This window comes from Micromonospora chalcea, from assembly GCF_028768405.1.
GTDB classification, from domain to species: Bacteria; Actinomycetota; Actinomycetes; order Mycobacteriales; family Micromonosporaceae; genus Micromonospora; species Micromonospora chalcea.
Genome location: NZ_CP118233.1, coordinates 4,995,931 through 5,221,905, shown reverse-complemented (window position 1 = coordinate 5,221,905; position 225,975 = coordinate 4,995,931). Strand labels below are relative to the sequence as shown.

General features: G+C 72.0%; 219 protein-coding genes, 2 tRNA genes, 3 pseudogenes and 1 riboswitch (2 of these 225 cut by a window edge). Of the genes and pseudogenes, 94 read left to right on the top strand and 130 right to left on the bottom strand.

Annotated features, from left to right (window positions below):
- Both PVK74_RS23450 and PVK74_RS23445 read right to left on the bottom strand, forming a co-directional pair.
- On the bottom strand, positions 1-88 hold the 5' end (the start) of the coding sequence (locus PVK74_RS23450; RefSeq protein ID WP_043327210.1) for an Hsp20/alpha crystallin family protein. 449 nt of this gene lie to the left of the window's left edge; only the first 88 of its 537 coding nucleotides appear in the window; it begins with the start codon at positions 86-88; its stop codon lies off the left edge, out of view.
- Positions 85-591 carry a DUF2231 domain-containing protein gene (locus tag PVK74_RS23445; RefSeq protein WP_030503780.1) on the bottom strand — a complete coding sequence of 169 codons (507 nt, stop codon included), beginning with the start codon at positions 589-591 and terminating at the stop codon, positions 85-87. The genes PVK74_RS23450 and PVK74_RS23445 overlap by 4 nt, the downstream gene beginning before the upstream one ends.
- A gap of 224 nt (positions 592-815) precedes the next feature.
- Between PVK74_RS23445 and PVK74_RS23440 the strand changes: the two genes are divergently transcribed.
- Entirely contained in the window at positions 816-1,379 is a 564-nt protein-coding gene (locus PVK74_RS23440) for a pyridoxamine 5'-phosphate oxidase family protein (protein ID WP_051611552.1), read from the top strand.
- Between the two features lie 9 nt (positions 1,380-1,388).
- On the opposite strand, the gene PVK74_RS23435 is transcribed toward PVK74_RS23440, so the two are convergent.
- Positions 1,389-1,943, bottom strand: a complete 555-nt coding sequence (locus PVK74_RS23435; protein WP_244206298.1) for a DUF3592 domain-containing protein — start codon at positions 1,941-1,943, stop codon at positions 1,389-1,391.
- A 63-nt stretch (positions 1,944-2,006) separates the two neighbouring features.
- Here PVK74_RS23435 and PVK74_RS23430 point away from each other — a divergent pair, with 63 nt between their 5' ends.
- Positions 2,007-2,831 (top strand): TrmH family RNA methyltransferase, encoded by an 825-nt coding sequence (locus tag PVK74_RS23430; RefSeq protein ID WP_030503777.1) that lies wholly within the window; start codon positions 2,007-2,009, stop codon positions 2,829-2,831.
- A gap of 15 nt (positions 2,832-2,846) precedes the next feature.
- Here PVK74_RS23430 and PVK74_RS23425 read toward each other — a convergent pair whose 3' ends face one another.
- Entirely contained in the window at positions 2,847-3,209 is a 363-nt protein-coding gene (locus PVK74_RS23425; RefSeq protein WP_064448862.1) for a winged helix-turn-helix transcriptional regulator, read from the bottom strand.
- Between the two features lie 96 nt (positions 3,210-3,305).
- Between PVK74_RS23425 and PVK74_RS23420 the strand changes: the two genes are divergently transcribed.
- The 7 genes from PVK74_RS23420 to PVK74_RS23390 all read left to right on the top strand — a co-directional run bounded on the left by PVK74_RS23420 (position 3,306) and on the right by PVK74_RS23390 (position 10,206).
- The gene (locus PVK74_RS23420) at positions 3,306-4,187 is read left to right on the top strand and encodes an NAD(P)-dependent oxidoreductase (RefSeq protein WP_274477217.1); all 882 of its coding nucleotides are present in this window, start codon (positions 3,306-3,308) and stop codon (positions 4,185-4,187) included.
- A gap of 102 nt (positions 4,188-4,289) precedes the next feature.
- Positions 4,290-4,961 (top strand): hypothetical protein, encoded by a 672-nt coding sequence (locus PVK74_RS23415; RefSeq protein ID WP_051611275.1) that lies wholly within the window; start codon positions 4,290-4,292, stop codon positions 4,959-4,961.
- Between the two features lie 342 nt (positions 4,962-5,303).
- Positions 5,304-5,708: a hypothetical protein gene (locus tag PVK74_RS23410; protein ID WP_274477216.1), complete on the top strand. Its 405-nt coding sequence runs from the start codon at positions 5,304-5,306 to the stop codon at positions 5,706-5,708.
- A 117-nt stretch (positions 5,709-5,825) separates the two neighbouring features.
- Positions 5,826-6,941, top strand: a complete 1,116-nt coding sequence (locus tag PVK74_RS23405) for an acyltransferase family protein (RefSeq protein WP_274477215.1) — start codon at positions 5,826-5,828, stop codon at positions 6,939-6,941.
- A gap of 35 nt (positions 6,942-6,976) precedes the next feature.
- Positions 6,977-7,546, top strand: a complete 570-nt coding sequence (locus tag PVK74_RS23400; RefSeq protein ID WP_043327218.1) for an RNA polymerase sigma factor — start codon at positions 6,977-6,979, stop codon at positions 7,544-7,546.
- Positions 7,543-8,325, top strand: coding sequence for a hypothetical protein (locus PVK74_RS23395; RefSeq protein WP_274477213.1), 783 nt, complete (start codon positions 7,543-7,545; stop codon positions 8,323-8,325). The genes PVK74_RS23400 and PVK74_RS23395 overlap by 4 nt, the downstream gene beginning before the upstream one ends.
- A 636-nt stretch (positions 8,326-8,961) precedes the next feature.
- A complete protein-coding gene (locus PVK74_RS23390; protein ID WP_274479311.1) occupies positions 8,962-10,206 on the top strand; it encodes an IS701 family transposase in 1,245 nt (414 codons plus the stop codon).
- A 158-nt stretch (positions 10,207-10,364) separates the two neighbouring features.
- On the opposite strand, the gene PVK74_RS23385 is transcribed toward PVK74_RS23390, so the two are convergent.
- The 3 genes from PVK74_RS23385 to PVK74_RS23375 form a co-directional block, all read right to left on the bottom strand.
- Complete coding sequence (locus tag PVK74_RS23385; protein WP_274477212.1) at positions 10,365-11,513, bottom strand: hypothetical protein; 1,149 nt, start codon at positions 11,511-11,513, stop codon at positions 10,365-10,367.
- On the bottom strand, positions 11,510-12,016 hold the full coding sequence (locus tag PVK74_RS23380; protein ID WP_274477211.1) for a SigE family RNA polymerase sigma factor: 507 nt from the start codon (positions 12,014-12,016) through the stop codon (positions 11,510-11,512). The genes PVK74_RS23385 and PVK74_RS23380 overlap by 4 nt, the downstream gene beginning before the upstream one ends.
- A 708-nt stretch (positions 12,017-12,724) precedes the next feature.
- Positions 12,725-12,801, bottom strand: a tRNA-Thr gene (locus PVK74_RS23375).
- A 133-nt stretch (positions 12,802-12,934) separates the two neighbouring features.
- Between PVK74_RS23375 and PVK74_RS23370 the strand changes: the two genes are divergently transcribed.
- A complete protein-coding gene (locus tag PVK74_RS23370) occupies positions 12,935-14,665 on the top strand; it encodes a metallophosphoesterase family protein (RefSeq protein ID WP_274477210.1) in 1,731 nt (576 codons plus the stop codon).
- 30 nt (positions 14,666-14,695) lie between these two features.
- Here the strand turns inward: PVK74_RS23370 and PVK74_RS23365 are convergent, their stop codons facing one another.
- From PVK74_RS23365 to tmk, 6 genes are all read right to left on the bottom strand, one after another.
- Entirely contained in the window at positions 14,696-15,538 is an 843-nt protein-coding gene (locus PVK74_RS23365) for a PSP1 domain-containing protein (RefSeq protein WP_043327224.1), read from the bottom strand.
- A gap of 259 nt (positions 15,539-15,797) precedes the next feature.
- Complete coding sequence (locus PVK74_RS23360; RefSeq protein ID WP_064448457.1) at positions 15,798-16,466, bottom strand: hypothetical protein; 669 nt, start codon at positions 16,464-16,466, stop codon at positions 15,798-15,800.
- Positions 16,466-16,771 carry a hypothetical protein gene (locus PVK74_RS23355; RefSeq protein WP_274477208.1) on the bottom strand — a complete coding sequence of 102 codons (306 nt, stop codon included), beginning with the start codon at positions 16,769-16,771 and terminating at the stop codon, positions 16,466-16,468. Before PVK74_RS23355 ends, PVK74_RS23360 begins: the two co-directional genes overlap by 1 nt.
- A 1-nt stretch (position 16,772) precedes the next feature.
- Entirely contained in the window at positions 16,773-17,102 is a 330-nt protein-coding gene (locus PVK74_RS23350) for a YbaB/EbfC family nucleoid-associated protein (protein WP_013473591.1), read from the bottom strand.
- A 135-nt stretch (positions 17,103-17,237) separates the two neighbouring features.
- On the bottom strand, positions 17,238-18,536 hold the full coding sequence (locus tag PVK74_RS23345) for a DNA polymerase III subunit delta' (protein WP_064448456.1): 1,299 nt from the start codon (positions 18,534-18,536) through the stop codon (positions 17,238-17,240).
- On the bottom strand, positions 18,533-20,689 hold the full coding sequence (gene tmk, locus PVK74_RS23340) for a dTMP kinase (protein ID WP_233514596.1): 2,157 nt from the start codon (positions 20,687-20,689) through the stop codon (positions 18,533-18,535). Before tmk ends, PVK74_RS23345 begins: the two co-directional genes overlap by 4 nt.
- Positions 20,690-20,906: 217 nt before the next feature.
- Here tmk and PVK74_RS23335 point away from each other — a divergent pair, with 217 nt between their 5' ends.
- Positions 20,907-22,115, top strand: a complete 1,209-nt coding sequence (locus tag PVK74_RS23335) for an amino acid deaminase/aldolase (RefSeq protein WP_210884349.1) — start codon at positions 20,907-20,909, stop codon at positions 22,113-22,115.
- Positions 22,116-22,179: 64 nt separating this feature from the next.
- Here PVK74_RS23335 and PVK74_RS23330 read toward each other — a convergent pair whose 3' ends face one another.
- Positions 22,180-22,755 (bottom strand): TetR/AcrR family transcriptional regulator, encoded by a 576-nt coding sequence (locus PVK74_RS23330; RefSeq protein ID WP_073826205.1) that lies wholly within the window; start codon positions 22,753-22,755, stop codon positions 22,180-22,182.
- Positions 22,756-22,974: 219 nt separating this feature from the next.
- Between PVK74_RS23330 and PVK74_RS23325 the strand changes: the two genes are divergently transcribed.
- The gene (locus tag PVK74_RS23325; RefSeq protein WP_274477207.1) at positions 22,975-24,291 is read left to right on the top strand and encodes a D-arabinono-1,4-lactone oxidase; all 1,317 of its coding nucleotides are present in this window, start codon (positions 22,975-22,977) and stop codon (positions 24,289-24,291) included.
- A gap of 111 nt (positions 24,292-24,402) precedes the next feature.
- Entirely contained in the window at positions 24,403-25,323 is a 921-nt protein-coding gene (locus tag PVK74_RS23320; RefSeq protein WP_069088098.1) for a DUF559 domain-containing protein, read from the top strand.
- 46 nt (positions 25,324-25,369) lie between these two features.
- Here the strand turns inward: PVK74_RS23320 and topA are convergent, their stop codons facing one another.
- The 6 genes from topA to PVK74_RS23290 form a co-directional block, all read right to left on the bottom strand.
- A complete protein-coding gene (topA, locus tag PVK74_RS23315) occupies positions 25,370-28,195 on the bottom strand; it encodes a type I DNA topoisomerase (protein ID WP_274477206.1) in 2,826 nt (941 codons plus the stop codon).
- A gap of 269 nt (positions 28,196-28,464) precedes the next feature.
- A complete protein-coding gene (locus tag PVK74_RS23310) occupies positions 28,465-29,073 on the bottom strand; it encodes a hypothetical protein (protein ID WP_274477204.1) in 609 nt (202 codons plus the stop codon).
- The gene (locus PVK74_RS23305; RefSeq protein ID WP_043327238.1) at positions 29,064-29,606 is read right to left on the bottom strand and encodes a hypothetical protein; all 543 of its coding nucleotides are present in this window, start codon (positions 29,604-29,606) and stop codon (positions 29,064-29,066) included. The genes PVK74_RS23310 and PVK74_RS23305 overlap by 10 nt, the downstream gene beginning before the upstream one ends.
- A gap of 102 nt (positions 29,607-29,708) precedes the next feature.
- Positions 29,709-32,057 carry a sodium-translocating pyrophosphatase gene (locus tag PVK74_RS23300; protein ID WP_043327240.1) on the bottom strand — a complete coding sequence of 783 codons (2,349 nt, stop codon included), beginning with the start codon at positions 32,055-32,057 and terminating at the stop codon, positions 29,709-29,711.
- A gap of 306 nt (positions 32,058-32,363) precedes the next feature.
- A complete protein-coding gene (locus PVK74_RS23295; protein ID WP_043327241.1) occupies positions 32,364-32,801 on the bottom strand; it encodes an ATP-binding protein in 438 nt (145 codons plus the stop codon).
- Positions 32,801-33,151: an STAS domain-containing protein gene (locus PVK74_RS23290; RefSeq protein ID WP_013283649.1), complete on the bottom strand. Its 351-nt coding sequence runs from the start codon at positions 33,149-33,151 to the stop codon at positions 32,801-32,803. The genes PVK74_RS23295 and PVK74_RS23290 overlap by 1 nt, the downstream gene beginning before the upstream one ends.
- Before the next feature lie 133 nt (positions 33,152-33,284).
- Between PVK74_RS23290 and PVK74_RS23285 the strand changes: the two genes are divergently transcribed.
- From PVK74_RS23285 to PVK74_RS23275, 3 genes are all read left to right on the top strand, one after another.
- Entirely contained in the window at positions 33,285-35,780 is a 2,496-nt protein-coding gene (locus tag PVK74_RS23285) for a DEAD/DEAH box helicase (protein WP_043330721.1), read from the top strand.
- A gap of 243 nt (positions 35,781-36,023) precedes the next feature.
- Complete coding sequence (locus tag PVK74_RS23280) at positions 36,024-36,230, top strand: hypothetical protein (protein WP_043327245.1); 207 nt, start codon at positions 36,024-36,026, stop codon at positions 36,228-36,230.
- A 141-nt stretch (positions 36,231-36,371) separates the two neighbouring features.
- Complete coding sequence (locus PVK74_RS23275; RefSeq protein ID WP_030503750.1) at positions 36,372-36,950, top strand: LURP-one-related family protein; 579 nt, start codon at positions 36,372-36,374, stop codon at positions 36,948-36,950.
- Positions 36,951-37,024: 74 nt separating this feature from the next.
- Here PVK74_RS23275 and PVK74_RS23270 read toward each other — a convergent pair whose 3' ends face one another.
- The 7 genes from PVK74_RS23270 to ssd form a co-directional block, all read right to left on the bottom strand.
- Positions 37,025-37,408, bottom strand: coding sequence for an Rv3654c family TadE-like protein (locus PVK74_RS23270; RefSeq protein WP_113972184.1), 384 nt, complete (start codon positions 37,406-37,408; stop codon positions 37,025-37,027).
- Positions 37,405-37,815 carry a TadE family type IV pilus minor pilin gene (locus PVK74_RS23265; protein ID WP_393098176.1) on the bottom strand — a complete coding sequence of 137 codons (411 nt, stop codon included), beginning with the start codon at positions 37,813-37,815 and terminating at the stop codon, positions 37,405-37,407. The genes PVK74_RS23270 and PVK74_RS23265 overlap by 4 nt, the downstream gene beginning before the upstream one ends.
- A 92-nt stretch (positions 37,816-37,907) precedes the next feature.
- Positions 37,908-38,075 (bottom strand): DUF4244 domain-containing protein, encoded by a 168-nt coding sequence (locus PVK74_RS23260; RefSeq protein ID WP_013283643.1) that lies wholly within the window; start codon positions 38,073-38,075, stop codon positions 37,908-37,910.
- 22 nt (positions 38,076-38,097) lie between these two features.
- Positions 38,098-38,826 (bottom strand): type II secretion system F family protein, encoded by a 729-nt coding sequence (locus PVK74_RS23255; protein WP_274477199.1) that lies wholly within the window; start codon positions 38,824-38,826, stop codon positions 38,098-38,100.
- A complete protein-coding gene (locus PVK74_RS23250) occupies positions 38,826-39,839 on the bottom strand; it encodes a hypothetical protein (protein WP_274477198.1) in 1,014 nt (337 codons plus the stop codon). Before PVK74_RS23250 ends, PVK74_RS23255 begins: the two co-directional genes overlap by 1 nt.
- Entirely contained in the window at positions 39,836-41,038 is a 1,203-nt protein-coding gene (locus PVK74_RS23245; protein ID WP_274477197.1) for a TadA family conjugal transfer-associated ATPase, read from the bottom strand. Before PVK74_RS23245 ends, PVK74_RS23250 begins: the two co-directional genes overlap by 4 nt.
- Positions 41,035-42,138, bottom strand: coding sequence for a septum site-determining protein Ssd (gene ssd / locus PVK74_RS23240; RefSeq protein ID WP_140946280.1), 1,104 nt, complete (start codon positions 42,136-42,138; stop codon positions 41,035-41,037). Before ssd ends, PVK74_RS23245 begins: the two co-directional genes overlap by 4 nt.
- A 257-nt stretch (positions 42,139-42,395) precedes the next feature.
- Here ssd and PVK74_RS23235 point away from each other — a divergent pair, with 257 nt between their 5' ends.
- The 3 genes from PVK74_RS23235 to PVK74_RS23225 all read left to right on the top strand — a co-directional run bounded on the left by PVK74_RS23235 (position 42,396) and on the right by PVK74_RS23225 (position 44,656).
- On the top strand, positions 42,396-43,112 hold the full coding sequence (locus tag PVK74_RS23235; RefSeq protein ID WP_104114591.1) for a VHL beta domain-containing protein: 717 nt from the start codon (positions 42,396-42,398) through the stop codon (positions 43,110-43,112).
- Between the two features lie 51 nt (positions 43,113-43,163).
- On the top strand, positions 43,164-44,129 hold the full coding sequence (locus tag PVK74_RS23230; protein ID WP_274477196.1) for a phosphotransferase enzyme family protein: 966 nt from the start codon (positions 43,164-43,166) through the stop codon (positions 44,127-44,129).
- Between the two features lie 218 nt (positions 44,130-44,347).
- The gene (locus tag PVK74_RS23225; RefSeq protein ID WP_245254648.1) at positions 44,348-44,656 is read left to right on the top strand and encodes a hypothetical protein; all 309 of its coding nucleotides are present in this window, start codon (positions 44,348-44,350) and stop codon (positions 44,654-44,656) included.
- 35 nt (positions 44,657-44,691) lie between these two features.
- On the opposite strand, the gene PVK74_RS23220 is transcribed toward PVK74_RS23225, so the two are convergent.
- A complete protein-coding gene (locus PVK74_RS23220) occupies positions 44,692-45,423 on the bottom strand; it encodes a DUF6928 family protein (protein ID WP_274477194.1) in 732 nt (243 codons plus the stop codon).
- Between the two features lie 512 nt (positions 45,424-45,935).
- On the opposite strand from PVK74_RS23220, the gene PVK74_RS23215 reads away from it, so the two are divergent.
- On the top strand, positions 45,936-46,742 hold the full coding sequence (locus tag PVK74_RS23215) for an HAD family hydrolase (RefSeq protein ID WP_043327262.1): 807 nt from the start codon (positions 45,936-45,938) through the stop codon (positions 46,740-46,742).
- 11 nt (positions 46,743-46,753) lie between these two features.
- Here the strand turns inward: PVK74_RS23215 and PVK74_RS23210 are convergent, their stop codons facing one another.
- On the bottom strand, positions 46,754-47,500 hold the full coding sequence (locus PVK74_RS23210) for a Fic family protein (protein ID WP_043327263.1): 747 nt from the start codon (positions 47,498-47,500) through the stop codon (positions 46,754-46,756).
- 222 nt (positions 47,501-47,722) lie between these two features.
- On the opposite strand from PVK74_RS23210, the gene acs reads away from it, so the two are divergent.
- The 5 genes from acs to PVK74_RS23185 all read left to right on the top strand — a co-directional run bounded on the left by acs (position 47,723) and on the right by PVK74_RS23185 (position 57,031).
- Positions 47,723-49,711, top strand: a complete 1,989-nt coding sequence (gene acs, locus PVK74_RS23205) for an acetate--CoA ligase (RefSeq protein ID WP_187693914.1) — start codon at positions 47,723-47,725, stop codon at positions 49,709-49,711.
- A gap of 231 nt (positions 49,712-49,942) precedes the next feature.
- Positions 49,943-52,726, top strand: a complete 2,784-nt coding sequence (locus tag PVK74_RS23200; RefSeq protein ID WP_262419438.1) for an immune inhibitor A — start codon at positions 49,943-49,945, stop codon at positions 52,724-52,726.
- Between the two features lie 357 nt (positions 52,727-53,083).
- Positions 53,084-55,486 carry an immune inhibitor A domain-containing protein gene (locus PVK74_RS23195; RefSeq protein ID WP_043327268.1) on the top strand — a complete coding sequence of 801 codons (2,403 nt, stop codon included), beginning with the start codon at positions 53,084-53,086 and terminating at the stop codon, positions 55,484-55,486.
- 169 nt (positions 55,487-55,655) lie between these two features.
- The gene (locus PVK74_RS23190) at positions 55,656-55,994 is read left to right on the top strand and encodes a hypothetical protein (RefSeq protein ID WP_064448442.1); all 339 of its coding nucleotides are present in this window, start codon (positions 55,656-55,658) and stop codon (positions 55,992-55,994) included.
- Positions 55,995-56,098: 104 nt separating this feature from the next.
- Positions 56,099-57,031: an alpha/beta fold hydrolase gene (locus PVK74_RS23185; RefSeq protein ID WP_104114587.1), complete on the top strand. Its 933-nt coding sequence runs from the start codon at positions 56,099-56,101 to the stop codon at positions 57,029-57,031.
- A gap of 1 nt (position 57,032) precedes the next feature.
- Here the strand turns inward: PVK74_RS23185 and PVK74_RS23180 are convergent, their stop codons facing one another.
- Together PVK74_RS23180 and PVK74_RS23175 are read right to left on the bottom strand one after the other, a co-directional pair.
- Positions 57,033-57,398, bottom strand: coding sequence for a hypothetical protein (locus PVK74_RS23180; protein ID WP_187693912.1), 366 nt, complete (start codon positions 57,396-57,398; stop codon positions 57,033-57,035).
- A complete protein-coding gene (locus PVK74_RS23175; protein WP_274477191.1) occupies positions 57,395-60,298 on the bottom strand; it encodes an SseB family protein in 2,904 nt (967 codons plus the stop codon). The genes PVK74_RS23180 and PVK74_RS23175 overlap by 4 nt, the downstream gene beginning before the upstream one ends.
- Positions 60,299-60,450: 152 nt before the next feature.
- Between PVK74_RS23175 and mycP the strand changes: the two genes are divergently transcribed.
- The gene (mycP, locus tag PVK74_RS23170) at positions 60,451-61,656 is read left to right on the top strand and encodes a type VII secretion-associated serine protease mycosin (RefSeq protein WP_274477190.1); all 1,206 of its coding nucleotides are present in this window, start codon (positions 60,451-60,453) and stop codon (positions 61,654-61,656) included.
- Positions 61,657-61,702: 46 nt separating this feature from the next.
- Here the strand turns inward: mycP and PVK74_RS23165 are convergent, their stop codons facing one another.
- Positions 61,703-61,996: a WXG100 family type VII secretion target gene (locus PVK74_RS23165; RefSeq protein ID WP_043327280.1), complete on the bottom strand. Its 294-nt coding sequence runs from the start codon at positions 61,994-61,996 to the stop codon at positions 61,703-61,705.
- Positions 61,997-62,016: 20 nt separating this feature from the next.
- On the bottom strand, positions 62,017-62,334 hold the full coding sequence (locus PVK74_RS23160) for a WXG100 family type VII secretion target (RefSeq protein WP_030503719.1): 318 nt from the start codon (positions 62,332-62,334) through the stop codon (positions 62,017-62,019).
- Between the two features lie 246 nt (positions 62,335-62,580).
- Here PVK74_RS23160 and eccE point away from each other — a divergent pair, with 246 nt between their 5' ends.
- The 4 genes from eccE (at position 62,581) to rarD (ending at position 66,324) form a co-directional block, all read left to right on the top strand.
- On the top strand, positions 62,581-64,365 hold the full coding sequence (eccE, locus tag PVK74_RS23155) for a type VII secretion protein EccE (RefSeq protein ID WP_274477189.1): 1,785 nt from the start codon (positions 62,581-62,583) through the stop codon (positions 64,363-64,365).
- Positions 64,366-64,425: 60 nt separating this feature from the next.
- Entirely contained in the window at positions 64,426-64,812 is a 387-nt protein-coding gene (locus tag PVK74_RS23150) for a phage holin family protein (RefSeq protein ID WP_030503717.1), read from the top strand.
- Positions 64,813-64,909: 97 nt separating this feature from the next.
- Positions 64,910-65,398 (top strand): GNAT family N-acetyltransferase, encoded by a 489-nt coding sequence (locus tag PVK74_RS23145; protein ID WP_064448439.1) that lies wholly within the window; start codon positions 64,910-64,912, stop codon positions 65,396-65,398.
- Positions 65,395-66,324 carry an EamA family transporter RarD gene (gene rarD, locus PVK74_RS23140; protein ID WP_274477188.1) on the top strand — a complete coding sequence of 310 codons (930 nt, stop codon included), beginning with the start codon at positions 65,395-65,397 and terminating at the stop codon, positions 66,322-66,324. The genes PVK74_RS23145 and rarD overlap by 4 nt, the downstream gene beginning before the upstream one ends.
- A gap of 84 nt (positions 66,325-66,408) precedes the next feature.
- On the opposite strand, the gene PVK74_RS23135 is transcribed toward rarD, so the two are convergent.
- Together PVK74_RS23135 and PVK74_RS23130 are read right to left on the bottom strand one after the other, a co-directional pair.
- A complete protein-coding gene (locus PVK74_RS23135) occupies positions 66,409-67,098 on the bottom strand; it encodes an anti-sigma factor family protein (protein WP_069088820.1) in 690 nt (229 codons plus the stop codon).
- Entirely contained in the window at positions 67,095-67,589 is a 495-nt protein-coding gene (locus PVK74_RS23130) for a sigma-70 family RNA polymerase sigma factor (protein WP_030274508.1), read from the bottom strand. Before PVK74_RS23130 ends, PVK74_RS23135 begins: the two co-directional genes overlap by 4 nt.
- A gap of 244 nt (positions 67,590-67,833) precedes the next feature.
- Between PVK74_RS23130 and PVK74_RS23125 the strand changes: the two genes are divergently transcribed.
- Complete coding sequence (locus PVK74_RS23125; protein ID WP_210868756.1) at positions 67,834-69,957, top strand: PhoX family protein; 2,124 nt, start codon at positions 67,834-67,836, stop codon at positions 69,955-69,957.
- Positions 69,958-70,030: 73 nt separating this feature from the next.
- Here the strand turns inward: PVK74_RS23125 and PVK74_RS23120 are convergent, their stop codons facing one another.
- The gene (locus PVK74_RS23120; RefSeq protein WP_030503712.1) at positions 70,031-70,813 is read right to left on the bottom strand and encodes an IclR family transcriptional regulator; all 783 of its coding nucleotides are present in this window, start codon (positions 70,811-70,813) and stop codon (positions 70,031-70,033) included.
- A gap of 153 nt (positions 70,814-70,966) precedes the next feature.
- On the opposite strand from PVK74_RS23120, the gene PVK74_RS23115 reads away from it, so the two are divergent.
- Positions 70,967-72,157, top strand: coding sequence for an MFS transporter (locus PVK74_RS23115; RefSeq protein WP_043327295.1), 1,191 nt, complete (start codon positions 70,967-70,969; stop codon positions 72,155-72,157).
- A 24-nt stretch (positions 72,158-72,181) separates the two neighbouring features.
- On the opposite strand, the gene PVK74_RS23110 is transcribed toward PVK74_RS23115, so the two are convergent.
- The 22 genes from PVK74_RS23110 to PVK74_RS23005 all read right to left on the bottom strand — a co-directional run bounded on the left by PVK74_RS23110 (position 72,182) and on the right by PVK74_RS23005 (position 95,865).
- Entirely contained in the window at positions 72,182-73,222 is a 1,041-nt protein-coding gene (locus PVK74_RS23110; RefSeq protein ID WP_043327297.1) for a polyprenyl synthetase family protein, read from the bottom strand.
- 89 nt (positions 73,223-73,311) lie between these two features.
- Positions 73,312-74,865: an NADH-quinone oxidoreductase subunit NuoN gene (gene nuoN / locus PVK74_RS23105; protein WP_043327299.1), complete on the bottom strand. Its 1,554-nt coding sequence runs from the start codon at positions 74,863-74,865 to the stop codon at positions 73,312-73,314.
- A complete protein-coding gene (locus PVK74_RS23100; RefSeq protein WP_030500781.1) occupies positions 74,862-76,394 on the bottom strand; it encodes an NADH-quinone oxidoreductase subunit M in 1,533 nt (510 codons plus the stop codon). The genes nuoN and PVK74_RS23100 overlap by 4 nt, the downstream gene beginning before the upstream one ends.
- A gap of 64 nt (positions 76,395-76,458) precedes the next feature.
- Positions 76,459-78,420, bottom strand: coding sequence for an NADH-quinone oxidoreductase subunit L (gene nuoL, locus PVK74_RS23095; RefSeq protein ID WP_043327301.1), 1,962 nt, complete (start codon positions 78,418-78,420; stop codon positions 76,459-76,461).
- 7 nt (positions 78,421-78,427) lie between these two features.
- On the bottom strand, positions 78,428-78,727 hold the full coding sequence (nuoK, locus tag PVK74_RS23090) for an NADH-quinone oxidoreductase subunit NuoK (RefSeq protein ID WP_013283611.1): 300 nt from the start codon (positions 78,725-78,727) through the stop codon (positions 78,428-78,430).
- Positions 78,724-79,494, bottom strand: coding sequence for an NADH-quinone oxidoreductase subunit J (locus tag PVK74_RS23085; RefSeq protein ID WP_043327303.1), 771 nt, complete (start codon positions 79,492-79,494; stop codon positions 78,724-78,726). The genes nuoK and PVK74_RS23085 overlap by 4 nt, the downstream gene beginning before the upstream one ends.
- On the bottom strand, positions 79,491-80,138 hold the full coding sequence (nuoI, locus tag PVK74_RS23080) for an NADH-quinone oxidoreductase subunit NuoI (RefSeq protein ID WP_030500778.1): 648 nt from the start codon (positions 80,136-80,138) through the stop codon (positions 79,491-79,493). The genes PVK74_RS23085 and nuoI overlap by 4 nt, the downstream gene beginning before the upstream one ends.
- A gap of 1 nt (position 80,139) precedes the next feature.
- A complete protein-coding gene (gene nuoH, locus PVK74_RS23075; protein ID WP_030500777.1) occupies positions 80,140-81,492 on the bottom strand; it encodes an NADH-quinone oxidoreductase subunit NuoH in 1,353 nt (450 codons plus the stop codon).
- A gap of 61 nt (positions 81,493-81,553) precedes the next feature.
- Positions 81,554-84,064, bottom strand: a complete 2,511-nt coding sequence (locus PVK74_RS23070) for an NADH-quinone oxidoreductase subunit G (RefSeq protein WP_274477187.1) — start codon at positions 84,062-84,064, stop codon at positions 81,554-81,556.
- Positions 84,064-85,380, bottom strand: a complete 1,317-nt coding sequence (gene nuoF, locus PVK74_RS23065) for an NADH-quinone oxidoreductase subunit NuoF (RefSeq protein ID WP_043327309.1) — start codon at positions 85,378-85,380, stop codon at positions 84,064-84,066. Before nuoF ends, PVK74_RS23070 begins: the two co-directional genes overlap by 1 nt.
- Positions 85,377-86,492 carry an NADH-quinone oxidoreductase subunit NuoE gene (gene nuoE / locus PVK74_RS23060; RefSeq protein WP_064448432.1) on the bottom strand — a complete coding sequence of 372 codons (1,116 nt, stop codon included), beginning with the start codon at positions 86,490-86,492 and terminating at the stop codon, positions 85,377-85,379. Before nuoE ends, nuoF begins: the two co-directional genes overlap by 4 nt.
- Complete coding sequence (locus tag PVK74_RS23055; protein WP_043327313.1) at positions 86,489-87,814, bottom strand: NADH-quinone oxidoreductase subunit D; 1,326 nt, start codon at positions 87,812-87,814, stop codon at positions 86,489-86,491. Before PVK74_RS23055 ends, nuoE begins: the two co-directional genes overlap by 4 nt.
- Positions 87,811-88,539 carry an NADH-quinone oxidoreductase subunit C gene (locus tag PVK74_RS23050; protein ID WP_043327315.1) on the bottom strand — a complete coding sequence of 243 codons (729 nt, stop codon included), beginning with the start codon at positions 88,537-88,539 and terminating at the stop codon, positions 87,811-87,813. The genes PVK74_RS23055 and PVK74_RS23050 overlap by 4 nt, the downstream gene beginning before the upstream one ends.
- Positions 88,536-89,216 (bottom strand): NuoB/complex I 20 kDa subunit family protein, encoded by a 681-nt coding sequence (locus tag PVK74_RS23045; protein ID WP_013283602.1) that lies wholly within the window; start codon positions 89,214-89,216, stop codon positions 88,536-88,538. Before PVK74_RS23045 ends, PVK74_RS23050 begins: the two co-directional genes overlap by 4 nt.
- Before the next feature lie 11 nt (positions 89,217-89,227).
- Complete coding sequence (locus PVK74_RS23040; RefSeq protein WP_013283601.1) at positions 89,228-89,593, bottom strand: NADH-quinone oxidoreductase subunit A; 366 nt, start codon at positions 89,591-89,593, stop codon at positions 89,228-89,230.
- Positions 89,594-89,712: 119 nt separating this feature from the next.
- The gene (locus PVK74_RS23035) at positions 89,713-90,987 is read right to left on the bottom strand and encodes a geranylgeranyl reductase family protein (RefSeq protein WP_043330724.1); all 1,275 of its coding nucleotides are present in this window, start codon (positions 90,985-90,987) and stop codon (positions 89,713-89,715) included.
- A 134-nt stretch (positions 90,988-91,121) separates the two neighbouring features.
- Positions 91,122-91,340 (bottom strand): hypothetical protein, encoded by a 219-nt coding sequence (locus tag PVK74_RS23030; RefSeq protein WP_174535009.1) that lies wholly within the window; start codon positions 91,338-91,340, stop codon positions 91,122-91,124.
- Positions 91,341-91,416: 76 nt separating this feature from the next.
- The gene (locus PVK74_RS23025) at positions 91,417-92,127 is read right to left on the bottom strand and encodes a demethylmenaquinone methyltransferase (RefSeq protein ID WP_064448431.1); all 711 of its coding nucleotides are present in this window, start codon (positions 92,125-92,127) and stop codon (positions 91,417-91,419) included.
- 100 nt (positions 92,128-92,227) lie between these two features.
- Positions 92,228-93,487, bottom strand: a complete 1,260-nt coding sequence (locus PVK74_RS23020) for a COG1361 family protein (RefSeq protein ID WP_274477186.1) — start codon at positions 93,485-93,487, stop codon at positions 92,228-92,230.
- Positions 93,488-93,915: 428 nt separating this feature from the next.
- Positions 93,916-95,106, bottom strand: a complete 1,191-nt coding sequence (gene mqnC, locus PVK74_RS23015; protein WP_030500766.1) for a cyclic dehypoxanthinyl futalosine synthase — start codon at positions 95,104-95,106, stop codon at positions 93,916-93,918.
- A gap of 73 nt (positions 95,107-95,179) precedes the next feature.
- The gene (locus PVK74_RS23010; RefSeq protein WP_043327321.1) at positions 95,180-95,590 is read right to left on the bottom strand and encodes a type II toxin-antitoxin system VapC family toxin; all 411 of its coding nucleotides are present in this window, start codon (positions 95,588-95,590) and stop codon (positions 95,180-95,182) included.
- Positions 95,587-95,865 carry a type II toxin-antitoxin system Phd/YefM family antitoxin gene (locus PVK74_RS23005; protein WP_013283593.1) on the bottom strand — a complete coding sequence of 93 codons (279 nt, stop codon included), beginning with the start codon at positions 95,863-95,865 and terminating at the stop codon, positions 95,587-95,589. The genes PVK74_RS23010 and PVK74_RS23005 overlap by 4 nt, the downstream gene beginning before the upstream one ends.
- A 104-nt stretch (positions 95,866-95,969) precedes the next feature.
- Here PVK74_RS23005 and PVK74_RS23000 point away from each other — a divergent pair, with 104 nt between their 5' ends.
- Entirely contained in the window at positions 95,970-96,620 is a 651-nt protein-coding gene (locus tag PVK74_RS23000; protein ID WP_233514599.1) for a hypothetical protein, read from the top strand.
- Between the two features lie 12 nt (positions 96,621-96,632).
- Here PVK74_RS23000 and paaE read toward each other — a convergent pair whose 3' ends face one another.
- The 5 genes from paaE to paaA are packed head-to-tail and all read right to left on the bottom strand — an operon-like array spanning position 96,633 to position 100,342.
- Complete coding sequence (gene paaE, locus PVK74_RS22995; RefSeq protein WP_274477185.1) at positions 96,633-97,745, bottom strand: 1,2-phenylacetyl-CoA epoxidase subunit PaaE; 1,113 nt, start codon at positions 97,743-97,745, stop codon at positions 96,633-96,635.
- Entirely contained in the window at positions 97,742-98,218 is a 477-nt protein-coding gene (gene paaD / locus PVK74_RS22990; protein ID WP_043327327.1) for a 1,2-phenylacetyl-CoA epoxidase subunit PaaD, read from the bottom strand. Before paaD ends, paaE begins: the two co-directional genes overlap by 4 nt.
- Complete coding sequence (paaC, locus tag PVK74_RS22985) at positions 98,215-98,937, bottom strand: 1,2-phenylacetyl-CoA epoxidase subunit PaaC (RefSeq protein WP_274477184.1); 723 nt, start codon at positions 98,935-98,937, stop codon at positions 98,215-98,217. Before paaC ends, paaD begins: the two co-directional genes overlap by 4 nt.
- Positions 98,934-99,278 carry a 1,2-phenylacetyl-CoA epoxidase subunit PaaB gene (gene paaB, locus PVK74_RS22980; RefSeq protein WP_370446776.1) on the bottom strand — a complete coding sequence of 115 codons (345 nt, stop codon included), beginning with the start codon at positions 99,276-99,278 and terminating at the stop codon, positions 98,934-98,936. Before paaB ends, paaC begins: the two co-directional genes overlap by 4 nt.
- A complete protein-coding gene (gene paaA, locus PVK74_RS22975; protein ID WP_274477183.1) occupies positions 99,275-100,342 on the bottom strand; it encodes a 1,2-phenylacetyl-CoA epoxidase subunit PaaA in 1,068 nt (355 codons plus the stop codon). The genes paaB and paaA overlap by 4 nt, the downstream gene beginning before the upstream one ends.
- Positions 100,343-100,708: 366 nt before the next feature.
- Here paaA and PVK74_RS22970 point away from each other — a divergent pair, with 366 nt between their 5' ends.
- Both PVK74_RS22970 and PVK74_RS22965 read left to right on the top strand, forming a co-directional pair.
- Positions 100,709-101,689: a hypothetical protein gene (locus PVK74_RS22970; protein WP_274477182.1), complete on the top strand. Its 981-nt coding sequence runs from the start codon at positions 100,709-100,711 to the stop codon at positions 101,687-101,689.
- Positions 101,689-102,624 (top strand): serine hydrolase, encoded by a 936-nt coding sequence (locus tag PVK74_RS22965; protein WP_274477181.1) that lies wholly within the window; start codon positions 101,689-101,691, stop codon positions 102,622-102,624. Before PVK74_RS22970 ends, PVK74_RS22965 begins: the two co-directional genes overlap by 1 nt.
- A 44-nt stretch (positions 102,625-102,668) precedes the next feature.
- On the opposite strand, the gene PVK74_RS22960 is transcribed toward PVK74_RS22965, so the two are convergent.
- The 5 genes from PVK74_RS22960 to PVK74_RS22940 form a co-directional block, all read right to left on the bottom strand.
- A complete protein-coding gene (locus PVK74_RS22960; RefSeq protein WP_209959669.1) occupies positions 102,669-103,520 on the bottom strand; it encodes a menaquinone biosynthetic enzyme MqnA/MqnD family protein in 852 nt (283 codons plus the stop codon).
- Positions 103,521-103,657: 137 nt separating this feature from the next.
- A complete protein-coding gene (locus PVK74_RS22955) occupies positions 103,658-104,899 on the bottom strand; it encodes an MFS transporter (RefSeq protein ID WP_274477180.1) in 1,242 nt (413 codons plus the stop codon).
- Positions 104,900-104,939: 40 nt separating this feature from the next.
- Complete coding sequence (locus PVK74_RS22950) at positions 104,940-105,521, bottom strand: ArsR/SmtB family transcription factor (protein ID WP_043327342.1); 582 nt, start codon at positions 105,519-105,521, stop codon at positions 104,940-104,942.
- Positions 105,522-105,576: 55 nt separating this feature from the next.
- Entirely contained in the window at positions 105,577-105,897 is a 321-nt protein-coding gene (locus PVK74_RS22945) for a helix-turn-helix domain-containing protein (RefSeq protein ID WP_043327344.1), read from the bottom strand.
- Positions 105,894-106,247 carry a type II toxin-antitoxin system RelE/ParE family toxin gene (locus tag PVK74_RS22940; protein WP_043330725.1) on the bottom strand — a complete coding sequence of 118 codons (354 nt, stop codon included), beginning with the start codon at positions 106,245-106,247 and terminating at the stop codon, positions 105,894-105,896. Before PVK74_RS22940 ends, PVK74_RS22945 begins: the two co-directional genes overlap by 4 nt.
- Before the next feature lie 236 nt (positions 106,248-106,483).
- On the opposite strand from PVK74_RS22940, the gene PVK74_RS22935 reads away from it, so the two are divergent.
- Positions 106,484-108,547 (top strand): HelD family protein, encoded by a 2,064-nt coding sequence (locus PVK74_RS22935; protein ID WP_043327346.1) that lies wholly within the window; start codon positions 106,484-106,486, stop codon positions 108,545-108,547.
- A 55-nt stretch (positions 108,548-108,602) separates the two neighbouring features.
- Here PVK74_RS22935 and PVK74_RS22930 read toward each other — a convergent pair whose 3' ends face one another.
- From PVK74_RS22930 to PVK74_RS22915, 4 genes are read right to left on the bottom strand one after another with little or no spacing between them, the layout of a single operon-like run.
- Positions 108,603-109,202 carry a hypothetical protein gene (locus PVK74_RS22930; RefSeq protein WP_274477179.1) on the bottom strand — a complete coding sequence of 200 codons (600 nt, stop codon included), beginning with the start codon at positions 109,200-109,202 and terminating at the stop codon, positions 108,603-108,605.
- A gap of 4 nt (positions 109,203-109,206) precedes the next feature.
- A complete protein-coding gene (locus PVK74_RS22925; RefSeq protein ID WP_043327350.1) occupies positions 109,207-109,560 on the bottom strand; it encodes a YbaB/EbfC family nucleoid-associated protein in 354 nt (117 codons plus the stop codon).
- Between the two features lie 9 nt (positions 109,561-109,569).
- Positions 109,570-110,496, bottom strand: a complete 927-nt coding sequence (locus PVK74_RS22920) for a WXG100 family type VII secretion target (RefSeq protein ID WP_043327351.1) — start codon at positions 110,494-110,496, stop codon at positions 109,570-109,572.
- Between the two features lie 9 nt (positions 110,497-110,505).
- A complete protein-coding gene (locus PVK74_RS22915) occupies positions 110,506-110,826 on the bottom strand; it encodes a type VII secretion target (RefSeq protein ID WP_043327353.1) in 321 nt (106 codons plus the stop codon).
- 154 nt (positions 110,827-110,980) lie between these two features.
- On the opposite strand from PVK74_RS22915, the gene PVK74_RS22910 reads away from it, so the two are divergent.
- The 3 genes from PVK74_RS22910 (at position 110,981) to PVK74_RS22900 (ending at position 113,468) form a co-directional block, all read left to right on the top strand.
- A complete protein-coding gene (locus PVK74_RS22910; RefSeq protein WP_043327355.1) occupies positions 110,981-111,868 on the top strand; it encodes an ABC transporter ATP-binding protein in 888 nt (295 codons plus the stop codon).
- 9 nt (positions 111,869-111,877) lie between these two features.
- On the top strand, positions 111,878-112,615 hold the full coding sequence (locus PVK74_RS22905; RefSeq protein ID WP_174534994.1) for an ABC transporter permease: 738 nt from the start codon (positions 111,878-111,880) through the stop codon (positions 112,613-112,615).
- Positions 112,616-112,709: 94 nt separating this feature from the next.
- Complete coding sequence (locus PVK74_RS22900; RefSeq protein ID WP_064448418.1) at positions 112,710-113,468, top strand: VOC family protein; 759 nt, start codon at positions 112,710-112,712, stop codon at positions 113,466-113,468.
- Positions 113,469-113,599: 131 nt separating this feature from the next.
- On the opposite strand, the gene PVK74_RS22895 is transcribed toward PVK74_RS22900, so the two are convergent.
- The 4 genes and pseudogenes from PVK74_RS22895 to PVK74_RS22880 all read right to left on the bottom strand — a co-directional run.
- Entirely contained in the window at positions 113,600-114,379 is a 780-nt protein-coding gene (locus PVK74_RS22895; protein ID WP_043327362.1) for an ABC transporter ATP-binding protein, read from the bottom strand.
- The gene (locus tag PVK74_RS22890; RefSeq protein WP_069088714.1) at positions 114,376-115,470 is read right to left on the bottom strand and encodes a FecCD family ABC transporter permease; all 1,095 of its coding nucleotides are present in this window, start codon (positions 115,468-115,470) and stop codon (positions 114,376-114,378) included. Before PVK74_RS22890 ends, PVK74_RS22895 begins: the two co-directional genes overlap by 4 nt.
- A 77-nt stretch (positions 115,471-115,547) precedes the next feature.
- Positions 115,548-116,480 (bottom strand): ABC transporter substrate-binding protein, encoded by a 933-nt coding sequence (locus PVK74_RS22885; RefSeq protein ID WP_069088697.1) that lies wholly within the window; start codon positions 116,478-116,480, stop codon positions 115,548-115,550.
- Positions 116,481-116,587: 107 nt separating this feature from the next.
- Positions 116,588-116,681, bottom strand: a riboswitch (cobalamin riboswitch).
- A gap of 120 nt (positions 116,682-116,801) precedes the next feature.
- Positions 116,802-118,121, bottom strand: a pseudogene (locus PVK74_RS22880) (M14 family metallopeptidase); the annotation flags it as partial.
- Positions 118,122-118,328: 207 nt separating this feature from the next.
- Between PVK74_RS22880 and PVK74_RS22875 the strand changes: the two are divergent.
- Complete coding sequence (locus tag PVK74_RS22875; protein ID WP_274477178.1) at positions 118,329-119,669, top strand: C39 family peptidase; 1,341 nt, start codon at positions 118,329-118,331, stop codon at positions 119,667-119,669.
- Positions 119,670-119,758: 89 nt separating this feature from the next.
- Here the strand turns inward: PVK74_RS22875 and PVK74_RS22870 are convergent, their stop codons facing one another.
- The 3 genes from PVK74_RS22870 to mqnE are packed head-to-tail and all read right to left on the bottom strand — an operon-like array spanning position 119,759 to position 121,669.
- Positions 119,759-120,037 (bottom strand): DUF4229 domain-containing protein, encoded by a 279-nt coding sequence (locus PVK74_RS22870; protein ID WP_113972208.1) that lies wholly within the window; start codon positions 120,035-120,037, stop codon positions 119,759-119,761.
- A gap of 26 nt (positions 120,038-120,063) precedes the next feature.
- Positions 120,064-120,492 (bottom strand): hypothetical protein, encoded by a 429-nt coding sequence (locus PVK74_RS22865; RefSeq protein WP_043327373.1) that lies wholly within the window; start codon positions 120,490-120,492, stop codon positions 120,064-120,066.
- A 7-nt stretch (positions 120,493-120,499) separates the two neighbouring features.
- Entirely contained in the window at positions 120,500-121,669 is a 1,170-nt protein-coding gene (mqnE, locus tag PVK74_RS22860; protein WP_043327375.1) for an aminofutalosine synthase MqnE, read from the bottom strand.
- Between the two features lie 221 nt (positions 121,670-121,890).
- On the opposite strand from mqnE, the gene PVK74_RS22855 reads away from it, so the two are divergent.
- The 3 genes from PVK74_RS22855 to PVK74_RS22845 all read left to right on the top strand — a co-directional run bounded on the left by PVK74_RS22855 (position 121,891) and on the right by PVK74_RS22845 (position 127,663).
- A complete protein-coding gene (locus tag PVK74_RS22855) occupies positions 121,891-123,483 on the top strand; it encodes a C40 family peptidase (RefSeq protein WP_274477177.1) in 1,593 nt (530 codons plus the stop codon).
- A gap of 109 nt (positions 123,484-123,592) precedes the next feature.
- Positions 123,593-125,572 carry a hypothetical protein gene (locus PVK74_RS22850; RefSeq protein WP_274477176.1) on the top strand — a complete coding sequence of 660 codons (1,980 nt, stop codon included), beginning with the start codon at positions 123,593-123,595 and terminating at the stop codon, positions 125,570-125,572.
- Positions 125,573-125,761: 189 nt separating this feature from the next.
- Positions 125,762-127,663 (top strand): DEAD/DEAH box helicase, encoded by a 1,902-nt coding sequence (locus tag PVK74_RS22845; protein WP_274477175.1) that lies wholly within the window; start codon positions 125,762-125,764, stop codon positions 127,661-127,663.
- A gap of 293 nt (positions 127,664-127,956) precedes the next feature.
- On the opposite strand, the gene PVK74_RS22840 is transcribed toward PVK74_RS22845, so the two are convergent.
- A complete protein-coding gene (locus tag PVK74_RS22840) occupies positions 127,957-128,208 on the bottom strand; it encodes a flavin reductase (protein WP_174536643.1) in 252 nt (83 codons plus the stop codon).
- 187 nt (positions 128,209-128,395) lie between these two features.
- Here PVK74_RS22840 and PVK74_RS22835 point away from each other — a divergent pair, with 187 nt between their 5' ends.
- The 3 genes from PVK74_RS22835 to PVK74_RS22825 all read left to right on the top strand — a co-directional run bounded on the left by PVK74_RS22835 (position 128,396) and on the right by PVK74_RS22825 (position 129,551).
- Positions 128,396-128,611, top strand: a complete 216-nt coding sequence (locus PVK74_RS22835) for a helix-turn-helix transcriptional regulator (RefSeq protein WP_036311366.1) — start codon at positions 128,396-128,398, stop codon at positions 128,609-128,611.
- Positions 128,612-128,645: 34 nt separating this feature from the next.
- Complete coding sequence (locus PVK74_RS22830) at positions 128,646-128,855, top strand: helix-turn-helix transcriptional regulator (RefSeq protein ID WP_041798756.1); 210 nt, start codon at positions 128,646-128,648, stop codon at positions 128,853-128,855.
- A gap of 75 nt (positions 128,856-128,930) precedes the next feature.
- Positions 128,931-129,551, top strand: coding sequence for a putative glycolipid-binding domain-containing protein (locus PVK74_RS22825; RefSeq protein ID WP_210884426.1), 621 nt, complete (start codon positions 128,931-128,933; stop codon positions 129,549-129,551).
- Positions 129,552-129,581: 30 nt separating this feature from the next.
- Here the strand turns inward: PVK74_RS22825 and cds1 are convergent, their stop codons facing one another.
- The 3 genes from cds1 to PVK74_RS22810 are packed head-to-tail and all read right to left on the bottom strand — an operon-like array spanning position 129,582 to position 132,027.
- Positions 129,582-130,673: an L-cysteine desulfhydrase Cds1 gene (cds1, locus tag PVK74_RS22820; RefSeq protein ID WP_274477174.1), complete on the bottom strand. Its 1,092-nt coding sequence runs from the start codon at positions 130,671-130,673 to the stop codon at positions 129,582-129,584.
- Between the two features lie 10 nt (positions 130,674-130,683).
- Positions 130,684-131,526, bottom strand: a complete 843-nt coding sequence (locus PVK74_RS22815) for an SDR family NAD(P)-dependent oxidoreductase (protein ID WP_274477173.1) — start codon at positions 131,524-131,526, stop codon at positions 130,684-130,686.
- A 42-nt stretch (positions 131,527-131,568) separates the two neighbouring features.
- Complete coding sequence (locus PVK74_RS22810) at positions 131,569-132,027, bottom strand: Lrp/AsnC family transcriptional regulator (protein ID WP_030500728.1); 459 nt, start codon at positions 132,025-132,027, stop codon at positions 131,569-131,571.
- Between the two features lie 267 nt (positions 132,028-132,294).
- Between PVK74_RS22810 and PVK74_RS22805 the strand changes: the two genes are divergently transcribed.
- Positions 132,295-132,561, top strand: coding sequence for a BldC family transcriptional regulator (locus tag PVK74_RS22805; RefSeq protein ID WP_013473529.1), 267 nt, complete (start codon positions 132,295-132,297; stop codon positions 132,559-132,561).
- A 57-nt stretch (positions 132,562-132,618) separates the two neighbouring features.
- Here PVK74_RS22805 and PVK74_RS22800 read toward each other — a convergent pair whose 3' ends face one another.
- Positions 132,619-133,263: a UbiX family flavin prenyltransferase gene (locus PVK74_RS22800; protein WP_030500727.1), complete on the bottom strand. Its 645-nt coding sequence runs from the start codon at positions 133,261-133,263 to the stop codon at positions 132,619-132,621.
- Between the two features lie 145 nt (positions 133,264-133,408).
- Between PVK74_RS22800 and PVK74_RS22795 the strand changes: the two genes are divergently transcribed.
- Positions 133,409-134,374, top strand: a complete 966-nt coding sequence (locus tag PVK74_RS22795) for a terpene synthase family protein (RefSeq protein ID WP_064448406.1) — start codon at positions 133,409-133,411, stop codon at positions 134,372-134,374.
- A 19-nt stretch (positions 134,375-134,393) separates the two neighbouring features.
- Here PVK74_RS22795 and mqnP read toward each other — a convergent pair whose 3' ends face one another.
- The 3 genes from mqnP to PVK74_RS22780 form a co-directional block, all read right to left on the bottom strand.
- Entirely contained in the window at positions 134,394-135,299 is a 906-nt protein-coding gene (mqnP, locus tag PVK74_RS22790; RefSeq protein ID WP_043327388.1) for a menaquinone biosynthesis prenyltransferase MqnP, read from the bottom strand.
- Positions 135,299-136,759, bottom strand: coding sequence for a menaquinone biosynthesis decarboxylase (locus PVK74_RS22785; protein ID WP_043327390.1), 1,461 nt, complete (start codon positions 136,757-136,759; stop codon positions 135,299-135,301). Before PVK74_RS22785 ends, mqnP begins: the two co-directional genes overlap by 1 nt.
- A 93-nt stretch (positions 136,760-136,852) precedes the next feature.
- The gene (locus PVK74_RS22780; RefSeq protein ID WP_210884429.1) at positions 136,853-137,407 is read right to left on the bottom strand and encodes a carboxymuconolactone decarboxylase family protein; all 555 of its coding nucleotides are present in this window, start codon (positions 137,405-137,407) and stop codon (positions 136,853-136,855) included.
- 63 nt (positions 137,408-137,470) lie between these two features.
- Between PVK74_RS22780 and PVK74_RS22775 the strand changes: the two genes are divergently transcribed.
- Positions 137,471-137,941, top strand: a complete 471-nt coding sequence (locus tag PVK74_RS22775) for a MarR family winged helix-turn-helix transcriptional regulator (protein WP_113972218.1) — start codon at positions 137,471-137,473, stop codon at positions 137,939-137,941.
- Positions 137,942-137,985: 44 nt separating this feature from the next.
- On the top strand, positions 137,986-138,210 hold the full coding sequence (locus PVK74_RS22770; RefSeq protein WP_043327397.1) for a hypothetical protein: 225 nt from the start codon (positions 137,986-137,988) through the stop codon (positions 138,208-138,210).
- Here PVK74_RS22770 and ccsB read toward each other — a convergent pair.
- From ccsB to hemL, 6 genes are read right to left on the bottom strand one after another with little or no spacing between them, the layout of a single operon-like run.
- A complete protein-coding gene (gene ccsB / locus PVK74_RS22765) occupies positions 138,179-139,144 on the bottom strand; it encodes a c-type cytochrome biogenesis protein CcsB (RefSeq protein ID WP_064448403.1) in 966 nt (321 codons plus the stop codon). The two genes, PVK74_RS22770 and ccsB, sit on opposite strands and share 32 nt — an antisense overlap.
- A complete protein-coding gene (resB, locus tag PVK74_RS22760; RefSeq protein WP_274477170.1) occupies positions 139,144-140,763 on the bottom strand; it encodes a cytochrome c biogenesis protein ResB in 1,620 nt (539 codons plus the stop codon). Before resB ends, ccsB begins: the two co-directional genes overlap by 1 nt.
- Positions 140,763-141,629, bottom strand: a complete 867-nt coding sequence (locus tag PVK74_RS22755) for a cytochrome c biogenesis CcdA family protein (RefSeq protein ID WP_064448401.1) — start codon at positions 141,627-141,629, stop codon at positions 140,763-140,765. Before PVK74_RS22755 ends, resB begins: the two co-directional genes overlap by 1 nt.
- Positions 141,629-142,204: a TlpA family protein disulfide reductase gene (locus PVK74_RS22750; RefSeq protein ID WP_274477169.1), complete on the bottom strand. Its 576-nt coding sequence runs from the start codon at positions 142,202-142,204 to the stop codon at positions 141,629-141,631. Before PVK74_RS22750 ends, PVK74_RS22755 begins: the two co-directional genes overlap by 1 nt.
- Complete coding sequence (locus PVK74_RS22745; RefSeq protein WP_013283542.1) at positions 142,204-142,851, bottom strand: histidine phosphatase family protein; 648 nt, start codon at positions 142,849-142,851, stop codon at positions 142,204-142,206. The genes PVK74_RS22750 and PVK74_RS22745 overlap by 1 nt, the downstream gene beginning before the upstream one ends.
- Before the next feature lie 2 nt (positions 142,852-142,853).
- Entirely contained in the window at positions 142,854-144,191 is a 1,338-nt protein-coding gene (hemL, locus tag PVK74_RS22740; protein ID WP_043327407.1) for a glutamate-1-semialdehyde 2,1-aminomutase, read from the bottom strand.
- A gap of 144 nt (positions 144,192-144,335) precedes the next feature.
- Here hemL and PVK74_RS22735 point away from each other — a divergent pair, with 144 nt between their 5' ends.
- Positions 144,336-144,668, top strand: coding sequence for an STAS domain-containing protein (locus PVK74_RS22735; protein WP_043327409.1), 333 nt, complete (start codon positions 144,336-144,338; stop codon positions 144,666-144,668).
- A gap of 94 nt (positions 144,669-144,762) precedes the next feature.
- Here PVK74_RS22735 and PVK74_RS22730 read toward each other — a convergent pair whose 3' ends face one another.
- Together PVK74_RS22730 and PVK74_RS22725 are read right to left on the bottom strand one after the other, a co-directional pair.
- Positions 144,763-146,355 carry an ABC transporter permease gene (locus tag PVK74_RS22730; protein ID WP_274477168.1) on the bottom strand — a complete coding sequence of 531 codons (1,593 nt, stop codon included), beginning with the start codon at positions 146,353-146,355 and terminating at the stop codon, positions 144,763-144,765.
- Positions 146,352-147,245 carry an ABC transporter ATP-binding protein gene (locus PVK74_RS22725; protein WP_069088713.1) on the bottom strand — a complete coding sequence of 298 codons (894 nt, stop codon included), beginning with the start codon at positions 147,243-147,245 and terminating at the stop codon, positions 146,352-146,354. The genes PVK74_RS22730 and PVK74_RS22725 overlap by 4 nt, the downstream gene beginning before the upstream one ends.
- Positions 147,246-147,298: 53 nt before the next feature.
- Between PVK74_RS22725 and PVK74_RS22720 the strand changes: the two genes are divergently transcribed.
- Positions 147,299-147,823 carry a GbsR/MarR family transcriptional regulator gene (locus PVK74_RS22720; RefSeq protein WP_274477167.1) on the top strand — a complete coding sequence of 175 codons (525 nt, stop codon included), beginning with the start codon at positions 147,299-147,301 and terminating at the stop codon, positions 147,821-147,823.
- A gap of 4 nt (positions 147,824-147,827) precedes the next feature.
- On the opposite strand, the gene PVK74_RS22715 is transcribed toward PVK74_RS22720, so the two are convergent.
- Both PVK74_RS22715 and PVK74_RS22710 read right to left on the bottom strand, forming a co-directional pair.
- Entirely contained in the window at positions 147,828-148,385 is a 558-nt protein-coding gene (locus PVK74_RS22715) for a response regulator (protein WP_013283536.1), read from the bottom strand.
- A complete protein-coding gene (locus PVK74_RS22710; protein WP_043327414.1) occupies positions 148,382-152,746 on the bottom strand; it encodes a HAMP domain-containing protein in 4,365 nt (1,454 codons plus the stop codon). Before PVK74_RS22710 ends, PVK74_RS22715 begins: the two co-directional genes overlap by 4 nt.
- Positions 152,747-152,914: 168 nt before the next feature.
- Here PVK74_RS22710 and PVK74_RS22705 point away from each other — a divergent pair, with 168 nt between their 5' ends.
- Entirely contained in the window at positions 152,915-154,978 is a 2,064-nt protein-coding gene (locus tag PVK74_RS22705; protein WP_274477166.1) for a SpoIIE family protein phosphatase, read from the top strand.
- Between the two features lie 299 nt (positions 154,979-155,277).
- On the opposite strand, the gene PVK74_RS22700 is transcribed toward PVK74_RS22705, so the two are convergent.
- Positions 155,278-156,759 (bottom strand): FAD-binding oxidoreductase, encoded by a 1,482-nt coding sequence (locus PVK74_RS22700; RefSeq protein WP_274477164.1) that lies wholly within the window; start codon positions 156,757-156,759, stop codon positions 155,278-155,280.
- Between the two features lie 100 nt (positions 156,760-156,859).
- Between PVK74_RS22700 and PVK74_RS22695 the strand changes: the two genes are divergently transcribed.
- Positions 156,860-158,953, top strand: a complete 2,094-nt coding sequence (locus PVK74_RS22695) for a S9 family peptidase (RefSeq protein ID WP_069088716.1) — start codon at positions 156,860-156,862, stop codon at positions 158,951-158,953.
- Between the two features lie 6 nt (positions 158,954-158,959).
- Here the strand turns inward: PVK74_RS22695 and PVK74_RS22690 are convergent, their stop codons facing one another.
- On the bottom strand, positions 158,960-159,904 hold the full coding sequence (locus tag PVK74_RS22690) for a threonine ammonia-lyase (protein ID WP_064448394.1): 945 nt from the start codon (positions 159,902-159,904) through the stop codon (positions 158,960-158,962).
- A gap of 22 nt (positions 159,905-159,926) precedes the next feature.
- On the opposite strand from PVK74_RS22690, the gene PVK74_RS22685 reads away from it, so the two are divergent.
- Positions 159,927-160,070 (top strand): hypothetical protein, encoded by a 144-nt coding sequence (locus PVK74_RS22685; RefSeq protein WP_166455678.1) that lies wholly within the window; start codon positions 159,927-159,929, stop codon positions 160,068-160,070.
- Positions 160,071-160,155: 85 nt separating this feature from the next.
- On the opposite strand, the gene PVK74_RS22680 is transcribed toward PVK74_RS22685, so the two are convergent.
- Entirely contained in the window at positions 160,156-160,722 is a 567-nt protein-coding gene (locus tag PVK74_RS22680) for a TIGR03086 family metal-binding protein (RefSeq protein WP_064448393.1), read from the bottom strand.
- 31 nt (positions 160,723-160,753) lie between these two features.
- Here PVK74_RS22680 and PVK74_RS22675 point away from each other — a divergent pair, with 31 nt between their 5' ends.
- The gene (locus tag PVK74_RS22675) at positions 160,754-161,542 is read left to right on the top strand and encodes a helix-turn-helix domain-containing protein (protein ID WP_064448392.1); all 789 of its coding nucleotides are present in this window, start codon (positions 160,754-160,756) and stop codon (positions 161,540-161,542) included.
- A gap of 307 nt (positions 161,543-161,849) precedes the next feature.
- Here the strand turns inward: PVK74_RS22675 and PVK74_RS22670 are convergent, their stop codons facing one another.
- Genes PVK74_RS22670 through PVK74_RS22645 form a run of 6 tightly spaced genes read right to left on the bottom strand, consistent with a single transcriptional unit; the run spans position 161,850 to position 167,430 of the window.
- Positions 161,850-163,388 (bottom strand): SpoIIE family protein phosphatase, encoded by a 1,539-nt coding sequence (locus PVK74_RS22670; RefSeq protein ID WP_274477163.1) that lies wholly within the window; start codon positions 163,386-163,388, stop codon positions 161,850-161,852.
- Positions 163,389-163,390: 2 nt separating this feature from the next.
- Positions 163,391-164,737, bottom strand: coding sequence for a sensor histidine kinase (locus tag PVK74_RS22665; RefSeq protein ID WP_064448391.1), 1,347 nt, complete (start codon positions 164,735-164,737; stop codon positions 163,391-163,393).
- Positions 164,734-165,747: a SpoIIE family protein phosphatase gene (locus PVK74_RS22660; RefSeq protein ID WP_274479309.1), complete on the bottom strand. Its 1,014-nt coding sequence runs from the start codon at positions 165,745-165,747 to the stop codon at positions 164,734-164,736. Before PVK74_RS22660 ends, PVK74_RS22665 begins: the two co-directional genes overlap by 4 nt.
- On the bottom strand, positions 165,744-166,163 hold the full coding sequence (locus PVK74_RS22655) for an ATP-binding protein (RefSeq protein WP_043327430.1): 420 nt from the start codon (positions 166,161-166,163) through the stop codon (positions 165,744-165,746). Before PVK74_RS22655 ends, PVK74_RS22660 begins: the two co-directional genes overlap by 4 nt.
- Positions 166,160-166,570: an STAS domain-containing protein gene (locus tag PVK74_RS22650; protein WP_043327433.1), complete on the bottom strand. Its 411-nt coding sequence runs from the start codon at positions 166,568-166,570 to the stop codon at positions 166,160-166,162. Before PVK74_RS22650 ends, PVK74_RS22655 begins: the two co-directional genes overlap by 4 nt.
- Complete coding sequence (locus PVK74_RS22645; protein WP_043327435.1) at positions 166,570-167,430, bottom strand: STAS domain-containing protein; 861 nt, start codon at positions 167,428-167,430, stop codon at positions 166,570-166,572. The genes PVK74_RS22650 and PVK74_RS22645 overlap by 1 nt, the downstream gene beginning before the upstream one ends.
- A 159-nt stretch (positions 167,431-167,589) precedes the next feature.
- Between PVK74_RS22645 and PVK74_RS22640 the strand changes: the two genes are divergently transcribed.
- On the top strand, positions 167,590-167,946 hold the full coding sequence (locus PVK74_RS22640) for an STAS domain-containing protein (protein ID WP_030500698.1): 357 nt from the start codon (positions 167,590-167,592) through the stop codon (positions 167,944-167,946).
- 10 nt (positions 167,947-167,956) lie between these two features.
- Here the strand turns inward: PVK74_RS22640 and PVK74_RS22635 are convergent, their stop codons facing one another.
- Complete coding sequence (locus tag PVK74_RS22635; RefSeq protein WP_069088719.1) at positions 167,957-169,225, bottom strand: MFS transporter; 1,269 nt, start codon at positions 169,223-169,225, stop codon at positions 167,957-167,959.
- 49 nt (positions 169,226-169,274) lie between these two features.
- Between PVK74_RS22635 and PVK74_RS22630 the strand changes: the two genes are divergently transcribed.
- The 7 genes from PVK74_RS22630 (at position 169,275) to PVK74_RS22600 (ending at position 174,214) form a co-directional block, all read left to right on the top strand.
- Complete coding sequence (locus PVK74_RS22630) at positions 169,275-169,958, top strand: FadR/GntR family transcriptional regulator (RefSeq protein ID WP_043327439.1); 684 nt, start codon at positions 169,275-169,277, stop codon at positions 169,956-169,958.
- Positions 169,959-169,998: 40 nt separating this feature from the next.
- Positions 169,999-170,454: a large conductance mechanosensitive channel protein MscL gene (gene mscL, locus PVK74_RS22625; RefSeq protein WP_274477162.1), complete on the top strand. Its 456-nt coding sequence runs from the start codon at positions 169,999-170,001 to the stop codon at positions 170,452-170,454.
- Between the two features lie 77 nt (positions 170,455-170,531).
- Entirely contained in the window at positions 170,532-170,780 is a 249-nt protein-coding gene (locus tag PVK74_RS22620) for a hypothetical protein (protein ID WP_026268772.1), read from the top strand.
- A 29-nt stretch (positions 170,781-170,809) separates the two neighbouring features.
- A complete protein-coding gene (locus PVK74_RS22615; RefSeq protein ID WP_069088720.1) occupies positions 170,810-171,175 on the top strand; it encodes a hypothetical protein in 366 nt (121 codons plus the stop codon).
- Positions 171,176-171,409: 234 nt separating this feature from the next.
- Positions 171,410-171,703: a hypothetical protein gene (locus tag PVK74_RS22610; RefSeq protein ID WP_069088721.1), complete on the top strand. Its 294-nt coding sequence runs from the start codon at positions 171,410-171,412 to the stop codon at positions 171,701-171,703.
- A complete protein-coding gene (locus PVK74_RS22605) occupies positions 171,700-172,323 on the top strand; it encodes an RNA polymerase sigma factor (RefSeq protein ID WP_113972225.1) in 624 nt (207 codons plus the stop codon). Before PVK74_RS22610 ends, PVK74_RS22605 begins: the two co-directional genes overlap by 4 nt.
- Positions 172,310-174,214 carry a GGDEF domain-containing phosphodiesterase gene (locus tag PVK74_RS22600; protein ID WP_274477161.1) on the top strand — a complete coding sequence of 635 codons (1,905 nt, stop codon included), beginning with the start codon at positions 172,310-172,312 and terminating at the stop codon, positions 174,212-174,214. The genes PVK74_RS22605 and PVK74_RS22600 overlap by 14 nt, the downstream gene beginning before the upstream one ends.
- Positions 174,215-174,221: 7 nt before the next feature.
- Here the strand turns inward: PVK74_RS22600 and PVK74_RS22595 are convergent, their stop codons facing one another.
- Entirely contained in the window at positions 174,222-175,436 is a 1,215-nt protein-coding gene (locus PVK74_RS22595) for a benzoate/H(+) symporter BenE family transporter (RefSeq protein WP_187694286.1), read from the bottom strand.
- 57 nt (positions 175,437-175,493) lie between these two features.
- Here PVK74_RS22595 and PVK74_RS22590 point away from each other — a divergent pair, with 57 nt between their 5' ends.
- The 5 genes from PVK74_RS22590 to PVK74_RS22570 all read left to right on the top strand — a co-directional run bounded on the left by PVK74_RS22590 (position 175,494) and on the right by PVK74_RS22570 (position 180,160).
- Positions 175,494-176,057 (top strand): helix-turn-helix domain-containing protein, encoded by a 564-nt coding sequence (locus PVK74_RS22590; protein WP_104112729.1) that lies wholly within the window; start codon positions 175,494-175,496, stop codon positions 176,055-176,057.
- Between the two features lie 93 nt (positions 176,058-176,150).
- On the top strand, positions 176,151-176,870 hold the full coding sequence (locus PVK74_RS22585; protein WP_013283512.1) for a PP2C family protein-serine/threonine phosphatase: 720 nt from the start codon (positions 176,151-176,153) through the stop codon (positions 176,868-176,870).
- A gap of 52 nt (positions 176,871-176,922) precedes the next feature.
- Positions 176,923-178,122, top strand: a complete 1,200-nt coding sequence (locus tag PVK74_RS22580; RefSeq protein WP_043327453.1) for a GNAT family N-acetyltransferase — start codon at positions 176,923-176,925, stop codon at positions 178,120-178,122.
- A gap of 39 nt (positions 178,123-178,161) precedes the next feature.
- Positions 178,162-178,911: a ZIP family metal transporter gene (locus PVK74_RS22575; RefSeq protein ID WP_274477159.1), complete on the top strand. Its 750-nt coding sequence runs from the start codon at positions 178,162-178,164 to the stop codon at positions 178,909-178,911.
- 97 nt (positions 178,912-179,008) lie between these two features.
- Entirely contained in the window at positions 179,009-180,160 is a 1,152-nt protein-coding gene (locus PVK74_RS22570) for a hypothetical protein (protein ID WP_069089148.1), read from the top strand.
- A gap of 471 nt (positions 180,161-180,631) precedes the next feature.
- Here PVK74_RS22570 and PVK74_RS22565 read toward each other — a convergent pair whose 3' ends face one another.
- Both PVK74_RS22565 and PVK74_RS22560 read right to left on the bottom strand, forming a co-directional pair.
- Positions 180,632-181,714 carry an NAD-dependent epimerase/dehydratase family protein gene (locus PVK74_RS22565; protein WP_274477158.1) on the bottom strand — a complete coding sequence of 361 codons (1,083 nt, stop codon included), beginning with the start codon at positions 181,712-181,714 and terminating at the stop codon, positions 180,632-180,634.
- Positions 181,715-181,751: 37 nt separating this feature from the next.
- Positions 181,752-182,051 carry a hypothetical protein gene (locus PVK74_RS22560; protein WP_274477157.1) on the bottom strand — a complete coding sequence of 100 codons (300 nt, stop codon included), beginning with the start codon at positions 182,049-182,051 and terminating at the stop codon, positions 181,752-181,754.
- A gap of 131 nt (positions 182,052-182,182) precedes the next feature.
- Here PVK74_RS22560 and PVK74_RS22555 point away from each other — a divergent pair.
- A tRNA-Lys gene (locus PVK74_RS22555) sits at positions 182,183-182,254 on the top strand.
- A gap of 84 nt (positions 182,255-182,338) precedes the next feature.
- Here the strand turns inward: PVK74_RS22555 and PVK74_RS22550 are convergent.
- The 3 genes and pseudogenes from PVK74_RS22550 to PVK74_RS22540 form a co-directional block, all read right to left on the bottom strand.
- Entirely contained in the window at positions 182,339-183,559 is a 1,221-nt protein-coding gene (locus PVK74_RS22550; protein ID WP_274477156.1) for a tyrosine-type recombinase/integrase, read from the bottom strand.
- Positions 183,559-183,756, bottom strand: coding sequence for an excisionase family DNA-binding protein (locus tag PVK74_RS22545; protein ID WP_274477155.1), 198 nt, complete (start codon positions 183,754-183,756; stop codon positions 183,559-183,561). Before PVK74_RS22545 ends, PVK74_RS22550 begins: the two co-directional genes overlap by 1 nt.
- Positions 183,753-185,313 (bottom strand): annotated as a pseudogene (locus PVK74_RS22540) (replication initiator). Before PVK74_RS22540 ends, PVK74_RS22545 begins: the two are co-directional and overlap by 4 nt.
- Before the next feature lie 1,326 nt (positions 185,314-186,639).
- On the opposite strand from PVK74_RS22540, the gene PVK74_RS22535 reads away from it, so the two are divergent.
- From PVK74_RS22535 to PVK74_RS22515, 5 genes are all read left to right on the top strand, one after another.
- Positions 186,640-187,887, top strand: a complete 1,248-nt coding sequence (locus PVK74_RS22535; protein WP_274477154.1) for a dsDNA nuclease domain-containing protein — start codon at positions 186,640-186,642, stop codon at positions 187,885-187,887.
- 206 nt (positions 187,888-188,093) lie between these two features.
- Entirely contained in the window at positions 188,094-188,492 is a 399-nt protein-coding gene (locus PVK74_RS22530) for a hypothetical protein (protein WP_274477153.1), read from the top strand.
- Positions 188,489-190,459 (top strand): hypothetical protein, encoded by a 1,971-nt coding sequence (locus PVK74_RS22525; protein ID WP_274477152.1) that lies wholly within the window; start codon positions 188,489-188,491, stop codon positions 190,457-190,459. Before PVK74_RS22530 ends, PVK74_RS22525 begins: the two co-directional genes overlap by 4 nt.
- Before the next feature lie 838 nt (positions 190,460-191,297).
- Entirely contained in the window at positions 191,298-191,672 is a 375-nt protein-coding gene (locus PVK74_RS22520) for a hypothetical protein (RefSeq protein ID WP_274477151.1), read from the top strand.
- A 604-nt stretch (positions 191,673-192,276) separates the two neighbouring features.
- Positions 192,277-192,771 (top strand): toll/interleukin-1 receptor domain-containing protein, encoded by a 495-nt coding sequence (locus tag PVK74_RS22515; protein ID WP_151010518.1) that lies wholly within the window; start codon positions 192,277-192,279, stop codon positions 192,769-192,771.
- A 217-nt stretch (positions 192,772-192,988) separates the two neighbouring features.
- On the opposite strand, the pseudogene PVK74_RS22510 reads toward PVK74_RS22515, so the two are convergent.
- The 3 genes and pseudogenes from PVK74_RS22510 to PVK74_RS22500 form a co-directional block, all read right to left on the bottom strand.
- Positions 192,989-193,111: pseudogene (locus PVK74_RS22510) on the bottom strand (transposase); the annotation flags it as partial.
- Positions 193,112-193,115: 4 nt separating this feature from the next.
- Complete coding sequence (locus PVK74_RS22505) at positions 193,116-193,850, bottom strand: hypothetical protein (RefSeq protein WP_274477150.1); 735 nt, start codon at positions 193,848-193,850, stop codon at positions 193,116-193,118.
- Between the two features lie 636 nt (positions 193,851-194,486).
- Entirely contained in the window at positions 194,487-194,888 is a 402-nt protein-coding gene (locus PVK74_RS22500) for a GntR family transcriptional regulator (RefSeq protein WP_274477149.1), read from the bottom strand.
- 372 nt (positions 194,889-195,260) lie between these two features.
- On the opposite strand from PVK74_RS22500, the gene PVK74_RS22495 reads away from it, so the two are divergent.
- From PVK74_RS22495 to PVK74_RS22465, 7 genes are all read left to right on the top strand, one after another.
- Positions 195,261-195,479, top strand: coding sequence for a flavin reductase (locus PVK74_RS22495; RefSeq protein ID WP_069088171.1), 219 nt, complete (start codon positions 195,261-195,263; stop codon positions 195,477-195,479).
- Positions 195,476-195,649 carry a hypothetical protein gene (locus tag PVK74_RS22490; RefSeq protein ID WP_167435514.1) on the top strand — a complete coding sequence of 58 codons (174 nt, stop codon included), beginning with the start codon at positions 195,476-195,478 and terminating at the stop codon, positions 195,647-195,649. Before PVK74_RS22495 ends, PVK74_RS22490 begins: the two co-directional genes overlap by 4 nt.
- 283 nt (positions 195,650-195,932) lie before the next feature.
- Complete coding sequence (locus PVK74_RS22485; RefSeq protein ID WP_274477148.1) at positions 195,933-196,208, top strand: type II toxin-antitoxin system Phd/YefM family antitoxin; 276 nt, start codon at positions 195,933-195,935, stop codon at positions 196,206-196,208.
- The gene (locus PVK74_RS22480) at positions 196,205-196,462 is read left to right on the top strand and encodes a Txe/YoeB family addiction module toxin (protein ID WP_184681101.1); all 258 of its coding nucleotides are present in this window, start codon (positions 196,205-196,207) and stop codon (positions 196,460-196,462) included. Before PVK74_RS22485 ends, PVK74_RS22480 begins: the two co-directional genes overlap by 4 nt.
- Positions 196,463-196,626: 164 nt before the next feature.
- Entirely contained in the window at positions 196,627-196,959 is a 333-nt protein-coding gene (locus tag PVK74_RS22475) for a hypothetical protein (RefSeq protein ID WP_274477147.1), read from the top strand.
- 265 nt (positions 196,960-197,224) lie between these two features.
- Positions 197,225-197,962: a class I SAM-dependent methyltransferase gene (locus PVK74_RS22470; RefSeq protein ID WP_051611289.1), complete on the top strand. Its 738-nt coding sequence runs from the start codon at positions 197,225-197,227 to the stop codon at positions 197,960-197,962.
- A gap of 93 nt (positions 197,963-198,055) precedes the next feature.
- A complete protein-coding gene (locus PVK74_RS22465; protein ID WP_113972234.1) occupies positions 198,056-198,574 on the top strand; it encodes a cupin domain-containing protein in 519 nt (172 codons plus the stop codon).
- Between the two features lie 83 nt (positions 198,575-198,657).
- Here PVK74_RS22465 and PVK74_RS22460 read toward each other — a convergent pair whose 3' ends face one another.
- Together PVK74_RS22460 and PVK74_RS22455 are read right to left on the bottom strand one after the other, a co-directional pair.
- Positions 198,658-200,142: an endo-1,4-beta-xylanase gene (locus PVK74_RS22460; RefSeq protein WP_209959620.1), complete on the bottom strand. Its 1,485-nt coding sequence runs from the start codon at positions 200,140-200,142 to the stop codon at positions 198,658-198,660.
- A gap of 278 nt (positions 200,143-200,420) precedes the next feature.
- Complete coding sequence (locus PVK74_RS22455) at positions 200,421-200,849, bottom strand: winged helix-turn-helix transcriptional regulator (RefSeq protein WP_274477146.1); 429 nt, start codon at positions 200,847-200,849, stop codon at positions 200,421-200,423.
- Positions 200,850-200,964: 115 nt separating this feature from the next.
- On the opposite strand from PVK74_RS22455, the gene PVK74_RS22450 reads away from it, so the two are divergent.
- Entirely contained in the window at positions 200,965-201,879 is a 915-nt protein-coding gene (locus PVK74_RS22450; RefSeq protein WP_209959618.1) for an NADP-dependent oxidoreductase, read from the top strand.
- On the opposite strand, the gene PVK74_RS22445 is transcribed toward PVK74_RS22450, so the two are convergent.
- Together PVK74_RS22445 and PVK74_RS22440 are read right to left on the bottom strand one after the other, a co-directional pair.
- Positions 201,880-205,983, bottom strand: coding sequence for an NACHT and WD repeat domain-containing protein (locus tag PVK74_RS22445; RefSeq protein ID WP_104113494.1), 4,104 nt, complete (start codon positions 205,981-205,983; stop codon positions 201,880-201,882). It abuts the gene before it with no gap.
- A 15-nt stretch (positions 205,984-205,998) separates the two neighbouring features.
- A complete protein-coding gene (locus PVK74_RS22440; RefSeq protein WP_013283485.1) occupies positions 205,999-206,328 on the bottom strand; it encodes a CU044_2847 family protein in 330 nt (109 codons plus the stop codon).
- A gap of 375 nt (positions 206,329-206,703) precedes the next feature.
- Here PVK74_RS22440 and PVK74_RS22435 point away from each other — a divergent pair, with 375 nt between their 5' ends.
- Entirely contained in the window at positions 206,704-207,363 is a 660-nt protein-coding gene (locus PVK74_RS22435) for a hypothetical protein (RefSeq protein ID WP_043327481.1), read from the top strand.
- Positions 207,360-210,626 (top strand): helicase HerA domain-containing protein, encoded by a 3,267-nt coding sequence (locus tag PVK74_RS22430; RefSeq protein WP_113972239.1) that lies wholly within the window; start codon positions 207,360-207,362, stop codon positions 210,624-210,626. Before PVK74_RS22435 ends, PVK74_RS22430 begins: the two co-directional genes overlap by 4 nt.
- Here PVK74_RS22430 and PVK74_RS22425 read toward each other — a convergent pair.
- The 5 genes from PVK74_RS22425 to PVK74_RS22405 form a co-directional block, all read right to left on the bottom strand.
- Positions 210,619-211,413, bottom strand: coding sequence for an ABC transporter permease (locus tag PVK74_RS22425; RefSeq protein WP_069088160.1), 795 nt, complete (start codon positions 211,411-211,413; stop codon positions 210,619-210,621). The two genes, PVK74_RS22430 and PVK74_RS22425, sit on opposite strands and share 8 nt — an antisense overlap.
- On the bottom strand, positions 211,410-212,315 hold the full coding sequence (locus PVK74_RS22420) for an ABC transporter ATP-binding protein (RefSeq protein ID WP_274477144.1): 906 nt from the start codon (positions 212,313-212,315) through the stop codon (positions 211,410-211,412). The genes PVK74_RS22425 and PVK74_RS22420 overlap by 4 nt, the downstream gene beginning before the upstream one ends.
- A complete protein-coding gene (locus tag PVK74_RS22415; protein ID WP_064448368.1) occupies positions 212,312-212,683 on the bottom strand; it encodes a hypothetical protein in 372 nt (123 codons plus the stop codon). Before PVK74_RS22415 ends, PVK74_RS22420 begins: the two co-directional genes overlap by 4 nt.
- Entirely contained in the window at positions 212,683-213,285 is a 603-nt protein-coding gene (locus tag PVK74_RS22410) for a helix-turn-helix domain-containing protein (protein ID WP_167435554.1), read from the bottom strand. The genes PVK74_RS22415 and PVK74_RS22410 overlap by 1 nt, the downstream gene beginning before the upstream one ends.
- Positions 213,286-213,355: 70 nt before the next feature.
- Complete coding sequence (locus PVK74_RS22405) at positions 213,356-213,817, bottom strand: MarR family winged helix-turn-helix transcriptional regulator (protein ID WP_274477143.1); 462 nt, start codon at positions 213,815-213,817, stop codon at positions 213,356-213,358.
- 92 nt (positions 213,818-213,909) lie between these two features.
- Here PVK74_RS22405 and PVK74_RS22400 point away from each other — a divergent pair, with 92 nt between their 5' ends.
- Positions 213,910-215,001: an epoxide hydrolase family protein gene (locus PVK74_RS22400; RefSeq protein WP_274477142.1), complete on the top strand. Its 1,092-nt coding sequence runs from the start codon at positions 213,910-213,912 to the stop codon at positions 214,999-215,001.
- A gap of 231 nt (positions 215,002-215,232) precedes the next feature.
- Here PVK74_RS22400 and PVK74_RS22395 read toward each other — a convergent pair whose 3' ends face one another.
- Entirely contained in the window at positions 215,233-215,697 is a 465-nt protein-coding gene (locus PVK74_RS22395; RefSeq protein ID WP_064448468.1) for a DIP1984 family protein, read from the bottom strand.
- Between the two features lie 95 nt (positions 215,698-215,792).
- Complete coding sequence (locus PVK74_RS22390) at positions 215,793-216,278, bottom strand: carboxymuconolactone decarboxylase family protein (protein ID WP_043327495.1); 486 nt, start codon at positions 216,276-216,278, stop codon at positions 215,793-215,795.
- A gap of 167 nt (positions 216,279-216,445) precedes the next feature.
- Between PVK74_RS22390 and PVK74_RS22385 the strand changes: the two genes are divergently transcribed.
- Together PVK74_RS22385 and PVK74_RS22380 are read left to right on the top strand one after the other, a co-directional pair.
- A complete protein-coding gene (locus tag PVK74_RS22385; RefSeq protein WP_043327497.1) occupies positions 216,446-217,327 on the top strand; it encodes an RNA polymerase sigma-70 factor in 882 nt (293 codons plus the stop codon).
- Positions 217,324-217,647, top strand: a complete 324-nt coding sequence (locus PVK74_RS22380; protein WP_231915634.1) for a hypothetical protein — start codon at positions 217,324-217,326, stop codon at positions 217,645-217,647. The genes PVK74_RS22385 and PVK74_RS22380 overlap by 4 nt, the downstream gene beginning before the upstream one ends.
- A gap of 8 nt (positions 217,648-217,655) precedes the next feature.
- Here the strand turns inward: PVK74_RS22380 and PVK74_RS22375 are convergent, their stop codons facing one another.
- Positions 217,656-218,393, bottom strand: coding sequence for an SAM-dependent methyltransferase (locus tag PVK74_RS22375; RefSeq protein ID WP_245254860.1), 738 nt, complete (start codon positions 218,391-218,393; stop codon positions 217,656-217,658).
- A 151-nt stretch (positions 218,394-218,544) separates the two neighbouring features.
- On the opposite strand from PVK74_RS22375, the gene PVK74_RS22370 reads away from it, so the two are divergent.
- A complete protein-coding gene (locus PVK74_RS22370) occupies positions 218,545-219,027 on the top strand; it encodes a hypothetical protein (RefSeq protein ID WP_043330744.1) in 483 nt (160 codons plus the stop codon).
- Here PVK74_RS22370 and PVK74_RS22365 read toward each other — a convergent pair.
- Positions 219,000-221,375: a glycoside hydrolase family 65 protein gene (locus PVK74_RS22365; protein ID WP_274477139.1), complete on the bottom strand. Its 2,376-nt coding sequence runs from the start codon at positions 221,373-221,375 to the stop codon at positions 219,000-219,002. The two genes, PVK74_RS22370 and PVK74_RS22365, sit on opposite strands and share 28 nt — an antisense overlap.
- 108 nt (positions 221,376-221,483) lie before the next feature.
- On the bottom strand, positions 221,484-222,260 hold the full coding sequence (locus tag PVK74_RS22360) for a prepilin peptidase (protein WP_420800505.1): 777 nt from the start codon (positions 222,258-222,260) through the stop codon (positions 221,484-221,486).
- Between the two features lie 558 nt (positions 222,261-222,818).
- Between PVK74_RS22360 and PVK74_RS22355 the strand changes: the two genes are divergently transcribed.
- The 5 genes in view from PVK74_RS22355 to PVK74_RS22335 are tightly spaced (each overlapping or abutting the next) and all read left to right on the top strand, a layout consistent with a single transcriptional unit that may run on beyond the window.
- The gene (locus PVK74_RS22355; RefSeq protein WP_274477138.1) at positions 222,819-223,385 is read left to right on the top strand and encodes a hypothetical protein; all 567 of its coding nucleotides are present in this window, start codon (positions 222,819-222,821) and stop codon (positions 223,383-223,385) included.
- A complete protein-coding gene (locus tag PVK74_RS22350; RefSeq protein WP_043327505.1) occupies positions 223,379-224,332 on the top strand; it encodes a hypothetical protein in 954 nt (317 codons plus the stop codon). The genes PVK74_RS22355 and PVK74_RS22350 overlap by 7 nt, the downstream gene beginning before the upstream one ends.
- Positions 224,329-224,994: an SAF domain-containing protein gene (locus tag PVK74_RS22345; protein WP_043327506.1), complete on the top strand. Its 666-nt coding sequence runs from the start codon at positions 224,329-224,331 to the stop codon at positions 224,992-224,994. Before PVK74_RS22350 ends, PVK74_RS22345 begins: the two co-directional genes overlap by 4 nt.
- The gene (locus PVK74_RS22340) at positions 224,994-225,827 is read left to right on the top strand and encodes a CpaE/TadZ family protein (protein WP_043327507.1); all 834 of its coding nucleotides are present in this window, start codon (positions 224,994-224,996) and stop codon (positions 225,825-225,827) included. Before PVK74_RS22345 ends, PVK74_RS22340 begins: the two co-directional genes overlap by 1 nt.
- Positions 225,817-225,975 carry the 5' end (the start) of a TadA family conjugal transfer-associated ATPase gene (locus tag PVK74_RS22335; RefSeq protein WP_274477136.1) on the top strand. It continues 1,380 nt past the right edge of the window, so only the first 159 of its 1,539 coding nucleotides appear in the window; the start codon lies at positions 225,817-225,819; its stop codon lies beyond the right edge, outside the window. The genes PVK74_RS22340 and PVK74_RS22335 overlap by 11 nt, the downstream gene beginning before the upstream one ends.

Genomic DNA, 225,975 nt, shown 5'->3' with positions numbered 1-225,975 from the left:
GCTCGGAGCGCAGCGACTGGAGCTCGCCCATCGGGTCCCAGCCCTGCTGGCGGCCACGCCAGCCCCGTCCGCTGCCCTGTTCCGTCATCGCGCGTCTCCGATCCGCTGGGTCGCCGAGGGGGGTCGCAGCGAGCTGGGCGCGTTGAGATCGTGCTCCGGGTCGACGCCGACGCCGAGGCGGTCCACCAGTTCACCGCCGAGCCACGCGCTGACGCCGAGGATCGCCAGGGCGACCACCTCGATGGCGACGAGCGCGCCCCCGGCCGCCCGCGAGTCGGCGTTGAGCCGGACCACCCAGACCGCGGCGAACAGCAGGATCACCGCCACGTTGGCGGCGGCGTGGGTGACACCGACCCGCTTGGCGCGGGTGCCGGCCGGCAGGGCGAGCAGGTCGAACGCCCCGGCCGCCGCGGCCAGCAGGCCGCCGATCAGACCGACGGTGATGTTCCAGTACGCGACTTCGGCCAGGAAGCCGGGCCCGCCCACGGTGTCCACCACGTCGAAGATCACGGCGGTCACGAAGAGCGCCACCGGAAACATCACGAGCATCGGGTGCACGGGATGGCCGAGCACCTTGAGCCGGCTCTCCATCTCGGCCTCCATCCGTCACGTCCGGCCGCACGCTGCGAACCGGTCCCTACCCGCCGGCCTCGGGGGCAAACCCGACACTCGACGCGCTCTCCTAGGCTGACCATGGCGGAACGCGGCCCGTCGCGGGCCGGAACCGTCGTGACGATCAACGGACGGGGGAGGAAGACGTGACGACCCGGGAGATCACCAGCGAGGCCGAACTACGCGAGCTGATCGGCACGCCGATGCCGCGCGCTGCCGCCAAGGACCGCCGTACGCTGCACGAACGCGACCGGGAGTGGCTCGCCGCGTCACCGTTCTGCCTGATCGCCACCGCTGGCGCGGACGGCACCTGCGACGTCTCCCCCAAGGGCGACCCGCCCGGCTTCGCGCTGGTGCTCGACGACACCACGATCGCGATTCCGGAGCGGCCCGGCAACCGGCGGGCCGACGGCTACCGCAACATCCTGGCCAACCCGCACGTCGGGTTGATCTTCCTGATTCCCGGCCGCACCGACACGCTGCGGATCAACGGGCGCGCCCGGCTGATCGCCGACGCGCCGTGGTTCGCCGACATGGAGGTCAAGGGCCACCGGCCGGTGCTGGCCGTCGAGGTCGCGATCGAGCAGATCTTCTACCACTGCGCGAAGGCGTTCCTGCGCTCCGAGCTGTGGCAGCCGGAGACCTGGCAGCCGGACGTGCTGCCGACCCGGGCCCGGCTGATCAAGGAGGTGGAGGCGCCGGCGGAGAGCCTGGCCGACCTGGAACGCCACTACGGCCCGGCGTACCTGGAGACCCTGTACCGCTGAGTCCCGTGGTCAGGGCCGGACGTTGCGCTTGCGCTTGCCCCGGCCCACGTACCCGCGACCGCCCGTCGCCGGCTCCACCCGGCGCGGCCGGTCGCGGCGCGGCGGGGTGACACGCCGACGCCTGATACCGGACAGGGCCAGCACCACCCCGACGCCCAGGGCGGCCAGCCCGACCACGCCGAGGACGCCCTGCACCCGGCCGCGGTGGCCGCTGAGCTGACCGAAGTCGGTGACGAAGTCACCCGGGTCCGCCGGGTTCACCCAGATCGACACCTCCGCTCCGGCGGCCCGGCACACCTCGAAGCAGGCCACCTCCTGCGCGTGCGTCCGGCCGTCCACCTCGTAGCTGAAGTACATGGTGCTCGACGAGGGACTCCGGTTGCCGCCGCTCTCCGTCACCTGGTCGACGACGACCGCCCGCGCGGGCGTACCCCGCTCGCGCAGCGTCACCGCCCAGTCGTCCAGCTCCATCTGGGTGTGGAACGGCAGCCACAGCAACGCGCCGCCGCCGACCACCAGCAGTACGCACGCGAGGCGGATCAGGAACGACCGGCGGATGATCACCCGGCCATCGTCGCCGGGGCCCGCAACCCCGGGACCGACACCGGATGGGGTTGAATCGGCTGCGTGGCGAAGACCTTGACGATCACCACCCGGAACGCGAGCTTCCAGCAGTGGCAGGCGCTGCTGACCAACCGCAACAAGCGCCAGCGTGCCGGGGAGTTCCTGGTCCAGGGGGTACGCCCGATCACCGTCGCCCTGGAACAGGGCTGGGAGATCCGGGCGCTGCTGTACCCGGACCGGCAACAGTTGTCCCGCTGGTGCCGGGAACTGCTCGACCGCACCGACGCCCGGCGGGTGGCCCTCGCGCCCGAGCTGATGCGGGAACTCAGCGGCAAGGAGGAGGAGTCCCCCGAACTGCTGGCCGTGGTGGCGCAGCCCGATGACGACCTGGCCCGCATCCCGGTCGGGCCCGACATGCTCGTGGTGGTCTTCGACCGCCCCAAGACCCCGGGCAACATCGGCACGCTGATCCGGTCCGCCGACGCCTTCGGCGCGTCCGGCGTGGTGGTCACCGGTCACGCCGCCGACCCGTACGACCCGAAGGCGGTACGGGCCAGCACCGGGTCGCTGTTCGCCGTACCGGCCGTGCGCGTCCCCAGCCACCACGCAGTCCTCGACTGGGTCGCCGCGGTGCGGAAGGCGGGACCACAGATCCAGATCATCGGTACGGACGAACACGGCGACGTGGACGTAGCGGAGCACGACCTGACCGGGCCCACTCTCCTGCTCGTCGGCAACGAGACGCACGGACTCAGCAAGGGCTGGCAGGAGGCGGCCGACCGGATGGTACGCATCCCGATCGTCGGGGCGGCCAGTTCGCTGAACGCGGCGGCGGCCGGGACGGTGGCGCTGTACGAGGCCGCCCGCCAGCGCGCGAAGCAGCGGTGACGCCTGGGCCCGCCGCTACGAGGCGGCCGTGCCGGTTGCGGTCCTCGACGGCCGCTCGCGTCCCCACGCGGCCAGCGGTTCGAGCGCATCGTTGAGGCGTACGCCGTCCTCGGTCAGCGAGTACTCGACGCGGGGCGGTACCTCGTCGTAGGAGACGCGGCGCACGACGCCGTCCGCCTCCATCTCGCGCAGGTGGGCGGCCAGCACCTTCTCGGTGATCCCCGGCAGCAGCCGGCGCAACTCGCCGAAGCGGCGGTACGGGTGCTCGTGGAGTGCCCAGAGGATCAGCACCTTCCACTTGCCCCCGATCACCTCCATCGCGGCGTCGATCCCGCAGACATGGCCGTCCGGTGCGCCCGGCCGGTTCAACGTCGTCATGCCCCACCCTTCCGACCTGCTCGCTCACCTCAGAGTAACCACCTACTCCGAAGTGCGTACTTGTTCACCTGCGGGCCTGCGACCAGCCTTTTCGGCATGGCACACGACACTGTGGAGAAGACGCCCGTGACGCTGCTGGGCCTCGGCGCGATGGGCGCCGCGCTGGCCCGCGCCTGGCTCGCCGCCCGCCACCCGATCACCGTCTGGAACCGCACCCCGGCCCGCGCCGCGGCGATCTCCGCCGAGGGAGCGACGGTCGCGAACAGCGCCGCCGAGGCCGTCGCCGCGAACACCCTTGTCGTCGTCTGCCTGCTGGACGACGCCTCGGTCGAGGAGGTGCTGGCCGGCGCCGACCTGGCCGGCAGGGACCTGGTCAACCTGACCACGGGTACGCCCGCCCAGGCCCGCGCCCGAGCCGACTGGGCCCGCGAGCGCGGCGCCCGCTACCTGGACGGCGGAATCATGGCCGTCCCTCCGATGATCGGCGTGCCGGACGCCGGCGGCTACGTCTTCTACAGCGGCTCCCGCGAGCTGTTCGAACGGCACCGGGAGACGCTCGCCGTCCCCGCCGGCACCACCTACGTCGGCCGGGACGCGGGCTTCGCCGCCCTGCACGACATCGCCCTGCTCAGCGCCATGTACGGCATGTTCGCCGGGGCAGCGCACGCCTTCGCCCTGATCCGCCGGGAGGACATCGACCCCGCGTCGCTGGCCCCGCTGCTCGCCGACTGGCTCGTCGCGATGGCCCCGACCGTTCACCAGACCGCCGACCAGCTGCGCAGCGGCGACTACACGAAGGGCGTCGTTTCCAATCTCGCCATGCAGGTGGCCGGCACACCGACGTTCCTGCGCACCGCGGCAGAGCAGGGCGTCAGCCCGGAACTGCTCAGCCCCTACTTCGAGCTGATGCGCCGCCGCCTGGCCGAGGGCAGCGGCGAGGAGGACCTGACGGGCGTCATCGACCTGCTGGTGCGCTGACCGCCGCGGACCGAGACAACCCACGTGGACCGCCGATACGCCGATGGTGATCCCGGCTGTTCCCCTGATGAGAATTCCCAGCGACGCAATGACGATCGTGCGATGCGACAGAAGCATCCGCAGCGCGTACCCGATCGTGCCGGCCCGACCGGCGTCGAGGGCAAGTTGCCGGTCGCCCGCTGGCGGCGCGTCCTGGCGGTTCTCGCGCCGGTGATCGCGGCAGTGCTCGGCGCCGCGATGGCCACGCAGTGGGAGGTCGGCGGCGGCCGAGCCGTCAGCTCCCTACCCGCTCCGTCGCGATGGATGGCCGAGAACCTGCCGTTGTTCGACGGTGGGGAGCCGGCGTGGATCTGGCGCGGGCCCTTCTTCGTGTCCGTGCTGCTGGCGCTGCCGCTCGTCCGGACGGTCACCGGCCACGCCACCGCGATGCCCCGCCGCCTCACGAGGTACGGGCTCCTCACCGCAGGCATCGCTATCGGCCTGGAATACAGCACCCCCGGGTACGGGTGGTTGTTCGACCTCGTGGCCCTGTTGACGGCGCTGGTGGGCACCGTCTGGTGCGGGCTGCAGGGGCTGCGTCGCGGCGTGCTGCCGCGCCGCGTCGCATGGGCGCTCGTCGCGGCACTGCCGTTGACGCCACCAGCCGGCTTCCTCACGTTCTGGTACCTGCCGCCCGGCCTGACCATGGGCTTGCTGCTGGCCTGGGCCGCTGCCGCCGTCTTGTCCGGCTCCCCCGCACCATCACTTGGAGGTGTACGTGGCTCTGTTCGGTGACGACCTGGACGCCGTCGCCAACCGGCTGGGCAAGGCGGTCGCAACGCGAGATGCGGATTGGATGCGGGCCGCTCACCTCGGGCTCGTGGGTCTGCGTGGGGTTGCTCTGACCGGCCAACTGCGGCGCACCGTAACAGGCGGTTACGACATGGGTCGGGTGCCGTCAGCGCCTGCGGCTTTCCTTGGCTGCACGGATGGCTAGGGAGCCATCGGCCGCCGCAACGATCCGCTGACACGTTGTCGCTCCCTCCCCGTAGCCTGCCCGGCAGAGTCCGTACGACGGAGGGTGCGTTGTCTGCTGTCGCGTCACTGACCCTGGTTCCCAGGAGAAGCATCCCCGAGTTGGCCCACCTCGCCCGCACATCGTCGTCGTCACTCGGCTCCTACCTCGCCGAACACGGACGCGAGCCGCGGGAGGAGTACGACTGGTCCGGGTACTGCATGCTGCACGTCTTGAGCTATCTGGAGGAGCGCGACGTAGACCTGGAGCAGTCGGAGTTCGATGCCGAGTCGGCGGCCATCAACAAGGTGCACGACCTGACCGTGCTCATCACTCCCGCACACAAGCGGTTCCTGGATCAGCTCGACCCCGCCGGGCACGGCGAGGCGGAGTTGGCCGCCCACTTCGAGGAAATGGGGCTGGACTTCGAGGAGAGCGGCACGGCCGGTTTGGATGGGCTGAGGCTGTTGCGCGACAGCATCTCCGAACTCCGCGACGACCAGGTGTTGCTGCTGCGCATCGGCTGAGGCCAGAGGCGCCAGATCTGGTCGAACCACCCGTGACGGTGATCACCTGTAGCACTTGACGCGGTGCTGCACATGTCTGTCCTGGATGCAGTCGTGTGTCCAGGACAGGAGCAGAGTATGACGACCGCGGTGCTCGACCGCGCGCCGACGACGCCGCCCGTCAGCAGCCCTCCCGGGCGGGCGCCCCGGTTGTACGTGCTGGACGGGTTGCGGCTGATCTGTGCTCTTGCGGTGGCCGGATACCACTTCGGCGACTCATGGAGGTTGGACGGCGTGCGCCCGCCGGCATACTTCCTGCCGGACGCGGCACCGGTGCTGATCTATGGCTTCCTCGGTGTCGAGACGTTCTTTCTGATCAGCGGATTTGTGATCCTCATGAGCGGCTGGGGGCGCACCGTTCGCGAGTTCGCTGCCTCCCGCGTCGCGCGACTCTATCCGGCGTTCTGGGTGTGCGTGCTGACCACGACAGCCGTATCGGCAGTGCTGCCGATCAGCGGCGGGCTGCCTTTCCCACCTCTGCCGGACGGGTGGGGCGTGCTGGTCAACCTGACCATGTTGGCGGAGCCCCTCAACACGCCGCTTGTCGACACCGTGTACTGGACCCTCTGGATCGAGCTCCGGTTCTATCTGATCGCGGCGTGCATTCTTGCGGCCAAGCCGACCGAGCGGGGAGTAAAAATATTCGCTGCCGTGTGGCTGGCAGTCGCCGTGGTCATGCCCGTCTTCCGGGGTGCCGCCCTGGACGAGGTCGTGATGTCCGACTTCGCGCCGTACTTCATCGCCGGAATCACCCTGTTCCTGCTTCGCCGCAACCGATCCGATCCATGGCTGTGGGTGCTGCTACTCGCCACGTGGCTGGTCAGCCTGCAGCGCGTGTACGGGCGGACCCTGGAGTTGAAGCCCGGCTTCGAGGTGCCCGTCTGGCCGGCACCGGTACTGCTCACCGGGGTGTACCTTCTGATGCTCGTCATCGCGCTCGGCTACACCGACCGGGTGAGAATGCGCTGGCTGGCCATTGCGGGTGCCATCAGCTACCCCTTCTACCTCTTGCACCCGCGCATTGGATACAGCGTGATCCGCAACGTGTACGAGGAAACCAACCTTCCCGCGTCGATACTGATCGGCGGCACCGTGCTTGGGCTGCTGGCGGCAGCCTGGCTTGTCCATCGCTTCGTCGAGCGCCCACTCGCACCCTTGATCCGCGGCTTCGTATTGGACCGGCGACGACTATGAGCACCAGACGCCACGCGCCGAACACGAGGAAGGGTGTGGATCCGACGACCGCGGAGGCCGATTCCGCCTTCCGCGAGCTGTTCGAGGCCGCGTATGACGATTTGCTGCTCTTCGTCGAACGCCGTGCACACCTCGCCGTTGCCGAAGACGTGGTCGCCGAGACGTTCTTGATAGCGTGGCGCCGCTTGGACGAAGTACCGAAGTCACTCGGCGAGGCCCGCGCCTGGCTGTTCACCGTCGCCCGCAATGTTCTGCACAATCGGCAGCGCAGCGACCAGCGGCAGCAGAGCCTCGCGCTTCGCGTCCTCCAGGAACCCGATGCTCCGAGCAGCGCCGAGGCCGACCTCGCGGCTACCCGCGTCGACCTGGTGAAGGCTTGGCAGCGCCTGTCATCGGCCGATCAGGAAGTGCTGACGCTGACCGCGATCGAAGACCTCACCGGGCCGCAGGCAGCACACGTACTGGGCATTTCCCGGCCCGCGTTCAGTTTGCGCCTGCTGCGCGCCCGTCGCCGCCTGCGTCAGCATCTTGGTCAGCGGCCGATCAGCGAACCCACAAACGTCCCTGCACCGGCCGGCCCTTCACGACGCGGAGGCTCCGCATGACCCACGACGACGTCCTCGCCCGGACAATCCGCTCTGCCGCCGTCCCGGTGCCCGCACGCGTCGCGCAGGAACCCGCGCGAGAATTGCTCGAGCGGATCGTCGCCACTGATCGGCGACCGCGCCCGGCACCAGCGCGCACACCGCACCGTCGGCCTCGCCTGGCGATCGCGGGCGCAGCCGGAGCGCTCGCCGCCGCTGTCGCCTTCACCCTGACATTTCTCAACGCTGGTCCCGCGTTTGCGTCGTGGACGCCCGAGCCGAGTCCGATCTCGGATACCGAGGCCCGCGACATCGCCGGCAAATGCCTGCCTGCCCAGGACGCGAGCGTCGCAAGGGTGGTCATCGGTGAAAAACGCGGCGAGTACGCATACGTGAACGCCGTGTCGCCGGCTGGAAGCCAGACATGCTTCCGCGATCGCAACGGGGACGTGACGAATACCAGCATCCTGACCGTGCTGACCAGCACCGAGCGGCTCGGCGCCGGGGGTGTCGAGCTGTACTCGTGGGGTCAGCTACGCACCGACGAAGGCTACGTCCGGATCATGGCGGGACACGTCGGCTCACAGGTGACGAGCGTGGAGATCAACTTGCGGACCGAGGATGGCGATTCGTCACGGACGGCGCGGGCAACCGTTCGCGACGGTTACTTCGGCGCCTGGTACCCCGAAGGCCTCGATGAGTCGAGCAGCAACACCACCACACTGACCGTCCACCTCGCAGACGGCAGCGCGGTGATCCTGTCCGCCCGCGAACTGTACGAACAACCGAAGCTGGACTGAGGGTGGCTCGGCAGGCCCCGCCCGCCGGGATGCCGGCTGGCGGCATGTCCTCGCACCGTCACCGGCCCGACCTGTGCGGGTAGGCCCGGGACCTGCCTGTCGTACCCCGTGGCGACCACCCGACGTACCACGTACTGGCCGGTTTGCTATCGATCAGCGGCGTCACGGCCGGATAGATGGCCTCGTGCGCCTGGCGCAATGCCTCAACATCCCCGGAGTTCACGGCCTCGATCCATGCCACGAAAATCGGTCGCAGTGGTTGGAATGCAGGCTCTGGCCGAAAGCGCGGATCCAGGGGAAGTCGAGCTCTCGCTCATCGACCTCACCGACGCCTCGAGAAACGGCGAAGCCCAGGCCGATGACCTGGGCTTCTGTACCGAGCCGCCTGACGGAATCGAACCGTCGACCTACGCATTACGAGTCGGTCCCCCGGTGCTGGTCCGCCGCTTGGTCCTCTCCTCGGCCTAGTACTCCAGCCGGGGATGTTGACCTCGGCTGAGCTGCGGTTCGGTGCGGTGGGGGTACGAGGGCAGCCACCGTCGATCATGGGCGGTTGTGTGGACTGACCATGATGCAGCGGTGGCTGCCGGATACAGGGTAGACGCCCAGCGGTGGCGGGTGTTGTTCGACGACCTGATGTTGACGGTCGGGCAGCGTTTCCGCAGGCCCGAGCCGCGTCGGCGGGTGTGTGACTTCGTTCGGGGGCTGTTGGCGCCGCTACCGCGGAAGAACTGCTGGAGCATCGCCGAACACGCCGGGGACGCCGGCCCGGACGGGATGCAGGACCTGCTGACCCGGGTGACGTGGGACGACGCCGAGGTTCGTGCCGATGTCCGCGAGTTCGTCGGTGAGCATCTCGGTGATGGTGAGGCCGTGCTGGTCATCGATGAGACGGGTGATCTGAAGAAGGGTCGGCACACCGTCGGGGTGCAGCGGCAGTATTCGGGCACCGCCGGGAAGATCGAGAACTGCCAGCTCGCCGTGCACCTGGTCTATGCCACCGAGGCTGCTCACGCGATGCTCGACACGGCCCTCTACCTGCCGAAGTCGTGGTGCGACGACCCCGAACGACGTGCCGAGGCCGGTGTCCCTGAGCAGGTGCGCTTCGCGACGAAACCACAGCTGGCGGCCCGCATGATCGCCGCCGCGGTCACCGCTGGGCTGCCGTGCCGGTGGGCGGCCGGCGACGAGGCCTACGGCAACGACCCGCGGCTGGCCGCCCGGCTGCGTCAACTACGACTGGGCTATGTCCTGGCCGTGGCCTGCTCACATCAGGTGATCACCGGCCTCGGCGTCTACCGCGTCGACGCCCTCGCCGCCGAGCTTCCCGACACCGCCTGGCAGCGAATTTCCGCCGGCCGGGGCGCAAAAGGCCACCGCTACTACGACTGGGCCTTCATCGCCCTGCCCCACGCCATCGATGACCAGAGCGGGCACCACTGGCTGCTGATCCGCCGCAGCCGTCGCACCGGTGAGCTGGCCTTCTACCGCTGCTGGTCACCCGAGGTCGTCGCGCTCGGCACTCTCGTCGCGATCGCCGGCCGCCGCTGGAAGATCGAGGAATCGTTCCAGGCCGCGAAGACCGGCCTCGGCCTCGACCAGCACCAACACCGCCGCTGGACCTCCTGGCACCGCTGGAACACCCTGGCGATCCTCGCCCACGCGTTCCTCGCCGCCGCGACCGCCGAGCACCGCAACCACTACCAGCCGGTCGGGCTGATCCCGCTGACCGTCAACGAGCTACGCCACCTGTTCCACATCCTGATCATCGAGCCCACCCGCCGGCGCTGCGACCCGCTGCTCTGGTCAATCCGCCGACGTCGCCACCAAGCCAAAGCCATGACCAGCCACTACGCCCGGCAAGCCCTCATCGAGCCGTGATCACGATCCCCGGCTGGAGTACTAGTGCTGGAGTCCGCGATTGTCCGCTGTCGTTCGCTGGGTTGGCTGCTCGACGTGACCGTCTGATCGGCGTCGGGCCGGGCTGGCGGGTCACTAGCCGGTCCGGCGGATCGCTCACCGCAGCCGGACCGTTCGGGTCAGCTGGCGGCGCCGCGAGCGAGGCCAACCCGCCAACCGGGTACGGTGAAGCTGTCGGCGATGACCGTGACCGTGACCCGTTGCCCGGTCCGGGCAGGCACCTTGAACCTGGGCGGCAGGTCGTATTCAACGGCCAACGCGCCACCCGTCGAGCACTCGCCGCTCCAGTCGTAGAACGCTCGCCGCTCAACCTCCTTTCCGTCGACCAGTACGCGGATCCGGCCGGGCGCCACGGCGCAGATGAAGATGTCGAGCTGCAACGGCATGGCCAAGTCGAGGTGGTGGGATCCGTTCGGAGATGCAAGGGCGCGGGCGTCGAGCTCACCGAGTTGATCAGGGAATGGCTGAGCCGGATTGCCAGTCACCAACTCCCCTGCCGTGTCCAGATCGACCAACTCCGCGGGCCGAGGCGGTATCGGGAATTGCTCGAACGGCACCGGCGTGTAGACACCGACCGCCATCGTGCCGGTGAGGCGGCTCGGGTCACCCGGCCGCGCGTCCCTGTTGTCGGCGACCAGCGGCTTGCCGATCTTGACGGTGACCGTCACCGGTTTTCCCGCCCGAACGCCAAGATCGCTCCACTGTTCATAATGCCCATTCATCCCGGCGCCGACCAGCACTGTGCCGGGCTGCGGCGACGAGCTGCAGTCACCAGTGCCGATCACGGCCTTGCTGACCGTGACCTGAATCAGGTGGTCGGATCGGCCCGGAGCCGAGCCCGCGCCCAATCGATCGTCGCATCGGATGCCCAGCTGGAAGTCTGCCGTCTGGGGGGTGAAGGTGAAGGTGATGCTTGACTGCCGTGGCAGCGTCATCTCGCGCGCCAGGATCCGGCGATATCCGCGGAGATACTCGGGCAGCAGTTCGTCGGCCGGTGGAGGCACCGGGCTGGCCGTGGCCGTTGGAGCCGGGGCGGCCGAGGTGATGCTGGCCATGGGCGACGGCGTCGAGTCGGCGGGTTGACGTGTGACCAGGCCGACCGACGTCCCGGTGGTCACCAGCAGTACGGCGGCGACGACGCCCGCGGCGCGGACCCGTCGCTGCCGGGCAATGCGACGGTGCAGCATGCCCACACGGTCCACGCCGGTCGGAATTTCAGCGCTCTGCGTCGTCAGGAGACGGCGCAGGCGCTCCTCTTCGACGGTCAAGGGAGGAGCTCCTTCTGGTCTGGGCTATCGACTAGCGCGGGATGCGTGCGGAGCTTCGCCAAACCCTTGCTGGCCTGGCTCTTGACGGTGCCCACGCTGATGCCGAGCGTCTCGGCGATTTGGGCCTCGGTGAGGTCCTCGAAGTACCGCAGCACGATGACTGCCCGCTGCCGTCGCGGGAGTTCGGCGAGCATCCGCCACAACGCATCTCGTTCGACGTACTCCGTCACTCGGTCGGCTGCTTCGATGCGTTCGGGCAGCGCCTGCGGGATCTCGCCGGTCCAGCGGCGACGGCGCCAGGAGACGTAGGTGTTGACGATGGTCCGGCGGATGTACGCCTCGGCGTCGCCGTGCACCCGATGCCACGCGAACCAGGCCTTCACCAGAGCCGTCTGCAGCAAGTCCTCGGCCGCCGCCCAGTCGCAGGTCAGCAGGTAGGCGACCCGCAGCAATCGGGGCGATCGGTCGACCACAAATTGGTCGTATTCGGTTCGGTCGGCCAACCGTCCTCCTCCGTCGGGCCTGCCCCTCATCTACGCCTTGACTCGATGCGACGGTTGCCCCGGCGTCAACGCCCAGGTCATCACCGACTCAGCAGCCGGCTTGCGTGGATCTCACCCGCAGCGCCCGCCCAGCATCCTCCGTCGGACATGACCCCGGCGGGGGATGCGGACTCGAACTCTTGACGGCTCCCGAACCGTGCTGACTGGCATCGGCAAGCAGCTGAAGGCCGGCGCCTCTTGATGCTCCTGGTCATCCCTGCTCAGGCTTCGTGCTGTCTTCTTGCTGCCTCGCCGCTGCGGACGTCTCGCCGTGCTGCGCCACCATGCTCACGACCGGCATTGATCGCCCAAGCTGGGGCAGCACGGCCAGCACAACCAATGCTTCACCAGGCCCAAGGCGGCGGAACGGTTCGACGCTGACAGCTGGGCTGATCCGGCTCTGGTCTTCGCGACAGCCGTTGGCACGCCCATCCATCCGCGCAACGACCACCGGTCGTTCCGGGAGATCATCCGGCCGGCGGGCCTACGTCACCCTCAACATCTACGCCCACGTTGCTCCGGAGATCGCACGGGAAGCGGCTTCGCGGCTGGAGGGGCGCGGTGGTCGGATGAATAGGTCGGCTGCTCGCTTGGCTGCTCGGCCCTGCGACGGTAGGCGAAAGGCCCAGGTCATGATCGGCGATCAAGCCGGTGACCTGGGCCTTTCCGTGGAGCCGCCTGACGGAATCGAACCGTCGACCTACGCATTACGAGTGCGTCGCTCTAGCCGACTGAGCTAAGGCGGCAACGATCGTAAAGTGTACGGCACTCCCCGGCCGAAGCCGAACCGGATCCCCCCGCCTCCGAACCCGGACACCGAGCCACGTCCGCCCCGTCACGGGAGAGACTTCGCGCCGCGTCCCGACTACCCTGCGGCGGGTGACCGACGAACCGCCGCGGCCAGCGGCCCCCGAGGCGCATCCCGGCGAGCGCGCCACCCGCCGCCCCCGCAAGATCGACCCGCAGGAGTTGGGCTTCACCCCGCGCCGGCCGGTGCCCTGGCTCGCGCCGCTGCTGTTGATCAGCACCGGCCTGCGTACGCTGCTGGCGATGCTGTTCGGGGCGTACCTGGACAAGCGCGAGCTGCAGAACGCGTTCGGCGACGGCACGTTCCGGCAGGTCGGGCCGGACGGCGGGCTCTGGCTCGACTACGTGGCCGACCTGGGTGACGGCTTCGACGCCACGTACTCGGTGGCGTACCTGCTCGCCCAGCCGGAGCTGACGGTGGACGGGCACCGGCTTCCGCGGGCGCAGACGCTGGTGATGGGTGGTGACCAGGTCTACCCGGCGGCGGGCTACGAGGCGTACGAGGACCGCTGCAAGGGCCCGTACCAGTCCGCGCTGCCGGTCGCTCCGCCGGAGAAGCCGACGCTGTTCGCGGTGCCGGGCAACCACGACTGGTACGACGGGCTGACCGCGTTCCTGCGGCTGTTCGTGCGCACCCGGGACCGGCACTTCGGCGGCTGGGGCACCGGCCAGTCCCGCTCGTACTTCGCGGTCGAGCTGCCGGCCGGCTGGTGGCTGCTCGGCCTCGACGACCAGTCCGGGTCGTACCTGGACGACCCGCAGCTCACCTACTTCGACGAGGTGGCCCGCAAGCTCACCCCGGAATCCAAGGTGATCCTGGCGGTGCCGGCGCCGACGTGGGTCAAGGCCGTGGACCACCCCAACGCGTACGACTCAATCGACTACTTCATCCGTACCCTCGTCGCGCCGACCGGCGCGCAGGTGCGGGTGCTGGTCTCCGGCGACCTGCACCACTACGCCCGTTACGCCGGGACGGACCGGCAGCTCGTCACGTGCGGCGGTGGCGGCGCCTACCTCTACCCCACGCACCGGCTGCCGGAGAAGCTGGAGGTGCCGCCGCGTGACACGCTGACCCGGCGGGCCAGCAACACCCGGGAGTACGACCTGGCCGCGCGCTACCCGGACAAGGCCCGCTCCCGCCGGTACGGCTGGGGCATCTTCGCCCGGCTGCCGTTCCGCAACCCGGGCTTCACCACGCTGCTCGGCACCCTGCAGACGCTGCTGATGCTGGCCATGGCCGGCGTGGCGGTGCAGCGGGTGGGCACCACCGAGCAGCGGCTGTTCAGCGTGCCGCTGGCGATCATGCTGGTGGTGGCGATGATGGGCGCTGTGTTCTTCGCCAAGCCGCCGACGGCGGGCGGGAAGCGGCACGCCCGCCACTGGATCCTCGGGGTGGCGCACGGACTGGCCCAGATAGCTCTCGCCGCCGGCGGCACGTGGGTCTGGTTGCAGCTGCCGTTCTACGACTGGCCGTGGCCGCTGCCGGCGGTCGCCGCAGCGGTGCTCTACGGGCCGGTGAGCGGTCTGGTCGCCAGCCAGCTCGTCGCGCTGTACCTGCTGGTGGCCGGCGCGTTCGGGGTCAACCTGAACGAGTTGTTCGCCGCCCAGGGCATCGAGGACTCGAAGGCGTTCCTGCGGTTCCGGATCGACCCGGACGGCACGTTGACGATCTACCCGATCGCCGTGGACAAGGTGTCCCACGACTGGCAGCTCAACCCCGACCAGTCCCCCACCGCCTCCTGGCTGACCCCGAAGACCCCGCTGACCCCCCGCCTGGCCGAACCCCCGATCGTCATCCGCTGACCCCTGATCGCCGCCGAAGGGGCGGGAGGGTCAGGGCTGGGGGTAGTGCTGGTCGTGGGCCTGTCTGGGGCCGCAGACCGACGCGCGGGAGCACATCGAGCGGGAGCCGTCGGCGTCCAGGCGGACCGTCACCGCGTCGCGCGGGACGCTGTGGCCGACCACCTTGCCCTCACCCTGCGGCGTGGACACCCGGCTGCCGACCGCGGGGGCCGTCTCCTGGAACTTCTGGTACAGCGGGTGCTCGTACTTCAGGCAGCACATCAGCCGCCCGCACGCGCCGGAGATGCGCAGCGGGTTGAGCGGCAGGTCCTGGTCCTTCGCCATCCGGATGGTCACCGGCTCGAAGTCGGTCAGGAACGTGGCGCAGCACAGGTCACGCCCGCAGGAGCCGATGCCGCCCTGCACCCGTGCCGAGTCGCGGGCGGACAGCTGCCGCAGCTCGACCCGGCAGTGCAGGGTGGCGCCCAGGTCCCGGACCAGGGAACGGAAGTCGACCCGGTGCGGCGCGGTGAAGTAGATGGTGGTGCGGTCGCTGCCGTTCTCCGGCGTGGCCAGGACGTGGTCGACGGCTACCACCTTCATCGGCAGGCCGTGTTCGCGGATCAGCCGCTTGGCGGCCACCTTCGCCTCGGCCTTGCGCCGGCGCAGCATCTCGTCGCGGCGCAGATCGTCGTCCTCGGCGAGCCCGGCGAGTTTCGGGAATCCGTCGGTGTCCTCGGTGACCCACTGGGCCGCCCAGACGCACTCGGCCACCTCGGGTCCCTCGTCGGTGGGCACCAGCACCCGGTCGCCCACCTGCGGGCGCAGCTCGCCCGGGTCGAGGTAGTAGAGGCGCCCGTACCGGTTGAAACTGACCGCGCAGAGCATGCCCATGCGCCCCACCCTACGCGGATCGGGGCCCGCCGTACGGCGGCCGGTCGCCGTACGGTCACCGACAGCGGCGATCGGCTCCGTCGACCCGGCCGAATCGCCCCTTCGCCTCGCCCGGACGGCTGAAACCTCGCCCGCCGCCGGGACAAGCGTCTGCCGACAGCGTTGAGTGAAGACATACCTGCGGGGGGTGCAGGGGAAGTCCACGGCGTCGCCGCCGTTGCCCGGCCACGGCCGGTCCGGCGCGCGGCGCCGTGGACCGTCAGTAGCCGATTCGGGTGGTGCCGCCGTAGTGCGGCGCGACCGCCGGCCGATCCCGCCAGACCGTCTCCGCGAGGCTCGGCCCCCACTGACGCAGCAGCGTCTCGGCGCCGTCGTAGGCGACTCCGAGCACGCCCAGGATCCGGGTGGCGATCTCGGCCGCGGCCGACGCCCCGGCCGGTCCGGCGTGGACGCCGGGCCGGGTCGCCGCGTGCACGGCGACCGCTTCGGACGAACCCAGCACCTCGGCCAGCGCGCGGGCCAGCGCGACCCGGCTGCCCTCCACCCAGCCGGCCAGCGCGTCCGCGTAACTCGCCGTCGACTCCAGCCGCCCGACCAGGCTCTCCGGCCCCTCGTCCAGGTGCCGGAGCAGTGTTGCGCGCGCCTCGTCGTACGCCGACGCGGCGGCGCCGGACCAGGCGACCTGGTCGCCGAGCAGGGCGCAGGTGTCGTCGTACCCCCGGACGAGCCGGCGCACGGCGTGGCCGGCGTCGGTCAGCGGCGCGGGGTGCAGGTCGAGGAACTCGCGCACGGCCGCGCCGGGGAGCACCTGCATGCGGCGCAGCAGCGGCCAGAGGCGGTGGCCCTCGGGTGCGCCGGCGGCGAGCAGCGTGTCGACGCGGGCGAGCAGGTCGAGCCCCGGCTCCGCGAGGCGGTCGAGCGCGTCCATCAGGCCTCCCGGGCCAGCCGCCGGGCCACGCCGTCGTCGGCGGCGGCATAGCGGTCGGCGGCGCGGCGCAGCGCCGCCGCGGCGGCGGCCAGCCGGACGGCGGCAGCCTGTGCCTCGCGCGCTCGGTCGGCGGTGGCGGCGGTCCACTGCCGGTGCAGCGCGCGGCCCACCTCACCGGGCCGGCCGGCGGCGTGCGCGCCGAACGCGGGGTGCGGCGGGTCGGTGGCGGTGACCGTGCGGGCCAGCGTGGCGAGGGTCGCGCCGGCCTCGTCGAGGCGGGCGGCCAGGGCGCGCAGCGTCTCCATGTCAGGCTCCCGCCAGCGGCCGGTAGGCCGCGAACGTCTCGTTGTGCAGCTTCTCCCGCGCCCACTGCGCCGCGTCGGCGGCGGCGGTGACCGCCGCCTGCACCGACCCGGCCACGTCACGTGGGCTGCGGTGGTGCAGCGGCCCGAGGAAACGCACGTCGGTGATGCGCCCACCGGCTGTCACCACCACCTCGACAAGGCCGTCGGGCGAGCGGACGGTGACCTCGACAGTGGCCACCGCCTGGTCGAACTCGGCCTGCAGGTTCTCGATGCGGCGGTAGCGCCGCACCGCCTCCTCGATCCAGGCCTCGTCGATCTCGCCCCGCGGCATCGGCGGACTCCTCCCGGCCGGTCGGCCCCAACATCACTGAGCGTGCCGCCTCGATCACGGCGGCATCACCGGGGACCGTACCGCACGCCAATCGCGCGTGTCGATGCCCTGTGGACAGCGTGGAGCGGGCGTGGGTCAGCCGCGCCAGAGGGCGAGCATCATCGCCTCCACCGCGATTCGCGGCTTGACGTTCGCCTCGATCGCCGCCCGGCACTCCAGCACCGCCTCCAGGCGGCGCAGCGAGCCCTCGGCGTCCCACTTCTGCGCGCCCGCGCCGGCCAGCGCCGCGGTGTCGGTGTGCACCGGGGCGACCGGCGCCCGCAACGCCATGGTGAGCGCATCGCGGTAGAACCCGGCCAGGTCGACCAGCGCCCGGTCGAGCGCGTCCCGCTGGGCACGGGTGGCCCGCGACTTCTGCCGCTTCTCCAGATCCTTGAGCTGGCCGGCCGCGCCGCGCATGGCGCCGGCCGCGCCCCGGCCGGTGCCGCCCGCACCGAGCGCGGTCTGCAACGCCGTACGCTCCGCCTCGTCGATCTCGACGACCGAGGCGGCGGCCTCCGCCTCGGCGGCCTCGATCAGCGCCGAGGCGGCGTCGAACGCCGCGCCCACGCCGGTCAGCCGGCGCGGCACGGCCAGCACCGCGTCGCGCCGCTGCCGGGCCTCCGGGTCGCGGGCCAGCCGCCGAGCCCGGCCCACGTGCCCCTGCGCGGCCGCCGCGGCCCACTCGGCCACGTCCGGCGCGATGCCGTCCCGGCGGACCAGCACCTCGGCCACCGCGGCCGGCGGCGGCTGGCGCAACGGTACGACGCGGCAGCGCGACCGGATGGTCACGGAGATGTCGTCGGGGTGGGTGGACGGGGCGCAGAGCAGGAAGACGGTACGCGGCGGCGGCTCCTCGATCGCCTTGAGCAGCGCGTTGCCGGCGGCCTCGGTGAGCCGGTCGGCGTCCTCGATGATCACTACCTGCCACCGGCCGCCGGACGGCGTGCTCGCCGCCCTGAGCACCAGCGCGCGCATCTCGCCGACACCGATGGAGAGCCCGTCCGGAACGACGAGGCGCACGTCGGCGTGCGTGCCGGTGAGCGTGGTGTGGCAGCCGGGGCAGCTGCCGCATCCGGTGCCGTGCACGCACTGCAGGGCGGCGGCGAACGCGCGGGCGGCCACCGACCGGCCGGATCCGGGCGGCCCGGTGAAGATCCAGGCGTGGGTCATACCGGCGCCGGGATCGGCTTCAGCGGCGGGTGCCGGAGGCGGGTCGGCGTCGGTGCCGTCGAGCTCCTCGGCGAGCGCGTCGAGGTCGTCGTACCCGCCCGCCGGCGCGCCGGCCGCGACGGGCACGGCGGCGCGCAGCAGCGCGGCGGCCGAGGCGGCGGCCCGCCGCAGCGTGTCCACCGCCTCGTCCTGCCCGACCAGATCGCCGAAGACGTCGGTCATCTTCGGGGTTGCTCCATCGTCACCAGCTCCGCGTCGGATAACTCAGGCTGGACCGAGGTGTCCGGGCCCTGCGCCGGACGCGGGTGCACGATCCCGCCCGGGTCGGCGAGGAGCTCACCCACCCGGCGGGCCACCGCGTCGGCGATCTCGTCCACCGGCCGGGACGCGTCGAGCACGAGGTAACGCTTCGGGTCACCGGCGGCCAGGTCGAGGAAGGCGTACCGGACGCGCTCGTGGAACGTCAGCGACTCGGCCTCCAGCCGGTCGGCCCCCTCGTTGCGCGTCTCCACCCGGCTCAGGCCGGTACGCGGCTCGACGTCGAGCAGCACCACCAGGTCGGGCTTGAGGCCGCCGGTGGCCCAGGACGAGAGCCAGGAGACCTCGTCCACCGGCAGCGTCCGGCCGGCGCCCTGGTAGGCCAGTGACGAGTCGACGTACCTGTCGCTGATCACCACCGCGCCGCGCACGAGCGCCGGGCGGACGACAGTCGCGACGTGGTGCGCCCGGTCGGCGGCGTAGAGCAGCGCCTCGGCGCGCGGCGACGGCGCCTCGTCCGTGCCGGTGTCAAGCACCAGCGAGCGGATCCGCTCACCGACCGGTGTGGCGCCCGGCTCGCGGGTGACCACCACGTCCCGCCCCTGCGCGCGCAGGCGCTCGGCGAGCACGGCGAGCTGGGTGGACTTGCCGGCGCCCTCGCCGCCCTCGAAGACCACGAAGAGACCGCTGGAGACGAACGGCTCGGCCGGCATCAGCGGGCGGCCCCGGATCGAGCCCCACAGGTCGGCGAGGACCGGCACGCCCTTCTTGTCGTCCATCTGGCCGAACGCGCTGATGCCGGCGATGATGCCGGCCGCGCCGGCGGCGAGCAGCAGCAGGCGCGTCGAGGAGATGGAGATGCCCAGGTCGGCGATGGTGAGCTGGCGGGAGCCGCCGACGCCGACCAGGAGGCTGCTGAGCGCGATGGCGAGGATCAGCACCAGCCGGGTGCCGATCTGCACCACCGCGAAGACGCGCCCGCGTACCTCGTCGGCGACCTCGCCGCCGAGCAGCGTGGTGCCGGCCAGGAACGCCATGCCGGCGCCCGCGCCGACCAGGATCGCGCCGAGGATGGCCATCGACAGGTGGATGGCGAACGCGAGCACCAGCACCGAGGCGCTGGCGAGCACGATGCTCATGCCGAACCAGCGGCGGCGGGACATGTCCCGCACGATCATCGGACCGAGGCCGATGCCGAGCGCCAGGCCGACGAAGATCGCGCCGAAGAGCAGCGAGAACGCGGCGTCACCGGCGCCGAGCGAGTTGGCGAAGAACTTGGCCGTGCCGACCACGATGCCGCCGCCGGCGAACGCGCCGAAGATGCCCAGCACCAGGCCGCGGACGAGCGGGGTCTGGCCGATGTACTTCCAGCCCTCGGAGAACTGCCGGAACATGCTCTGCTCGGAGCGCTCGGCCTCGCCGCGCTGGGCGTGGCTGATCTCCTTGATCCCGAACGCCACCACGAGCGCGGTGGCCAGCCGGGAGAACGCGTTGAACCAGAGCGCGAGCTGGGCCGGCTCGGCCCAGTTCGGCAGGTCGCCGCCGACCGCGCCGCGGACGCCGCGGTCCAGCACGGCCAGCGCGATGGCCGCCGCAACCGGCGTGAGGCCGTACGTGGTGATCAGCGTGAGCTGGTTCGCCGCTTCCAGCCGGGTACGCGGGATGAGGTTGGGGACCGCCGCTTCCTTGGCCGGGATCCACATCAGCGTGATCGACTCGATCAGGAACGTGGCGATCAGCGCCCAGCCGACCACCAGCCCGCCCGCGGCGCCGGTCAGCGCGTAGAGCGGGATCGAGGCGAACAGCACGAAGCGCAGCAGGTCGCAGATGACCATCGTCCACCGGCGGTCGAACCGGTCGGCGAACACGCCCGCCACCGGGCCGAGCACCAGCGCCGGGAGCAGCCGGATCGCTGTCACACCGCCGAACGCGGCGCCCTGGGCGGTGCTGCCGGAGACCTGGGAGGCGGCGAACAGCGCGGTGGCGAGCAGACCGAGCCAGTCGCCGAAGGAGGCGGCGCTGAGTACGATCCACAGCCTGCGGAACGGCCGGATGCGCAGCACCGAGCGGATGGCGGCGACGCCGGAGTGGTCGGCGGCTGTCCCGGGCGACGACACGCCGGGCGACTCGCCGTTGTTCTGGCTTTCGATGGCCGTACCTCCACGTGCCGGCCCAGGTTTGGGCATCCCCGGTGGAACACTCTAGTCGCGTGGGAGGAGTGGTCCTGCGCGACATTCACCTGCTCGCTGAGCCTAGGCCGCCGGGACCACCGCCCGCAGCCCGGACAGACGCGAGGGTATTTCGCATTCTCGCCCAGACAGTTAGCGTGCAGACGTGGCCATCGACCGTGACAAACTTCGCGAGCGTCTCGACCGGGCGACCGCTCACCTCGACCCGCCGTACGCGGTGGTCGACCTCTCCGCGTTCGACGCCAACGCCGGCGCGCTGACCGGCCGGGCCGACGGCAAGCCGCTGCGCGTGGCGAGCAAGTCGGTACGGGTCCGCGAGCTGCTGACCCGCGTGCTCGGCCGCCCCGGCTGGCAGGGCGTGATGGCCTTCACCCTGCCCGAGGCGGTCTGGCTCGCCCGCTCCGGCGTCAGCGACGACGTGCTGGTGGCGTACCCGACGGCGCACCGGGCCGGCCTGGCAGAACTGGCCGCCGACCCGGCGCTCGCCGACGCGGTGACGCTGATGGTCGACGACCCCGCCCAGCTCGACCTGATCGACCAGGTCTGCCCGCCCGCGCGCCGCCCCGCGCTGCGGGTCTGCCTCGACCTGGACGCCTCCTGGCGGCCGCTGCGGGGCCGGGTGCACGTCGGCGTGCGCCGCTCCCCGGTGCACAGCGCCACGGCGGCCGGCGCGCTCGCCGCCGCCGTCGCCGCCCGGCCGGGCTTCCGGCTGGTCGGCCTGATGTCGTACGAGGCGCAGATCGCCGGTCTGGGCGACGCGCCACCCGGGCAGGCGGTGCTCGGCTCGGCGATCCGGGTCGCGCAGCGCGGGTCGTACCGGGAACTGCTGGCCCGCCGCTCGGACGCGGTCGCCGCGGTACGCGAACACGCCGACCTGGAGTTCGTCAACGGCGGCGGCACCGGCAGCGTGGCCGCCACCAGCGCCGACCCCGCGGTCACCGAGGTCACCGCGGGCTCCGGCCTGTACGGGCCGACGCTGTTCGACGCGTACCGTGCCTGGCGGCCGACCCCGGCGGCGTTCTTCGCCTGCGCGGTGGTCCGCCGCCCGGCGCCCGGGCTGGCGACGGTGCTCGGCGGCGGCTGGATCGCCTCCGGCCAGGCGGCGAGCAGTCGGCTGCCCCGGCCCTGGCTGCCGGACGGCCTGAAGCTGCTCGGCGCGGAGGGCGCCGGTGAGGTGCAGACGCCGCTCGCCGGGGACGCCGCGGACGACCTGCGGGTCGGTGACCGGGTGTGGTTCCGCCACGCCAAGGCCGGCGAGATGTGCGAGCACGTCAACGAGGTGCACCTGGTCGACGGGGACGCGGTGGTCGCGACGGTGCCCACCTACCGGGGCGAGGGCCACGCCTTCCTCTGACCCGCCGCCGGCGTGACGACGGCGGGCCCCGGCGCACCCGGGAACCCGCCGCTCGGCGTGCCGCTCAGCCCTGGGACACGGCCTCGGCCGGGGCGTTGACCTGCCGGTGCAGGTACTCCCGGATGAGGGCCTTCGCCTCGACCAGCACCCGCTCGTCGCCGTCGGTGCGGCGGCGGAAGGCCAGCTTGATCAGGGCGTCGGCCGCCTCGACCGCGACCTCCAGGTGGAACCGCAGGTCGGGCACCCCGGCCAGGCCGAAACGCTCGGTGAGTACGCGGGCGAGCTGCTCCGCGATGACCCCGTTGTTGTCCCGCTGGTCGTCCAGCAGATGCAGGTCGACCACGTCGCCGAAGTGCAGGGTACGGAAACCGGGGACGGTGCGGTGCATCGAGATGTACTCGTCGATCGCCGCGTCGACGCCGTCCCACCAGTGCGTCAGATCGTCCGACGCGAACCGCTCGTCGAGCCGCTGGAGGTAGGACTCCATGGTCCGCAGCGTCAGCGCCTGCACGATGGCCCGTTTGTCCGGAAAGAACTGGTACACCGACCCGATCGCCACCTCGGCGCGCTCGGCGAGCAGGGTCGTGGTCAGCCCTTCGTACCCCACCTCGTCGACGAGCTCGGCGCAGGCGTCCAGCATCCGCTGGACCCGCGCGACACTTCGACCCTGCACCGGTACCCGACGCAGCGGCCCGGTCGTGGCGGCTGGTGTGGACACTCGGCGCCACCCCCCTTCGACGGATGAACATATCTGCACGTCACGAGTCTGTGACTACCGGTACAACGAGCCGGGCTCGATTGCGGTATTTACCAGGCACAACGTTCCTGATATGAATTCAGTTCATATTCATGTCGAGGAGTGGCCGCGATGACCGGTACCACCGCCACCTGGTCCAACTGGGCCGGCAACCAGCACAGCTCCGCGCTCCTCACCGTGCGCCCGCGTAGCGTCTCCGACGTCGTCGAGGCGGTCCGTCAGGCCGCCGCGGCGGGCCGGACCGTCCGGGCCACCGGCAGCGGCCACTCCTTCACCGCCACGGCTGTGGCCGACGGGCACCGCATCGACCTCGCCGAACTGGAGACAGACGTCACCGTCGATGTGGCGCGCCGCCTGGTCACCGTACCGGCTGGAATGACGTTGCACACGCTCAACGAACTGCTCGCCGGGCACGGCCTGGCGATGCCGAATCTCGGCGACATCGACGCCCAGACCATCGCCGGCGCGCTCTCCACCGGCACCCACGGCACCGGGGCGAAACTGGGCTGCCTGTCCACCTTCGTGGCCGGGCTGACGCTCGTCACCGGCACCGGCGAGGTGCTGCGCTGCTCGGCCGAGGAGAACCGCGACGTCTTCGACGCCGCCCGGGTCGGGCTCGGCGCGGTCGGCGTACTGGTCGAGGTCACGCTGCGCTGCGTCGACGCCTTCGTGCTGCGCGCGCACGAACGCCCCGCCCCGCTCGCCGAGGTACTCGACGACCTGCCCGGCCTGTACGAGGCGCACGACCACGCCGAGTTCTACTGGTTCCCGTACACCGACCGGGTGCAGGTCAAGACCAACGACCGGGTACCCGCCGACGACCAGCCGCTGCCCGGCTGGCGCGGCTGGCTCGACGACGAGTTCCTCTCCAACACCGTCTTCGCCGGCGCCTGCCGCCTCGGCCGCGCCGTACCCGCCCTCGCCCCCACGATCAGTGCCGTCTCCGCCCGCGCGCTCACCGAACGCACCTACACCGGCCGCTCCGACCAGGTCTTCTGCACACCACGCCGGGTCCGCTTCGTGGAGATGGAGTACGGCCTGCCGCGCGAGACGCTGCCGACGGCGCTCGCCGAGCTGCGCCGGATCGTGGAGCGGCTGCCGTTCAAGGTGCTGTTCCCGGTCGAGGTGCGGTTCACCGCCGCCGACGACATCTGGCTGTCCCACTCGTACGGGCGGGACTCCGCGTACATCGCCGTGCACCAGTACGTGGGCATGCCGTACGAGCCTTATTTTCGCGCGTTCGAGCAGGTGGCGACGGAACTGGGTGGTCGCCCGCACTGGGGCAAGCTGCACTGGCGCGATGCGGAGTCGCTGGCCACCGCCTACCCGAGATTCGAAGACTTCCGATCCGTCCGCACCCGCCTGGACCCCCACAACCTTTTCCAGAACCCGTACTTGACCCAGGTCCTGGGCTCCTGAAGATCTTGGTACGAAGACGCCCATCGAGGGGCGTCTTCGTACCAAGATCTCGGCGGTTGTCCACAGGGGCAGCGTGACGGGTGCTGTTCGGGTGGGGTTGCCGGTGTGGAGATGCCGGGGGACGACGCGGGGGAACTGAGCTGGTTGCTCTTCCGTCAGGCGCGAGTGCTGGGTGCGGCGCAGGCTCGGCGGTTCCTGTCCGAGAAGACGATCCGGCACCGCATCGCCAGCGGGCGCTGGCGGCAGGTGCACCCCCGGGTCTACGTCACGCACGACGGTCCCGTCGGCCCGGATGAGCGGCGCTGGATCGCGGTGCTGGCGGCTGGACCGGCCGCGACATTGGGCGGGCTCACCGCAGCCCAGTGCTGGGGGCTCAGGCGCTACGAGAGCCGACTCATCCATCTGCTGCTGCCGGCCCGGCACCAGACCCGGGCGATACCACCTGGCGTACGGGTCCACCGCACCACAGTGCTACCGCCGGAGGATGTGCTCGCGATCGGCCGGCCCCGCCGGACCATGCCGGCCCGCTCGCTCGTCGACGCGGCGCAGTGGGCAGCGACCGACGAGGAGGCACGGGCCGTCATCGCGGCGGGCTTCCAGCAACGCCTGGTCTGGGGCGACGACCTGCACCGGGTGCTGGAACGGCTTCCCCGGGCGCGTCGCCACCGCCTGATCCTGACGACCGCCACCGACGCGGCGGGCGGCGCCCACTCCCTCGCCGAACTCGACTTCCTCGATCTAGTCCGGCGGGCCGGGCTACCCGAACCGTCTCTCCAGGTCGTGCGGCGAGACGCCACCGGGCGGCGGCGCTACCTCGACGTCTGGTTCGAGCGGTGGCGTGTGCACGTCGAGATCGACGGCGGGCAGCACTTCGACCCGAGGACCGCCTGGGCGGACATGCAGCGGCAGAACGACGTCTGGTCCACCGGTGACCGGGTGCTCCGCTTCCCCGCCTGGGCCGTCCGCAACGACCCCACCCGTGTGATCACCCAGTTGCGTGCCGCCCTGCGATCCGCAGGCTGGCCCGGCTGAGATCTTGGTACGGAAACGCCCTTCCAGGGGCGACTCCGTACCAAGATCACTCGTTCGGGGTTGAGGTCGCCTTCTTGGGGGCCGCCTTTTTCGCGGGGGCCTTCTTCGCCGCGGTCGTCTTCTTGGCGGCCGTTGTCTTCTTGGCGGCCGTCGTCTTCTTGGCCGGGGCGGCCTTCTTCGCGGCCTTCTTCTTCGGGGCCGGGCCCTTCGCGCGCTTCTCGGCGAGCATCTCCGACGCCTGCTCCAGCGTCAGCTCCTCCGGCGTCTGCCCGCGCCGCAGCGACGCGTTGAACTCGCCGTCCGTGACGTACGGCCCGAAGCGCCCGTCCTTGATCACCAGCGGCTTCTCGGTGAGCGGGTCGTTGCCCATCTCCCGCAGCGGCGGCGCGGCGGCCCGGCGCTGGCGCGTCTTCGGGGCGGCCAGCAACGCCAGCGCCTCGTCCAGCGTGACGGTGAACATCTTGTCTTCCGAGTCCAGCGAGCGGAACTCGTCACCGCGCTTGACGTACGGGCCGTAGCGGCCGTTGTTGGCGAACACCTCGGTGCCGTCCGGGGCCACGCCGATGAGCCGGGGCAGGCGCAGCAGCTGCAACGCCTGCTCCAGGGTGAGGCTGTCCGGCGACTGCGAGCGCAGCAGCGACGACTTGCGCTCACCGCTGGCCACGTACGGGCCGAACCGGCCGGACTTGAGCAGGATCGGCTCGCCGGTCGACGGGTCGTCGCCGAGCTTGCGCTCACCGCCGCCGCCGAGGAACAGCTCGTGCACCTTCTCCGGGGTCAGCTCGTCCGGCGCGAGGCCCTCCGGGATCGGCGCCCGGTCGCCCTGCGAACCGCCCTCCTCGCCCTCGCCCTCACCCGAGGCCGTGCCCGAAACCGAGGCCGTGCCCGAAACCGAGCCGGGGAGCGCCCGCTGCAGGTACGGCCCGTACCGGCCGACCCGGACGACGACCTCGCGGCCCTCGTCGTCGGTGAACAGCGGGATGGAGTTGACGCTACGCGCGTCGATCTCGCTGAGGTTCTCGGTGACCAGCTTCTTCAGGCCACCGGCGTGCGCGATGGCCTGGTCGCCGGCGCCGTTGGTGCTGCCGAAGTAGAAGGAGGTGAGGAAGTCGACGGCGGCGTGGTCGCCTCCGGCGATCTCGTCCAGCTCGTTCTCCATGCTGGCCGTGAAGTCGTAGTCGATCAGGCGCGGGTAGTGCCGCTCCATCAGCCCGATCACCGCGAACGCCAGGAACGTGGGGATCATGGCCTGGCCGCGCTTGGTCACGTACCCGCGGTCCTGGATCGTCTGCATGATCGACGCGTACGTGGAGGGGCGGCCGATGCCCAGCTCCTCCAGGGCCTTCACCAGCGACGCCTCGGTGTAGCGCGACGGCGGCTGGGTGTGGTGGCCCTGCGCGGCCAGCTCGTCGGCGGTCAGCGGCTGGTCCTTGACCAGCGTGGGCAGCCGCCGCTCGGCGTCCTCGGCCTCGGCGTTCTCGTCGTCGCTGGACTCGACGTACGCGCGCAGGAAGCCCGGGTCGGTGATGGTCTTGCCGGTCGCCCCGAAGTCGGCCTCCTCCTGGGCGGAGGAGACGGCACGGATGCGCACCGACACGCTGGAGCCGACCGCGTCGGTCATCTGCGAGGCGATGGTGCGCCGCCAGATCAGCTCGTAGAGCTTGTACTCCTCGGCGGACAGTTCCTTGGCCACCTCGCCCGGGGTGCGGAAGTTGTCGCCCGCCGGGCGGATCGCCTCGTGCGCCTCCTGCGCGTTCTTCACCTTGCCGGTGTAGCGGCGCGGCTCCGGCGGCACGCTGCGCTCGCCGTACAGCTCGACGATCTGCCGGCGGGCCGCCGCGATGGCCGTCTCGGACAGGTTCACCGAGTCGGTACGCATGTAGGTGATGTAGCCGTTCTCGTACAGGCGCTGCGCGGTGCGCATCGTCTGCTGCGACGAGAACCGCAGCTTGCGGGCCGCCTCCTGCTGGAGCGTGGAGGTGATGAACGGCGCGTACGGGCGGCGGCGGTAGGGCTTCTCCTCGACCCGGGTGACGGTGAACGGCCGGTCGGCCAGGCGGGCGGCCAGTCCCCGGGCCCCGCCCTCGTCGAGGTGGACGACACCCGCTCCGGCGCGAACACGACCCGTGGTCGGCTCGAAGTCCTTGCCGGTGGCGATCCGGTCACCGTTCAGCGCGACCAGCGTGGCGTTGAACGTACGCGGGCCCTCGCCCGGCTTCGCCACCGCGAGCGTGGCCAGGATGTCCCAGTACTCGGCGGTGCGGAACGCCATCCGCTGGCGCTCCCGCTCGACCACGATCCGGGTCGCCACGGACTGCACCCGGCCCGCCGACAGCTTCGGCATGACCTTCTTCCACAGCACCGGCGATACCTCGTACCCGTAGAGCCGGTCGAGGATGCGCCGTGCCTCCTGGGCGTCGACCAGGTCGCGGTCGATCTCCCGGGGGTTGGCCACCGCGGCCTGGATGGCCGGCTTGGTGATCTCGTGGAAGACCATCCGCTTGACCGGCACCTTGGGCTTGAGCGTCTCCACCAGGTGCCAGGCGATGGCCTCGCCCTCGCGGTCCTCATCCGTCGCCAGGAAGATCTCGTCGACCTCCTTGGCCAGCTTCACCAGCTTGCTGATCTGCTGCTTACGGTCGGGCGAGACCACGTAGAGCGCGTGGAAGCCGTTGTCGACGTCGACGCCGAGGCGCGCCCAGGGCTCACCCTTGTACTTCGCCGGGACGTCGGCGGCGTTGCGGGGCAGGTCCCGGACGTGGCCGAAGCTGGCCTCCACGACGTACCCCGGGCCGAGGTAGCCCGAGATCGTCTTGGCCTTCGCCGGAGACTCGACGATGACCAGACGGGTGGTTCCAGCGTTGCTCGGCACGTCTCTCCCCGACCTCACTCCTACGCCATGCCCGCTTCGGGCCGTGTTGCGCCACCCGGACCACGGGCGGTCCGGATGTCCAACGTAACGCGCCGTCCGCGTTCCGGGTTTCGTGGGCGGCAAACGGGCCGCTCTCCCGGCGACCGCCGGCCGCACCCTGCCGGACGGCGTCACGGTACACCGTGGGTAGGGCGGCAGGCGTGTCACTGTGACGATCGCGTACACCCGGCGGAGCCGTCGCCGGGTGTCCGGGTTCGGACACCGGACGGTCAGCCGGACGCGCCCGGCCACTCCGCCGCCGGCGCCGTGACCGGCCGTTCCCCCACCAACTCGGCCAGCCGCGACATGCGCCGCCCGCCGATCCGGAACGCGGGCCCGCCCTCGTCCGGCTCCACGAACGCGGCCGGCAGGCCGACCGCCGCCAGCGCGGCGCGCACCACCGGCCAGCACGGCTCGTCGGCCGGTCCGAGCCGCAGCCGGAACCCGGCCGGCTCGGCCGTCCCGGCCGCGGCCGCCCAGAGCCGCAGCCGCCGCCCGTCCAGGTGGAATCGGGCCGGTGGCCGCTTCACCGCCCCGCGCAGCCAGGCCCGCGCGAGCGGCGCCAGCATGCTCGTGTACGCGGTGCGCACCCGGTGCCGCCCGTCCTCGGTCGGCTCCCAGCTCGCCGGCACGCCCCGGGCGCCCAGCTCCGCCACCAGCACGTGCACCCGCCAGGCGGCGTCCACCACCATGGAGATCCGGGCCGTGCCGCCCATCCGCCCCACCTCACCGGGCCCGGCGAGCAGGCCGGCGAGATCCGCCAGCACGGGATCGGCCGCCTCGGTGGAGAACAGCGAGGGCTGGCGGGCCGGTTTCGGGGTGGGAGGGGTCAGCGACACTCCGGGACCTCGTCGAAGGCCTCTTTCAGCTCGGTCGAGTTGAGCTTGCTGGTGTCCAGCGCGCTCGCGTCGTACTCCTTGTTGAGCGTGTCCACGGCGGCGCGCACGCCGTCGTAGAACGGGCCGGCCTGGGCGGTGTCGAGCCCGTCGATGGCGGACCGGGCCCTGCCGTACGCGTCGCGCATCTTGCTCAGCGACCCCAGGAACCCGGCGGACACCTCGGCGCCGCGCTCGGCCTCGGGCACGCCCGCCTCCTCGACCTTGCGCCGGGCCGTCTCGCTGGCCTGCTCGGCGCCGGCGAAGAGCCGGACCAGGTTCTCCTTGGCCTGCGCCGGAGTGGTCTGCGCGGTCATCTGCTGCTGGGTGCTGCTGGTCAGCTTGGAGATCTCCGCGCGCCACGGGGTGAGCGCCTGGCACACCGACGCGGCCCAGACCCGGGGGCTCGGGCCGCCGCCGCACCCGGCGACGACGAGGACCAGCGTGGCCAGGACCACCGTGAGCTTTCCGGCGGTTGCCGCCCGGCGCGTACGCATGCGTTGCAGCGTACGACCTCCGGGCGGAACCGCCACCGCTCAGGTTTGCCGGGCACGGGGCTCCCGGCCGGCCGGGACCGGCCGGGAGCCGTCGCGTGGACCTCAGGCGTTGACCGTCTCCGGGCGCTGGTCCGGCTTGCCGGCGTCGCTGTCCGAGTCGGTCATCGCCACGCCCTTGCGCTTGCTGAACACCACGGCCCCCGCGATGATCAGCGCGGCGACCACGGCGATCGTGATGCGCAGCGGGTTGTTCTGGTCGTTGCCCACGCTCCAGGCCACCACGGCCGGCGCGATCAGCAACGAGACCAGGTTCATCACCTTGATCAGCGGGTTGATCGCCGGGCCGGCGGTGTCCTTGAACGGGTCGCCGACGGTGTCGCCGATGACGGTGGCGGCGTGCGCGTCGGAGCCCTTGCCGCCGTACGCGCCGTCCTCCACCAGCTTCTTGGCGTTGTCCCAGGCGCCACCGGAGTTGGCCAGGAACACCGCCATCAGCGTGCCCGCGCCGATCGCGCCGGCCAGGTACGCGGCCAGCGCGCCCGGGCCGAGGCCGAAGCCGACAGCGATCGGGGCCAGGATGGCCAGCAGGCCGGGGGTAAGCAGCTCGCGCTGCGCGTCCCGGGTGCAGATGTCCACGACCTTGCCGTACTCGGGCCGCTGGGTGCGGTCCATGATGCCGGGCAGCTCACGGAACTGGCGGCGTACCTCCATCACCACGGCGCCGGCCGAGCGGGACACCGCGTTGATGGCCAGGCCGGAGAAGAGGAAGACCACCGCGGCGCCGATGATGAGGCCGACCAGGTTGCGGGGGTTGGCGACGTTGAGCGAGTTGAGGATCTCGTTGCCGACGTCGTTCACGCCCGCGTCCTCGTACGAGGAGCGCAGCGTGTCGGTGTACGAGCCGAACAGCGCGGTGGCGGCCAGCACGGCGGTGGCGATAGCGATGCCCTTGGTGATCGCCTTGGTGGTGTTGCCGACGGCGTCCAGCTCGGTGAGCGTCCGCGCGCCGTGCTCGTCGATGTCGCCGGACATCTCGGCCACGCCCTGCGCGTTGTCGGAGATCGGGCCGAACGTGTCCATGGCGACGATGACGCCGACGGTGGTGAGCAGGCCGGTGCCGGCCAGCGCGACGGCGAACAGCGACAGCGTGATCGAGCTGCCGCCGAGCAGGAACGCGCCGAACACGCCGGCGCCGATCAGCAGCGCCGAGTAGACGGCCGACTCCAGACCGACGCTGATGCCGGCGAGGATGACGGTGGCCGGGCCGGTCTGCGAGCTCTTGCCGATGTCCTGCACCGGGCGCCTGTTGGTCTCGGTGAAGTAGCCGGTCAGCGCCTGGATCGCGGCGGCCAGCACGATACCGATCACGACCGCGCCGATGGCCACCAGCCGCGGGTTGCGGTCGACGTCGGTCAGCCCGCCCTCCAGCTCGGCGAACGTGGCCGGCAGGTACGCGAACGCGGCGATCGCGACGAGCACCGCGGCGATGAGCGCGGAGAGGTAGAAGGCCCGGTTGATGGCGGTCAGGCCGTTGCGGTCGCTGGCGCGCAGCCGGGTGATGAAGACGCCGACGATCGCGACGAGCACGCCGATGGTGGAGATGATCAGCGGGAAGACCAGGCCGGTCTCACCGAACGCGGCCCGGCCCAGGATCAGCGCCGCGACGAGCGTGACCGCGTACGACTCGAACAGGTCGGCGGCCATGCCGGCGCAGTCGCCGACGTTGTCGCCCACGTTGTCGGCGATGGTGGCGGCGTTGCGCGGGTCGTCCTCCGGGATGCCCTGCTCGACCTTGCCGACCAGGTCGGCGCCGACGTCGGCGGCCTTGGTGAAGATGCCGCCGCCGACCCGCATGAACATGGCGAGCAGCGCGGCGCCGAAACCGAAGCCCTCCAGCACGGTCGGGGCGTCACCCCGGTAGATCAGCACGACGAGCGCCGCGCCGAACAGACCGAGGCCGACGGTGAGGAAGCCGACCACGCCGCCGGTGCGGAAGGCGATCTTCATGGCGCCTTCGCGTCCGCCTTCGCGCTCCCGCGCGGCCGCTGCCACCCGCAGGTTGGCGCGGGTGGCCAGCCACATGCCGGCGCCGCCGATGAACGCGCTGAACAGCGCACCCACCACGAAGAACGCCGAGCGGCCGAGCTTCACCAGCGTTTCGTTGCCGTCGGTGTCGTGCACCGGCAGCAGGAACAGCAGCACGACGGCGATCACGACGAAGATCGCCAGCGTGCGGAACTGCCGCAGCAGGTACGCCGACGCGCCCTCCTGCACCGCGCCGGAGATCTCCTGCATGTTTGTGGTTCCCTTACCGGCCGCCAGGACCGCCCTGGTGAGGGCGGCCGCGAAGACGAGCGCCACCAGCGCGATGACCGCGGCGATGACGACGTACGTCACGTTGGCTCCGGTAAGGGACAGTGCGCCGCCGTCAGCGGCCAAGGTCCCGGACATCTATGTCCTCCTGTACCGAACAACTCGCGCCGGCCGGTGGAGACGCACGGGCCGACGCCTGGATGCGGACTCGCAAGCGCGCGCCAACCCACTCCGGCGGACCGTTCCCGCTGGCTACGGGACGGGATCACTTGCTGACAACCCGGGTACTGTAGCCCTCCGGCGTGGCGAGGGTCACAGGCAGGGGGCACCGTGTCTCGATGATCTTCGTAACTGTGTTATACGAAGAAATCTGATATATGGCCCGGTCAACACGACGAGGCCGCGCTCCCCGTGCGGGGAACGCGGCCTACGTGAACGGGAAGGTCAGGCGCGTCCGGCCGGCCAGGTCATCCGGACCTCGGTGCCGACGCCCTCGTCGACCGGGCGGACCTGGAGGTCCTCCACGAAACCGGCGAGCAGCGCGAAGCCCACCCCGGTGGTGAGCGCGTCCTCGCTCAGCGACTCCTTGGCCAGCTCGTCCGGCCCGAGCGCGGCCAGGCCGAGGCCCGCCTCGATCGGCGCCCGGTCCACCACCCGGACCGTGTAGCCACCGGTGTCGGACATCTCCACGTACACCGGATCCGCCAGGCCGTACTGCCGGTGCAGCGCGACCGCCCGCGTGCACGCCTCACCGATGGCCAGGCGCACCTCGTCCAGCAGGTCCTCGCGTACGCCGGCCCGCCGGGCCACCGCGACGCCGACCAGGCGTGCGGTACGCACGTGCACCGGGGCCGGAGAGAAGGAAAGCTTGACGGTGGCCATCACGCGCCGGTGGAGTCGGCGGCGATGGCCGCGTCGACCGTCGGATGCAGCGGGAAGACCTGGTCCAGGGCGGTGATCCGGAAAATCTTGAGCAGCGGCTCCTTGTCGCAGACCAGGGCGAACGAGCCGCCGGCCGAGCGCAGCCGCTTGAGCGCGCCGACCAGCACGCCCAGTCCGGTCGAGTCGAGGAAGTCCACCCGGCCCAGGTCGACCACCACGTGGCGGGCCCCGCCGTCGATCAGCTCAAGAAGCCGTTCCCGCAGGCGGGGGGCGGTGTAGACGTCCACCTCACCACCGACCTCGAGCACCGTGTGCTCCCCCACGGCGCGGGTCGCCAGCGACAGCTCCATCGGCCCCTCCTCGGTAAACTCTCCAGGGCATCTAACCATCCCCCGTGCGGCCCTCTCGGATCACCGGCCACGCCCCTCCCTTACCCCCACCCTGCGGTTCCCAATTCCGAACACCAGTGCGAGAGTGCAGGACGTGACCGACCACAGCCCCGGCCCGCGGCGTGCTCCGGGTGAGCTGCTGCGCCGGCTGCGGCTGCGGCACCCCACCGACCCGGTCACCCACGTCGAGCGCGTCCCGGCGCGGGCCGGCGAGCCGGTCGGGTGGCCCGGCTGGGCGCCGGAGGAACTGCGGGCGGCGTTCGCGCGGCGCGGCGTCACCGCCCCGTGGCGGCACCAGGCCGAGGCCGCCGAGCTGGCGTACGCCGGCAATCACGTCGTGGTGGCCACCGGCACGGCGTCCGGCAAGTCCCTGGCGTACCAGCTGCCCGCGCTGAGCACGCTGCTCGCCGACCCGCGCGCCACTGTGCTCTACCTGGCGCCGACCAAGGCGCTCGCCGCCGACCAGCTCCGCGCCGTCGCCGGTCTCGACCTCGACGGGGTACGCCCCGCCACCTACGACGGGGACACGCCGCGCGCCGAGCGGGAGTGGATTCGGCGACACTCCCGGTTCGTGCTGACCAACCCGGACATGCTGCACCACGGCATCCTGCCCGGTCACGCCCACTGGTCCGGGTTCCTGCGCCGCCTCGCGTACGTGGTGGTCGACGAGTGCCACACCTACCGGGGCGTCTTCGGCTCACACGTCGCGCACGTACTGCGGCGGTTGCGGCGGCAGTGCGCGCGCTTCGGGCGTACCCCCGTGTTTCTGCTGGCCTCGGCCACGTCGGGTGACCCGGCGACGGCGGCCGGGCGGCTCACCGGTCTAGCAGTCACCGCCGTCACCGAGGACACGTCGCCGCGCGGCGGCGTGACGTTCGCGCTCTGGGAGCCGCCGCTGCTGCCGCCCTCCGACTCGGCTCCCGACGCCGACCTCGTCCAGGTCCGGCGCTCCGCGCTGCGGGAGACCGCCGACCTGCTCGCCGACAGCGTGGTCGAGGGGGTACGCACGCTCGCGTTCGTGCGGTCCCGCCGGGGCGCCGAGGTGGTCGCCGCGAACGCCCGGCGGTCGCTGGACGAGGCGGTGCCCGGCCTCGGCGAGCGGGTGGCCGCCTACCGGGCCGGCTACCTGCGCGAGGAACGCCGCGAGCTGGAACGGGCGCTACTGCACGGCGACCTGCTCGGGCTCGCCTCCACGAACGCGCTCGAACTCGGCGTCGACCTGGTCGGGCTGGACGCGGTGCTGATCTGCGGCTGGCCCGGCACCCGCGCGTCGCTGTGGCAGCAGGCCGGGCGGGCCGGGCGTTCCGGCGACGAGGCGCTCGCCGTGCTGGTGGCCCGCGACGACCCGCTCGACACCTATCTGGTGCACCACCCGGAGGCGCTGTTCGGGCGGCCGGTCGAGGCGACGGTGCTCGACCCGGCCAACCCGTACGTCCTCGCGCCGCAGCTCGCCTGCGCCGCCCACGAGTCCCCGCTCACCCCCGCCGACCTTGACCTGTTCGGTGAGGGCGCGAAGGAGGCGGTGGACTCGCTGGTCGAGGCGGGAGCGCTGCGGCAGCGGCCCACCGGCTGGTACTGGCGGCACCGGGAACGCCCCGAGGTCGACCTGCGCGGCGAGGGCGGCGCCCCGGTGTGCGTGGTGGAGGAGTCCACCGGCCGGCTGCTCGGCACTGTCGACGGCGGATCGTCGCACTTCCTGCTGCACACCGGCGCGGTCTACCTGCACCAGGGCGTCTCGTACGTGGTCGACTCACTCGACCTGGCCGACGGGTGCGCGCTCGTGCACGCCGAGGAGCCGGACTGGTCCACCCACGCCCGCGACGTCACCTCGCTGTCGGTGGTGTCGGTCCGCTCGTACTTGGACGCCGGCCCGGTCGGGCTCTTCCTCGGCGAGGTGGACGTGACCAGCCAGGTGGTGTCGTACCAGCGGCGGCGCATCGCCACCGGCGAGGTGATCGACACCCGCCCGCTCGACCTGCCGGCCCGGGAGCTGCGCACCGTCGCGGTGTGGTTCACGCTCTCCCCCGAGTCGCTGACCGCCGCCGGTGTCGAGGCGGCCGACGTGCCGGGCGCGCTGCACGCCGCCGAGCACGCCGCCATCGGCCTGCTGCCGCTGATGGCGACCTGCGATCGCTGGGACATCGGTGGGCTGTCCACCGCCCTGCACCCGGACACCGAGGCGCCCACGGTCTTCGTCTACGACGGGCATCCCGGCGGGGCGGGTTTCGCCGAGCGGGCGTACGGCACCGCCGCCGCCTGGCTGCGCGCCACTCGGGACGCGATCGCCGAATGCGGGTGCGAGACCGGGTGCCCGTCCTGCGTCCAGTCCCCGAAGTGCGGAAACGGCAACAACCCGCTGGCGAAGGCAGAGGCGGTGAAGGTCCTCGACGTGGTGCTGGCGAATCTCGCCACGGTCGGCGGCCCGGACGCGGTGTCTGACCCGGACCCGCCCACCTCTGGCCCGGAGGCGGACGGCCCGGAGGCGGGTGCCGGCCCGGAGGCGGGCGGCCCGGGGAGCGGCGAGGTGTTGCCCCGGCAAGGCGACCGGGTGGCCCGCCCAGCTCAGACGGCCGGTGGCCCACCCGCCTGACCTGGTCCGCACCCGTCGGGTGGGGCCTCCCGCCAGATCGGGGTGGTTGCTGTATAGGCGGGTGCTGGACCCCGCCACTTCGCCGAACTGGTGTCGATCAAGATGGGCCGTGCCCCGGGGGTCTGGTTGGTGGGACGGGTGCATGAGGGCAGGGCTCTCGGGGCATTGATGTATGGGAGCGCTTCCATGCATCATTTCCAGTAGCGCAGGTGACCCCAGACCCGTCCCGCCGGAGGTGCCGCCGTGGCCGACACGATCGCCGAGACCGTCGAGTTGCTCTACACCATCGACCAGGAAAACCTAACCCCCGACCAGCAGATCGCGCTGGGCACCGCGCTGGCCACGCTCGCCCAGGCGGAGCGGCTGGAGCAGATCAACGAGCGCCTGCGCGGCATTCACCAGGTGCTGAACAGTTGGGCGATGAAGGCCACGGTCGACGGCGGTCGTTGACCTTTCGTCGTCGTTCGCCTTGTGGGGTGGGTGGGTGCCCGGACGCCGGAGGCCCTCGCGAGCGGTGATCCTGGCGCGAGCGGGGGCAAGCGGCGGCGGGCCTGCTGTGCGAGACTCCGGCGACCCCTCGAAGGAGATCTGATGTCGCTCGACAACCTGCAGGCCCATAACCGGTTCATCGTCCGACAGCGGATCCGGATGATGGTCAACCAGTACGAGGTGCACGCCGCGGCACCCGACGGCTCCGAGGCCGGGCTGCTCGCGTTCGCGCAGCAGAAGCGGCTCGCCTTTAAGGAGCAGGTGACCATCTACACCGACGACTCCAAGCAGTACCCCCTTCTCGGGTTCAAGGCCCGGCAGCGGCTCGACCTCGGCGCCACATACGACGTGACCGACCACGCCGGCAACCCGATCGGGCTGTTCCGCAAGGACTTCGCGCAGTCGCTGCTGCGCTCGACGTGGCACGTCGAGCAGCCCGGGCTGCCGCCGGCCACCGGGCAGGAGCGCAGCCTGCCGGTCGCGCTGCTGCGCCGGTTCGTCGACTCGCTCTCCTGGCTGCCGTACCACTTCGACTTCGTGGCCGGTGGCCAGCCGGTGTTCTCGGTCGACAAGAAGTGGGGCCTGCGCGACCGGTACGTCGTCGACATCCACCACCCGCAGATCGACCGGCGCCTGGTCATCGCGATGGCCGTCGGGTTGGACGCGCTCCAGTCCCGCTGACCCCGCGCCACCTTTTCCACCACCCGCCGGCCGAGCCGGGAGCGCCAGCGATCGACGCCCCCGGCTCGGCCGCCTCAACCGTCGGTGTCCCGGGCCGGCCCGGCCCGGGACGTCGCGGTGGCGTCCCGGGTCAGCCCGGGCAGCGGCTCGACACGTACCCGCGCCGTGACGATCAGATCGAGCCCGTCGATCCGGCAGCCGGTCATCCGGCCGCCGTTGGCCGCCACCAGCTCGGCCGCGCGAGCGCACGCGCCCTCGACGCCGTCGAGCACCCGCCCGGCACCGGCGAGCGCCCCGAAGTCCGCCGCGTTGCGGGCCTGGTGCCGAGCACAGCGGGCGGCCCCGAGCGCCGCGCCGAACATCCCGACCAGCACGAACACCAGCCCGATCGCGAGCAGGCACACAGTGGCTCCGCCCCGCTCGGCGGCGGTTCGGCGCGACGCCCGGACGGCCGTCACGGCACCGGCCCCGGCGCGCCGGGTTCCACAGCCGCCGCCGCCTGCCCCGACACGCTCAGTCGCGGCAGCAGCGCGCCGAACGTCCGGACCGGCGCCCGAACCGTCGCCGTGACCCGGTCGCCTGCCACAGACACCGACACCTCGGCGCCGTCGGGCGCGTACCGCTGGCCGGCGACCTCGCCGGACTCGCCCCGGGCCGCAGCGAGCGCCGCCTCCCGGGCTGCGTCGACGCAGCCGACCCGGGTACCGACCGCGTTCACCGCCGTCAGCCCCGCGACGAGCAGCAGCATGAGCGCCGGCAGGCCGGCCGCCAGTTCGGCGGTGAAGGAGCCCCGCTCGCACGCTGCCCACGAACGTCCCCGGCGGAGCAGGCGGACGAGGGCACGCCCGACCGCCCCGGCCCGGATGCCGGCAGCGCCGCGGATCGGGCCCGCTTCGGCCGGGACGCCCAGCGGGTGCGCCGGAGTGGGAAACCAGCGGTCGGCCCACCGGCGCCGGATCACTTCAGGGCCCGGTCGATGACGGCGGTCAGCGCGGACTGCACGTTGCCGGAGGTCAGCACCTTCAACAGGATGCCGGCGAAGGCGACCGCGGCGAGCGTGCCCACGGCGTACTCGGCGGTGTTCATGCCGGCGTCACCCCGCAGGCGGGTGAGGAGTTTGCGCATGTCGTAGTCCCTTCTCGATGGTTCACAGCACGTCGCCGAGAACAGCGACGATCACCGGCACCAGACCGGCGAGAATGAAGGCGGGCAGGAAGCAGAGCCCGAGCGGCAGCACGATGAGCACACCCGCGCGCCGGGCGGCCGCCTCCGCGGCGGTCGACCGTTCGGCGCGGAGGTCGTCGGCGAGCCGGGTCAACGCGCGAGCCAGCGCGGCACCACTGTTCGACGACCGGACCGCCGCCGCGACCACGGGTTCGGCCCCGGCCACGCAGCTCAGGTGCGCCCATGCCTCGGTTGCCGTACCGCCCAGGCCCAGCGTGCGGCCCACCCGGCCGAGCCGGTCAGCGAGCGGACCGCCGAGCGCCTCGGCGACCGCCAGCGCCGAACGGTCGACCGGCGCGCCCGCCCGCAGCGCGGCGGCCAGCAGGTCCGCGGCCAGCGGCAGATCGGCCGTCTCCCGCAGCCGTCGGTCCCGGACGACGCGCGGCTCGATCCGCCGGAGCAGGCGATCGGCGGCGACACCGGCCAGCAGCCCGAGGAACAGACCGGTCCAGCCGCCGACCACCACCGGCACGGCCAGCCCGGCCAGCGCCGCGCCCAGCCGTACCCGATCCGGCCACCACGCCGGGCGGGGCCGCCGGGGAGCCGGGGCGAGCCGGCGCAACCGCCGGGCCGGGCGGGCCGCCGGAACGGCGACGACCAGGAGCGACGCGGCGCCACCGAGGCACACGGCGGCCAGCACCTGGCGGGACATCAGACGGCCCGCCCGGGTGTGACGCCGAGCCGCTCCGCCCAGAGCAGCCCGCCGACCTGCAACGCGACGGCCGCCAGCGCGCTGCCGCCACCTACCGGCGTGTGCAGGAGCACCGCCACCGGGTCCACCCCGATGCCGTAGCCCAGGCCGATCCCGCCCAGGGGCAGCGCGGCGAGCAGCCAGGCGGTCGCCCGGGCCCCGGCGGCCTGGGCGGCGGCAGCGGCGAGCCCCCGGTCGGCGGCGCGGGCGTCGGCCTCGATCCGTTCCAGCAGGTCGGCCAGGGGCGCTCCGGTGCGGTCGGCCAGCTTCCCGGCGGCCCGGGCCAGGCGCGCGACCCGGCCCGGCCCGTCGTCCAGGTCGGCCGGCAGCCCGGCCCGCAGGTCGGCGGCGACGGCGGCGAGCCGGTCGAGGTCGCGGCGGTGCGCGAGCGCGGCCGCCCTTCGGGTACGCCGACGCAGCACCGCCCGGGCCGCGAGGACGCCGTAGGTGGCCAGCGCCAGGGCCGCCACCGGACCGCCGAGCAGCGCCCCGGACACGGCGCCGAGCAGCGCCGCCACGGGTAGCGCGCGTCGAGGCGTGAACAGCGTCGGCGGACCGGCGGCCCGGTCTCCGTCCGCCGCGAGCGTCCCCGGGCCGAGGCCGACCCACCGCCGTGCCCGATGCGCCAGCGCGGACGCAGGCCCGAGGCCGGCCCGCTTCCCTGCCCGTTGCGCCGGCTCGGGAGCAGGCCCGACGCCGGTCCACTGCCCTGCCCGGTCTGCGGCAGGGCCGGGCTTGATCCACTGATGTGCCGGGTGCCCGGCTCCGGGCCGACGTGGTTCCCGAGCGCGGCCCGGTGGCTGGCCGGACGACTGCGGTCCGGCGTCGAGCGGACCTCGCGAGCCCTTTCCCGGCTGGGTTGGGCCGCCGCCCAGGACCGCCAGTCGCCGGGCGCGACCCGCGCGTACCGGCCAGGCGACGGCCGCTGCCGCGACCGCGAGAAGCAGCGCCACCAGCCCGAGCTGCGCGGTCACGACGGTTCCGCCCCGGGCACCTGGAGGACCGGCGGCACCGGCACACCCCGCTGCCCCAGCAGGGCGCCGAGCGCACGGGCCGCCGGACCGGGTCCCCGTCCTCGTACCCAGGCCGGAACCACTGTCACCACGCGGTCGGGGCCGTCGGGCAGCAGCAGGCCGATGGAGTCCAGCACCCGTCCCTCGCCGGTCCGGCGGAGCTGGAGGACGACCTGCAGCGCGGCGGCGACCTGCGCGTGCAGTGCGAGGCGCGGCAGACCGCCGAGCATCCCGAGCGCTTCCAGCCGGGCCGGGACGTCGGCCGGAGCGTTCGCGTGCAGCGTCCCCGCCCCGCCGTCGTGGCCGGTGTTCAACGCGGCGAGCAGGTCCACCACCTCGGCGCCCCGGCACTCGCCCACGACCAGCCGGTCCGGCCGCATCCGCAGTGCCTGCCGGACCAGGTCACCGAGCCCTACCGCCCCGGCGCCCTCGACGTTCGCGGTGCGCGCCTGCAACCCGATCACGTGCGGGTGCACCGGCCGCAGCTCGGCGGCGTCCTCCACCAGCACGATCCGCTCGGTGCCGGGCACCAGCCCGAGCAGCGTGTTGAGCAGCGTCGTCTTGCCGGAGCCGGTGCCGCCGCTGACCAGGTACGCGAGGCGGCCGGCCACCACTGCGGCGAGCAGCGGGGCGGCCGGCCGGGCAACCGTGCCCCGATCCACCAGCTCGTCGAGGGTGAACGGCCGCTGCCGGAAGGTACGCAGCGACAGGTACGGCCCGTCGGTCGCCACCGGTGGCAGCACGGCGTGCAACCGGGTGCCGTCGGGCAGCCGCGCGTCGGCGTACGGCGCGGCGTCGTCCAGCCTGCGTCCGGCAGCGGCTGTGAGGCGCTGCGCCAACCGGCGTACGTCGTCGAGCGTGCCCAGCGGCACCGCCACCTGACGCAGCCCCTGCCCCCTGTCGACCCAGACCCGTACCCCGTTCACCAGCACGTCGGTGACCTGCGGGTCGGCGAGCAGCGGCGCGAGCGGACCGGCGCCGATCAGGTCGTCGTGGACCCGGTCGGCGATCCGCAGCAACGTGGTGTCGCCGAGCACCGCGGTCGCCGGTTCGGCGCGTACGGCCGAGACGATCGCCGCCGGGGTGACCGGCGTCGCCTCGGCGGCGAACCGGTGCCGGACCCGGACGGCCAGCTCCCCGGGGTCGGCCGGCCCGGTCATGCCGCACCCGCCGCCGACGACCCGACCAGCTCTTCCACGAGCCGCTGACACAGGACGGCGAGTGGGCCCTTGCCGCTCGCGCCCGGCGCCTCGCCCCGCTCCAGTCCTCGGCACAGCCCCGGCTCGGGCCGCAGCGTGCCGGCGAGCGGTAGGCCCAGCGCCCGGGACACCTCGGCCGCGCGGAGCCGGCCGGGCGCCGGGCCGCGCACGATCACCGACAGGTCGACGCAGTGTGGCGCGGCGAGGGCGGCGACCCGGGCCGCCGCGGCTGCCGCCCGCAGCTCGGCCGGTACGACGAGCAGCGCGCGGTCGGCGGCCTGGAGCGCGATCACCGCCGCGTCGTCGAGGTGCCGAGGCAGGTCTAGCACGACCAGGTCCCGCCCGCGACGGCCGGCGTCGACAGTGGCGGCCATCGCCTCGGCCGGCAGGTGCCGCAGGTCCCCGCGATCCCAGGAGAGCACCACCAGGTCGCCTCGGCTGGGCAGCGCGCGGACCAGCGACGGCGGGTCGACGCGACCGTCCGTGCCGGCCAGCTCAGGCCAGCGCAACCCGTCGAGCTGCTCCCACCCGAGTACGAGATCGAGGCCTCCGCCGAGCGGGTCGGCGTCCACAAGCAGCGTGCGCAGGCGTGACCGGGCCGCGGTGACGGCGAGCCCGCCGGCGAGCACGCTGGCCCCGGCGCCGCCCCGCCCGCCGAGCACCGCCACCACCCGCCCCGACGGCGGACCCGCCGGGCCGGCCCCGCATTCGGCGAACCGGTCGATCAGCCAGGGCTCGGCCGCCGGCAGTGTCGCGACGTGCTCCGCGCCGATCAGCTCGGCCAACTCCGTACCCGGATCGAGTTCTCCGGAGCGACCGACCAGGACCGTGCGGGCGCGGCGGGGAAGGCGTGCCCGCAGGCAGGCCGCCGCCTGGTCGGCGCCGATGAGGACCAGCGGCGCCGGCGCCCAGCGGGCCCGGGCGGCCGCCGGGTCGGCGGCCAGTTCGACCTCGGTGCCACCGGCGGCCGCGAGTCGCAACAGCTCGTCGAGAAGGTCGCCGTCGGAGGTGACGAGCAGAGGCAGGCGACGGTACGGCGGGAGCGGAGTGCGGGGCGGCATGGCTGTCTCCCTCGGTCGGACTCGGACGTGCCCGGCAGCCTGCCCGGCCGATGAGCCGAATGTGGGAGATGTGGACTCCCCTGTGGACGGCGGAACGCGATGTGGACAGACCTCGGCGGAGGAGTGGATCTGCTATGTGGCGCGAGGGTTGAGCAGCGAACGCACGGTCAGCCATTGACTACGGGGATGATCAGTAACGGATAATCGGGGACCCCTCGCCGCTCCATGGACGGCACCGGCTTTGCGGATTCGAGGCCATGACCGATTCATCGCACCCCCTCGCGATTCCCCCACCTCCGCGCCACGCGCTGCCCGACGGACCGACCGGCGGCGAGGCCTGGCTGCGCGATCCGTCACCGGCAGCGCTCGCCGCGATCGCGGTCGGACTCGTGGTAGTGGTGCTCGCCAGCATCGTCAGCGCCTTCGCGACGCCCCGCCGCCCCGACCTTCCACCGCCGATCGAGGGGCAGGCGATCCTGGCATCCCCGGCGCTGTCCAAGGGGGCCGCGGAACCACCGGAGGCGTCCTGGTCGCCGCCGCCGGTGTCGCTCTCCAGCCGCTCCGTCCTGCCCACCCGGACGGCCGAGCCGAGCCGGGCGGCCGCTCCGAGCCGGGCCGCCGCTCCGACCAGTCAGCCGGCGTCGCCGAAGCCCTCCCGTTCCAGGTCTTCGAAACCGCCTGTCGCCGGGCCCGACGAGCTCAGACCGCTGTCGCCGACACACGAACGGAGGCTGCGTTCACACGGCGGCGGGCCGGAGACGTTCATCGACTTCGTCAACACCCGGCGGGAGCGCGTCGCCGTCTACTGGCTCAACTACGAGGGCCGGCGCCAGCGGTACGCGCTGCTCGAGCCTGGGCAGTCCTACCGGCAGCAGACGTACGTCGGTCATCCCTGGGTGGTCACCGACGAGCGCGGCGGAGCGCTGGTGTGTTTCGAGCCGGCCAGGCACACCTCGCGCGCGGTGATCCGCTGACCCGACCACAACTCGCTTGCCGGCCGGGACCCCGGCTGCGACGCTCCGGCCGTGATCGACAGACCTGGCGTCGACGAGCCGCTGCTGGCCGCCGAGGTGGCCGCCGCCTGGGCCCTGAGCGTCGCCGACCTCGTGTTCCTGCCGGTGGGGCTCGACGGGAACGCCTGGGCGTACCGGGTGGACACGACCGGCGGTGCGCGGTACTTCCTGAAGCTGCGCCGCGGCGAGTTCACAGGGGCCGCCGTCGCGCTGCCCGGATTCCTCCGCGCGCGAGGCCTCCGGCAGGTCGTCGCGCCGATCGACCTGCCGGACGGCGGCGCCGCACACGGCTTCGAGGGCTACCGGCTGCTGCTCTACCCGTTCCATGAGGGCGGCAGTCTGTGGGCTCGCGGTCTAACCGACCGCCAGTGGATCGGGTACGGCGAGTTCCTGGGCCGGCTGCACCAGGTCACGCCGAGCGCCGAACTCGCCGCCGTCCTGCCGGTGGAGACCTACCGGTCGACCGCGGGCGACCGGCTGCGAACGCTCGGCGATCAGGCCGCGGCGAGCGACGCCCTCGGCGCGTTCTGGAAACGGTACGGCACCGCGCTGCACCGATTGGCGGACACGGTGGATGAGCTTGCGTCCGGTGTCACGCGCGCTCGGCACGTCATCGCCCACGCCGACATCCACCCGGGCAACCTGATCGCCGACGGCGACGGTCCGCTACACGTCGTGGACTGGGACGCGCCGATGCTCGCGCCGCGCGAGCGGGACCTGATGTTCGTCTACAGCCGGGACTTCGGCGACCACCCGGCCGACGCGCGCCGGGCCGAGCTCTTCCGGCGGGGCTACGGCCCGGTCGAGCCGGATCAGAGGTTGCTGAGTTACTACCGCGGCGAGCGGCACCTCGACGATGCCGCCGAGTTCCTTCGCAGCATCTTGAGGCCCGGGGCCAGTCCGGAGTCCCGGGCCAACGACCTGCATTGGCTCACCCGCATCGCCGAGGCCGTCGCCGACCCCGCCTACGCGCCGTGAACAGCTACTCTGGCCGCCCTGCCGGACATCTGACGTTGCGAGGTGACGTGCACAAGAGCCCTCGTCCACAGGATTGGACGGTCCGAGGTCTCCCCCTGCCCACCACGCTGGCCACCTTGCTGGAACAGGACCGTTGGCGGCACCCCGGAGACCACGTGCTCCGGAGCGTCATGCCGTGGTTCGAATACCCACTGATGTTCCCCACCAGTCTTGACGGAATGCGGTTCGAGAACAATGCCCTGGACCTCTTCGCCGACGACGCCCCGTTGTCGCAGCTGTTTCGAGTGACCCGCGGCAGCCGCATGAATCGTCCGGTCGCCCTGCCGTGGCTCGATGCCGATCGCGCGGTGTTCATCGCGGTCAACCGGGACCCTGGAGACGACGTAGCCCTCGCGCTCGACTACCGCACCGACGTCGCCGACCCGAGGGTCGTCGCCAGTGACTTCTGGACCGACCCCACCCGATGCTCCTGGCGGCTGGTGGCGCCCAGGTTCACGCAACTCCTCACGGCGCTCGGCCTCACCTGACCGGGCACGCGCCTGCTGGTCCGCCCGTCGGCGGGTCAGGAGCTGATCTCGTGCATCGTTCCGTCCGGTCCCATGCGGTACCTCCGCGGCGGTCCCATGGCTCGCAGTGCCTCCGCATATGCGGCCTGACGGGCGGCCTGTTCCTCGCCGGACGGGTCGCTCACGCGGAAGCCGTGCAGATGAACATCGTCGGGGTCGATGTCGTCGGGGGACGGACGGCCCTCGACGACGAAGCCGAACAGCGCACGCAACGCTTCCTCGCCGAGGTCGAGGGGATGAAACGGCAACGGGTACGGGCCCGGCTCGACGCGATGCTCACCGGCCCAGTACGGCAGCTCGAAGTCGTACGGCTCGCCGATGTTCTCCTGGATGCCGCCGTCGGGCGACAGGCTCAGTGATCGGACCAGCACGCCGTCCTCCCACACCGCGAAGCCGAGCCAGTCCACTGCCGAGTGCATCCCGTGCATGATGATTCGCCGCCCTGCTCCGGCCAGGCGCAGGTGCTCCGGCAGCTCGGACGGGCGGTCGACCACGAGCCGTCGGTCGCAGTACAGCTCCGCCCCGGCCAGCACGGTGGCGTACGTGACGCCGTCCGGCGGGTAGACGCCGTCGAGCAGGGTGTCGTCGTCGGCTGGTTCGACGACGTGGCCGGGGTGGACTCGACGTATCAACGCCTCGACTTCGGCTCGCGCCGATCGCCCGGCGCCACGCAGCGCCGGACGAATGTCGCCGTCAGTAAACGCCAGCAGTGCCGTCTTCGCGCCCACGCCGTTCCTCCCCGTACCGCAGAAAGCCACCTCGGACGATCATGTCGGCCTGCTGGTTCTGCGACAGGGCCTTGAGACCGATCTGCAACCAGGCCGGAGTCCGGGCATCGCGGGAAGCCGTACGGTTTCAGCCCGCCCGATGCCGGGGACGCCACCCGTAGGCGACGGGGAGGGGCTGTGACCTGCGGCGGAACGCTCCCGGCGCAAAGGGACGACCCCCGTCGGGGGGAGACGGGGGTCGTCTTGTGGTTCGGCTCCGGGGGGGTCGAGCCGAACCGACTCAGCGGTTACGGGGGGTGCAACCGCCGAGGCCTGCGGCGTCGGGAATGTGAACTCCCGTCGCGAGGACAAGCATGCCGCAGCCGACCCTTATACGTCGAGTGGTGTTCAGTCCACGCAAAGCTAATTTCTTGCACATCAGATGTGACCGCCGTCACTCCTGCGGGTGCTCATCCACTTCCATGACCCTGGGCGGACGCCTCCGCGCCGCTGTCGGGCTAGACTTTCGCGCCGTGGGCCGCAGCGCCGCTTTCTTCGATCTCGACAAGACCGTCATCGCCAAGTCAAGCGCACTGGCATTCGGTCGGCCGTTCTACCGGGACGGGCTGATCACTCGGCGTGACGTGGTCAAGTCGGCGTACGCGCAGTTGATGTTCCGGCTGGGCGGCACCGACGAGCAGACCATGGCCCGCACGCGGGACTACCTGGCCACACTCTGCAAGGGCTGGCCGGTGGAACAGGTCCGCCAGATCGTCGCGGAGACGCTGCACGAGCTGATCAACCCCTATGTGTACGCCGAGGCGGCCGCCCTCATCGAGGAGCACCAGGCCGCCGGCCGGGACGTGGTGCTGGTTTCCGCGTCGGGTGACGAGATGGTCCGGCCGATCGGTGAGCTGCTCGGGATCACCGACGTGATCGCCACCCGGATGGGTGTGGTGGACGGCCGCTACAGCGGTGAGGTCGAGTTCTACGCCGCCGGTCCGAGCAAGGTCGAGGCGGTCAGCGAGCTGGCTCTGGAACGCGACTACGACCTCAGCGACTCGTACGCGTACTCCGACTCGTACTCGGATCGGCCGCTGCTGGAGTGCGTGGGGCACCCGACGGTGGTCAACCCGGACCGGGCGCTGCGCAAGCTGGCGGTGGAGAACTCGTGGCCGGTGCTGGAGTTCCGGCACCCGATTCCGCTGGGCCGCCGCCTGCGTGAGCGGCCGGCCGTGCCGGTCGCGGCGGCGGCGCTCGGTGTCGGAGTCGGCGTGGCCATCGGCATCGCCTGGTACGGCCGGCACCGCCGCACCCGCGCCGCCGCGCCGACCGCCTGACACCCGCGACCTCAGGACGCGGCGAGGATCTCGTCGCCGATGAGCGTGATCTGGTCGGCGCCGACCTCGACAGCCGTCATGTAGTGCCGCAGCCAGGAGCGCAGGCCGTCGGGCGTGCCGGTGGCGAACGCGCCGGCCGCGCCCACGTACTCCGGTTCGCGCTCGCGGTGACCGACGTCGACAGCGACCAGCCCGCGGGGGTCGAACCCGGTGGAGATCAGCACCAGCCGGGCGGCGGCGCGGGCCACCACCCCGGACGGGCCGGGGAACGGGCGCAGGTTCAGCAGCTCGCCGTGTACGACGGCGGCCAGCACCAGCGGCGGCACCTTGGTGCCGCCGGCGACCAGGGCGGCCAGGCCGTCGAGGCGGGCCGCGACCACCGGGTCGGCGACCGGCCGGCCCAACTCCTCCTCGGTCACCACGTCGCGGGCGGCGAGCACGTGCAGCCGGGCCAGCACCTGCCGGGGCGCCTTGGGCCAGAGGTCGCTGAGCCCGGGCAGCGCTCCGGCCACCCGCAGCGCGCCCTGCATCACCGGGTCGGTGACGGTGCCGGCGCGCACCTCCTCGCGGTCGTGGACGCGGCCCTCCAGCGCGGCGCTGGCCACGGCGGAGCGGAGGCTGACCTCGGCGGCGACCTGGCCGCCCTGGCGGCGCAGCGCGCGGTGCCGGTGGGCCAGGTCGACCCGCTCGCGGGCCTGCTCGACGGCGGGGGCGACGTCGGCGAGCGCGAGCAGCGGGGCGAGCGGATCGGTGGTCACCCCGTCACGCTAGCGACCGCCGGGCTCCCCCCATGCCCGGGGTTGTTAATAAGGGTCCCTTCCTCTACCGGAGGCGTTAACAAGGGGCCCTTCCTTACACCTCGGCGCGAGGGGAGGGCCGCTGGGCGCGCGGTGCGGGGCCGGGCGGTCGCGACCGGGGTACGGCGGGACTAACCTTCCCCGGAGTAGGAGACGCAGGTCACGCGACGAAGGAGTCACCGCATGAGCGAGGCATTGGCCAACTTGCTGAACGAGACGCGCCAGTTCCCGCCGCCGGCTGAACTCGCCGCGAACGCCAACGTGACCGCCGAGGCGTACGAGGAGGCGGCCGGTGACCGGCTGGCCTTCTGGGCGCGTCAGGCCGGCCGGCTGGCCTGGGCCCAGCCGTGGGAGCAGGTGCTCGACTGGTCGAACGCCCCGTTCGCGAAGTGGTTCACCGGGGGCACGCTGAACGTGGCGTACAACTGCCTGGACCGGCACGTCGAGGCGGGCCTCGGCGACAAGGTGGCGATCCACTGGGAGGGCGAGCCCGGCGACACCCGCACCGTCACCTACGCCGACCTGCACCGGCTCACCTGCCAGGCGGCGAACGCGCTGACCGAGCTGGGCGTGACCGCCGGCGACCGGGTGGCGATCTACATGCCGATGATCCCGGAGGCGGCGGTGGCGATGCTCGCCTGCGCCCGGATCGGCGCCACGCACAGCGTGGTGTTCGGCGGCTTCTCCGCCGACGCGCTCACCAACCGGATCCAGGACGCCAGCGCCAAGGTGGTGATCACCGCGGACGGCGGGTACCGGCGGGGCAAGCCGTCGGCGCTCAAGCCGACCGTGGACGAGGCGGTGGCGAAGTGCCCGTCGGTGGAGCACGTGCTGGTGGTGCGGCGTACCGGTGAGGAGGTCGCCTGGTCGGGCAGGGACCACTGGTGGCACGAGACGGTGGAGACGGCGGCGCCGGAGCACGAGGCGCAGCCGTTCGACGCCGAGCACCCGCTGTTCATCCTCTACACCAGCGGCACGACCGCCCGGCCGAAGGGCATCCTGCACACCACCGGCGGCTACCTGACCCAGGCGTCGTACACCACGCACGCGGTGTTCGACCTGAAGCCGGAGTCGGACGTCTACTGGTGCACGGCCGACATCGGCTGGGTGACCGGGCACTCCTACATCGTGTACGGCCCGCTCTCCAACGGCGCCACCCAGGTCATGTACGAGGGCACGCCGGACACCCCGCACAAGGGCCGGTTCTGGGAGATCGTCGACAAGTACAAGGTGACCATCCTGTACACGGCGCCGACGCTGATCCGCACCATGATGAAGTGGGGCGAGGACATCCCGGCCGGGTACGACCTGTCGTCGCTGCGTCTGCTCGGCAGCGTCGGTGAGCCGATCAACCCGGAGGCGTGGATCTGGTACCGGCAGCACGTCGGCCGCGGTGAGCTGCCGGTGGTGGACACCTGGTGGCAGACCGAGACCGGCGCCATCATGATCTCGCCGCTGCCCGGTGTGACCGAGGCGAAGCCCGGCTCGGCGATGGGCCCGCTGCCCGGCATCGTCGCCGACGTGGTGGACGACCAGGGTGAGTCGGTGCCGAACGGCGGCGGCGGTTACCTGGTGCTGAAGGAGCCGTGGCCGTCGATGCTGCGGACGGTGTGGGGTGACGACAACCGTTTCCTGGAGACGTACTGGTCGCGGTTCGGCGCGGGCGCCAACATCGGCGACGAGTGGGTCTACTTCGCCGGTGACGGGGCGAAGAAGGACGACGACGGGCACATCTGGCTGCTCGGCCGGGTGGACGACGTGATGCTGGTGTCCGGCCACAACATCTCCACCACGGAGGTGGAGTCGGCGCTGGTCAGCCACCCGTCGGTGGCGGAGGCGGCGGTGGTCGGCGCGACCGACCCGACCACCGGGCAGGCGATCGTCGCGTTCGCCATCCCGCGCGGCACCGCGGAAACCGCCGGCGACGCGGGCGAGCAGCTCATCGCCGAGCTGCGCAACCACGTGGCGAAGACGCTCGGCCCGATCGCGAAGCCGCGGCAGATCATGCTGGTGCCGGAGCTGCCGAAGACCCGCTCCGGCAAGATCATGCGCCGGTTGCTGCGGGACGTGGCGGAGAACCGGTCGCTCGGCGACGTGACCACACTCCAGGACTCCTCGGTGATGGAGTTGATCTCGTCGGGGATGAGCAGCGGCAAGTCCGACGAGGACTGACGACAGCCGACCAGGGGGCGGACCGCGGCGCGGTCCGCCCCCTTCGTCGTATCCGGGATCCGCGCCGGTCGATCGGGGGACCCGATCTGACCTGATCGGCCAGAGCACTTTTCCACCACTGTCGATGTCGCTTGTTGTCGGTTACGTTCAGCCGCACCGGCGGATTTCGACGAGCGTCAGTGAGACGGCCGGTTCCCCACCATTCCCTACGAACGGAGTGGCATGCTCCCCATGTCGCAGCACAGGGCACGGCGACGCTTACTCGTCGCGCTGCCCGTCATCGCGCTCGCGGCCACGTCGCTGACCGTGACGGGCAGCGCGGCGGCCCAGCCGTCCCGGTCCGCACCGGTCACGATCGGGGCGGACGAGCACTACATCAACTACGCCGAGCCCGAGGTGCAGCCGGACACCGGCGGCAAGGAGATCAAGGGCCGTGACGGCGTCTTCACCTCGCCCGCGGACGAGGCCCGCGCCTACGACCGCAAGTACGCCGGGGGCAACCCGATCGCGGCCCGTGAGCTGGCCAAGCTGGAGGCCAAGTCCATCCGGACCGGCAAGAGCCCTCGCAAGATCAAGCAGGCAAAGAGTACGCAGACCGCCAAGCTGCTGACGCTGCTCGTCGAGTTCAACGACAACGCCAACGACGACTTCACCGACGTGATGGTCCCGAAGACGGTGTTCGAGGACCGCACCTGCGTTCCCGGCACGGTGCAGAACGGGCCGCGGCACAACACCATCCCGAACCCGGCCACGCTGCCGCACAAGGACAACAACTCGATGTGGGTGCCGGACTTCTCGCCGGCCCACTACGACAAGATGCTCTACAGCAAGAAGGGCATCACCGAGCGGGTCCGCAAGGACCTCAAGGGGCCGGACGGCAAGCCGGGCATCAGCCTCGCCGGGCGGACCATGCACAACATGTACCTGGAGATGTCCAAGGGCGCGTACACGGTGGACGGGCAGGCCACCCCGTGGATCACGGTGCCGCACTCGGAGGGCTGGTACGCCGCGTCGCGCTGTTTCCAGGACGAGAACGGCAACTGGGTCGCCGGGCGTGAGCAGTCGATGAACGGCCACCCGGACAACCCGCAGGGCGCCGGCCGCCTCGCCACCGACGCGATCGACGCGCTGGCCGCGGCCGACCCGAACTTCCCCTGGGCCGACTACGACATCGAGGACCAGAGCGACCGCGACGGCGACGGCAACTACCACGAGCCGGACGGCGTGATCGACCACCTGGTGCTGGTGCACGCCAACCAGGGCAAGTCCCGTGGCGGCGGCGACATCGGCATCTACTCGGTCTGGGCGCACTCCTCGACGGTGGCCGGCGGCTACACGATCCCCGGCACCAACCTGAAGGTGTCGAACTACATCGTGCAGCCGGAGGACGCCGGCGTCGGCGTCTTCGCCCACGAGTTCGGCCACGACCTGGGCCTGCCGGACCTCTACGACACCTCCGGCAACGCCGACTCGGACGTGGACTTCTGGGACCTGATGGCGTCCGGCTCGCACTCCGGCGAGATCTTCCAGGCGCTGCCCACCCACATGGGCCTGTGGGACAAGTGGGTGCTGGGCTGGGCCGAGCCGAAGACGTTCGGGCCGGGTGACCGGTCCAAACTGGTCAAGCTCGGGCAGACGTCGCGTACGCCGGTCGGCACCGAGGACGGCATCAAGATCGACCTGCCGGACAAGGTGATCTCACTGGCGACGCCGCACAGCGGCGGCAACATGTGGTACTCCGGCGCGGACCAGAACTGGGCCGACGTCAAGCTCAGCCGCACGGTGACCGTCCCGAACGCCGCCGACGCGAAGTTCTGGATGTGGAACAACTACGTCATCGAGGCGGACTGGGACTTCGGCTTCGTCGAGGTCTCCACCGACGGCGGCGCCACCTGGAACGAGCAGAAGGTGTACGCCGAGGGCGGCGCGCTGGTCTCCACAAACGACGGCTACCCCGACCCGAACGGCCGGATGGTCGACTTCGGCAACAAGAAGTACGGCCTGAGCGGCAGCACCGGCGGCTGGCGGCACGACTACGTCGACCTGTCGTCGTTCGCCGGGCAGACCGTGCAGGTGCGGCTGCGGTACGCCACCGACGAGGCGTTCGTCGAGCGCGGCTGGTTCGCCGACGACTTCTCGGTGACCGGCGGCGGCGCCACCACCTGGAGCGACGACGTGGAGAGCGGCGCGGCGGGCTGGACCCAGACCGGCGGCACCTTCACCGACACCAGCGGCGCGGGTTGGTACATCGACTCGGGCACGCAGGTCAAGTCGCACTACTACCTGGCCGAGTGGCGTAACTTCGACGGCTTCGACAACGGCCTGAAGTACACCTACGACACCGTCTACTCGCACGAGGCCTGGAAGGTCGACCGGATCGCGTACAACGCGCCGGGCATGCTGGTCTGGTACCGGGACACCCAGCTCGGCGACGTCAACCACGTCACCGCGCAGATGACCGCGCTGCCCAGCTACGGCGCCAAGGGCGGTCTGCTGATCGTCGACTCGCACAACGACCCGCTGCGCCGCAAGGGCACCGCGGCCGAGAAGGACCCGTCGGTGCTGAAGAACCTGCCCAGCCGGCCGCAGTCCTCCAACGCCGCGTTCGGCCTCAAGCCCACGTACCCGTTCAAGGAGTGCCTGGAGGCGGCGGACGAGCCGTACAGCGAGTACTGCACGAAGTTCGGCCCGCAGGCGCCGGTGAAGGGCTTCACCGACGCCAAGGGCTGGTACCCGGGCATCGAGATCCGTGACGGCGCCGCGTACGCGCGGGACAACGACGCCTCGGTGGTCGTCCCGTCGCGGGGCAACCAGCAGTACACGACCCGGGTGGTGAACTCGGACGGCTCTCCGGCGACGGACTACTACGGTTCGACGCTGGGTGGCGGGGCGATCGTGCTCGGCACCGGCAACCCGGGTGACGCGGGCGTCCAGTACGGCGTCTCGATCATCATCAAGCGGGCCGCCAAGGACAACTCGTACGCCCAGGTGTACGTGGTCCCGCCGCGTCCCTGAAACGGGCGCGGTCAAAGCGGAACCGGAATGACCGAAAAATGATCTGATCTAGCTCGATGGGGGAAGGGCCGGGAGCGTGAGCGCTCCCGGCCCTTCCGCTAACCCATTAATCCATGCATGTCTCTGCAATCGCCGCTCCGCGCATCGTCGCTGGTCAACGGCTCGGTGACGGGCAGGTGTGTGACGGTGAAAAGCGTTCTCAACAAAAAGTTGCAACAAATCGACGCACGCGTCTTCCCACCAGTCGCAGCAGTGTCTATGTTCACCCTTGGTCCCACCAGTGGACCGTTCCACCGGCCCGTACCCCCAGTTGGGCCGGTTCCCTCACACCGGAGGTACCACGTGCGCAAAGTCGCAGTGGGTCTGCTCGGGCTTTCGCTGACCGCGACGGGGCTGGTGGCAGGCACGGCCGCCAGCGCCGCGCCGACGCCGAAGCTGCCGGCCGCCGCTCCGTCGGTGGCCGAGCCTGCGCAGGCTGAGCACGACCTGCCCAACCCGCTCGAGGAGAAGCGGCGCGCGCTGCGCCAGGAAGGCCTCAGCGAGGTCCTGTCCGGCAGGGCGAAGGCCCAGAAGATCAACGGCAGCACGGTCGTCAAGGTCGGCGAGCGGGCCGCCGCCGGTCCCGCGGCGGGCAAGGCAGCCAAGAGCACCAAGGCCGGCAAGGGTCCGACCAAGGACCAGTACGTCGAACTCTCCCGCGAGCGGACCGACAGGATCTTCGTCATCCTCGCGGAGTTCGGCGACGAGCGGCACCCGAACTACCCGGACCAGGACACCGACCCGGACACCCCGGGCCCGACCCGGTTCGACGGTCCGCTCCGCAACCAGATCCCCCAGCCCAACCGCGCGGTGGACAACTCCACGGTCTGGCAGGCGGACTACAGCGCCGACTACTACCGGCAGCTGTACTTCGGCACCAACCCGGGCGACGAGTCGCTGAAGCAGTACTACGAGGCCCAGTCCTCGGGTCGGTACAGCGTCGACGGCGAGGTCACCAACTGGGTGAAGGTGCGGTACAACGAGGCTCGCTACGGCCGCTCCGGCGGCTACCCGTGTGCCTCGAACGTCTGCACCAACACCTGGGCCCTGGTCCGCGACGCCGCCAACCAGTGGGTCGCCGACCAGAAGGCGCAGGGCCGCTCCGACGCGGAGATCGCCGCGGACGTCAAGGCGATGGACCAGTGGGACCGGTACGACTTCGACGGCGACGGCGACTTCAACGAGCCGGACGGCTACATCGACCACTTCCAGATCGTCCACGCCGGCGGCGACGAGGCCGACGGTGACCCGTACCAGGGTGAGGACGCCATCTGGAGCCACCGGTGGTACGCCTTCGCCAGCGACCAGGGCAACACCGGCCCGGAGAACTTCCCGGCCGGCGGCACCCAGATCGGCAACACCGGCGTCTGGATCGGTGACTACACGATCCAGCCGGAGAACGGTGGCCGGAGCGTCTTCTACCACGAGTACGGCCACGACCTCGGTCTGCCGGACGACTACAACGTGGTCAGCGGTGGGGACAACAACAACGAGCACTGGACCCTGATGGCCCAGAGCCGGCTCGGCGCCAAGAACGACGGCGGCATCGGCGAGCGCGGTGGCGACCTCGGCGCCTGGAACAAGCTCCAGCTCGGCTGGCTCGACTACGAGGTGATCGTGGCCGGCCAGAAGCGCACCCTGGAACTCGGGCCGCAGGAGTACAACTCCAACAAGGCCCAGGGCGCCGTGGTGGTGCTGCCGCAGCGGGAGTACACGTTCCAGAACGGCAAGCCGTTCGAGGGTACGAAGCAGTTCTTCTCGGGCAACGACGACGACCTGAACAACACGATGACGCGCACTGTCGACCTCACCGGGAAGACCAGCGCCGCGCTGTCGATGAAGGGTCGCTACAGCATCGAGGCGGACTACGACTACCTGTTCTTCGAGGCGTCCACCGACGGTGGCCAGACCTGGACCTCGCTGCCCGGTACGGCCAACGGCACCCCGCTGAAGGAGATCTCCCCCGGGCGCTACGCCCTGGACGGCTCCAGCAACGACCAGTGGGTCGACGTCAACATCCCGATGGACGCGGTCGCCGGCAAGGTCGTGCAGTTCCGGCTCCGCTACCAGACGGACGGCGGCGTGTCCGAGGGCGGCTTCTACGGTGACGCGATCACCGTGACCGCCGACGGTCAGACCCTCCTCACCGACGGCGCCGAGGCCGGTGCCAACGGCTGGACCCTCAGCGGCTTCAGCATCGTCGAGGAGACCTACACCCGTAAGTTCGACAACTACTACATCGCCGGTCACCGGTCGTACGTCTCGTACGACAAGTACCTCAAGACCGGCCCGTACTTCTTCGGCTACGCGAACACCCGCCCGGACTACGTGGACCACTACGCGTACCAGGAGGGTCTGCTGATCTCCTACTGGAACCTGCGGTTCGCGGACAACGACACGTTCGCGCACCCGGGTGAGGGTCGGAACATGATCATCGACGCGCACCCGCGGCCGATCTACAACCTGACCGGCCAGCCCTGGCGGGCCCGTGTCCAGGTCTACGACGCGCCGTTCAGCCTGAAGAAGGCCGACTCGTTCACGCTGCACATCAACAGCCAGCCGCAGTACATCCGCGGTCAGGACGCGCAGCCGCTGTTCGACGACACCAAGCAGTACTGGTACCCGGAGCTGCCGAACCACGGCGTCAAGCTCCCGGCCACCGGCACCAAGATCAAGGTCCTGGAGCAGAACGGCACCTCGCTGAAGGTCCGCTTCTCCTGATCCACTGATCGACGCGCCACGCGATGCCCGGGCGGGCTCACCGCCCGGGCATCGCCCTTTCCGGGAACCCGGCGTACCCCGCCCGCGTCCCATCCGTTCGACACCCGCCCCACGCTGCCGGCCGCCCCACGACGGCGCTGATCGACGGCGCGGCCGAGACGGAGGATCCGTGTCCGACGACCACCAGCCGGCCGCGAGCGGCGCGGGCACGCCCGCCGACCGGCCCACGCCACTGTCCGCCACCGAACTGCCGACGCTGCGGCGTCCCGCCGGCCCGCCGAGGAAGCCGACCGACAACCGCCCGGCCGGCGTCGTCGCCGGATGGATCACCCGGGGCGGCGCCGGACCCTGCTACGGCCTGATGGACGAGAACGGCACGGAGTACGCCGTGTACGGCCCGGACGCCGGGGAGTTGCGCAAGGGCGACTTCGTCTCACTGCGGCTCACCGCGCGGGACCGCTCGGTGGACTGCGGGCCCGGCATCCCCATGCGCGTCGCCGAATCCTGACCCCGCAAGCGGTCGCCGGGCCACATGGGTCACCTCCCGGAGAAATCCCTGATCCTGGTCACCTGCGAGCCCGATGCGCGATCGGCGGCCCTAGGCTGTGCCCCATGACCGACCAGCGCGGCGGACCCGTCGACGAGTCCTGCGTCCTGCCCGAGGGGCCGTGGACGCACCGGTTCGTCGGTGCCAACGGCAGCCGGTTCCACGTCGTCGAGGCGGGCGCCGGTCCGATGGTGCTCTTCCTCCACGGCTTCCCCGAGTACTGGTACGCCTGGCACGAGATGCTGCCGGCGGTCGCGGACGCCGGCTTCCGGGCGGTCGCCGTCGACCTGCGCGGCTACGGCGCGAGCGACAAACCACCCCGGGGGTACGACGGCTACACGCTCGCCGCCGACGTCGCCGGCCTGATCCGCGCACTCGGCGAGCGATCGGCCACGGTGGTCGGCACCGGCGCGGGCGGGCTCATCGGCTGGACCGCCGCCTCCTTCCACCCGACCCTGGTCCGGCGGCTCGTGGTGCTCGGCGCGCCGCACCCGCTGCGGCTGCGGGCCGCCATCTTCGCCGACCCGCGCGGCCAGTTCGCCTCGGCCACCGCGACGCTCAAGTTCCAGCTCCCCCGCTACGAGCACGTCCTGACCCGGGACGACGCCGCCGAGGTGGAGGAGATCCTGCGCCGGTGGGGCGGCCCGCGTTGGGCGGACAGCCCCGACTTCGCCGCCTACGCCCACTGCTGCCGGGTCGCGATGCAGATCCCGCAGGCCGCGTTCTGCGCGATGGAGGGCTACCGCTGGGCGTTCCGCTCGGTGCTGCGGCTGCACGGCTACCGCTTCGTGAAGCTGATGCAGAAGCCGCTCGTCACGCCGACCCTGCAACTGCACGGCGCGCTGGACCGCGCGTCGCTTCCCCGTACCGCCCAGGGCTCCGGCCGCTACGTCAGCGCGCCGTACGAGTGGCGGCTGCTCGACGACGTGGGGCACTTCCCCCACGTGGAGGCCCGTGACCTGGTGCTCGGCGAGGTCCTGCGCTGGGCGAAGTCCTGACTCAGACCCGCTGCTCGCCCAGGTCGGCCACCTCGGTCGCGGGCGCCCAGCCCTGGTAGACGCCGAAGTCGAACGCCTCCAGCCCCATCGCCTCGGCCACCGGCCAGCGCCCACCCGTGTACTCCAGCCGCAGCCAGCCCTCGTGCTCGGCCAGCACGATGAACGGCTGTCCCTGCCAGGTGCAGGTGGTCCGCACGTATGCGAGATCGTCGACCTCGGCCGCCGGAACCACCCGGACGTACCGGCCGGGGCGTACCTCGGTGAACCCCTCGTCCGGGCCGGGCTGGTAGAGGCGGATGTCGTCGCCGTCGGGGCTGGCCTGGTACTCCCGCCCCCGCCAGCGGGCCACGTAGCCGTCGCGGGTCACGCCTCGTCCGCCTTCCGCCAGACCAGCGCGTCGGTGTCCAGGACCGCGACCAGCCGCGTGGCGCCGTCCGCGCCGAGCCGCCACAGCTCGGCGCCGTGCGGCAGGCGGGCGCTGTCCACCTTGAACTCGGCGATCACGTCGCTGCTCTCCCCGGGGGCGAAGCCGTTGCCGCGGAACGGCGGTCGCTCGATCACCCAGCCCTCCATCGCCCGCATCGCGGCCTCGTTCGGCCCGCCGTAGGGAATCCGGTAGAGGCTCGGCCGGTAGGCCGGCCAGCGCAGCAGGTAGATCTCCTCGTCGTCCGGGGAGAACGGCGAACCCGGGTGGCCGAGCCCGAGCGCCCGGTACAGCTCCGCCGGGCTGTTCAGGTGCGCCAGTTCCCCGGCCCGGTGCACGAAGCCGGAGACCCGGTCGTAGCCACGCTCCAGGTAGTACGCGAGCTGGCTCGCCGCGATCGCCTTCTGCATGGTCACCGGCTGGTTCGCGGCGATCGTCGGCGCCTCCGGGCGCTGTCGTTCCGCCGGCTGCGGCGCGGCGGCCGGCTCCGGGTCGTCGCCGAGGCCCACCTCGGCCGCCCAGTTGGCGAGCGCGAGAACCTGCTCCCCCGGGTACGTCGCGCCGACCGGGCTGCCCGGGTTCACCCGGAACGACCAGGACACGTCCGGCCACTTGCGAATGAGCTGGACGAACTTGACCCGTACCGTCTCGACCGCGTCTCCGGCGTGCTCGGCGAGGCGTTCCGGGGAGGTGTAGACCGAGACGGACGTCTCGCCGTCCACCGGCTCGGTGTGCCAGACGAACCCCGGCTCACCCGGCCGGCTGCCCGCGGCCGAGTCGGGCGCGGCCGGCAGCAGCACCCGGGCCAGCAGCAGGGTGGTGAGGAAGCCGTCGGTGCTCCCGCTGCCCGCGGCGGCCAGCAACTCCTCCTCCACGTTGTTCGCCGGCACGAAGTCGGCCGGAGCGGCGGCGCTCACCGGGTCGCCGTCGATCGGCGCCGGCTCCGCCACGGGGGCGGGCGGCGCCGAGGTGTCCGGCGTCTCGTGCGGGGTGGACAGCGCGACGGTCGGCTCACCCGGCGCGAACAGCGACGTGGTGACGGAGTCGTCGAAGGCCGCCGGTTCGGCCTCGGTGGCCGGCTGCGTGGCCGGCTCGGCGTCGGCGGCCGGCTCGAAGAGCGACACGGTGGCCTGTTCCCCGGCGGTGGCCGGCGCGAACAGGGCCGCCGTCTGCTCGGGCGGCGTCGGCGCGAACAGCGAGGTGGTCGGCTCGGCGGCCGGCGTGTGCGCCTCGAACAGGGAAACCGTGGGTTCGGCCGTCGAGGTGAACGACACCGTCGGATCGTCGAGCCGCCCGGCCCGGTCGAACGGCGCCGTCTCGGCCGGCGCAACGGTGTGGGCGGCCTCGGTGAGGTTCATCGTCTCGTCGCCGGTCGTCAGCAGCGGGTCGGCCGGGAGCGGCGCGGTCGGGTCACCGGCCCAGGGTGCCGCCGCGTGATCGGCCGGCGCGGCACGCACCGGGTCGGCGTACTGCGCGGACCAGGGCTGATCGGGCTCGGTCAGGTCGCGGGCCTCGATGACCGTGCCCTCGATGACGATGGGGGTGAAGTCCCGGCGCGGCGCGGGCGGACTCGACACCGGCTCGGCGATCGAGGGCGACAGCGCCTCCGTCGGGTCCTCGGCAGCGTCCCAGGGCGGGGCCTCCCGGTCGGCGCCGACCGGGTCGGCCCACGTGTCCGTCGCGGGGGTGGCAGGGCCGGAGTGACGCCGGGGCAGCGTCCCGATGGCGTCCTCGGGTGGGCGGCTCGGCCGGAACGCCTGGGTCGCCTCGTCGGTCCGGAGCGCCGGAGGCGGCTCGTCCGCCTGTGCCGCGAACGCCTGGGTGGGGTCCTCCCGTACCGGCTCGTTCAGCGGACGGCGACGCGGAAACGGCTGGCCACCGGCGAACCGGGTCGGCGGGGTGGCCCGGTCGGCGGCCCGCCGTGGCGCGTCCAGCGGTGACGGGCGCCGGGCCGAGCGACCGGAGGCGGGCTCGAAGAAGGACCGCGACGGTGGCGGTGGCGTGGGGGTCGACGGCGGCTCGTCGGTCGACGCGGGCTCGGCGGCGAAGGGGTCCGGCTCGTCGGGGCGGCGGCGCAGGTCGGTGAGCCAGCCGTCCAGGGCGTCCGTACCCGGTTCGTCGCCCGGGTCGGCGCGGCCCGGGCTGTCCCGGTCCGGCTCCCGGCGGCGGGGCGGCACGGTCGGCAGCCGCCGCCCCAGCACCGAACCGCCGCGTACCGGCACCGTCGGCGGCTCGTCGTCCGCAGTCCGCCGTCCGCCCCGGTCGCCCGGCACCGCCGGAGGCGGCACCGCGGGAGGCGGAACGGCTGCGGGCGGAACCGCGGGAGCCGGAACGACAGGGGGCGGGACGGCGGCCGGCGGGACGGGTACGGCGGACGGGCGAGGCGCGGAATCGGGTACGCCGTTGCGCGCGCTCCGGGCCGCGCCCTCCACCCGCTCCAGCCGGGCCCGAGCGCCCATGGTCCGCCCCGGCAGCCGGACGTCGCCCCGGGAGAGCTGAGCGACGTACCAGGCGGGCAGGTAGCCCTCGATCGGCAGCCCGGGGTTGACCGCCAGCCACCACTCCGGGTTGGGCCAGCCGTCCGCCAGTTCCGGGTAGGGAACACGGCGGGCCGTGCCGGCGTTCTCCCCCAGGCTGGCCCGCAGCGCGGCGGCGGAGGTGAAGGCGAGCACGTGCGTGCGGCCGCCGGAGGTCCAGGTGCCCCATCCGCCGGCCGGGCCGCCCGCGACCGGCAGGAACAGATCGACGCGCGTCAGCACCCGAAAGTACTGCTGCTGGTCCTGGGCGCGCAGCGCGTCCCGCATCGCCACCTCGGCCTCGGTGGCCGGCTCCCATCCGGTCACGGCCACCTCTCCTTCCGCGAACAGGCCACAGGCATCGCCTACAACCTACAAGGTGGCAGCAAGATCAGGACTTCTGGCCATCGACGGTCCGCCCCGATGTCCACGAGGCGATAACATCCCGTCCCGGAGCCGACACGTTACGGAGGTCGTCGATGTATCGACCTGTCGCGCACCCGGCCGTGGCCGCCCTGGCGACGCTCCTCGCCGTCGGGTCTCCGGTCGCCCCCGCGGCGGCTCGCGCGCCGGCCGGCTGCGCCTCGCCACCCGCCCCGGCGCGGCCGGTCGCGCAACAGCCGTGGCCGCAGCAACGGTACGCCCCGGACCGGCTCGCCCCGCTCGCCACCGGCGCCGGAGTCGTGGTCGCGGTGATCGACTCGGGCGTGGACCGGTCCCATCCGCAGCTCGCCGGGCGCGTCCTGTCCGGCGCCGACTTCCTCGACCCGGGCGGGGACGGCACCCGGGACTGCGCCGGACACGGCACCGGTGTCGCGAGCATCGTCGCCGCCGCCCCGCAGCCCGGCGTCGCGTTCCGCGGCCTCGCGCCGGACGCGCGCATCCTCCCGGTACGGGTGAGCGAGCAGCAGGTGGTCGAGGGGCGGGAGTCGGGGCGTACCGTCGACGCGGCCGGTTTCGCCCGGGCGATCCGGTGGGCGGTGGACCACGACGCCGACGTGCTCAACCTGTCGGTCGTGCTGTACGCGGACGACCCCGACGTGCGCGCCGCCGTCGCGTACGCGCTGCGACAGGACGTGGTGGTGGTGGCCGCCGCCGGGAACCTGCACGACAACGGCGATCCCCGGCCCTACCCGGCCGCGTACGACGGCGTGCTGGGGGTGGGCGCGATCGGCCCGGACGGCACCCGCTCGGCGTTCTCCCAGACCGGCCCGTACGTCGACGTGGTCGCCCCGGGCAGCGAGGTGCTGATGGCGGCGCCCCGCCAGGGACACCACCGGGCGGAGGGCACCAGCTACGCCACTCCGTTCGTGGCCGGCACCGCGGCGCTGCTGCGTCAGTACCGGCCCCGGCTGAGCGCGGACGAGGTGGCCGCCCGGATCGTGGCCGCCGCCGACCCGGCCCCGGGACGGGAGACCGGCTACGGCGCGGGGGTGCTCAACCCGTACCGGGCGGTGACCGAGTCGGCGGGCGTGATGGACTCCCGGCCCCGGCCGGGCGCCGCGCTGCCCGCCGACCGGCCGGATCCGGCCGCGCTGGCCCGCGAGGCTCGCCGCGGGACGGCCCGGGACCGGGCGCTGCTGACCGCCGCCGTCGTGGGCGGGACCGTGGCACTCGTGGCGGCGCTCGCCCTGGTGCTGCCGCGCGGAGCACGGCGCCGCTGGCGGGCGGCCGACCCGGCCTGAACCGCCGTGCGGCCCGGATCGGCAGACCCGGGCCGCACGGGACGCTTCACTGGAACAGGTTGGTGTTGCGCTTCTCGGTGTCGAGGTAGTCGGCCGCGGAATCCTCCACCGCGAGCTTGATGTCGCGCAGCATCGCCTGCAGGTCCTGCGAGGCGGCCCGCCACCGGGACTGCCGCACCTCGTACGCCTCGCGGGCGGCGCCGTTCCAGCTCGCCACCAGCGGGGCGGCGTCGCGTTCCAACTGGCCGAGCTGGCTCTCCAGGGTGGACAACGCCCGTTGGATGTCGGCGCCGGCCTGTTGCAGGGCGGCGAAGTTGACGACCAGCACACCGTGCTCCATGAGTTCGATCCTTCCGGTTGTCAGAGCGGCAGCTGGATGCCGCGGTTGGTGCCCGCCACCCGGCCGGCGGCCTCGGTGTCGGACAGGTCGTACTGCCGGCCGGCGGTGCGGATCGCGGTGGCGGTCTCCCGCAGCGCCCGCTGCAGGGCCGCCTGGTCCTGCGCCCACTGCTGCTTGACCTGCGCGAACGAGCGCCCTCCGGCGCCCCGCCAGGCCTGCTGCAGCACCTCCAGCTCGGCCATCAGGCCGCTGAGCATGGTCTGCAGCGACTGGTCGACCTGCTCGAACTTCGCGGCGGTCTGCTGCATCACCGCGGCTTCTGCCTGGGTCTGGGACATCCCGGACGTCACCTCGTCTCCTCGGTCGTGGCTGGTCACCCCGGTGACCACCGTGGACTCGCCGGGGGCGCCCGGGGCCGGTGGAGGGGAAGACCAGGCGGCGGCGGACACGCGACTCGACGATTTCGTCGCTGACGGTAGCCGCCCCACTCCGGTTCTGCTACCCCCTCGGGCTCCCCTGTGGACAACTCGGCCATTACGATGTGCCACGGTGATGTCACAGCGGGACCCGGGCGAGGAGGTGCGGTGGCCGCGACGACAACGACCCGGCCGGCCGCGTCCGCCCCACTGTGGACACAACGGCCGGGCGCGCGGCAGCGGGCCGGTCAGGTCGTGGCGACACAGGTCGCGGCGGCCGTGCTGGTGGCCGCCGCCGGGCGGGGTTTCGTGGCGACCGCCGCCGCGCTGCTCACCGCCGCGCTCATGCTGCCGGCCGCGTGGATCCGGGTACGCGGCCGCTGGCTGCACGAATGGCTCGTCACCGCCGTCGCGTACCTGACCCGGCGCCGCGCCCTGCCGTCGGCCGCCGATCCGGCGGCGCTGCTGGAACTGGTCCGGCCGGGGGCGGTGGCCGGCTCCACCGAGCTGGCCGGCGGTCCGGCCGCGGTGCTGCACGACGCCGCCGGCCTGACCGCGCTGCTGGAACTCGGCGACCCGGACGAGCTGCTCGGTGACCACGCGCGCCGGCTGCCCGTACCGTCCGACCTGCTCCCGCCGAGCGGCCCGGACGCCCCAGCGGTCCGGTTGCAGCTCGTCTTCTCGTCCTCCCCCGCGCCCGTGCCGGCCGTCGCGGGCGGTCCCGCCGGGACGTCCTACCGGCAGCTCACCGACGGCCGGGTGCCGGGGCGGACGCGCGCGGTCCTGGCCGTCCAGGTGTTGCGGGCGGACGGCTGGCCGGACGAGGAGTTGCTACGGGCGCTCTCCGGCACGCTGCGGCGGATCGTCCGCCGGCTCGGGCCGCTCACCGCCCGGCCGCTCGGCGGGGACGCGGCGCTGCGGGTGATCGCCGAGCTGGCCCATCACGAGCCCGGCGCCCCGGTCCGGGAGGCGTGGCCGCTGCTCACCGTGGGCGGGCTGGCGCAGGCCACCTGGCGACTGCGCCGGTGGCCCGATCCGCGGGGCGAGCCCTCCCCGGGGCTGGTCACCCGGCTGCTCGCGGTGCCCGCCACCGCCACCACCGTCGCGCTGACGGTCGGACCCCGCGCCGGGACGAATCCGGCCCCGGCCGAGTTGGCGGTGCGGGTCGCCGCCGGCAGCGCGGACGAGTTGTCGGCGGTGGATCGGACGCTTCGGCGCGTCGCCGGTGACGTCGGCGGGGAGCTGCGCCGGCTCGACGGGGAGCACCTGGCCGGGCTCGCCGCCACGCTGCCGCTCGGGGTGACCGGTGGGTCCGGGTCGCCGCCGCCCGCACTGGAACTGCCCCCGGCCACCGCCGGCCTGATGGTGGGCGCCAACCGCCACGGCGCCGCGCTCACCGTGCGCCTGTTCCGGCCCGCCCCGACACGGGTGCTGCTGATCGGCGGTGTGCCGGCCGCTCAACTGCTCGTGCTGCGGGCGCTGGCGCTGGGCGCCCGGGTGGCGGTGCAGACCGGCCGTCCCCGGGCCTGGGAGCCGTTCGTCCGCGGCGTCGGGACGCTCGGTGGCGGCGTACCGCTGCTTCCGCCGGGGCGTCCGCCCGGCGGCGCGCCCGCCTCACCGCTGTGCCCGCTGCTGGTGGTGGTCGACGTCGGCCCGGTGCCGCCGGAGGCCGGGCCGGACGCGGCCTGGCAGTCCGTGCTCGTGGTCCGCGACGAGCTGACCGCGGCCGACACGGCGACGCTGGCCCGCGCCGACCTGGCGATCCTGCAGCCACTCGACCCGGACGAGGCGGCGCTGGCCGGAGCGGCGCTCGGGCTCGGCGGATCCGCCGACTGGTTGGCCCGCATCCGCGACGACATGGTGGCGGTGGTCAACCGGCGGGCCCTGCGGTGGGCGCTGCTCTCACCGACGCCTGTGGAGTCGCAACTGGTCGGTCGCCCGGTGCGACGCTGAGGCGCGCGGGGGGCGTCACGCTGCTTTCCCTGGTGGTACGTCCGTGGCACGATCCCGGCCATGGATTTCCTGAAGGGTCTTCTGATTCGTGTGGGCTCGACGGCAGTGGCGTTCTGGCTCGCCACGCTGCTCATCCCCGGCATCTCGCTGGACTCCGGGTCGGCCACCGAGACGGTGATCACGCTGGTTCTCGTCGCGGTGATCTTCGGAGTGGTCAACGCGGTGCTCCAGCCGATCATCAAGACCGTGGGTTGCGGCTTCTACCTGCTCACCCTCGGTTTGATCGCGCTCGTGGTGAACGGCCTGCTCTTCCTGCTCACCAGTTGGATCGCCGGTGAGGCGGGGTTGCCCTTCCACGTGGACGGGTTCTGGCCGGAGGCGGTGCTGGGCGCGCTGTTCGTCGGCATCGTCACCTGGATCCTGGGCGCCGTCCTCGACCGCGACTGACACCCCCGGCCCCGGCCCGGCGCGACGGCGACCGGCCGGGGCCACCAGGAGGGAATTGGCTGGCGAGCGGCCCCTGTGACGGCGCTAGCGTCGGCGGGTGTTCACTGTGACCCGCGCGGACGGCTACCAGATCAGCACCGACCCGGACCGGATCGACCTGGACCGGGTGCACGCCTGGCTCGCCGGCGACGCCTACTGGGCGCGGGGGCGGGAGCGGGAGACGGTCGCGCGCTCGTTCGCCGGCTCGATCGGCTTCGGCGTCTACCGCCCCGGTGACGGCCGGCAGGTCGCTGTCGCCCGGGTGGTCACCGACCGGGCCACGTTCGCCTGGCTCTGCGACGTCTACGTCGACCCGGCCGAGCGCGGTCGCGGGCTGGGCACCTGGCTGGCCGGCGCGGTCCGCGACCACTTGGCCGAGCTGGGCGTACGCCGGATCCTGCTGGCGACGCTCGACGCGCACGGGGTCTACGCGAAGCTCGGCTTCCGCCCGGTCGCGCCGGATCGGTGGATGGAGCTGGATCAGCGGGTGACGCCGGTCACCGATAAGGATCAGCAGACAGATCCACCACTTACGGTGGAGCGGTGAACCAGCTCCGGCTCGGCTACCTGTACGGCGTCGGCGCGTACCTGATCTGGGGTTTCTTCCCGATCTACCTGAAGCTGCTGCGCCCGGCCGGGCCGATGGAGATCCTCGCGCACCGGATCCTCTGGTCGGTGGCGTTCGTGGCGTTGCTGCTGGCCGCCACGCGGCACGCCGGTTTCCTGCGCAGGCTGGCCGGGCGGCCGCGGGCGCTCGCCGGCATCGGGCTCGCCGCCGCGCTGATCGCCGTCAACTGGGGCACGTACATCTACGGCGTGAACTCCGACCGGGTGGTGGAGACGGCGCTCGGGTACTTCATCAACCCGCTGGTGTCGGTGCTGTTCGGCGTCTTCCTGCTGCGCGAACGGCTGCGACCGGCGCAGTGGGCGGCGCTCGGCGTCGGCGGGCTCGCGGTGGCGGTGCTCGCCGTCGACTACGGCCGGCTGCCCTGGCTGGCGCTCACGCTGGCGTTCAGCTTCGCCGGGTACGGCCTGGTCAAGAAGCGCCTCGCGCTGCCCGCCACGGAGGGGCTGTTCGTGGAGTCGGCGGTGCTGGCGCTGCCCGCGCTGGCGTACCTGGGCTGGCTGTCGGCGCGCGGTGACTCGACGTTCGGGCACGTCTCGGCCGGGCACACCGCGCTGCTGGTGCTGGCCGGCGCCGCCACCGCGATCCCGCTGCTGCTGTTCGCCGGGGCGGCGAACCGGCTGCCGCTGTCCACTGTCGGCATGCTGCAATATCTGGCCCCGATCCTCCAGCTCGGCTGCGGCGTGCTGATCTTCCACGAGCCCATGCCCGCGGTCCGGCTGGCCGGCTTCGCGCTGGTGTGGCTGGCCCTGATGGTCTTCACCGCCGACGCCCTGCGTCACTCCCACCGCACCCGCCAGTCCACCCGCACCCCCGCCCCGGCCGCCGCACCCACCCCGTCCCGTTGATCTTGCACTTACCGCCCCGGCGAAAGGGACCAATCACCCGCGCCGAGGGTCGCACCTTCAAGATCAACGGGGAGGGGACGGCGGTCAGCGGAAGTCGTAAGCCAGGACGGGGGAATTGGCGCCTCGGAGGAGCTCCAGGCGGACCAGTTCACCCCTGGTGAACCGGGTTACCCCGGAGAACCGCAGGTCGTCGCCGGGGGCGGCGAGCCAGGAGCCGATCTGCTCCGTCGCGCCGTCCGGGCCGTGCGCCACCAGCCGGAACGTGTACGCCTCCCGGTGCCCGGCCCGCCTGTCGTAGCCGCAGTGCATGGTGACCTCGGTGCCCCACGGCGTCTCGGTCAGCCCCACCTCGGCGTGCACCGGCACCGTCCCGGCCACCGGCCGCATGGAGGTCAACGCCACCTGCGGCGTGGACGGCTCGGCCGGCGGCTGGACCAGCGCCACCCCGACGCCGGCCAGCACCGCGAGCGCGGCGGCGGCGAGCGCGGTCAGCGCGTACCGGCGGCGGGAGCGGGACCGCTCGCGGCGCTTGCGCTCCCGCGCGGCGTCGAGCAGCGCGGGCACCCGCGACGTCTCCGGCCCGACCTCCAGGAACTGCTCCAAGCCGGCCGGGTCGAGCCGGCCCAGCAGGCCGGGCAGCACGGCGATCTCGGCCACCGCCTCCCGGCACTGGGCGCAGCCGGCCAGGTGCCGCTCGTAGGCGACCCGGTCCGCCGGGGCGAGGGCACCAAGCACGTACGCCCCGTCGTCGTGCGCGAACTCGCAGCGTGTCATCCGGTCACCCCCATCTCGGCCAGCGCCAACCGTAGTGAGCGCAGCGCGTAGTGGGTACGCGACTTCACCGTGCCGGGCGGTACGCCCAGCCGCGCCGCCGCCTCCGCCACCGAACGCCCCTGGTAGAAGCACTCGACGAGCACTTCCCGATGGGTCGGGCTGAGCCGGTTGAGCGCCTCGGCCACGGTCCACGCCTCCACCGCGCGCTCCGTCTCGTCGACCGTCTCGGCGGTCTCCGGCAGTTCGTCCGTGTACACCTCGCCGACCCGGGCCGAGCGCCGCCGCCAGGCGTCGATGGCCAGGTTCCGCGCCGTGGTGAACAGCCAGGCGCGTACCGAGCCGCGTCGCGGGTCCAGCGACTCGGGGTGCCGCCAGGCGCGCAGCAGCGTCTCCTGCACCAGGTCCTCGGCGCGGGGCCGATCGCCGTTGACCAGCCGCAGGGCGTGCGCGTACAGCGCGTCGGCATGCTCGTCGTGCAGCGCGCGCAGCAGTTGGGCGTCGTGGTCGCTGATGGCGGTACCTCGCTTCCGGCGGCGGGGAGACCGGCGATGTGTACGCCCTTCCATACGTGCCGTGTCGCCGAACGGTTCAGCCGCAGGTCACGACGGAGCTGTTCACGTCCGGTTCAGCTGCGGGCCGACCGCCGCTCACGGCGCCCTGGCAGCGTCCGGCGGGTGAGCGCGGGCTCCCTCGCCCGTGCGCCTTCCCCCTCGTCCGATCTGGAGGCTCCACCTCATGAGCGACCGGCCTCGCCTGCTTCCGCTGCTCGGTGGCACCCGCCACGGCAGCCGCGACGCGATGACCTGTCTGTACCGGTGCGGCAACGCCTGCGACCACCCGGTGCCCAACCCGACCGACAACCCGTACTTCGGGGACGTGGTCGACACCGAGATCTCCCGGCGCGGCGTGGTCCGGGCCGGCGCGGTCGGCGCGCTGGTGCTCGGCTTCGGCGGCGCCGCGGCGGGCGCGCTGGCCGGGTCCCCGGCGGCCGCCGCCCCCGCCGCTCCGCCGGTGCCCGGCGAGGGCGGGGTGGCCGCCACCGGCCCGGGGCGTCCCGGCAGCGGCGCGCTGACGTTCAAGCCGATCCCGCCGAACAAGCTCGACACGCTCGTGGTGCCGAACGGGTACGACCACTCGGTGGTGATCCGCTGGGGTGACGAGGTCGTGCCCGGCGCGCCCGCGTTCAACCTGGGCCGGCAGACCGCCGCCGCCCAGTCCAAGCAGTTCGGCTACAACAACGACTTCGTCGGCGTGCTGCCGATCGACCGTCGGCGCGCGCTGCTCGTGGTGAACCACGAGTACACAAACGAGGACCTGATGTTCCCCGGCTTCACCAGCCAGGACGCGCTGACCGTGGAGCAGGTGCGGGTGGCGATGGCCGCGCACGGCATGTCAGTGGTCGAGCTGGAGCGGGTGGAGAACACCGGGCAGTGGCAGCCGGTCCGGCGCGGTCGGCGCGAGTACAACCGCCGGGTCACGGCGCTGGCGACGAAGTTCGAGATGACCGGCCCGGCGGCCGGGTCGGCGTGGCTGCGTACCGCCGCCGACCCGAAGGGCCGGACCGTCGTCGGCACGCTCAACAACTGCGCCGGCGGCGTCACCCCGTGGGGCACTGTGCTCTCCGGCGAGGAGAACTTCAACCAGTACTTCGTCGGCGGCGACGCGGTGGCCGAGGAGCAGAAGGCGAAGCTGACCCGCTACGGCATCCCGACCGACGTGCGCTACCCGAGCGGCAGCCGCAAGTGGGACCGGGCGGACGAGCGCTTCGACCTGGCCCGGCACCCCAACGAGGCGAACCGGTTCGGCTGGGTCGTCGAGATCGACCCGTTCGACCCGCAGTCCAAGCCGCGCAAGCACACCGCGCTGGGCCGGTTCAAGCACGAGGGCGCGAACGTCATCGTGGCGCGCGACGGCCGCGTGGTCGCGTACATGGGCGACGACGAGCGCTTCGACTACCTCTACAAGTTCGTGTCGGACAAGAAGTTCATGCCGGGCAAGTCCTCGGTGGCCCGGCGGCACAACCTGACGCTGCTGGAGTCGGGCACGCTCTACGTCGCCAGGATCGAGGGGGACAGCCCGGCCGCCGAGATCGACGGTTCCGGCAAGCTCCCGGCCGACGGCGGTTTCGGCGGCCGGGGGCGCTGGATCAAGCTGGTCAGCGGCAACCGCTCGTACGTCGACGGCATGACCGCCGCCGACGTGCTCACGTTCACCCGGCTGGCCGGGGACAAGGTCGGCGCGACGAAGATGGACCGCCCCGAGGACGTCGAGCCGAGCCTGCTCACCGGCAAGGTGTACGTGGCGCTGACGAACAACAGCGACCGCGGCAAGGCGGGCAAGGCCCCGGCCGACGAGGCGAACCCGCGCAACAGCAACCGGCACGGGCAGATCCTGGAGCTGGTCGAGGACCGCGGCGACAACACGGCCGAGACCTTCGCCTGGTCGCTGCCGATCGTCTGCGGCGACCCGGCCGACGCCTCGACGTACTTCGCCGGGTACGACAAGACCAGGGTCTCGCCGATCTCCTGCCCGGACAACGTCGCCTTCGACGCCACCGGCAACCTGTGGATCTCGACCGACGGCAACGCGCTGGGCAGCAACGACGGCCTGTTCGCCACCGCCGTGGAGGGCCCGGAGCGGGGTCACCTGAAGCAGTTCCTCACCGTGCCGCTCGGCGCGGAGACCTGCGGCCCGTTCATCACCGGTGACAACCGCTCGGTCTTCGTGGCGGTGCAGCACCCGGGCGAGGTGACCGGCGCGTCGGTGGAGAACCCGGCCTCCACCTGGCCGGACGGCGACTTCGCCAAGCCCGGCGTGGTGGTCACCTGGCGCCTCGACGGCGGCCCGGTCGGCAGCTGACCCACCCCGGGAGCGGTCCGGCGCTGGTCCGCTCCGCGAGGGGCCGTCGACCCACCAGGTCGGCGGCCCTTCGTCAGTTCTCGGAGGCGATGCCGTCGGCGATCGACCTGGCGGCGGTGAGCAGCTTCGCGCGGACCACCCGGGCCGAGGTCATCATCTCGCCGGCCGGCAGCGCGCACGCCAGCACCACCCGGCGCTCGATGTCCTTGTCCGGGGCGACGAGCACCGCCGCGCACGCCACGCCCTGCCGGAACTGCCCGAGTTCCAGTTGCATGCCGCGCCGGTCACCGGCGGCCAGGTCGGCCTCGAACGCCTCCACGGTGGTGAGGGTGGCGGTGGTGAACGGGCGCATGCCGTACTCGCGCAGGTAGCGGAAGCGCTGTTCGGTGGTGAGCGTGGCGAGCAGGCTCTTGCCGAGCGCGGTGGCGTGGGCGCCCTCGTCGAAGCCCGGCACCAGGTCTTCCAGGAAGGGCGAGCGTGGCCCCTCGGCGGAGGCGGTCACCGCCACCTGCCCGCCGATGAAACGGCCGAGGTAGTGGCTCCAGCCGGTGTCCGACGCCGCGCGGCGCAGCGCCTCGCCGACCGCGGGCGGCCCGCGGAACGCGGTGACCAGCTCGCGGTAGCGGTCGGCCACCTCCAACCCCACGATGTACGTCCCGTCCTCGCGCCGGATCACGTAGCCCTCGTACGCGAGCGTGCGCACCAGGTGGTAGGTCGTGGCGACTGTCAACTCGCAACGCCGGGCGATCTGCTTCACGGTGAGCCCTCTCGGCGCACGGCCGACCGACTCGAGCACTCGAAGCGCGCGGGACACGCTGCGGATCAGGTCCGAGGGTTCCGCCAAGGGGTCGCGCACAACCACCTCCGCCGCCGGGGACTTACACCATATGAAAAACCGGCCGAGTGCGAAATGCCTGTTCGGATGGAGGATGCCAGATCACCGGACACAGACGGTAGGTCGACGGACACGATGAGCAGCCAAAACGTGCGGGCGTAGGGTGTGCTCGCAATGACTGAAACAGTTTCGCAAGACGCGCCCGCGTCGGCCCGGCGGGCGGTCCGGGCGGGCGCCGGCGCCACCGTCACCACGATCGTGTGCGTCCTGCCCGTCTTCCTCGTCGGCGGGCTCGCCGTGCAACTCGGCGACGAACTCCGGTTCAGCCCGGCCGGCCTGGGCCTGGCCGTCTCGATCTACTTCGGCGTGAGCGCGCTCGCCTCGGTGCCCTCCGGGGCCCTGGTCGAGCGGTACGGCCCGGCCACCGTCGCCCGCGCCGGCATCCTGCTCTCCGCCGCCTCCCTGCTGGCCGTGGCCGGGCTGGCCCGGTCGTACCCGATGCTGGTGACGCTGCTGGCGCTCAGCGCCGCCGCCAACGCCCTCGGACAGCTCGCCAGCAACGCCGCGCTCGCCGAGCACGTGCCCGCCCACCGGCAGGGGCTCTCGTTCGGCGTGAAGCAGGCCGCCGTCCCGGTCGCGACGCTGCTGGCCGGCGTGGCGGTCCCCACCGTCGCGCTCACCGCCGGCTGGCGCTGGGCCTTCGTGGTCGCCGCCGGGGCGGCGCTGGCCGCGCTGCCGGCCGTACCCCGGACCGGACGGGACCGGCACGCCCGGGCCGCCTCCGGGGGCCGCTACGGCGGCACCGCCCCGCTCGTGGTCATCGGGCTGGCCGCGACGCTGGCGGCAGCCGCGGCGAACGCGCTGGGCACGTTCCTGGTCGACTCGGCGGCGACGCGGGGTCTCTCCCCCGGCCTGGCCGGCCTGACGCTCACGCTCGGCAGCGCGGTGTGCGTGCTGGCCCGGGTGGGCGTCGGCTGGCTCGCCGACCGGCGGGCCGACGGGCACGTCGGGCTGATCGCCGGGATGCTGCTAACCGGGTCGGTCGGCCTGATCCTGCTCGCGGTGGCCGGCTCCGCGCCGCTGGTCGCGGGCGTGGTGCTCGGCTTCGGGCTCGGCTGGGCCTGGCCCGGGCTGATGAACTTCGCGGTGGTCCGGCTGCACCCGCAGGCCCCGGCCGCCGCCACCTCGATCACCCAGACCGGCGTGTACGCGGGCGGCTGCCTGGGCCCGCTCGGCCTGGGCGCGCTGGCCGGCGCGGCCGGCTACCCGGCGATGTGGCTGACGGCGGCGGCAGCCATGCTCGTGGCCGCCGTACTGATGCTGCTCGGCGCCCGCCTGCTCCGCCGCGCCCCCGCGCTCGGCTGACCGCCCTCGCCCTGGGTGCGGGGGTCAGCTGGTGCGGTCGGCGATGTAGTCGCAGAGGGACTCCAGCGCGCGGCGCGCCGGGCTCTCGGGCAGCGGGGCCAGCCGGGCCCGCGCGTCCTCGGCGTAGCTGCGTACCGTCTCCCGGGCCCGCTTGAGCGCCGGGGACTCCCGCAGCAGGCCGAGCGCCTCGGCGTGCAGCGCGTCGTCCACCAGCGGGCCGGTGGCCAGGATCTCCCGCAGCCGTACGCTCGCCGCGTCCGCGTCGTCCGAGGCCAGCGCGTAGAGCACCGGCAGGGTGGGCACGCCCTCGCGCAGGTCGGTGCCGGGCGTCTTGCCGGACTGGATCGACTCGCTGGAGATGTCCAGCAGGTCGTCGGAGAGCTGGAACGCGACGCCGATGATCTCGCCGTACCCGGCGAGCGCCTCGATGTGCTCGGGCGACGCGCCGCCGAACATGCCGCCGAAGCGGGCCGACGTGGCGATCAGCGAACCGGTCTTCTCGGCGATCACGTGCAGGTAGTGCGCGACCGGGTCGTCGTCGCGCGGGCCGACCGTCTCGGCGATCTGGCCGTGCACCAGCCGAGCGAACGTGCGCGCCTGCAGGCGTACCGCCTCCGTGCCCAGTTCGGCGGCGATGTCCGCGGCCCGGGCGAAGAGGTAGTCGCCGACCAGGATGGCCACCGAGTTGGTCCAGCGGGAGTTGGCGCTCGGCGCGCCCCGCCGCACGGCGGCCTCGTCCATCACGTCGTCGTGGTAGAGCGTCGCCAGGTGGGTGAGTTCCATCACCACGGCGGCCGGGACGACCTGCGCGGCCTCCGGGTCGCCGAACTGGGCGCTCAGCGCCACCAGCAGCGGGCGGAACCGCTTGCCGCCGGCCTCGACCAGGTGCCGGGACGCCTCGGTCACCAGCGGGTCAGCGCTCGCCACGCTCGCCCGCAGGCTCGTCTCGACCCGGTCGAGCACGCCCAGCACCGAGGCTTCGACGCGCGGGTCCGCGAGGTGCAGGCCGAGCGCGCCGAACTGACCTGAACGCTCGCCAGCCGGATTCGCCACGTCCTCAACCATGCCACACCCGTTCGACCTGCTCGTCGAGGGGGATACGGGCCGGGGGCCGGCACGCCACGGCGTACCGGCCCCCGGTGGGATCACGTCGGTCATCTGACGAATTCGGCAGCACCGGTGGTCAGGTCGAGCAGCGGACCGGGGACCACACCCAGCGCCAGCGTGGCCACCACGCCGATGACCAGCGCCGCCGAGGTGAGCGCGCCCGGCACGGTCACCGTCGGGGTGGACTCGCCCGGCTCGGACAGCCACATCATCACCACGACCCGCAGGTACGGGAAGGCCAGCACCATGCTGGTCAGCACACCGGCGATCACCAGCCACGCCTGGTTCGCCTCCAGGGCCGGGCCGAAGACCGCGAACTTGCTGGTGAAGCCGCTGGTCAGCGGGATGCCGGCGAAGGCCAGCAGGATGAACGTGAAGATCGCCGCGAAGAAGGGCGAGCGGCGGCCCAGCCCGGCCCAGCGGGACAGGTGGGTGGCCTCCCCGTCGGCGTCGCGCACCAGCGTCACCACGGCGAACGCGGCGAGCACCGAGAAGCCGTACGCGGCCAGGTAGAACATCGTGCCGGAGAGCCCCTCACGGCTCGGCGCCAGCACACCGACCAGCAGGTAGCCGGCGTTCGCGATGGACGAGTACGCCAGCAGGCGCTTGATGTCCGTCTGGGTGACCGCGAGCACCGCGCCGACCAGCATGGTCAGCACCGCGATCGCGCCGAGCACCGGGGTGAAGTCCCAGGACGCCCCGGCGAACGCCACGTGGAAGACGCGCAGCAGCGCGCCGAACGCGGCGACCTTGGTGCAGGCGGCCATGAAGCCGGTGACCGGAGTCGGCGCGCCCTGGTAGACGTCCGGCGTCCAGACGTGGAACGGCGCGGCGGCGGCCTTGAACAGCAGGCCGATGGCGAGCAGCGCCATGCCGGCGAAGAGCAGCACCGGGCTGGACGAGGAGTCGGTGACCGCCGCGTGCACGGTGGCGAAGTCCACGCCGGCCCCACGGCCCGGGATGCCGGAGGTGAAGCCGTAGATCAGGGCGACACCGAACAGGAAGAACGCCGAGGCGTACGCGCCGAGCATGAAGTACTTCAGCGCCGCCTCCTGGCTCAGCAGACGCCGGCGGCGGGCCAGCGCGCAGAGCAGGTAGAGCGGCAGCGAGAAGACCTCGAGCGCGATGAACATGGTCAGCAGGTCGTTCGCCGCCACGAAGATCAGCATGCCGGCGATCGCGAACGACATCAGCGGGTAGACCTCGGTGGCGCCACCGACGCCCTCGGCCTGCCGGCGGTCCTCGGCCGACTCGGCGGTGACCGCGGCGTGCGCCACGAACGCGCCGCCCCGCTCCACCGTGCGCTCGCCGACGAGCAGCAGCGCCATGACGGCCAGGACCAGGATCGCGCCCTGGAGGAACAGCGTGGGCCCGTCGACCGCGATGGCCCCGCCGATGGTGATCAGCCGGGCGTCCGCGTTCAGGATCACCATCACGATCGCCGCGAGCATCGCCACCAGGGCGAGCCCGAGCTGCACCGCGTTGCGCAGCCGGCGCGGCACGAACGCCTCGACCAGGATCCCGACCAGGGCCGCGCCCAGCATGATCAGGATCGGAGCGAGCGCCGCGTAGTCGATCGACGGCAGCTTCAGTTCACTCACTTCGCGGCCTCCTGGACGCTGCCGACCTCAGGGGCGGGATCGGACTTGCCGACGTCCTGCATGGTCGCCTGGACGGCGGGGTTGATGACATCGGTGACCGGCTTCGGGTAGAAGCCGAGCAGCACGATCAGCGCGATCAGCGGCGCGACGACGACCTTCTCGCGCAGCGTGAGGTCCCGGCGCATGCCCTCGACCTCGGTCAGCGCCGGGTTCAGCGTGCCCTGCGTGGTGCGCTGCACCATCCACAGCACGTACGCCGCCGCCAGGATGATGCCGAGCGTGGCGATCACCGCGACCGGCTTGTTGACGGTGAACGTGCCGATCAGCACCAGGAACTCGGAGACGAACGGCGCCGTGCCGGGCAGCGCCAGCGAGGCCAGACCGGCGAAGAACAGCACGCCGGCCAGCACCGGCACGAGCTTGCCCGCGCCGCCGAAGTCGCTGATCAGGGCCGAGCCGCGCCGGGCGATCAGCATGCCGACCACCAGGAACAGCAGGCCGGTGGCCAGGCCGTGGTTGAGCATGTAGAGCACCGCGCCGGTGCCGGCCTGGGTGGTGAAGGCGAAGATGCCGATGCCGATGAACCCGAAGTGCGCGATCGAGGTGTACGACACCAGCCGCTTCAGGTCGTTCTGGCCGACCGCCAGCAGCGCGGCGTAGATGATGCCGATGACACCCAGCGCCAGCGCCCACGGCGCGAACCACCGCGACGCCTCCGGGAACAGCGGGAGGCAGTAGCGCAGGATGCCGAACGTTCCGACCTTGTCCAGCACGCCGACCAGCAGCGCGGCGGCACCGGCCGGGGCCGCGCCACCGGCGTCCGGCAGCCAGGTGTGGAACGGGAAGAACGGCGCCTTGATCGCGAAGGCGACGAAGAAGCCGAGGAACAGCCAGCGGGCCGTGTCGGTGGCGAACTCCGCCTGGCTCAGCGCCTGCCAGTCGAAGGTCTTCCCGCCGACCACCCAGAGGCCGATCACCGCGGCCAGCATGAACAGACCGCCGACCAGCGAGTAGAGGAAGAACTTCACCGCCGCGTACTGCCGCTGGTGGCCGCCGTAGCTGCCGATCAGGAAGTACATCGGCACCAGCATGACCTCGAAGAACACGTAGAACAGGAAGACGTCGGCGGCGGCGAAGACGCCGATCATCGTGCACTCGAGGACGAGCAGCAGCGCGAAGTAGGCGGGCACCGAGCGCTTCGACGCCTCGGCGTCGTGCCAGGACGCCAGGATCACCAGCGGCACCAGGATCGCGATCAGCATCAGCATGACCAGCGCGATGCCGTCCACCTCGAAGGTGAAGTTCACGCCCCAGTTCGGGATCCACGGGTACGACTCGCGGAACTGGAACCGGTCACCACCGGCGGAGAAGGCGAACCACATCACCACCGAGAGCACCAGCACCAGCAGCGACCAGCCGAACGCCACCAGCTTGGCCAGGTCCGGACGGCTGCGTGGCAGCAGCGCCACCACCAGGGCGCCGACCAGCGGCGCCACGGTCAGCACCGAGAGGAACGGGAAGTTGGACATTATTCGGCCTTACCTCCGTCGTGACTGCGTGGCCCGCCGGCGGGGGCGGCCGCGTTGAGGTCGATCACGCCAGCCACCCCGCCTGCACCGCCAGGAACGCCGCGACCACGAGGAGCGCGCCGGTCAGGATCGAGGTCGCGTACGACCGCACGAAGCCGGTCTGCAGCCGCCGGAGCCGGCCCGAGCCCCCGCCCACGGCGGCGGCCAGGCCGTTGACCAGCCCGTCCACGCCCCGGTTGTCGAGGAACACCAGCGCCCGGGTGAGGAAGATGCCCGGCTTCTCGAAGACCGCCTCGTTGAAGGCGTCCGTGTAGAGGTTCCGGCGCGCGGCGGTGACCACCACGCCGGCCGGCTGCGGCTCGGTGGCCGTACCGCCCCGGAACAGGAACCAGGCCAGCCCGGCGCCCAGCACGGTGACCAGCAGCGACAGCGCGGTGAGCAGCCAGTGCGCCAGCACCGGCGCGTGCTCCCCGCTCTCGCCGCCGAGCCCGTTGGTGGCGGTGAGCCAGTCCGGCACGGAGGTGGCGAGCAGGAAGCCCGCGCCGACCGAGCCGATCGCCAGCAGGATCAGCGGGATCGTCATCAGCTTCGGCGACTCGTGCGGGTGCTCGATGTCCTCGGTCCAGCGCTTCGGGCCGTGGAACGTGAGCACGAACAGCCGCGTCATGTAGAACGCGGTGAGCCCGGCGCCGAGCAGCGCGGCCAGGCCGAACAGCCAGGCTGTCCAGCCCTCCCGCTCGAACGCGGCCACGATGATCGGCTCCTTGGAGAAGTAGCCGGAGAACGGGAACATGCCGATGATGGCGAGCCAGCCCATCATGAACGTCAGCCAGGTGACCTTCATGTACTTCGACAGCCCGCCGAAGCGGCGGATGTCCACCTGGTCGTTCATGCCGTGCATGACCGAGCCGGCGCCGAGGAACATGTTGGCCTTGAAGAAGCCGTGCGCCAGCAGGTGCACGATGGCCAGCGCGTACGCTCCGCCGCCGAGCCCGACGCCGAGGAACATGTAGCCGATCTGGCTGACCGTCGACCAGGCCAGCACCCGCTTGATGTCGTCCTTGGCCGCGCCGATGATGCAGCCCATCAGCAGCGTGAGCGCGCCGACGCTGACCACCACGAGCTGCAGCGTCTCGTTGGCCGAGAAGATCGCGTTGGAGCGGGCGATCAGGTAGACGCCCGCGGTGACCATGGTGGCCGCGTGGATGAGCGCGGACACCGGGGTCGGGCCCTCCATCGCGTCCGGCAACCACGCCTGCAGCGGGAACTGGCCGGACTTGCCGGCCGCGCCGAGCAGCAGGAGCAGACCGAGCACCAGCACGGTGGTCGAGGTCATCGAGCCGACCCCGTTGAACACCTCGTCGTACTGGGTGGTGCCGAGCATGGCGAACATGATGAAGATGCCGATGGCCAGGCCGGCGTCGCCGACCCGGTTCATCAGGAACGCCTTCTTGCCGGCGGTGGCCGCGCTCGGCCGGCCGTACCAGAAGGAGATCAGCAGGTACGACGCCAGACCGACGCCCTCCCAGCCGAAGTAGAGCATCACGTAGTTGTTGCCGAGCACCAGCAGCAACATCGCGGCGACGAACAGGTTGAAGTACGCGAAGAACAGTCGCCGGCCCGCGTCGTGCGCCATGTACTCCACGGCGTAGAGGTGGATCAGGAAACCCACCCCGGTGATCAGCAGGACGAAGACCGCGGCCAGCGGGTCGAAGAGCAGACCGAAGTCCACCCTCAGGTTGCCGACCGCCATGAAGTCCCAGAGGCTCAGCTCGACCTGCTTGTTCTCCAGGCCGCGAAGCTGGAAGAAGTAGGTGAGACCGAGCAGGAAGGCGGCGCCGATGGCGCCCACGCCGAGCCAGTGGCCCCAGCGGTCGGCCCGCTTGCCGAGCAGCAGCAGGATCGCCGCGCTGACCAGCGGGATCGCCACCAGAAGCCAGACCGAGCCCAGCATCCCGTCCGCCGTGGCGAAGGTGACGGCCTCGGCTGGCTCAGACTGGGCGATCGTCAGAATCTGTTCCACCACGAGCCCCTCAGTACTTCAGCAGGTTGGCGTCGTCGACGCTCGCCGAGCGCCGGGTACGGAAGATCGCCATGATGATCGCGAGACCGACCACGACCTCGGCCGCCGCGACCACCATCACGAAGAACGCCATGATCTGGCCGTTCAGGTCGCCGTTGATCCGGCTGAACGTGACCAGCGTCAGGTTGGCCGCGTTGAGCATCAGCTCGATGCACATGAACAGCACGATCGCGTTGCGCCGGACCAGCACGCCGACGGCGCCGATGGTGAACAGCACCGCCGCGAGGATCAGGTAGTAGTCCGGGGTCATTTGTCCGTCCCCTTCGGTGCGGTCTCCTCGGCCGTCAGCTCGCGCACCGGCAGGATCTCCGGGATGCTGCGGTCGGTCAGCCGGCCGTCGGGCAGGCGGGCCGGGGTGGCCACCGAGGAGGAGGTGGCGTAGACACCCGGGCCGGGCTTCGGGCCGGGGTAGTTGCCGGGGCGGAACCGCGCCTTCATGGTGGCGATCTGGTCCATCCGGTCCGCCTTGCGCCGCTCGACGTGCGCCAGCACCATCGCGCCCACCGCGGCGGTGATCAGCAGCGCCGAGGTCAGCTCGAAGGCGAAGACGTACTTGGTGAACAGCAGCCGGGCGATGCCCTGCACGTTGCCCTCGGCGTTCGCCTCGTCGAGCCCGGCCGCCGGCACGCCGTCGAGCGCGCGGTACAGGCCGCTGCCCACCAGGCCGGCGAAGCCGAGCCCGAGGACGACGGCGGCGACCCGCTGGCCGCGCAGCGTCTCGATGAGCGAGTCGGAGGCGTCCCGGCCGACGAGCATCAGCACGAACAGGAACAGCATCATGATCGCGCCGGTGTAGACGATGATCTGCACCATGCCGATGAACGGCCCCGCCTGGAGCACGTAGAACACGCCCAGGCAGAGCATGGTCAGCACGAGCCAGAGCGCGGAGTGCACCGCGTTGCGGGCCCACACCATGCCGACCGCCCCGAGCAGGGCCAGCGGGGCGAGGATCCAGAAGGTGACCTCCTCACCCCCGGACACCTGGCCCGCAGCGGCGAGCACCGTTGCCGAGGTCATGCCTTGCCTCCCTTGCCCGCCGCGGCGGCGGACCGCTGCTCGGCCTGCTCGGCGCCGGGGAAGGTCACGCCGGGGTGCTCCTCCACCTGGTACCGGCCGGGGCCCATCGGCGAGCGCTCGGCGCCGGCCGAGGTGCCCGGGTTGGTCAGCGCGCCGACGTAGTAGTCCTTCTCGCTGTCGCCCAGCCGCATCGGGTGCGGCGGCTGCTCCATGCCTTCGAGCAGCGGCGCGAGCAGCTGCTCCTTGGTGAAGATCAGGTCCTGCCGGTTGTCCCGGGCCAGCTCGTACTCGTTGCTCATGGTGAGCGAACGGGTCGGGCAGGCCTCGATGCAGAGCCCGCAGAAGATGCACCGGGCGTAGTTGATCTGGTAGATGCTGGCGTACCGCTCACCCGGGGAGAAGCGCTGCTCCTCGGTGTTGTCGCCACCCTCCACGTAGATCGCGTCGGCCGGGCAGGCCCAGGCGCACAGCTCGCAGCCGATGCACTTCTCCAGCCCGTCCGGGTGCCGGTTGAGGATGTGCCGCCCGTGGTAGCGCGGCGCCGAGACCGGCGGCTTGAACGGGTAGTCGGTGGTGACGACCTTCTTGAACATGTGCGAGAAGGTGACACCGAAGCCCTTGAACGTTCCGGTGATCGCGCCCACGTCACACCTCCCTGGAGTCCGGGCCGGCGACGACGTTGGCCGGCTCCCGCTCGGCGAGCACGCGCTTGGTACGCGGGCTCGGCGGAACCTGAAGATCCATCGGCGGCAGCGGGAAGCTGCCGTACGGCCGGCTGTCCGCCTGCTCCTGGGGCGACGGCTTCAGCTCCTTCTTCCGGCTCGGCCAGAAGAGCGTGACCAGCAGCAGCACGCCCGCGCCGACGGCGGTGACGAGCAGCCGGTCCCGGGCCTGCCAGTCCTCGATCGAGCGCAGCCCGGCGAGCACCATGATCCAGACCAGGTTCAGCGGCAGCAGCACCTTCCAGCCGAAGCGCATGAACTGGTCGTAGCGGAGCCGGGGCAGCGTGCCGCGCAGCCAGACGAAGACGAACACCAGCAGGATGACCTTGCCGAAGAACCACAGCATCGGCCACCAGCCCTCGTTGGCGCCCGACCAGATCGTGATCGGCCACGGCGCGTGCCAGCCGCCGAGGAACAGCGTCACCGTGAACGCCGACATGGTCACCATCGCGACGTACTCGCTGAGCATGAACAGCGCGAACTTCAGCGAGCTGTACTCGGTCTGGAAGCCGGCCACCAGCTCCGACTCCGCCTCGGGCAGGTCGAACGGCGCCCGGTTGGTCTCACCGACGATGGCGATGAAGAACATGATGAAGCTGGGCAGCAGCAGGATCGCGTACCAGCCGGGCGCGGCGAGGTCGAAGCCGCCGATGCTCAGCCGGGTGCCGTCGCCCTGCGCGGCGACGATCCCGCTGGTCGACATGGTGCCGGCGGTCATGAAGACCGCGACCACGCTCAGGCCCATGGTGACCTCGTAGGACACCAACTGGGCGGCGGAGCGCAGACCACCGAGCAGCGGGTAGGTGGAGCCGCTGGCCCAGCCGCCGAGCACGATGCCGTACACGGCCAGCGAGGAGAAGGCCAGCACCACCAGCACCGCCACCGACACGTCGGTGACCTGCAGCGGCGTGCGGTGCCCGAAGATGCTCACCATCGGCCCGAACGGGATCACCGACAGCGCGGTGACCGCGCAGACCACGGAGATCACCGGGGCGAAGAAGTAGACCACCTTGTCGGCCTTGCGCGGGAGGATGTCCTCCTTGAAGGCCAGCTTCACGCCGTCGGCGAGCGTCTGGAGCAGACCGAACGGTCCGGCCTGGTTGGGGCCGGGCCGCACCGCCATCCGGCCCACGACCCGGCGCTCGAACCAGACGCCCAGCAGCGTGGCCGCCACGGCGACGACGAACGCGAAGAGGATCTTGCCGAGGACCAGCCACCACGGGTCCTTGCCGAAGTCGGCAAGCGTCGGGTCCTGCGCCGCGAGGTAGAGATTCACTGCACCGACCTTTCGTTCGCGACCGCGAGGCGTACTCGCTCCGCTCGTTGCCTGCGCGCGCTCACTGTGCACTCCCGGTGTTCAGCAGCGGGCCCGGCCGGTCCGCGGCGTCCGCCGCGACCCGCCCCGCCGGGACGGCCGAACCGCCGGCGGCGCCGACGGAGACCTTCACCAGCGAACCGGACGTCGCGCCGAGGCTGCGCCGCACGGTGGAGCCGGGCGAGTTGGTCGGCAGCCAGACGACGCCGTCCGGCATCTCGGTGATCGCCGCCGGCAGCGTGACCGCGCCACGGTCGGTGCCGACGGTGACCGCGTCGCCGTCGGCCACGCCGAGGGACTCGGCGATGCCCTTGCCCAGCCGGACCACCGGCGGGCGGGCGGTGCCGGCGAGGTGCTCGTCGCCGTCGGTGAGGCTGCCCAGGTCGATGAGCTGGTGCCAGGTGGACAGCACGGCCTCGCCCGCGCCCGGCTGCCGGACGGCGGCCGGCTCGACCGAGGGCGCCGACGGCCGCTCGACCCGGGTACGCGGCAGCGTGCCAAGCTCGCGGCGGATGCTCGGCACGTCGCCGGTGCCCAGCCGCACGTCGAGCTGCGCGGCGATCGCGTCCAGGATCCGGGCGTCGGTCATCGCGCCGGTGTCCAGCACCTTCTCGAACGTGCGCAGCCGGCCCTCCCAGTCCAGGAAGCTGCCGGCCTTCTCGACCACCGGCGCGACCGGCAGGACCACGTCGGCCCGGCGCGACACAGCGCTCATCCGCAGTTCCAGGCTGACCAGGAACGGCACCGCGTCCAGGGCCTTCTCGGCCAGCCGCGGGTCGGCCAGGTCGGCCGGGTCGACACCGGCCACCACCAGGGCGCCGAGCTGACCGTTCGCGGCAGCGGTGAGGATGCCGTCGGTGTCGCGGCCGGCCTGGCTCGGGATCACCCCGGCCGGGATGTCCCACGCCTCGCCGAGCTCCGCGCGGGCGGCCGGCTCGGTGACCACACGGCCGCCGGGGAGCAGGTTGGGCAGGCAGCCCGCGTCTACAGCGCCGCGGTCACCCGCGCGCCGCGGCACCCAGACCAGCCGGGCACCGGTACGCCGGGCGACGTCCGCCGCCGCCGACAGCCCGCCCGGCACCTCGGCCAGCCGCTCGCCGACGATCAGGATCGCGCCGGGCTTACCCAGCGCCTCCGCCACCGTGGCGTGCTCGGCCAGCACGCCGGCCTCCTCGCCCGGCACCACGCGGGCGAGCTTCGCCCCGAGCTTCTCCAGGCCGCGCGTCGCGAACGGCGCGATCGCGTACACCGTGAGCTTCTTCTTCAGGTACGCCTTGCGCAGCCGCAGGAAGAGGATCGGGCACTCCTCCTCCGGCTCCAGGCCGACCAGCACCACGGCGGGCGCGTTCTCCACGTCCGTGTAGGTCACGTCGGTGACCCCGGCGACGCTGCTGGCCAGGAAGTCGGCCTCCTCGCGGGAGACCGGGCGGGCCCGGAAGTCGATGTCGTTCGTGTGCAGTGCGATCCGGGCGAACTTCGCGTACGCGTAGGCGTCCTCGACGGTGAGCCGGCCGCCGGTCAGCACCGCCGTGCCGGTCGCGCCGTCACGGGCCTCGCGCAGCCCCTCGGCGGCCCGGGTCAGCGCCTCGCTCCAGGACGCCTCGCGCAGCTCACCGGTCTTCTCGTCGCGCACCATCGGGGTGCTGATCCGGTCGAACGCGCGGGTGTACTGGAAGCCCCAGCGGCCCTTGTCGCAGTTCCACTCCTCGTTCACCGCCGGGTCGTCGCCGGCCAGCCGGCGCAGCACCTTGCCGCGCCGCCAGTCGGTGCGCTGGGCGCAACCGGCCGAGCAGTGCTCGCAGACGCTCGGCGTGGAGACCAGGTCGAACGGGCGGGCCCGGAACCGGTACTGCGCGCCGGTCAGCGCGCCCACCGGGCAGATCTGCACGGTGTTGCCGGAGAAGTACGAGTTGAACGGGACGTTGCCCTCGTCGCCCTCCTCGCCGTACTCCTCGTCCCGGTAGATGTTGATCTCCTCGTGCGAGGAGCGGCCCATCAGGTCGATGAACTTGTCCCCGGCGATCTCCTCGGAGAACCGGGTGCACCGCTGGCAGAGCACGCAGCGCTCGCGGTCGAGCAGCACCTGGGTGCTGATCGGCAGCGGCTTCGGGTACTCCCGCTTGTGCTCGTGGAACCGCGAGTCCGTCCGGCCGGTGGACATCGCCTGGTTCTGCAGCGGGCACTCGCCGCCCTTGTCACACATCGGGCAGTCCAGGGGGTGGTTGAGGAGCAGCAGCTCCATCACCCCCTCCTGGGCCTTCTTGGCGACCGGGGAGGTGAGCTGGGTCCGCACCACCATGCCGTCGGCGACGGTCTGGGTGCAGGAGGCGACCGGCTTGCGCTGGCCCTCCACCTCCACCAGGCACTGCCGGCAGGCGCCGGCCGGGGCCAGCAGCGGGTGGTCGCAGAAGCGGGGGATCTCGGTGCCCAGCTGCTCGGCGACCCGGATCAGCAGCGCCCCCTTGGGGGCGGTGACCTCGACGCCGTCGATGGTCAGCGTGACGGTCTCGGTCTGCTTGGCTACGTCGGTCATCAGTGCGCCCCTACCAGGGTCTTCTCCGACAGCTTCGGAGCGGTACGTCCCTCGATGTAGTCGAGGTAGTCCTGCTTGAAGTACTTCAGCGACGAGGTGACCGAGCTGGTCGCGCCGTCACCCAGACCGCAGAACGAGCGGCCGAGGATGTTGTCGCAGGTGTCGAGCAGGGTGTCCAGGTCCTCGTGGGTGCCCTGGCCGGACAGGATGCGCCGGTAGACCCGGACCATCCAGTAGTTGCCCTCCCGGCACGGGGTGCACTTGCCGCACGACTCGTGGTGGTAGAACTCCAGCCACCGGTAGGTCGCGTACACCGGGCAGTCCTGGTCGGAGAAGATCTGCGTGGCGGTGGTGCCCAGGATCGAGCCGGCCCCCGCCACCCCCTCGAAGTCCAGCGGCACGTCCAGGTGCTCGGCGGTCAGCAGCGGCGTCGACGAGCCACCCGGGGTCCAGAACTTCAGGTTGTGCCCCGGCTTCATCCCGCCGGCCAGCTCGATCAGCTCGCGCAGCGTGATGCCCATCGAGCACTCGTACTGGCCCGGGTTCGCGATCCGGCCGGACAGCGAGTAGATCATCGGGCCGGACGACTTCTCCGTGCCCATCGTCTTCCACCAGTCCGCGCCACCGAGCACGATGTACGGCACGCTGGCGATGGTGCCGACGTTGTTGACCACGGTCGGGCTGGCGTACAGGCCGTGGGTCGCCGGGAACGGCGGGCGCAGCCGGGGCTGGCCGCGGAAGCCCTCCAGCGAGTCCAGCAGCGCGGTCTCCTCACCGCAGATGTACGCCCCGGCGCCGGAGTGCACCACCAGGTCCAGGTCGAACCCGGAGCCGAGGATGTTCCGGCCGAGGTAGCCCTTGGCGTACGCCTCGGCGACCGCGCTGCGCAGCCGCCGCGCGGCGTGCACGGCCTCACCGCGGATGTAGATGTACGCCCGGTTGGCCCGGATCGCGTACGAGGCGATGATGACGCCCTCGACCAGCGAGTGCGGGTCGTAGGTCATCAGCGGCAGGTCCTTGCAGGTGCCCGGCTCGCCCTCGTCGGCGTTCACCACCAGGTAGTGCGGCTTGCCGTCGCCCTGCGGGATGAAGCCCCACTTCAGGCCGGTCGGGAAGCCCGCGCCGCCACGGCCGCGCAGCCCGGAGTCCTTGACCAGCTGGATCAGGTCGTCCGGGTGCGCCTTGAGCGCCTTGCGCAGGGCGGCGTAGCCGTCCAGGTTCTCGTAGGTGCCGATCCGCCAGGCGTCCGGCGACAGCCAGCGCTTGGTGAGCACCGGCGTGAGCTTGGCCAGCGTCTCCGGCCGAGGCGTGGTCACTTGCGGACCCCCGATCCGTTGGCGTCCGCCGGGTCGGCGCCGTCCGCGCCCGTACCGGCCTCCGCTTCCTTGAGGTTGCGCTCCTGCGCGCCGGCCGCGTCGCCGGCGGGCTTGCCGTCGCCGGCCGGCGGGTTCGCCGCCGTGCCGGCCGCCTCCGCCGCCTGCGCGTCGCGCGGCACCGGCGGCGGGCCGTCCACCGGGATCTTGGTGCCCGGCGCGTCCGGTACGGCGGTGGCCGCGTCCGGCTGCCGGGTCTCGGCGGTACGCACCTGCGGCGACTTGGCGTCCGGCGCCTTCACGTCCGGCGCGGTGCTGCCGGTGGCCGCCTCCGGCAAGGCCTGCTCGGCGGCCTTGGCCGGCTCGGGCGCGGGGGCCGGCTTCGCGGCCTCGGCCTTCGCCTTCGCCTCGGCGGCGGCCCGGTCGGCCTCGGCCTTGCTGCGGATCGGGGTCTTCGGGTCGAAGCCCGGCACCGAGACGCCGTGCTGCTCGGCCAGGCGCAGGCCGCGCAAGCTGGGCTCGCCCGGCCCGCCGTCGGCCACCGCGCCGTCGCGCTCGTCGGCGAAACCGGCGAGCTGGACCGCCATCTCCTTGAGCGTGCACAGGCGCGCGCCCCGGGTCGGCATCGGCCGGCCGCCGGCCCGCAGCTCCTCGACCACGTCGAGCGCGCCCTGCGGCTCCACGTTGTCGAAGAAGTCGTAGTTCACGGTCATGACCGGGCCGTAGTCGCACGCCGCCAGGCACTCGGCGTGCTCCAGGGTGATCTTCCCGTCGGCGGTGGTCTCCTCGTGCCCGACGCCGAGGTGCTCGGCCAGGGCGTCGTAGACCTTCTGCCCGCCGAGCACGTCGCACATGGTGTTGGTGCAGACGCTGACCAGGTATTCACCGGTGGGCTTGCGCTTGTACATGGTGTAGAAGGTGGCGACGGCGCCGACCTGGGCCTTGTTCAGCCCGAGCACCTCGGCGCAGAACTCGACACCGGCCGGGGAGACGTACCCCTCCTCGGACTGGACCAGGTGCAGCAGCGGCAGCAGCGCCGAGCGGGACCGGTCGGCCGGGTACCGGGCGATGATCTCCCGCGCCCGGAGCCGGGTCTCTTCAGTGAACGTGCTCATCGGTCACAACCACCCATCACGGGGTCCAGCGAGGCGCCGCCGGCGATCACGTCGGCGATCAGGCCGCCCTCGGCCATCGCCGGGAGGGCCTGGAGGTTGACGAAGCTCGGCTCCCGGTAGTGCACCCGGTAGGGCCGGGTGCCGCCGTCGGACACCGCGTGCACGCCGAGTTCGCCGCGGGGCGACTCGACGGCGACGTACACCTGGCCCGGCGGGACCCGGAAGCCCTCGGTGACGAGCTTGAAGTGGTGGATCAGCGACTCCATCGACTGACCCATGATCTTCGCGACGTGCTCCAGGGAGTTGCCCATGCCGTCGACGCCGATGGCGAGCTGCGCCGGCCAGGCGATCTTCTTGTCGGAGACCATCACCGGGCCCGGCTTCAGACGGTCCAGCGCCTGCTCGACGAGCTTCAGCGACTCCCGAATCTCCGCGACCCGGACCAGGTAGCGGCCCCACACGTCACCGTCGGTGTGGGTCGGCACGTCGAACTCGTACGTCTCGTAGCCGCAGTACGGCATGGTCTTGCGCAGGTCCCAGGCGAGGCCGGCGGAGCGCAGCACCGGGCCGGTGACGCCGAGCGCCATGCAGCCGGTCACGTCGAGGACCGCCACGTTCTGCGTCCGCTCCAGCCAGATCGGCTGACCGGAGAGCAGGTTCTCGTACTCCTTGAGCCGCTTCGGCATCAGCTGGAGGAAGTCGCGGATCTTGCGGATCGCGTCGTCCGGCACGTCCTGCGCCACGCCGCCCGGCCGCACGTACGCGTGGTTCATCCGCAGGCCGGTGATGGTCTCGAAGATGTCGAGGACGTACTCCCGCTCGCGGAAGCCGTACAGCATCATGTTGATCGCGCCCAGCTCCATGGCGGTGGTCGCCAGCCAGACCAGGTGCGACGAGATCCGGTTGAGCTCCATCATCAGCACGCGGATGGTGTTCGCGCGCTCGGTGATGTCGTCGGTGATCCCGAGCAGCTTCTCCACCGCGAGCGCGTACGCCGTCTCGTTGAACAGCGGGGAGAGGTAGTCCATCCGGGTCACGAACGTCGAGCCCTGGACCCAGTTGCGGTACTCCAGGTTCTTCTCGATGCCGGTGTGCAGGTAGCCGACGACCGAGCGGGCCTCGCGGACCGTCTCGCCCTCCAGCTCCAGGACCAGCCGGAGCACGCCGTGGGTGGACGGGTGCTGCGGGCCCATGTTGACGACGATCCGCTCGTCGTTGATCGGGTCCGTGCCGGAGACGACCTCGTCCCAGTCCCCGCCGGTGACGGTGAAGACCTTGCCCTCGGTGGTCTCGCGCTCGGTCGCGTAGTTAGACGTGGTCACTGGTACGACCTCCTACGGTCCGGCGGCGGGATTTCCGCACCCTTGTACTCGACCGGTACGCCGCCGAGCGGGTAGTCCTTGCGCTGCGGGTGACCCTCCCAGTCGTCCGGCATGAGGATCCGGGTCAGGGCGGGGTGGCCGTCGAAGACGACGCCGAACATGTCGTACGTCTCCCGCTCCTGCCAGTCGGCGGTCGGGTAGACGGCGGTGACGCTCGGTACGTGCGGCTGCTCGGCGGAGACCGCCACCTCCAGCCGGACGATGCGGCGGTAGGTCATCGAGGTCAGCTGGTAGACCACGTGCAGGCGCCGTTCCGCGCCCAGGTAGTCCACGCCGGACAGCGACGAGAGCAGCTCGAAGCGCAGCGACAGGTCGTCGCGCATCACCTGGCAGACCTCGGCGATGCGCTCCGGGCGTACGTGCAGCGTCAGTTCGCCCCGGTCGACCACGACCTTCTCGATCGCGTCGTTGAAGTCCGGGTACGCCTCCTCCAGCGCGTCCCGCACCTCGTCGAAGTAGCTCCCGTACGGGCGGGTCGCCTCCTCGATCGGCTTGCGCTGGCGGACCAGCCCGCCGTAGCCGGAGACGTCACCGGTGCCCTGGTTGCCGAACATCCCCCGGCCGGCCGGGCTGGCCGGCGGGTACTCGGCCGGAGCGGTGGAGCTGGCCCCGACCGGGGTGGTCGGCACCGGCACCCCGCCGTCGTTGGTCTTGTCGTTGCTCATTTCGGGCCCCTATGCGACGCCTGAAGGTGGTTCTGCGCCTTCATCCAGTTCTCGATCCGCAGCTGCTCCTCGCGCCCCTCGCGGACGGCCTTCGTCCACTCGGCACGGCGGGCCTTGTCACTGCGGTACGACGAGGGCATCGAGCCGTACGGCACGACCGGCACGTCACCGCGCGCCTGGCGGGCCTCCAGCATCTTGCGGCCGTTCGGGCCCAGCGGCTCGTGCATGATCTTCTCGCGCAGCTTGAGCACGGCGTCGATGAGCATCTCCGGCCGGGGCGGGCAGCCGGGCAGGTACATGTCGACCGGGACGACGTGGTCGACGCCCTGCACGATGGCGTAGTTGTTGAACATGCCGCCGCTGCTGGCGCAGACGCCCATCGAGATGACCCAGCGGGGCTCGGCCATCTGGTCGTAGATCTGGCGCAGCACCGGGGCCATCTTCTGGCTCACCCGGCCGGCCACGATCATCAGGTCCGCCTGGCGGGGCGAGGCCCGGAAGACCTCCATGCCCCAGCGGCCCATGTCGTAGTGCGGGCCGCCCGCCGCCATCATCTCGATGGCGCAGCAGGCCAGACCGAACGTCGCGCCCCAGACCGAGGTCTTCCGCGTCCAGTTGACCAGCTTCTCGACGCTGGTGAGCAGGACGCCGGAGGGGAGTTTCTCCTCGATGCCCATCTGCTACCTCCTCAGTCCCAGTCCAGGCCGCCGCGACGCCAGACATAGGCGTAGGCGACGAAGACCGCGACGATGAACAGGACCATCTCCACGAAGCCGAAGATCGGCAGAGCGTCGAAGGAGACCGCCCAGGGGTAGAGGAAGATGATCTCGATGTCGAAGACGATGAAGAGCATCGCCGTCAGGTAGAACTTGATCGGGAACCGGCCGCCGCCGACGGGCTGCGGGCTCGGCTCGATGCCACACTCGTACGCCTCGAGCTTGGCCTTGTTCAGACGCCGCGGGCCGGCGAGTCGGGCAGCGGCCACGGAGAACAGCGCGAACGCCGCAGCGAGGGCGAACAGCCCGATGATGGGTGCGTAAGGAGAGAGCGTCATCGTTGTCCCCTGCTCGTCCTTCCCTGACCTCGGTGGTTGGCCAAAATCACACTATTCACGTCCCTGAGACCTCGGTCGTCGGGGGGTCGATCTCTGTCCGGCTCGTGGTCGGTCGTCTTCTACACGGCCGGGGCCACCTTCGTCATCGCGTTGATGACCCGGTCCATCGCGTCCCCGCCGCGCGGGTCGGTCAGGTTGGCCAGCAGCTTGAGCACGAAGCGCATGAGCATCGGGTGCGGCATGCCGTGCTTGGTCGCCATCCGCATGATCTCGGGGCGGCCGATGAGCTTCACGAACACGCCGCCGAGCCGGTAGTAGCCGCCGAAGCGGGCCTTCAGCTCCTGCGGGTACGCCATCAGCGCCCGCTCCCGTTCCGCGCCGGCCGGGCGGGCCAGCGCCTGCACCATGACCTCCGCGGCCATCTCGCCGGACTCCATCGCGTACGCGATGCCCTCGCCGTTGAACGGGTTGACCATGCCGCCGGAGTCGCCGACCAGCAGGACCCCGCGGGTGTAGTGCGGGACCCGGTTGAAGCCCATCGGCAGCGCGGCCCCGAGGGTGGGACCCTCCGCGTTGGACTCGTCGGTCATCCCCCACTCCTCGGGGGTGTTCGCGAGCCAGTCGGTGAGCAGCTTGCGGTAGTTCGTCTTGCCGAACGCGGAGGACGAGTTCAGCACGCCGAGGCCGACGTTCACCCGGCCGTCGCCGAGGCCGAAGATCCAGCCGTAGCCGGGCAGCAGCGCGTCGCTGCCCTTGGCCCGCAGCTCCAGCCACGACTCCAGGTAGTCGTCGTCGTGCTTGGCGGGCGAGCGGTAGTAGCGGCGGACCGCCACGCCGATCGGGCGGTCCTCCCGCTTGGCCAGCCCGAGGGCGAGCGGGAAGCGGCCGGAGACGCCGTCGGCGGCGACCACGAGCGGCGCGTGGAAGGTGGCGGGCTCCTTGTCCGGGCCGACCTCGGCCTGCACGCCGATCACCCGGTCGTCGGCACCGAGCACCGGGCCGAGGACGTTGACGCTGGTGCGCAGCTTCGCCCCGGCGGCGACGGCCCGCTGCGCGAGCAGGTCGTCGAAGTCGAGCCGGGTCCGCACGAGGCCGTAGTTGGGGAAGCTCGCCAGGTCGGGCCAGTCCAGCTCCAGGCGCACCCCGCCGCCGATCACCCGCAGGCCCTTGTTGTGCAGCCAGCCGGCCTCGGGCGAGGTGTCCACGCCCATCCGGATGAGCTGGCGCACGGCCCGGGGCGTGAGCCCGTCGCCGCAGACCTTCTCCCGGGGAAACTCCGTCTTCTCCAGCAGCAGCACGCGTACGCCGTGCCGCGCCAGGTGGTACGCCGTGGCCGATCCTCCGGGACCGGCGCCCACGACGATGACGTCGGCGTCGTTCTCCACCGCGGTCATCCGCGCCTCCTCCCGCATGCTCGTGAAATGCTTCACAAGCCCATCCGGATGGAGTCTATGACCGCTGTTACACCAGGACGCGTTGAGGGGGGCCTAACTTCGCGGAAACGGGCCGGTAGGCGGGCCGAAACCGGTCAGGGGCGAGCCGACGCGGCCGGTCCGAGCCCGGCGTCGAGCCGGATCGCCTCGGGCAGGTGGTCACGCAACGCGCCACCTGCCGCACGGTCGAGCGCCGCCAGCACCTCGGCGACGACCTGCCGGACATCAGCGGGATCCGCGCCGGCCAACTCGCGGAGCTGGGCGATCAGCTCGGCGGCGTCGTCGTCGGTGGCGGCCTGGTCTGGTCCCGTCATGCAGGCGAGCCTACGGGGACAAAGTAGACCAGAACCGGATATTCACGAAATGACCGGCTAACGCCTGGTCGGCCGGTCAGTTTCGGACGGCCCGGTGCAGGGCCACCACGCCCCCGGTCAGGTTGCGCCACGCCACCCGGCCCCAGCCGGCCGCGCCGATCCGCGCGGCCAGCGCCGGCTGGTCCGGCCAGGCCCGGATCGACTCCGCCAGATAGACGTAGGCGTCGGGGTTGCTGGACACCGCGCGCGCCACGGCCGGCAACGACCGCATCAGGTACGACAGGTAGACGGTGCGGAACGCCGGGTTGACCGGGGTGCTGAACTCGCAGACCACCAGCCGCCCGCCCGGCCGGGTCACCCGGGCCAGCTCGCGCAGCGCCGCGTCGGTGTCGTTGACGTTGCGCAACGCGAAGGAGATGGTCACCGCGTCGAAGCTGGCGTCGGCGAACGGCAGCCGGAGCGCGTCCCCGGCCAGCAGCGGCACCGACGGGCGGGTGCGCTTGCCCGCGTAGAGCATGCCCAGCGACAGGTCGGCGCCGACCGCGTACGCCCCGGAATGGGCCAGCTCCTCGGTCGAGACACCGGTGCCGGCGCCCACGTCGAGCACCCGCTCGCCCGGCGCCAACCCGAGCGCCGCCCGGGTGGCCCGCCGCCAGGACCGGTCCTGCCCGAAGGAGAGCACGGTGTTGGTCAGGTCGTAGCGGGCCGCGACACCGTCGAACATCGCGGCTACCTCGTGCGGCTGCTTGTCCAGGCTGGCGCGCTGGCCCTGCGGGGTACGGCTCACCCCTCCACTCTGCCAGCCGCGCCCCTTCCGCCCCGCCCCGGGTACGCGAGAGGGCGGGGTGGTCGCCCACCCCGCCCTCGCCGTGTCCACGGTGACGGTGTCAGTCCTCGGTGCGCTCCTCGCCCGGCGTGACGAGCACCACCTTGCGGCGCCGGGACAGCATCATCAGCGCCACACCGGCGGCGACCACCGCAGCGCCGATCCCGCCGATCAGGCCGACCTGCATACCGGTCACCGGCAGGCCACCGCCGCCGGTGCCGCCACCCGCGCCACCACCGGAGGTCGGCGTCGGCACCGCGGTCACGCTACCGGTCGGGGTCGGCTGGGCGGTCGGCGTCGAGGTCGGCTCAGCGCTCGGCGTCGGGCTCGGGGTCGACTGCGGGCTCTGGTCGACGAAGACGTCGAACTGGGCGGTGTTGTCGCCGTCGTCGGCCTCGGAGAACGCGCGACGCTGCGCCGAGGTGGCGGCCTTCGGCTGCTCCTCCGGCGTGCCGGAGGCCGCCTCCAGCCCGGCGGCCCAGACGAAGCCCGGCCGGAGCAGCTTCTCGGTCACGTCCGCGCCGACCTTCACCCGCACGTCGGCGGTGTAGTACTGGCCGGGCTTGAGCACCGCGCCCAGGTCCTCGCAGTACGCGTTGGCGAAGCCGCCCAGGTCCTGCTCGACGCAGCCCTCGGGCAGCTCGGCGAAGGTGACACCGGCCGGCAGCGTGATGCCGTACGCGACGCCCGTGGCGTTCTCGCTTCCGTCGTTGAACACGGCCCAGTCCAGCGGCGCGGTCTGGCCCGGCCGGACCGGGCGCAGGTTCGCCTCACCGGCGTCGTCGCCGTCGACGACCACGTCGGCGTACACGTCCTGGACCCAGGTGGTGAGGTCGTAGCCGGGGTCGGTGACGGTGATGTCGTGCTCGACCGTGTCCAGCACGCCGGCGCCGTTGGCCGCGCTGATCGACACCGTCAGCGTGCCCGCCCCGCCCTTGCCGCCGGTGGAGAACAGCGGGATGCCGAAGTCCTCGGTGGTCCCGGCGGGCACGTCGCCCAGCAGGCAGGAGAAGGCGGTGCCGCGGATGTCGCAGCCCTTCGGCGCCAGCACGCCGACCTTGCCGGGCTTGAGGTCCTTCGTCTCGACGGTGACCCGGACGTCCTTCGCGTCGACGGTCCCGGCGGCGTTGTTCACCTGGAACTTGAACGGCTTGGCCTTCGCCTCGGTGACGCCCTTGGCGAGCTGGTAGCTGAGCGGGATGAGCTGGAGGTCGGCCTTGTCGGCGGCGTACGCCGGGCCGGCGACCGCGCCGAGGCCGGCGGTGGAGAGCAGGGCCACCACGCCGGCGCGCGCCAGCGTGGACCGGTAGCGGAAGGTCATGGTTCCCCCGGGGGTAGGGACGTGCCGATCAACGCACGGAACGAAGGGACGGTACCGGAGCGACGCATCGCCGCGCCAGCGTCGTACGGTGGGAATTCCCATCGATTCGACAGACGGCAGGGGCGGGATGGTCACCCATCCCGCCCCTGCCGCGGTGCGTTATGTGAACGGCCCTCATGGGCCGATGGAGGACGACGGTCCCCGACGGACGCCGCCAGCGTAATGGCGTCGCCGGCTTGCCGGGCGGTGCTCACCCGGGTCGCCGCCGACCTGTTACCTGCCTGCTCGCGGCCCGGATCGGTGGTGTCGCGCGGGCAGGCTAGCCGCCGGTGATCACGCAGGTGAAGACCCCTGGCGGAAGCTTCACCGGAAACGGGCGGAGCTCCGGCCGCACGACGGGAGCCGACCGGCCGAACGGGGGAACGAGGTCAGTTGACCTCGACCAGCGGCAGCGACTTCCCGGCCCCGCCGCCGGGCAGCGCGATCGACGAGAAGTGCGAGACCACGCGGTCGTCGCTCGGGTCGTCGGCGGGCGTGTGGTGCACCGCGAGCCGGTTGTAGAGCGTGTCCCGCTGGGCGGGGATCCGGTCGGCCGACCGGATCATGCCGATCAGCTCGTGCAGGTTGGAGCGGTGCCGGGCCCCGGCGGAGGAGATGACGTTCTCCTCCAACATGATCGAGCCGAGGTCGTCCACGCCCATGTGCAGCGCGAGCTGCCCGACGTCCTTACCGGTGGTCAGCCAGGACGCCTGCAGGTGCGGCACCGTCTCGAAGAACAGCCGGGCCACCGCGACCAGCCGCAGGTATTCCAGCGTGGTCGCCTGGGTGCGGCCCTTCAGGTGGTTGTTCTCCGGCTGGTACGTCCACGGGATGAAGGCCCGGAAGCCGCCGGTGCGGTCCTGCACGTCGCGGATCATCCGCAGGTGCTCGATGCGCTCGGCGTTGGTCTCGCCGGTGCCCATCATCATGGTGGCGGTCGACTCCAGGCCCTGCCGGTGGGCCAGTTCCATGACCTCCAGCCAGCGGGCGCCGGACTCCTTCAGCGGCGCGATCGCCTTGCGCGGCCGGTCCGGCAGCATCTCGGCGCCGGCGCCGGCGATCGAGTCCAGGCCCGCGGCCTTGATCCGGGCGATGGCCTCGTCCAGGCTCACGCCGGAGACCTTCGCCATGTGCAGGATCTCGCTCGGGCCGATTGAGTGGATCGCGAGCTGCGGGTACGCCTTCTTGACCGAGGAGAACAGCTCCTCGTAGTACTCCACGCCGTAGTCCGGGTGGTGGCCGCCCTGGAGCATGACCTGGGTGGCGCCCAACTCGACCGCCTCGCCGCAGCGGCGCAGGATCTCCTCGGTCGGGTGGGTCCAGCCCTCCTTGTGCTTGGGGGCCCGGTAGAACGCGCAGAACTTGCACGCCGTCACGCAGACGTTCGTGTAGTTGATGTTGCGGTCGATCAGGTACGTGACGATGTTGTCCGGGTAGCGGCGCCGCCGTACCGCGTCGGCCGCCTCGCCCAGCGCGTGGAAGGGCGCGTCGGTGTAGAGCAGCAGCGCCTCCTCGGGCGTGATGCGCCCGCCGTCCGCGCCGCGTTGCAGGATGTCGTCGATCTCCCGGTTCGCCGTCACACTCCCGAGCGTACGTCGCGGGCCCGACGGCGGGAAACGCCACTCCTCACCCGGTGACGAGAGACCCACCCGGTCAGGGCATCCCCGGACTGGCCACCGGCAGCCCGATCGCCCTGGCCGCCTCCAGCAGCCGCTTGTCGTACGTGACGAACGCGACGAACTCGGCCGCCGCCTGCCGGGCCAGGACCTCGGCGGTGGCGAGGTGGACGGCGTCCAGGCTGCGCAGCATCGGCTCCGGGTACGCGCCCGCCGTCGCACGGACCGTGGCGTCGATCTCGACCCGGTAGAGACGTCCCAGCACCGAGGGGACACCCACCAGCGCCTGTGGAGCGGCACGACGCAACGCCCGCGGCACCTCCACCTCGACGAGAGCCGACGACACCAGCGCGGTGCCGGCGCGCTCGTTCAGCCAGCCGAGCAGATCCGGCGTCTCCGCCTCCCGCCGCAGCATCTTGATGACCGCCGCCGAGTCGAGGTAGATCACCAACGCTCCTCGTCGCGTGCCTCGACCAGCGCGGCCGCGGCGTCCACCGTGGGATCCCCGAGCACCGGCGGCATCGGGACCGGGCCGGTCGTGGTCGGGGCCGTGGCCCGGCCCTCGGCCACCAACCGGCCGAGAAGCGCGTCGCCGGCCAGCACCGGGACCAGGCGGGCGATCGGCTCACCCCGATCGGTCACCTCGACCGTCTCACCGGCGCGCACCCGCGCCAGCACCCGGCTGGTGTGCTGGTTCAGCTCCCGGACGGCGATCTGCTCCATCAGGCAAGTGTAGAACGTAACGTTCTACCCGTCACGGATGGTGGTCGACCCGAAGCGCCACCGCGGGAAGCGGAGCGCTGGCGTCGCCCGTCTACGCTCTCGGCGTGTCAGTCGTATCGCCCCCGCCCACCCCCGTACGCGTGGCCGGCGCCCGCTCCGCCCTCTGGTCCCTCACGATGACCGCCGTGCTCGTCGGCTTCGGCCTCGCCGTGATCGTCGTGACCGCGGCGGTCGGCCACCTCACCGTGGGACTCCCGATCGCGGTGCCGATCTCCGTCGGCCTGGTCGGCTGCCTCGCCTTCGCGGTCGGCCTGCGCCTGCTGCACCGGGGCTGGTGGCTGACCCTCCTGTCGGTGCTGCCGGCCCTGTTCGTGCTGGTGGGCGCCGTCCAGCTCGCCCCCGAGTCGGTGCTCCGGGAGCGCGGCGTCGCCCAGCAGGTGACCATCACCGACGTGCAGACGGCCGGCAAGCGGCACGAGTTCGCCCTCCAGGGCGACGCCGGCCGGCTGGACGAGCCGCTGGTCTACCGGGGCAGTTCCCCCGGCTACCGGGTGGGCCAGCGGCTGACTGTGCTCGTCGACCCGCGTGGTGAGGTGGAACTGACCGACGCGCGGGACGTGGACCCGGACGGAAAGCGGGGCATGCTCGTGTTCGGCGCGGCGGGATGGACCCTGTTCGCGCTCGTCGGCGGGTGGCGCGGCCACGTCAGCCGGGCCCGTGGCCGCGCCGCCACGGCACCGCCCGTGGTGATCTGAGCGGCGGCGCCGCTAGGCGTCGTAGTCGACGGTCAGCTCGTCGGTTACGGGACTCGACTGACAGGTCAGTACGTAACCGGCGGCCACCTCGTCCGGCTCCAGCGCGTAGTTGCGCGCCATCGTCACCTCGCCGGACGTCACCTTGGCCCGGCAGGTCGAGCACACCCCGCCCTTGCAGGCGTACGGCAGCTCGCCGCGCACCCGCAGTGCCGCGTCCAGCACCCGCTCGTCCCGGCCCATGGTGAAACTGGACGAGCGCCCGTCCAGCACGATCGTCACGTCGGTGCCCGCGCCGGGCCGCTCGACCTCACGCCGGACCGGCTCCGGCGGGGCGTCGACGTGGAACAGCTCGGTGTGCACCGCCGCGTCCGGCACGCCACGACCGGCCAGCACCGCCTTGGCGTCCACCACCATCCCGTACGGGCCGCAGAGGAACCACTCCTCGATCTCGTCCCCCGGTACGACGGTGTCGAGCAGCCGGGTCAGCCGGTCGGCGTCGATCCGCCCCGACAGCAGCGCCGACTCGCCCATCTCCCGGGACAGCACGTGCACCAGGTGCAGCCGGGTCGGATAGCGGTCCTTCAGGTCCGCCAGCTCCTCGGCGAACATCACCGAGTTCGCCGTGCGGTTGCCGTACACCAGCGTGAACGTGCTGCGCGGCTCGGTCGCCAGCGCGGTCGCGGCCAGGCCGAGGACCGGGGTGATGCCGGAACCGGCGACCACCGCGCCGTACCGGCGGACCCGGTCCGGGGTGAACGCGGAGGTGAAGTGGCCCAGCGGCGGCAGCACCTCGACGGTGTCGCCGCCACGCAGCGCGCCGCAGGCGTACGCGGAGAACGCCCCGCCCGGCACCTCACGCACCCCGACCCGCAACCGGCCGTGCCGGGCCAGCTCGTCGGGGGTGGAGCAGATCGAGTACGACCGCCGCACCTCCCCGCCGTCGGCGTCGGCCGGGCGGCGGACGGTGAGGTGCTGCCCGGCGGAGAACGCGAACGTCTCGCGCAGCTCCTCCGGCACCGCGAACGTGATCGACACCGAGTCGTCGGTGAGCCGGTCCACGGCGGCCACGGGCAGCGGGTGGAAGACCGGCCGGCGGCGAACCGGCCGCGTGATGGTGACAGTCACAGCGCCTTCAGGTGGTCGAAGGGTTCGGAACAGGAGCGGCAGCGCCACAGCGCCTTGCACGCGGTCGAGCCGAAGCGGCTGATCTGGGTGGTCTCCGGCGACCCGCAGCGCGGGCAGCGTACGGCCAGCGTCAGCGGCACCACCGTGTCGTCGCCGCGCGGCGCGGGCGGGGCGATGCCGGCGGCGGCGAGCTTGGCCCGCCCGGCGTCGGAGATCCAGTCGGTGCTCCACGCCGGGTGGTAGACCGTGCGGACCTCGGCGTCCGGATGCCCGGCAGCGGCCAGCGCCCGGCGGATGTCCGCCCGGATCACGTCCATGGCCGGGCAGCCGGTGTAGGTGGGGGTGATCGTGACGACGACGCGGCCGGTGCCGGGCTCCTCGTCGACGGCGCGCAGGATGCCCAGCTCGTCGATGGTGATGACCCGGATCTCCGGGTCCACCACCGCCGCCGCGGCGTCCCTCGCGCTTGTCACCAGCTCGCTCCGGGGTGGGCGCGGTGCAGCACCTGCATCTCGGCGAGCAGGTACGAGAGGTGCTCGGTGTGCAGGCCGTCCCGGCCACCACCGGGCGTCCAGCCCGTCTCCGGGCGGGTGAGCGTCGCCTCGTCCAGCACGGCGGACACGGTGGCGTCGAAGTCGGCCCGAAGGGTGGACGGGTCGACCGGCGCCGTCGGATCCGGGTTGAACAGCTCGTGGACGTACGGCCACACCTCGTCGACCGCGTCCTGCATGCGTCGGTGCGACTCCTCCGTGCCGTCGCCGAGCCGCTTCACCCACAGCGCCGCGTGGTCCAGGTGGTACGCCGACTCCTTGCGCGCCTTCGCGCCGACCGCCGCGAGCCGTTCGTCCGCGCAGCCGGCCAGCGCCGTGTAGAGCGGCACCTGGTACGCGGCCAGGAAGAACAGCTTCGCCATGGTCACGCCGAAGTCGCCGTTGGGCAGCTCGACCAGCAGGCAGTTGCGGAACTCGCGGTCGTCGCGCAGGTAGGCCAGGTCGTCCTCGTCGCGGCCGGCGCCCTCCAGCTCGCCCGCGTACGTGAGCAGCAGCCGCGCCGCGCCGAGCTGGTCGAGGGCGATGTTCGCGAGCGCGATGTCCTCTTCCATCTCCGGCGCGCGGGAGGTCCACTCACCGAGGCGCTGCGCCGCGATGAGCGCGTCGTCGCCGATGGCGAGCGTGAAGTCGAACCGGCTCATAGGTGCGCCGCCCCTTCGGGGACCTCGTAGAAGGTGGGGTGCCGGTAGACCTTGTCGGCGGCCGGGTCGAAGAACGAGTCCTTCTCGTCCGGGCTGGACGCGGTGATCGCGCTCGCCGGCACCACCCAGATGGATACGCCCTCCTGGCGGCGGGTGTAGAGGTCCCGGGCGTTGCGCAGGGCCAGCTCGGCGTCGGGGGCGTGCAGGCTGCCGACGTGGGTGTGCGACAGGCCACGGCGGGCCCGCACGAAGACCTCCCAGAGGGGAGAGGACGAGCTGCTCATGCCGTGCCCGCTGGGCATGCCCTCACGGCCCTCGCTGCGCTCGGTGCGTTCGCTCATGCCGCCACCGGCTCCTTTCGATCTGACCGCTTCGCGGCGTACGCCGCGGCGGCCTCCCGTACCCACGCGCCGTCGGCGTGCGCCTTGCGCCGGTGCGCCATGCGCTCCCTGTTGCACGGCCCGTTGCCCTTGATCACCCGCATCAGCTCGTCGTAGTCGGGCTGGGTGTAGTCGTACGCCTGGCGCTCGTCGTTCCAGCGCAGGTCCGGGTCGGGCAGGGTGAGGCCGAGCACCTCCGCCTGGCCGACGCACATGTCGACGAAGCGCTGGCGCAGCTCGTCGTTGGAGAAGCGCTTGATCTTCCAGGCCATCGACTGGGCGCTGTGCGTCGAGTCGCCGTCCGGCGGGCCGAACATGGCAAGTGACGGGTACCACCAGCGGTCCACCGCGTCCTGCGCCATCGCCTTCTGCGCTTCGGTGCCGTGCGCCAGCGTGTGCAGGATCTCGTAGCCCTGCCGCTGGTGGAACGACTCCTCCTTGCAGACCCGGATCATCGCCCGGGCGTACGGGCCGTAGGAGCAGCGGCACAGCGGCACCTGGTTGACGATCGCCGCGCCGTCCACGAGCCAGCCGATCGCGCCCACGTCGGCCCAGGTCAGCGTCGGGTAGTTGAAGATCGAGCTGTACTTCTGCCGCCCGTCGAGCAGCAACTCCACCAGCTCGTCGCGGCTGATGCCGAGCGTCTCGGCCGCCGCGTAGAGGTAGAGGCCGTGGCCGGCCTCGTCCTGCACCTTCGCCAGCAGGATCGCCTTGCGCTTGAGCGACGGCGCCCGGCTGATCCAGTTGCCCTCCGGCTGCATGCCGATGATCTCGGAGTGCGCGTGCTGCGCGATCTGCCGGATCAGCGTCCTGCGGTACGCCTCGGGCATCCAGTCGCGGGGTTCGATCTTCTGGTCCGCGTCGATGACGTCGACGAAGTACGCCTCGACGTCCTCGTCCGGCGCCGGACCGCCGCGCCGCGCCCGCGCCGCCGCTTCGCGCAGCGCCGCCTCCGCGGCCTCCACTTCGCCGAGCAGGCCGCCGCCCGGAGCGTCCTCCGGCGGAGCGAAGTCATTGCCATACATGTAGCTAGTGTTACAGCTCGGCACGATTGACACCAGAGGGTGTAACAGCATTCGCGAGCCGCCTTCCACGACCGGACAAGCGCCTGCCGTCATCGCCAGCAATCGGAGAGTGACTGTGATGTCGATCACTCAATGAAGGTGAAACCTCCCAAGGCTGGCAAAGCACGTCAATAACCCGCCCTTCCCACCAAGTCGGCGGGTGTCGAGACCTGGCATATCGACAGTCCGGAAGTAGACTTCCCCCGGCAAGCCGTTCGGCTCCAAGATCGTCACCGTTCAGGCCAACGTCCCCCGGCCTTGTGGCGACCGGAGCGAAACCTGCGGAAGCGCCGGTCCCCCCGGCCATACATCTGGAGTTCACCACTCATGCGACCTCGCGTGACCATGGTGCTCGCCATCGTGGCGGTCCTCGTCGGTGGCGTCATGCTGGTGCCCGCCGCGTACGCCAAGTTCGCCGGCGGCAGCGGCGAGGGCGGCATCGGCGGCGGTGGACAGGTCCCGGCGCCGAGCCCGACCGCGCCCGCACCGCCGACGCTCGCCGACGCGCCGGTCTCGGTGAAGTTCGAGGGCGAGTTCTTCTCCTGGGCACTGATGGACCGCGAGACGGGCACCGTCTCCGGCGCGAAGAACATGAGCCAGACCAGCTCCACCGAGTCGATGCTCAAGGCCTGGATCGTCGCGGACTACCTGCGCCAGCTCGACGACAAGGAGCCGAGTGACGACCTGAAGAAGGCGGCGATCCTGGCGATCCGGGACAGCGACGACGACGGCGCCAACCGGGTCTACCGGGCGGCGGGCGGCTCCTACCGCCCGCAGCCGGGCGGCAAGCCCGACCCGGTCATCGCGCGCGCGATCCGGATCTGCGGCCTGACCGACACCAGGCCCGGCGACGTGCCCGACTACGAGGGCTGGTGGAGCTTCACCGAGATGTCCCCCCGGGACGCCGTTCGCCTCGGCGACTGCATCGCCGACGGCCGCGCGGCCGGGCCCAAGTGGACGAAGTGGCTGCTCAGCGAGATGACCAAGGTGGCCGGCAGCGTCAAGCAGCAGGAGGAGCGCTCCGGCGGCGGCCGGTGGGGCATCATCGACGGCCTGCCCGCGACGATCAAGGCGCAGGGCCCGGTGCACATGAAGAACGGCTGGACGCGGCTCGCCTACGACGGCAACTGGCACGTCAGCTGCTTGGCGTTCACCGACAAGTGGAGTCTCTCGGTCATGATGCGCTACCCGGCCAGGGCCGGTTTGTCGTACGGCGCGAAGATGTGCGCCAGCGTCGCCACCCAGCTCGTGACGCCGCAGCCCGGCGCCGCGCTCAAGGTGCCGCAACAGCCGGCCGGGAAGCTCTGATGGCCGGCGCCCGGCGTCGACCCGGCAGCCATCGCCGCCCGCTGGCGTTCAGCGCCCTGGCAGTGGTTCTCCTCGGACTGCTCGGCCTCTCCCTGCGGGTGATCCCCGGCTCGCCGCTGGAGGCCACCGCGAACTCGCATCCCGAGCCGACGAGCGAGCGGTCCGCCCGGCAAACCGTCGACCGCAACGCGCCGCGCGTCGCTCCCTCACCGGCGCTCACCCCGCTGCCGTTTCAGGAGAAGAACCTGGACAGCCTGAAGATCAAGGGCTGGTACGCCTGGTCCGTGCTGGACAAGCGCACCGGAAAGATCATCGGCTCGGCGAACATGGACGAGACCAGCACTACCGCTTCGCTGATCAAGTCCTGGGTGGTGGCCGACTACCTGCGCCTGCGCGCCGAGGACGGCAAGACGCCGAGCGAGGCGAAGCTGGCCGACGCCACGAAGATCATTCGCGACAGCGACAACACCCGCGCCCAGGAGTTCTACGAGAGCGTGGGCGGTTCCGACTCGATCGAGCGGCTCATCTCGATCTGCAAGCTCACCGACAGCGCGGTCGCCGACGACGGCGGCTGGAGCCGCACCGAGCTGTCCCCCCGGGACACCGCCCGGCTCGGGCTCTGCATCGACGACGGCCGCGCGGCCGGGCCGAAGTGGACCAAGTGGCTGCTCAACGAGATGCGCCAGGTACGCGCCCCCGGTGACTTCGGCATCCGCAAGGCGTTCCCGGCCGCCCAGCAGAAGAAGATCGCCATCAAGAACGGGTGGATCGACCGGGACAAGGAAAAGGAGTACCACGTCAACTGCCTCGCCATCGGCGACACGTGGACGATGGGCGTGATGGTCCGCAGCCCGTTCGGTGTCGAGGGCGGCTGGGAGTACGGCATGGACGCCTGCGAACGGATCACCAAGGCGCTGCTGCGCCCGGCGACCTGACCCGCCCGGCCGCCTACCGCGGGGTCGGCAGCCGGGCCGCACGCTCAGCCCTGGAAGAACTCCGGACCGTCGGCCGGCAGCGCCGGCACCTCCCCGTACGCGGCCGCCCGGCGGGCGAACTCGCGCAGCCCGGCCACCTGCCGCTCACCGAGCGAGAAGTCCAGCGTCCGGAAGTACGTGGCGAGCGTGTCCGCGTCGAACGTCTCCCAGCGGGCCGCCGCCTCCGCCACCTGGTCCAGCTCGGCGAGGCACAGGTCACGCGAGCGCAGGAACGCCTCGTGCACCTCCTTGACCAGGCCGGGGTGGGCGGCGGCGAAGTCACGGCGTACCGCCCAGACGGCGAAGACCATCGGCAGCCCGGTCCAGTCGTGCCACGCCTGACCCAGGTCGGTCACCTCGAGGCCCTTGGCGGGCGCCTCGTACAGCGCGCGCAGCGCCACGTCGCCGATCAGCACCCCGGCGTCGGCCTCCAGCAGCATCTGGGTCAGGTCCGGCGGGCAGCGGAAGTACTCCGGCCGCACCCCGTGCCGCTCGGCGAGCAGCAGCTGGGCCAGCAGCACCCCGGTACGCGACGTCGAGCCGAGCGCGACCCGGGCGCCGTCCAGCTCACCCAGCGGGCGGGTGGACACCATGTTCACCGAGAGCACCGGCCCGTCGCTGCCGACCGCCAGGTCGGGCAGGAGCAGCAGGTCGTCGGCGTGCTTGAGGAACTCCACGAGCGTGATCGGGCCGATGTCGAGGTCACCGGCGACCAGGTCGGCGCTGAGCCGGTCCGGCGAGTCCTTGTGCAGGTCGACGTCGATGAGCGCGCCGGACCGCATCAGCCCCCAGTAGATGGGCAGGCAGTTGAGGAACTGGATGTGCCCCACCCGGGGGCGGGCGATGCGATCGGCCATGACCCGACCGTATCGCCGCGACCTCTCCCCCGCCGCCGGGGGATCCGATGGAGTGGTGAACCCCGCACCCGGCGGTAAGGAAGGGCCCCTTCTTAACGCCTCCGGTAGAGGAAGGGCCCCTTATTAACACCAGCCAGTCATACCGGCTCCGCCGCCACGGCTGCGGCGGGGACGACGGCGCGCTCGGCGCGTACCGCCCGGCGGACCGGCCCGGCCAGCGCCGCCACCACCAGCAGGCCGGCCACGCCGCAGCCGGCGATCAGCGTGCGCGGGCCGGCCACCTCCAGCAGCAGGCCCCCGACCAGGTAGCCGCCCATCGCGGCACCCTGTGCCGCCGCGCCGAAGACCGCGAACGCCCGGCCCCGGGCCGCCTCCGGCACCCGCCGGGCCAGCAGGAGGTTGTTGAAGACGTTGTCGCCGCCGTTACCGACCCCGCCCAGCAACCAGATCGGCACGAGCAGCCACGCCGAGGGCACCGCCGCCGACACGAGCACCGCCAGGCAGCATCCGCCGAGCAGCACCAGCCCGGCGCCGAGCAGCGCGCCGTCGTCGGCGAGCCGGCGGGCGACCCGGGCGAACAGCCACGCGCCGAGCACGATGCCGAGCGTCCACGAGCCGGTGACCAGCCCGTACACGGTGGCGCTGCTGCCGAGCGTCTCCCGGATGAAGAAGACCTCGATCACGTTCACCGCCCCGACCGCGCCGATCACCGCGGCCACGCTGCCGACCATCACCGTCAGCAGCGGGTCGCGCCGGAACCGCCACGGGGGCGCGACCGCCGCGGCGGCGCCGACGGTCACCCGGCGGCCACCCCTTCGGGTACGGACGAGCAGCCCGGCCGCCACCAGGGAGAGATAGCTGAGCGCGCCGAGGAGCAGCGGTACCCGGGTGCCGAACTGGCCGACCAGGAGCCCGGCCAGCGCCGGTCCGGCGAGCGCGCCGAGTGTGCCGGCGGTCTGGTTGAGCGCGCCGGCCCGGGGCAGGTCCTCCGGCCGCACCATGACCGGTATCAGCGCGGATATCACCGGCTGGGAGACCGCGAGACCGGTGGCCAGCAGCGCCACCAGGGCGATCACCAGCGCCGGGCCCGGGGCGTAGGCGAGCGCCAGGCAGGTCGCCCCCTGACCGAGCCCGGTCGCGATCAGCAGCACCCGGCTGTCCACCCGGTCGGCGAGACGACCGGTCAGCGGCGCGAGCGCGACCAGCGGCAGCGTCGCGGCGAGCAGCAGCCCGGAGACGGCGAGCCCACCGGCCCCGGCGGACTGGAGCGCCAGCGTGAGGGCGCTGGTGACCAGGAAGTTCCCGCAACTGGAGATGCCACGCGCGGTGGCCGCGAGCCAGACGTCCGGCCAGCACGAGGGGCCAGGTGTGAAGGACATACTTCGAAAATAATCCTTCACACCTGGTGCGCACAACCCCTCAGTCGATGGGCATCGCCCGGTACTGCGCCGCCACCGCACGGACCCCGGCGGGTGGATCGGCCCGATGCCGCCGCCGGTACGGCTCCATCAGCGCCTGGATCGCCTGGTTCAACTCGCTCAACTCCTCGGCGGTCACCAGCAGCACGCTGTCGCTGAACCAGGTCGCCGCGTACCACTCCGGCGACTCGTCCGGCGCGCGGCGCAGCCAGTCCCGGACCCGCTGGGCATCGCGGACCATGTGCGCCTCGACCAGGGCCGCCTCGGCGGCGCGTGCCTCCGGTTCGGCATCCGGCCCCACCTCGACGTGGAACGACGGATTCACCGCCTGCCACACCCGCTCCCGCGCGTCCCCCCGGCCGGGCGCCTGCCGGATCAGCCCGAACTTCGCCAGCTCACGCAGGTGGTAGCTGGTCGCGCTCGGCGACAGCCCGGCGATCTCGGCGCACTCGGTGGCCGTCGCACCGCCCTCCAGCGTGCCGAGATGTTCCATGATCGCCATACGGGCCGGGTGAGCCAGCGCCCGCATCACCTGCGGGTCGCTGATCGTCACCCGGCGCTGCTCGGGCCGCGCCTCGGTCATGCCCCAATGATCCCGCGCCGCCGACACCTGGACACGCAGGGTGGAGCCCGTCGACTCAGGCGACCTTGAGCTGCTCGTCGCCGAAATCGGCGATCAGCTTGAGCGTGCCGCCGAGAGCGGCGATGTACCGCGCGAGCACGTCCTGGGTCGCGACACTGCCCGCCTCGATCTGCGACACCCGCGCGACCGACACACCCATCCTCAACGCGACCTGCTCCTGAGTCATCTCGCGCCGCTTGCGCAGCTCCGCGAGACGCCACCCGCGGGCCTCGTCGAGCATGCCACCGATCGCGGCCTCGAATGCCTGCACACCACCGGCGGTCTCCACCGCCCGGCCCAGGTGCGAGGTGTCACGCCACCGCTTGACGCCGCTCATCGAATCTCCTCCTGCCGCTCCTTGAGGTAGGTGTCGTAGAGCTGCTCCGCCTCCGGAATGGCATCCCGGTACCAGCGCGTCCACTGCCCCGACTTGTCGCCGGCGACCAGCAGAACCGCGGAGCGCCACGGGTCGAAGACGAAGAGAATCCTGATCTCGGTGCGCCCGGCAGAGGGAGGCCGCAGCTCCTTGAGGTTACTGAGGCGAGATGCGGTGATGCTGTCGACCAGCGGGCGCCCCTCGATGGGACCGTTGCGTTCCAGCACCAGGATTGCCTGGTTCACCAGGCGGTGCGACTCACGGTCGGCAGCGTAGAGCTCATCGAGGAAGTCCTCGACCTGCCCGGTCATCAGAATCTCCCACTCCACTTCTCACCCCCGAACTTAAGAATATTATTAAGAGCCGGGTCGGTCGAGTGACACGCTCGGCAGGAAAAATCGGTGGTGCGGGCGGCTGGATGGCCGTAGCGTGGATGGCCGCCCGACGGCCGCGGTGAGCATGCACCGCAGCGGACGTCCCCGCGCCGGGAGCAGGCCAACCGCCCCGGACACGCGAGCGAGCCTCAGTTGAGCCATCGGAGTTCACAGTGCCCGCAACCGAACTTGACACCACGCCCGAACGTGACGCCACGCCCGACCTCGACGCCGAACTCGCCGCCGAACGTGCCCACCTCGACGCCTCCCGAGCCGCGCTGAAACGGATGCGGGAACGCGCCGAGGCGCTCTTCGCCACCGGCGACAAGGTGGCCGGTGACTCGTACACCGCCGAGCAGCTCGGCCGGCACATGGCCCGGCGGGTCAAGGAGCTGGCCGACGACCCGACCACGCCGCTGTTCTTCGGCCGCCTCGACTTCGGGGAGACGGACCCGGACCACGCCGGGCGGGACTACCACGTCGGGCGGCGGCACGTCACCGACGAGCTGGGCGAGCCGCTGGTGCTGGACTGGCGGGCCCCGGTCTCCCGGTCGTTCTACCGGGCCAGCGCGCGTGACCCGCAGGGCGTCGCCGTACGCCGCCGGTTCGGGTTCAGCGCGGGCGTGCTGACCAGCTTCGAGGACGAGCACCTGGACCGGGGCGAGGAACTCGGCACCGCCAGCCGCATCCTCACCGCCGAGATCGAGCGCCCCCGCGTCGGCCCGATGCGCGACATCGTCGCCACCATCCAGCCGGAGCAGGACGAACTGGTCCGGGCCGACCTGGCCGACTCGATCTGCGTGCAGGGCGCGCCCGGCACCGGCAAGACGGCGGTCGGGCTGCACCGCGCCGCGTACCTGCTCTACCTGCACCGGGAACGACTGCGCCGCTCGGGAGTGCTGATCGTCGGGCCGAACCGGGCGTTCCTGTCGTACATCGCGGCGGTGCTCCCCGCGCTCGGTGAGGTCGAGGTCGAGCAGGCCACCGTGGAGGACCTGGTCGCGCGGGTCCCGGTCCGCGCTGTCGACGACCCGGCCGCCGCCGCGCTCAAGCACGACGTCCGGATGGCCGAGGTGCTGCGCCGGGCCGTCGAGGCCCACATCGGTACGCCCACCGAGCCGATCATGGTGTCGGACGGCTCGTACCGGTGGCGGATCGGGCTCGACCCGCTGCACCGGCTGGTCACCGAGACGCGCCAGGAAGGGCTGCCCTACGCCACCGGCCGGGAACGGGTCCGGGCGCGGGTGGTGGGGCTGCTGCAACGCCAGGCGGAGGCGCGCCGGGCGGAGTCGCCGAGCGACGCCTGGCTGCGGCGGATGAGCCGGATCAAGCCGGTCACCGACCTGCTCGACGCGGTCTGGCCGGCGCTCACCCCGGACGGGCTGCTGCACCGGCTGCGTACCGATGCCGACGCGCTCGCCGCCGCCGCGGACGGCCTGCTCACGCCCGAGGAGCAGGAGTTGTTCCGGTCCGGCAAGACCGCGCGTACCGCGAAGGCGACCCGGTGGACCGCCGCCGACGCGGTGCTCATCGACGAGGTGGCCGGGCTGCTGGAACGGCCCGCCGGCTTCGGGCACGTGGTGGTGGACGAGGCGCAGGACCTCTCCCCGATGCAGTGCCGCGCCATCGCCCGGCGCAGCGAGCACGGCTCGATCACTCTTCTCGGCGACCTCGCCCAGGGCACCGCGCCGTGGGCCGCGACCGATTGGCGGGAGTCCCTGGCCCACCTGGGCAAGCCGGACGCCGCTGTGGTGCCGCTGAGCGTGGGCTTCCGGGTGCCGGCGGCAGTGGTGGCGTTCGCGAACCGGCTGCTGCCGGCGCTCGCCGTCGACGTACCCCCGGCCCGCTCGCTTCGCCACGACGGCGCGCTGGATGTGCGTACCGCCGAGGACCTGGCGGCCGCGACGGTGGCCGAGGTGCGGGCGGCGCTCGCGCACGACGGCTCGGTCGGTGTGATCGCCGCGGACGACGCGGTGGACCGGCTGCGCGCGGCGCTCGCCGACGCGGGCGTCGCAACCGCGACGGCCGACGACGTCGAGGCCGCGGCGCGCGTCACAGTGGTCCCGGCGACGCTGGTCAAGGGCCTGGAGTACGACCACGTGGTGGTCGTCGAGCCGGCCGCGATCGTGGCCGCGGAGCCGCGTGGGCTGCACCGCCTCTACGTGGTGCTGACCCGGGCGGTCTCCCGCCTGGCCGTGCTGCACCGCGAGCCGCTGCCCGCGCCGCTGGCCACCTGACCTGGGCGGGCTGCTGCGGCCCGGCCCCTGGTCGCGGCCCGGCGAGCGGGCCCGGTCAGGCGCTCAACGCGGCGGCGACCTCGCGCAGCGGCCGGCCGGAGTCGGCGATCGGCACGGTGAACGACAGCCAGGAACCGTCGGTGAAGTCGATCCGCAGCCGCTTCGGGTTGAGCCGGTGCCACCCGACCCGGGCCGAGGCGACCTCCGCACGCGCGGCCGACCACGCCACCGACGTCTCGGCCAGCGCGCGTTCCTCGGCCTCGCGCCCGGCCAGCAGCTTGACCCCGCCGGTACGGCAGACCAGCAGCCGCCGGTCGGTGACCGCGAGCAGCGTCTCCCGGACCTGGAGGTCGGGCCGGGCCGGGCGGAGCGCGCGGTGCAGGCGGGAGGCGGCCGAGCCGGGTTGGCCACGGCCGGCGATCCCCCAGCCGATCGCGTCGACCAGCCGGTCACCGCGGTCCCAGGTGGCCAGCGGCAGGAGGACGTTCAGCAGCACCGAGCCGAGCGTCCGCCGACCCGGCTCGGCAGTGCACTCCGGTTCGGGCGGCGGCGCCGGAGCGAGGCCCTGGCCGACGTCGGCCTTGGCGTGGGCCAGCACGCGCTCGCCCGGCTCGACGAGCCGGTCGATCGGGTCGCGGTATCTGGTCTCGTCCATCGGCTCAGTATCGGCCGTCGCCGTAGCCGTCGTCGGTACGGCGCTCCGCCGCCGGGGCGTTGCCCATCACCTCGCCGACGATCTCGCGTACCCGGGCGGCGGCGGCCTCCTGCGCCCGGTTCGCCGCGGCGGTGATCTCCTCGGCCAGCGTGTACGAGTCGAACCGCATGGCCCGCGCGTTGATGTCGGTGGAGAGGATCTTGCCGTCGGCGGCGGCCACCACGGTGACCAGGCCGGAGTCGCTGACCCCCTGGGCGCTGCTCTGCTCCAGCTCGGCCATCCGCGCGCCGAGTTCGCGCTGCCACCCGTCCAGGTTGCGGGCCAGCGCCTCGATCCGGTCCAGGGCCGGGAACGTCATGGGTGCCTCTCAGTTCACGATCGAGTCGAACACGTTCTGCACGCCCTTTGTGTACGGGCCGAGATCCTCGCGGTACGTGCCGTCCACCAGGTAGTTGCGGTCCTTGCGCCCGTCGGAGATGTCGTGCAGCCCCATGCCGGTGTCGAGCAGGGCGCCGCCGATACCGGGGATGTTCACCGGTGACGCCTGGTTGATGGCGAACTTGCCCGGGAACAGGATGGCGGCGCGCTTGGCCTTGAACAGCACCGCCTCCCTGGTGTAGCCGGCCTTACTGAACGCGCCGTACGCCTTCTTGGCCTTGCGGAGCTCCAGCACCACCTGGCGGTAGCGCATGAGCAACTCGGCGACCTTCTGGAGCTTGGTGGCGAGCTTCGTGAGGATCTCCGCGAACCGCGCCACGATCTTGACCATGCGGCCGACGGTGGTGGCGAGCCGGGCCAGCACCCGGACCACTGTGGCGGCCAGGCTCACCCCGGCGCTCAGCACTGCCGCCACCGCGGCGATGATGACCTCGGTCAGGAACCAGAGCAGGAACTCCAGGATCAGCTCGACCAGCAGGTTGAACGCGTCGACAGCGGCATTGGCGGCGTCGACCAGCACCTCCTTGGTGCCGTCCAGCCCCTTGGCCAGTTCCTCCATCGCCTCCTCGATCGACTCCATCGAGGCGTGGAACTTGTCCGCCGCGTCGCCGTCCCAGGCGCCGCGCAGCCGGGCCCGGTCGGCGACCTGGTCGCCGGCGATCCGCCGGACCGCGTCGCCGGTGGTCAGCGCGAGCTGGGCCGCCCGCATCAGATCGTCCGGCTCGCCGGCGACCAGTTCCAGCAGCTGCTCGAACGGCCACAGCACCGCGTTCGAGAGCGGCTTGAACGGGTCGGGCGTGCCCGACACGATCTGCTCGAAGTAGGTCTTGTTGCGCTGCAGCGCCTCGGTGCTCATCCCGCCCCCTCAGGCGCCCGGCTGGAACATGTCGGTGTTGGCCACGTCCGTGCCGGTGTACGCCTCGGCGGTGTCGCGGAGCCCCTCGGCGATCGTCGCCATCACCTCGGCGCCGTCCTCCAGCCCTGCCAGGCACGCCTCGAACTGCTGCTCGTACGCGGCGGCGAGACTGAACGACGCGGGCATCACGCCGAACGCGTGCCGGGCCACGTGGCCGTCGCGGAACAGTCGGTGCAGCTCACGGAACTGGCCGGCCCGGTCCCGGGAGGCGGCGGCGAACGCCGTCAACGCCTCCGGCTGCACCTCGAGATTCCTGCTCGGACTGGTCACGGACCCTCCCCAGTGTCCGGTCGGAACTTCCACCGTCCTCGACGGCGCCACCAGCCTAGGGGATGTGCGCAGTTCCACAGGGGGCGGCGACGGTTGCCCCGGCACGGTAGACAGGGAGTGCACGAGCACCCTTCCGCCGCCCGAGGAGCCCCGGATGATCCTGGCCCGCGCCGAACAGGTCAGTCGCCGCTACGGCGACGTGCTGGCCCTGGACCGGGTCGACCTGACCGTCCGGGCCGGGGAGCTGGTCGGCCTGCTCGGCCCGAACGGCGCCGGCAAGAGCACCCTGATCAACCTGCTGGTCGGGCTGCGCCGCCCGAGCGGCGGCCGGGTCGAGCTGTGCGGCGGCGACCCGCGTGACCCGGCGAGCCGGCGGCAGCTCGGCGTCACGCCGCAGGAGACCGGCCTGCCCGGCACGCTGCGGGTCGGCGAGGTGGTCGACTTCGTCTCCGCGCACTTCCCCGACCCGGTGCCCCGGGGCGAGCTGCTCGACCGGTTCGGCCTCGCCGACCAGGTACGCCGGCAGACCGGCGGCCTCTCCGGCGGCCAGCGTCGCCGGCTGGCGGTGGCGCTGGCGTTCGTCGGCCGTCCCCGGCTGGTGGTGCTGGACGAGCCGACCACCGGGCTCGACGTGGAGGCGCGGCACGCGCTCTGGGACGCGATCCGCGGCTTCCACGCCGACGGCGGCGCCGTGCTGCTGAGCAGCCACTACCTGGAGGAGGTGGAGGCGCTCGCGCAGCGCGTCGTGGTGATCGGCCACGGGCGGGTGCTGGCCGACGACTCGGTGGCGGCGATCCGCGGGATGGTCGGCGTACGCCGGGTCAGCCTGGTCGCCGACGACCTGCCGACGCTGCCCGGGGTGGTCGCCACCGAACGCGCCGACGGGCGGGTGCACCTGCTCACCACCGACGCCGACCAGCTCGTCCGCGACCTGGTCACCGCCGGGGTGGCGTTCCGCGACCTGGAGGTCCGGCCCACCTCGCTGGAGGAGGCGTTCCTCGCCATCACGGCCGGCGACCGGCCCGCGCCCACCCCCGCCTAGGAGACAGTCGTGCCGCTCGCCCTCGTCCACGCCCGCTACCACCTCCTGGAGATCATCCGGATTCCGGTGGCGGTGGTGGGCAGCGCCTTCTTCCCCGCGGCCGCGATGCTCTTCTTCGTGGTGCCGTTCGCCGGCGACGACCCCACCGGCGCCACCTACGCCACCGCCGCCATGGTGACGTTCGCGGTGATGAGCGCCAACATCTTCCAGTACGGCGTGGGTGTCGCCGAGGACCGCGACCAGCCCTGGAACCCGTACACCCGGACCCTGCCGACCGGACCGGCCCCGCGACTCACCGGGCGGATCCTGGCCGGGCTGGTGCTGACGTACGTGTCGATGATCCCGGTGGTGGTGATCGCCGCGGTGGCCACCGAGGCCCGGGTCAGCGCGCTGCAGTTCCTGCTCGGGCTCGGCGCGGTAGCGGTGATCTCGGTGCCGTTCACGCTGCTCGGCCTGGCGATCGGCTACGCGCTGCCGAGCAAGGCGGCGATCGTGGTGGCGCAGGTGATCTTCTTCCCGCTGGCGTTCGGCGGCGGCCTGCTCTCCGGGCCGGACGACGCGCCCGGCTTCATCAAGGCGATCGCCCCCTACCTGCCGACCCGGGGCGCCGTGGAACTGATCTGGGCCGCGGTCACCGACTTCCGGCCCGGCGCCCTGTCGCTGGTGATGCTGGGAGTCTGGGTGCTGGTGCTCGCCGCGGCCGCCGGCTGGGCGTACCGGCGGGACGAGGGACGCCGCTTCACCTGACCTTTTGTCCGGTTCCGGCCCGGTGGCCGACCCGGCGGTGCCACGATGCCGACAGGGCGGGTCAGCGGGACCGTCCCCGGCGAGAGGGGTCACCGTGAACGGCGTCGAGCCCGGCACACCCTGCTGGACCGACCTGGCCACGCCGGGGCTGGAGGACGCGCGACGGTTCTACCCCGAGCTGTTCGGCTGGACCGGGCAGATCTCCCCCGAGCCGGAAGCGGGCGGCTACACCGTCTTCCAGAAGGACGGCAAGGCCGTCGCCGGGGCCGGCCCGCCGGCCACGCCGGACCAGGTGCCGGTCTGGTCGATGTACGTGGCCACCGACGACGCCGACCTGGTCGCGACCCGGGTGGAGGCGGCCGGTGGGCAGGTGGTGGTCTCCCCGTTCGACGTCGCCACGCAGGGCCGGATGGCGGTGCTCGCCGACCCGGCGGGCGCGGTGTTCAGCGTCTGGCAGCCGATGGCGATGCGCGGCGCCGAACTGTTCAACGCACCCGGCGCGATGTGCTGGAACGAGCTGGTCACCCCCGATCCGGAGAACGCCAAGGAGTTCTACGCGCTGGTCTTCGGCTGGCACCCGGAGGAACGTCCCGCCGGGCCGGTGCCGTACACCGGGTGGCGCTGCGGCGCCCGGATCGTCGCCGGGATGCTGCCCCGGGCCGAGCCGATGCCGGAGGACCTGCCCGCGTATTGGGCCGTCTACTTCGCGGTGGAGGACGCCGACGTCACCGCCGCGCGGGCCGCCGAGCTGGGCGGCACCATCCTGGTCCCGCCGCGCGACAACCCGGCCGGCCGCAGCGCCGCCCTGCGCGACCCGTCCGGCGCCCTCTTCTCCATCTCCACCCTCCGCTGACCCCACCCTCCCTTCCCCGTCGATCTTGCAGTTGCGGCCCTCGTGGCGTTACATTCGCACCTTTTGCCGGGGCCGGAAGTGCAAGATCGACGGCGCGAGAGGGCGGGCGCGCGAAGGCGGGGCGGGTGGGGTCAGGTTGGGCGGACGGGGACCACCAAGGGGCCGTGGTCGCCGGGGATCACCCGGATGTGGGCTCGGTAGTGGCGGGCCAGCAGGGCCTCGGTGAGCACCTCGTCCGGTGGACCGGCGGCGGCCACCCGGCCGTCGGCCAGCAGCACCAGACGGTCGGCGTACTCGCCGGCGATCGAGAGGTCGTGCATGGTGGCCAGCACGGTCAGGCCGTGCTCGCGGCGGAGCTGGTCGACCAGTTCCAGCACCTCCTGCTGGTGCCCGATGTCCAGCGCGCTCGTCGGCTCGTCCAGCAGCAGCAGGGTGGCTCCCTGGGCCAGCGCCCGGGCCAGGAAGACGCGCTGCCGCTCGCCGCCGGAGAGCGTGGCCAGCTCACGGTGTGCGAACGGGCCGAGGTCGAGCCGGTCCAGCACCTCGTGCACGGCGGCCAGGTCGGCGGCGGACTCGCGGCCCAGCGCCGGGATGTACGGGGTACGCCCGAGCAGCGTGTAGTCGAAGACCGACATGCCGGCCGGCACCACCGGGGACTGGGCCACCGTGGCCACCACCCGGGCCCGTTCGCGGCGGCGGAGCGCGCCGATCGGCGTACCGAAGAGTGCGACCTCGCCCGGGCCGGTCAGCAGGCCGCCGACGGCGCGCAGCAGGGTCGACTTGCCGGCGCCGTTGGGTCCAATCACGGTGACCCACTCACCGGCGGAGACCGTGAGGTCGACGCCGGCCAGGATCGGGTTGCCGCCGAGGGCGACCCGCAGGTCGTGCACGCGCACGGCGGGGGCGTTCACATCGCCACCCGGCGGGCGGTACGCAGGACGAGGACGAAGAACGGGCCGCCGAGCAGCGCGGTGACCACGCCGATCGGGATCTCGGCGGGGGCGGCGGCGGTACGGGCGACCACGTCGGTGAGCGCGAGGAACGCGCCGCCGAACAGCATGGACAGCGGCAGGATGATCCGGTGGCTGGAGCCGAAGAGCAGCCGCATGGTGTGCGGCACGATGATGCCGACGAAGCCGATCAGCCCGGACGCGGAGACCGCGGCGGCGGTACCGAGCGACGCGGCGGCGATCAGCAGGTAGCGGGAGCGCTGCGGGTGCAGCCCCAGGCCGGTGGCCTCGTCGTCGCCGACGGAGAGCACGTCCAGCTCACGCCGGTGCAGCAGCACCACAACGGCGGTGAGCACGAAGTACGGCAGGACCAGCCACACGTCGTGCCAGCCGGCGGTGGCGAGCCGCCCGAGCAGCCAGGAGTAGACCTGCTGGATGTTGTCGGAGTGCTGTTGCAGCAGGTACGTCTGCCCGGCGCCGAAGAACGCCGAGACCGCCACCCCGGCCAGGATCAGCGTGGCCGGTGACCGGTCCCGTCCGCCGGCCGCGCCGAGCAGGTACGTCAGCACGACCGCGCCGAGCGAGCCGACGAACGCGGCGAGCGGGATGGTGATCGGCAGCCCGGTCAGCGCCCCGCCGGCTCCGGCGCCGAGCACGATCGCCGTGGTGACCGCGAAGCCGGCGCCGGCCGCCACGCCGAGCAGGTACGGGTCGGCCAGCGGGTTGCGGAAGACGCCCTGGTAGCAGCCGCCGGCCAGGGCGAGGAGCGCGCCGACGAGCAGGCCGAGCACGACCCGGGGCAGCCGCAGCTCGGTGATGATCGCGATTTCCCGCTCGGTGAGCCCGCTGTCGAGGCGTACCCCGGGTAGCAGGTTGAGCAGTTCGGCGGCGACGCTGCCGGGCGGCAGGCTGACCGGGCCGAGTGAGACGCCGGCCACCAGCGCGACGAACACGGCCACGACTCCGGCGAGCAGCCAGCGCTTGCGTAGCCCGGCGGGCCGGACCGGGGCGCCGCCCGCGCCGGGCGCCCCGCGCCGCCCGGGGCGGGACAGCGACCGGATGCCCGGCCGGGACGCCCGAGGCGTTCCGGCCGGGTTCGGGGCGGAGTCCGCCTGTCGTAGGGCCACTGTCAGGCCGGAACCTTGGCGGTGGCGTCGACGATGACCTTGAGAAGGTCGACCACGCGCGGGCCCCAGCGCGAGGCGATGTCGTCGTCCAGCTCCACGATCTGGTTGTTCTTCACCGCGTTGATGCCGGCCCACCCGCTGCGCGCCTTCACCGTGTCGGCGTTCTGCTTGCAGCACTTGGTGTCGGACAGGAAGACGAAGTCGGGGTTCGCCTTGACGATGACCTCCTGGGAGAGCTGCGGGTAGCCGCCGTTCTTCCCGTCGGCGTCGGACGGGTCGGCGATGTTCTCCAGCCCGGCGAGCGCGTAGATGGTGCCGATGAACGTCTTGCTGGTCGCGGTGTACAGCTCCGGACCCAGCTCGTGGAAGTAGGTCAGCTTCTCGGTGCGCTTGGGCAGGTCCTTGGTCAGCGCGGTGATGTCGTCCTTCATCTTCTGCACCACGGCCTCGGCCTCGGACCGGTGGCCGGTGAGCGTGCCCAGGTCGGTGAGCTGCCGGTACGTGTCGTCGAGCGTGGCCGCGGCGGGGATCTGCAGGACCGGGATCTTCAGCGCGACGAGCTGGTCGGCGATCTTGTTGAGGTTGTCCGAGATCACCACCAGGTCGGGGTTGCGGGAGGCGACCGCCTCGGCGTTCGGCTGGTAGCCGGACAGGTCGGTGCGGGGCGCCTCGGCCGGGTAGTTCGACTGGTCGTCGACGGCGGTGACCTGCTTGCCGGCGCCGATGGCGAAGAGCATCTCGGTGGAGGTCGGCGAGAGCGAGACGATCTTCTCGGGCCGCTTCTCCAGCGTCAGCTTGCCGACGGTGGCCGGGAACGCGCCGCCGGAGGCGCCGGCGGCGGGGGTGTCGGTCGAGGTCTTCTCGGCGCAACCGCCGAGAAGCAGCACGCCGGCCGCGAGCGCGGTGGCGAAGAGCCGGGGGGTACGTCGGGACATGAAGCCTCCTGTCGGTCGAGGAGTGTGGTGCTTCGCCGACAGGAAGAGAGGCCCGTCCGCGAGGCGCCCTTCCTCGAGAGCGCGTGTCGCGACCGGGCCGCAGGCGACCTGGCTCGTCCCACGTCCGTCGGCGCCGGCGGGAGGCCGACGCCGCGCGTACGGGGCATCACAGTTGCGGGACAGCGCCGGTTTCGCACCGGCTTCGCTGTGGCACGGTCGGTGCCACGGTAGCGCACGACCAGCGGAGATCGTCCGGACGGTGGGGGTGGGTGGGAACCCCGGCGGGGGTGGAACCGGGGTTCCCACCCGGTGGTGAGGTCAGCAGTACTGGCTCTGCTTGCCGATCGCCCGGTACGGGCAGTCGGCGTACTCGGACAGGATCAGCACGGCTTCCCGGTTGCGTGAGGTCTGCGCCGGGATCACCTCGTCCGGCGGGTAGAAGCCGCCGCCGGAGGCCGAGCCGGGGTACATCTCGAAGGTGTACGCCCAGATCTTGTGGGCGCCCCACATCCAGTCGATGCTGGTGCCGTCGGCGATGTAGAGGTCGCTCGACTGTTCCGGGGTGTAGTTGTTGGTCGCCGCCATCTGCCGTCCGATGGTGGCGAAGGTGTTGTACTGGTCGGTGTTCATCCCGGTGGCGGTGTTGTTGTACGTGTACCCGTACGGCCAGAGCACCAGCTGCGAGTAGGTGTGGAAGTCGATGTTCGCCTTGATCTGCTGCACCCCGCCGACGACCCGGCTGTTGACGAAGTTGCGCAGCGCCGCGGTCTCCGGCGCGGAGAAGGCGGACGGGCCCCGGTAGGTGTCCGACGACTTCGAGCTGGACGAGCCGCCGCAGCAGCCCCACTGGTAGCCCCAGTTGCGGTTCAGGTCGGTGCCGACGGCGGTGGAGCCGCTGTTGGGCTGCCGGTTCTTGCGCCAGGAGCGGTAGGAGCCGGTGGCGATGTCGTATTCGCTGCCGTCGGGGTTGACGGTGGGGACGATCCAGATCTCCCGGGTGTTGACGATGTTTGTGATCCGGGAGTCGCTGCCGTAGTTGTCGGTGAAGAGGTTGAGCAGGTAGATCGCCATTTCGACGGTGAGGTGCTCACGCGCGTGCTGCTGGGCGTTGAACAGGATCTCCGGCTCCGCCTCGTCGGTGGCGACGTTGTCGGAGATCTTCACGGCCATCAGGTCCCGGCCCTGGTAGGACGTGCCGATGCTCAGCTTCCGCGCGATGGTCGGGTGGTCGGCGACCACCTTGTTCACCACCGCTGTCAGCTCGGCGTAGTCGTGGTAGTTCGAGTCGGCGGGCGGGAACGCGTTGGCGGTCATGCCCCCGTCGGCGTGGTCGTGCTCCGGCACGACGTCCTTCTCGAGCCGGAACCCGAGCCGGGTGATCGCGTTCGCCTCGGCCTTGGTGGCCGTGACGTGCAACACACCGTGTTCGGAGTAGTCGATGGCGGCGCCGGTGCCGGCGACCGCGGTGCGGTCCGCGGCGGTGCGGGGGCCGAGCACCCGGTACGCGACGGTGGCCGGCTCGCCGGAGCCCTCCGGCGCGGGCCGGGCGACGGCGGGCGCGGCGGCCGCGCTGACGATGGTCAGGCCGACGGCGGCGGCGAGCGCCAGCCGGCGGCGGAACGGAGAGGTGCGGAAGGCCATGGACAACCTCCTGGGGGTACGGGAGAGCTCCCGTTGTCCGCACACTCCACCAGGAGACACATGGTCATATCAATATCTGTCTCTTCCTTTAGTCATCCCGACCTGATCGTCACTTCGGCAATGATTTTCCATGCCTGAACATCTGGCGAAACTTCCCGCCAGGCGCGACAGTGAACGGCAACGATGCCGTCTCCCCGTGGAGCTGCCATGTTCGGACGACCCATGCGCGCGGCCGCCCTCGCCGGCCTCACCGCGCTCACCCTCCTCGGCACCACCGCACCGGCCCAGGCACAAGCCCCGCGGCCGGGCGTCACACACGACGAACAGATCACGTTCCAGGAGTTCTCCCGCTTCCCCGACTGGCGCAGCGGCTCCCACCAGGGCACCCGCGCCGTACCGGGCCGCCACCCCGCGCTGACCATCGACCGCCCGGTGGGCACCACCGAGTTCACCGACGAGCACACCGGCACGACCCGCACCTGGGAGTACGCCACCTGGACCTCACCCGAGCGGCGGATCGGGTTCGACGCCAGCGAGATGGTCGCGTCCTGGAACGCCGCCACCCCGGCCGGCACCTGGATCCAGGTCGAGCTGCACGGCACGTACAACACCGGGGCGCAGACCCCGTGGTTCGTCATGGGCCGCTGGGCCTCCGGCGACCAGGACATCAAGCGGTCCACGCTGGACGGCCAGGGCGACCCCTGGTCGAGCATCTGGACCGACACGTTCTCGATCGACGACGCCGACGCCGGAGTGCTGCTGCGCTCGTACCAGTTGCGGCTGACGCTCTACCGCGCGCCCGGCCAGACCGCCGCGCCGCAGGTCCGAATGGTCGGCGCGATGGCGTCGAACGTGCCCGACCGGTTCACCGTCACCCCGAGCCGGGGCGGCATCGCCTGGGGCACCGAGCTGGCCGTGCCGCGCTACTCGCAGAACGTCCACATCGGCGAGTACCCCGAGTACAACGGCGGTGGCGAGGCGTGGTGCTCACCCACCTCGACGGAGATGGTGGTCGAGTACTGGGGCCGCAAGCCCTCGGCCGAGGACACCTCCTGGGTCGACCCCGCCTACCCCGACCCGACTGTCGACCACGCCGCCCGGATGACCTACGACTACGAGTACGACGGCGCGGGCAACTGGCCGTTCAACACCGCGTACGCGGCGAGCTTCCCCGGCCTGGAGGGCCGGGTCACCCGGCTGCACTCGCTGGACGAGGCGGAACGCTTCATCAAGGCCGGCATCCCGGTGGTCACCTCGCAGTCGTTCCTCGCCAGCGAACTCGACGGGGCCAACTACGGCACCGCCGGGCACCTGTTCGTGATCGTCGGCTTCACCGCCGAGGGCGACGTGATCGTGAACGACCCCGCGTCCTCCTCGAACGAGGCGGTGCGCAACGTCTACAAGCGGGAGCAGTTCGAGCAGATCTGGCTGCGCACCAAGCGCTACCGGGCCAACGGCACAGTGGCCTCCGGCTCGGGCGGCATCGCGTACCTGATCAAGCCGGTCGACCGGCCGTGGCCGGTCGTCCCGGGCTCGACCAACTGGTGAGCGGCTCGACCATCCGGTGAACCGCTCGACCGGCTGGTGAACGGCGAAGGGCCCGGCGCGACGTCGCGCGCCGGGCCCCGCCGGTCCGCTCAGCTGTCGCGGCGTTCGCCCTCCGGCTCGGCCTGGTCCTCACCGGCCAGCGCGGAGCGCAGCCGGTCCTTCTCCAGGCGACGCCGCTCCGCCGCCTCCGCCATCTCCCCGGCCATCTGGTCCCGCAGGCCCTTGAGCAGGAAGAACGACAGCGTGGCGGAGAAGATCAGCGCCAGCATCAGCCGCAGGAACATGTTCATGTCGACGAACCAGAGGGCCGCCAGCACGACGACGAACAGCCCGATCCGGCCCAGCGTGTACTTGAGCGCCGCGCTCATTCCCGCATTCCCACTCTCTTCGTGCCTCAGCCCGTACGCCGGGCCAGCCAGTGCACGCCATGAAACCAGACGACCGCGTAGACCACGGTGAACACCGCCGCGGCCAACGCTCCCGTGAACAGCGCGGGCAGCCCCGAGGCCAGTCCGGCGGCCAGCAGACCGGCGAGCACGCCGAGCGCGATGCCGGCCAGCGCCGCCACCACCCGGGCGGCGCCGAACTCCCAGGCCCGGAACTCGTCCCAGAACAACCAGAGCGGCAGGATCACCGCCAGCCAGCCGTTCGTGCCCCCGAAGCCGCTGTCGCCGATGGTGGCGAACGCCCATTCGAAGACCAGCAGCGCCAGCACCCCGATGACCAGGCCGGCGAGGCTCACGCCGAGCAGGTCACCGAGGGTCAGGATGCGCCCCTCGGCGTCACGCCGGGGGAAGGCGCGCTGCTGTTCCTCGCCGCTCATCGCCCGCTCAGGCCCAGACCTGCTGCGGCTCGGACCGGCGCTCCGCCAGCGACGGCGGCCCGTCGTACTCACGCACGATCTCGTAGCGGGTGTTCCGCTCGACCGGGCGGAACCCGGCGTCCCAGATCATGTGCAGCAGGTCGTCGCGGTGCATGGTGTTCGGCGTGCCGTACGAGTCGGCGTCGTGGGTGATCTTGTATTCCACGACCGAGCCGTCCAGGTCGTCGACGCCGAAGTTCAGCGAGAGCTGCGCCACCGACAGGCCGTGCATGACCCAGAAGCACTTGACGTGCGGCACGTTGTCGAACAGCAGCCGGGAGACCGCGAACGTCTTCAGCGACTCGGCCGGCGAGGCCATCGTGGTGCGGGCCTGGATCCGGTTACGGATCTTGCCGTCCGCCGAGTCGACGAAGTCGTGCTGGTAGCGCAGCGGGATGAAGACCTGGAAGCCACCGGTCTCGTCCTGCAGCTCGCGCAGCCGCAGCACGTGGTCGACCCGGTGCCGGGGCTCCTCGATGTGGCCGTAGAGCATGGTCGACGGCGTCTTCATGCCCTTGGAGTGGGCCAGCCGGTGGATGCGCGACCAGTCCTCCCAGTGGCAGTTGTGGTCGACGATGTGCTGGCGGATCTCCCAGTCGAAGATCTCCGCGCCGCCGCCGGTCAGCGACTCCAGGCCGGCGTCCATCAGCTCGTCGAGGATCGCGTCGGCGGTGAGCCCGCTGATCTTCTCGAACCACTGCACCTCGGTCGCGGTGAACGCCTTGAGGTTGACGTTCGGCAGCGCGGCCTTCAGCTCCCGCAGCACCTTCGGGTAGTAGCGCCAGGGCAGCGTCGGGTGCAGGCCGTTGACGATGTGCAGCTCGGTGAGCTGCTCGTCCTCCATCTCCTTGGCCTTACGGACCGCCTCGTCGATCCGCATCGTGTAGGCGTCCTTCTCGCCCGGCTTGCGCTGGAACGAGCAGTACGCGCACGACGCCGAGCAGACGTTCGTCAGGTTCAGGTGCCGGTTGACGTTGAACATCACCCGGTCGCCGTTGAGCTCCGTACGCCTGTGGTGGGCCAGCCGGCCCAGCCAGGTCAGGTCGTCGCTGTCGTAGAGGGCGATGCCGTCCTCGCGGGTCAGCCGCTCCCCGGCGTACACCTTCGCTTCGAGTTCGCGCTTGAGTCCGGCGTCCATCCGAAAGCCACGTCCTTCCCCCTGGGTTCCCGATCGAGCGTACGTCGCGGGTCCGACCAGCCGCCGACGTGGTCGAGCCAGTTCACCCGCCGTCACTCTCCGCACATCGACATCGCTGCGACGGTGAGGTAAGACAGGGTGGGGCGGAACACACACCAGTGCCGTCCTGTCCTGACACGCCCCACCTCGCGTGGCGGGCACCAGACCGGACGGGGAGCGGAATGTCCGACAGCACCAAGGCCCGGCGGCGACGAGGCCGGCAGCCGGTGATCTCACCGGTCCTGCGTCCGGCCCTCTGGTCCGCCCTCCTCGGTGCGGTCGCGGCGGCGGCGCTCGCCACCCCGGCCTGGGCCGACCCGCTGCCCGACACCGTGCCCAGCACCGGCTCCCGCCCCCAGGTCACCGGCCCCCTGCAACTGCCCGGCAGCGTCCCCGGCCTGCCCGGCAGCGTTCCGGGCGTGCCCGGAGTAACCGTCCCGGGCCTGCCGGGCGGCACCACCGGCGTCACCAACCCGGCCGACGGCCCGCTGATCGCGCAGATCAACCAGCTCGACGCCCAGGTCGGGCTGCTGGGCGAGGAAATGCTGCGGATCAAGGGCGAGCGGGACGCCGCACAGGCCGAGCTGACCCAGTCCGCCACCCGGCTCAAGGAAGCCGAGGACGCGCTCACCCGGGCCCAGGAGAACGCCAAGAGCGCCGCCGCCGACGCGGTCAAGGCCGACGCGGCGCTGCCGCCGGGCGAGTTCGGCGCCAGCCTGCGTGACTTCGCCAACCTCCAGCGCATCACCCGGGGCGACAAGGCCGAGGGCGCCACCACGTCGGTGACCGGCGAACTCCTCCGGGCCACGAACGCCGAGCGGATCGCCCGGGAGGCGCACGACTCGGCCCAGCGCCGGGCGACCGAGAAGGCCGCCGAGTTCACCCGCGCCGAGACCGACCTGCGCAAGCAGGAGACGACGCTCGTCGCGCTGCGCAAGGAGAACGCCGCCAAGCTGCTCGAGATCGAGCGCCTGGCCGACGCCGCCGAGCAGCAGCTCGGCAGCTCGTACGTCGTCAACCAGAGCATCGACGGTCTCGCGGCGGACCCCAAGGCGCTCGCCGCGGTCCGCTACGCCCTCGCCCAGCTCGGCGACCCGTACCTCTGGGCCGCCGAGGGCCCGGACCGGTTCGACTGCTCCGGCCTGGTGCTCGCCTCCTACCGGTCGGCCGGCTACAAGGGCCTGCCGCGGGTCGCGAAGGACCAGTACTACGCCACCCGCTCCCGCACCGTCTCACCGAACGCGCTGCTCCCCGGCGACCTGCTCTTCTTCGCCTCCAGCAGCAGCTGGACGAGCATCCACCACGTCGCCATGTACATCGGCAACGGCAAGATGGTGGAGGCGCCCCGGACCGGCGACGTCGTCAAGATCTCGGTGGTCCGCTGGTCCCGGCTCTACGCCGCGACCCGGGTGATCGGAGCCGTCGCCGCCCCGGCCACCCCGGCTCCCCCGCCGCCCGTGCCGACCACCCCGCCGCCGTCGTCCCCGACGCCGAAGCCGACGCCCACCACGCCGAAGCCGACGCCGACGACCCCCAGGCCGACGCCGACCACCCCGAGGCCGACCACGCCCACGCCGGACCCGACGACCTCCAGCCCGACGCCCAGCACGCCGCCCAGCCCGCCCGGGGAGCCGACGCCGACGCCGAGCGAGAGCAAGAGCGCCGCGCCGAGCACCAGCGCCGCCCCGAGCAGCAGCAGCGTCGCCCCGTCGCGCAGCACGTCCGCCAGCGCTTCCGCCAGCGCCTCTGCCAGCGCGAGCGGCAGCGCCGACTGACCCAACCCGCACTCCGGCTGTGCGCCCGGGCCGGAATATGGCACGGTGAGATCCAGGCACTTTCGGCCGGCGCCACGGTCGGGGGCGAGCGTAGGTGCGGAGGGGCGAGATGGGCGAGCACGAGGTTCCGGCGGAGAAGGTCCACCCCGGACCGACGCCCGACGCCGCCGACCCTGCCGACGACAGCCCGGCAGCGGCCCGCCCCGGGCCGGTGGCCGTCGCGCGGGCACGGGTGACCGTCGCCGGGGCGGCCGTACCGCCTCCCGCCGGCGACGAGCCGCCGGCGGCGCCGTCGAGCCCCACCACGTACCGCGCGGGCACCCCGGCGGACGCCCCGCCGCTGGACCGGCGTCAGCCCGGCGCGACAGTTCCCCCGTCGACCTGGTCCGCCTTCGCCGTGGCCGAACGCCCGGCGACGCCCGAGGCCCCCATCAGCACACCCGCTGCGGGTACGCCCTCCCCGGCCACGCCGGACGGCCCGGCGGCCGGTATCCCGGCTCCCCGTGTCTCCGGTTCCGCCCGGGTGCCCGTGCCCACTCCGACGGCCCTCGCCGACTCGGCTGCCCCGGCCGTTCCGCCTGCCGTGTCCGCTCCCGCCGTGTCCGCTCCCGCCGACTCGTCCACACCGGCCGCTCCGGCTGGCGTGTCCACTCCGGCTGGCGCGTCGACTTCGGCGGGCGGCGAGACGCCGGGTGAGGACGCCACCGGCGCGGATGCGGTCGCGACCGACGATCGACCGAACCGCGACGCCGCGCCGGGCGGGCCGGAGAACGCGGCCGGAAGCACCGCCACCGATCCCCGGGACGGCGCCCCGGCAGCCGGGTCCGCCGACTCCGGCACCGCGTCCCCCGCCCTCGCCGAGCAACCGGCCGGGCCGGGTGCGGTGCCCTCCGCGAAGCCCGCCGACCTCGATGCGGCGCCGTCCGCGAAGCCCGCCGGGCTCAATGCCGCGCTGTCCGCGAAGCCGGCCGGGCAAGGCGGGACGGCGCACGCCCGGGCCAGCGCCGCGGTACCCGGCCTGAGCCGGGTGTCCGCCGACGAGATCGCCGCCTCGGTGGTGGCCGCTCCCGCCGCCGCGACCGTCTACCGGGCGGGTCCGGTGAACCCGGAGCCGCCCGAGCCCGCCCAGCCGCCGGAGCCCGCGCAGCCCCCGGCCCCGCACGGTCCGGAGCCCGAGCCGGCGCCGACCCCGGTACCGGGTCCGACCCCGCCGTCGCCCGCGCCGCCGGTGCCGGAGCCGGAGCCGCCGTTCCGGCCCACGCCGCCCGCGCCCGCGCCGCCCGCGCCGGCGCCCACCCCACCGGGGCCGGTTCCGCCCGTACCGGGGCCGCCGGTGCCGCCGCCCGGACCCGCGGTGCCCCCGCCGCCGCCCCCACCGGGTCCGATGCCCGCGCCTCCGTTCCCGCCACCACCGGCGATGACGGCCACGGCGAACCCGTTGCCCGCGCCGCTGTTCCCCGCGCCACCGGCCACCGCAGGCCCGTCGTTCGGCACGCCGTCGGCCACCCCAGGCGCGCCGTCGTTCGTCACGCCACCGGTCACCGCGGGCCCGCCGTCGTTCGCCACGCCGTCGGCCGGCTCGGCGGTGCCGCCCGCGCCGGCCACCACGCCCTTCCCGTCCGCGCCGCCGGCCACGACCGGCACTCCGGCGTCCTCCGCCGAGTCGCCTCCGGCGTGGGCCGCCGCGCCCGTCTCCGCCCCGCCGCCGCCCGCGGTCCCGGCGCCGGCGCTGCCGACCTGGCCGCCGCCGGCCACGCCGGCCCGCGACGCCGACGCGACCCGTCCGGTACGTCAGCAGTCCGGCAGCACGGACCTCGCCGGCGCCGTCTACGGCGGCGGGACGGACGGACCCGGTTTCGCCACCGTGTCGTTCCCGCAGGGCAATCCGCTGGAGAACTCCGGCTCGCTGACCGGGCACATCCTGGCCCAGGGCTGGTCCGAGGAGAGCCCGGCGGCCCGGGGCGGCAACGCCAAGGTGATCATCGTGCTGGCGGTCGCGCTCACCATGCTCATCGCGATCAGTCTGCTCGTGGTCTTCCTGGCCAACGACGCGCTCAGCGGCCTGACCGGAGCCATGCCGGTCGAGTGACGGGGGTGAGCCCGCCCACTACCGCCTCGCGCTGCCGTGGCGGAGTGGGCGAAGCGCCGTACACTTGTCTCCGATTACTGACCTGGCGCGCCCCGATTGCGCGCTCATGGGCGATCTTGCGGGCGATTCGGCGGCGTGACAGGCCGCGGCGGGCCATCGCGAAGATGCGCCCCGCTCGAGAGGCATTTCTTGACCACGTTCGCTGAATCCAGCACGTCCCCGTCCGTCGACCCGAACTCCGACGCCGTCGACTTCGCGTCGCTCGGCCTGCCCCGGCAGCTCGTCGAGGCGCTCGCCCGCCAGGGCATCACCACCCCGTTCGAGATCCAGCGGGCCACCCTGCCCGACTCGCTCGCGGGCCGCGACGTACTCGGCCGGGGCCAGACCGGCTCGGGCAAGACGCTCGCCTTCGGCCTGCCGGTGATCGCCCGGGTCGCCGACCGCAACCGGGCCCGGCCGCTGCACCCCCGCGCGCTCGTCCTGGTCCCCACCCGTGAACTCGCCATGCAGGTCAACGACGCCCTCGTGCCGCTCGGCAAGTCGGTGGGCGTCTTCCTGAAGACCGCCGTCGGCGGCGTGCCGTACGACCGGCAGATCGACGCGCTGCGCCGCGGCGTGGAGATCGTCGTGGCCACCCCGGGCCGGCTCGGCGACCTGATCGAGCGCGGCGTCTGCCGGCTCGACGACGTCGAGATCACCGTGCTGGACGAGGCCGACCAGATGGCCGACATGGGCTTCCTGCCCGAGGTCACCCAGCTGCTGTCGAAGACCCCGGCGGACGCGCAGCGGCTGCTGTTCTCGGCCACTCTGGACAACGACGTCGACACGCTCGTCAAGCGGTTCATGACCGACCCGGTCACCCACTCGACCGCGCCGGCCACCGCTGCCGTGTCCACCATGGACCACCACCTGCTGCTGATCCCGCCGCACGACAAGTTCGCGGTCGCCGCGTCCATCGCCGCCCGCGAGGGCCGCACCATGCTGTTCGCCCGTACGCAGCTCGGCGTGGACCGGCTGGTCGAGCAGCTCGCGGCCGTCGGCGTGCGGGCCGGTGGGCTGCACGGCGGCAAGACCCAGCGGATGCGCACCAAGACGCTCGCCGAGTTCCGCGAGGGCCGCACGCCCGTGCTGGTCGCTACCGACGTGGCGGCCCGCGGCATCCACGTCGACGGCGTGTCGCTGGTGCTGCACGTGGACCCGCCGAAGGACCCGAAGGACTACCTGCACCGGGCCGGCCGCACGGCTCGGGCCGGCGAGTCGGGCGCGGTGGCGACGCTCGTGCTGCCCAAGCAGCGCCGCACCACGCTGGCCATGATGGAGAAGGCGGGCGTCGAGCCGGCCGAGACCCGGGTCCGGGCGGGCGACGAGGCACTGGCCGAGCTGACCGGCGCGCGCGAGCCCAGCGGCGTACCCGTGCGGGACGAGCCGGAGCCGCGGCGCGGCGGCCCGCGCCGCTTCGGCGACCGGGACGGCCGGGGCTTCGACCGGGGTGGCCGGGGCGGCTTCTCCGACCGTGGCGAGCGCCGGTTCGGCGACCGCGACGGCCGGAGCGAGCGCCGCTACGGCGACCGGCCCACGGGCGAGCGGTCCGGCGACCGGTTCGCGGACCGTGGCGGTGACCGCCGGTTCGGCGACCGTCCGGCGGGCGAGCGCTACTCGGGCGAGCGGGCCGGTGGCGGCGAGCGCCGCTTCGGGCGGCCGGAGCGTCGCGACGACCGGAGCTTCGGCGACCGGCGGTCCGACGGCCGGAGCTTCGGCGAGCAGCGGTCCGACGACCGTGGCCAGCGCAGCGACCGCTTCGGCGGCCAGCGCGACGACAGGCGTTTCGGCGAGCGCGCCGACCGCCCGTTCGGGGACCGGCACCGGCCGGCGGCCGGGCGCGGGTACGACCGCGACGAGCGGCGGTACGACGACCGGCCGGGTGGCTTCGGTGACCGTCGCCAGGAGGACCGCCCGCACGCCGAGCGGCGTTTCGGTGACCGGGGCGACGCGCGCCCGGCCGAGCGCCGGAGTGGCGGTTTCCGGGCCGAGGGGCGGGGCCGGGACGACCGGCGCGGCTTCGGCGGGCGACCGCCGGCGCGTACCCACTGATCTGAGCGCAGCCACAGCCGCCGCCGAGCACCCGCTCGGCGGCGGCTGTGCGTCTGCGGGTCAACGGGCCGGTGGCGTTCTAGCTGCGCGGTGCGAGGACGGGATACCGCCGGGTCGGCTCGTTCAACATCGACAGGCGATGCCGAGGCTGCCAGTCGGGCGGCGGTGTCGGGATGGTCTGATCGATGGTCTGCCGGAGACTTCGCCGAGCGGACCGGCCCCACGACCAGGCCACCCAGCAGCCGAACGCCTGGGCGATGACGGCGGACAACAGCAGACCGGTGCCGATCGGGTCAGACATCGCGCACCGACCGCAGCCAGCCCATGAATCGAATGTGCATCTCGGCGGGATCCGGCGGCTCGGAGTAGAGCCCGGCCAGGTCATCGGTCGCCTGCCGCATGAGGGCGGCCAGATCGACGGCGAGGTTACGCCGGTCGTGCCTGTAGTCAGCGACCAACTCGACCTTTGCGTTTTCGCACGGCCAGTTGAGCAGGTCTGCCGTGCAGACCCAAAGGGGTTTCAGCGGAGCGTGGCGCTGGGTCACTCGGGGCCTCCTGCCGTGGGTCGGCTTCCAGGTGGCACCCCCGTCCGCCGCGAACTCGCCACCGGGCGGGGGGCCTGATCCATCAGATCGCTCCCTTGCCCCCCTGTCAATGTTGACGGGCCCACGTAGGTGCGATTTCTTGTTCGCGTCAAGATAGTCGGGTCAGCCCGCTCCTACCTTCGAAGTCGTGACCAAGGAGACGGGACCGGGCGAACTCGTCGCGGCCGGTGAGATCTTGAAAATGCTCGGCGTGGGCAGATCGAGATTCCGCGAGATCCGGCGGCATCCCGCATTCCCCGCGCCGTATCAAGAGCTGTCGGTCGGCGCCGTCTGGCTGAAGCGGGACGTGGAGCGGTACATCCGGGAGCACCGGCCGCCCCGGCCGGCGGACGACGACGAGTAGCCCGAAGAGGCACGACCATGACTACCTTCGTCGGGTGAGACGACCACGCCTGTACGGGCCCGGCGAGTTGGCCGCCCTGTTCGGCGTATCGCGTCAGCGGGTCCTGCAGATCACCCGCCGCCCCGGGTTCCCCGAGCCGCTCGCCCGGCTGATCGGCATGAACGTCTGGGACGCGGACGAGGTCGACGAGTGGGCCCGCCACAACCGGCCGCCGCGCCCTACTGAGGGCGACGAGCAGGGGTAGTCAGTGGCCATCCGGCCGGCGGCGGCGTTCGCGCATCCGCTGCCGCCGACGGCCGGGTCGCGTAACGTCCGGACCATGCCGAAGTCGCTCTTCTGGGCCCGGACCGACACCGCCGGCTGCGAGCACGTCGTGCTCGACGGCGGGCAGGGGCTGACCGCGCAGGGCGTGGCACTCGCCGTGGACCCGATCCCGTACACCTGCCGTTACCGCCTGGCGCTCGCGCCCGACTGGTCGACCGACCAGCTGGAGGTCGAGGCAGAGGGCGCGGGCTGGTCGCGGAGCGTACGCCTGGAACGGGGCCGGGACGGGTGGCGCGTGCGTACCGGCGAGGAGGGTGACCTGGACGCGGCGCTGAGCGCGGCGGGCCACCCACCGGCGGGGTTGCCGGGCACCGACGACCCGGGTCGGCTGGACGACGCGCTCGACGTCGACCTGGGCGGGTCCCCGCTGACGAACACGATGCCGATCCGCCGGATCGGGTTGGGGCGGCTGCCCGCCGACATGGCGACGGCGGTGACCGTGGCCTGGGTGCTGCTGCCCGGCCTGGCCGTGATCCCGGCCGAGCAGGTCTACACCTCGCTCGGCCCGGGCCGGGTCCGGTACGCCAGCGGCACGTTCACGGCCGACCTGGAGGTCGACCCGGAGGGTTTCGTGGTGCGCTATCCGGGGCTGGCCGAGCGGGTCGACCCGCGCTGACGTCCGCCGCCGCCAAAGCCGGGGCGCCGGTCAGGCCGGCCAGGCGCCGTCGGTCAGGAACCGGTCGATGGTGGCCAGGTGCGGGGCGAGGTCGAGGCCCTGCGCGGCCACCCACTCGTCGGAGTAGTAGGTGTCGCCGTACCGGTCGCCCGGGTCGCAGATGAGCGTGACCACCGAGCCGGTACGTCCGTCCGCCAGCATCTGGGCGATCAGCCCGAACGCGCCCCACAGGTTGGTGCCGGTGGAGCCGCCCACGCGGCGGCCGAGCACCGCCGAGCCGGCCCGCATGGCGGCGAGCGACGCGGCGTCCGGCACCTGCACCATCCGGTCCACCACGCTGGGCAGGAAGGACGCCTCGACGGTGGGCCGCCCGATGCCTTCGATCCGGGAGCCGCGGCCGGTGCACACCGACCAGTCGCCGGCCTGCCAGGCGGGGTAGAACGCGGAGTTCTCCGGGTCCACCACGCAGAGCTTGGTGGGCAGCCGCCGGTAGCGGGCGTAGCGGCCGATGGTGGCGCTGGTGCCGCCGGTGCCGGCGCCGACGACGATCCAGGCGGGCACCGGGTGCCGTTCCAGCGCGAGCTGGGCGTAGATCGACTCGGCGATGTTGTTGTTGCCCCGCCAGTCGGTGGCCCGCTCGGCGTACGTGAACTGGTCCATGAACCGGCCGCCGCTGTCCTCGGCGAGCCAGCGCGCCTCCACCACCACCTTCGCCGGGTCCTGGACGAGGTGGCAGCGCCCGCCCTGGAACTCGATCTGGGCGATCTTCTCCGGCGAGGTGGAGGCGGGCATGACCGCGATGAACGGCAGCCCGAGCATCCGCGCGAAGTACGCCTCGGAGACCGCCGTCGAGCCGGACGACGCCTCGACGATCGTGGTGTCCGGGCCGATCCAGCCGTTGCAGAGCCCGTAGAGGAACAGCGAGCGGGCGAGCCGGTGCTTGAGCGAGCCGGTGGGGTGCACCGACTCGTCCTTGAGGTAGAGGTCGATCCCCCACTCGCGGGGCAGCGGGAACGGCAGCAGGTGGGTGTCGGCGGAGCGGTTGGCGTCCGCCTCGACAGCGGCGATCGCCTCGGTCACCCAGCGCCGGCTGGCCTCGTCGCACCGGTCGAGATGAGTCACGTCGGCAACGTTACAAGCGAGGTGGGCTCGGGTTTCCCCGGACCCGGCGGGCCTGCCGCCGTTGACCGGCCCGGCCGGTGGCCCGGATCACCGGCGTAAGGGCCAGGGCGAGCCGGGGGAAGGCGTCGAGCAGCCGTACCTGGGCGCCGCGCCAGCGCGGCAGGCTGACCACCGGCCGGGGCCGCCGGGCCAGCCGGACGGCCCGCGCGGCCACCCGCTCCGGCGTCAGCAGCGAACCGGTGAAGGATGCCAGCGCGCCCGGGTCGTCCAGCTTGTCGTGCAGCATCGGCGTCCAGATCCCGTCCGGGCACAGGCACGACACGTGTACGCCCCGGACGCCGGCCATCCGCAGGTCGCTCAGCGTGCCGAGGCTGAACGCGAGCAGGGCGTGCTTGCTGGCCGCGTACACCGTCTCGCCGGGCGCGGCGATCAGCCCGGCCAGCGAGACGACGTTCAGTACGTGGCCGCGGCCCTGCTCGCGCATCACCGCGACGGCGGCGAGCGTGCCGTTCATCGCGCCGAGCGCGTTCACCTCGACCACCGCGCGCCGGGTCGGGGCGTCGTGCGCCCAGGACGGGCCGGTGACCAGGATGCCCGCGTTGTTCACCCAGAGCCCGAGGCCGCCGGGTGCGGCCGCCGCCTCGGCGGCCACGTCCGCGCAGGCGGATTCGTCGCGTACGTCGAGCGGGCGCGACCAGCCACCCAGCGGCGCGGCGGCGGTCGCCACGGCATCGGCGTCGACGTCGGTGAGCAGCACGTTCCAGCCGTCGGCGTGCAGCGCGACGGCGATGGCCCGGCCCAGCCCGCCGGCCGCACCGGTGACCACTGCGGCGCCGCGTCCCGAGATCGTCATCGGCGCACGGTAACCCCAATCCCCGCGCCGGGGCCAGAGTGATCAGGCGGTGGGCGGTTCCAGCGGCTGCGGGCGGTTCTCCCACTTGGTCGACAGGGCGATGCTGGTACGGGTGGATGCCACGCCGGCCGTCCGGTTCAGCCGGACGATCAGCTGCTCCAGCTCGGCGATCGTGCCGACCCGCGCCTTGAGCAGGAAGGACTCGACGCCGGCCATGAAGTAGCAGGACTCGATCTCGGGGATGCGCCGGAACGCCTCCAGCACGTCGTCGGTGTCCGCGTCGGAGTCCTCGATGATGCCGATGAGCGCGGTGACGCCGAGCCCGATCGACTCCGGCTCGACCTCGGCCCGGTACGCACGGATCACGCCGCTGGACTCCAGCTTGCCGACCCGCTCGTGCACGGCCGGGGCGGAGAGGCCGACCTGACGGGCCAGCTCGGCGTACGACAGACGGGCGTTGCCTCGCAACAGCTCCACAAGGCTCAGGTCGATCGTGTCCACGGAGAGTGACCCTATCTCGATCGGGGCCCGGCACTGCGGCCACCGGGCGACGATGAGGTCGGGCCGCGCCTATCACAAACGTGCGCTCACGGGGGTTCTCCGCCGGTACCATTTCCTAACTTCCCAGTGTGTGCGTTTTTCGCGTTTGGCGGACACGTCCGGTAGCCGGTGCTGTAATTGCCATACGTCCCTCATGACGGCTCTGGGCTCGCACCGGCCGGGGGCAGTGTGTTCAGCCGGGGGCTTCGTCGACGCGAGGAGGGGGCTGTGGACACTGGAGATCGCCTGCTGACACCGGGTGAGGTCGCTGCGCTGTTTCGGGTTGACCCGAAAACCGTGACCAGATGGGCAGCGGCCGGCCGGATCGGCAGTATCCGGACTCCAGGAGGGCACCGCCGGTTTCGGGAATCCGAGGTGCGGGCCCTGCTCGAGGGGGAGGGCATGCTGGACGAGGCGGAGGACATGGGCAAGGCCCGCAACATGGGCCCGACCGCTTCCACCGGCCCCGGCCCGGCGAACGCCGGCATGTACTGAACGTGCGGGGCGCGGTCCGATCGAGGCCGCGCCCCGCTCGTCGTACGCCGGGTCCGGTCAGGCCGGGCCGGGCTCCCGGCGACCGGCGGCCAGCTCGCCGGCCCACCGCCGGAACAGCGTGTGCGGGACGCCCAGCGCGTCCAGCACCTTGCCGGCCACGAAGTCCACGAGCTGCCCGGCGGAGGCCGCCGCCCCGGCGCCGTAGAAGCCCGGGCTGGCCGGCAGCACCACGGCTCCGGCGTCGTGCAGCGCGATGAGGTGCTCCAGGTGGCTGCGGGTCACCGGGGTCTCCCGGGGCACCACCACTACCGGGCGGCGCTCCTTGAGGTTCACCTCGGCGGCACGCTGGAGCAGGTCCTTGGAGAGCCCGATGGCGATGCCGGCGCAGGCGGCGGTGCTGGCCGGCACCACCGCCATCCCGCGTACCCGATAGGAGCCGCTGCTCGGGCCGGCGGCCAGGTCACCGGCGGGCCAGTGCCGGATGTCCGCGCCGGTGAGGTCGCGGTCGAGCCAGGCGGCCAGGTCCTCGGCCCAGTGCCCGTCCCGGAAGGGCCGGCCGGTCTCGTCCAGCACCGTCAGCCGGGCCGCCCGGGACACGATCAGGTCCACCGCCTGGCCCGCGTCGAGCAGTGCCCGGACGACCGCCGCCGCGTACGGCGTGCCCGAGGCGCCGGAGACACCCACCACCCATGGTTCGCGCATGCCCTCAAGCGTGCCTGGTCGCCGCGGGCGGCGGACCACGACCCCCGTTCGGGCGGCCCGCCCGGGATGTCCAGAGGGTTCACGGGAGTTCCCTCGGCGTGAAATTCTTCGATCGGCAAATCCACTTCCGTGGGAAGGGCCGGTGATGACTGCGGCGGTGCTGCGGGCGCTGCGCTCCGACTGCCCCATCACGCCCCGCCTCTCCCCGTACGCGGACGACGTGCAGGGCTGGCTGGTGGAACTGGTCGACCGGCTCGGTCTGCCGCCCGACCCGGCCACCCGGCGGCGGCTGGCGCGGGCCGGGTTCGCCCGGTACGCCGGCCGCCTCTACCCGGACGCCACCGAGGCGGACCTGCGGGTGCTGACCGCGCTGTTCACCTGGTTCTTCCTGGTCGACGACGCCTGCGACGGGCGGGACGGGCTGACGCCGGGGCAGATCCGCGCGTTGCGCGACGGCGCGCTCGCGTTGCTGCGCGAGGGTCCGCGAGCCCGCCATCCGGGCTTCTCCGGCCCGCTGCGGCGCCTGCTGGTGCAGGCGTGGCGGGAGCCCCGCCGCCGGATGCCGGCCCGCTGGCGGCTACGTTTCGCCGACGCGGTCGCCGACCACCTCGACGGCGTCCACCGGGAGGCCACCGCCACCGGGTCGGGCCGTCCGCCGGGCGTCGCCGAGTACGTGCGGCTGCGCCGGGCCACCTCGGCGGCGTACGTGTCGTACCCGCTCATCGAGTTCGCGTCCGGACGCCCGCTGCCCGACGCGGTCTACCACCACCCGGCACTGCGGCGGCTCGCGGACCTCGCGAACGACCTGCTGTCCTGGTTCAACGACATCGCCTCGCTGGAGCGCGACCACGCCACCGGCGGCGGGCACAACCTGGTGCTGGCGGTGGCCGCCGAGCGGGGCGTGCCGCTGCCGGCGGCGGTCGACCTGGTGGCCGGGCACTGGCGGGCCGAGATGGCCCGGTTCGCGGCGCTCCGCGCGGCGGCGCCGTCGTTCGGCCCGACGCTCGACGACGCCGTCGCCGTCCACCTCGACGGCCTGGCCGCCGCCGTGCGCGGCACCGTGGACTGGACGCTGGAGAGCGCCCGCTATCCGGTCACCCCGGCGTCCTGACCGCGTTCCGGCGTTGCCGTTACGGCCGCAGGCCGAGCCGGATCACCAGGTCGAGCAGCGCGAGGACGAACAACGCGATGCCGACGAAGCCGTTCGCGGTGAAGAACGCCCGGTTGACCTTGCTCAGGTCGGTCGGGCTGACCACCAGGTGCTGGTACGCGAAGGCGGCAGCGGTCAGCGCCAGCCCGATCCACCACAGCCAGCCGAAGCCGACCCACGCGCCGAACCAGATGAACAGCGCGAACGTCACCACGTGCGCGACGGTGGAGGCGTGCAGCGCGAAGCGCCGGCCGTACCGGGCGGGGACGCTGTGCACGCCGATCTCCCGGTCGATCTCCGAGTCCTGGCAGGCGTAGATCAGGTCGAAGCCGCCGATCCAGAGGCCGACCGCCGCGCCGAGCAGCCAGGCCGGGCCGGAGCCGTCGAGCGTGCCGGTGACCGCCAGCCAGGCGCCGACCGGGCCGACCGCCTGCGCCACCGCGAGGATGGCGTGCGGCCAGTTGGTGAACCGCTTGCCGTACGGGTAGACGATCAGCGGCACCACGGCCAGCGGCGCGAGCACCAGGCAGAGCGGGTTGAGCAGGGCGGCGGCGGCCAGGAACACCACGAGCGCGACGGCCGCGCCGGTCCAGGCCGTCCGCACGCTCACCGCGCCGGTGACCAGTTCCCGGTTCGCCGTACGCGGGTTCCGCGCGTCGATCCGCCGGTCGAGGATGCGGTTCGCGGCCATGGCGAACGTCCGCGCGCCGACCATCGCCACGGTGATCAGCAGCAGGTCGCCCCAGCGCACCCGGCCGCCGTTGAGCTGCATGGCGGTCAGCGCCGACAGGTACGCGAACGGCAGCGCGAAGACCGAGTGCTCGATGGCGACGAGCTTGAGGAAGGACGCGACCCGGCCGGGCCGTTCCTGTACCGCCGCCGTCATCAGATCCCGTATTCCTTCCAGCGCTTGTCCACCAGTGAGACCACCTCGGGCGACATCCGCATCTCCTCCGGCCAACCCCGGGTGTAGCCCTCCTCGGGCAGTTTGCGGGTCGCGTCGATGCCCGCCTTGCCGCCCCAGAACTGCTGGTACGAGGCGTGGTCGAGATGGTCCACCGGGCCTTCGGTGAGCAACAGGTCCCGGGCGTAGTCGACATTGCCGAAGGCGCGGAACGCGACCTCGTTGTAGTCGTGGACGTCGCAGTCCTCGTCCACGATCACGATCAGCTTGGTCAGCGACATCATGTGCGCGCCCCAGATCGCGTTCATCACCTTCTGCGCGTGCTTCGGGTAGCGCTTGCGGATCGACACGATCGCGCAGTTGTGGAAGACACCGGCGGCGGGCAGGTCGTAGTCGACGATGTCCGGGATCAGGAAGCGCAGCAGCGGCGCGAAGATCCGCTCGGTGGCCTTGCCGAGACCGTGGTCCTCCTGCGGCGGCTGGGACGTGACGATCGAGTGGTAGACCGGGTCGCGCTGCATGGTCATGCACTCGATGTGCATCACCGGGAACGGCTCGACCGGCGTGTAGAAGCCGGTGTGGTCGCCGAACGGGCCCTCGGGCAGCCGCTCGCCCGGCTCGATGTAGCCCTCCAGCACGATCTGCGCGTGCGCCGGCACCTGGAGCGGGACGGTCAGGCAGTCGACCATCTCGACCCGCTCACCGGCGAGGAACCCGGCGAACAGGTACTCGTCGATGTCGGCGGGCAGCGGCGCGCTGGCCGAGTACGCCACCACCGGGTCCGCGCCGATGGCGATCGCCACCGGCAACCGCTCGCCCAGCCGCTCCGCGACCGCGTGGTGCGCGGTGGAGTTCTTGTGGATCTGCCAGTGCATGCCGATCGTGTTGTGGCTGTGCTGCTGGAGCCGGTAGAGCCCGAGGTTGCGCTTGCCGGTCTCCGGGTGCTTGGTGTGGGTCAGCCCGAAGTTGTGGAAGATCCCGCCGTCGCCGGGCCACACCTGCAACCCGGGCAGCCGGTTCAGGTCGACGTCGTCGCCCCGGTAGACGACCTGCTGGCAGGGGGCGGTCTTGACCTTCTTCGGCGGCATCGACTTGAGCTGCATGACCTTGCCGAGGCCACCCATCATCCCGGAGAAGCCCTGCGGCAGCTCCGGCTTGAGCATGTCGCCGATCCGCGCGCCGATCTCGTCGAGGTCTTCCACCCCGAGCGCCATCGCCATCCGCTTCTCGGTGCCGAACAGGTTGATCGCCACCGGCATCTCGCCCCGGGTGGGGCGCTCGAACAGCAGCGCCGGCCCGCCGGCCCGGACGGTGCGGGTGACGATCTCGCTGATCTCCAGCGTGGGGTCGACCGGCGCGCTCACCCGCCGCAGCTCGCCCGCGCGCTCCAGCGCCGCGAGGAAGTCCTTGAGATCGGTGTACGGGAAGCCACGAGCCGCCATGCCGCCATCCTCCCGCACGTTCCTGCGAGGTAAGGAAGGGCCCCCTGTTAACGCCTCCGGTAGAGGACGGGCCCCTTCTTAACACCCCGCAGCTCAGGCCGCGGGCGTCCAGGCGTACGCGGCCAGCGGCGCGTCGAGCGGCGCCTCGGTGAGCCGGTTGGCGAACGTGGAGATGGTGTACGTGCCGACGCCGAGCACCACGTCCAGCGCGTGCCGGCGCTGCCACCCGGCGGCGAGCAGCGCGTCGAGGTCGGCGTCGGGGACCGCGCCCCGGTGGTCGAGGACGGCGACGGTGAACCGGCGCAGCGCCTCCAGCCGGGGGTCGGGCAGCGTCGCGCCGGTCCGCAGCGCCTCGATCAGCTCCGGCGCGGCGGCGTGCCGGACGAGCGTAGCGGTGTGCATGGCCACGCAGAGGTGGCAGCCGTTGCGGGTGGCGACGGTGAGCACGACCACCTCCCGGGCGACCGCGTCGAGGTCGGTCGCCTCGAACGCGGCGTTGGCGGCGAGGAAGCCCTTCAATAGTTCGGGTGAGCCCGCCATCAGGCCGACGGCAGCGGGCAGGTGGCCCAGCGAGCGGCGTACCCCGGCCATGACCGGGCGGGCGGCGGCGGGTGCGGTGTCCGGCTCGTACGTGGTGAAGCGGGACATGACTGTGCCCCTCTCGTAAGATGGTCAACGTGGTTGACGAAATAGTAAACGTGGTTGTCGAACGTGGCAACGCCTGACCGCCCCGGCTTCGCGCTGCCGCTGCTCCTGCTCGCCGGCTTCCGTACGCTCGTTGACGACCTGCACGCCGAGCTGGCCCGCCAGGGGCACCCCGAGCTGCGCCCGGCCCACGGGTTCGTCCTCCAGGCCGTAGGCCCGGACGGCACCACCGCCTCCGACCTCGGCCAGCGCCTCGGCGTCTCCAAGCAGGCCGCCGGCAAGACGGTGGACCGGCTGGTCGCGCTCGGCTACCTGGAACGCGTGGACGACCCCGCCGACGCCCGACGCAAGCTGGTCCGGACGACCGCGAAGGGCCGCGACGGGCTGCACCGCTCGGCGGCGGTCTTCGACGAGCTACGCGACCGCTGGGCGGCCACGCTCGGCGCGGACCGGGTCGCCGCCATCGAGGACGACCTGCGCCGGATGGTTCCCGCCGACGTGTTCCGCCTCGACGTCCCCGGCTGGTTCGGCGGATGAATTCGTCACTGACAGGTTCGCCGACGGCGGTTCATCATCGACGGATGGACGACGCATACGTGGTGGGTGACCCGGACGGCCTCAGCCCACTCCAGGCAGAGATCCGCGACGCGGTGGCCCGCGAACTGCACGCCCAGTTCGCGCTCCGGGCCGACCGCCTCGAACTGGCCGACCTGCCGGAGGTGGCCTACCAGGTCACGCGCCGGGTGGACGAGGTGCTGAGCGCGCGCCCGGCCACTACACCCCGGCGTACGAGTGCAGACCGGTGAAGAAGAAGTTCACGCCGAACAGGTTCATCATCACGGTCAGGAAGCCCACGATGGAGATCCAGGTGGCCACGTTGCGCTTCACGCTCGGCGTGGCCCGGGCGTGCAGGTAGCCCGCGTACACCACCCAGGAGATGAACGCCCAGGTCTCCTTGGGGTCCCAGCCCCAGGCGCGGCCCCAGGCCGCCTCGGCCCAGATCGCGCCCGCGATCACCGCGAACGTGAAGATCGGGAACGAGAAGGCGTGCAGCGTGAAGGTCAACCGCTCCAGCCCGGCCGCCGCCGGAAGGCGGCGGGCCAGGGTGTACGGGAAGCTGCGGCGACCCTGCTCCCAGCCGGCCCGCATCAGGTACGCGGCGGCGGGCACCACGCCCAGCAGGAAGAGGCCCGAGGCAAAGATGATCGTCGAGACGTGGATGATGAACCACCACGACTGCAGCGCCGGCATCAGCGGCTCGATCGGCACGTAGAGCTTCAGCTCGGCGAACGCCAGCAGCAGCACCATCACCAGCGTCAGGAACAGCCCGAGCCGGCGCAGCCACGGCTGCTTCCAGAGCACCACGAGCCAGGCCGCCACACCGATCCAGGTGCCGGTCAGCACGAACTCGTACATGTTGCCCCAGGGCATCCGGTCGGCGGCGACGCCCCGCGTGATCACCGCGCCCAGGTGCACGGCGGCGGCGACCGCGGTGAGCCAGCCGGCGATCCGGCCGGCCAGCACGGCCCGGGCGGCGGAGTGGTCCGGGCGCGGCGGCGCGGCCGGCTCGTCGACGGTGCCGCCGGCGCCGCCGACGCCCGCGCCGACCAGTTCCCGCGCGGGCGCGGCCGCGGGGACCTTCCGCGCGTTGCCCAGCGCGAACTCCACGGCGTGGCTGATCATCGCGATCAGGTACACCAGGATCGCGTACGCGACCAGCTGGTCGGAGAGTGCGGACATCACTCGTCTCCTTCTCGCGCCCGCCGCGCGTCCGGCGCGTCGCCGCTCACCGCGGCGACGAGCTGCGCGAACTCGTCGGCGAACCCTGGGTGCTCGGTGCGCGGCAGCCCACCGGCCTCCACCAAACTACTACCGCCCGTCGGAGATACACCCTCCGGGGGCGAAACCCGGAACCACACCCGGCGCCGCCGGGCGAACAGCGAGCCCATCAGGCCCAGCAGCAGCGTGCCGCTGGCCACCAGCAGCAGCGTCTGCCCGGGCGCGTGCCGGACCGCGAGCGTGATGTACGGCTTGGTGCCGACGAACTCCAGCGTGCTGCCGTCGTCGAGGGTCCACTTCTCCCCCGGCCGCAGCAGCTTGGTGCCGATCTCCTTGAGCTTGCCGTCGTCGATCTGCCGCCGGTCCAGCGCGTAGACCGAGCCGGGGATGCCGGCGTCCATCCCGAGGTTCCCGCGGTACGCGGTCAGGTTCACCATCGGGTTGCGCTCGGCCGGGTACTGCGACGCCACGTACGGCGCGCTCTCCGGCCCGGTGGGCAGGTAGAGCCCGTCGAAGGCGATCTGCTGGTCCGGGGACCGCGCGCCGGTCTTCGGGTCGACGTTGGCGTCCGGGAAGATCGCCACGCCCTCCTCGGTCGCGTTGGAGTCGCCGGTACGCAGGAACGGCGCCTCGCTGGTCTGGCTGCGGCCGTACTTGTCGGTGTACTTCAGCAGCGGCGCGTAGCCGTTGCCGAGCAGGTAGACGTTCGCCGAGCCGAGCCGCAGCGGCGAGTTGACCGAGAAGCCGGCGGTCCGCGCCGTGCCGCCCGGCTCGTCCACGGTCACCGTGGCCCAGTAGCGGGACGCCAGCCCGGACGGCAGGTAGTCGGCCTCGAACTTCTCCAGCGTCAGGCAGAACGGCGGCAGGTCGGCGCTGTCCACGCGCGGGCCGAGCGACGCCTCGGCGTACTGCTGACGGGTGTTGCAGAAGGCGTTGTCCTCGCCCGCGACCAGGATGCGGTTGCCGTGCCATCCGTACCAGGAACCGAGCGCGACCCCGAGCAGGACGGCGACCAGCGACACGTGGAAGAGCAGGTTGCCGGTCTCCTTGAGGTAGCCCTTCTCGGCGGAGACCTCGTTGCCGCGCACGGTGACCCGCCACCGGCGGCCGCGCAGCACCGCCGCGATCGCCTCGGGGTCGGCGGCGGCCGGGGCCTCCAGCACCGTGTGCTGGGGCAGCCGTTCGAGCCGCTTCGGCGCGGCCGGCGGCTTCATCCGCAGCGCGCGGACGTGGTCCCGGGCGCGGGGCAGGATGCAGCCGATCAGCGAGGTGAACAGCAGCAGGTAGATCGCGGAGAACCAGACCGAGCCGAAGACCTCGAACGCGCCGATCTGGTCCAGCCGGGGTGCGAGATCGGGGTGGTCCACGAACCACTGGTTGACCCGCTCCGGGTTGACGCCGCGCTGCGGCAGCACCGAGCCGGGGATGGCCGCGACGGCGAGCAGGAACAGCAGGATCAGCGCGGTACGCATGCTGGTGAGCTGCCGCCACGAGTTGCGCAGCAGGGCCAGCACCGGGTTGACCCGCCGTCGGGGTGCCTGCGCCGGAGGGGTCGACGGCCGGTCGTCGACGGTCGTCATCAGATGCTCACCTCGCCCACGCCCACGTTCGTCTGCAGCCAGATCACCACGTTCACCCAGCCGCCGCTGATCAGCGCCAGGCCGATCGCGATCAGCAGGGCCCCGCCGATGCGGGTGACCCAGCGGCTGTTGCGCCGGACGGCGCGGAACACCCCGAGCAGGCGCTGGAAGCCCAGCCCGAAGACGACGAACGGTATCCCCAGCCCGAGGCAGTACGCCACGGCGAGCACCACGGCCCGGTCGGTGCCCCCCTCGGTGGCCGCCATGCCGAGCACCGCGCCGAGCGTCGGGCCGGTGCAGGGCAGCCAGCTGAGCGCGAAGACCGCGCCGAGCACCGGCGCGCCGAGCAGCCCGGCGGAGGGCAGCCAGCGGATGCGGAACTCCCGCTGCATGCCGGGGATCACCCCGAGGTAGCCGAGCCCGAGCACCACCACGAGCGCGCCGATGACGATCTCCAGCGTGCGCTCGTACCGGAAGAAGAGCTTGCCGACGCCGGAGAAGAGGATCGCGGTGGCGACGAACACGACTGTGAAGCCGGCGATGAACAGCAGCGTGCCGGCGAGCACCCGGCCCTTGACGGCCGCGGTGGTCCGGGCCGGCGCCGCCCGCTCGGCGACGCCCACACCGCCCCCGCTCGCGCCGCCGCTGTTAACAAGGGGCCCTTCCTCTACCGGAGGCGTTAACAGGGGGCCCTTCCTTGCACCCTCCAGGTCGGCGCCGGCCAGGCCGGTCACGTACGACAGGTAGCCGGGCATCAGCGGGAGCACGCACGGGGACAGGAAACTCACCAGCCCGGCCAGTGCGGCCGCGCCCACCGCGAACAGCAGCGGGCCGGACTCGGCGAGCTGGCGGAACGTCTCGCCCATCAGCGGGCGCCGTTCGGCGCCGGCGACTCGGCGGCGATCTTCTCGACGATCGGTCGCAGCTCGTCGCGGGTGACGGCCCGGCGGATCACCACGGCGATCCGGCCCTCGCGGTCGAGCACGACGGTGGCCGGGGTGGTGTTCGGCGGGATGTCGAAGTTGAGCGCCTGCCGGCTGGCCGGGTCGAAGATGCTCGGGTACGTGACCCGGCCCTCCTCGAAGGCGAGCGCCTTGTCCTTGCTGTCCTGCACGTTGATGCCGAGGAACGTCACGCCGGAGCCCTTTGTGGCCTGGTAGGTGTCCTCCAGGTCGTCGGCCTCGGCGCGGCAGGGCGCGCACCAGGAGCCCCAGAAGTTGACCACGACGACCTGGCCGCGGTCGCGGGAGATGTCGTAGCCGCCGCCGGTGAGCAGCTCACCGCTGACCTTCGGCGTCTTCGAGCGCTGGTCGGGTGCGCAGGTGACGACGGAGCCGTCGGCCGCGCACCGGCTCTCCTGGTTGCCGGAGGAGCAGCCGACCAGCGCCGTACCGGCGGTGACGGCGGCGAGCAGGGCGGCGGCGAGCCTCCGGGTGAGCATCAGGCCCCCTTGGCCGTCCGGGCGGTCGGCGAGATCGACACCAGGTGGGCGGCCGGCTCGGAGTACCCGATGCCGACGATCTTGGCGCCGTCGAAGTGGAACGAGGTGAGGCTGGCCAGGCCGCACTGGCGGCGGCGCGGGTCGTGCCAGAGGCGCTTGCGCTCGACGTGCCGGCGCAGCGTCCAGATCGGGAGCTGGTGCGACACGAGCACCGCCTCGCGGCCCTCGGCGGCGACGCGGGCGGCGTGCAGCGCGGCGAACATGCGCTCGGCGATGGCCCGGTACGCCTCGCCCCAGGACGGGGTCACCGGGTCGCGCAGCACCCACCAGTTGCGCGGGTCGCGGAACGAGCCGTCACCGGGCGAGACCTTCTTGCCCTCGAACCAGTTCGCGCTCTCGATCAGCCGCTCGTCGACGCCGACGGAGAGGCCGAACTGCGCCGCGATCGGCTCGGCGGTCTGCTGGGCGCGCTCCAGCGGGCTGGCCACCACGTGCACCACGGTCCGGTCGGCGAGCGCCTGCGCGGCCGCCTTCGCCATCTGCACGCCCAGCTCGGAGAGGCGGAACCCGGGCAGGCGGCCGTAGAGGATGCCGTCCGGGTTGTGCACCTCACCGTGCCGCAGCACGTGCACCACGGTCTCCGCCATAGTTACCCCCCGCTTCCCGCCGCTGCCGCCGCCCGCGCCGCCACCGGCAGGGCGGCGGCGATCTGCTCCCACGCCGCGTCGTCGATCGCGGTCGAGACGAACCACGACTCGAACGCGCTCGGCGGCAGGTAGACGCCACCGGCGAGCATCGCGTGGAAGAACGCCTTGAACGCCGGCACCACCTGGGTACGGGCGCTGTCGTAGTCGCGCACGTCCGCGTCGGTGAAGAAGACCGAGAACATGTTGCCGGCGGTGGAGAGGCGGTGCGGCACGCCGGCCGCGGACAGCGCCTCGGTGGTGAGCTTGCCGAGCGCGGCGGAGGTCTCGTCGAGCCGCCGGTAGAGCGCGTCGTCGGCCAGCCGCAGCGTGGCCAGTCCGGCGGCGCAGGCCAGCGGGTTACCGGAGAGCGTCCCGGCCTGGTAGACCGGGCCGGCCGGGGCGAGCTTCGCCATGATCTCCGCGCGCCCGCCGAACGCCGCGGCGGGCAGGCCGCCACCCATGACCTTCCCGTACGTCCACAGGTCCGCGTCCGACGGGTCGAGGCCGTGCCATCCGGCGCGGGACACCCGGAACCCGGTCATCACCTCGTCGACGATGAGCAGCGCGCCGTGCGCGTGCGCGATCCGGGCCAGTTCGGCGTTGAAGCCGTCACGCGGGGCGATCACGCCCATGTTGCCGGCGGCGGCCTCGGTGATGATCGCGGCGATGTGCTGGCCCTGGGCGGCGAACGCCTCCTCGACCGCGCGCAGGTCGTTGTACGGCAGCACGATCGTGTCGCTCGCCGCCGCGCCGGTCACGCCGGGCGAGTCGGGCAGGCCGAACGTGGCCACGCCGGAGCCGGCGGCGGCGAGCAGCGCGTCCGAGTGGCCGTGGTAGCAGCCGGCGAACTTGATGATTTTGGAGCGGCCGGTGAAGCCGCGGGCCAGCCGGATCGCCGACATGGTCGCCTCGGTGCCGGAGTTGACCAGGCGCACCTGCTCGACCGGCGTCCGCGCGATGATCTCCTCGGCGAGGTCCACCTCACCCGGGGTGGGCGTGCCGAAGCTCGTGCCCAGCGTGGCGGCCTCGCGCAGCGCCTCCACCACTGCCGGGTGCGCGTGGCCGAGAATGAGCGGGCCCCAGGAGCAGACCAGGTCGACGTACCGACGACCGTCGGCGTCGAAGAGCCACGGACCCTCCCCCCGGACCATGAAGCGCGGGGTGCCGCCGACGGCACGGAACGCGCGCACGGGAGAGTTCACCCCGCCGGGCACGACGGCCTTGGCGCGGTCGAACAGGGCCTCGGAGGCCGGGGCGTCGGCCGGGTAGCGGCCGGATCCGGCGGAAAGCGTCTCGGTCACGATGGGCCCATTGTGTCAGCGCCGGAGCACTGCCTGGCACGCACCCCGCGACGGGGGTTACCAGGCTCACCCCGGTGAGCGGCGGCAGGCCGCCAGCGATCCGCTCGACAGGCCCGTCGGTCGAGATCGCGATAGGCTGACCGGGTGGATCGTGCCGAACTGTCCATCGCCGTACAGCGGACCGGTGACGAAGCAGTGCTTCGTCTGGCCGGTGAGATCGACATGCTCACGGCCGCCCAGCTCTCGACGGTGGTCAACGAGGTGCTGGCGGATCCGCCCCCGCGCATCGTGCTCGACCTGGCCGGGGTCACGTTCTGCGACTCGCAGGGCCTCGGCACGCTCGTGGTGCTCAGCCGCAAGGCCAGTCATGCCCAGTGCCTGCTGATACTCACCAACGTCGGCGACTTCCTGATCCGCGTCCTGGACATCACCGGTCTCCGCAGCGCCCTGATGATCCGCAACGAAGCCACCCCGTAGCCCCGCCCTCCTTCCTCCGCGATCTTGCACTTGCGGCCCTCCACGAGGGTGATTCACCCCTTTCGCCGGGGCCGCAAGTGCAAGATCAACGCTGCTAGAGGACGGGGAGGTCGCGGCGGCGGAAGGTGAGCAGGCCAGCCGTGGCCAGGGTCACCGCCAGGGCCGTGAGCAGGTAGAGCGGGGTGGGGGTCCAGGCGTCGCGGAGCACCTGCGGAGTGTGCGTGAACGGGGACAGGTCCAGCAGCCACTGGTCCAGCTCCAGCACCGCGCCGAGCTGCCCGAGCAGCACGCAGACCGCCAGCACCGCCCAGGTGACCGGCGCGAGCCGGGGCAGCAGGCCGTAGAGCAGCACGGCGAGCCCGGCCAGCACCCACGCCGCCGGCACCTGAGCCAGGCCCGCGGCGAGCATCCGGCCGAGTTGCCGGGGCACGTCACCGGTGCTCACGCCGTACGTCAGGCCGGTCGCGAGCCCGGTCACCGCGAGCACCACCACCGGGCCGAGCAGCGCGAACGTCACGTGCGAGAGCAGCCAGGTCGAGCGGCGGGTGCCGGTGGCGAGCACCGGCTCGGCGTGCCCGGCGGACTCCTCGGCGCGCATCCGCAGCGCGGCCTGGATGCCGTACCCGGCGGCGGCCAGCCCGGCCAGGCTCAGCGTCACGCCCAGGTACGCGTCGGCCATGCCGGACGCCCCGCCGAGCCGGGCCACGATCTCCTCCATCCGCGGGCTGCCCTCGACGGACCGGCCGGCCGCCTCGGCCGCGCCACCGAGGATCAGGCCGAGCAGGCCGAACCCGACCGACCACCAGAGGACCTGTCCCCGGTGCAGCCGCCAGGCCAGGCCGAACGGACCGGACAGGCCACCACCGGCGGCGGCCGGGCCGAGCCGGGGCGGCAGCACGCCCGCGCCCAGGTCGCGGCGGACCGAGACCGGGTACGCGAACGCGGCGAGCAGTGCCGTGGCGGCAAGCGGCAGCAGCAGCACCCACCACCGCTCCCCCTCGTACGGGCGGACCCGGGCGGCCCAGCCCAGCGGGGACAGCCAGCTCGGCCAGTCGTTGCCCGCCGTGTCCCCGGCCAGGCGCAGCCCGAACGCGGCGCCGAGACCGGCGAGGCCGATGCCCCGCGCCCCACCCGCGGTCTCGGTCAACTGGGCCGCCAGCCCGCCGAGCGTGGCGAACACGACGCCGGTCAGCACGGTGACCAGGCCGTACGCCAGCGAGCCGCCGACCGGCAGCCCGGTCGCGACCAGCCCGGCGGCGGTGAGCAGGCCGAGCAGCAGATCCGCCGCGTACGTGACGAGCAGCGCGGCGGTCAGCCCGGCGTGCCGCCCGAGCACGTTGCCACCGAGCAGTTCCCGCCGGCCGGCCTCCTCCTCGGTGCGGGTGTGCCGGATGACGGTGAGCAGGCTGGCCAGCGCGACGATCAGCAGCAGGAAGCCGCTGCGCTGCGCGGTCAGCCCGCCGATGCTGTCGCCGTAGGCGGGGCCGAGCAGCGCGACGATCGACGGGTTGCGGGCGGTGCCCTCCAGGTACGCGGCCCGCTCGGCGGCGGTCGGGAACAGCCCGGCGAAGCTGGCCGCGTACGTCATCGGCAGCACCGCGAGGATCAGCACCCACAGCGGCAGCAGGAGACGGTCCCGGCGCAGGATCAGCCGGACCAGGTGGCGGGTGCCGGTGAGCGTGCTCATGCCCGGTCCGCCGTCTCGTAGTGCCGCAGGAACAGTTCCTCCAGCGTGGGCGGCGTGCTGACCAGGCTGCGTACGCCCAGCTCGGTGAGCCGGCGCAGCGCGGCGTCGAGCGCGGCGGTGTCGACGTCGAAGCGCACCCGCCGCCCGTCGACCCGCAGGTCGTGTACGCCGGGCAGGTCGGCCAGGCCATCGAGCGGCGCGGTGACCTCGGCGTCGATCGCGGTGCGGTGCAGGTGGCGCAGGTCGCCGAGCGTGCCGGACTCCACCGTCCGGCCGGCCCGGATGATCGTCACCCGGTCGCAGAGCGCCTCCACCTCGGCGAGGATGTGGCTGGACAGCAGCACCGTGCGTCCGTCGTGGACGGCGCGGCGGACCCAGTGCTGGAAGACCTCCTCCATCAGCGGGTCGAGCCCGGAGGTCGGCTCGTCGAGGATGAGCAGTTCGACGTCGGAGGCGAGCGCGGCGACCAGGCCGACCTTCTGCCGGTTGCCCTTGGAGTAGGTGCGGCCCTTTTTGCGCGGGTCCAGCTCGAAGGAGTCCAGCAGTTCGGCGCGGCGTTTCGGGTCGAGCCCGCCGCGCATCCGGCCGAGCAGGTCGATCACCTCGCCGCCGCTGAGGTTGGGCCAGAGCGTGACGTCGCCGGGCACGTACGCGAGGCGGCGGTGCAGCGCGACCGCGTCCCGCCAGGGGTCGCCGCCCAGCAGCCGGGCGGCCCCCGCGTCCGCCCGCAGCAGGCCGAGCAGCACCCGGATGGTGGTCGACTTGCCGGAGCCGTTCGGGCCGAGGAAGCCGTGCACCTCCCCGGTGCGGACGGTCAGGTCGAGCCCGTCGAGGGCCCGGGTGCGGCCGAAGGTCTTCACCAGGCCGGACACATCGATTGCCGTTTCCATAATTCAGAAGCTACGCTCGTTTCACAAACTTGTGAAGACTGTAGGGTCACGGGGTGAGTGTCGAGGAGCCGACCATGAACGAGCCGTTCCGCCACGACGAGGAGGAGATCCACCTCTTCGTGGAGCGGATGGCGATGGCCTTCGCCGACGTGGGCTTCCCCCGGATGGCCGCCCGGGTCCTGTTCACAGTCATGAGCGCCGACGACCCGCTCACCGCGGGCGAGATCGCCGAACGGCTCGGCGTCAGCGCGGCGGCGGTCAGCGGCGCGGTCCGCTACCTGACCCAGTTCGCCATGCTGGTCCGCGAGCCGGTCAAGGGGTCCCGGCGCGACCGCTACCGGATGCCGGACAACCCCTGGTACGAGGCGACGATCACCAAGACCACGCTCTACAAGAACTTCATCGACATCGCCGCCGGCGGGGTCGACGCGCTGCACGGCCGCAGCACCCCGGCCGGTGAACGGGTCGCCGAGATGCGCGACTTCTTCCTCTTCGTACAGGAGGAACTGGAATCGCTCGGCGACCGGTGGCGGGCCCGGCGGACCGCGACCGGGCACGGCGGCCCGGCCGGCGGCTGAACCGTCAGCGGGTGTTGCCCCAGCGCGCCTGCTCCAGCAGCTCGACCGCGCGTTCCCGGGTGGACGGGTCGTCGTCGGCGCGCAGCAACGCCGTCGCCTCGTCCACCGCGTCGGTCAGGTGCCGCCACTGCAGATCCCGCTCCCGCACCAGGTCCGACTGGGCGGCGAGCTGCCGGGTCTTCACCCACAGGTCGACGAAGACGGTCACCTTCGCCCGCAGCACCCACGGATCGAACGGCTTGGTCAGGTAGTCGACCGCACCCGCCGCGTAGCCGCGCAACGCGAGCTGCGCGTCCTTGTCCGCGGCGGTCAGGAAGATGATCGGTACGTGCCGGGTGCGCTCGCGCCGCTTGATGTGCGTCGCCGTCTCGAAGCCGTCCATGTCGGGCATCTGGGCGTCCAGCAGGATCACCGCGAAGTCGTCCACGAGGAGCTGCTTGAGCGCGGCCTCGCCGCTCTCCACCGCGACCGACTGCACCGGGAGACCCTGGAGGATCGCCTCCAGCGCCATCAGGTTCTCCCGCCGGTCGTCCACCAGCAGGGCCTTGGCCGTCTGCGTCACGCGTTCTCCTCGCCTCGGCTGCGGCCGATCCAGGACGCCATCAGCTCGATCAGCTCGTCCAGGTCCACCGGCTTGGTGATGTAGTCGCTGCCGCCGGCGCTGAGCGCCGACTCCCGGTCGCCGGGCATCGCCTTGGCGGTCAGGAAGACGATCGGCAGGTCCGCGAACCGGTGGTTGCGGCGGATCTGCGCGGTCGTCTCGTACCCGTCCTGGTCCGGCATCATGGCGTCCATCAGGACGATGTCCACCTCCGGATGCTCGGCGAGCTGGCGGACGCCGTCCGCCCCGTTGTCCGAGTACAACACGGTCATGCCGTGCAGTTCCAACGCGGACGTCAACGCGAACACGTTCCGCACGTCGTCGTCGATGATCAGCACGGTCACGCCGTCCAGCCGCCGGGTGGCCGGCGTCTCCTGCGGCTGCGGCAGCTCCATCGGCATGAGCAGCGACGACGGCAGGCCCGCGCGGCTCGGCGACGGCGGCGCCGGCGCCACCACCGCGTCCGGCGCCAGCACATCGGGTACGAAGAGGGTGAACGTCGAACCCTGACCGGGCGCGGACGAGACGGTGATCGTGCCGCCGAGCAGACGGGCCAGATCACGGCTGATGGACAGGCCCAGGCCGGTCCCGCCGTACCGCCGGCTGGTGGTGCCGTCCGCCTGCTGGAACGCCTCGAAGATCAGCGACAGCTTGTCGTCGGAGATGCCGATGCCGGTGTCGATCACGGTGAACGCGATCACCCGCTGCGCGTTCGTCAGCGCCGGCACGTCGAAGACGGCGTTCTCGGCCGCCGGCCCGATCCGCAGCGTCACCGCGCCGTTGTCGGTGAACTTCACCGCGTTGGAGAGCAGGTTGCGCAGGATCTGCTGCAACCGTTGGGCGTCGGTCACCAGCGCCGGCGGCAGATCGCTGCTGACCCGTACCTGGAAGTCCAGGCCCTTCTCCTCGGCCTGCGGCGCGAACGCCTGCTCGACGTAGCTCCGGATCTCGGCGAACTGGATCTCGGTGGGCTCCACGTCCATCCGGCCCGCCTCGATCTTCGACAGGTCGAGGATGTCGTCGATCAGCGAGAGCAGGTCCGAGCCGGCGCCGTGGATGGTCCGCGCGAACTCGATCTGCTTCGCGCTGAGGTTGCGCTCCGGGTTCTCGGCCAGCAGCCGGGCCAGCAGGAGCAGCGAGTTCAGCGGCGTACGCAGCTCGTGGCTCATGTTCGCCAGGAACTCCGACTTGTACGCCGACGCCCGGGTGAGCTGCTGCGCCTTCTCCTCCAGGCCGAGTCGGGCCAGCTCGATCTCCCGGTTCTGCGTCTCGATGTTGGCCTTCTGCTCGGACAGCAGCTTCGCCTTGTCCTCGAGCTCGGCGTTGGTGCGCTGCAACTCGGCCGACTGGTCCTGCATCTCGTGCGCCAGCCGCTGCGACTGCGCCAGCAGCTCCTCCGTACGCCGGTTGGCCTGGATGGTGTTGACCGCGACGCCGATGGTGAGCACCAGCCGCTCCAGGAACGCCAGGTGCAGGTCGGAGAACGTGGCCACGCCGGCGAACTCGATCACGGCGAGCAGTTCGCCCTCGAACAGGACCGGGAGCACCACCAGGTCGGCCGGGGGCGTGTCGGCCAGCCCGGAGCGCACCACGAGGCGCCCGTCCGGCTGCGCCTTGACCCGGATGGTCCGGCGGGACAACGCGGCCTGCCCGACCAGCCCCTCACCCGGGCCGAACGTCACGTCGTGCCCCCGGGCCACGTACCCGTAGGAGGCGGTGAGCCGCAGCCGCATGCTGCCCTCGGAGCTGTCCGCCAGGAAGAACGCGCCGAGCTGCGCGTCCACCAGCGGGGTCACCTCCATCATGATCATGCGGCAGACCTCGCCCAGGTCGCGCTGGCCCTGCAGCAGACCACCGATGCGGGCCAGGTTCGAGTCGAGCCAGCCCTGCTCGGCGTTCTTCTTCGTCGTCTCCCGGAGGGTGACGATCATCTGGTTGATGTTGTCCTTCAGCTCGGCGACCTCGCCCTGCGCCTTCACGTTGATCCGCTGGGTCAGGTCGCCGCGGGTCACCGACGTGGAGACCTGCGCGATCGCGCGCAACTGCGTGGTGAGCGTGGAGGCGAGCTGGTTGACGTTCTCGGTGAGGTCGCGCCACGTACCGGAGACGCCCTTGACCTGGGCCTGACCACCCAGCTTGCCCTCGGTGCCCACCTCACGCGCCACGCGTGTCACCTCGTCCGCGAACGACGAGAGCTGGTCCACCATCGTGTTGACGGTGTTCTTCAGCTCCAGGATCTCGCCCTGCGCGTCCACGGTGATCTTCTGACCCAGGTCACCGTTCGCCACCGCTGTGGTGACCGAGGCGATGTTCCGCACCTGGCTGGTCAGGTTCGACGCCATCGAGTTCACGTTGTCGGTCAGGTCCCGCCACGTGCCCGAGACGCCCTTGACCTGGGCCTGACCACCCAGCTTGCCCTCGGTGCCCACCTCACGGGCCACCCGCGTGACCTCGTCCGCGAACGACGACAGCTGGTCCACCATCGTGTTGACAGTCGACTTCAGCTCCAGGATCTCGCCCTGCGCGTCCACGGTGATCTTCTGCGACAGGTCACCCTTCGCCACCGCCGTGGACACCTGGGCGATGTTGCGGACCTGCGCGGTCAGGTTCGACGCCATCGAGTTGACGTTGTCCGTCAGGTCCCGCCAGGTGCCGGCGACGCCGCGTACCTGCGCCTGGCCGCCGAGCTTGCCCTCGGTGCCCACCTCACGGGCCACCCGCGTGACCTCGTCCGCGAACGACGACAGCTGGTCCACCATCGTGTTGACAGTCGACTTCAGCTCCAGGATCTCGCCCCGGGCGTCCACGGTGATCTTCTGCGACAGGTCACCCTTCGCCACCGCAGTGGTGACCGAGGCGATGTTCCGCACCTGGCTGGTCAGGTTCGACGCCATCGAGTTCACGTTGTCGGTCAGGTCCCGCCACGTACCCGAGACGCCCTTGACCTGGGCCTGACCACCCAGCTTGCCCTCGGTGCCCACCTCGCGCGCCACCCGCGTGACCTCGTCGGCGAACGAGGAGAGCTGGTCGACCATCGTGTTGACGGTGTTCTTCAGCTCCAGGATCTCGCCCTGCGCGTCCACGGTGATCTTCTGGCCCAGGTCGCCCTTGGCCACCGCCGTGGAGACCTGGGAGATGTTGCGGACCTGGCTGGTCAGGTTGCCGGCGAGCTGGTTCACGTTCTCGGTGAGGTCCCGCCAGGTGCCGGAGACGCCGCGCACCTGCGCCTGACCACCCAGCTTGCCCTCGATGCCGACCTCGCGCGCCACCCGGGTCACCTCGTCGGCGAACGACGACAGCTGGTCCACCATCGTGTTGACGGTGTCCTTCAGCTCCAGGATCTCGCCCTGCGCGGCCACCGTGATCTTCTGCGACAGGTCACCCTTGGCGACAGCCGTCGACACCTGGGCGATGTTGCGGACCTGCGCGGTCAGGTTCGACGCCATCGAGTTGACGTTGTCGGTCAGGTCCTTCCAGGTGCCGGCCACGCCCGGCACCTCGGCCTGGCCGCCCAGCTTGCCCTCGGTGCCCACCTCGCGGGCCACCCGGGTCACCTGCTCGGCGAACAGCCGCAGCGTGTCGGTGAGCGAGTTCATCGTGTCGGCCAGCTCGGCCACCTCGCCGCGCGCCCCGACCGTGATCTTCTGCGACAGGTCGCCCTTCGCGACGGCGGTGGCCACCTGCGAGATCGACCGCACCTGACCGGTGAGGTTCGACGCCATGGTGTTCACCGAGTCGGTGAGGTCCTTCCAGGTGCCGGCCACGCCACGCACGTCGGCCTGGCCGCCCAGCTTGCCCTCGGTCCCCACCTCACGGGCCACCCGGGTCACCTCGTCGGCGAACGACGACAGCTGGTCCACCATCGTGTTCACCGTGCGGCCGATGCGCAGATACTCACCCCGGAGCGGACGACCGTCTATCTCCAGCGCCATGTGCTGGGAGAGGTCACCGTCGGCGACCGCCACGATCACCCGGGCGATCTCCGTGGTGGGCCGGCCCAGGTCGTCGATGAGCGAGTTGACCGCCCGCTGCCCCTCCGCCCAGGAGCCGTCCAGGCCCTCGTCGTCCAGGCGCTCGGTGAGCCGGCCGTCGCGGCCGACGATCCGGCTGATCCGGCGCAGGTCCAGGTGCTGCCGCTCCTGCAACGACACCACGTCGTTGAAGGCGTCGGCGACCTCACCGGGCAGTCCGGCCCGGCGCGGCAGGCGTACCCGCAGGTCACCGTGCGCCACCCGGCGCAACGCGTCGACCAGCTCGCCGAGGAGCACCTCGTGGTCGGGCGCGGACGGGTCCGCGGTCACCGACTGTTTTGCCGTGGTCATGGTTCCTCGCTCCGCTCGGGCTCGTGCCGTCACGCGGCCATCCCATCATTCTGCCGCGCGATCCGTCGAGGTCACGGCGTGCAACCGCGCGTCACGCGCCGTATCCGCCCGACTGGCCGGTTCGCCGGACCCTTGGCACCCGGGGCCGGACCGGTGGAGGATACGGAGGTGTCAGCGGAGGCGGGGGCCACTCGGAGCGGCGGTGCGGACGAGCACGTCCGCCGCGTCCGCCTCCCCGCAGACCGCCGCACCCCGGCGGCGGCCCGCGCGGTGGTACGCACCATGCTGCTCGAAGCGCGGCTGCCCGAACTGCTGAACGAGGCGCTGCTGCTCACCACCGAGCTGACCACGAACGCCGTCGAGCACGCGCGCACCGAACTGGACATCGAGGTCGAAGCCGACCCGAACGGCCTCACCGTCACCGTCACCGACTTCGCCTCCGGACCCGTCGACGAACTGATCGTCGGCGTGCGCAACACCACCTCCGACATCACCGAAGTGGCCGCGCGGGGACGCGGACTGCTGCTCGTCGACCACTTCTCCAGCCGGTGGGGCACCACGTACCTGCCCACCGGCAAGGGCGTCTGGTTCCGCCTCGACCGGCCCGGCCCCGGCGGCCCCGCCCGCCCGTCGGCCGGCCCACCGCCGGTGACCGAGCCGGAACGGACCGGCGACGGTACGCCCAGCGCCGCCGCGATGAGCGAGTTGATGCAGATCACCCCCGACCCGTACGCCGACGAGCCACTGCCCGAGTTCGCGACCGCCCTGCTGAGCCGGGTCGGCGAAATGGTCGGCGCCGCCGGTGGCACGGTCCGGCTGGACCGGGGCGACGGGCTCGGCACCCAGGTGTTCGCCCGGTACGGCCGGCACCCGCGTGAGGGCAACGAACTGCTGCGCGTACCGCTCGCCGTGCACCGCCCGTACACCGGTGAGCTGGAACTGGACGCGGCACCCTCCACGTACGCGCGGCCGCTGGCGGTGCTGGCCGCCGAGCGGCTGTCGCTGCACCTGGAGAACGACCGGCTGCGCCGCGCCGACGTACGCCGGTCCACCTGGCTGACGTTCCTCGCCGAGGCCAGCGAACTGCTCGCCCAGTCGCTGGACGTCGAACTGACCATGGCGCTCATCCCGCAGCTCGTGGTGCCCCGGCTCGGCCAGTGGTGCGCCGTGCACACCGCCGACGAGTGGGGGCGGCTGCGTCTCGCCGCGTCCAGCCACGCCGACGAGGCCATGCTGCCGCAGCTGCACCGGATCCTCCAGGAGACCGGCCCGGACTCGATCCAGTCCCGGCTGCGCGAGGCGTCCCGCAACGCCGCCCAGGTGCCGCTCGGCGGACCGATGGAGGGTTTCGCCGTACCGCTGATCGCCCGTGGCCAGCGGCTCGGCACCCTCGCCGTGGGCCGGCACCAGCGGCACCGGCACGACCCGGACGAGGTCTCGGTGCTGGAGGACGTGGCCCGCCGCGCCGCCCTCGCCATCGAGAACGCCCGCATCCACGCCGAACGCCGCCGGGTCGCCCAGACGCTCCAGCAGTCGCTGCTGCCGCCGGTGCTCCCGGTGGTCGAGGGCATCGGCTTCGCCGCCGAGTACGTCCCGACCGGCGACGACGCGGAAGTCGGCGGCGACTTCTACGACGTGGTCCCGCTGCCGGACGGCCGCTGGCTCGTGGTGGTCGGCGACGTTTCCGGCAAGGGCGTGCAGGCGGCCGCCGTGACCGGCCTGGTCCGGGACGTGATCCGGGTCCTCGTCGGCGACGGCAAACCGCTGCCCGAGGTGCTCAGCCGGCTCAACGAGACGCTCGTCGAGCGCGGCGGCGGACGCTACTGCACGCTGGCGCTGGCGGCCGTCTCACCCGGCGACGGCGACCAGCTCGACGTCTCGCTGCACCTGGCCGGCCACGACCGCCCGGTGCTGCTGCACGGTGGAGGCGGCGCCACCTTCGTCGGCACCGGCGGTACGGCGCTGGGCCTGCTCGACACGATCACCACGCCGACCGCCGAGCTGGCGCTCAAGCCCGGCGACGCGCTGATCTTCTACACCGACGGGGTCACCGAGCGGCGGCGCGGACGCGAGCTGTTCGGCACCGAACGGCTGCGCGAGTCGGCGGCGCCGCTGGCCGGGTACTCGGCCGACGTGGTGGCCGCCCGGCTGCGCGCGGCGACGATCGCCTTCTCGGTGGAGCCACCGCGCGACGACATAGCCGTCCTGGTCCTCCGAAACGACACCCCGTAGCCCTCTCCCCGCGCCCCGCCCCCGGTTCCGACCCCGGTTCCGACCCGGCGGTGATCAAGGAGTTTGTGGCCTGGGGAGGCGCGAAACGTGACACAAACTCCTTGATCACGACAGTGGTGGGGAGTGCGGGTTGTCGGTGGCGGGTGGGCGGCGCCAGCTCGCCGAAGTGGTGGCATCCGGCGCACGTGGACACAACCACCACCCCGAACTGGTGCCTGCCGGTGCCGCGCCCGCTGGGACGGGCGTCCAGTGTGGAGGCAGGTCGGGGTGCCGGGTGAGCAGGCCGAGGCGGGCCGGATTCAGAGACCACCGGGGAGGCGGCCGGGGGCCAGCCGGTGGTGCGGGTCCAGGTGGGCCTTGGCGCTGCGCAGGCGCGGCAACGCGGGCAGCTCGCCCCAGAGGTCCACGGCACGGCGCACCGCCGGCGGCGCGGCCACCACCACACACCGGCCTCGCCGGGCGATCAGCACGCTGCGGACGGCGGTGAGGATCGAGGCGACCCGCTCCGGCGGCAGCGCGCCGGGCAGGGCGGCGTGCACCGCGCCGCCGCCGGCCGAGCCGCGTACCGGCACGGGGGTGCCGGCGGCGTCGCGCAGCGCGTAGACGGCGGCGTGCAGGTCGTTGATCGGCACCTCGATGCGCAGCGCGGTGTCTCCGGGCGCGAAGGGATAGCGCCCCCACCACTCCGGCGCGTGGTGGCTGACCATCGCCGGGGCGCCGAGCACGGCGGTGAGCCGTTCGGCCCGCTCGGTCACGTCGGCCGGGCCGCCCTCCAGGAGCACCACCAGGTTGCCCGCCGCGGGTCGGCCGGTCACGGCCGGGTGATCGGGGCGGTTGATCACCGACGGGTGCGTGGCCGGAATCCGGCGACGGGGCAACGGCACCGGCACGGGCAGGTCCAGCTCGACGGCGGCCGGGCCGACGCCGGACGCCAGTACGGCACGGACCAGGTCGTGCACCTCCAGCGGGGTCCAGACCGGACGGGACACCCAGACCCGGCTCGCGGGCACGGCCTGCACCCGCATGGTGGCCGAGACCAGCACGCCGAGACCGCCCTGCGAGCCGCAGAGCAGCCGTGCCACGTCCAGCCCGGGCATCCCACCCCGACCGAGGATCGCATCGCCACCACCGCGACCCGGACCTCCGTCGGCACCGGCATCGGCCGCCGGAGCGCGTCCGCCCGGACGGCCACCGCCGACACCCGGGGCGGCCCGGCCGAACGCCTCCGTGCCGGACTCGCCGACGCTCACCAACTCGCCGTCGGCGTCGAGATAGCGCACGCCGATGAGCTGGGCGCACGGGCTGCCGTGCCGGTGCCGCAGCGGACCGGACTCGTCGGCGGCGAGCACCCCGCCGAGCGTCGCGCCCGGCGAGGGCGCGTCGACAGGCAGCCGCCGGTTGGTGCGCGCCAGCGTGGCCTGGACGGCGCGCAGCGGCGTACCGGCGCCGATCTCGGCCACCGCCGCGGCATGCGGCTCGTGCCAGACGCCGGCGAGGCGGCCGGTGTCGAGCATGATGTCCACCTGCGCCGGAGCGGCGCCCCAGTCGATCTTCGTGCCGGCGCCGCGGGGCACCACTGTCAGGTCGTACGCCGCGGCCAGCCGCAACACCTCGGCGGCGGCGTGCGGGCCGCCCGGCACGGCCACCCAGCGGGCGGTACGCCCGGCCACCTCGTCGGCCGGGCCGGCGAAGCGGGCGAACGGCGAACCACAGATCTCCGCCAGCTTCCGGGTGATGTCGAGGGCTCCGGGTCGGTTGGTGGAACGAGCTGCATCCGCCATGGCGCTTATCGTACACATGTTCGAAAGCCCTGGCGGCGAGTCGCCGGATTCGCGCGGCGGGCGGGCCCGGCGGCGGTCCGGCGCCCGGTAACGTGGCGCCGTGACCGAAACCCCACTGCCCGTCGCCAAGCGCGTCCCGACCGAGCGCGTCCATCACGGTGACACAGTCCTCGACGAGTACGCCTGGCTCGCCGCCAAGGACGACCCGGACACGATCGCCTACCTGGACGCCGAGAACGCGTACACCGAGGCGCGCACCGCCCACCTGGCCGAGTTGCGCGCGGAGCTGTTCGAGGAGACGCGCCGGCGCACCCAGGAGACCGACCTGTCGGTGCCGACCCGCAAGGACGGTCACTGGTACTACACCCGCACCGTCGAGGGGCAGCAGTACGGCGTGCACTGCCGCCGCGCGGTCCGCCCCGGCGAGACCGCGCCCCCGGTCAGCGCCGACGGCGCGCCGCTCGACGGCGAGGAGGTGCTGCTCGACGGCAACCAGCTCGCCGAGGGGCACGACTTCTTCTCGCTCGGCGCGTTCGACGTCAGCCCGGACGGCCGCTGGCTGGCCTACTCCACCGACTTCTCCGGCGACGAGCGCTTCACGCTGCGGATCAAGGACCTGACCACCGGCGAGTCGCTGCCGGACGAGGTGCCGGACACGTTCTACGGCACGGCGTGGTCGAGCGACGCCTCGACTCTGTTCTACGTGACGGTGGACGAGGCGTGGCGGCCGAACCGGGTCTGGCGGCACACCGTCGGCACGTCGTCCACCGAGGACGTGGTGGTCTACCAGGAGGACGACGAGCGGTTCTGGGTCGGCGTCGAGCTGACCCGCTCCGAGCGCTTCGTGGTGATCGACATCCACAGCAAGATCACCAGCGAGGTGCGGGTGATCCCGGCCGCCAACCCGACCGGCGAGCCCGCCGTCGTGGCCCCGCGGCGTCAGGGCATCGAGTACGCGGTGGAGCACCACGGCCACCGCTTCCTGATCCTGCACAACGACGGCGCGGAGGACTTCGCGCTCGCGTACACCTCGGCGGACGCGCCGGGCGAGTGGACGCCGCTGATCCCGCACACGCCGGGCACCCGGCTGGAGGCGGTCGACGCGTTCGAGAACCACCTCGTGGTGTCGCTGCGCGCCAACGGGCTGACCGGTCTGCGGGTGCTGCCGGTCGGCAGCGACGACAGCTGGGACATCGACTTCCCCGAACCGATCTACAGCGTCGGGCTGGACGCGAACCCGGAGTACCGCACGAACGAGGTACGGCTGCGCTACACCTCGCTCGTCACCCCGGACTCGGTCTACGACTACGACCTGGTGACCCGGGAGCTGACGCTGCGGCGGCAGAAGCCGGTACGCCCCGGGCCGGACGGGCGGCCGTACGACCCGGCCGACTACGAGCAGCACCGGGACTGGGCGCTCGCCGACGACGGCACCCGGGTACCGATCTCGCTGGTCTGCCGCCGGGACACCCCGCGCGACGGCTCGGCGCCCGCCGTCATCTACGGCTACGGGTCGTACGAGGCGAGCATGGACCCGTGGTTCTCGATCGCCCGGCTGAGCCTGCTCGACCGCGGCGTGATCTTCGCGGTGGCGCACATCCGGGGCGGTGGCGAGCTGGGCCGGCGCTGGTACGACGAGGGCAAGCTGCTGGCCAAGAAGAACACGTTCACCGATTTCGTGGCCTGCGCCCGGCACCTGGTGAAGGCGGGCTGGACGGCGAGCGACCGGCTGGTCGCCCGGGGCGCGTCGGCCGGTGGCCTGCTGATGGGCGCGGTGGCGAACCTCGCCCCGGACGCGTTCACCGGGATCGTCGCGCAGGTGCCGTTCGTGGACGCGCTCACCTCGATCCTCGACCCGTCGCTGCCGTTGACGGTCACCGAGTGGGAGGAGTGGGGCAACCCGCTGGACGACCCCGAGGTTTACGCGTACATGAAGTCGTACACGCCGTACGAGAACGTCACCGCCGCCGACTACCCGGCGATCCTGGCGGTGACCAGCCTCAACGACACCCGCGTGCTCTATCACGAGCCGGCCAAGTGGATCGCCCGGCTGCGCGCGCTCGCGCCGGCCGGCGACTACCTGCTCAAGACCGAGATGGGCGCGGGCCACGGCGGGCCGAGCGGTCGGTACGACTCGTGGCGTGAGGAGGCGTTCGTCAACGCCTGGATCCTGGACCGCGTCGGCCGCGCGTGACGGGGGTCAGGCGGCCAGTGCCGCGGTGAGCACCTGCGGGTCGGCGTTGCCGCCGGTCACCACCGCGACGGTACGGCCGGTGGGCAGCTCGCCACTGTGGAAGAGCCGGGCGGCCAGGGCGACCGCGCCGCTCGGCTCGGCCACCAGTCGCGCGTCCCGGATCAGCCGGCCGGTGGCCGCCATGATCTCGTCCTCGGTGACCGTGACGATGCCGTCGAGCCGGTCCCGCAGGTGGGCCAGCGTCAACGCGGACAGGCTGGTCCGCAGCCCGTCGGCGCACGTCCGGTAGGTGCGTTCGACGTCCCAGACGACCACCTCACCGGCGGCGAGTGACTCCTGGGCGTCGGCGGCCAGCGCCGGCTCCACGCCGATCACGACGGCGGACGGGCGCAGCGCCTTGACCGCAGTGGCCACGCCCGAGCCGAGCCCGCCGCCGCCCACCGGCACCAGCACCACGTCCACGTCCGGCAGGTCGGCGACGATCTCCAGCCCGACGGTGCCCTGACCGGCGATGACAGCTGGATGGTCGAACGGCGGCACCAGCGTCGCGCCGGTCCCGGCCACGATCCGCTCCGCCTCGGCGAGCCGCCGGGCCGGCGGCACCAGCCGTACGTCCGCGCCGAGAGCCCGCATCCGGGCCACCTTGACCTCCGGCGCCCCCTCGGGGACCACCACCGTGCAGGGCGCGCCGAGGGCGCGGGCCGCGTACGCCAGGGCTTGCCCGTGGTTTCCCGACGAGTGGGTGACCACCCCCCGGGCGCGGGTCGCGGGATCGAGCCGGGCCACCGCGTGGGTGGCGCCGCGCAGCTTGAACGACCCCACCGGTTGCAGGTTCTCCGGCTTGAGCCACAGCTGATCGTCCCAGAGCACCGGCACCAACGGGGTCCGCAGCACGGTGCCGGCCACGTCCTCGGCGGCGGCGCGGATGTCGGCGATCGAGATCAGCTCCATCGCACCAACCTAGACTGCCGGCATGAGTGCGGAGGAGCCCTCGGCGGCGCGACGCGGACCGACCTGGCTGATCCTCGTGGTGGTGGCCGCCGCGCTCGTCGTCTGCTGCTGTTCGACGGTGATCGGGCTGGTCGTCGCCGGCTCCGCCGGGCTGCTCGGTCGCTGACCGCCGGGCCGGACGCCGGCCGTCCCGGCCCGGCGGGCGCCGCCGTCCGTGCCGCTCGCCGCCCCGTGCCGGCGAGCAAGCAACGTCAGCGGGTCCAGGCCGGGTTCCGTCCGGCCCGGCCGAGCAGCGCGTCCATGCTGGCCGGCGCCGCCTCGGTGGGCACCGGCGGGCCGAACGCGCCCATCTTCTGCCCCATGTCGCCCATCCGGTCCATGAACTCGTGCCCGGCCGACACCACGGCCGGATCCACTGTCAGCTCCTGGCCGGTGGCCCGAGCCAGGTCCCACCCGTGCACCGTGAGGTCGATCAGCGCCATCGACCCGACGGTCTCCTGTGGTAGTCCCATGCCGGGTGACACGCCCTCCAGCGCGGCCGGGTCGGACCAGGCCTCGGTGAGCCGGGCCGTCTCGGTCGCGAACCGGTCACGCCAGCCCTGGGTCAGGTGATCGGTCTTGCCGGACCAGTCGACCTCTTCCCGGCGGGCCAGCGCCTGGAAGTTGACCACCACGTCGAACAGGTGCCCGAGCAGGTCGCGCACCGTGTAGTCGGGGCACGGGGTGGGCAGGCCGAGCTGGTCGTCGGAGATGCCGCGAACCACAGCGACCGTACGCGGCGCCGCGACGGCGAGCAGCTCACTAGTCTTCGTGCTCATAGGGGCAGCGTATGAGGGCGGTCTTGAAGAAATGCGACACGAACCGCGGCGTGACAACCGGGGCATCCTCGATCCGGGCCGGCTGCGGCAGCAGGTCCGGTTCCGGCGCCGGATGGCCGCCCCGGCGTTGCGCCGGTGGGTGGAGCACTACTGGTTGATCGACTGGGATCTGACCGAGCCGTTCGAGCAGCGGGTGGTGCCGCACCCCACCGTGAACGTGGTGTTCCAGGCGCAGGAGGGCGCGCCCGAACAGGGCGAGATCGCCGGCGTCGACACCGGCCTGTTCGCCGTCACGCTGCACGGCGTCGGCCGGGTCTCCGGCGTCCAGTTCCGCCCGGGCGGCTTCCGGCCGTTCTGGCGGCGCCCGGTCGCCGAACTGACCGGCCGGCGCGTGCCGATCCCCGGCGGGCCGATCTGCCCGGGGACCGACGACGAGCGCTGCGCGAGGCTGGACGAGCTGCTGACCTCGTGGCCGCCGGTCGCGGATCCGCTCGCCGCGGAGGCCACCGCGCTGGTCGAGGAGATCCGCGCCGACCGGACCGTGCTTCGGGTGACCGACTTCGCCCGGCGGCGCGGCGTCTCCGTCCGCCGGCTCCAGCGCCTCTTCCTCGACCACGTGGGCGTCGGTCCGAAGTGGGTGATCCGCCGCTACCGGCTCCAGGAGGCGATCGAACAGGCCGCCGCCGGGCCGCTGGACTGGTCGCGGGTCGCCGCCGATCTGGGGTACGCCGACCAGGCCCACCTGGTGCGCGAGTTCACCGCCGTCGCCGGGGTCTCGCCCGCGGCGTACGCCCGCTCGCTGGCGGCCCTGCGGCCGTGACGCGGGTCAGGCCTGCCGAGCGCGGGCCAACCCTCACTCCGCGCGGTTACGCAAGGTGACAGTCGGCCCGAGCGGCGGGCCTCGCCTCGCGCCGACTTTGCTCTGCAGCCACTGACGCAACGCACACCGACGGTGACGGTGGCGGTGCGACGCCGCCGACCATGGTCAACAGGAAGCGCCTGCTCAGGCTCCTGCTGCACCGATGGCTGCAGAGCAAAGTCGGCAGCAAGCCCACTCACTCGCCCGGCGGCGGCCGTGACGCAGCGTTACAGGCAGCTTGGCTACGGTACGTGACCGGGAACGCGCGTCAGCGGCGGCGGACCGCCACCACCGCAACGTCGTCCTGGATCTCCGGCGGCGCCAACTCGACCAGCAGCCGCTGGCAGAACTGGTCCAGGTCGTCGTCCACCCGGGCGGCGGCCACACCGAGCGCCGCCATGCCGTCGTCGATGGTGGCGTCCCGCCGCTCGATCAGCCCGTCGGTGTAGAGCACGAGCGTCGCCCCGGCGGGAAGCACGAACTCCAGGTCGGGCGGGCGCAGCGCGCGTACCCCGAGCAGCGGCGCGGACTGCGCCACGAACTCGACCCGGCCGTCCCGGCTCAGCAACGCCGGCAGGTGCCCGGCGCTGGCCATCCGGACCAGCCCGGTCGACGGCTGGAGCAGCAGCACGCAGATGGTGGCCAGCTCATTCGGCAGCAGGTTGCGCATCAGCTCGTTGACCCGGTCCAGGATCACCCCGGGCTGATGGCCCTCGACCGCGTACGCCCGTACCGCGTGGCGCAGCTCGGCCATCACGGTGGCCGCGTGCAGCGAGTGCCCGGCCACGTCACCGATCGCCACCAGCAGGTGCCCGTCGAGCATCACCAGCTCGTAGAAGTCGCCGCCCACCTCGGTCTGCGCGCTCGCCGGCTCGTACCGCACGGCCAGGTCCAGGCCCACGACGTCGGGCAGCCGCTGCGGCAGAAGGCTGCGCTGCAACGTCACGGCGATCCGGTGCTCCTCGTCGAAGGAGCGCTGCGCCTCCACCGCCGAGGCGACGGCCTGGGCGAGCTGCACCAGCACCGGCGTACGGACGGTCTGGGTGGCGGTCGGCACCACCACGTACAGCGGGGCGCGGTCCTCCCGCAGCCGGGAGGCGGCCACCGTCACCGTGTCCCCGTCCGGCCAGCCCGTCAGCGCCCAGTTGCCCGGGTCGTCGACCCGTACCCGGGTGCCGATCGGCACACCGGTGTCGTCCACCACCCACGGCACGATCGTGGCCGGCGTGTGCGGGTCGACCGCCACCCCCGCCAGGCAGTCCCCGTCGAACGTCTCGGCGACCACCGCCGCGGGGGCCTTGAAGATCCGCGCCGCGCCGCTCGCTGCCGCCTCCAGCAGCCGGACGAAGTTCGGCGTCGCGTGCATCTCCACCGTGGCGTCGGCGAGCGCGGCGAGCCGCTCGGCGAGCTGCTCGGCACGCAGCCGGGCCTGGTAGTAGCGCAGCACCGCGTGCGCGGTGGCGACCAGTTCCTCCGGCTCGATCGGCTCGGCCAGGTAGGCGTCCGCGCCCCGGGTGAGACCCTGCGCCCGGTCGACCACGTCCACCGCGTGGGCGGAGACGTGGATGACCGGAATGTACGGGTGCGTCTCCTTGATCCGCTCGCACACCTCGAAGCCGCTCATGTCGGGCAGCCGCACGTCGAGCACCACGAGGTCGACGTGCTCACGGGCCACCCGGTCCAGCGCCTCCGTGCCGTTCTCCGCCTCCACGGTGACGAAACCGGCCCGGGTGAGCCAGTTCACCAGCAGGTACCGCTTGGGGCCGCTGTCGTCGACCACCAGCACGGTCACCGGCCCGCTGTCCACCGTCACGCTCCGCCCGCGGGAAGGACCACTGTGAACGTGCTGCCCCGGCCGGTTTCGCTCGTCAGCTCCAGCGTCCCGCCGAGCAGTGTGACCAGCCGCCGCGCGTACGGCAGGCCGAGCCCGGTGCCACCGACCCGCGTCGTGCCGGGCACCTGGTAGAACTCCTCGAAGACCCGCTCGTGCAGTTCGGGCGGGATGCCGACGCCGGTGTCGGTGACCGACAGCGTCCACTGTTCGCCCCGGCGCTCGGCGCGCAGGCGTACCTCGCCGCGCTCGGTGAACTTCAGGCCGTTGTGCAGCAGGTTGCGCAGCACCTGGGCGAGCAGCACCTCGTCCGAGCGGAGCGTCGCCGGGGCCGGGGGCTCCTCGACCACAAGCTCCACATCGGAGCGGACGGTGAGCGCCCGCAGCGTGCCGCGCAGCTGCCCGAACACCGCGCGCAGGTCGACCTCGGACCAGTCCGGCTCGATCCGGCCCGACTCCGCCTTCGCCAGATCGAGCAGCTCGTTGACCAGCCCCAGCAGGTCACCGGCGGAGGACCGGATCAGCCCCACCTGGCGGGCCTGCTCGCCGGTGAGCGGGTCGGAGGCGGAGTCGGCCAGCAGCCGGGCCAGACCGATGATCGCGGTGACCGGCGCGCGCAGCTCGTGGCTGACGTTGGCGAGGAACCGGCTCTTCGACTCGCTCGCGGCCCGCAGCTGCGTGGACTTCTCCTCCAGCTCGGCGTAGAGCGCCACCACGCCCCGGTTGGTCTCCTCCAGCTCCTCGGTGAGCTGGTTGTAGAGCGCCATCACGCCCCGGTTGGTCTCCTGCAGTTCGGAGTTGAGCACCGCCAGCTCGTCGCGCTGACTGCGTACCTCGTCGAGAGCCGCGATGAGCTGGGAGTTCTGCGCGGCCAGCTCGTCCAGCGCGGAGGCCGGAGCACGCTCGGCCAGCTCGGCCCGGAGCCGGCCGGCGCGTTCCGGCGTCAGCTCCTCGGCGTGGTCGGGCACCCGTCTGGACATCCTCACGACGGTATCGCCCTCGACGGCCACGACCTGCAACGTGTCCACCAGACGCGCGACGGCGCCGGACTTCGGCTCGTACCGGCCGCCTGGCAGTGGACGCAACGGCGACAGGTCGACCTGGAGGATCCGGCGGCCCACGGCGTCCCGGTCGAGAGCGAACGTGACGTCCGCGCCGTCGGCGCCGCTCAACAACTCCCGGGCCACCTCGCTGAGCGCGGTGGCGATCCGCACCTGGTCCTGGTGTTCCAGCCCGACCGCCGCGGCCACCTCGCGGCCGCGCTGCCGGACCAGGAAGATGTCCTGCTCGACCCGGAGTGCCAGGTGCAGAAGGGGTTCGGTCATGCCGCCCCCCGCGCGACCAGGACGCAGGCGTCGTCGCGACGGATGGCGGCGTCACGCAGCAGCGTCGCGGCGGCCAGCAACGGGTTGCGCCCGGCCAGCCCGGGGTAGTCGTCCAGGTCCCAGCGATCCACCACCCCGTCACTGTGCATGACCAGGGTGGAGTCACGCGAGAAGGGGTAGTCGTACCCGCGGATCGCCGGACGCTGGTGCCCGGCGATGCCCGGCAGCGAGACGAGCCCGCGCCGCCGCTCGCCCGGCGCGACGATCATCGCGGCGATGTTGCCCAGGCCGGCGAAGCGGAGCAGCCCGGCGGCGGGATCCGGTTCGGCCACCGCGAGCGCCGCGCCCCGGGTGTGCGACATGGCGGCGTGCAGGTGCCGCACCACGACATCCGGCGGCCCGTCCGGCGCCGAGCGGAACGCGGACACGGCGGCCCCGGTCGCGGCGGCGGCCAGTGGCCCGTGGCCGAGGCCGTCGGAGACCAGCACCTGCCGCCGGCCGTCGACCTGGCGGACCGCGTACCCGTCGCCGCTGTCTTGCTCGCCGGTGATCGGCCGGGCCAGCCCGCCGGCCCAGTCCGGCGTGGGCGGTGCGGCGTCCCAGACCTGGACGACCAGGACGGTGCCCCGGCCGGGCGTCGAGTAGCCGTCGAACCGGCTCGACTGCCGGGTGATCGCGCCGAGCCCGATGCCGAGCGTGCCGGCGGTGGAGTGGCCGTCGACCGACGAGAGCGTCAGGTCGGCCATGCCGGGGCCGGAGTCGATGGCCACCAGTTCCACCCCGGCCCGTCCGGCCCGGCGCGCCGGGCGCAGCAGGAGCGTGCCCTCGCGGGCGTGCTTGACCAGGTTGCTGGTGATCTCGGCGGTGACGATGGCCAGGTCCGCGACACGATCGGTGCTCAGTTCGAGCTGCCGGCCGAGACGCTCGGCGGCCCGGCGTACGCCGCCGGCGGTCGCGCCGTTGTCGACCCGGAACCACACCCCGTGGTCGGGGACCACGTCGGCGGTCATCGCGACCACTTGGTGACGGTGATCCTCGTCCCCTCGCCGACAGCCGTCTGGATGTCGAAGTCGTCCACCAGCCGGCGGGCCCCGCTGAGCCCGAGGCCCAGCCCGCCCCCCGTGGTGTAGCCGTCGGTCAGCGCCAGGTCGAGGTCGGGGATGCCCGGCCCTTCGTCGGCGAAGAGGATCCGTACGCCACGCCGGCGGCCGTCCTCCACTGTGCTCACCTCGGCGCTGCCCCCGCCGCCGTAGATCAGCGTGTTGCGGGCCAGCTCGCTGGCGGCGGTCACCAGCTTCGTCTGGTCGACCAGGGAGAGCCGGACCGCGACGGCCGTGGTACGCACCAACTGCCGGACCCGCACCACGTCCTCGTCGCTGCGGATCGCCTGCGTCGCCGGCACGCCGAGGTCGACGCCCGTGGTCATGCCGTCGCCGTCGTCTCGGTGTCCTCGTCGTCGGCGCCCTCGTCCCACTCGTCGGCCCGGCTGGCCGCGATCAGCTCCATGCCGCGCTCGACGTTCAGCGCGGTACGGATGCCGTTGAGCGACAGCCCCAGCTCGACGAGCGTGATGGCGACGGCCGGGCGCATGCCGACCACCACCGTCTCGGCGTCCAGCACCTTCGAGATGGACGCGATGGTGGAGAGCATCCGGCCGACGAAGGAGTCGACGATGTCCAGCGCCGTGATGTCGATGATCACGCCGTGGCAGCCCGTGGCGACGATCCGCTCGGCCAGGTCCTCCTGCAACTGGATCGCCGTCTGGTCGGACATGTCGACCTGGATGGAGACCAGCAGGATGTCGCCGATCTTGAGGATCGGCACCCGTTCCATCAGGACTCCCGCCGCGGGCGGCGAGCGGTGGTCTCGACCCCGGTCAGGCGCAGCACGTGGCGCAGCGCGTCGGCGAGGCTCGCCTTGGTGGCGATGTCGCCGAACTCGATGCCGAGGGCGACGATCGTCTGGGCGATCTGCGGGCGGATGCCGGAGATGATGCAGTCGGCGCCCATCAGCCGGGCGGCCACCACGGTCTTGAGGATGTGCTGCGCGACCTGGGTGTCCACCGCCGGCACGCCGGTGATGTCGATGATCGCGTACGGCGAGCCGGTGTCGACCAGGGTCTGGAGCAGCCGCTCCATCACCACCTGGGCGCGGGCCGAGTCCAGCGTCCCGACCAGCGGGACGGCGACCACGCCCTCCCAGAGCTTGACCACCGGGGTGGACAGCTCCAGCAGCTGCTCCGCCTGGTCGGCGATCAGGCTCTCCCGGGCCCGGACGAACGTCTCGAACGTGAACAGGCCCATCTGGTCGACGAGCGCGGAGAAGGCGACGAAGTCGCGCAGGGTGTCGTCACCCTTCTCCTCTTCCATCAGCTCCAGCAGGGCGTCCTTGCACGCGAACACGCTGATCGCGGTCTCGGTGGCGGAGAACCCCTGCCGGGCCCGGTTGGTGGACAGCTCGGACAGCACCGCCCGCAGCTCACCGCCGTGCTCGTCGGCCAGGTCGGAGACGCCCTGGCGACCGGCGTCGACCAGCGCGCGGTGCAGTTCCTGGACCTGCCGGGCCAGCTCGGCCCGGCTCAGGCGACCGCGCAGCGAACTGGCGACGATCTCCGTCCAGCGGTTGGTCAGCCGGTCCGCGTGCTGACTGAGCAGGTGGGCGAGCCGACCACCCTGTTCGGCGCTCAACGCCATCCTGACCTCCCTGATTTGGACGGGCGGACTCTATCACCGGGGGCTGACGCGGTACTTGTCGCGGAGCAAAGAATGATCGACCGCACCCGTGACCGCTCCCGTTCTGCGCGGCGCGCCCGTCGTGGGATACCGTTTCCCCCGAACACAGGAGGTCGACGAATGTCCTTGACGGTGCACACGGAACAGCGCGGCGACGTGGTCGTCGTGTCGGTCGCGGGCGAGCTGGACATGGCCACGGCACCGCAGCTGCAGGACCAGATCACGGATCTGCTGGACAAGGGGCGCAACCGCCTGGTCTTCGACCTGGCCGAGGTGTCGTTCTGCGACTCCACCGGCCTGTCGGTGTTCGTCCGGGCGAAGAACAACTGCGACGAGGCCGGCGGCGTCGTCCGGCTGGCCGCTCCGCAGCGCGGCGTGCTGCGCATCCTCGAGGTCAGCGGGCTGGTCGAGGTGCTGCACACGTACCCGACCGTGGAACAGGCCGTCGCGGGCGAGCCCACCCCGACCTCCTCCTGACCGGTTCCGCTCAGCGCTCGTCCTCGATGTAGCGGGGACGGGCGATCACCATGCCCGCCGCCGTCTGCACGGCGAGCGCCACCAGCAGGAAGCCGATCGGGGCGGTCCAGCCGCCGGTCGCCTCGTAGAGGATGCCCACCAGCAGCGGCCCGAGCGCCGCGATGACGTACCCGGTGCTCTGCGCGAACGCGGACAACGCCACGGTCCCCTCGGCGGTCCGGGCGCGCAGCCCGATCGTGGTCAGGATGAGCGGGAACGCGCCCTGGCCGAGCGCCAGCAGCAGCACCCACAGCGGCGCCAGGCCGTGCGGGGCCAGCGCCAGACCGGTGTACGCGGCGGCGGAGAACACGGTGAGCGACAGCACCAGCGGCCGGAGCGTGGCCAGCCGGCCGGCCAGCGCCGGCATCATCAGCGCCACCGGCACGCCCAGCGCGGTCACGCCGGCGAGCAGCAGCCCCGCCGCCTCCGGGCGGTACCCGGCGTCCCGGAAGAGCTGGGCCAGCCAGCCCATGATCGCGTACCCGCTGAGCGACTGCGCCCCGAAGTAGACCGCCATGGCCCAGCCGAGCCGGGTCCGGGCGGGTTGCACCCGGGCCGGGGTGGCGACGGCCACCGCCGGGGGCGCGGCCCGTCGCGCCGCGCGGGCCCGCAGCGCCAGCGGCACCCACGGGAGTACGGCCAGCGCGGCCAGCCCGGCCCAGACGCCGAGTCCGGCCCGCCAGGAGCCGAAGGCGTGCGCGACCGGCACCGCCGCGGCGGCGGCCACCGTCGTGCCCACCGTCAGGGCCATCGTGTACGCCCCGGTGACCAGCCCGGTGCGGTGCGGGAAGTGCTGCTTGACGAGCATCGGCAGCAGGATGTTCGCCACCGCGATGCCGGCCAGCGCGAGCGCGCTGGTGGCCACGAAGACCGCCGCCGAGCCGGTGAGCGCGCGCAGCACCTGCCCGACGGTGAGCGCCAGCATGGCGAGCACCAGCACCCGGGGCGCGGCCCAGCGGCGGACCAGCCACGGGGTGAGCGCGCCCAGTCCGGCGAACGCGATGGTGGGCAGCGTGGTGACCAGGCCGGCCATCGCCCCGGAGAGGCCGAGACCGACCCGTACCTCGTCGAGCAGCGCGCCGAGGCTGGTCACCGCCGCGCGCAGGTTCAGCGCGACCAGGAGCATCCCGGTCAGCACGAGCAGTCCGCCTCGGACCGCGCGGGGCGCCGGGGTGGGGAGGGCCGCGGAGCCGGCGCCGGGGGCGGGCACTGTCGCGGCGGGCGCGGGTGGCGGAGTCATGACCTCGAACCTACAATCATGGGATGAATTTCGGCACGAGGTGTAACCGGTGACACCCGCCGTGGATTCCGTCGTCGTGCCGCCGCGCGGTCACCGGGTCCGCCAGACCATCGAGCAGCTCCGGGAGCGCATCCTCGGCGGCGAGTGGCCGGTGGGCGGGCGCATCCCCACCGAGCCGCAACTCGTCGCCGAGCTCGGCGTGGGCCGGAACACGGTCCGCGAGGCGGTCCGGGCGCTCGTGCACGCCGGGGTGCTGGTGTGCCGGCAGGGCTCCGGCACGTACGTGGTGTCGACCGACGAGCTGGCCCCGGTGGTGGCCCGCCGGCTCACCGACGACCGGATGACCGAGGTGATCGAGGTCCGGCGCGCGTTCGAGGTGGAGGCCGCCCGGCTCGCCGCATTGAGGCGTACCCCTGAGGACCTGGTGGCGCTCGACGGCGCGCTCGCGGCCCGCGAGGCCGCGTGGCGCGGCGGCCGGGTGGACGAGTTCGTCGAGGCGGACGCCGCGCTGCACACGGCAGTGGTGGCGGCCGCGCACAACGCCATGCTGGCCGAGCTGTACGCCTCGGTCGGCGCCGCGCTGCGCAGCACCGTGGCCCAGGCGATGGGCGAGGCGCTGACCCCGGAGCGGTACGTGGATCACGGCCGGCTGGTGGAGGCGATCCGGGCCGGCGACCCGCAGCGGGCGGCGATCGAGGCCGGTGCTTTTCTCGAAGGGCCCGCCGGGGCATAGGTTGTCCCCGACGCAGACTCATCAGGGCACGGGAGTACGGATGCTCAAGGGCTTCAAAGACTTCATCATGCGCGGCAACGTCGTCGACCTGGCGGTCGGTGTCGTCATCGGCGCCGCGTTCACCGGCGTGGTCACGGCCTTTACAGGCTCGTTCCTGAAGCCGCTGATCAAGCTGGTCAGTGGTGGCAGTGAACTCAAGTCGGGAACCTGGACGATCGGTGACGTGAAGTTCCCCTGGGTGGACTTCGTCAACGCGGCGATCACCTTCCTACTAACCGCCGCCGTTCTGTACTTCCTGGTGGTCTTCCCGATGAACAAGCTCGCCGAGCGCCGCAAGCGCGGCGAGGAGCCGCCGCCGTCGGCCCCGAGCGAGGAGGTCAAGCTGCTCACCGAGATCCGTGACGCGCTGCTCGCCGGCAACCACGGCACCCCGGGCCAGCGCAGCGCCCTGGACGACGTGCTCGGCCGCCGGCAGGAGCCGCCCGCGCCGCGCTGACGCCATAGCCGATCGGCCCCCGCGACAATCTCGCGGGGGCCGACGTGTATCGAACACATGTTCGATAGAGTCCGGGCATGGAGCAGCGTAGGCACTGGTGGAACGGGAAATGGGGACGCCTCGCCCGGCGTGACGTCTTCCTCCGGGTGGACGGCGACCGCTGGCACGTGGAGCAGCGGGCCGGCGGCGCCGAGGGGGTTTCCCGGTTCTACGAGCACGCCAGCGTCGAGGAGGCGGAGGAGACGGTCCGGGCGCTGCTGGACGGCACCGACACGTGGCGCGAACTGTCCCCCCGCCCGCCGGGCGGCTGGGCCCCGTCCGTTTAGCGCCCGTGCGACCCGGGAACCGCTGCCGTATGAGCCAGCAGCAGGACACCGTCTCCCGGGTCACCACCGGCATGCGGGTGGTCGACTCCGCAGGCGTCGAGGTGGGCACAGTCGATCTCGTCCAGCGCGGCGACCCGGCCGCGGTGACCGTGCAGGCGCCCGCGCCGGTCGACCCCGGCAGCAGCCTGGACGAGCTGATCGAGTCGGCGGCGGTCGAGGAGCCGGACGTGCCGGCCGACCTGGCCGCACGGCTGCTGCGCGACGGCTATCTCAAGGTCTCCACCGACCTGGTCCGCACCGGCGCGGTCTACGTGCTGGCCGACCGGATCGCCGCGGTGCACGACGGCGCGGTACGCCTCACCGTCCCGGCCACGGAGCTGCCCGCCGAGGAGTGACGCCCGCCGAGGTGATGGATTTGTCACCCGCAGTAATAGGTGATCAATGCAAGTTGCCCGGAAAAGCCGCCCGTCAATCCCCTTGCGCAGAGTCTCAATGCCATGACTTTGCGCTTTAATCGCTGATGAACGACTTGATCGTTGATCTTCAAAAACATTGCGCGCGTTCTGGTATCTACATCGGCCTCTCGCCACGGATAGTAATTGGCGAACCAAGGGGGCCGAGGGGGAACAATGAACGAAGCGCTGGCGGAACCGCTCACCGGATATCAGGTGGTGGCCGTGGCCACTGCCGTCGCCGGAGTGGTGGCGGGCCTGGTGCGGGCCTACGTGGCATACCGCGCCCGGATGAACGAGGAACGCGAGGCGACAACACGCACCACAGCGCGGGTCACGTGGCTGATCCGGCTGGCCGAGGCGGACCATGACGTCGTACGGATCGTGGAGCGCGATCGCGACGGGCATCGGGAGGTCGAACTGGGCGGGCGCGCTGCGTCGAAGCCCGGCCCCGTCGAGGAGGCGGCGTGACAGACATCAAGGGCACCGCCGCTCTCACACCGGATCCCGACGACAACGACGCTCTGCGCGAGGCGGAGGCGGCCCGCCTGAAGGCCGTTCACGACCGGGAGTTCGCCGAATTCACCGAAGGCTCGTACCACACCGTGGAACGGATTCTCCGGGCGAGATGCCGGGACCGTCAGGCGGTGGAGGACGCGCTTCACGAAGCCTTTCTGCACGGTCGGGTCGAGTGGTCCAAGCTCCGCGACCACGTCCGGCCGATCGGGTGGATCGTCCGTACGGCGCGGTTCAAGATGCTGAAGGATCACGACCGACGACTGCGGGAGGCCGCGGTGGCGCCGGAGGACCTGCCGCCGTCGTCCCACTCGGACATCGCTGACGCGTGGGAGGCGCAGGAGACGCTGCGCGGCTGGTTGCACCAGTTGCCGGTACGGCACGCCGAGGTGTTCCAGATGTCGAAGGAGGGCTTCTCCAACCAGGAGATCGCCCGCATCCTCGGCCTGACCGAGAACAGCGTCCGCTCCTACAAGGCCGCCGCCAAGAAGGAGCTGTGCGAACTGGCCGAGAAGGCCGGCTTCACCCGCTCGGAGAGCGAGCGGCGGCAGGGGGCCGGCCGTGGATCTCGATGACATCCTGGCGCTCGCCGAGACCACACCCAGCCCGTTGGAGCTCGCGCGCGCCCGCCGGGTGGCGCGGACCGTGCAGAGCCAGCACGACCTGTCCCTCGCCGAGGGCTACAAGATCATCGTGGACACCGACCTCGCCGATCCCCTGACCTGGGACGCCGACGAGGCCGTCCGCGTCACCCGCGCCGCCCAGTTGGCGAAGCAGGGCACCGTCACCTGGCTGCCCGGCGACCACGACGCGGAGCGCTTCGAGCGGCTCTCCTGGTCCGACGAGATGGCGATGATCGTCGGGCACGCGCCGGGAACGCTCCGCCTCACCCCGCGGACGCTCGCCGACCTCGTTCATCCCGCCGATGTCGAGCGCGTCCTCGCCGCGGTGCGGACGGCGTGGGAACAGAGCCGCCCCGACGAGATCGGCTTCCGGGTGGTCCAGCCCGGAGGCAGCGTCCGCCACGTGTACTGCCACCTCGAGATCCTCACCGACGCGGGCCGGCCGGTCGGCGTCATCGCCACCGGCGAGGACATCACCGCGCTCGAACTCGCCCGCCAGGAGCAGCGCCGGCTCGCCGTACGCAGCCGGATGCTCGGCCCCGACCCGGCCGTCCGGGACGTGCTCACCGGGCTCCAGACCCGCGGGTACGTGATCGACGAGGTCGACCGGGCGCGGCGCACCACCGGCGGCGCCCTGATCGTCGTGGCGACCGAACCGGCCACCCGGCTGCCCGACGCGCTGACCGACGAGGACCGCGACCAGGTGACGGCGGAGATCGCCCGGACCCTGCGCGCAGTCGCCGGGGACGGCGTCACCAGCGGGCTGGTGGGTTCCGGCTCGTGGGGCCTACTGCTCGCCCCCCGGGACGACGCGGGGAAGGCCGAGGCCCTGGCCGCCCGGATCGTGGACAAGTTCCGGAACCATCTGTTCAGCGTCCGGCAGAAGCCCCTGCGGCTCAACACCTCGGCCGGCGTGGTCCATTTCGGCAACGACATCCCGGACACCGGCTTCGACCTTCTCGTGGACGGCGAGCACGCGGCCCGCGACGCGCACCGCAACGCCACCGCCGTCAAGGTCCTGGAGCGGCCGGTCGCCGAGCGGGAACGGACGGACCGGTGCCGCCGCCGGATTCACCGCGCCGTCTCGGCCAACCGGTTCGCCCTGTACGCCCAGCCCATCATCGATCTCGGGCTCAATCAGGTGGCCCGTCACGAGATTCTGCTGCGCGTTCGCAGCGACACCGGTGAACCGGTCGCGCCGTGGGCCTTTCTCGACATGGCCGAGCGGGTCGGCGAGATCCTGGCGGTGGACAAGTGGGTCATCGACCACGCTCTGGAACTGATCGGCCGCGGGGCACAGACCTCCCATTACCAGGTGAACATTTCCGGGAAGTCGCTCGCCGACCCGGGACTGCTCGCTTTCGTGACCGGGGCGATCCACCGGCACCACGTCAAGCCGGAATGCCTGACGTTCGAAATCACCGAGACCGCGCTCATCGAGAACCGCAACGAGGCGCTGGCCTTCGCCACCGGAATCAGAGAGGTCGGCTGCCACCTGGCGCTCGACGACTTCGGCACCGGATACGGCGCCCTCGCCCAGCTCAAATACCTGCCGGTGGACCTGGTGAAGATCGACGGCGCGTTCATCGTCGACCTGTGCCGGTCGCCGGCCGACCAGGCTGTGGTGTCGGCGCTCGTCGAGCTGTGCCACACGCTCGGCATCCGGGTCGCCGCCGAGTACGTCCAGGACCAGGAGACCCTGGATCTCCTGCGCGCCGCGGAGGTCGACTTCGCGCAGGGCTACCAGATCGGGCGGCCGGAACCGATAACTGTGAGCCAGGAGGAGGTGCAGAGCATCGAACTCGAACTGCGGCTCCCGCCTCAGCAGACCGCCATGGGATGACCGGTCGTCACCCGGCCCGGCTGGGAACCGGCGGGGCGGGTTCCGCCTCGGGCGACCCGGCCGGCGGGGACGCGGCCGCGCGGCGGCGGAACAGCAGCAGCATCAGCCAGCCCGCGACCAGCCCCCAGAACGCGCCGCCCACCCCGAACAGGCTCACCCCGGAGGCGGTGACCACGAACGTCACCACCGCCGCCTCCCGCGCGTCCGGCTGGGCCACCGCCGCCGCGACCGCCCCGGCGAGCGCGCCGAGCAGGGCGAGCCCGGCGACGGCCTCCACCAGCACCGGCGGGGAGAGCAACACCAGTGTGGTGGCCACGCCCGCGCCGAGCCCGAGCAGCGCCAGCCCGATCCCGGCGGTGACCGAGGCGATCCAGCGCCGTTCCGGGTCCGGGTGGGCGTCCGGCCCGGCCGCCAGCGCGGCGGTGATCGCGGCCAGGTTCACCGCGTGCCCGCCGGCCGGAGCGCCGAGGGCGGTGGCGAGCCCGGTCACCCGCAGCGCCGAGCCCAGCGGGGCCCGATAGCCGTAGCCGGCGAGCACGGCGGTGCCGGGCACGTTCTGGGCGGCCATGGTGACCAGGAACAGCGGCAGGGCGAGCCCGACGACGGCGGGCAGCGTCCAGGCCGGCGCGGTGAACGCGACGACCGGTGCGGCGTCCATCCGGGCCGGGCCGGAGGTGGTGAGCGCGATCGCGACAACTGCCACGGCGAGCGCGCCGGGTACCGCCCAGCGGCGGGCGAACCGGTGCAGCAGGAGCCAGACCAGCACCACCGGCCCGGCCAGCCGGGGCACCTCCACGAGGGCGCGTACGGGCGCCGTACACAGCGGCAGCAGCACCCCGGCGAGCATGGCGGAGGCGATCGGGGCGGGGATCGCGGCGACCGCGCGGCCGAGCGCGGGGATCAGCCCGGCGGCGACGATCAGCAGGCCGGCGAGCAGGAACGCGCCGACCGCGGCGGGCCAGCCGCCGGTGACCGGCCCGGTGGCGACGAGCAGCGCCGCGCCCGGCGTGGACCAGGCGATCGACAGTGGCAGCCGGTGCCGCAGGCCGAGCCAGACCGCGCAGGCGCCACTGGCGACGCAGAGCGCGAGCAGGCCGGAGGCGGCCTGGTCCCGGTCGGCGCCGACGGCGCGCAGCCCGGCCAGGACGACTGTGAACGAGCTGGCGAAGCCGACCAGGGCGGTCACCACGCCGGCCAGGACGGGTTGGAGCCGACCCCCCATGCTCTCCTCCTCCGCCGTTCCGTTTACGGAACGGCACGGTGTAGCACGATAGCCCTCATGACAGCCGCCGCACCACCCGATGACCGGGGCGCCCGGGAGGTCGGCCGGCGCATCCGCTCGCTCCGCACCGAACGGGGCATCTCCCTGTCCGAGCTGGCCCGCCTCGCGGGCGTCGGCAAGGCCACGCTCTCCGGCCTGGAGAACGGCGTACGCAACCCCCGGCTGGAGACCCTGTACGCGATCACCGCGCAGCTCGGCGTGCCGCTGACCGCCGTACTCTCCGCGCCCGAGCAGGCACCGACGGTACGCGGGGCGGCTGTCGGCGCCACCCTGCTGGAGGTCTTCAGTGACCGGGAGGCGACCTACGAGCTGTACCGGATGTGCGTCACCCCGGGTCCGGCTCAGCTCTCCCCCGCCCACTCCAGCGGCGTGACCGAGCACGTCACAGTCTTCTCCGGCGTACTGCGCGCCGGCCCGGTCGACGCCCCGCTCACCGCCGGTCCGGGCGGCTACCTGCGGTGGGTCTCCGACGTGCCGCACACGTACGCGGCGGTGGGTGAGGAGGAGGTCCACGCGAGCCTGCTGCTGCGTTATCCTCGACCGTCCACACCGGACAGTTGACGCATACCCAGGATGCAAGCGGATGACATTTCTTTCAGCAGACCCGCCACCGCGTAGAGACGCGGAGCCGTTCTTCTTGGCAAGCTTGTCCTCATGACGCTCATCCTCCGCTCGGCCATCCTCAACGACGTCGGCCTCGTCCGGACCAACAACGAGGACTCCGCCCTCGCCGGTGACCGCCTCGTGGCGGTGGCCGACGGCATGGGCGGGCTCCCCGCCGGCGAGGTGGCCAGCGAGATCGTCATCCGGATCCTGGACGAGCTGACCCCGCCCACCGGCGCCGACGAGGCGGCCGACGCGCTGCGCGCCGTGGTCAGCACCGCCAACCAGCGCATCCGCGCGGCCATCACCGTCGACCCGGCCCGCGACGGCATGGGTACGACGCTGACCGCCGCCCTGCTCGCCGGGGACACCCTGGTGCTCGCCCAGGTCGGCGACTCCCGCTGCTACCTGCTGCGCGACCACGAGCTGACCCAGCTCACCCGCGACGACACGTTCGTGCAGGCGCTCGTCGACCAGGGCGCGCTCTCCCGCGACCAGGCCCGCCACCACCCGCAGCGTTCGCTGGTCACCCGCGCGGTGCAGGGCTCCGACGCGCCACCCGCCGTCGGGGCGCTCACCGTGTTCCCCGGCGACCGGCTGCTGCTGTGCAGCGACGGCCTCTCCGACTACGTGGAGGACGCCGCCATCGCGGCGGCGCTCGCCACCTACGGCGACCGCCAGCAGTGCGGCGAGCAACTGGTGAAGCTGGCCCACCAGGCCGGCGCGCCGGACAACGTGACAGTGGTCATCTCGGACGTCACCGAGGCGTGAGTCGGCGTCCTTTCCGGTTGCGGAGCGCGCCCGCTGCGGTTGGGATGAACGGATGCACATCCGCCGGCTGGCCGCCGATGAACGACTGACCACCAGCTTCCCGCTCCAGGCGTACGCGTTCGAGGCCTCGCCGATGGGCGCCTCCCGGACCGACCAGTTCCGCGCCTACCTGCCGTACAACGCCGGGAACACGACACTGGTGGCCGAGGAGGACGGCGTCACCGCGGCGGCGGTCTCGGCGATCCCGATGCGGCAGAACCTGCGCGGCGCGGTGCTGCCGATGGCCGGTGTCGCGGGCGTGGCCACCCATCCGCTGGCCCGCCGGCGCGGACACGTCCGCACGCTCATGCACCAGCTCCTCGACGGCATGCGGGACGAGGGGCAGCAGCTCAGCGCGCTGCACCCGTTCCGCGCCTCGTTCTACGAGCGCTTCGGCTACATCGGGCTGCCCCGGCGGCGTACCGCTGTCTTCTCCCCCGCGGACCTGGCGCCGCTGCTGCGCGCCGAACTGCCGGACGAGCTGGTCTGGGAGCGGATCGGCACCGGCTATGCGCGGTGGCGCGCGTACACCGAACGGTGCCTGCGGGAACGGCACGGCTTCGCGGTCTTCCCGGACTTCCGGGCGGTCGGGCTGCGCGACCGCGACGACCGCTGGCTGGTCAGCGTGGTGCGCGGCGGCGAGACGGTCGGCGCTGTCACCTACCGGATCGACGACCACGCCGGCACGCTGCACGCCGACGACCTGCTCGTCGACGACCCGTACGCCCGGGCGTCGGTGCTCCAGTTCTTCGCCCGGCACGTCGACCAGGTGGCCCGGATCAGCGTCCAGATTCCCCCGGACGAACTGCCGGAGCTGTGGCTCACCGACCTCGACGTGCAGGTGGAGGCGAGGGTGGCCCGGCCCGACCCGACCGCGCCGATGGCCCGGCTGCTCAGCCTGGACGCGCTCGCCGACCAGCCGGTCGGGGTGGGCCGGGTGCTGATCGAGGTGGTCGGCGACCGCTGGCTCGCCGGCCGGCACCTGCTCGACGGCACCACCGGCAAGCTGGCGGTGCTGCCCGCGCAGACCACCGCCGAGGGCGGCGTGCCGGCCGCGCGGCTCACCGCCGCCGGGCTGTCCGCCCTGGCGTACGGGGTGCTCGACCCGGCCGAGGTGGTGGTACGCGGCCTGGGCGACGTGCCGGTGGACGCGGCCGGTGAGCTGCGCCGCCTCTTCCCCCGCGAGCTGCCGCACCTGTTCGCCGACTTCTGACCCGGTTGGCGGCACGCGGCCGGGGGTAGGGTCCAGCGCGTGCCGGAATGGCTGGAAGCGGGATTCTGGGGCCTGCTCGCCGGGTCGGCCCTGCTGATCGGGGCGGCCGTCGGGTACTTCGCGCGCGTACCGCGCCGGACGACCGCCTCGGTGATGGCGTTCGGGGCGGGCGTGCTGCTCTCCGCCGTCTCGTTCGAGCTGATCGACGAGGCGCACGAGCAGGGTGGCCTGCGGCCGGTGGTGATCGGTGCGGCGATCGGCGCGCTCGCGTACACCGGGGCGAACGTCCTGCTGGCCCGGCACGGCGCGCGGCACCGCAAGCGCTCCGGCGACGAGCAGCCGTCCGAGCGGGAACAGCCCGGCTCGGGTACGGCCATCGCTGTCGGCGCGCTGCTCGACGGCGTACCCGAATCGGTGGTGATCGGCGCGAGCCTGCTGGCCGGCGGCCCGGTCAGCCTGGTAACCGTCATCGCGGTGTTCCTCAGCAACGTGCCGGAAGGGCTGTCCAGCGCGGCCGGCATGCGCCAGGCCGGGCGCACCCGGCGCTACGTGTTCGGGCTGTGGACGGCCATCGCGTTGATCTCCGGCGCGGCGGCGCTGGCCGGGTACACGCTGCTCGGCGGCGCGCCGCCGGAGGTGCTGGCGACGATCACCGCGCTCGCGGCGGGCGCGATCCTCGCGATGATCACCGACACGATGGTGCCGGAGGCGTTCGCGGACGCGCACCTGCTGGTCGGGCTGATCACCGTGCTCGGCTTCCTGGTCGCGTTCGCGCTGTCGCACGCCTGACCGTCGCGCGGCCGCTCGCTGCGGCTTAGCGGCGGGTTAAGGATCGGCTGTGGAGTCGTGCCGGCGCGGCCGGTCCTCCTAGCATCGGGCGGTGCGCGTGAAGTCGGCTGTCACTCTGCTCGTCCTCGCCCTGGCGACAGCGACGCTGCCCGCCTGCGGCGACGATCCGGCCCCCGCACCCGCCGCCGACCCCGGCTCGCCGGCCGGTCCGGCAGCCGCCCCGTCGCCCTCGCTCTCCCCGAGCGGGCGTTCCGGACTCGGCAGCGCCCGGCCGAGCCCCACCCCCGCCACAGTGGCGTTCCGCGCCGGCAACCCCGCCGGCCGGGCGAGCGTGCCGGCCGAGGCGCGTCCGGTGGACACCTCGCGCCCGACCCGTACCGTCGGCAGCGGCACCCCGGCGAGCTGCACCTCCGAGGCGGTGGTGAAGGCCGTCGCGGCCGGCGGCGTCATCACCTTCGACTGCGGGCCCGCGCCGGTCACCATCACCATGAAGGCCACCGCCAAGGTGGTGAACTCGCACGGCCCGCGCATCGTGCTGGACGGCGGCGGCACTGTCACGCTCAGCGGCGGCGGCAAGCGCCGCATCCTCTACATGAACACGTGCGACCAGGCGCAGGGCTTCACCACCTCGCACTGCCAGAACCAGGACCACCCGCAGCTCACCGTGCAGAACCTGACGTTCGCCGACGGCGACTCCACCGGTGAGCGGACCGAGGGCGGCGGGGGCGGCGCGATCTTCGTCCGGGGCGGGCGGTTCAAGGTGGTCAACTCGCGGTTCGTCGGCAACCGCTGCGACCGTACCGGCCCCGACCTGGGCGGCGCGGCGCTGCGCGTGCTCAGCCAGTTCGAGAACAAACCGGTGTACGTGGTGAGCAGCACCTTCACCGGCGGAGTGTGCGCCAACGGCGGGGCGCTGAGCAGCATCGGCGTCTCCTGGACGGTGCTGAACAGCGTCTTCCGCGACAACCGGGCGGTCGGCACCGGCGCGAACCCGGCCCGGGGCGGTACTCCGGGCGGCGGCAGCGGCGGCGCGATCTACTGCGACGGCAACGAGTTCGCGGTGCGGATCGCCGGCACGGTGATCGAGGACAACAGCGCGAACGAGGGCGGCGGCGCGATCTTCTTCGTCAGCAACAACCGCACCGGCTCGCTGCAGATCGACAGTTCAACGCTGCGCCGCAACCCGAGCAGAGGCTTCGAGACAAAGGGCCACCCCGGCATCTTCTTCCTGGGTGCCCAAATCTCCTGACCCCCTCCCTGCCCTGCCCTGCCTCGTCCCGTCCCGTCCCGTCCCGCCTCGCCCCGCCCCGCCTCGCCCCGCCCCGCCCCGCCTCGCCCCGTCGATCATGAAGTTGGCGGCCTCGCCATCGGCGTGTCGCGCCGTCAACCTCATGATCGCCGCCTGAACAGCCGGCGCATGGACGCTGCCCTCACCCCGCCCCGTCGATCATGAAGTTGACGGTCCCGATATCGGCGTGTCGACCCGCCAACTTCATGATCACCGGCCAGTCCTCCGCCCTACGGCCCCCGCCCCACCCGCCCCACCCTCGCACCCGCCCTTTCAACTCGGTGATCAAGGAGTTTGTGTTCCAGTTGATCTCTGCGCGTGACACAAACTCCTTGATCAACAGGGCGGGGTGGGGCGGGGTGGCGGGGTGGGGCGAGGGCGGGGCCGACGCCGGAGCGGATGGGACAGCGGCGGGCAGCGGCGAAGGGCGGGTCAGTAGGGGTTGGGGTGGCCGGGGAGGTGGCCTCGGGTCAGGGCTGCGGGGCGGCCGGGGAGGGTCGGGTCCGGGGACAGCGGCGGGGAATCCGTGCCGGCTCTCGTGGCCATGCCGTTGAACAGGTCCTTCAGGGCGGTCACCGAGTCGATCGCCGGGGCCCAGCCGAGTTCGGTCTCGGCACGGTGGCTGGACATCAGCGGCACGTTCAGCGCCAGGTCGACCCAGCCGGTGTCGACCGGTTGCAGCCGCGCCCGCCAGGTCAGCGCCGCCGCCGCGCGCAGCACCGGCGTCGCCACCGGCACCGTCCAGCCGTGGAAGTGCCGGGCCACCAGCTCCGGCGTCAGCACCGGGTCGGCCGCCACGTTGAAGGCGCCGCTCGCATCCCCCAGAACCGCCCGGGCGTACGCGTCGGCGACGTCGTCGGCGTGCACCGCCTGCATCCGCAGCCGCTTGTTCGACGGCACCAGCGGAATGCGGCCGAACCGGAGGAGGCGCACCGGCGCCAGCGGGCCGAGGAAGTAGCGGCTGATCTCCGTACCGGCCTCCCGCTGGAAGATAAGCCCCGGACGCAGCCGTACCAGCCGCAGCTTCGGGTGCTCCCGCTGCACGCCGTCGAGCAGCGCCTCCACCTCCGCCTTGTCCCGGCTGTACGACGACGTCTCCACCCCGGTCGCCGGCCAGTTCTCGCTGACCGGATGGTTCTTCGGGCCGGGCGCGTAGGTGCCGACCGATGAGGCGTACACCAGGGCCGGAACGCCGACCCGGACGGCGGCCTCGATCACCGCGCGGCTGCCGCCGACGTTGGTCCGGTAGAGCGTGCGGCGGTCGTGGCTGGGCTGGATCTGCCAGGCCAGATGCACCACCGCCCGCGCCCCGGCGAAGATCCGCACGAGCTGGTCGGCCGCGCCGGGCGCGCCGATGTCGCAGGAATGCCACTCCACGTCGGCGTACGGCTCACCGGCGTCCGGTCCGGGCAGCCGGCGCGCGACGCCCACCAGTTCCGCTCCCGTCTCCCGCCGCAGCCGGCGCAGCACGGCCGTCCCCACGTTGCCGGTTGCTCCCACGATCACGATGCGCATGTCCGGTGCGGTACCCGCTGAACCGGGCAGCAACCGCTCACGGACGGGGGTTCATGCGCACCCAGCCCTTCTCCCGATCGCGGCGACCCGACGTGGCGGCCAGGCAGCGCGGACAGACCCAGCCTTCCGGGTCGGCCTCGGTGAATACGTCGGTGCCGGAGTAGTCGAACGGCACGTGCGGGAAGCGGCGCAGGCGGGTACGGCTCAGCGGCAGCCCGCACAGCGTCTGGTTCTGGCCCGGCAGCCAGGCGTGCACCTCGCCGCCGGGCCGGCGTACGCCGTCGGCGCCCGGGACCTCGCGGGAGGCCGCGACGGCGGCGGTGCTGGTGACTCGCATGGTTGCCCCGGTTCCCCGGGCGGGGAGGTTCACGCCTCGCGCCTGGCGCGTCGCCTGGTTCGGGTCTGAAGATCGACAGGCGGCGGAAGCCGCGAGCTTAGGGCGGGTGGGTTCCGGTAACCTGAGCGGGCGGGCCGCTAGCTCAATGGCAGAGCTGTGGACTTTTAATCCATAGGTTCAGGGTTCGAGTCCCTGGCGGCCCACTCCGTTCCAGCTCAGCGGCCCTTTGCAGGGCCGCTGTCTTTGTCAGCACGCCTCGTACAGCAGGGAAGTACAGCAGTAGCGCCTCACCGGTCTAGTGCGCTGCCAAGCCGCTTGAGGGCGTCGCGGGTGGCCGCCGAGGACACCACCGTGTAGATCTCCATCGTGATGGCGAACTGCGCGTGCCGGAGGATCTGCATCGCCACCCGAGGGTGCACGTCCAGGTCCGCAAGGAGCGAGGCGCAGGTCCGCCGGGCATCCCTGACGGTGATCCGCCGGACTCCGGCCGCGTCACAGCGCCGGTCCCAGAAGCGGTTGAAGTTGCGCGGCTCGACTGGCCGCCCGTAGCGGGTGGTGAAGATCAGGTCTGAGGGCTGCCAGGCCGGACCGGCGGCGTCCCGGGCGGCAGTCTGCGCGGTGCGGCGGCGGTTGAGCGCCACAGTGCAGATGTCCGGCAGCGGCAGGGTGGCGTCCGAGGCAGCCGTCTTCGTCTCCCGGTGCAGCAGCTCGGCACCGACCCGCTGGAGCTGCCGATCGATGGTCAACTCCCCCGTGTCGAGGTCGACGTCAGCCCAGGTGAGCCCCAACATCTCGCCCTTGCGCAGACCGAGCACCAGGACCAGGACGTACGCGGCGTAGAGCGGGTCATCGTCGGCACGGGCCGACTCCAGGAACCGCCGTGCCTCGTCGCTCGTCCACGCCTTCCGCTTACGCCTCCGTACCGGCGGCAGCTTCACCAGGGATGCGACATTGCGGGAGATCAGCCCTTCGGTGATCGCCTGGGACAGCAGCGTCCGGAGCACGGTCCGCAGGTGCGTGACGCTGGTTGCCGAGGGCAGATCCTGGCAGCAGCGGCCGAGGGCGCAGCAGCGACGCTGGGCCGGATTGCGCCGCTCGTCCTTGCCCTGGGCGCAGCACTGGCAGGTCCGCCCGACTTCGTTGATCCAGGTCTGCACGTCGCTGACCCGTAGCTTGTCGAGGCGCTTCCGGCCCAGCCCCGGCACGAGGTAGAGCCGGGCCACCACTTCGTAGGTGACGTAGCTGCCCGGGGCGAGGTTCGGCTTGACGATCTCGCGTAGCCAGTAGCCGGCGTACTCCCCCACGGTCGGAAAGCGGGTCGCCACCGGGCCGGCCTTGGCCTGCCCGTGGAGCTTGATCCACTTGTCGTGGACCTCCTCGCGGGTCTTTCCGTAGACCCACTTCCGGCCCCGCTTGCCGTCGGGCTTCTCGACCCAGACGTACGCGGCGAAGCCGTTGCGGTAGGGGAAGATCGAGCCTTCGCCGTTGGCCCTTACGCGTCCAGGCATCAGGCAGCCTCCTGCCGCTCGGCCTGTTCACGGATGTACTCGTCAACCCATTCGGGGAGGATGCGGCGGTATTTGCCGTCCTTGATGGAGCGCAGCTCGCCGGTGGCGATCTTCATCTTGACCTTGGAGATCCCGAAGCCCAGCAGCACGGCGACCTCGGCCGGCGAGTACCAGCGGGGGCGGAGGTCGTGGCTCATGCGGCGGCTCCGGTGAGCCAAGCTTCGTGGGCAAGTTCTTCCCGGCCGACACGGCTGCTCTCCCGTCGCTGCCTCGCGGCGGTGTTGGCGAGCAGGGCGTCTCCGTCGGAGAGCCAGCCGGACCCGATGTAGGTGAGAGTGCCGACGGTGATCGTTTCGGTGGCTCCGTCGTCCTCAATGCGGCGGTAGGTGGCGCGGGAGTCGCGGAGCTGGCCGAAGGTGACGGAGTAGCGGCGGGCCTTGGTAAGGAAGTGGCCGCCGAAGCCGAGCATGTGCGCCCAGCGACGCAGCCCGCCGTAGACGTTTGATTGTGCGTCAAGGCCGCCTTGACGGTCGCCGGCCGCTGCGGCGCCACCGGTCCCGCTGGTCTGGGTGGGGCGGCCGAGGTGCCAGCAGGCGTCGATGAGCCGGGCGACGTGGTCGCCTTCCGGGTCGGCGTAGTCATCGATCGTTGCCGGGGTGAGCCGGGTCAACGAGTGCCCGGTGGCTTCCGTGGCCTTGGTGGCGTACTTCGCCAGGTAAGCGGCCACCTTGCCGTCGGTCAACTCGTCGCCAGCGGTGTTGATCCGCCGGACGTCGACCTGCTCACCCCAGGCGACCAACCAGCCCTGCGGCCGGTCCGGATGCGCAGGCGTAGTGACCGTGATCCGCGCAGCGGCGGTATGGACCGCCTCCTCCAGGTCGTCAACGGTGATGCCGGCCGGTGGCGGGACGATCGCGTCCGGGTCGTCGGAATCAACGCCGTCGAGGCGCAGCAAGACGTGGAAAGTGCACGGCTGCCCGGCGCTGCATCTCGGCGACCTTGCTGTGGGACACCCGCACGGGCGGCACCCATCGGACCTTGCCAGAGGCTGTGACGACTCGGACGAAGGGGATCCCGCGCTTGCGGCAGAGGGCGGGGAGGTGACGTTCGATGGCCTGCTTGGTGCGCCGCCACAGCTCGCCGGAGAAGTAGTTCCAGACGACCTGGTGGCCGTGGTCGTAGCAGTCCAGGCACAACGGCTGCCCGAGCCGCGGATCGTTGGCGTCGTGGCGGGCGAAGCACGCCGCGGGCTGCCCGTGTGGGCAGGTTCCGGTGTTGCTGCGGGCGCGGCAGGGGGCGGGGCGGCAGTCGCAGCGCTGCCGGGTGCGGCAGGTGTGGTGCGGGACGTGGCGGTGGTGGACCGGGCCGAAGGACGGGGCGGTGAAGGTGGCGAAGACGACCGGGTGCCGGGCGACCGATTCGGGGATGCCCTTGCCGCCGGTCAGTCCGCGACAGACGACTTGGTACGCGTCGCCCTGGTAGACCCAGGCGCAGTCCGGGCACACCGATTCGCGGCGGTTGCCACACGCCTTGTACAGCGTCCGGTCGGGCAGCTCGTCGGTGTGCTGCTCGCTGAGGACTCGGCCGGTGTTCCGGTCGACGGCGGCGATGGTGCCGGTTAGGCGGATCGGGCGAGCACAGCCGCCGGCGGGGCGGGTGTGCTCCAGCCAGCCGGAGAACTCCGGCGTAGCGGCGCGGTGCAGGGCCTGGGCGTCACGACCGGCGGCGAGGCCGGGGCGGTAGGTGGCGAAGATGGCTGTCTCCTCGTGCGGGGGTGGCAGGGACGGGAGACGAAGCACCACCAGCCGTGGACGCCTGTCCGCTGGTGGTGTTCGTCGTGTCTCCTGGCACCGCCGAGAGGGCGGCTGACGCCGGAGGGCGGAATGGCGGTGGTGCCACTTCCCGCCGATGGGTCATGTCCTTTCACGCTCGTGGACGTAATGGGCTGGCACGGGTGGGGAGCCTGGACTGTCGGCATCCGGCGGGTTGCCGCAGGCTGCCCCCACCCGTGGAGGTAAGCGAATCCGGGCCATCGCGGACGGCAGGGAAGGCCGTGCTGGGCCGATCAGCGGATTCGGAGACCGACATGGGAGCCGGTGTAATCGAGGGCCGGCGGGAACGTGGCCCGCATCAGCGGCAGGAAGGCCGCTCGGCATCTCCGACGTCGAGTCCAGCGATCCGGCGGGAAGGCCGCGCTGGCGTGCTCGATGAGCGCCAGAGTAGCACCGGGTACCGACACGTCAACCCGCCGTGATTCCTGCGGCCAGGGTGGGACGGCCGGCTGCCGGCCGATGCTGCCGGCGATGTGGTGCAAAGTTTCTGTACGTCTTCAAGGCGGCCCTGAACGGGCCGCACGCGCCGCCGCCTGGGCGCGCGTCCGTCGCTCCGCTGTCGCTCTGCTCCGGCCACGCAACACGCCCGGCGGCTGGCGCGGATAGCGGGGAGCCCGGAGGGCCGCCGTAGCACGACAGGCTGTTGACCGAGGAAGGGTTGGGCCGGCAGCCGGCCGGGCCGCGCGGCCACGAGCCCGCGCGGCGTAGGAGGAGGGGACGCCGGCCGCGTCGGCGAACTGGCGGCGGTCGCGGGGTTGTGGTTACTGCGCCTCCGGCGGGGGCGCTCCGGCTCCAGGATGGCCGGCGCTCCGCCGGGGGGTCGCGGCCCGTGAGTGGTTGCGGTAGGCCATCCCGCCCGCCGTCGACCCGGGCAAGCCGAGCAGACCACCGCCCGACCCGCCAGCGTCCGAACTTGCGTCAAGGCCGCCTTGACGTGGCGGACCGGGCGGCTGCCCGCTCCACAGCAGTGCGGGTCGATGGCAGACGGGATGGCAGGTAGCCACCGGTAAGGCGCTGCTGTGAGGGATCGACAGCGTGGCTACCAGAACGGCGAGCCAGGCAACCTCACCTGAACGGCTCGTCGAGGATCGGCCCTGCATTTACCGAGACCAGCCGAACAGGCCGGGCATGACGGGTCGACTGACACCGAACCGTTCCGTTAACATCGTTTCCCCGAGTAGTAGGACCATTACGCCGCGTGATTCGGGTTTGGCCCTCGACGTCGCACCAGGTGGGAGTGTCTTTCGGGTGACCGACGCAACGAAGCAAGAACCGACTCCCAGCCTTGGCAACCTCGCCGCGATCGCTAAGGTCACAAACGACCCCACCGGACTCGAAACCTTCGCTCGCTACGTCTGGCAGGCAAAACAAGTAGTGAGACAGTGGCTGACCTGCTTGCGGGAACAAGACGGACCTGCATTCGCCGTATGTGAGCAGATCGAGGACCTTGCTCTTGTCCACTCCGACAAGGTCCGCCTCATCCAGCTCAAGACCCGCGACAAGGGCTCGTGGAGCGTCGTTGCCATGTGCGAAAGCGGACTCGACGCGCTCGTCCGGTCGTACGTGAACGCGCGCAAAGCCAAGTGCCACGAACTGTACAGCTACGAACTCTGGCTTGAAGGAACGACGGCACCGAAAGCGGACACCGCTAGCTTCGTGCGTGACCCCACCACAGCAAGCAACGATGTCCGGGCTCGCCTCGTCGCACACGGCCTCATCAGAGCCTGGGTGGACGACTTCCTACAGCGCCTAGTCATCGAGCCCGGGCAGCCTACCCAGATGTACATCGACAAGGTCGCGATGTGGGAAATGTCTGCCCTGTGGCCCGCACTGTCTCATCAGGAAGTGCAGCACCTCTACGAACGGCTCCTCAGCGCCGCAAGCGCTGCACAAACTGGCGGTGCCGGTCAGCCGGCATCAATCCAGGCGATCTTGGCCGCAGCGCTTCCGCACGTGAGTCACGACCTCCCGCGTCCAGGAGAGCCCGGCTGGTCAGACATCGAGCCTATACACAACCAGACTCTTAGCCGCAGCATGCTCACATCACTCACCCCGCCCTTACCCGGCGAACGACAACACCGACTCCTCGCACGCATGGCTAATGGATCCGCAACATCGCTGATGGAACTGAAGATGAGAGCTGCGGGTGCCAGCACGACACTCATCGAAGATGTTCAGGAACTGCGAGCCACCATGGAAGTCGAGCGTCAACTCCTACTTGCCAGTCGCGACAACGCAGAGTCCGAACTAGAGGACCTGGCCCGTCGCGTGCTGCGGATGGCCCAAGCCACCTCTACTCGCATCAAGCTCTCTGCCGTTGGTAACCCCGTCGCTGCCGGCCGCCCCGCCGAAGCTATCGCCGCTGACTTGCGTGCCCGCCCCCACGATCTCGCCCAATGCGACCGGAAGCCCTTGCTCCACCAGGACGAAGAGCTCATCTTCGGCTACCTCGGCCACCTGTCCGACCTCTGCCGCTTCGACTGGGGTCTCTCGTGATTCCCAGCACGAGGCCAGCGGCCGGCACCCCGCCCAGGCGCGGAGGACCGCCGGCTCTCCACGCAGACCAATCACCGCGAGCCCGGTTCCGGCCCTCACGAGAAGCCGAGGCGCGAATCCTCCTGCTCATCGACGCCTTCAGCCGCAAAGCCCGAGGCCAATCCCGATACCTCGAAGGCCGTGTGAAGCTAGCCAAGCTTGACTTCTTGCTCCGCTACCCGCGCCACCTACGCCGCGTTCTGATTTCCCAGGGCGTCAGCGCTGACAAGATCGAGCAACTCGATCCCAACGAGGCGCCCCTCGACGCCCGCATGATGCGTTACCGCTACGGCCCATGGGACCCCTCCTACTACGCCGTCCTCGGATCCCTCATTGGCCGCGGCCTCGTCGTAGTAGCCCCCCTCGGCAACGGCTTCGGCTACCGCACCACCAACACCGGCGCCGACCTCGCAGCCAACCTACGCGCCGACGGCAGCTTCGACGACATCAATCAGCGCCTAGCACTCCTACGCCGCCACCTCGACAAGTCCGGAAGCACTCTCAAGAGTTACCTGTACGAACTGCCCGAAATTGCCGACGCCGCATGGCACGAGGATCTGACGTGAGCCGACCTACCACGACCCCGCCAGAACCGGTTCATCCACACCGCCTCGAACTACTGCACGTAAGTCTTGTAGGTGGTGGTCGTGAAGTCACCTTCAACGCAGGCCTCAATCACATCGTCGGCGACATCACCACAGGCAAGACCACCTTCATTCGCCTGATCCGAGCGCTGCTCGGCACCATGCCCAAGGACCTACCACCCGAAGTCGACTACGTCGACGCCATCCGTGGGCACGTCATGCTCGGCGATCGCGCATGGAAGATTTACCGACCCCGAACCACTACCAGTGACGCGCTCGTCGAGATCAGCGAAGACGAGAACGAGCCAGGCCGTGAAGCCTTATCGGTACGGCTTCCCGTTGCCCGCTCGACTCACACCTACAGCACTTTTCTGCTCGACCGACTCAACATTCCAGCAATCAGCGTTCCTCAGGCCCGAACCGACCCCACCGGTGTGCAGAGTCCGGTCACCATGACCGACTGGCTTGGATACTGCATCATTACTGGCGACGAGCTCGACACTGAGGTCTTTGGACACAAGCGCCACTACCGCGACGTCAAACGCCGCTGGGTCTTCGAGATCGCCTACGGCTACTACGAACCCGAACTCGCCCGCCTCAACGCCCAGCTGCGCCACGTGCAACGACAGCTCGACTCCCTCGAACACGACGCTGAGGTCCGTGCCCACTTCCTCAAGGACACCCCCTTCGCGGACCTCGCCACCCTTGACTTGCAACTGGCGGCCAGCACGGCCGAGCTGGACCATGTCATCGAACAACGCCGAGCTCTCGCAAGCGCAGTAGCCGACGTTCCGGGCGTCCAGCACGCGCGAGAAGACCTGCTCGCCGCACGCAGCCGTCGTGCCGACATTGCAGATCGCATGTCTCGGCTGCAGGCGCAGATTAGGGACCTTAACGATCTGGTCAGGCAACTGAGCAGTCAGTCCGCCCGCCTCACTCGCGCTATCGTCGCTGGCGAGTGGCTTGTGGATTTCGACTTCGTGGTCTGTCCGCGTTGCGGTAACGATGTCGAACCAGCAAGGACCGATCCGCACCTGTGCTACCTATGCCTGCAACAGCCGCGGCCTGCGCCATCCGAAGCCGAGCTGCTGAGCGAGCAGGACCGCATCGCGAGCCAGATCACCGAGACCAACGAGGTCCTCGAAGGACGCCAACGTGCTCTCGACAGATTGGCATACGAGGCAACCCGGCTCGACCAGCTCATCGCTGGGCTGGCCGACGACCTCGACCAGCGCACCCAAGCCTTCGTTTCCGACCGCGCCGCACAGATCGAGCATCAAGCCACCCGGCAAGCTCAGCTCGAGGCCGACATCAAGCGTCTCCGTGAATACGCCGACCTCCTTCGACGGCACGAGCAACAAATTGCCAGCCGCGATGAGCTTGAAGCGCAGCAAGAAGATCTCAGGCTTCGTATCAGTGAGCGTGAACTGTCTCGATACGATGCGGAAGAAAATATCAAAGCCCTCGAGAAACGGATGCTCGAGTACCTGCAGCAACTGCGTATCCCAGACCTCGGCCAAGAGCTTACGGTTAAAATCAACCGAAAATCGTACCTGCCCGAGGTCTCCGGCCGCAGCTTCGACGAATTATCCAGTCAAGGCCTCAAGACACTTGTCAACATCGCACACGCGCTCGCTCACCACACCGTGGCGATCGATCGAAATCTCCCATTGCCTGGGCTACTCATTTTGGATGGGATTTCAGCGAATAGCGGACAAGAGGGCTTAAGCTTCGACCGCATTCGTGATGCCTACCGACTCCTCAGTAAGGTTGCAGCTGACGACTCCTATCGAGGTGCACTACAAATCATCGCGGTTGACAATGAGCTCTCTCGCGAAATTATCGTTGAACTCGTTGAACGTGTTGCCCTTGAGCTCACCCAAGAGGATCGTCTCATCCGAACCTCGAATCCGTCAGCAACATCCGAGCCGGACGACGTCGAGCCGTGAGCGAGGGTGCTTGCGGGGCACAGATGGGGCACAAGACATCGTGAAACGTCGGCAATCAGCGGCGAAGGACATGAGCCCAGGCGCGGGCTTGGCCGGGGTGCGGCCGTTCCACCGCAGGTCACGCGACCGCCCGTCTAAGTTCCGCATCAACGTATGACCTGTCTACTCGATCGCTCGTAGCCACCAAGGAAGGTCGGTCCGGCCAGACGGATTGGGCAGTGTCTGGGCTTGCCATGTTTGGTCAGCGCGGCTGATGGTCCGCCGTAGGTCCCGGCGAATATGGCTTGGAAGTTGACCCAGGGCGACCTCTATGACGGTGCGGGGATGCTGCCAGTCCTCGTGCCAGTCGTAACACTCGTCATGCCACGGCACGGTGCCACTGTGGCGGATTCTACGAGGCGGACGAATCCACAGCAGCACCGCTTCGGCGGTCCAGTTGTCCGGCCAGCCGAAGTGTTGATCGACCTTCCGGAGGACACCAATCGCGGGGCCTGGCAACCCTGGCACGTTTAGACGGGTTTTCGGCAACCGGCGATGGTGTCGGCGGAGGCTGCGTCGGACGGTGGCAGGCGACCGGCGGGGCATGGGGCTTCCAAGCCTGGAGGTTGCCACTAATAATGCCTGACGGTCAGCCGGAAGCCTGCCGTAGATGTCGACAGCAACGGTGACAGCAACCGGCGTGGACGCAACCACCCAGTAAGGGACGACGCCGGACGGTTGGCCCGAGGCCAGGGACGCCGACGGACCCTGCCGGACAGGACGCCCAGAACTTACAAGCGAGGGGTTGCCGGCGGCGGTGATGGTCGACGCGGGCCGCACCGTGCGACAGGATGGGCCGGTGAGCGACGCGCACGACGCCGACGAGGCCGTCAACCAGGGGTGGTTCTCGGTGCGGTGCGTATTCCAATACGGCAGCGATGCGCCGTTCGTCTATGAGGAACGCATTACGGTTTGGCGGGCGGTGAGCTTCGACGCGGCCGTCGCCCTAGCCGAGGCTGAAGCTGCGGAGTACGCGAACGAGGTTGACCGGAGGTACCTCGGCTTCGCGCAGGCATACCGCATGTTTGATGAGCTTGGCTACGGTGCCGAGGTCTACTCGCTGATGAGAGACAGCGAGCTTCCTCCGGACGCCTACCTGACAGCATTCTTCGACACCGGCGAGGAGCGGCAGGGAACCTTGAAGGAGCCAGCGGCCGGGTCGATGCCTTGCTAGCAATCGATAGATCCAGGACCCAGGGAACAAGATCCGGAACATGTGCGGAATGATCAAGGGCTGTGCTGGAAGCCCTCGGCCGTGTGTCCTGGTAGCACGACGGGTGCCCCAGCGGGCACTACCCCCTTCCTAAACCGTGTGCGTTGAACACCCACCGAGGACGGCCGGCTGCGACGGACCCGCTCGGGGCAGGGGGCACAAGACGTCGTCCAACGTCGGCAACCAGCGAGCAGCGGCGGCAAGCCACGAGGGTCGCGACCAGCGCGCCGACCAGGTCGCCGCAGGTCACGAATGAGCCCGTCCAGGTTCCGCTTCAACGTGTAGACGTCAAGCGGCGCCGGCGCAGCAACGTAACCGAGTCAGACGGGACCTCTACAATGGCCTTATGGCGCGATGCACAGCACCGTCTAGAGGCCACCGCACCGCGAGTGGGGTGGCGAACTGCCCAGCGTGCGGGGGGAGGGGGCAGTCTCGCTCATCCTACGGGTCATACGCGCCCTACTCGTCTCAGCCGTCCTACGGAGGCAGGAGCGGAGGGTCGAGCTACGGCGGCTCTTCCGGCGGCAGCGGCGGAGGCTCCCGTCGGACTAGGACCGGCAGATCAGTGTCGTATACCCCGACGGAGTGGCGCACCGTCGAGCCTTTCACCCAGAAGGCCAGCGAGCAGGCTCAGGCGCACCCTGAACGCCGCGACCTCTTCCTCTGCCACGCATGGGACGACCGAGAGGGCAGTGCGAAGGAGCTGTACGGCCATCTAAAGTCGAATGGCGCCTCGGTGTGGTTTAGCGAAGTAGACCTGCCGCTCGGTTCGCTCATGATTCGCGAAATCGACAAAGGGCTACGGAACTCTCGCGTCGGGATCGTGCTGGTCACGCCCGCGCTGCTCAAGAGCATTGAGGCCCAGGGCGTGGCCGAGAAGGAACTCGCCGTGCTGCTCTCCACTCGTCGCGTCATCCCCGTCCTGCACGAGGTCAGCTTCAACGATCTCAACGATGTCAGCCCGATGCTGGCCTCGCACGCTGGGCTGAGCACAAAGGAATCGTCGCTGGATAGCGTCGCAGCCAAGGTTGCTGCTGCCGCCGCCGCGCTCGCGGCCTGAGTCCGAGGCGGTTCGCCTGCCTTGACCATCGGTGCCGGCGACCATCAGGTCTGCCGAAGGTGCCCGGCACTGATGCCGGTAGATCGTCCGTGGACAGGATCGGCTCACCGTGGCCACGCCCGCAAAAGCCAAGATCTTCTGCTTTGGGGCGTGTTGCTATCGACAGCAATGGTGACAGCAACTGGCCGGGATGAGAACAGCTTCCGGTGTGATGCGCCAGAGGGCGCTTGGCTTCGCGGTCGCCGCCACAGTGTAGGCGGTGGCGGTCGGTCCGTCCGGAGCTAGCCGGGATGGGAACGCCGCCGCAGAGCCGGGCGAAAGCCGCTTCGGAGTGCTTGCTCTAGTCAGTCGGCCGAGGTTTCGCTCGAACTATAGGGACATAAGCCGTCGCCAAAGATTCGTCCTGTGTAAGTGATGCTATACGTGTGTGCATAAGTTAGCAGGCGGTCGCAGAGGAAGGAGCCGTCCTGGAAGGTGATCCGAATCTGGTTACTCCATGCGACATAATCTTTATCGTCGTCGCTCGGCTTGCCTAAGGTTGGATAATCGTCGTAGGGAAAGGCTGACAATACGTAGTCGTAGAAATCAAGGATAAGGCCTGCGTATTGGACAGCCTTCTCGGCCTCAGCGCCGTTCGGATCTCTCTGCACTGTTGCGAATAGGCGCCTAGACATAGGGTCAGCGCCAGGAGCAACTATTTGCCTGAAGAGCACAGGGTTCTCGAGGGCTGTCCTGTCGAGATCAAGAACCTTGGAGAAAATGTCGTGTCGCGCTCCTTGCTCTAGCTGAAATGCGAGGTTCTCATTTTGCTTACGTATCTCACAGCTCTGTACCGTTACACCCACTAGTGCCGCTATGGTCGCGATCATGCTTCCGATCTCCAGGTATGGCTTGGAGGCAAGGACACCGTGTTTCGCAGCTTGGAATTTGGTGCCAGATGCGGGAGGCCCTGCGATGTCAACGTGGACCTCAACTCGCTCTTGCTGGTCACTCGCTGACGCGCTGGCGTGATCGCTTGCATTGGCGGATGCGTCTGGAGATGAACGGGGCTCCTCAGCAGCCCGGTCGTCAGATGCCATGCGGGCGAGCATAGCGGTATGGGCCGGGGTCCGCGACATTCCGAGTTTGGCCCGCGAAACGTGCCATCGCGTCGCCACGGATGGGAAAATGTGGACAACGGCGTCAATGCGATGCGTCTTGCGCAGGTCCTGCCCGAGGTGCCACCTCTTCTGGCGATTGACGTGCTCGATGGCCATCACCGGCGGCTGAAGGCAACCGCCGGAACGACAGCCATACCAGCGATCGACGGCGGACGGTGGCGAACCGGAGCACTAGGCTGGACAGGACAGCCAGGGCATGTTCGGTGCAGCCTCGGCGTCCAGGTCGTGGAGTGAATAGGGCGCGAGCAGAACGCCGCCAAACAGGCGATGCCCATCCGCCATCGCCGCAGACCCCAACCAGCCAGAGGATGGCGGGTGACCTCCGCACGGAGGCGTCAACGACCGCCACGCCGGCAACCTGACAGGTCAGGGCTACGGAGACGACCAGGCCGAGGCTGGAGGCAGCAATGAGGCAGCAAGCCATTTGATCCCCGATGGGCAAGAGGCAGCAGAGGACGCCTAGCGTCAACAGCTCGACTGCCACTGTTCGGCAACGATCGGCACGAGCCGACGGGGTATCTCCGGTTCCCCCTGCCGGGGGTCGCCGAGGTTGCGTCAGCGGCCGACGCGGATGCGGTCGGCGGCGTACAGCTCGCGGGAGCCGTCAGCGCGGAAGATTACGATCACCGGGATGCCCTCGCCCATTTCTAGCTCCCGCCGCTCCACAGGGGTAGGCATCCGAGCAGAGGCAGTGTCGCCCTTGAGGAGTGTCACCGTTTCACTCGGCTCGACAGCGCGGACGAACGTCCCGCGCGGCGGTTCCACGATTACGAGCCCTTCCGACCGGAGCAGTGCTACCGCTTGTCGGACGCTCGTGCGGCTCAGCCCGTACTCCTGAGCCAACCGCAGCTCGCTGGGAAGTGAAGCCCCGGGCGCGAGGTCGCCAGAGGTGATCCGGTCTCGCAGGAGGTCTGCGAGCTGCCGGAACACGGCGCGATCCGCACTCGGGTCGATCACGAAAGTGACGCTACGTGTCCAACAGCTCTACATCTTATTGTATCTACAGTCCTACGTCGTTACGGTGATGCAAGCTGCGGCATTGCGCTGAGCCGGTCTGCGGGAACACCCGCGACCTTGGTCGAGAGCCGAGGGAGGCCCGATGCCTCGTGTCTCGTACGAGGAGTACCTGATCGCCGTCGCGCTCACTCTGGCCAGGCGGCACCGGCCGGTCTGGTCATGGGAGCGATGGCGGAGGGTCTGCCGTTGCGGAAGCGAGCTGCCCTGTCGTACGACGCATCGGATCCCGATCAATCGAGGCCACTGGCCTTCTGAGGACGACCGGCAAGACGCCCGACCAACGAACCAGGCGGCGGCGAAGGAGATGCGGAGATGACGACTCACCTCCCGGTCACACCGGCTTGGAGCTGCGGCGGCTGCGGTGCCGACTGGCCCTGCCAGACGCGGCGACGCGAGCTGCGAGCCGAGTACGACCGCGCCCCGGTGTCGATGGCTCTCTACCTGGCCGCCCAGCTCGTCGACGCCGCCCAGGACCTGGCCCACGTCCCCGCCGGCCACCTGCACCACCGATTCCTCGGCTGGACCCGATGAGCATCCTTCGGCCCGGGGACGAGAAGTTCCACTACAGCGACGGCTCCCACCGGTGGACCCCGCCAGACCTGGACTACGACCAGGAGGTCTGGGAGGAGCAGGTTCGCCAGCACAAGCAAGGCCACCTCAGGAACGAGCGCCCCAAGGTCCGCATCCAGCGGCTTATCTGATGCCAGCAGTACAGCAGCGAAGTACAGCAACCGTGCCAGCCGAACCAAGCCGAGAAGCGCGCCAACAGGCCCGATGACCTCGCACCGCGCCCGACCCAGCCAGTTCGCCGGCAATCCATAGGTTCAGGGTTCGAGTCCCTGGCGGCCCACTCTTCCGCAGGTCAGCAGCCTTCCCGGACGCCTGTCGAACCGCGATCCCGGTGCCGTACAGCAGGCGACCAGGAGTTGGGCCAACATCGCCCGCCTGAGGTACAGTTTTCTGTACCTGCCCTGGAGGTGGCCCATGCGGACCGTGAACTTCACCCAACTGCGCCAGAACCTAGCCGCCGAACTCGACAGCGTCATCAACGACGCCGAGGAAGTGGTGGTGACCCGCTCGGGCCACGAACCGGTGGTCATCGTCCCGCTTGCCGAGTACGAGGCGATGAAGGAAACCGAATACCTCCTGCGCAACCCGGCCAACGCCGCAGCCCTGCGCCGATCGATCGCCGAGCTTGAGCAGGGTGACGCGGCTGAGCGGGACCTCGTCGACCCGGCCACCGTGCGAGACGTCGCGTGAGGCTGGTCTTCACCGCGACGGCCTGGAATCAGTACCTCAGCCACACCGACCGCAAGTTGGTCAAGCGCATCAACGACCTGATCACGGACGTGATGCGCAACGGATACGAGGGCATCGGCAAGCCGGAGCCCTTGCGGGGAGAGCTGTCCGGCTTCTGGTCCCGCCGGATCGATCGCGAACACCGGCTGGTGTACCGGATCACCAAGGACGACGTCGAGATCATCGCCTGCCGCTACCACTACGGCGACCGCTAGCGGACTTGACCGAACCAGGAGCCCTTGCCGTCATGGGTCGAGCGTCTGACCAAGTCGCTTGAGCAAGCCGCGGGTGACCGCCGACGAGACCACCGAGAAGCAGACCGACAGCACGCTTCGCTATGCGTTGGTGCCTTCGATCCAGTGCCACCATGGAGTGCCCCATGAGCGCCGACCAAAGCCCCATACGGGAGTACACCGGCTTGATCTGGATTGACGACAATCCCGGCATCCGCCTACGCATCCTCGCCAGGTCGCTCGATGAGGCGACCACCAACGTGATCAAGGAGTACGGAGACGGGCACGTCATCTCCATCTGGAGCGAAGAAGACGCATCAAAGGGCCCGGTAGCGCTGCCGCATCGCGCCACACCTGACGACACGTCCGACTCATCAGAAGGCAGAAAGAGCGACAGCAGCGACCGACGGCAGACGCATATTGAACCGACAAGACCATCGGGCACAACTGCGGTCGACAAGCGCTGTCAACGGCTGTGAGGGAACGGGATCGTCTCCTTCACCTGGTAGATCGACGACGGACCTAACGGCGGACAGCCAGGGGAAGGCGTCGATCACCTACACGCCGACGCAGAACTACCAGACGTACACATTGTCGGTGACCGGTCACAAGGCGGACGGCACCGACACCGATGTCACCCGCTACTACATCTACGTGACCAACAGCGGCTGACGACGACGCGGTACGCGGCCGGCCGCTCGGGTGCCCCCACGCTAACGCTCGTTAGGTCTATGGTCAGCGACCATGGTGAATGCGAATCGCAATCTGGGGCTGGGGCACGGCAGCGCATTCGGCGAGCGTGGGGTGGCGAAGAGGCTCGGCACATTGGGCCGGCACACATCGCTGACCGGCCGGCGATTACTGGAGATCGGCTGCGGGGACGGCACGTACACGATGCGGCTGGTCGACGCGTTCGCTCAGATCGAGGCCGTGGACATCCAGCAGGATCGGCTGGAGCTGTTCCGGGAGCGGCTGGCCGGCGATCCGGCGGCGGCCCGGAAGATCAACGTACGGGAGTTGTCCGCCACCGAGCTGGACTACCCGGACGGCAGCTTCGACCTGGTCACCGCCATCGAGGTGGTGGAGCACATCGACGACCTGGATGCCGCCCTGCGGCAGGTCCACCGCGTGCTCGTGCCCGGCGGCCGGTTCGCGCTGACGACGCCCAACCGGTGGTTCCCGTTCGAGACGCACGGCTTCCTGATCCGGGGCCGGCGGTACCGGCCGGCGCGGGGCCCGTTCCTGCCGTGGATCGTGCCGCTGCACCGTCGGCTCGCCGACGCCCGTTCCTTCACCGCCCGTGGCTTGTCCGCGCAGCTGCGGCGGGCCGGGCTGGAGCCGGTAGCGGTGGACTACATCATGCCGCCGTTCGACAGGTCCCGCTTCGGGCGTCGCATCCGGCCGGTGACCGACGCGATCGAACGCTCGCCGTTGAAGTTCTTCGGCATGGCCCTGGCGGTTGTCGCCCGCCGCCCGGCATGACGGTCCCAGCACGGGAAGCGCCCCAGGTTTAGCAGCTTGCCGGATGGCTATGAGGGGAATCGATCCGCAGACCGACGATCGAGGAGAGAGCCGATGGCCAGCGGTGCGATCCCGTCCGACGATCCGACCCGTACCCTCGTCCATGCCCGGCCCGACGACCCCGGCCTGGCGCACCTCGCCATCGCGGGCGGCACCTACACGATCCTGGTCACCGGTGAGCAGACGGCCGGCCGGTACTGCCTGATCGACATGCGGGTTCCGCCGGGTGGTGGGCCGCCTCCGCACCGGCACGACTTCGAGGAGATGTTCACGGTGCTCGACGGGGCGGTGGAGTTCACGTTCCGGGGCGAGCAGACCGTCGCGCGGGCCGGGGAGACGGTGAACATTCCGGCGAACGCGCCGCATTTCTTCCGCAACTCCTTCGACCAGCCGGCGCGGCTGCTGTGCATGTGCACGCCGGCCGGGCAGGACGAGTATTTCCTGCAGGTGGGCGACCGGGTGGACGGCCCCACTTCGCCGCCGCCGGCTCTCACCGAGGAGGAGCAGGCCGAGCGCCGGAACCGGGCCGCCGCGCTGGCCGCCGACTACCGCACGGAGTTGCTGATCGGCTGACACCGGCAGCACGCGAGCACCACGAAAGCGGCTCACCGCCGTGGCCGAGACCACGACGGTGAGCCGTTTTCCGTACGCGAAGGTCAGCTCGTCGCGACGAGCTGGAACCGCTGGTTGGCCTGGCCGTTGCAGTCGTAGATCTGCACCTGCTGGCCGTTGCCGGTGCCCCAGACGTCGAGGCAGCGGCCGGACTGGACTCCGGTGATGGTGCCGTTGGAGTTGACGTTCCACTGCTGGTTCGTCTGGCCGTTGCAGCTGTAGATCTGGACCGCCGAGCCGTTGCCGGAGCCGGCGGCGTCCAGGCACATCGAGCCGTACACGGTCAGCTGCCGGCTGGAGGTGTAGGTCCACCGCTGGTTGGTCTGGCCGTGGCAGTCGTAGAGCTGCACCCGGGTGCCGTTGCTCTGCGAGGAGTTCGGCACGTCGATGCACCGGCCGGACTGGTTGCCGACGATCCGGCTCGCGCCGGTGGTCGGCGGCGGCGTGGTCGGTCCGCCGGTCGGCCCGGCGGTCGGGGACACGGTCGGCGAGACGGTCGCGGTCGGCGTGGGGTTGGGCGACGCGGAGTTGAGGACGTTGAGGACCGAGTTGTACGCGGCCTTCTTGTTGCCTCCGCCGTCGAACAGCAGCGGGCTCTCGTTGGAACGCCACGAGTCGCTGTCACGCACGCCCCACACGGTGATGCCGATGCAGCGCGGCACGTTGATGCACGCCTGCGTCAGACCGGCGTACTGGCTGGTCGAGGAGTTGGTGACGTCGACCTCGGTCAGCGCCACGTCCACACCCAGCGCGGCGAAGTTCTGCAGCGTGGTCTGGAAGTTGCCGGGCAGCGAGCTGCCGCCGGTGAAGTGGGTCTGCAGACCGACGCAGTCGATCGGCACACCCCGGGACTTGAAGTCCCGGATCATGTTGTACACACCCTGCGTCTTGCCGTACGACCAGTTCTCGATGTTGTAGTCGTTGTAGCACAGCTTCGTCGACGGGTCGGCCGCCCGCGCGGTGCGGAACGCGACCTCGATCCAGTCGTTGCCGGTGCCCTGCAGGTTCGACTGCCGACGGCTGCCGTCCTCGTTGAACGCCTCGTTCACCACGTCCCACGCGGCCAGCTTGCCCTTGTAGTGGGCCATCACGCCGTTGATGTGGTCGATCATCGCCTGACGCAGGTTGCTGCCGTTCAGGCTCTGCATCCAGCCCGGCTGCTGCGCGTGCCACGCGAGGGTGTGGCCGCGGACCTGGAGACCGCGCTGGGTGGCCCAGTTGTAGATCTGGTCGCCGGAGGAGAAGTTGAACTGGCCCCGGTTGGGCTGGAGCGCTTCCGGCTTCATCTCGTTCTCGGCGGTGATCATATTGAACTCACGCGCCGCGATCGTGCTGTACGTCGAGTCGCCCAGTCGGTTCGCCGCGATGGCGGTGCCGAAGTAGCGGCCCGACTGTGCCGCGGCGGCACCGAGCGTGCTCGCCGCCGCCTGGGCAATGGTGGGCACCACGAGCGCGGCGCCGGCGAGAGCCAGCGCGCTGCTGACGGCGGCCAGCACCACGCGGTGGCTGCGCCTCGGTAGATGTTTCATGACACTCCTCTGCATATCGGACGATGATGCGCTGGCGATGCCCGGCCTGACGCGAGTGGAGTAGGCGGTGCGCCCACCCCCCGCGTCACTGCCCTGAAACTTTTCGAAGATGTACCGGTAACTTCCCTGGGAAGATATCCGCGACGGCACGATCGGTCAATGTCGATGTCGACGCGAACATGGACTCAACCGGCTGATCAGCGCGGGAGTCCATGGATGACCGTGCGAGCGAAGGGCGCCGAGAAGCGCGAGCACGACCGAAAGTTTCGGGGATCCGGTCAGTGACCGGCGGCGTCGTACCGCTCGCGGTTGGCGTGCACCTCGTCCATGTGCGCCTCGGCCCACAGCTTCATGCCGTACATCAGCTGGTGCAGCGACTGACCGAGGTCGGTCAGCTCGTAGGTGACAGTCACCGGCACGCTCGGCGTCACGGTGCGGATGACAAGGCCGTCGCGTTCCAGTGAGCGCAACGTCTGGGTGAGCATCTTCTGGCTGACCCCGGCCAACCGCCGCGACAGCTCGGAGTAGCGCATGACCCGGGGTTCCGCGTTGCGGTCGGGCCCGTCGCGGCCGAGCGCGGCCAGGATCAGCGCCACCCACTTGTCGGAGATCCGGTCCAGGAGTTGCCGGCTCGGGCAGCCGGCGAGGAACGCGTCGTACTCCTCCCGCGCCTGCGCCCGCTTCTCCGCCGCCGTCTGCGTCGGCATCGTCCGCGCCTCCTACCCGGGGGTACCCAACGCACTCCGAAGTGCGTACTTCCCGATGGAAAGTTACCCCTCCATCGTGGAGCAGGGCATCCCTCACGACCAAGGAGACAGAACCATGGGTACGCGTACCTTCCGCACCGCAGTCGTCCGCACCCCGGGCGGACCCGACGCCATCGAGATCATCGACGTCCCGCAGCGCGAGCCGGGACCCGGCGAGGTCCGGGTGGACGTCGCGGCGGCGCCGGTCAACCCGGCCGACCTCGGCGTCGTCAGCGGCTTCTTCCACTCGCTGGGGCTCATCCACCAGCCGCACCACACCGGCCTGGGCTGGGACTTCGCCGGTGTCGTCGCCGCCGCCGGGCCGGGCGTCGACCTCGCCGTCGGCACCCCTGTCGCCGGCCTGGTGGGCGGGTTCGACCGCGACTTCGGCACGTACGCCGAGCAGCTTGTCGTGCCCGCCGCCGACCTGGCCGTCGTACCCGATGATCTGGACCTGGTGGCGGCGGCGACAGTGCCGCTCAACGGCCTGACCGCGGCGCAGATCGTCGACCTGCTCGGCGACCCGCCCGCCGGCGGCCGGCTGCTGGTCACCGGCGCCGCCGGCGCGGTCGGCGGCTACGTCGTGCCGCTCGCCCGGGACCGGGGATGGCGGGTGACCGGCCTGGCGCGGGCCGGGGACGAGAAGTTCGTGCGCGGGCTCGGCGCCGACTTCACCACCGCCGCCGAGCCGGGCTGGGACGCGGTCGCCGACGCCGCGGCGCTCCAGGACCGAGGGCTCGCGCTGGTAGGTGACGGCGGCGTGTTCGTCGGGGTCCGGCCGAACGCCCACCCGGCCGCCGAACGCGGTGTCACGGTGCGCGCGGTCGAGGTGCACGCCGACGGGACACGTCTGGCCGACCTGCTCGCCCGCACCGCCGCCGGTGAGCTGCCGGCTCGGGTGCACGCGGTGGTGCCGCTGGACCGGGTGGCGGACGCCCACCGGGCGGCGGCCGAGGGCGGGGTACGCGGACGCTACGTGCTGCGCCCCTGATCAGCAGCGCACCGCCACCCGAGCGACCGCACGGTCCGCGGCCTCGGGTGGCAGGTCGCTCCGGCCGTCGACGTCCAACGCCAGCAGGCCCTGATCCAGACCGACGAGCAACGTTCCGTCGACAGTGCAGCACGTCAGCGCCGGGTGATAGACGGGGATGGTGTGCAGCGCCCGTCCGGTGGACGGGTCCCAGATCCGCACCGTCCGGTCCCGGCTGGTCGAGGCGAGCAGATCCCGCCCGCCGACCCGCACCAGGCTCAGCCCGGTTACGGCAGCCGTGTGGCCGGTGAACACGTCCACGGGCTCACCCCACTCGGCGTCCCACAGACGGATCGTGTGGTCGGCGCTGGCCGACGCCAGCATCCGGCGACCCGCCACGACCAGGCCGCAGAGCGCGGTGACCGCGTCCTGATGTCCCTGCCGGGTCCAGACCGGCGTGTCACCACCGCCCCACAGCATCACCGTGCCGCTCTTGTCGGCCGAGGCGAGCGCCTCCACCTCGGGCCACCGAACCGTCGCGAGGGCCGTCACCCAGGCACGGGTGACGTGCCCGAGCAGGACCGCCCGCACGGTGCCGGTCTGCGGGTGCCAGAGCCGGATGGCCTGGTCGTCGCCGGCCGACGCGACGAGCGTCTCACCGCCGATGACGATCGGGCAGACCGCGGCCACCGGAGCGTGGTGCTCGGTCATCTCCCCCACCAAGGCGCTGTGCCGCACACTCCAGGTTCCGACCGTGTTGTCGTCCTGGGCGGTGACGAGCAGCGGCTCCTCGACGTCGGCGACCGCGCACATCGCGTTCACCGGCCCGCCGGGTGTCGGGATCTCCCGCAGCCGCTCGCCCGTGGCGGCGTCCCAGATCCGCACCCGGCCGTCGGCACCGCCGGAGGCGACCAGGCCCGGTCGCTCGTCAGGGACCGCGCAGAGGCTGTGCACGGGCCCGAGCCGGTCCCGCTCGGCGACGGTGTCGGGTCGGCCGCCGGCCGGGTCCCACAGCCGCACGGTGCCGTCGTCACCCGCCGTCGCCAGCATCCGGTCCTTCGCCGTACGCAGCTCGCAGACCGCACGGATCCAGCTCGCGTGCCCCCGCAGGCTCGGCCGGCTCGTCCACGTCGGCACGTCCCAGACCCGGATGAGCCCGTCCTCACCCGTCGACACGAGCAGACAGCCCTCGTCGACCTCGACCGTGCACAGATCCGTGACCGGTCCACCGGTGGCAAGGACGTGGACGCATTCGCCGCTCTGCGGGTCCCAGAGCCGGACCGTGCCGTCGTAGCCGGCCGAGGCGAGCAACGTGCCACCCGGCGCTCGAACGGCGTAGAGCGTGGTCACCCAGCCGACGTGTCCGGTGAGGGTCAGCGTCGGGCGCGTGTCGGCCGTCGGCTCCCAGACCCGGACCACGCCGTCGAAGCCGGTGGAGGCGAGCAGGTGCCGGCCGTCCGACGGGACGTACGTCACGGCCGTCACCCAGCCCGAGTGTCCGGTCAACGCGTAGCGCTGCGTCCCGGTCACCGGATCCCAGATCCGGACCGTCCGGTCGTCGCCGGCCGAGGCGAGCAGGTCGCCGTCCGGCAGTGGAATGACGCAGATGTTGCGGACCCAGTCGTCGTGCCCGCTCAGTTCGTGCCGACGCTGGCCGGTCCGGGGATCCCACAGGCCGACGGTCCCGTCGTGGCTGGCGGTGGCGATCAGCGTCTCGCCGCCGCCGGTACGGACAGCGCACAGCCCGCGGATCGTGTCGTTGTGACACGGGAAGACTCCCACGGCCTGGTTGGTCATCGGGTCCCAGAGCCGGACCGTGCCGTCGTCACCGGCGGAGGCGAGCAACCACCGATCGTCCAGCTCGACGGCCGCCACGTCGTAGACGGCCTGCGAGTGCCCGTCCAGCACGCTGCGCTCCTGCCGGGGCGGGGTGTGCGCCCAGCGCGCACGGTACGGCGCGCCGTCGGCCTCGATCCCGCTGCCCAGTCCGTCGAGCCGGTCGACGACCGAGAAGAGGGCGGCGCGCTCGGCCGGTGCCGCCGCGACCGCGAGCGGCGTCCGGTGCAGCAGCCGCACCCGTGATCGGGACAGCGGCTCCAGCGGTCTCTCCATGTCGACGACCGAGAGCAACCGCTCCAGGTGCGCGTGCAGGAGGTAGCCCTCGTCGGCGAGGAGCCGCTCCACGAGCCCGGCGCGGGAGGCGTGCTGGGGCAGGGAGCGCCGTAGGTAGTCGGGCACCGAGGCCCATCCCACCTCGGCCGCCAGGTCCGCCCAGGCGGCGACCAGCCGTCGCTGGTCGTCCCGGCGTGACGCGCCGTCCAACAACGCGTCGTTGAGGGCCTGGTGGAACAGGCGGTACGCGGGCCGGCTGCCGCCACCGGTCTCGACCAGGAAGTTCGCCGCCGACGTACGGGCGAACGCGAGGAGTTCGTCCTCGGTGACCGTGCCGCCGAGCGCGGTCACCGCGATCCGCCAGAGCGACAGCGGCAGACCCGGCGTCTCGGCGTACGCCAGGGCGGTGAGGGCGAGCCGGGCGGAGGCCGAGCCGGCAGCCGGCAGCCCGGCCAGATAGGAGTCGAGCGCATGGGCCACTGTCGCGCTGAACGACACCGAAGCCGGGTCGACGGGCTCGATGTCGCGCAGCGCGTGTGCCCGTGCGACGAGACCGGCCACCAGGAAGTTTCCCTTCGCCAGCTCGGCGATCCGGCGCGCCAGCGGGACAGCCGCCGCCGAGTCGCTGTACGGGTTGCCCGGTCGTTCCGCGCCGAGCAGTCGCAGGGTCGCCAGGGCGTAGTTCACCAGATCGGCCCCGGCGAAGTATTCCGGTGTGTCCAGATCCACCAGCTCGACCGGATCACCGAAGCAGGCGATCAGGTCACCCCGGTCGTCGCCGCGCCGGGTGCCGACAACCACCCGCACGCCGTACCGGCCGCACTCCCGGGCCAGCGGCAGCAGGACGTCGTCGATGACCTGCCGGGCCTGACCGGGGTCGGCCGTCTCGTCCAGCGCATCGATGACGAGCGCGAAGCGAGCCGGACGCCGCGCCAGCCGGTCCCGCACGGCCGGCATCAGATCGGCCGGCGCACCGGGCAGGTCGACGGCGGCCGCCCGGGCGATCTCGAGCGCCACCTCCAGCGCGGTCTTGCCCTTGGCGTGCACGGCGCAGGACACCGAGCCGACAGTGGCCCGTACGGCGGTGTCGCCGCCCGGCAGGCTGTCCCGGATCTGCTGGTCGGCCGTGGTCACCACGCGGCCCAGGACGGCGGACTTGCCGACGCCTGGCGAACCCGTGACGATCAGCGGCCGGGTGGCGGGCGCCTTCCCGTCGATGAAGTCGACGATCCGCCGGAGCGCGGCCGTGCGACCCCGGAACCGCGCGCCGCCCTCGGTGTCCACGGCGACGCCCCGCGCCCGGGGCAGCCAGTGCCGGCCGGCCTCACCGTCGGTGCTCAACGTCCACCCCCAGGCCGATAGCGCGGCATCGTCGGCGTCCTCGACCCGCCAGGCCGACAACGCGCCCAACGTCATCGCCGGCACCTGCTCGTCGACGTGGTGCAGCGTCACCGCCTGCCCCTTGCCCTTGCCGTCGGCCGTGACGACGACGCCGACCACCGCCTGGTACTCCGGGGACCACAACGCGCCGCCGCTGAACCCCTTGCTGAGCGGCCCGGCAGCGCCGCTGTCGATGGTGACGCGGCCGTACCCGCCGTCTTCGACGACGGAACCGGTCGCCTGCAGGCCGCCGACCACCCCGGCCGGGAAGCCGTACGCCCAGAAGGGGCGGTCGAGCAGCGGCTTGGGGGCGAGGCAGCGCAGCCGCGCCGGGGTGACGGTCGCCGGCACCGGCTCGACGAGTTCGAGCACCACCACGTCGACGTGCGCCGCCGGCATGCCGTCGTGCCGGCACCGCCGGACCTTGCGCCGGTCGAAGTAGGCGACCTTGGGCGCGCGCGGAAAGGCGACAGTGAGATCGGGGCGGAGGGTGCCGTCGGCGGCGAACGCCACGTGGTGGCAGGTGAGCACCAGGTTGGCGGCGATGACGATGCCGGTGCCGAGTGCCGTGTGCGGGTCCGCCTCACGGTGCAGGGCAACCGCCCACGCGCTCTCGTCCGGGGCCGTTGTCACGGGCCGAGCCGTCCGTCAGCGCCGTGGACCGGCACCGCGATCGGTGGGGCCGTCCGGCTGCCAGGCGAGGGTGACCTCGAAGTTCGCCTCTCCGGTCGCCTTCGCCACCACCCAGCTCGCCGTGCCGGTGGCCTTGATCCCGAAGCGCACCTCCACCGCGTCGGGAGAGACGGTCTTGACCTGTTCCAGCAATTCCCGGGCGGCGGCGACCGCCGGTGCCGCGGATTCGCGTACCCAGCCGGCGACGTCGCCGAAGCCTGCGGGCTGGAAACCGGGTGTCGGCTCGACTTCGATCAAGGCAACCGTTTCGTCGTCGACCTGGTAGCGGACCACCTCAGACTGCACGGTCACCTCCGTGACGTATTTCTGGAGAACAGGCGGGAGGGTTCGCGGCGGAGCAGAACTCCGGCCCTCGCGCCGGTCTGCCATGCTGCCCGCTGTCCTTGTCATTTCGCAATGGTCGGGTCGACCGACCGCGCCGAAGCCGCCGAACAGGCGTTTCAATCGAGGCGTCCACGCAGGACCGTTGGAGATCCACTACGCGGCCCTGTCGGCTTTCGTCAGCGAGATCGGTGACCTTGCGCGAGTCCGGCGCCGTCGGCAGAATCGGCCCGTGCGCCGGGGCCGTCCCCGTTGCCCACCTCGATCATGGCCACCCCTTCCGAGCCTTCGATCACACCGTCGACGCGGTGGGAGCTCGTGCCGCAGAGGAGCATCCGCATGCCGGAAAAGGAACTGACCCTCGTCGACCGGTGCATTCTTGTCACGCTGATGGTGAAGGCGGCGCCTTTGCCGCAGACCTACTTCACCAATGTCGCCGGTATCGGCCTGAAAGCCGATCACCGCCGTCGACTTGAATCACTCGGCCTGATCGAGGTCACCGAGAAGCCGATCACGCTGGCGCTCACCGACAAGGGATGGGACCGCGCCACCGAGGAGTTGGGCGCGGAACCGCCGAAGGGCGCCGGTACCGCGGGCGGAACGCTCTACGTCGCGCTCGACTTCCTGCGCCGGCTGATCGACCATTCCGGGACCCGCGCCGACGACCTGTTCCGGATGCAGATCAACCGGGACGAGGTCGTCGCGCCGCCGCCGGTGGCGTCGTCGGCGTCCCCGGCCGCGGACGCGGTCACGCTGATCCGGCAGGCGTACCACGAGCTGGCCGCCAAGCCCGGCGACTACGTCATGCTGGCCGATCTTCGCGACGCCCTCTCCGACCTGCCCCGCCCCGAGTTCGACGCCGCGCTCGTGACGCTCAACCGGGAGCGCGGCGTGCACCTGGTGCCCGAGTCCAACCAGAAGGTGCTGAAGCCGCAGGAGCGGGCGGCGGCGGTGACCATCGGCAACCAGGACAAGCATCTGGTCGCCATCTCGTCATGATCGGTGACGAGCAACGCCGTGCCCTGGCGGCGCTGAGGTTCAACTGGGCTCCGACCCCGGACGACGTCTGGAAACCCACACCGTTCCACGTGGAGGGTCTGCACCACGACGTCGTCACGACGGTGCTGGACAGCTTCGCGGAGGCTCAGGCCAGCACCGACTCCAGTCCGGTGGGCGTGGCCATCCTCGGCCAGCGCGGCACCGGCAAGACCCACCTCATCGGCACGGTCCGCCAGCAGGTGCAGGGACGCGGCGGCTTCTTCTTCCTGGTCGAACTGCTCGAAGCCCGGACGTTCTGGCAACGCACCGCGATCTCGATGCTGGAGGGCCTGGTCCGTCCGATGCCGGACGAGACGACCCAGCTACGGGCGTTCCTGCGCCGGCTGGCCGACGCGGTGGGTGCGCCCCGGACGGTACGGCGCGCGGTCGCCGGTGAGACCGAACTCAGCCGTCCGACGCTCGACGCCTTCGTCGACCTGATCCGCAAGAAGGACCGGCAGATCGGCACGGAGTGCCAGGACACCGCGCGCGCCCTGGTGCTCTACGCGGCCGAGCAGTCAGCCGTGCAGGACATCGGCTACGACTTCCTCTCCTCGATGGACGAGGAGGAGCCCGGCCAACGGGCCGGGTGGGGGCTGCGGCGCAATCGTCGTGCGCCCCAGGAGGTGGTCCGGGACATCTCCCGGCTGCTCGCCGTCGTCGGTCCGACCGTGATCGCGGTGGACCAGATCGACCTGATGATCGCCCAGTCCGTGAAGGCCACGAACCAGGACGCCCGGGGCGAGGCGGACTGGCAGACCTCGCTCCTGCTCGAACAGGTCGCCAGCGGTCTGATGGCGCTACGCGAGACCACTCGCCGGACGCTGTCCGTCGTCTCGTGCCTGCCGCAGACGTGGCGCAGCATCCAGCAGCAGGCGACGGACACCGTCCAGGACCGGTTCCGGGAGGCCGCCCCGCTCAAGGAGATCCCCTCCGTCGAGGTGGGCCGCGAGCTGGTCGAGAAGCGGTTCGCGGTGCTTTTCGAGGGCCTCGGGTTCACCCCGCCGCACCCCACCTGGCCGGTCCACCCGGACGCGTTCCAGGAGGTTGTCGGCTTCACCCCTCGTGAGCTGCTACGGCGGATCGACACGCACGTCCGGGCCTGCCTGGCCGACGGCGAGGCGCGGGAACTGCGGCACCTGCTGCACGCGACCGGCGAGCGCGTCGCCGGGGATATCGCGCCCGCCACGGTCACCGGGCCGCCACCGGAGAGCCGGACGAACGGATTCGGCAAGCTCGACGCCCGGTACGCGGAGCTGGTCGCCGCCGCCGACACCGCCCTGTCCCCGCAGACGGAGGACGCCCGCGTCCCGCGCCTGCTCGAAGCCGGCCTGACCGCGTGGATCGCCGCGCAGGGCGCGGCAGTCGACGCGTTCAGCCTCGACCCGATCCCCGCCGGAACCAAGCCGGCGCTGCACGCCCGGCTACGGCACAGCCTGAGCGAGGACAGCGAGGACGAGGAGCACTGGTCGTTCCGGGCGATCTCCGCGCCGCACCACATCGCCGTGCTCAACCGGATCCGCAACGCGATCACGACCGCCGGACTCACCGAGGGGGTCGCCAAACGACGGCTCTTCCTGCTGCGCAGCGCGGAGTGGTCGGCCGGTGCCCGTACCCGTGAGGTGCTTGACGCGTTCGAGCGGGCCGGCGGTCGGCGGCTTCCCCTGGACGCGCCGGACGTCGCCCGGCTGGCCGCGCTCGAACAACTCATCCAGGACTACGGGCGGGAGACGCTGCGGCCCTGGTTCGCCGATCGCCGGCCGGCCTCCGACATCACCTGCCTGCGGGAGGCGCTGGGCGACTGGCCGGGTGCGCCGGAAGCCGTCCGGACCGAGGAGCGGCCAGAGGAGGCGCCGGACCGACCCCCGGTCGGGACGCCACCGCCGGTCACCGCTGCACCGCGCTCTGCCGGTCCCGTCCCGACGCCGCGCTCCGCCGGGCTCGACCCGGCGCCGCCGGTGGTCGCTCCCCTGCCACCGGTGGCGGGCATCGACCCGGAGCGGATGGAGATCGGCACTGTCACCGGGCGGCCCGAACCGGTCGGCCTCGACCTGGAAGCGCTGCGCCGGCACACAGTCATCTTCGCCGGCTCCGGTTCCGGCAAGACCGTACTGATCCGCCGCCTGGTCGAGGAGTGCGCCCTGCGCGGCGTGTCGGCCATCGTGCTCGACCCCAACAATGACCTGGCCCGGCTCGGCGAGACCTGGCCCGCCGCACCGCCGGGCTGGGGCGCGGACGACGCCCGCCGCGCGGCGGAATATCTGGCCGGCACCGACGTGGTCGTCTGGACGCCGGGACGGCAGGCCGGTCGGCCGTTGAGCTTCCAGCCGTTGCCGGCCTTCGCCGACGTGCTCGACGACCCGGACGGGTTCACCTCGGCCGTCAACGCCGCCGTCGCCACGCTCGCCCCGCACGCCCGGGTGGACGGCGGCACCGACAAGGCCCGGCTCGGCCGGGCCGTGCTGCGCGAGGCGCTGATCGGCTACGCCCGCAGCGGCGCGAGTGACCTGCGTGAGTTCACCGACGTCCTCAACGATTTACCGGACGGGGTGAGTCAGCTCGACAGCGCGCCCAAGCTGGCCGCCGGCATGGCCCAGCTGCTCAAGGCCGCCCTGATCAACGATCCGCTCCTGGGCGGCGTCGGAACGCCTGTCGACCCGGGCGAGCTGCTCACCCCGCCCCCCGGTCGCCGCGCCCGGGTCTCGGTGATCAACCTCGCCGGGTTGCCCGAGGACAATCAGCGGCAGAGCTTCGTCAACCAGTTGCAGCTCGCCCTGTTCACCTGGATCAAGCGTCATCCGGCCGGGGACCGTCCACTCGGTGGACTCTTCGTCATGGACGAGGCGCAGACGCTGGCTCCGTCCGGCGCCGTGACCGCCTGCACCCAGAGCACGCTCGCGCTGACCTCGCAGGCCCGCAAGTACGGGCTGGGGCTGGTCTTCGCCACCCAGGCGCCGAAGGCGTTGCACAACCAGATCCCCGGCAACGCCGCCACGCAGTTCTTCGGCCTGCTCACCGTGCCGGTGCAGATCGAGGCGGCCCGGGATGTGGCCAGGGCGAAGGGCACCGACGTCCCGGACATCGGCAAGCTGCGTACCGGCCAGTTCTACGCCGCGGTCGAGGGGGCCCGGTTCGTCAAGATGCAAGCTCCCATGTGCCTGACCCACCATCCCCGCAGCCCGCTGACCGCTGAGGAGATCGTCCGGCTCGCGACGCTCAGGTGATGTCGCGGCGCATCGGGACGACCACGGCGATCGCGGCTGCGGCGAGCGCGTACCCGGTCAGCAGCAGCGCGCCGGCCGCCGGCGGCAGGAGCGCGACGGCGTCGCTGCCGAGCTGCGCGGACATCGCGTCGGCGACGTACGTGAAGTCGGTGAGCGCGGCGGTGGCGCCGCCGGGCAGGAGCGGGTAGAGCGCGTTGACGCCGGGGATCATCATCAGTACGGGCTCGGCCAGGTACAGGTAACCGACCACGACGCACACGGCCGCGACCTGGTTGCGGAGCAGCGCGCCCACGCCGGTGCCGACGAGCAGGTACACCGCCATCGCGACGCCGATGCGGGCGAGCAACGCCAGCACCGTGGGGGCGGGCAGGCCCAGCGACACGCCACGCGCGGCGGCGACTGTGAACAGGGCCGCCGCGGCGGCGACGGCGAGCACGAGGCCGTAGGCGAGGCCGACGATCGCGTGGGTGGCGAGTTTGGCGGCCAGCACCCGCCCTCGGCGCGGCGCGAACATGAACGTGACGGCGGCGGTGCCGTGCCGATGCTCGGAGGTGGCCGCGAGGGCGCCGGCGGCGGCGGGCACGAAGGCGGTGAAGCCGAGGATGCCGAGGATGGACCGCAGGCCCTCCTCGGTGTGCAGGCCGGGCATCGGCGGGTCGAAGTTCTCCGGCCCGACGAGCGCCATGAGCCCGACCAGGCCGCCGCCGAGCGCGACGGCCGCGAGCAGCAGCGCACCCCACATCCGGGTGGCCAGGACCCGGCGTAGTTCCGCTCTGAGCAGGTTCATCGGGCCTCCGCCTTTTCGGTGGTCAGGTCGAGGAAGAGCTGTTCGAGGCTTGTGGTCTCGGTGACCAGTTCGTGGACCCGCAGCCGGTGGTCGGCGGCCAGGTCGGCGACGCGCGGCGCGTCCAGTCCGCGTACCCGCAGGCGGCCGGGCCCGGCGGCCTCGACGGACCCGGCGGCGGCCGCCAGCGCGGCGGCCAGGGCTGTCGCGTCCGGCGAGGTGACGAGCACCGTCGGCGGGCCGGTGAGCCGCGACCACGGCCCGGCGGCGACGAGTTCGCCGCGCCGGATCACCACCACGTCGTCCACCACCTGCTGGACCTCGTGCAGGACATGGCTGGAGACCAGTACGGTGCGGCCCTCGTCGGCGAGGCCGCGCAGCAGCCCGCGCAGCCACGACATGCCTTCCGGGTCCAGGCCGTTCGACGGTTCGTCGAGCAGCAGGACGCGCGGGTCGCCGAGCAGCGCCGTGGCGAGGCTGAGCCGTTGCCGCATGCCGGTGGAGAACCCCCGGGTACGACGGTCGGCGGCCTGCGCGAGGCCGAGCAGATCCAGCAGTTCCGCGACCCGGCTGTCCGGGCAGCCGGCCATCGCGGCGTAGACGCCCAGGTGGTCACGGGCGGTGTGGCCGGGGTGGAACGCGTTGCCGTCGAACACCGCGCCGACGGTCCGTGCCGGCTGGGCCAGCCGGCCGTAGGGCTGCCCGCCGATCGTGGCGGTGCCGCTGGTCGGCGTCACCAGCCCGGTCAGCATGCGCATCGTGGTGGTCTTGCCGGCGCCGTTCGGGCCGAGGAAGCCGGTGACCGCGCCGGGTCGCACGGTGAAGGTCAGGTCGCGTACGGCGGTGACGTCGCCGTAGCGTTTGGTCAGGCCCGACGCCTCGATCGCCAGGTGGTCGCCGGTCATGGCCGGCCCCGCGTCGCGCGCCCGATCGTCTCGGCGAGGCCCGGCGCGGCCGGGTCGGAGACCACCACCTCGTCGAACTCGCCGCCGGCCGCCGCGCGATCCAGCACCAGGTGCAGGCCGGGCTGACCGCGCCGGGCCGCCACGAGCTGCCGGGGGCCGCCGAACAGACCCCAGACGCCGATCTTGGCGAAGCCGGACACGGCGTACCCGCGCCGGGCGCCCCGGGCCAGCCGGATCGGCTCGTCCACCGGGGCGGCGTGCCGCACGGCGGCCAGGCGCAGCGCGAACCGCTCCCGCCCGACCCACATCCGCTCCCATCCGGTGAACCGGATGTCGATCACATCGCCGTTGAGCATTACGGAGGCCATCAGTCGTCGCCCTTCGTCGTGTCGGAGTCGTGCGCTGACGTGTGCGTGTCGCCGGGGGTCGCCGGGCGATCGGCGGGCATCAGGACGGTCGCCAGCAGCCGGGGGATCCGGCCGTCGCCGGGCCCTCTGGCGAGCAACGGGCCGACCAGCGCGTTGAGCCCGGCCGCGAACTCGTGCAGCTCGGCGTCGGTCAGGTGCAGTACGAGCTGCTGGTATCCGACCCCGTCGGCGACGAAGTCGACGCGGTCGCGGGCGAGGTAGCGGGAGAACTCGGAGAGCAGGCTCGACACGAACGCGGTGAAGTAGCGCGCGTGGTCCTCCGGCGTGGCCGTGGCCAGGGCCGCCGGGTCCAGCGCCGCGCCGTGCGCGGGCAGCGCGTACACCCGCTCGACGGCGCCGCGCACCTTGCGCTCCTGCACCACGTCGAGCATCCCGGCCTTCACGAGCGTCGCCAGGTGCCGGTAGAGCGTGGCGTGCGGGACGTCGGGCAGCAGCTCGGCCAGGTCGTGAGTGGTCACCCGGGTGCCCGCCACGGCACGAAGGACGCGGAGCCGCACCGGGTGCAGCGCCACCTCCGCCCACCGCTCCATCGACATCGCCATGGCTGAACCGTATCACTATCGATAGTGATATAGGTAGGGAGTGGGGCGACCGGGCGCGAAAGCCGGACGATCAGACGGGCGGACGGGTGTGGTGGGCCAGCACCCGAGCAAGGAGCCGGGTCAGGTCCGCCCGCTCGTCCGACGTCAGCGGCGCGAGCAGGTCGTCCTGCACCTCGGCGAGTCGCTTCTCCAGCCGCCGCAACTGCCGCCGCCCCGCCGCGGTGATGGTGACGACGTTGCGCCGCCGGTCGGACGGGTCCGGAGCGCGGACCACGAACTCCCGCTCGGCGAGCTCGTTGAGGGCCGCCACCACGTCGCTGACGTGGATGCCGCTGCGCCGGCCGAGCGCCGCCTGACTGGCCGGGCCGAACTCGTCGAGCGTGGCGAGCAGCCGGAAGTGGTAGCCACGCGCGTCGACCGTCGCCAGCCCGTCGCTCACCAGCCGGCCGGCGCGTACGGCGGTCTGGGTGATCAGCCAGCTCGGCAGGCCGGCCAGGCGGGTGGGTACGACGTCCGGCTCCGGGTTCTCCACATGCCCAGCCTATCCAAAAACGTTGGCGCCCCCAACGATCTGCGCTATCGTTCGCCGCACAAACGTTAGTGACACCAACGATCGGAGCTACCGTGATCGAGCCGTTCCGTATCCACATCCCCCAGGCCGACCTCGACGACCTGGCCGACCGCCTGGCCCGCACCCGCTGGCCCGACGAGCTACCAGGCGCCGGGTGGGACTACGGCATCCCGCTGGCCCGCGTACGCGAGCTGGCCGAGCGCTGGCGCACCGCGTACGACTGGCGGCGGGCCGAGGCCGAGCTGAACCGGTATCCGCAGTTCACCACCACCATCGACGGACAGAACATCCATTTCCTGCACGTACGGGCCGCCGACCCGGACGCGCTGCCGCTGATCCTCACGCACGGCTGGCCCGGCTCGGTCGTGGAGTTCCTCGACGTGATCGGCCCGCTGTCCGAACAGTTCCACCTGGTCGTACCGTCGATCCCCGGATTCGGCTTCTCCGGCCCGACCCGGGAACGCGGCTGGGACGTCGACCGCGTCGCCCGCGCCTGGGCCGAGCTGATGCGCCGACTCGGCTACCGGCGGTACGGCGCCCAGGGCGGCGACTGGGGCTCGGTGATCTCCACCCGGCTCGGCGGCATCGACCCGGAACACGTCGTCGGCGTACACCTCAACTACCTGCCCACGCCCCCGCCACCCGGCTGGACCGGCGAGGCCGGACTGTCCGGCGAGGACCGGGACCGGCTCGCCCGGATCATGCGACTCAAGACGCAGCGGCACCCGCACCAGGTGCTCTACGCCAGCCGCCCGCAGACCGTGTCGTACGCGCTCAACGACTCACCCGTCGGGCAGCTCGCGTGGATCGCGGAGAAGTTCACCGAGTGGACCGACCCGGGATCGGCCGTCAGCGTGGACCGCATCCTCACCGACGTCTCGGTCTACTGGTTCACCGGCACCGCCGCCTCGTCCGCGCGGCTGGTGCGGGAGAGCGCGTTCGGTGGCCCGCCCGCGCCCTGCCCGCCCCCGCTCGGAGTCGCCGTGTTCGCGCACGACATCACCCGGTCCGTACGCCCGATCGCCGAGCTGACGTACACGATCCGGCACTGGAGCGAGTTCGACCGGGGCGGTCACTTCGCCGCGCTGGAGGTGCCGGACCTGTTCGTCGACGACGTCCGGTCGTTCTTCTGGAACCTGCGATGACGCCTGGGACGAGTCGCGGAAGTCCCCTGTCCCACCCTCACCGTCGTGGATCTGCACCTGGTGGTGTGCCGTGCCCTGTGCGCCGTCACCTGTGTCCTGTGCTGGGCATGCGTTGTGTGCCGGGGAGTCGAACCCCTGCGCCTGCCCTCGGCGCGCCAGGAGTGAGCCGGATTGCCCGCCGGCTCTCGGGGGCGTGCACGCCTCCACGTCGGCTACCTGCTCCGCGACTCGTCAGTCCAGCAGGTCGACCTCCCAGTTCGTCCGCTGGATCGTGGTGTCCACCTCGCGGATCTGCCGGGCCAGCTCGTCGGCCTGCCGGCGCAGCTCCGCCACCGGCAACGCCGGAACCATCTTCAGCTCCGACCGGAGCTGACGGTAGCCGCGCTGGCCCTCGCCCGCGGCGGCGTCCGCTGCCGCTGTGACCACGCCGTGCCGCAGGCGCAGCACGTCGCGACGCGCGAGCGCGTCGGTCAGGGTGCCACCGTCCACGACAGTCGCGGCGTTCGTCCGGTTGATCCGCCGGATCAGCGTCTCCAGCTCACCGAGCACCCCGGCCGCCTCGACGAGCAGCGCCGAGGCGTCCTCGGCGGGCGTCTCGCCCTCCTGGTAGCGGGCGCTCGCGGTGATGCGGGCACGGAGCTGTTCGGCGCGTCGCGCCGCATCCGCCCGCAGCGCAAGGGCCTCCGCAATCTTCATGGCGAGCAGTATGGCCACAGGGGATCACGGGTGTCGCCGCGTTTTCCGGGGGCGGTCCGGCCCGGGACGACCGGGCCGGACCGCCGCCGCGGCGTTCAGCTCATCGCCGCCGCGAACATCCCCGGCTCGTACGAGCCGCCGCGCTGGTGCACGAGCACCGCGAACCGGTTCGCCGCGTTGATCAGCCCGAGCAGGCACACCAGCGCGGCGATCTGGTCGTCGTCGTAGTGCTCGCGTACCCGCGCCCACGTCTCGTCGGACACGCCCTGATGCGCGTCGGCCAACCGGGTGCCCTCCTCGGCGAACGCCAGCGCCGCGCGCTCGGCCTCGGTGAACACTGTCGACTCGCGCCAGGCGGCGACCAGGTTCAGCCGGACCGCGCTCTCACCCCCGGCCACCGCCTCCTTGGTGTGCATGTCGATGCACCAGCCGCAGCCGTTGATCTGGCTGGCCCGCAGCGACACCAGCTCCTGGACGGTGCGCGGCAACGTCGACTGGTGGATCGCCAGGCCCGCGCCGGCGAAACGCTTCATGAACGCCGCCGAGACCGGGTTCTCGAACAGGTTGAATCGGGTCTGCATGGGTTGCGCCCTCTCTGCTTCGGTGGTGTCGGACGAACACGAGATGCCGGGGACCGCTCCGGCGTGACGGCGCCGGCGGGTGAGGACCACCACAGCGACCCGATGTCACACGGCGGTCGCGGGCGGCGTCTGGTGGGGAGCGCAGCCGGACAGCGGAGGAGCCAGTCATGGCGGACCAGGCCACCGAGGACTTCCTCGCGCACCGCAACCTGCTCTTCACCGTCGCGTACGAGATGCTCGGCTCGGCCGCCGACGCGGAGGACGTGGTGCAGGAGACCTGGCTGCGCTGGGCCGGCGTCGACCTCGGCGAGGTGCGGGACCGGCGCGCCTACCTGGTGCGGATCACCACCCGCCAGGCGCTGACCCGGCTGCGCACGCTCGGGCGGCGCAAGGAGTCGTACGTCGGGTCGTGGCTGCCCGAGCCGCTGCTCACCGCGCCCGACGTGGCGGACGACGTGGCGTTGGCCGAGAGCGTGTCGATGGCGATGCTGCTGGTGCTGGAGACGCTCACGCCGACCGAGCGGGCCGTGTTCGTGCTGCGTGAGGTGTTCGACGTCGGCTACGACGAGATCGCCGAGACGGTCGAGCGGACGCCCGTCGCCGTGCGGCAGATCGCGCACCGGGCGCGCGCCCACGTCGCGGCGCGCCGCCCCCGGCGTACCGTCCCGGCGGCCGAGGCCCGCGACGCCCTCGACGCGTTCCGGCGGGCGGTCGAGACCGGCGACCTGGACGGGCTGCTCCGCGTCCTGGCCCCGGACGCGGTGCTGGTCGGCGACGGCGGCGGGATCAAGCAGGCGCTCGCCCGCCCGGTCACCGGCGGCGACAAGGTGGCCCGGCTGCTGACCGGCGGCTGGTCCCGGATCGCCGCCGTGGCGTCGATGGAACCGGCGCAGGTGAACGGCTACCCGGCGCTGCTGGTACGCCTCGACGGCGAGCTGGACACCGTCGTCGCGGTACGCCTCGACGACGGCCGGATCAGCGGCCTCTACGCGGTGCGCAACCCGGAAAAGCTGTCCCGCATGACCCGGGAAACCACACTGCGCCGGTGAGCGCGTGGTCGTGGGACGATCGCCGGATGAGCAGCGCCGCCTCACCCGACGTCAGCGCCCTCGCCATCAACGTGACGGTGCCGGAGGAGCTGCGCTGGACCGACACCCGGCGCGGCGAGGAGTTCACCCTGACCACGCTCAACGTGCGGCTGCTGCCGGACGGGCGGCTCGCCGCGAAGGCGTACGGCCGGCCCACCGCCGGCGGCCGCGGCGCGTACGTGTCGTTCCGGGTGCCCGACCGGCCCGAACTGGCCGCGCTCGTGGCGGCGGCGGCCGACCGCGCCGCCGCGCTCTGGGCCGCGCACGGCGGCCTGGACTGACTCCCGCCTCAGCGGCGCACGCCCACCCCGCCGTAGCCGTGCGACACCGCGGCCTGCGGCTCGCCGTCGGGCCGCCAGTCCGCCACCTTGACCAGGCCCGGATCGACGAGCTCGTACCCGTCGAGGAAGCGGGCCACCTCGTCGCGGGTGCGGGGCACCAGCGGGGAGCTGCTGCGGCGGTAGATCGCGGTGCCCTGCTCGGTGGGCAGCGTCGGCAGGCCGTCCAGCGTGAGGTGGGACAGCGCGAGCACGCTGCCCGGCACTGTGGCGTCGCGCAGCGTCGCCACCGCCGCGTACGGGTCGTCGGCGTCCGGCACGAAGTGCAGCACCGCCAACAGCAGCACCGCCACCGGCTCGCTCAGGTCGATGGTGGCCCGCAGCGTCGGGTCGGCCAGCAACTCGCCGGGCCGCCGCAGGTCACCCCGGAGCACCACGGTGCGGCCGTCGGTGGGCAGCAACCGCCGGGCGTACGCGACCGCCACCTCGTCGTGGTCGACGTAGACCACCCGGGCGTCGGGGCGGATCGCGCGCACCACCTCGTGCACGTTGCCCTGCGTGGGCAGGCCGGCGCCGATGTCGAGGAACTGGCGAATCCCCTGCTCGGCGGCCCAGCGCACGACCCGGCGCAGGAACGCGCGGTTGCTCTGCGCGGCGACGCCGGTGTCCGGGAAGATCCTCAGGACCTCCTCGGCGGCGGCCCGGTCGGCGGCGAAGTTGTGGCAGCCGCCCAGGTAGTAGTCGTACATCCGGGCGACATTGGGTCGGTTCTCAGCCTCCGTCACGCCTCGATGTCTAGCACTCTGCGCGACACACCGCTGACCCGTCGTGTCGATGATCCGGCCGATCCCGCCGTCCACCTGGTACGACGGTGGGACACGCCGTCGCGAGGAGGTACCGATGACAGGTGGACGGGAGACAGTGGAGGTCGAGCCGGCGGTGTTCCGCGCCGTCTACGACTCGCCCGCGTCGCTGCCCGGGCGGCACCGCTGGACCACCCCGGAGGCGGACGTACGCCGGCTGGAGAAGCTGCTGAACATGCCGGCGCGCAGCATCGGCGCCCCGCTGTGGGTCAGCGGCGACGAGCCGGACTGCCCGAAGTGCGGGCGGCGGCCGACCTGGTACGACATCGTCGCGTCCGCGCTGCACGGCGTGCACGACCGCACGATGATCGCCCGGGTGATCCTCGGCGAACGCAAGTACGTGAACACCGAGGTGCCGGACGCGATCCCGGGCGTCCACTGTGCCGACTGCCGCACCCCGATCACCGGGTTGCGCAGCTTCAAGTGCCACAACTGGGCGTACGCGTTCGAGGCGCTGGAGGAGGTCGTCGCCCGGATGTCCGGCCTGCCGGCTCAGTCGTCGCCGCCCGCCGCCTCCTGAGCGCGCCGTTCCGGACGGCGGCCGGGCGGGGCCTGCGGCTCCGGGCCGGGGTCGGGCACCGGCGGCATCGGCCGGGTGACCGGCCCGTCGCCGGTGACGCGGAGCTGTTCGCCGTGGTGCCACAGCTCGACCGCGTCGCCCGGACCGGCGTCCGGCAGCTCGTAGCGGGCCTCCCGCGGCGTGAGCGTGACCCGCAGCCGGTGCCCGTGCCGGCGCAGGTGGAACACCAGCCGGGTGATCCGCCGCGGTAGCCGCGGCTCGAACGCGAGCACGCCCCGGTCGTCGCGCAGCCCGCCGAAGCCCTGCGCCACCACCAGCCAGGCGCCGGCCAGGGACGCCAGGTGCAGCCCGTCCGCGGTCTTGTCGCCCAGGTCGGCGAGGTCCTGCAACGCCGTCTCGGCGAACAGGTCGTACGCCAGGTCGAGGTGCCCGACCTCGGCGGCGAGGATCGCCTGCGCGGACGCCGACAGCGACGAGTCCCGGACGGTCCGCGCCTCGTAGTAGGCGACGTTGCGCGTCTTCTCCTCGGCGGTGAACTCCCCCGGGCAGCGCAGCATGGCCAGCACCAGATCGGCCTGCTTGACCACCTGCTTGCGGTACAGCTCCTGGTAGGGGAAGTGCAGCAGCAGCGGATAGTCGTCCTCGCCGGTGCCGGCGAAGTCCCACTCCGGCTGCGCGGTGAACCCGGCCGACTGCTCGTGCACGCCGCGCTTGCCGTCGTACGGGACGAACATGGCGTCAGCGGCGGCCCGCCAGCCGGCCACCTCGGCGGCGTCGACACCCAGCCGGGCGGCCACCTCGGGGCAGTCCTCGGCGGCGTCGGCGGCGCCGCGCAGGTTGCGCCGGGCCATCAGGTTCGTGAAGACGTTGTCGTCGACCAGCGCGGAGTACTCGTCCGGGCCGGTGACGCCGGTCAGGTGGAACGCGCCGGCGTCGTCGAAGTGGCCGTAGCCGTGCCACAGCCGGGCGGTCTCGATCAGCACCTCGGCACCGCACTCGGCGAGGAACCCGGTGTCGCCGGTGGCCGCGACGTACCGCAGGATCGCGTCCGCGATGTCCGCGTTGACGTGCAGGCCCGCGCTGCCGGCCGGCCAGTAGCCGGAGCACTCCCGGCCGCTGAGCGTCCGCCACGGATAGGTGGCGCCGGCCAGGCGCAGCTCGGCCGCACGCTCGCGGGCCTCGGGCAGGTGGGCGTGCCGCCAGCGCAGCGCCGAGCGGGCCAGTTCCGGCGCCAGGTACGTCAGCACCGGCAGCACGTAGCCCTCGGTGTCCCAGAGCACGTGCCCGTCGTAGCCGTTGCCGGTCAGCCCCTTCGCCGGGATGGTCCGGGCCCCGTCGGCGCGCCCCGACTGGAGCAGGTGGAACACCGAGAACCGCACCGCGAGCTGCAGCTCCGGGTCACCGTCCAGCTCGACGTCGGCGGTGGCCCACGCGGCATCCAACGCGGCGCGCTGCTCGGCGAGCAGGGCGTCGAACCCGTCGGCCCGGGCCGCGTCCGCCTCCGCGACGACCAGGTCGGCCAGCTCACCGGGCGGGGTGCCGTCGACCTCCGCCCACTCGTACGCGGCGAACCGGGTGACCCGGATCCGCTCGCCCTGGCGTACCGGACCGGACAGCGCCAGCCGGAACCGGTCGGCGGTCAGCTCGGTGCCGGTGGCGATCTCGTCGGGTGCCTCGACCCGGTGCGCGACGGCGACGGCGACCCGCTGGCCGCTGCGCCCGGTCCGGTGCCCGAGCACCCCGTCCAGGCCGTCGTCGCGGCGGATCTCGCCGGTGAGCGGGTCGTGGATCACCGAGGCGGCCCGGGGGTCGTCGGCACGTTCCGGCACACGCTGGTTGGCGAGCAGGTCGGCGCCGATCCGCAGCCGTACCGGCTCGTCCAGCGGTTCGACAGCCCAGTCGACGGCGGCGACCGGACGGCGGGTCAGCGAGACCAGGCGGGTGCTGCGGATCCGGACACCCCGGCCACCCGGCGAGACCCATTCGGTCTCCCGCCGGACCACCCCGGCGCGCAGGTCCAGCTCCTGGTGGTGCCGCCGGATCGTGCCGGTGCCCAGGTCCAGCGGCTCGTCGCCCACCCAGAGCCGGATCAGGGCGGCGCTCGGCGCGCTGATCACGGTGTCGCTGCGCTCCGGGAACGCGTACCCGCTCTCCGGGTAGCTCAGCTCGTGCTGCTCGTGGAACCCGTTGAGGTAGCTGCCCGGCATGCCGCACGGCTCGCCCTCGTCGAGCGTCCCGCGCCAGCCCACCCAGCCGTTGGCGAGCGCGAAGACCGACTCGGTCTCGCCCAGCCGGTCCAGGTCCGCGCTGGTACGCCGGATCCGCCAACCGTCGTCGCCGTGCGACACGTGCCCTCCCGAGTCCGAAGCCTGGACCGCCACCGAACCAGACCCGGCTGGGAGGCGGCTGGGACCCCGATACCCGTGGCGACCCCGCCCGCACCTGCGGGTGGCCGATCACACGGTGACGAGCACCAGCGTGGCGGCGGTGCCGAGCACCAGGAACGGCCCGAACGGCAGGTGCCCGGACCAGCGGACCCGCCGGGCGGCGAGCAGCGCCACCCCGGTCGCCCCGGCGAGGAGGAGCGCGAGCACCAGCCCGGCCACCAGCACCGGCCAGCCGTACCAGCCGAGCAGCGCGCCCGCGCCGAGCGCCAGCTTGGCGTCGCCGAGGCCGAAACCGCGCCGCCCGAGCAGCAGCGTGGTCGCGGCGAAGCCGCCGCCGAGCGCCAGAGCGGCGGCTGTGGCGCGGATCCACGGGTCCGCGCCCGTGCCGGTCAGCGCGGCCACCCCGAGCAGCGCCCACGCGCCGGCCGCGGCCGGCCAGGTGAGCCGGTCGGGCAGCCGGTGCGCCATCGCGTCCACGATCGTCATCGGCACCGCCCAGAGCAGCCACCAGGCGAGCGCCAGGCGCGCGGCGGGCACGCCGCCGGCAAGCACCGGCACGGCGACCGCCACGAGCAGCGCCACCTCGACCACGGCCGGGGCCGCGCCGACCCGGGCCCGGCAGGCCGGGCACCGGGCCGCGGGGCCGAGCGCCGGCAGTGGCCGGTCCAGCCCGATCGGGGCGGCGCAGCCGTCGCACGCCGTCCGGTCCGGACAATCCGGGGGTACGGCGTAACGCGCCACCGCCAGCCGGAGCAGCGGTACGACCGCGAGGGCGGCAAGCAGCCGGACGACCGGACGGCTGACCTCGGCCACCGGTCCGGTACGCCGTACCCGTTCAGTGGTCACGCCGGCTCCCCCGTCCGGTCGCCGTATGTTCCATCGTGAAGCACGCAGAGTGATTTCTCGTTCGCGCTGATGTGACGGGGAAGCCCGCAGCGGCGTGCGGCGCGACGCGCGACCGGCCGGGACCGACCGCGGTGTGAGCCCTATCGAACCGGCGGGACGGATCGGACGAGCGGCACGCTCCCCACCCATACCGGCGGCTCGTCGCCACCGCCACGGCGGGTACGGGTGAGCACACGCCCGCCGGCCCGGAGCCCACCGGAAGCCCGCTCGTCATCGTGACGACACACACCGGCCACCACCTCCCGTCTTCACTCACCGTGTTCACGTGAATTGCCTCTGTTGCATCGGCGGACGTGAGCTTATGCTCGCCCCTTGGGTACGACGCAACCCCCGATCAATTGGCGTCGGAGGAGTCAGGGCACAGAACCCGCAACTATCAGTACAGGTCAATACGAGTGGCGGCGACGGGGACCCGGAGCGACAGTTCCGGGTGCGCTTCCGCATGCCCGGAGCGGGTCGGCGTGATCGCCCCGGGCCGGCACCGAGGAGGGATCGGCGTTGCGCACACGGCAATCCCGCCGATGGGAAATCTGCCTGCTCAGCCTCGCGCTGGCGGTCGGCGCGGCCGGCTGCGGCACCGAGCCGGAGGCGGCCAACCGACCGCTCACCGGCCGCGCCGCCGCCCCCGCCACCCATTCCGCCGAGGCGGAGAAGGAAGCCGAAAAGGCGGCGCTTGCCGCGTATTCCGGCTATCTCGACGCGTCCCGGGCGGCGAGCGCCCGAAGCGATCCGTCCCATCCCGCTCTGGCCCGTTTTCTGGCTGATCCGCTGCTGACCCGGGTGCGAATGGCAATTCTCGACGCGAAGGAGCACGGCGCGATGCGTACCGGGAAACTGGTCTCCGACCCCACAGTGGTCTCGGTCGACCTGACCGCCCGCCCACCCACCGTCGAGATCCAGGACTGCCTGGACGCGAGCGGCTACCGGCTCGTCTACGCCAAGGACCGCAAGGCCGTGCCGGGCACCCGCGGCGGGCGCTACCTCGCCACCGCCACAGCGGCCCGCTTCCCGGACGGCCGGTGGCTGATCAACGGCGGCGCCGCACATCAGGACCAGCCGTGCTGACCTGGGGAGGAAGGGGTGTCCCGGCCCGCCCGCCCCGGGCCGGGACGCTCCGCCGGGTGCTGCTCGCCGCCGGCCTCGCCGCGCTGCTGACGCTCACCGGCGCGCCCGCGCGTGCCGCCGACCCCGGTGGCTCGTGCCCGCCGGAACAGACCGACTGCGACGTGTGGGACGACGACCCCGGCACCCCGGGCGGCCCGGGCGGGCCGGGCGGCGGGGACAACGGCGGCGGCGGCAACGGCGGCGGCGCGCCGAAGTGCCAGTGGAACGGCCGCGTCATCCCCTGCTACAACGAGACGCTCGGCTGGTTCAACAACGCCGACGGCTGCTACTACAAGCTCGCCGAGCCGCAGGACGAGGCGCCCCCCGGTAAGCAGTGGTACCAGCTCACCTGCAACGGCGGCGACACCAGCCCGGGCAGCATGCGCCAGGAGCTCCTGGACGCCCCGCCGCCCGGCTACGGCGCCCCGCCGGACCCGGAGGAGCTGGCCCGGCGCGCGCTGGCCTCGATCTCGCTGCTCCCGCCCCGGGCCTCGGTCGCGCCCCGGCGCAGTCAGGGACCCGGCCTGGTCGGGCTGCCGGTCTGGATGTGGGCCAGCCCGGGCGAGGCGTACTTCGGGCCGCTGAGCGCCTCCGCCTCCGACCGCGGGCTGACCGTGAGGATCACGGCGAAGGTGGACCGGATCGTCTGGCACATGTCCGACGACATCGACGTCACCTGCCACGGACCGGGCACGCCGTACCGGGCCGACGGGCCACGGGCCGGCTTGACCTCGCCCGACTGCGGTCTCGACGCCGGCTATCCGAAGGCCGACACCTACCAGGTCAGCGCCACCACGTTCTGGACCGTCGAGTGGTCCGGCGGCGGGGAGAGCGGCGTGATCGCCCAGAGCCGGTCCAGCGGCGTCATCCCGGTACAGATCAACGAGCTTCAGGTGGTGACCCGATGAGTGTGGTGGCAGCCCGCAACGGAACCCCGATGGAGGCGCCGGTCGCGCCGCCGAAGGTGGTCCGGCAGCGACGTGTCCGGCCCGGCCTGCTCGGCCTGGCGATCCTGCTGATCGCCCTCGGCGGGCTCGGCGCGGCGTTCGCGGTCACCTCGGTGCGCTCCACCGGCACGTACCTGGCCGTGGCCCGGCCGGTCGACGTGGGCCGGCAACTCACAGCCGACGACCTGGTGCCGGTGCGCGTCTCCGGCGGGCGGGAACTCCAGCCGGTGCCGGCCGACCGGATGGACGAGGTGCTGGGACTGCGGGCGGCCGTCCGGCTCACCCCGGGCACGCTGCTCACCGAGGCGCAGCTCACCGAGGCCCCGCTGCTCGGCGCCGGCCAGCAGCAGATCGCTCTCGGGCTGGAACCCGAGCAGGTGCCGGCCCGCAAGCTGAACCCCGGCGACAAGGTGCTGCTGGTCAGCACCCCGAGCAACGCCACGAACGGCTCCGACGCGTCCCGTGCCGGTGGAACCCGGTTCGAGGGCACCGTGATCGACACCGCCACGCCGCAGAACGGCGACGTGGTGGTCTACCTGGCGCTGACCGTGCGGGACGTGCCGGCGGTCGTGGCGCTCGCCGCCGCCGACCGGATCGCGCTCGTGCTCACCGAGGCGGCCTGATGGCGATCATCGCCCTGGTCTCGGCGAAGGGATCGCCGGGCGTCACCACCGCGGCGCTCGCCGCCGCGCTGAGCTGGCACCGGCGGCTCGTGCTGGCCGAGTGCGACCCGGCGGGCGGCTCGATCCTCGCCGGCTACCTCGGCGGGGCCCTGGACGGCCCGCGCGGCATCGGTGAGCTGGCGGTGGGCGAGCTGCGCGACGGCAGCCTGGAGCACACGTTCTGGTCCCAGCTGGTCGACCTCGACGCGCCCCGGCGCGAGCGGCTGCTGCTGCCCGGCGTGGTGGACCCGGCCCAGGCCGGCAGCGTGATCCCGCTGTGGCAGCGCTTCGCCGACTACTTCACCGGGCTGGAGCGCGGCGAACCGCCGTACGACGTGCTCGTCGACTGTGGCCGGCTCGCCGTCGGCGGTCCACCGTGGCCGCTGCTCCGGGCCGCCACCGTGGTGCTGCTGGTCACCCGGGCGACCCTGCCCGACCTCTCCGCCACCCGGGCCACCGCCCGGGCGATCGAACGGGACCTCACCGAGCACCGCGTACCGCCGGGCACGCTGCGGCTGCTCGTGGTCGGGGACGGGCACGGCACCAGCGAGATCAGCAAGGCGCTGCGGCTGCCGGTGATCGCCCGCCTGCCGCACGACCCGCGTACCGCCGAGGTGCTCGCACACGGCGGCACCGTACGCGCGAACCGGCCGCTGATGCGCGCGGCCGGCGCCCTGGAGGTGCCGGTCCGGGCGCTGCTGGACCGGCGGCGGGCCCGGCTCGCCTGGCCGGGCGCGACCACACCGCGCGCGGTGACCGCCCCGAGCGTGCCGGGGGTGTCCGGTGCGGTTTGAGCCGGTCTCCCACGACCCGCGCGGGCAGCAGCCCGGTGTCGTCTCCACGGTTCCGCCGCTGGCGCCGCCGAACGGGCGGCACCACGTGCCCGGCCCGCTCCCCGCCGCGCCCCCGCCACCGCCGCGCCCCCGGATCGACTTCGCCGTG

Excerpts from the sequence above, each read along its gene's own strand:
- PVK74_RS22665 (WP_064448391.1), bottom strand. The coding sequence starts at position 164,737 with ATGACCGAACCCCTTCTGCACCTGGCACTCCGGGTCGAGCAGGACATC.
- PVK74_RS22470 (WP_051611289.1), top strand. The coding sequence starts at position 197,225 with ATGGTGAATGCGAATCGCAATCTGGGGCTGGGGCACGGCAGCGCATTC.
- PVK74_RS22825 (WP_210884426.1), top strand. The coding sequence starts at position 128,931 with ATGCCGAAGTCGCTCTTCTGGGCCCGGACCGACACCGCCGGCTGCGAG.
- PVK74_RS22870 (WP_113972208.1), bottom strand. The coding sequence starts at position 120,037 with ATGAGCGCGGCGCTCAAGTACACGCTGGGCCGGATCGGGCTGTTCGTC.
- PVK74_RS22460 (WP_209959620.1), bottom strand. The coding sequence starts at position 200,142 with ATGAAACATCTACCGAGGCGCAGCCACCGCGTGGTGCTGGCCGCCGTC.
- PVK74_RS23275 (WP_030503750.1), top strand. The coding sequence starts at position 36,372 with ATGTCGCTCGACAACCTGCAGGCCCATAACCGGTTCATCGTCCGACAG.
- PVK74_RS22565 (WP_274477158.1), bottom strand. The coding sequence starts at position 181,714 with ATGCGCATCGTGATCGTGGGAGCAACCGGCAACGTGGGGACGGCCGTG.
- PVK74_RS23150 (WP_030503717.1), top strand. The coding sequence starts at position 64,426 with ATGGATTTCCTGAAGGGTCTTCTGATTCGTGTGGGCTCGACGGCAGTG.
- PVK74_RS22345 (WP_043327506.1), top strand. The coding sequence starts at position 224,329 with ATGAGTGTGGTGGCAGCCCGCAACGGAACCCCGATGGAGGCGCCGGTC.
- PVK74_RS23200 (WP_262419438.1), top strand. The coding sequence starts at position 49,943 with ATGTCGCAGCACAGGGCACGGCGACGCTTACTCGTCGCGCTGCCCGTC.
- PVK74_RS22585 (WP_013283512.1), top strand. The coding sequence starts at position 176,151 with ATGACGCTCATCCTCCGCTCGGCCATCCTCAACGACGTCGGCCTCGTC.
- mycP (WP_274477190.1), top strand. The coding sequence starts at position 60,451 with ATGTATCGACCTGTCGCGCACCCGGCCGTGGCCGCCCTGGCGACGCTC.
- PVK74_RS23390 (WP_274479311.1), top strand. The coding sequence starts at position 8,962 with ATGTTGACGGTCGGGCAGCGTTTCCGCAGGCCCGAGCCGCGTCGGCGG.
- PVK74_RS23395 (WP_274477213.1), top strand. The coding sequence starts at position 7,543 with ATGACCCACGACGACGTCCTCGCCCGGACAATCCGCTCTGCCGCCGTC.
- PVK74_RS22815 (WP_274477173.1), bottom strand. The coding sequence starts at position 131,526 with ATGACGATCTCGGGACGCGGCGCCGCAGTGGTCACCGGTGCGGCCGGC.
- PVK74_RS22780 (WP_210884429.1), bottom strand. The coding sequence starts at position 137,407 with ATGTCCCGCTTCACCACGTACGAGCCGGACACCGCACCCGCCGCCGCC.
- PVK74_RS22465 (WP_113972234.1), top strand. The coding sequence starts at position 198,056 with ATGGCCAGCGGTGCGATCCCGTCCGACGATCCGACCCGTACCCTCGTC.
- PVK74_RS23405 (WP_274477215.1), top strand. The coding sequence starts at position 5,826 with ATGACGACCGCGGTGCTCGACCGCGCGCCGACGACGCCGCCCGTCAGC.
- PVK74_RS22945 (WP_043327344.1), bottom strand. The coding sequence starts at position 105,897 with ATGAGCGGCGTCAAGCGGTGGCGTGACACCTCGCACCTGGGCCGGGCG.
- PVK74_RS22755 (WP_064448401.1), bottom strand. The coding sequence starts at position 141,629 with ATGGGCGAGACGTTCCGCCAGCTCGCCGAGTCCGGCCCGCTGCTGTTC.
- resB (WP_274477170.1), bottom strand. The coding sequence starts at position 140,763 with ATGACGACCGTCGACGACCGGCCGTCGACCCCTCCGGCGCAGGCACCC.
- PVK74_RS22855 (WP_274477177.1), top strand. The coding sequence starts at position 121,891 with ATGTCCGACAGCACCAAGGCCCGGCGGCGACGAGGCCGGCAGCCGGTG.
- paaB (WP_370446776.1), bottom strand. The coding sequence starts at position 99,278 with ATGAGCGAACGCACCGAGCGCAGCGAGGGCCGTGAGGGCATGCCCAGC.
- PVK74_RS22655 (WP_043327430.1), bottom strand. The coding sequence starts at position 166,163 with ATGACCACGGGCGTCGACCTCGGCGTGCCGGCGACGCAGGCGATCCGC.
- PVK74_RS22770 (WP_043327397.1), top strand. The coding sequence starts at position 137,986 with ATGGACGACGCATACGTGGTGGGTGACCCGGACGGCCTCAGCCCACTC.
- PVK74_RS23440 (WP_051611552.1), top strand. The coding sequence starts at position 816 with ATGCCGCGCGCTGCCGCCAAGGACCGCCGTACGCTGCACGAACGCGAC.
- PVK74_RS22475 (WP_274477147.1), top strand. The coding sequence starts at position 196,627 with ATGAGCGCCGACCAAAGCCCCATACGGGAGTACACCGGCTTGATCTGG.
- PVK74_RS22950 (WP_043327342.1), bottom strand. The coding sequence starts at position 105,521 with ATGACCGAGGCGCGGCCCGAGCAGCGCCGGGTGACGATCAGCGACCCG.
- PVK74_RS22615 (WP_069088720.1), top strand. The coding sequence starts at position 170,810 with ATGAGCCAGCAGCAGGACACCGTCTCCCGGGTCACCACCGGCATGCGG.
- PVK74_RS23255 (WP_274477199.1), bottom strand. The coding sequence starts at position 38,826 with ATGTCCCGCCAGGTGCTGGCCGCCGTGTGCCTCGGTGGCGCCGCGTCG.
- PVK74_RS23110 (WP_043327297.1), bottom strand. The coding sequence starts at position 73,222 with ATGGTTGAGGACGTGGCGAATCCGGCTGGCGAGCGTTCAGGTCAGTTC.
- PVK74_RS22940 (WP_043330725.1), bottom strand. The coding sequence starts at position 106,247 with ATGACCGGGCAGGTCGAGGACTTCCTCGATGAGCTCTACGCTGCCGAC.
- PVK74_RS22680 (WP_064448393.1), bottom strand. The coding sequence starts at position 160,722 with ATGAGCACGAAGACTAGTGAGCTGCTCGCCGTCGCGGCGCCGCGTACG.
- PVK74_RS23100 (WP_030500781.1), bottom strand. The coding sequence starts at position 76,394 with ATGTCCAACTTCCCGTTCCTCTCGGTGCTGACCGTGGCGCCGCTGGTC.
- paaC (WP_274477184.1), bottom strand. The coding sequence starts at position 98,937 with ATGAGCCGGTTCGACTTCACGCTCGCCATCGGCGACGACGCGCTCATC.
- PVK74_RS22420 (WP_274477144.1), bottom strand. The coding sequence starts at position 212,315 with ATGACCGGCGACCACCTGGCGATCGAGGCGTCGGGCCTGACCAAACGC.
- PVK74_RS23085 (WP_043327303.1), bottom strand. The coding sequence starts at position 79,494 with ATGACCTCGGCAACGGTGCTCGCCGCTGCGGGCCAGGTGTCCGGGGGT.
- PVK74_RS22370 (WP_043330744.1), top strand. The coding sequence starts at position 218,545 with ATGACAGGTGGACGGGAGACAGTGGAGGTCGAGCCGGCGGTGTTCCGC.
- PVK74_RS22730 (WP_274477168.1), bottom strand. The coding sequence starts at position 146,355 with ATGAGCACGCTCACCGGCACCCGCCACCTGGTCCGGCTGATCCTGCGC.
- PVK74_RS22650 (WP_043327433.1), bottom strand. The coding sequence starts at position 166,570 with ATGGAACGGGTGCCGATCCTCAAGATCGGCGACATCCTGCTGGTCTCC.
- PVK74_RS23320 (WP_069088098.1), top strand. The coding sequence starts at position 24,403 with ATGCCGGGGGACGACGCGGGGGAACTGAGCTGGTTGCTCTTCCGTCAG.
- PVK74_RS22700 (WP_274477164.1), bottom strand. The coding sequence starts at position 156,759 with ATGGCGGATGCAGCTCGTTCCACCAACCGACCCGGAGCCCTCGACATC.
- PVK74_RS22865 (WP_043327373.1), bottom strand. The coding sequence starts at position 120,492 with ATGAGCGGCGAGGAACAGCAGCGCGCCTTCCCCCGGCGTGACGCCGAG.
- mqnP (WP_043327388.1), bottom strand. The coding sequence starts at position 135,299 with ATGACGGCGGCGGTACAGGAACGGCCCGGCCGGGTCGCGTCCTTCCTC.
- nuoE (WP_064448432.1), bottom strand. The coding sequence starts at position 86,492 with ATGAGCACGTTCACTGAAGAGACCCGGCTCCGGGCGCGGGAGATCATC.
- PVK74_RS22955 (WP_274477180.1), bottom strand. The coding sequence starts at position 104,899 with ATGTCCTTCACACCTGGCCCCTCGTGCTGGCCGGACGTCTGGCTCGCG.
- PVK74_RS22885 (WP_069088697.1), bottom strand. The coding sequence starts at position 116,480 with ATGTCCCGACGTACCCCCCGGCTCTTCGCCACCGCGCTCGCGGCCGGC.
- PVK74_RS22970 (WP_274477182.1), top strand. The coding sequence starts at position 100,709 with ATGCGACCTCGCGTGACCATGGTGCTCGCCATCGTGGCGGTCCTCGTC.
- PVK74_RS23035 (WP_043330724.1), bottom strand. The coding sequence starts at position 90,987 with ATGACCGCGGTGGAGAACGACGCCGACGTCATCGTCGTGGGCGCCGGT.
- PVK74_RS23225 (WP_245254648.1), top strand. The coding sequence starts at position 44,348 with ATGCGGTTCGAGAACAATGCCCTGGACCTCTTCGCCGACGACGCCCCG.
- PVK74_RS22485 (WP_274477148.1), top strand. The coding sequence starts at position 195,933 with ATGCGGACCGTGAACTTCACCCAACTGCGCCAGAACCTAGCCGCCGAA.
- PVK74_RS22800 (WP_030500727.1), bottom strand. The coding sequence starts at position 133,263 with ATGCGCGAACCATGGGTGGTGGGTGTCTCCGGCGCCTCGGGCACGCCG.
- ccsB (WP_064448403.1), bottom strand. The coding sequence starts at position 139,144 with ATGTCCGCACTCTCCGACCAGCTGGTCGCGTACGCGATCCTGGTGTAC.
- PVK74_RS23360 (WP_064448457.1), bottom strand. The coding sequence starts at position 16,466 with ATGGACGCGCTCGACCGCCTCGCGGAGCCGGGGCTCGACCTGCTCGCC.
- PVK74_RS22595 (WP_187694286.1), bottom strand. The coding sequence starts at position 175,436 with ATGGGGGGTCGGCTCCAACCCGTCCTGGCCGGCGTGGTGACCGCCCTG.
- PVK74_RS22660 (WP_274479309.1), bottom strand. The coding sequence starts at position 165,747 with ATGACCGCCGACGTGGTCCCCGACCACGGGGTGTGGTTCCGGGTCGAC.
- PVK74_RS23330 (WP_073826205.1), bottom strand. The coding sequence starts at position 22,755 with ATGCTGGACGCCTGCGCCGAGCTCGTCGACGAGGTGGGGTACGAAGGG.
- PVK74_RS23295 (WP_043327241.1), bottom strand. The coding sequence starts at position 32,801 with ATGGCCACCGTCAAGCTTTCCTTCTCTCCGGCCCCGGTGCACGTGCGT.
- PVK74_RS22610 (WP_069088721.1), top strand. The coding sequence starts at position 171,410 with ATGAACGAAGCGCTGGCGGAACCGCTCACCGGATATCAGGTGGTGGCC.
- PVK74_RS22590 (WP_104112729.1), top strand. The coding sequence starts at position 175,494 with ATGACAGCCGCCGCACCACCCGATGACCGGGGCGCCCGGGAGGTCGGC.
- PVK74_RS23425 (WP_064448862.1), bottom strand. The coding sequence starts at position 3,209 with ATGACGACGTTGAACCGGCCGGGCGCACCGGACGGCCATGTCTGCGGG.
- PVK74_RS22490 (WP_167435514.1), top strand. The coding sequence starts at position 195,476 with ATGAGCATCCTTCGGCCCGGGGACGAGAAGTTCCACTACAGCGACGGC.
- PVK74_RS23040 (WP_013283601.1), bottom strand. The coding sequence starts at position 89,593 with ATGACGCTCTCTCCTTACGCACCCATCATCGGGCTGTTCGCCCTCGCT.
- nuoK (WP_013283611.1), bottom strand. The coding sequence starts at position 78,727 with ATGACCCCGGACTACTACCTGATCCTCGCGGCGGTGCTGTTCACCATC.
- PVK74_RS22690 (WP_064448394.1), bottom strand. The coding sequence starts at position 159,904 with ATGGAGCTGATCTCGATCGCCGACATCCGCGCCGCCGCCGAGGACGTG.
- PVK74_RS22910 (WP_043327355.1), top strand. The coding sequence starts at position 110,981 with ATGATCCTGGCCCGCGCCGAACAGGTCAGTCGCCGCTACGGCGACGTG.
- PVK74_RS22675 (WP_064448392.1), top strand. The coding sequence starts at position 160,754 with ATGCGACACGAACCGCGGCGTGACAACCGGGGCATCCTCGATCCGGGC.
- PVK74_RS22560 (WP_274477157.1), bottom strand. The coding sequence starts at position 182,051 with ATGCGAGTCACCAGCACCGCCGCCGTCGCGGCCTCCCGCGAGGTCCCG.
- PVK74_RS22505 (WP_274477150.1), bottom strand. The coding sequence starts at position 193,850 with ATGGCATCTGACGACCGGGCTGCTGAGGAGCCCCGTTCATCTCCAGAC.
- PVK74_RS23260 (WP_013283643.1), bottom strand. The coding sequence starts at position 38,075 with ATGCGCAAACTCCTCACCCGCCTGCGGGGTGACGCCGGCATGAACACC.
- PVK74_RS23365 (WP_043327224.1), bottom strand. The coding sequence starts at position 15,538 with ATGGGCATGCTCTGCGCGGTCAGTTTCAACCGGTACGGGCGCCTCTAC.
- mqnE (WP_043327375.1), bottom strand. The coding sequence starts at position 121,669 with ATGGACGCCGGACTCAAGCGCGAACTCGAAGCGAAGGTGTACGCCGGG.
- PVK74_RS22795 (WP_064448406.1), top strand. The coding sequence starts at position 133,409 with ATGACTGCGGCGGTGCTGCGGGCGCTGCGCTCCGACTGCCCCATCACG.
- PVK74_RS23350 (WP_013473591.1), bottom strand. The coding sequence starts at position 17,102 with ATGCCGCGGGGCGAGATCGACGAGGCCTGGATCGAGGAGGCGGTGCGG.
- PVK74_RS23135 (WP_069088820.1), bottom strand. The coding sequence starts at position 67,098 with ATGACACGCTGCGAGTTCGCGCACGACGACGGGGCGTACGTGCTTGGT.
- PVK74_RS22850 (WP_274477176.1), top strand. The coding sequence starts at position 123,593 with ATGGGCGAGCACGAGGTTCCGGCGGAGAAGGTCCACCCCGGACCGACG.
- PVK74_RS23005 (WP_013283593.1), bottom strand. The coding sequence starts at position 95,865 with ATGGAGCAGATCGCCGTCCGGGAGCTGAACCAGCACACCAGCCGGGTG.
- PVK74_RS23125 (WP_210868756.1), top strand. The coding sequence starts at position 67,834 with ATGAGCGACCGGCCTCGCCTGCTTCCGCTGCTCGGTGGCACCCGCCAC.
- PVK74_RS22550 (WP_274477156.1), bottom strand. The coding sequence starts at position 183,559 with ATGCCTGGACGCGTAAGGGCCAACGGCGAAGGCTCGATCTTCCCCTAC.
- PVK74_RS22635 (WP_069088719.1), bottom strand. The coding sequence starts at position 169,225 with ATGACTCCGCCACCCGCGCCCGCCGCGACAGTGCCCGCCCCCGGCGCC.
- PVK74_RS23030 (WP_174535009.1), bottom strand. The coding sequence starts at position 91,340 with ATGACGGGACCAGACCAGGCCGCCACCGACGACGACGCCGCCGAGCTG.
- PVK74_RS23415 (WP_051611275.1), top strand. The coding sequence starts at position 4,290 with ATGCGACAGAAGCATCCGCAGCGCGTACCCGATCGTGCCGGCCCGACC.
- PVK74_RS22395 (WP_064448468.1), bottom strand. The coding sequence starts at position 215,697 with ATGAAGATTGCGGAGGCCCTTGCGCTGCGGGCGGATGCGGCGCGACGC.
- PVK74_RS23185 (WP_104114587.1), top strand. The coding sequence starts at position 56,099 with ATGACCGACCAGCGCGGCGGACCCGTCGACGAGTCCTGCGTCCTGCCC.
- PVK74_RS23445 (WP_030503780.1), bottom strand. The coding sequence starts at position 591 with ATGGAGAGCCGGCTCAAGGTGCTCGGCCATCCCGTGCACCCGATGCTC.
- PVK74_RS23245 (WP_274477197.1), bottom strand. The coding sequence starts at position 41,038 with ATGACCGGGCCGGCCGACCCCGGGGAGCTGGCCGTCCGGGTCCGGCAC.
- PVK74_RS22410 (WP_167435554.1), bottom strand. The coding sequence starts at position 213,285 with ATGGCGATGTCGATGGAGCGGTGGGCGGAGGTGGCGCTGCACCCGGTG.
- PVK74_RS23305 (WP_043327238.1), bottom strand. The coding sequence starts at position 29,606 with ATGCGTACGCGCCGGGCGGCAACCGCCGGAAAGCTCACGGTGGTCCTG.
- PVK74_RS22640 (WP_030500698.1), top strand. The coding sequence starts at position 167,590 with ATGTCCTTGACGGTGCACACGGAACAGCGCGGCGACGTGGTCGTCGTG.
- PVK74_RS22430 (WP_113972239.1), top strand. The coding sequence starts at position 207,360 with ATGATCGGTGACGAGCAACGCCGTGCCCTGGCGGCGCTGAGGTTCAAC.
- PVK74_RS22750 (WP_274477169.1), bottom strand. The coding sequence starts at position 142,204 with ATGCTCACCCGGAGGCTCGCCGCCGCCCTGCTCGCCGCCGTCACCGCC.
- PVK74_RS23345 (WP_064448456.1), bottom strand. The coding sequence starts at position 18,536 with ATGACCGACGTCTTCGGCGATCTGGTCGGGCAGGACGAGGCGGTGGAC.
- PVK74_RS22375 (WP_245254860.1), bottom strand. The coding sequence starts at position 218,393 with ATGTACGACTACTACCTGGGCGGCTGCCACAACTTCGCCGCCGACCGG.
- PVK74_RS23050 (WP_043327315.1), bottom strand. The coding sequence starts at position 88,539 with ATGAGCAACGACAAGACCAACGACGGCGGGGTGCCGGTGCCGACCACC.
- PVK74_RS23300 (WP_043327240.1), bottom strand. The coding sequence starts at position 32,057 with ATGTCCGGGACCTTGGCCGCTGACGGCGGCGCACTGTCCCTTACCGGA.
- PVK74_RS22875 (WP_274477178.1), top strand. The coding sequence starts at position 118,329 with ATGTTCGGACGACCCATGCGCGCGGCCGCCCTCGCCGGCCTCACCGCG.
- mscL (WP_274477162.1), top strand. The coding sequence starts at position 169,999 with ATGCTCAAGGGCTTCAAAGACTTCATCATGCGCGGCAACGTCGTCGAC.
- PVK74_RS22455 (WP_274477146.1), bottom strand. The coding sequence starts at position 200,849 with ATGCCGACGCAGACGGCGGCGGAGAAGCGGGCGCAGGCGCGGGAGGAG.
- PVK74_RS22965 (WP_274477181.1), top strand. The coding sequence starts at position 101,689 with ATGGCCGGCGCCCGGCGTCGACCCGGCAGCCATCGCCGCCCGCTGGCG.
- PVK74_RS22645 (WP_043327435.1), bottom strand. The coding sequence starts at position 167,430 with ATGGCGTTGAGCGCCGAACAGGGTGGTCGGCTCGCCCACCTGCTCAGT.
- PVK74_RS22390 (WP_043327495.1), bottom strand. The coding sequence starts at position 216,278 with ATGCAGACCCGATTCAACCTGTTCGAGAACCCGGTCTCGGCGGCGTTC.
- PVK74_RS22495 (WP_069088171.1), top strand. The coding sequence starts at position 195,261 with ATGACGACTCACCTCCCGGTCACACCGGCTTGGAGCTGCGGCGGCTGC.
- PVK74_RS22920 (WP_043327351.1), bottom strand. The coding sequence starts at position 110,496 with ATGAGCACCGAGGCGCTGCAGCGCAACAAGACCTACTTCGAGCAGATC.
- PVK74_RS23420 (WP_274477217.1), top strand. The coding sequence starts at position 3,306 with ATGGCACACGACACTGTGGAGAAGACGCCCGTGACGCTGCTGGGCCTC.
- PVK74_RS22925 (WP_043327350.1), bottom strand. The coding sequence starts at position 109,560 with ATGACGTTCCCGGCCCTGGACCGGATCGAGGCGCTGGCCCGCAACCTG.
- PVK74_RS23045 (WP_013283602.1), bottom strand. The coding sequence starts at position 89,216 with ATGGGCATCGAGGAGAAACTCCCCTCCGGCGTCCTGCTCACCAGCGTC.
- PVK74_RS22425 (WP_069088160.1), bottom strand. The coding sequence starts at position 211,413 with ATGAACCTGCTCAGAGCGGAACTACGCCGGGTCCTGGCCACCCGGATG.
- PVK74_RS23290 (WP_013283649.1), bottom strand. The coding sequence starts at position 33,151 with ATGGAGCTGTCGCTGGCGACCCGCGCCGTGGGGGAGCACACGGTGCTC.
- PVK74_RS23355 (WP_274477208.1), bottom strand. The coding sequence starts at position 16,771 with ATGGAGACGCTGCGCGCCCTGGCCGCCCGCCTCGACGAGGCCGGCGCG.
- PVK74_RS22710 (WP_043327414.1), bottom strand. The coding sequence starts at position 152,746 with ATGACCACGGCAAAACAGTCGGTGACCGCGGACCCGTCCGCGCCCGAC.
- PVK74_RS22545 (WP_274477155.1), bottom strand. The coding sequence starts at position 183,756 with ATGAGCCACGACCTCCGCCCCCGCTGGTACTCGCCGGCCGAGGTCGCC.
- PVK74_RS22960 (WP_209959669.1), bottom strand. The coding sequence starts at position 103,520 with ATGGCCGATCGCATCGCCCGCCCCCGGGTGGGGCACATCCAGTTCCTC.
- PVK74_RS22685 (WP_166455678.1), top strand. The coding sequence starts at position 159,927 with ATGAGTGCGGAGGAGCCCTCGGCGGCGCGACGCGGACCGACCTGGCTG.
- PVK74_RS23115 (WP_043327295.1), top strand. The coding sequence starts at position 70,967 with ATGACTGAAACAGTTTCGCAAGACGCGCCCGCGTCGGCCCGGCGGGCG.
- PVK74_RS22785 (WP_043327390.1), bottom strand. The coding sequence starts at position 136,759 with ATGGCGGCTCGTGGCTTCCCGTACACCGATCTCAAGGACTTCCTCGCG.
- PVK74_RS22340 (WP_043327507.1), top strand. The coding sequence starts at position 224,994 with ATGGCGATCATCGCCCTGGTCTCGGCGAAGGGATCGCCGGGCGTCACC.
- PVK74_RS22415 (WP_064448368.1), bottom strand. The coding sequence starts at position 212,683 with ATGGCCTCCGTAATGCTCAACGGCGATGTGATCGACATCCGGTTCACC.
- PVK74_RS22435 (WP_043327481.1), top strand. The coding sequence starts at position 206,704 with ATGCCGGAAAAGGAACTGACCCTCGTCGACCGGTGCATTCTTGTCACG.
- PVK74_RS23020 (WP_274477186.1), bottom strand. The coding sequence starts at position 93,487 with ATGACCTTCCGCTACCGGTCCACGCTGGCGCGCGCCGGCGTGGTGGCC.
- PVK74_RS23160 (WP_030503719.1), bottom strand. The coding sequence starts at position 62,334 with ATGTCCCAGACCCAGGCAGAAGCCGCGGTGATGCAGCAGACCGCCGCG.
- PVK74_RS22385 (WP_043327497.1), top strand. The coding sequence starts at position 216,446 with ATGGCGGACCAGGCCACCGAGGACTTCCTCGCGCACCGCAACCTGCTC.
- PVK74_RS22450 (WP_209959618.1), top strand. The coding sequence starts at position 200,965 with ATGGGTACGCGTACCTTCCGCACCGCAGTCGTCCGCACCCCGGGCGGA.
- PVK74_RS22580 (WP_043327453.1), top strand. The coding sequence starts at position 176,923 with ATGCACATCCGCCGGCTGGCCGCCGATGAACGACTGACCACCAGCTTC.
- ssd (WP_140946280.1), bottom strand. The coding sequence starts at position 42,138 with ATGCCGCCCCGCACTCCGCTCCCGCCGTACCGTCGCCTGCCTCTGCTC.
- PVK74_RS23235 (WP_104114591.1), top strand. The coding sequence starts at position 42,396 with ATGACCGATTCATCGCACCCCCTCGCGATTCCCCCACCTCCGCGCCAC.
- PVK74_RS22930 (WP_274477179.1), bottom strand. The coding sequence starts at position 109,202 with ATGGACGAGACCAGATACCGCGACCCGATCGACCGGCTCGTCGAGCCG.
- PVK74_RS22620 (WP_026268772.1), top strand. The coding sequence starts at position 170,532 with ATGGAGCAGCGTAGGCACTGGTGGAACGGGAAATGGGGACGCCTCGCC.
- PVK74_RS22725 (WP_069088713.1), bottom strand. The coding sequence starts at position 147,245 with ATGGAAACGGCAATCGATGTGTCCGGCCTGGTGAAGACCTTCGGCCGC.
- paaA (WP_274477183.1), bottom strand. The coding sequence starts at position 100,342 with ATGTATGGCAATGACTTCGCTCCGCCGGAGGACGCTCCGGGCGGCGGC.
- PVK74_RS22745 (WP_013283542.1), bottom strand. The coding sequence starts at position 142,851 with ATGGCGGAGACCGTGGTGCACGTGCTGCGGCACGGTGAGGTGCACAAC.
- PVK74_RS23165 (WP_043327280.1), bottom strand. The coding sequence starts at position 61,996 with ATGGAGCACGGTGTGCTGGTCGTCAACTTCGCCGCCCTGCAACAGGCC.
- PVK74_RS23070 (WP_274477187.1), bottom strand. The coding sequence starts at position 84,064 with ATGACCGACGTAGCCAAGCAGACCGAGACCGTCACGCTGACCATCGAC.
- acs (WP_187693914.1), top strand. The coding sequence starts at position 47,723 with ATGAGCGAGGCATTGGCCAACTTGCTGAACGAGACGCGCCAGTTCCCG.